Origin of the sequence: Thalassococcus sp. BH17M4-6 (assembly GCF_049323015.1) — a bacterium.
Taxonomy (GTDB): domain Bacteria; phylum Pseudomonadota; class Alphaproteobacteria; order Rhodobacterales; family Rhodobacteraceae; genus Puniceibacterium.
In genome coordinates this window covers 341,808-537,359 of the sequence record NZ_JBMPGU010000001.1, presented here as the reverse complement: position 1 = coordinate 537,359, position 195,552 = coordinate 341,808, and the positions used below count along the sequence as shown (strand labels likewise).

At 65.4% G+C, this 195,552-nt stretch carries 173 protein-coding genes, 4 tRNA genes and 2 pseudogenes; 97 read left to right on the top strand and 82 right to left on the bottom strand.

The features are described from left to right. Window positions 1–167: 167 nt before the first annotated feature. Together ACOXXX_RS02425 and ACOXXX_RS02420 are read left to right on the top strand one after the other, a co-directional pair. Window positions 168–881 carry a calcium-binding protein gene (locus ACOXXX_RS02425; RefSeq protein ID WP_422824939.1) on the top strand — a complete coding sequence of 238 codons (714 nt, stop codon included), beginning with the start codon at window positions 168–170 and terminating at the stop codon, window positions 879–881. A gap of 78 nt (window positions 882–959) precedes the next feature. Next, a pseudogene (locus tag ACOXXX_RS02420) lies at window positions 960–1,064 on the top strand (IS5/IS1182 family transposase); the annotation flags it as partial. Window positions 1,065–1,478: 414 nt separating this feature from the next. Here the strand turns inward: ACOXXX_RS02420 and ACOXXX_RS02415 are convergent. Further along, window positions 1,479–1,568, bottom strand: a tRNA-Ser gene (locus ACOXXX_RS02415). Between the two features lie 152 nt (window positions 1,569–1,720). Between ACOXXX_RS02415 and ACOXXX_RS02410 the strand changes: the two genes are divergently transcribed. The 7 genes from ACOXXX_RS02410 (at window position 1,721) to ACOXXX_RS02380 (ending at window position 7,946) form a co-directional block, all read left to right on the top strand. Further along, window positions 1,721–2,530 (top strand): hypothetical protein, encoded by an 810-nt coding sequence (locus tag ACOXXX_RS02410; RefSeq protein WP_422824938.1) that lies wholly within the window; start codon window positions 1,721–1,723, stop codon window positions 2,528–2,530. Between the two features lie 201 nt (window positions 2,531–2,731). Continuing rightward, window positions 2,732–3,442 carry a 50S ribosomal protein L21 gene (locus ACOXXX_RS02405; protein WP_422824937.1) on the top strand — a complete coding sequence of 237 codons (711 nt, stop codon included), beginning with the start codon at window positions 2,732–2,734 and terminating at the stop codon, window positions 3,440–3,442. 12 nt (window positions 3,443–3,454) lie between these two features. After that, on the top strand, window positions 3,455–3,724 hold the full coding sequence (gene rpmA / locus ACOXXX_RS02400) for a 50S ribosomal protein L27 (protein WP_422824936.1): 270 nt from the start codon (window positions 3,455–3,457) through the stop codon (window positions 3,722–3,724). Window positions 3,725–3,895: 171 nt separating this feature from the next. Then, window positions 3,896–4,435 carry a GNAT family N-acetyltransferase gene (locus ACOXXX_RS02395; protein WP_422824935.1) on the top strand — a complete coding sequence of 180 codons (540 nt, stop codon included), beginning with the start codon at window positions 3,896–3,898 and terminating at the stop codon, window positions 4,433–4,435. A gap of 72 nt (window positions 4,436–4,507) precedes the next feature. Continuing rightward, complete coding sequence (gene obgE, locus ACOXXX_RS02390; protein ID WP_422824934.1) at window positions 4,508–5,551, top strand: GTPase ObgE; 1,044 nt, start codon at window positions 4,508–4,510, stop codon at window positions 5,549–5,551. Next, a complete protein-coding gene (gene proB, locus ACOXXX_RS02385; RefSeq protein ID WP_422824933.1) occupies window positions 5,539–6,645 on the top strand; it encodes a glutamate 5-kinase in 1,107 nt (368 codons plus the stop codon). Before obgE ends, proB begins: the two co-directional genes overlap by 13 nt. Before the next feature lie 35 nt (window positions 6,646–6,680). After that, window positions 6,681–7,946: a glutamate-5-semialdehyde dehydrogenase gene (locus ACOXXX_RS02380; protein ID WP_422824932.1), complete on the top strand. Its 1,266-nt coding sequence runs from the start codon at window positions 6,681–6,683 to the stop codon at window positions 7,944–7,946. 3 nt (window positions 7,947–7,949) lie between these two features. Here ACOXXX_RS02380 and ACOXXX_RS02375 read toward each other — a convergent pair whose 3' ends face one another. Then, on the bottom strand, window positions 7,950–8,552 hold the full coding sequence (locus ACOXXX_RS02375) for a histidine phosphotransferase family protein (RefSeq protein ID WP_422824931.1): 603 nt from the start codon (window positions 8,550–8,552) through the stop codon (window positions 7,950–7,952). A gap of 27 nt (window positions 8,553–8,579) precedes the next feature. Here ACOXXX_RS02375 and ACOXXX_RS02370 point away from each other — a divergent pair, with 27 nt between their 5' ends. The 3 genes from ACOXXX_RS02370 (at window position 8,580) to ACOXXX_RS02360 (ending at window position 10,521) form a co-directional block, all read left to right on the top strand. After that, window positions 8,580–8,768 (top strand): DUF3553 domain-containing protein, encoded by a 189-nt coding sequence (locus ACOXXX_RS02370; RefSeq protein ID WP_422824930.1) that lies wholly within the window; start codon window positions 8,580–8,582, stop codon window positions 8,766–8,768. A 146-nt stretch (window positions 8,769–8,914) separates the two neighbouring features. Then, entirely contained in the window at window positions 8,915–9,688 is a 774-nt protein-coding gene (locus ACOXXX_RS02365) for a GNAT family N-acetyltransferase (RefSeq protein ID WP_422824929.1), read from the top strand. Further along, entirely contained in the window at window positions 9,685–10,521 is an 837-nt protein-coding gene (locus tag ACOXXX_RS02360) for a lysophospholipid acyltransferase family protein (RefSeq protein ID WP_422824928.1), read from the top strand. The genes ACOXXX_RS02365 and ACOXXX_RS02360 overlap by 4 nt, the downstream gene beginning before the upstream one ends. Window positions 10,522–10,818: 297 nt before the next feature. On the opposite strand, the gene ACOXXX_RS02355 is transcribed toward ACOXXX_RS02360, so the two are convergent. Continuing rightward, on the bottom strand, window positions 10,819–11,439 hold the full coding sequence (locus tag ACOXXX_RS02355) for a thiamine phosphate synthase (RefSeq protein ID WP_422824927.1): 621 nt from the start codon (window positions 11,437–11,439) through the stop codon (window positions 10,819–10,821). A gap of 158 nt (window positions 11,440–11,597) precedes the next feature. Between ACOXXX_RS02355 and ACOXXX_RS02350 the strand changes: the two genes are divergently transcribed. The 3 genes from ACOXXX_RS02350 to ACOXXX_RS02340 are packed head-to-tail and all read left to right on the top strand — an operon-like array spanning window position 11,598 to window position 15,013. After that, window positions 11,598–12,341 carry an RNA methyltransferase gene (locus tag ACOXXX_RS02350; protein WP_422824926.1) on the top strand — a complete coding sequence of 248 codons (744 nt, stop codon included), beginning with the start codon at window positions 11,598–11,600 and terminating at the stop codon, window positions 12,339–12,341. A gap of 51 nt (window positions 12,342–12,392) precedes the next feature. Beyond that, window positions 12,393–13,541 carry a heme A synthase gene (ctaA, locus tag ACOXXX_RS02345; protein WP_422824925.1) on the top strand — a complete coding sequence of 383 codons (1,149 nt, stop codon included), beginning with the start codon at window positions 12,393–12,395 and terminating at the stop codon, window positions 13,539–13,541. Next, the gene (locus ACOXXX_RS02340; protein WP_422824924.1) at window positions 13,538–15,013 is read left to right on the top strand and encodes a carboxypeptidase M32; all 1,476 of its coding nucleotides are present in this window, start codon (window positions 13,538–13,540) and stop codon (window positions 15,011–15,013) included. The genes ctaA and ACOXXX_RS02340 overlap by 4 nt, the downstream gene beginning before the upstream one ends. An 82-nt stretch (window positions 15,014–15,095) precedes the next feature. On the opposite strand, the gene ACOXXX_RS02335 is transcribed toward ACOXXX_RS02340, so the two are convergent. The 3 genes from ACOXXX_RS02335 to gyrA all read right to left on the bottom strand — a co-directional run bounded on the left by ACOXXX_RS02335 (window position 15,096) and on the right by gyrA (window position 19,463). Beyond that, window positions 15,096–15,449, bottom strand: a complete 354-nt coding sequence (locus ACOXXX_RS02335) for a hypothetical protein (RefSeq protein ID WP_422824923.1) — start codon at window positions 15,447–15,449, stop codon at window positions 15,096–15,098. 100 nt (window positions 15,450–15,549) lie between these two features. Then, complete coding sequence (locus tag ACOXXX_RS02330; RefSeq protein ID WP_422824922.1) at window positions 15,550–16,413, bottom strand: LysR family transcriptional regulator; 864 nt, start codon at window positions 16,411–16,413, stop codon at window positions 15,550–15,552. Window positions 16,414–16,718: 305 nt separating this feature from the next. Then, the gene (gene gyrA / locus ACOXXX_RS02325; protein WP_422824921.1) at window positions 16,719–19,463 is read right to left on the bottom strand and encodes a DNA gyrase subunit A; all 2,745 of its coding nucleotides are present in this window, start codon (window positions 19,461–19,463) and stop codon (window positions 16,719–16,721) included. A 194-nt stretch (window positions 19,464–19,657) separates the two neighbouring features. Between gyrA and ACOXXX_RS02320 the strand changes: the two genes are divergently transcribed. Beyond that, the gene (locus tag ACOXXX_RS02320; protein ID WP_422824920.1) at window positions 19,658–19,927 is read left to right on the top strand and encodes an usg protein; all 270 of its coding nucleotides are present in this window, start codon (window positions 19,658–19,660) and stop codon (window positions 19,925–19,927) included. A 170-nt stretch (window positions 19,928–20,097) separates the two neighbouring features. Here the strand turns inward: ACOXXX_RS02320 and ACOXXX_RS02315 are convergent, their stop codons facing one another. Together ACOXXX_RS02315 and hemB are read right to left on the bottom strand one after the other, a co-directional pair. Continuing rightward, window positions 20,098–20,655 (bottom strand): YSC84-related protein, encoded by a 558-nt coding sequence (locus tag ACOXXX_RS02315; protein WP_422824919.1) that lies wholly within the window; start codon window positions 20,653–20,655, stop codon window positions 20,098–20,100. A gap of 123 nt (window positions 20,656–20,778) precedes the next feature. Continuing rightward, the gene (hemB, locus tag ACOXXX_RS02310; RefSeq protein WP_422824918.1) at window positions 20,779–21,774 is read right to left on the bottom strand and encodes a porphobilinogen synthase; all 996 of its coding nucleotides are present in this window, start codon (window positions 21,772–21,774) and stop codon (window positions 20,779–20,781) included. A 131-nt stretch (window positions 21,775–21,905) separates the two neighbouring features. On the opposite strand from hemB, the gene ACOXXX_RS02305 reads away from it, so the two are divergent. Next, the gene (locus tag ACOXXX_RS02305) at window positions 21,906–22,433 is read left to right on the top strand and encodes a component of SufBCD complex (RefSeq protein WP_422824917.1); all 528 of its coding nucleotides are present in this window, start codon (window positions 21,906–21,908) and stop codon (window positions 22,431–22,433) included. Window positions 22,434–22,486: 53 nt separating this feature from the next. Continuing rightward, window positions 22,487–25,963, top strand: coding sequence for a transcription-repair coupling factor (gene mfd, locus ACOXXX_RS02300; protein WP_422824916.1), 3,477 nt, complete (start codon window positions 22,487–22,489; stop codon window positions 25,961–25,963). 83 nt (window positions 25,964–26,046) lie between these two features. Here the strand turns inward: mfd and ACOXXX_RS02295 are convergent, their stop codons facing one another. The 4 genes from ACOXXX_RS02295 to ACOXXX_RS02280 are packed head-to-tail and all read right to left on the bottom strand — an operon-like array spanning window position 26,047 to window position 29,063. Then, on the bottom strand, window positions 26,047–27,123 hold the full coding sequence (locus ACOXXX_RS02295; protein ID WP_422824915.1) for a methyltetrahydrofolate cobalamin methyltransferase: 1,077 nt from the start codon (window positions 27,121–27,123) through the stop codon (window positions 26,047–26,049). Further along, complete coding sequence (locus ACOXXX_RS02290) at window positions 27,120–27,791, bottom strand: HAD family hydrolase (RefSeq protein ID WP_422824914.1); 672 nt, start codon at window positions 27,789–27,791, stop codon at window positions 27,120–27,122. Before ACOXXX_RS02290 ends, ACOXXX_RS02295 begins: the two co-directional genes overlap by 4 nt. A 17-nt stretch (window positions 27,792–27,808) precedes the next feature. Beyond that, window positions 27,809–28,738, bottom strand: a complete 930-nt coding sequence (locus tag ACOXXX_RS02285; RefSeq protein ID WP_422824913.1) for a methylenetetrahydrofolate reductase — start codon at window positions 28,736–28,738, stop codon at window positions 27,809–27,811. 28 nt (window positions 28,739–28,766) lie between these two features. Continuing rightward, a complete protein-coding gene (locus tag ACOXXX_RS02280; protein WP_422824912.1) occupies window positions 28,767–29,063 on the bottom strand; it encodes a virulence factor in 297 nt (98 codons plus the stop codon). Window positions 29,064–29,318: 255 nt separating this feature from the next. Between ACOXXX_RS02280 and ACOXXX_RS02275 the strand changes: the two genes are divergently transcribed. Together ACOXXX_RS02275 and ACOXXX_RS02270 are read left to right on the top strand one after the other, a co-directional pair. Beyond that, entirely contained in the window at window positions 29,319–29,969 is a 651-nt protein-coding gene (locus ACOXXX_RS02275) for a sulfotransferase family 2 domain-containing protein (RefSeq protein WP_422824911.1), read from the top strand. Window positions 29,970–30,050: 81 nt separating this feature from the next. Beyond that, window positions 30,051–31,163 carry a Ppx/GppA phosphatase family protein gene (locus ACOXXX_RS02270; RefSeq protein ID WP_422824910.1) on the top strand — a complete coding sequence of 371 codons (1,113 nt, stop codon included), beginning with the start codon at window positions 30,051–30,053 and terminating at the stop codon, window positions 31,161–31,163. A 22-nt stretch (window positions 31,164–31,185) separates the two neighbouring features. On the opposite strand, the gene ACOXXX_RS02265 is transcribed toward ACOXXX_RS02270, so the two are convergent. Continuing rightward, window positions 31,186–31,533 carry a DUF1428 domain-containing protein gene (locus ACOXXX_RS02265; protein ID WP_422824909.1) on the bottom strand — a complete coding sequence of 116 codons (348 nt, stop codon included), beginning with the start codon at window positions 31,531–31,533 and terminating at the stop codon, window positions 31,186–31,188. Between the two features lie 94 nt (window positions 31,534–31,627). Between ACOXXX_RS02265 and ACOXXX_RS02260 the strand changes: the two genes are divergently transcribed. Together ACOXXX_RS02260 and ACOXXX_RS02255 are read left to right on the top strand one after the other, a co-directional pair. Beyond that, on the top strand, window positions 31,628–32,284 hold the full coding sequence (locus tag ACOXXX_RS02260; protein WP_422824908.1) for a winged helix-turn-helix transcriptional regulator: 657 nt from the start codon (window positions 31,628–31,630) through the stop codon (window positions 32,282–32,284). Window positions 32,285–32,348: 64 nt separating this feature from the next. Further along, window positions 32,349–33,065, top strand: coding sequence for an RlmE family RNA methyltransferase (locus ACOXXX_RS02255; RefSeq protein ID WP_422824907.1), 717 nt, complete (start codon window positions 32,349–32,351; stop codon window positions 33,063–33,065). A gap of 9 nt (window positions 33,066–33,074) precedes the next feature. On the opposite strand, the gene ACOXXX_RS02250 is transcribed toward ACOXXX_RS02255, so the two are convergent. From ACOXXX_RS02250 to ACOXXX_RS02220, 7 genes are all read right to left on the bottom strand, one after another. Next, complete coding sequence (locus ACOXXX_RS02250; protein ID WP_422824953.1) at window positions 33,075–34,364, bottom strand: branched-chain amino acid ABC transporter permease; 1,290 nt, start codon at window positions 34,362–34,364, stop codon at window positions 33,075–33,077. Window positions 34,365–34,372: 8 nt separating this feature from the next. Continuing rightward, on the bottom strand, window positions 34,373–35,383 hold the full coding sequence (locus ACOXXX_RS02245) for a branched-chain amino acid ABC transporter permease (protein ID WP_422824906.1): 1,011 nt from the start codon (window positions 35,381–35,383) through the stop codon (window positions 34,373–34,375). A gap of 1 nt (window position 35,384) precedes the next feature. After that, window positions 35,385–35,840 carry a hypothetical protein gene (locus ACOXXX_RS02240; protein ID WP_422824905.1) on the bottom strand — a complete coding sequence of 152 codons (456 nt, stop codon included), beginning with the start codon at window positions 35,838–35,840 and terminating at the stop codon, window positions 35,385–35,387. Further along, window positions 35,837–36,202, bottom strand: a complete 366-nt coding sequence (locus tag ACOXXX_RS02235; protein ID WP_422824904.1) for a hypothetical protein — start codon at window positions 36,200–36,202, stop codon at window positions 35,837–35,839. The genes ACOXXX_RS02240 and ACOXXX_RS02235 overlap by 4 nt, the downstream gene beginning before the upstream one ends. After that, window positions 36,199–36,912: an ABC transporter ATP-binding protein gene (locus ACOXXX_RS02230; protein ID WP_422824903.1), complete on the bottom strand. Its 714-nt coding sequence runs from the start codon at window positions 36,910–36,912 to the stop codon at window positions 36,199–36,201. The genes ACOXXX_RS02235 and ACOXXX_RS02230 overlap by 4 nt, the downstream gene beginning before the upstream one ends. Window positions 36,913–36,999: 87 nt before the next feature. Beyond that, the gene (locus ACOXXX_RS02225; RefSeq protein WP_422824902.1) at window positions 37,000–37,779 is read right to left on the bottom strand and encodes an ABC transporter ATP-binding protein; all 780 of its coding nucleotides are present in this window, start codon (window positions 37,777–37,779) and stop codon (window positions 37,000–37,002) included. Window positions 37,780–37,874: 95 nt separating this feature from the next. Then, window positions 37,875–39,071, bottom strand: a complete 1,197-nt coding sequence (locus ACOXXX_RS02220; protein ID WP_422824901.1) for an ABC transporter substrate-binding protein — start codon at window positions 39,069–39,071, stop codon at window positions 37,875–37,877. 158 nt (window positions 39,072–39,229) lie between these two features. On the opposite strand from ACOXXX_RS02220, the gene ACOXXX_RS02215 reads away from it, so the two are divergent. Further along, on the top strand, window positions 39,230–39,643 hold the full coding sequence (locus ACOXXX_RS02215; RefSeq protein ID WP_422824900.1) for a hypothetical protein: 414 nt from the start codon (window positions 39,230–39,232) through the stop codon (window positions 39,641–39,643). A gap of 9 nt (window positions 39,644–39,652) precedes the next feature. Here ACOXXX_RS02215 and ACOXXX_RS02210 read toward each other — a convergent pair whose 3' ends face one another. Beyond that, window positions 39,653–40,654: a GlxA family transcriptional regulator gene (locus ACOXXX_RS02210; protein WP_422824899.1), complete on the bottom strand. Its 1,002-nt coding sequence runs from the start codon at window positions 40,652–40,654 to the stop codon at window positions 39,653–39,655. 185 nt (window positions 40,655–40,839) lie between these two features. On the opposite strand from ACOXXX_RS02210, the gene ACOXXX_RS02205 reads away from it, so the two are divergent. Beyond that, on the top strand, window positions 40,840–42,210 hold the full coding sequence (locus ACOXXX_RS02205; RefSeq protein WP_422824898.1) for a class II 3-deoxy-7-phosphoheptulonate synthase: 1,371 nt from the start codon (window positions 40,840–40,842) through the stop codon (window positions 42,208–42,210). A gap of 105 nt (window positions 42,211–42,315) precedes the next feature. On the opposite strand, the gene ggpS is transcribed toward ACOXXX_RS02205, so the two are convergent. From ggpS to ACOXXX_RS02190, 3 genes are read right to left on the bottom strand one after another with little or no spacing between them, the layout of a single operon-like run. Continuing rightward, window positions 42,316–43,821, bottom strand: coding sequence for a glucosylglycerol-phosphate synthase (gene ggpS / locus ACOXXX_RS02200; RefSeq protein WP_422824897.1), 1,506 nt, complete (start codon window positions 43,819–43,821; stop codon window positions 42,316–42,318). Window positions 43,822–43,832: 11 nt separating this feature from the next. Beyond that, entirely contained in the window at window positions 43,833–44,609 is a 777-nt protein-coding gene (locus ACOXXX_RS02195; RefSeq protein WP_422824896.1) for an HAD-IIB family hydrolase, read from the bottom strand. Continuing rightward, window positions 44,609–45,748 (bottom strand): NAD(P)H-dependent glycerol-3-phosphate dehydrogenase, encoded by a 1,140-nt coding sequence (locus ACOXXX_RS02190; protein WP_422824895.1) that lies wholly within the window; start codon window positions 45,746–45,748, stop codon window positions 44,609–44,611. The genes ACOXXX_RS02195 and ACOXXX_RS02190 overlap by 1 nt, the downstream gene beginning before the upstream one ends. Before the next feature lie 453 nt (window positions 45,749–46,201). Here ACOXXX_RS02190 and ACOXXX_RS02185 point away from each other — a divergent pair, with 453 nt between their 5' ends. After that, window positions 46,202–47,110: a UTP--glucose-1-phosphate uridylyltransferase gene (locus tag ACOXXX_RS02185; RefSeq protein ID WP_422824894.1), complete on the top strand. Its 909-nt coding sequence runs from the start codon at window positions 46,202–46,204 to the stop codon at window positions 47,108–47,110. A 57-nt stretch (window positions 47,111–47,167) separates the two neighbouring features. Here ACOXXX_RS02185 and ACOXXX_RS02180 read toward each other — a convergent pair whose 3' ends face one another. After that, complete coding sequence (locus ACOXXX_RS02180; protein ID WP_422824893.1) at window positions 47,168–47,881, bottom strand: PAS domain-containing protein; 714 nt, start codon at window positions 47,879–47,881, stop codon at window positions 47,168–47,170. A 205-nt stretch (window positions 47,882–48,086) separates the two neighbouring features. On the opposite strand from ACOXXX_RS02180, the gene ACOXXX_RS02175 reads away from it, so the two are divergent. From ACOXXX_RS02175 to ACOXXX_RS02155, 5 genes are all read left to right on the top strand, one after another. Next, window positions 48,087–48,977 (top strand): YicC/YloC family endoribonuclease, encoded by an 891-nt coding sequence (locus ACOXXX_RS02175; protein ID WP_422824892.1) that lies wholly within the window; start codon window positions 48,087–48,089, stop codon window positions 48,975–48,977. Window positions 48,978–48,980: 3 nt separating this feature from the next. After that, window positions 48,981–49,634, top strand: a complete 654-nt coding sequence (gmk, locus tag ACOXXX_RS02170) for a guanylate kinase (RefSeq protein ID WP_422824891.1) — start codon at window positions 48,981–48,983, stop codon at window positions 49,632–49,634. After that, entirely contained in the window at window positions 49,621–50,142 is a 522-nt protein-coding gene (locus tag ACOXXX_RS02165; protein ID WP_422824890.1) for a gamma carbonic anhydrase family protein, read from the top strand. The genes gmk and ACOXXX_RS02165 overlap by 14 nt, the downstream gene beginning before the upstream one ends. A gap of 99 nt (window positions 50,143–50,241) precedes the next feature. Further along, on the top strand, window positions 50,242–51,420 hold the full coding sequence (locus tag ACOXXX_RS02160) for a trans-sulfuration enzyme family protein (protein WP_422824889.1): 1,179 nt from the start codon (window positions 50,242–50,244) through the stop codon (window positions 51,418–51,420). Then, the gene (locus tag ACOXXX_RS02155) at window positions 51,417–52,433 is read left to right on the top strand and encodes a sensor histidine kinase (protein ID WP_422824888.1); all 1,017 of its coding nucleotides are present in this window, start codon (window positions 51,417–51,419) and stop codon (window positions 52,431–52,433) included. The genes ACOXXX_RS02160 and ACOXXX_RS02155 overlap by 4 nt, the downstream gene beginning before the upstream one ends. Before the next feature lie 82 nt (window positions 52,434–52,515). Here the strand turns inward: ACOXXX_RS02155 and ACOXXX_RS02150 are convergent, their stop codons facing one another. Beyond that, window positions 52,516–53,184, bottom strand: a complete 669-nt coding sequence (locus ACOXXX_RS02150; RefSeq protein WP_422824887.1) for an invasion associated locus B family protein — start codon at window positions 53,182–53,184, stop codon at window positions 52,516–52,518. A 438-nt stretch (window positions 53,185–53,622) separates the two neighbouring features. On the opposite strand from ACOXXX_RS02150, the gene ACOXXX_RS02145 reads away from it, so the two are divergent. Then, on the top strand, window positions 53,623–55,188 hold the full coding sequence (locus ACOXXX_RS02145; protein WP_422824886.1) for a helicase HerA-like domain-containing protein: 1,566 nt from the start codon (window positions 53,623–53,625) through the stop codon (window positions 55,186–55,188). 81 nt (window positions 55,189–55,269) lie between these two features. Here ACOXXX_RS02145 and ACOXXX_RS02140 read toward each other — a convergent pair whose 3' ends face one another. Together ACOXXX_RS02140 and ACOXXX_RS02135 are read right to left on the bottom strand one after the other, a co-directional pair. After that, entirely contained in the window at window positions 55,270–56,061 is a 792-nt protein-coding gene (locus ACOXXX_RS02140) for an ABC transporter permease (RefSeq protein WP_422824885.1), read from the bottom strand. Further along, complete coding sequence (locus ACOXXX_RS02135; RefSeq protein ID WP_422824884.1) at window positions 56,058–56,798, bottom strand: ABC transporter ATP-binding protein; 741 nt, start codon at window positions 56,796–56,798, stop codon at window positions 56,058–56,060. Before ACOXXX_RS02135 ends, ACOXXX_RS02140 begins: the two co-directional genes overlap by 4 nt. A gap of 217 nt (window positions 56,799–57,015) precedes the next feature. Between ACOXXX_RS02135 and ACOXXX_RS02130 the strand changes: the two genes are divergently transcribed. The 4 genes from ACOXXX_RS02130 (at window position 57,016) to ACOXXX_RS02115 (ending at window position 61,444) form a co-directional block, all read left to right on the top strand. Further along, window positions 57,016–57,546, top strand: coding sequence for a CoxG family protein (locus ACOXXX_RS02130; RefSeq protein WP_422824883.1), 531 nt, complete (start codon window positions 57,016–57,018; stop codon window positions 57,544–57,546). Between the two features lie 69 nt (window positions 57,547–57,615). Further along, window positions 57,616–58,101 carry a (2Fe-2S)-binding protein gene (locus ACOXXX_RS02125; RefSeq protein ID WP_422824882.1) on the top strand — a complete coding sequence of 162 codons (486 nt, stop codon included), beginning with the start codon at window positions 57,616–57,618 and terminating at the stop codon, window positions 58,099–58,101. A gap of 89 nt (window positions 58,102–58,190) precedes the next feature. Continuing rightward, complete coding sequence (locus ACOXXX_RS02120; RefSeq protein ID WP_422824881.1) at window positions 58,191–60,554, top strand: xanthine dehydrogenase family protein molybdopterin-binding subunit; 2,364 nt, start codon at window positions 58,191–58,193, stop codon at window positions 60,552–60,554. Between the two features lie 101 nt (window positions 60,555–60,655). Next, window positions 60,656–61,444, top strand: a complete 789-nt coding sequence (locus tag ACOXXX_RS02115; protein WP_422824880.1) for an FAD binding domain-containing protein — start codon at window positions 60,656–60,658, stop codon at window positions 61,442–61,444. Window positions 61,445–61,526: 82 nt separating this feature from the next. Here ACOXXX_RS02115 and ACOXXX_RS02110 read toward each other — a convergent pair. Then, window positions 61,527–61,603, bottom strand: a tRNA-Ile gene (locus ACOXXX_RS02110). A 146-nt stretch (window positions 61,604–61,749) separates the two neighbouring features. Between ACOXXX_RS02110 and purM the strand changes: the two genes are divergently transcribed. Both purM and purN read left to right on the top strand, forming a co-directional pair. Next, window positions 61,750–62,796: a phosphoribosylformylglycinamidine cyclo-ligase gene (gene purM, locus ACOXXX_RS02105; RefSeq protein WP_422824879.1), complete on the top strand. Its 1,047-nt coding sequence runs from the start codon at window positions 61,750–61,752 to the stop codon at window positions 62,794–62,796. Continuing rightward, entirely contained in the window at window positions 62,793–63,386 is a 594-nt protein-coding gene (gene purN, locus ACOXXX_RS02100; protein ID WP_422824878.1) for a phosphoribosylglycinamide formyltransferase, read from the top strand. Before purM ends, purN begins: the two co-directional genes overlap by 4 nt. Window positions 63,387–63,409: 23 nt before the next feature. On the opposite strand, the gene ACOXXX_RS02095 is transcribed toward purN, so the two are convergent. Further along, a complete protein-coding gene (locus tag ACOXXX_RS02095) occupies window positions 63,410–63,586 on the bottom strand; it encodes a hypothetical protein (protein ID WP_422824877.1) in 177 nt (58 codons plus the stop codon). Between the two features lie 199 nt (window positions 63,587–63,785). On the opposite strand from ACOXXX_RS02095, the gene rnd reads away from it, so the two are divergent. After that, on the top strand, window positions 63,786–64,943 hold the full coding sequence (gene rnd / locus ACOXXX_RS02090) for a ribonuclease D (RefSeq protein WP_422824876.1): 1,158 nt from the start codon (window positions 63,786–63,788) through the stop codon (window positions 64,941–64,943). A gap of 99 nt (window positions 64,944–65,042) precedes the next feature. Here the strand turns inward: rnd and ACOXXX_RS02085 are convergent, their stop codons facing one another. Next, window positions 65,043–65,573: a hypothetical protein gene (locus ACOXXX_RS02085; protein ID WP_422824875.1), complete on the bottom strand. Its 531-nt coding sequence runs from the start codon at window positions 65,571–65,573 to the stop codon at window positions 65,043–65,045. 132 nt (window positions 65,574–65,705) lie between these two features. Between ACOXXX_RS02085 and ACOXXX_RS02080 the strand changes: the two genes are divergently transcribed. Then, window positions 65,706–66,113, top strand: a complete 408-nt coding sequence (locus ACOXXX_RS02080) for a SufE family protein (protein ID WP_422824874.1) — start codon at window positions 65,706–65,708, stop codon at window positions 66,111–66,113. A gap of 338 nt (window positions 66,114–66,451) precedes the next feature. Here ACOXXX_RS02080 and trpE read toward each other — a convergent pair whose 3' ends face one another. From trpE to ACOXXX_RS02055, 5 genes and pseudogenes are all read right to left on the bottom strand, one after another. After that, entirely contained in the window at window positions 66,452–67,963 is a 1,512-nt protein-coding gene (gene trpE / locus ACOXXX_RS02075; RefSeq protein ID WP_422824873.1) for an anthranilate synthase component I, read from the bottom strand. A 5-nt stretch (window positions 67,964–67,968) separates the two neighbouring features. Further along, on the bottom strand, window positions 67,969–69,030 hold the full coding sequence (locus ACOXXX_RS02070) for a peptidyl-prolyl cis-trans isomerase (protein ID WP_422824952.1): 1,062 nt from the start codon (window positions 69,028–69,030) through the stop codon (window positions 67,969–67,971). Between the two features lie 327 nt (window positions 69,031–69,357). After that, window positions 69,358–69,816, bottom strand: a pseudogene (locus ACOXXX_RS02065) (SurA N-terminal domain-containing protein); the annotation flags it as partial. A gap of 43 nt (window positions 69,817–69,859) precedes the next feature. Beyond that, complete coding sequence (locus ACOXXX_RS02060) at window positions 69,860–71,056, bottom strand: aminotransferase (protein WP_422824872.1); 1,197 nt, start codon at window positions 71,054–71,056, stop codon at window positions 69,860–69,862. Window positions 71,057–71,179: 123 nt separating this feature from the next. Further along, window positions 71,180–71,623 (bottom strand): winged helix-turn-helix transcriptional regulator, encoded by a 444-nt coding sequence (locus tag ACOXXX_RS02055; RefSeq protein WP_422824871.1) that lies wholly within the window; start codon window positions 71,621–71,623, stop codon window positions 71,180–71,182. A gap of 103 nt (window positions 71,624–71,726) precedes the next feature. On the opposite strand from ACOXXX_RS02055, the gene ACOXXX_RS02050 reads away from it, so the two are divergent. Beyond that, window positions 71,727–72,596 (top strand): NAD(P)H-binding protein, encoded by an 870-nt coding sequence (locus ACOXXX_RS02050; protein ID WP_422824870.1) that lies wholly within the window; start codon window positions 71,727–71,729, stop codon window positions 72,594–72,596. A gap of 128 nt (window positions 72,597–72,724) precedes the next feature. Here ACOXXX_RS02050 and gpt read toward each other — a convergent pair whose 3' ends face one another. Then, entirely contained in the window at window positions 72,725–73,228 is a 504-nt protein-coding gene (gpt, locus tag ACOXXX_RS02045) for a xanthine phosphoribosyltransferase (protein WP_422824869.1), read from the bottom strand. A 44-nt stretch (window positions 73,229–73,272) separates the two neighbouring features. Then, window positions 73,273–74,079 carry an enoyl-ACP reductase FabI gene (gene fabI / locus ACOXXX_RS02040; protein ID WP_422824868.1) on the bottom strand — a complete coding sequence of 269 codons (807 nt, stop codon included), beginning with the start codon at window positions 74,077–74,079 and terminating at the stop codon, window positions 73,273–73,275. Between the two features lie 121 nt (window positions 74,080–74,200). On the opposite strand from fabI, the gene pdxH reads away from it, so the two are divergent. From pdxH to ACOXXX_RS02015, 5 genes are all read left to right on the top strand, one after another. After that, entirely contained in the window at window positions 74,201–74,806 is a 606-nt protein-coding gene (gene pdxH, locus ACOXXX_RS02035) for a pyridoxamine 5'-phosphate oxidase (protein ID WP_422824867.1), read from the top strand. A gap of 113 nt (window positions 74,807–74,919) precedes the next feature. Further along, on the top strand, window positions 74,920–75,453 hold the full coding sequence (locus tag ACOXXX_RS02030) for a cold-shock protein (protein ID WP_422824866.1): 534 nt from the start codon (window positions 74,920–74,922) through the stop codon (window positions 75,451–75,453). Continuing rightward, window positions 75,423–75,923 carry a DUF192 domain-containing protein gene (locus ACOXXX_RS02025; RefSeq protein ID WP_422824865.1) on the top strand — a complete coding sequence of 167 codons (501 nt, stop codon included), beginning with the start codon at window positions 75,423–75,425 and terminating at the stop codon, window positions 75,921–75,923. The genes ACOXXX_RS02030 and ACOXXX_RS02025 overlap by 31 nt, the downstream gene beginning before the upstream one ends. A gap of 48 nt (window positions 75,924–75,971) precedes the next feature. Further along, a tRNA-Pro gene (locus ACOXXX_RS02020) sits at window positions 75,972–76,048 on the top strand. Window positions 76,049–76,664: 616 nt separating this feature from the next. Further along, complete coding sequence (locus tag ACOXXX_RS02015) at window positions 76,665–80,357, top strand: vitamin B12-dependent ribonucleotide reductase (protein ID WP_422824864.1); 3,693 nt, start codon at window positions 76,665–76,667, stop codon at window positions 80,355–80,357. A gap of 428 nt (window positions 80,358–80,785) precedes the next feature. On the opposite strand, the gene ACOXXX_RS02010 is transcribed toward ACOXXX_RS02015, so the two are convergent. Further along, entirely contained in the window at window positions 80,786–81,253 is a 468-nt protein-coding gene (locus ACOXXX_RS02010) for a sigma-70 family RNA polymerase sigma factor (protein WP_422824863.1), read from the bottom strand. 218 nt (window positions 81,254–81,471) lie between these two features. Between ACOXXX_RS02010 and ACOXXX_RS02005 the strand changes: the two genes are divergently transcribed. Beyond that, a complete protein-coding gene (locus ACOXXX_RS02005; RefSeq protein WP_422824862.1) occupies window positions 81,472–81,723 on the top strand; it encodes a hypothetical protein in 252 nt (83 codons plus the stop codon). A gap of 51 nt (window positions 81,724–81,774) precedes the next feature. Here the strand turns inward: ACOXXX_RS02005 and ACOXXX_RS02000 are convergent, their stop codons facing one another. Then, window positions 81,775–82,395, bottom strand: a complete 621-nt coding sequence (locus ACOXXX_RS02000) for a YitT family protein (protein WP_422824861.1) — start codon at window positions 82,393–82,395, stop codon at window positions 81,775–81,777. Between the two features lie 181 nt (window positions 82,396–82,576). Between ACOXXX_RS02000 and ACOXXX_RS01995 the strand changes: the two genes are divergently transcribed. Beyond that, window positions 82,577–83,494, top strand: a complete 918-nt coding sequence (locus ACOXXX_RS01995) for a ketopantoate reductase family protein (RefSeq protein WP_422824860.1) — start codon at window positions 82,577–82,579, stop codon at window positions 83,492–83,494. Window positions 83,495–83,526: 32 nt separating this feature from the next. On the opposite strand, the gene ACOXXX_RS01990 is transcribed toward ACOXXX_RS01995, so the two are convergent. The 3 genes from ACOXXX_RS01990 to ACOXXX_RS01980 all read right to left on the bottom strand — a co-directional run bounded on the left by ACOXXX_RS01990 (window position 83,527) and on the right by ACOXXX_RS01980 (window position 87,074). Beyond that, on the bottom strand, window positions 83,527–84,732 hold the full coding sequence (locus ACOXXX_RS01990) for a multidrug effflux MFS transporter (protein ID WP_422824859.1): 1,206 nt from the start codon (window positions 84,730–84,732) through the stop codon (window positions 83,527–83,529). Between the two features lie 72 nt (window positions 84,733–84,804). Continuing rightward, window positions 84,805–85,443 carry a DsbA family oxidoreductase gene (locus tag ACOXXX_RS01985; RefSeq protein ID WP_422824858.1) on the bottom strand — a complete coding sequence of 213 codons (639 nt, stop codon included), beginning with the start codon at window positions 85,441–85,443 and terminating at the stop codon, window positions 84,805–84,807. Window positions 85,444–85,547: 104 nt separating this feature from the next. Next, entirely contained in the window at window positions 85,548–87,074 is a 1,527-nt protein-coding gene (locus ACOXXX_RS01980; RefSeq protein WP_422824857.1) for a class I adenylate-forming enzyme family protein, read from the bottom strand. A 64-nt stretch (window positions 87,075–87,138) separates the two neighbouring features. Here ACOXXX_RS01980 and ACOXXX_RS01975 point away from each other — a divergent pair, with 64 nt between their 5' ends. Then, window positions 87,139–87,762 (top strand): helix-turn-helix domain-containing protein, encoded by a 624-nt coding sequence (locus ACOXXX_RS01975; RefSeq protein WP_422824856.1) that lies wholly within the window; start codon window positions 87,139–87,141, stop codon window positions 87,760–87,762. A gap of 415 nt (window positions 87,763–88,177) precedes the next feature. Here ACOXXX_RS01975 and ACOXXX_RS01970 read toward each other — a convergent pair whose 3' ends face one another. Beyond that, window positions 88,178–88,291, bottom strand: coding sequence for an entericidin EcnA/B family protein (locus ACOXXX_RS01970; protein WP_422824855.1), 114 nt, complete (start codon window positions 88,289–88,291; stop codon window positions 88,178–88,180). Window positions 88,292–88,296: 5 nt separating this feature from the next. Further along, complete coding sequence (locus ACOXXX_RS01965; RefSeq protein WP_422824854.1) at window positions 88,297–90,114, bottom strand: extracellular solute-binding protein; 1,818 nt, start codon at window positions 90,112–90,114, stop codon at window positions 88,297–88,299. A 500-nt stretch (window positions 90,115–90,614) separates the two neighbouring features. On the opposite strand from ACOXXX_RS01965, the gene ACOXXX_RS01960 reads away from it, so the two are divergent. The 3 genes from ACOXXX_RS01960 (at window position 90,615) to ACOXXX_RS01950 (ending at window position 92,882) form a co-directional block, all read left to right on the top strand. Further along, a complete protein-coding gene (locus ACOXXX_RS01960) occupies window positions 90,615–91,388 on the top strand; it encodes a 3-hydroxybutyrate dehydrogenase (protein ID WP_422824853.1) in 774 nt (257 codons plus the stop codon). Continuing rightward, window positions 91,385–91,720: a pentapeptide repeat-containing protein gene (locus ACOXXX_RS01955; RefSeq protein ID WP_422824852.1), complete on the top strand. Its 336-nt coding sequence runs from the start codon at window positions 91,385–91,387 to the stop codon at window positions 91,718–91,720. The genes ACOXXX_RS01960 and ACOXXX_RS01955 overlap by 4 nt, the downstream gene beginning before the upstream one ends. 130 nt (window positions 91,721–91,850) lie before the next feature. Next, complete coding sequence (locus tag ACOXXX_RS01950; RefSeq protein WP_422824851.1) at window positions 91,851–92,882, top strand: patatin-like phospholipase family protein; 1,032 nt, start codon at window positions 91,851–91,853, stop codon at window positions 92,880–92,882. Here the strand turns inward: ACOXXX_RS01950 and ACOXXX_RS01945 are convergent. The 4 genes from ACOXXX_RS01945 to ACOXXX_RS01930 form a co-directional block, all read right to left on the bottom strand. Beyond that, window positions 92,863–93,792 carry a calcium/sodium antiporter gene (locus tag ACOXXX_RS01945; protein WP_422824850.1) on the bottom strand — a complete coding sequence of 310 codons (930 nt, stop codon included), beginning with the start codon at window positions 93,790–93,792 and terminating at the stop codon, window positions 92,863–92,865. The two genes, ACOXXX_RS01950 and ACOXXX_RS01945, sit on opposite strands and share 20 nt — an antisense overlap. A gap of 90 nt (window positions 93,793–93,882) precedes the next feature. Beyond that, window positions 93,883–94,578, bottom strand: a complete 696-nt coding sequence (locus tag ACOXXX_RS01940) for a DUF502 domain-containing protein (protein ID WP_422824849.1) — start codon at window positions 94,576–94,578, stop codon at window positions 93,883–93,885. A 55-nt stretch (window positions 94,579–94,633) separates the two neighbouring features. After that, on the bottom strand, window positions 94,634–95,578 hold the full coding sequence (locus ACOXXX_RS01935) for a pseudouridine-5'-phosphate glycosidase (protein ID WP_422824848.1): 945 nt from the start codon (window positions 95,576–95,578) through the stop codon (window positions 94,634–94,636). 82 nt (window positions 95,579–95,660) lie between these two features. Further along, window positions 95,661–96,554 (bottom strand): PfkB family carbohydrate kinase, encoded by an 894-nt coding sequence (locus ACOXXX_RS01930; RefSeq protein WP_422824847.1) that lies wholly within the window; start codon window positions 96,552–96,554, stop codon window positions 95,661–95,663. A gap of 166 nt (window positions 96,555–96,720) precedes the next feature. Between ACOXXX_RS01930 and ACOXXX_RS01925 the strand changes: the two genes are divergently transcribed. Further along, complete coding sequence (locus ACOXXX_RS01925) at window positions 96,721–98,022, top strand: HupE/UreJ family protein (protein WP_422824846.1); 1,302 nt, start codon at window positions 96,721–96,723, stop codon at window positions 98,020–98,022. Window positions 98,023–98,085: 63 nt separating this feature from the next. On the opposite strand, the gene ACOXXX_RS01920 is transcribed toward ACOXXX_RS01925, so the two are convergent. After that, entirely contained in the window at window positions 98,086–99,459 is a 1,374-nt protein-coding gene (locus ACOXXX_RS01920; protein WP_422824845.1) for an NAD-dependent succinate-semialdehyde dehydrogenase, read from the bottom strand. A 265-nt stretch (window positions 99,460–99,724) separates the two neighbouring features. Here ACOXXX_RS01920 and rpsB point away from each other — a divergent pair, with 265 nt between their 5' ends. After that, on the top strand, window positions 99,725–100,510 hold the full coding sequence (rpsB, locus tag ACOXXX_RS01915) for a 30S ribosomal protein S2 (protein ID WP_422824844.1): 786 nt from the start codon (window positions 99,725–99,727) through the stop codon (window positions 100,508–100,510). A 90-nt stretch (window positions 100,511–100,600) separates the two neighbouring features. Continuing rightward, window positions 100,601–101,476: a translation elongation factor Ts gene (tsf, locus tag ACOXXX_RS01910; RefSeq protein ID WP_422824843.1), complete on the top strand. Its 876-nt coding sequence runs from the start codon at window positions 100,601–100,603 to the stop codon at window positions 101,474–101,476. Window positions 101,477–101,954: 478 nt separating this feature from the next. Here the strand turns inward: tsf and ACOXXX_RS01905 are convergent, their stop codons facing one another. Next, window positions 101,955–102,716: a helix-turn-helix transcriptional regulator gene (locus ACOXXX_RS01905; RefSeq protein ID WP_422824842.1), complete on the bottom strand. Its 762-nt coding sequence runs from the start codon at window positions 102,714–102,716 to the stop codon at window positions 101,955–101,957. Then, complete coding sequence (aroQ, locus tag ACOXXX_RS01900; protein WP_422824841.1) at window positions 102,713–103,156, bottom strand: type II 3-dehydroquinate dehydratase; 444 nt, start codon at window positions 103,154–103,156, stop codon at window positions 102,713–102,715. Before aroQ ends, ACOXXX_RS01905 begins: the two co-directional genes overlap by 4 nt. Window positions 103,157–103,559: 403 nt before the next feature. On the opposite strand from aroQ, the gene ACOXXX_RS01895 reads away from it, so the two are divergent. The 23 genes from ACOXXX_RS01895 (at window position 103,560) to ACOXXX_RS01785 (ending at window position 137,940) form a co-directional block, all read left to right on the top strand. Beyond that, the gene (locus tag ACOXXX_RS01895) at window positions 103,560–104,162 is read left to right on the top strand and encodes a DUF4255 domain-containing protein (protein WP_422824840.1); all 603 of its coding nucleotides are present in this window, start codon (window positions 103,560–103,562) and stop codon (window positions 104,160–104,162) included. Further along, complete coding sequence (locus ACOXXX_RS01890; protein WP_422824839.1) at window positions 104,159–104,806, top strand: carboxypeptidase-like regulatory domain-containing protein; 648 nt, start codon at window positions 104,159–104,161, stop codon at window positions 104,804–104,806. Before ACOXXX_RS01895 ends, ACOXXX_RS01890 begins: the two co-directional genes overlap by 4 nt. A gap of 11 nt (window positions 104,807–104,817) precedes the next feature. Continuing rightward, window positions 104,818–107,325 carry a phage tail sheath family protein gene (locus ACOXXX_RS01885; RefSeq protein WP_422824838.1) on the top strand — a complete coding sequence of 836 codons (2,508 nt, stop codon included), beginning with the start codon at window positions 104,818–104,820 and terminating at the stop codon, window positions 107,323–107,325. 88 nt (window positions 107,326–107,413) lie between these two features. Continuing rightward, entirely contained in the window at window positions 107,414–107,851 is a 438-nt protein-coding gene (locus ACOXXX_RS01880) for a phage tail protein (protein WP_422824837.1), read from the top strand. 54 nt (window positions 107,852–107,905) lie between these two features. After that, a complete protein-coding gene (locus ACOXXX_RS01875) occupies window positions 107,906–110,026 on the top strand; it encodes a phage tail sheath C-terminal domain-containing protein (protein WP_422824836.1) in 2,121 nt (706 codons plus the stop codon). 10 nt (window positions 110,027–110,036) lie between these two features. Then, window positions 110,037–110,552 carry a phage tail protein gene (locus tag ACOXXX_RS01870; RefSeq protein ID WP_422824835.1) on the top strand — a complete coding sequence of 172 codons (516 nt, stop codon included), beginning with the start codon at window positions 110,037–110,039 and terminating at the stop codon, window positions 110,550–110,552. 11 nt (window positions 110,553–110,563) lie between these two features. Continuing rightward, window positions 110,564–110,749 carry a hypothetical protein gene (locus ACOXXX_RS01865; RefSeq protein WP_422824834.1) on the top strand — a complete coding sequence of 62 codons (186 nt, stop codon included), beginning with the start codon at window positions 110,564–110,566 and terminating at the stop codon, window positions 110,747–110,749. Window positions 110,750–110,752: 3 nt separating this feature from the next. Next, window positions 110,753–111,490: a CIS tube protein gene (locus ACOXXX_RS01860; RefSeq protein ID WP_422824833.1), complete on the top strand. Its 738-nt coding sequence runs from the start codon at window positions 110,753–110,755 to the stop codon at window positions 111,488–111,490. Beyond that, a complete protein-coding gene (locus ACOXXX_RS01855) occupies window positions 111,487–112,692 on the top strand; it encodes a phage late control D family protein (RefSeq protein ID WP_422824832.1) in 1,206 nt (401 codons plus the stop codon). Before ACOXXX_RS01860 ends, ACOXXX_RS01855 begins: the two co-directional genes overlap by 4 nt. A gap of 25 nt (window positions 112,693–112,717) precedes the next feature. After that, window positions 112,718–113,251 (top strand): phage baseplate assembly protein V, encoded by a 534-nt coding sequence (locus ACOXXX_RS01850; protein WP_422824831.1) that lies wholly within the window; start codon window positions 112,718–112,720, stop codon window positions 113,249–113,251. Window positions 113,252–113,265: 14 nt separating this feature from the next. Continuing rightward, on the top strand, window positions 113,266–114,492 hold the full coding sequence (locus ACOXXX_RS01845) for a DUF2169 domain-containing protein (RefSeq protein ID WP_422824830.1): 1,227 nt from the start codon (window positions 113,266–113,268) through the stop codon (window positions 114,490–114,492). Continuing rightward, complete coding sequence (locus ACOXXX_RS01840) at window positions 114,492–114,896, top strand: PAAR-like domain-containing protein (RefSeq protein ID WP_422824829.1); 405 nt, start codon at window positions 114,492–114,494, stop codon at window positions 114,894–114,896. Before ACOXXX_RS01845 ends, ACOXXX_RS01840 begins: the two co-directional genes overlap by 1 nt. A gap of 4 nt (window positions 114,897–114,900) precedes the next feature. Beyond that, window positions 114,901–115,296 (top strand): GPW/gp25 family protein, encoded by a 396-nt coding sequence (locus ACOXXX_RS01835; RefSeq protein ID WP_422824828.1) that lies wholly within the window; start codon window positions 114,901–114,903, stop codon window positions 115,294–115,296. Between the two features lie 3 nt (window positions 115,297–115,299). After that, window positions 115,300–117,681 carry a putative baseplate assembly protein gene (locus tag ACOXXX_RS01830; protein WP_422824827.1) on the top strand — a complete coding sequence of 794 codons (2,382 nt, stop codon included), beginning with the start codon at window positions 115,300–115,302 and terminating at the stop codon, window positions 117,679–117,681. Next, entirely contained in the window at window positions 117,665–119,722 is a 2,058-nt protein-coding gene (locus ACOXXX_RS01825; protein ID WP_422824826.1) for a phage tail protein, read from the top strand. Before ACOXXX_RS01830 ends, ACOXXX_RS01825 begins: the two co-directional genes overlap by 17 nt. Before the next feature lie 23 nt (window positions 119,723–119,745). Next, complete coding sequence (locus tag ACOXXX_RS01820) at window positions 119,746–122,346, top strand: YncE family protein (RefSeq protein WP_422824825.1); 2,601 nt, start codon at window positions 119,746–119,748, stop codon at window positions 122,344–122,346. 37 nt (window positions 122,347–122,383) lie between these two features. Then, a complete protein-coding gene (locus tag ACOXXX_RS01815) occupies window positions 122,384–124,363 on the top strand; it encodes a hypothetical protein (RefSeq protein WP_422824824.1) in 1,980 nt (659 codons plus the stop codon). After that, entirely contained in the window at window positions 124,363–125,259 is an 897-nt protein-coding gene (locus ACOXXX_RS01810; protein WP_422824823.1) for a glycosyltransferase, read from the top strand. Before ACOXXX_RS01815 ends, ACOXXX_RS01810 begins: the two co-directional genes overlap by 1 nt. Window positions 125,260–125,262: 3 nt before the next feature. After that, a complete protein-coding gene (locus ACOXXX_RS01805; protein ID WP_422824822.1) occupies window positions 125,263–126,753 on the top strand; it encodes a contractile injection system tape measure protein in 1,491 nt (496 codons plus the stop codon). Continuing rightward, window positions 126,746–128,731, top strand: a complete 1,986-nt coding sequence (locus ACOXXX_RS01800) for an ATP-binding protein (RefSeq protein WP_422824821.1) — start codon at window positions 126,746–126,748, stop codon at window positions 128,729–128,731. The genes ACOXXX_RS01805 and ACOXXX_RS01800 overlap by 8 nt, the downstream gene beginning before the upstream one ends. Before the next feature lies 1 nt (window position 128,732). Further along, window positions 128,733–135,869 (top strand): hypothetical protein, encoded by a 7,137-nt coding sequence (locus ACOXXX_RS01795; RefSeq protein WP_422824820.1) that lies wholly within the window; start codon window positions 128,733–128,735, stop codon window positions 135,867–135,869. Between the two features lie 40 nt (window positions 135,870–135,909). Then, the gene (locus ACOXXX_RS01790; RefSeq protein ID WP_422824819.1) at window positions 135,910–136,653 is read left to right on the top strand and encodes a hypothetical protein; all 744 of its coding nucleotides are present in this window, start codon (window positions 135,910–135,912) and stop codon (window positions 136,651–136,653) included. A 3-nt stretch (window positions 136,654–136,656) separates the two neighbouring features. Then, a complete protein-coding gene (locus ACOXXX_RS01785; protein WP_422824818.1) occupies window positions 136,657–137,940 on the top strand; it encodes a hypothetical protein in 1,284 nt (427 codons plus the stop codon). A gap of 136 nt (window positions 137,941–138,076) precedes the next feature. On the opposite strand, the gene ACOXXX_RS01780 is transcribed toward ACOXXX_RS01785, so the two are convergent. The 7 genes from ACOXXX_RS01780 to ACOXXX_RS01750 all read right to left on the bottom strand — a co-directional run bounded on the left by ACOXXX_RS01780 (window position 138,077) and on the right by ACOXXX_RS01750 (window position 145,655). Continuing rightward, window positions 138,077–139,300 (bottom strand): acyl-CoA dehydrogenase, encoded by a 1,224-nt coding sequence (locus ACOXXX_RS01780; protein ID WP_422824951.1) that lies wholly within the window; start codon window positions 139,298–139,300, stop codon window positions 138,077–138,079. A gap of 85 nt (window positions 139,301–139,385) precedes the next feature. Further along, the gene (phoB, locus tag ACOXXX_RS01775; protein WP_422824817.1) at window positions 139,386–140,075 is read right to left on the bottom strand and encodes a phosphate regulon transcriptional regulator PhoB; all 690 of its coding nucleotides are present in this window, start codon (window positions 140,073–140,075) and stop codon (window positions 139,386–139,388) included. 3 nt (window positions 140,076–140,078) lie between these two features. Then, entirely contained in the window at window positions 140,079–140,819 is a 741-nt protein-coding gene (phoU, locus tag ACOXXX_RS01770; protein ID WP_422824816.1) for a phosphate signaling complex protein PhoU, read from the bottom strand. A 3-nt stretch (window positions 140,820–140,822) separates the two neighbouring features. Continuing rightward, window positions 140,823–141,620 (bottom strand): phosphate ABC transporter ATP-binding protein PstB, encoded by a 798-nt coding sequence (gene pstB / locus ACOXXX_RS01765; RefSeq protein WP_422824815.1) that lies wholly within the window; start codon window positions 141,618–141,620, stop codon window positions 140,823–140,825. Between the two features lie 45 nt (window positions 141,621–141,665). Continuing rightward, window positions 141,666–143,027 (bottom strand): phosphate ABC transporter permease PstA, encoded by a 1,362-nt coding sequence (pstA, locus tag ACOXXX_RS01760; protein ID WP_422824814.1) that lies wholly within the window; start codon window positions 143,025–143,027, stop codon window positions 141,666–141,668. Beyond that, window positions 143,024–144,505, bottom strand: a complete 1,482-nt coding sequence (pstC, locus tag ACOXXX_RS01755) for a phosphate ABC transporter permease subunit PstC (RefSeq protein ID WP_422824813.1) — start codon at window positions 144,503–144,505, stop codon at window positions 143,024–143,026. Before pstC ends, pstA begins: the two co-directional genes overlap by 4 nt. Before the next feature lie 109 nt (window positions 144,506–144,614). Next, window positions 144,615–145,655, bottom strand: a complete 1,041-nt coding sequence (locus ACOXXX_RS01750) for a PstS family phosphate ABC transporter substrate-binding protein (protein ID WP_422824812.1) — start codon at window positions 145,653–145,655, stop codon at window positions 144,615–144,617. 425 nt (window positions 145,656–146,080) lie between these two features. Between ACOXXX_RS01750 and trhA the strand changes: the two genes are divergently transcribed. Beyond that, a complete protein-coding gene (gene trhA, locus ACOXXX_RS01745; protein WP_422824811.1) occupies window positions 146,081–146,731 on the top strand; it encodes a PAQR family membrane homeostasis protein TrhA in 651 nt (216 codons plus the stop codon). Window positions 146,732–146,789: 58 nt separating this feature from the next. Here the strand turns inward: trhA and lpxB are convergent, their stop codons facing one another. The 13 genes from lpxB to pyrH all read right to left on the bottom strand — a co-directional run bounded on the left by lpxB (window position 146,790) and on the right by pyrH (window position 158,406). Further along, window positions 146,790–147,962 carry a lipid-A-disaccharide synthase gene (lpxB, locus tag ACOXXX_RS01740; protein WP_422824810.1) on the bottom strand — a complete coding sequence of 391 codons (1,173 nt, stop codon included), beginning with the start codon at window positions 147,960–147,962 and terminating at the stop codon, window positions 146,790–146,792. After that, on the bottom strand, window positions 147,962–148,846 hold the full coding sequence (locus tag ACOXXX_RS01735; RefSeq protein ID WP_422824809.1) for an LpxI family protein: 885 nt from the start codon (window positions 148,844–148,846) through the stop codon (window positions 147,962–147,964). Before ACOXXX_RS01735 ends, lpxB begins: the two co-directional genes overlap by 1 nt. A 7-nt stretch (window positions 148,847–148,853) precedes the next feature. Beyond that, window positions 148,854–149,639 (bottom strand): acyl-ACP--UDP-N-acetylglucosamine O-acyltransferase, encoded by a 786-nt coding sequence (gene lpxA / locus ACOXXX_RS01730; RefSeq protein WP_422824808.1) that lies wholly within the window; start codon window positions 149,637–149,639, stop codon window positions 148,854–148,856. Continuing rightward, window positions 149,636–150,097: a 3-hydroxyacyl-ACP dehydratase FabZ gene (gene fabZ, locus ACOXXX_RS01725; protein ID WP_422824807.1), complete on the bottom strand. Its 462-nt coding sequence runs from the start codon at window positions 150,095–150,097 to the stop codon at window positions 149,636–149,638. Before fabZ ends, lpxA begins: the two co-directional genes overlap by 4 nt. Before the next feature lie 63 nt (window positions 150,098–150,160). Further along, on the bottom strand, window positions 150,161–150,751 hold the full coding sequence (locus tag ACOXXX_RS01720; RefSeq protein ID WP_422824806.1) for an OmpH family outer membrane protein: 591 nt from the start codon (window positions 150,749–150,751) through the stop codon (window positions 150,161–150,163). Further along, window positions 150,751–153,087, bottom strand: coding sequence for an outer membrane protein assembly factor BamA (gene bamA, locus ACOXXX_RS01715; protein ID WP_422824805.1), 2,337 nt, complete (start codon window positions 153,085–153,087; stop codon window positions 150,751–150,753). Before bamA ends, ACOXXX_RS01720 begins: the two co-directional genes overlap by 1 nt. 115 nt (window positions 153,088–153,202) lie before the next feature. After that, window positions 153,203–153,328 (bottom strand): hypothetical protein, encoded by a 126-nt coding sequence (locus tag ACOXXX_RS01710; RefSeq protein ID WP_422824804.1) that lies wholly within the window; start codon window positions 153,326–153,328, stop codon window positions 153,203–153,205. Window positions 153,329–153,435: 107 nt separating this feature from the next. Continuing rightward, the gene (rseP, locus tag ACOXXX_RS01705; RefSeq protein WP_422824803.1) at window positions 153,436–154,779 is read right to left on the bottom strand and encodes an RIP metalloprotease RseP; all 1,344 of its coding nucleotides are present in this window, start codon (window positions 154,777–154,779) and stop codon (window positions 153,436–153,438) included. 161 nt (window positions 154,780–154,940) lie between these two features. Beyond that, complete coding sequence (locus ACOXXX_RS01700; protein ID WP_422824802.1) at window positions 154,941–155,732, bottom strand: phosphatidate cytidylyltransferase; 792 nt, start codon at window positions 155,730–155,732, stop codon at window positions 154,941–154,943. Beyond that, on the bottom strand, window positions 155,729–156,475 hold the full coding sequence (locus ACOXXX_RS01695; RefSeq protein WP_422824801.1) for an isoprenyl transferase: 747 nt from the start codon (window positions 156,473–156,475) through the stop codon (window positions 155,729–155,731). The genes ACOXXX_RS01700 and ACOXXX_RS01695 overlap by 4 nt, the downstream gene beginning before the upstream one ends. 8 nt (window positions 156,476–156,483) lie before the next feature. Continuing rightward, window positions 156,484–157,047, bottom strand: a complete 564-nt coding sequence (gene frr, locus ACOXXX_RS01690; protein WP_422824800.1) for a ribosome recycling factor — start codon at window positions 157,045–157,047, stop codon at window positions 156,484–156,486. Between the two features lie 149 nt (window positions 157,048–157,196). After that, complete coding sequence (locus ACOXXX_RS01685) at window positions 157,197–157,613, bottom strand: VOC family protein (RefSeq protein WP_422824799.1); 417 nt, start codon at window positions 157,611–157,613, stop codon at window positions 157,197–157,199. Window positions 157,614–157,656: 43 nt separating this feature from the next. Next, entirely contained in the window at window positions 157,657–158,406 is a 750-nt protein-coding gene (gene pyrH, locus ACOXXX_RS01680; protein WP_422824798.1) for a UMP kinase, read from the bottom strand. A gap of 148 nt (window positions 158,407–158,554) precedes the next feature. Between pyrH and miaA the strand changes: the two genes are divergently transcribed. From miaA to ACOXXX_RS01630, 10 genes are all read left to right on the top strand, one after another. Further along, window positions 158,555–159,442 carry a tRNA (adenosine(37)-N6)-dimethylallyltransferase MiaA gene (miaA, locus tag ACOXXX_RS01675; protein WP_422824797.1) on the top strand — a complete coding sequence of 296 codons (888 nt, stop codon included), beginning with the start codon at window positions 158,555–158,557 and terminating at the stop codon, window positions 159,440–159,442. Continuing rightward, window positions 159,439–160,296: a helix-turn-helix transcriptional regulator gene (locus ACOXXX_RS01670; RefSeq protein WP_422824796.1), complete on the top strand. Its 858-nt coding sequence runs from the start codon at window positions 159,439–159,441 to the stop codon at window positions 160,294–160,296. Before miaA ends, ACOXXX_RS01670 begins: the two co-directional genes overlap by 4 nt. 257 nt (window positions 160,297–160,553) lie before the next feature. Beyond that, the gene (locus tag ACOXXX_RS01665; RefSeq protein WP_422824795.1) at window positions 160,554–162,224 is read left to right on the top strand and encodes an ABC transporter substrate-binding protein; all 1,671 of its coding nucleotides are present in this window, start codon (window positions 160,554–160,556) and stop codon (window positions 162,222–162,224) included. A gap of 108 nt (window positions 162,225–162,332) precedes the next feature. Beyond that, a complete protein-coding gene (locus ACOXXX_RS01660) occupies window positions 162,333–163,379 on the top strand; it encodes an ABC transporter permease (RefSeq protein WP_422824794.1) in 1,047 nt (348 codons plus the stop codon). Between the two features lie 11 nt (window positions 163,380–163,390). After that, a complete protein-coding gene (locus ACOXXX_RS01655) occupies window positions 163,391–164,584 on the top strand; it encodes an ABC transporter permease (RefSeq protein ID WP_422824793.1) in 1,194 nt (397 codons plus the stop codon). A 148-nt stretch (window positions 164,585–164,732) separates the two neighbouring features. Next, on the top strand, window positions 164,733–166,817 hold the full coding sequence (locus tag ACOXXX_RS01650) for a dipeptide ABC transporter ATP-binding protein (RefSeq protein ID WP_422824792.1): 2,085 nt from the start codon (window positions 164,733–164,735) through the stop codon (window positions 166,815–166,817). 140 nt (window positions 166,818–166,957) lie between these two features. Next, window positions 166,958–167,746 (top strand): peptidoglycan-binding protein, encoded by a 789-nt coding sequence (locus tag ACOXXX_RS01645; protein ID WP_422824791.1) that lies wholly within the window; start codon window positions 166,958–166,960, stop codon window positions 167,744–167,746. 232 nt (window positions 167,747–167,978) lie between these two features. Continuing rightward, on the top strand, window positions 167,979–168,674 hold the full coding sequence (locus ACOXXX_RS01640; protein ID WP_422824790.1) for a response regulator: 696 nt from the start codon (window positions 167,979–167,981) through the stop codon (window positions 168,672–168,674). Between the two features lie 54 nt (window positions 168,675–168,728). Continuing rightward, a complete protein-coding gene (locus ACOXXX_RS01635; protein ID WP_422824789.1) occupies window positions 168,729–169,910 on the top strand; it encodes an FIST N-terminal domain-containing protein in 1,182 nt (393 codons plus the stop codon). A gap of 4 nt (window positions 169,911–169,914) precedes the next feature. Then, complete coding sequence (locus ACOXXX_RS01630; RefSeq protein ID WP_422824788.1) at window positions 169,915–172,128, top strand: PAS-domain containing protein; 2,214 nt, start codon at window positions 169,915–169,917, stop codon at window positions 172,126–172,128. Here the strand turns inward: ACOXXX_RS01630 and ACOXXX_RS01625 are convergent. The 3 genes from ACOXXX_RS01625 to ACOXXX_RS01615 form a co-directional block, all read right to left on the bottom strand. Next, window positions 172,102–172,569, bottom strand: a complete 468-nt coding sequence (locus tag ACOXXX_RS01625; RefSeq protein ID WP_422824787.1) for an acyl-CoA thioesterase — start codon at window positions 172,567–172,569, stop codon at window positions 172,102–172,104. The genes ACOXXX_RS01630 and ACOXXX_RS01625 overlap by 27 nt on opposite strands. A 158-nt stretch (window positions 172,570–172,727) precedes the next feature. Continuing rightward, entirely contained in the window at window positions 172,728–173,015 is a 288-nt protein-coding gene (locus ACOXXX_RS01620) for a hypothetical protein (protein WP_422824786.1), read from the bottom strand. 444 nt (window positions 173,016–173,459) lie between these two features. Next, window positions 173,460–174,752 carry an ATP-binding protein gene (locus ACOXXX_RS01615; protein ID WP_422824785.1) on the bottom strand — a complete coding sequence of 431 codons (1,293 nt, stop codon included), beginning with the start codon at window positions 174,750–174,752 and terminating at the stop codon, window positions 173,460–173,462. Window positions 174,753–174,800: 48 nt separating this feature from the next. Between ACOXXX_RS01615 and ACOXXX_RS01610 the strand changes: the two genes are divergently transcribed. Together ACOXXX_RS01610 and ACOXXX_RS01605 are read left to right on the top strand one after the other, a co-directional pair. Next, entirely contained in the window at window positions 174,801–175,715 is a 915-nt protein-coding gene (locus ACOXXX_RS01610) for an MBL fold metallo-hydrolase (RefSeq protein WP_422824784.1), read from the top strand. Window positions 175,716–175,795: 80 nt separating this feature from the next. Then, a tRNA-Asn gene (locus ACOXXX_RS01605) sits at window positions 175,796–175,870 on the top strand. Between the two features lie 436 nt (window positions 175,871–176,306). Here ACOXXX_RS01605 and ACOXXX_RS01600 read toward each other — a convergent pair. Beyond that, on the bottom strand, window positions 176,307–176,597 hold the full coding sequence (locus ACOXXX_RS01600; protein WP_422824783.1) for a hypothetical protein: 291 nt from the start codon (window positions 176,595–176,597) through the stop codon (window positions 176,307–176,309). A 331-nt stretch (window positions 176,598–176,928) separates the two neighbouring features. Between ACOXXX_RS01600 and ACOXXX_RS01595 the strand changes: the two genes are divergently transcribed. The 6 genes from ACOXXX_RS01595 (at window position 176,929) to typA (ending at window position 186,424) form a co-directional block, all read left to right on the top strand. Continuing rightward, a complete protein-coding gene (locus tag ACOXXX_RS01595; RefSeq protein WP_422824950.1) occupies window positions 176,929–177,276 on the top strand; it encodes an AAA family ATPase in 348 nt (115 codons plus the stop codon). After that, window positions 177,273–178,517 (top strand): lytic murein transglycosylase, encoded by a 1,245-nt coding sequence (locus ACOXXX_RS01590; protein ID WP_422824782.1) that lies wholly within the window; start codon window positions 177,273–177,275, stop codon window positions 178,515–178,517. Before ACOXXX_RS01595 ends, ACOXXX_RS01590 begins: the two co-directional genes overlap by 4 nt. A gap of 136 nt (window positions 178,518–178,653) precedes the next feature. After that, a complete protein-coding gene (locus ACOXXX_RS01585; RefSeq protein WP_422824781.1) occupies window positions 178,654–182,259 on the top strand; it encodes an Ig-like domain-containing protein in 3,606 nt (1,201 codons plus the stop codon). Window positions 182,260–182,564: 305 nt separating this feature from the next. Continuing rightward, window positions 182,565–184,103: a trimethylamine methyltransferase family protein gene (locus ACOXXX_RS01580; protein ID WP_422824780.1), complete on the top strand. Its 1,539-nt coding sequence runs from the start codon at window positions 182,565–182,567 to the stop codon at window positions 184,101–184,103. Between the two features lie 109 nt (window positions 184,104–184,212). Beyond that, window positions 184,213–184,542: an SMR family transporter gene (locus ACOXXX_RS01575; protein WP_422824779.1), complete on the top strand. Its 330-nt coding sequence runs from the start codon at window positions 184,213–184,215 to the stop codon at window positions 184,540–184,542. Window positions 184,543–184,606: 64 nt separating this feature from the next. Continuing rightward, window positions 184,607–186,424: a translational GTPase TypA gene (gene typA, locus ACOXXX_RS01570; RefSeq protein ID WP_422824778.1), complete on the top strand. Its 1,818-nt coding sequence runs from the start codon at window positions 184,607–184,609 to the stop codon at window positions 186,422–186,424. A 40-nt stretch (window positions 186,425–186,464) separates the two neighbouring features. Here the strand turns inward: typA and ACOXXX_RS01565 are convergent, their stop codons facing one another. The 4 genes from ACOXXX_RS01565 to recA all read right to left on the bottom strand — a co-directional run bounded on the left by ACOXXX_RS01565 (window position 186,465) and on the right by recA (window position 191,152). Next, entirely contained in the window at window positions 186,465–186,944 is a 480-nt protein-coding gene (locus ACOXXX_RS01565; protein WP_422824777.1) for an MOSC domain-containing protein, read from the bottom strand. Continuing rightward, window positions 186,941–187,228, bottom strand: a complete 288-nt coding sequence (locus tag ACOXXX_RS01560) for a DUF1330 domain-containing protein (RefSeq protein WP_422824776.1) — start codon at window positions 187,226–187,228, stop codon at window positions 186,941–186,943. Before ACOXXX_RS01560 ends, ACOXXX_RS01565 begins: the two co-directional genes overlap by 4 nt. A gap of 3 nt (window positions 187,229–187,231) precedes the next feature. Continuing rightward, window positions 187,232–189,907: an alanine--tRNA ligase gene (alaS, locus tag ACOXXX_RS01555; RefSeq protein WP_422824775.1), complete on the bottom strand. Its 2,676-nt coding sequence runs from the start codon at window positions 189,905–189,907 to the stop codon at window positions 187,232–187,234. A gap of 171 nt (window positions 189,908–190,078) precedes the next feature. Beyond that, window positions 190,079–191,152 carry a recombinase RecA gene (recA, locus tag ACOXXX_RS01550; RefSeq protein WP_422824774.1) on the bottom strand — a complete coding sequence of 358 codons (1,074 nt, stop codon included), beginning with the start codon at window positions 191,150–191,152 and terminating at the stop codon, window positions 190,079–190,081. A 183-nt stretch (window positions 191,153–191,335) separates the two neighbouring features. Here recA and ACOXXX_RS01545 point away from each other — a divergent pair, with 183 nt between their 5' ends. Further along, window positions 191,336–191,938, top strand: coding sequence for a gamma-glutamyl kinase (locus ACOXXX_RS01545; RefSeq protein WP_422824773.1), 603 nt, complete (start codon window positions 191,336–191,338; stop codon window positions 191,936–191,938). A gap of 49 nt (window positions 191,939–191,987) precedes the next feature. On the opposite strand, the gene ACOXXX_RS01540 is transcribed toward ACOXXX_RS01545, so the two are convergent. Together ACOXXX_RS01540 and ACOXXX_RS01535 are read right to left on the bottom strand one after the other, a co-directional pair. Beyond that, window positions 191,988–194,291 (bottom strand): ATP-binding protein, encoded by a 2,304-nt coding sequence (locus ACOXXX_RS01540; RefSeq protein WP_422824772.1) that lies wholly within the window; start codon window positions 194,289–194,291, stop codon window positions 191,988–191,990. Between the two features lie 103 nt (window positions 194,292–194,394). Beyond that, window positions 194,395–195,549, bottom strand: a complete 1,155-nt coding sequence (locus ACOXXX_RS01535) for an RsmB/NOP family class I SAM-dependent RNA methyltransferase (RefSeq protein ID WP_422824771.1) — start codon at window positions 195,547–195,549, stop codon at window positions 194,395–194,397. Window positions 195,550–195,552 lie beyond the last annotated feature (3 nt).

The following is a 195,552-nucleotide window of genomic DNA, read 5'->3' as shown; positions in this document are numbered from 1 at the left end:
TGCCCCGTCAGAACCTCAACTTGCCGTAATTTCGTGACAATCTCCTCGGGCTTTGGTCGCTTGTTGGCCATGTGTTTCCTCCGTTTTCCTAAACATAGCGGAGGACCACTTCAGTGGGGGAGGACCACGGGATCGACACGGCGAGTTACGCGGGGTCTGCGGCGGGTGTGCTGGTGTCGCTCTACAGCGGGATCGCGCGCTACGGGGATGCCGCGGGCGACAGCCTGGTCGGGATCGAGAACCTGACCGGGTCGGACCACGATGACCGTCTGTACGGTGACATCGGTGCGAACGTGCTGGAAGGCGGTCTCGGCAACGACAGCCTTTACGGCAGCAACGGCGACGACAGTCTGAACGGCGGCTATGGCGGTGATCTGCTGGACGGCGGTTCCGGGATCGACACGGCGAGTTACGCGGGGTCTGCGGCGGGTGTGCTGGTGTCGCTCTACAGCGGGATCGCGCGCTACGGGGATGCCGCGGGCGACAGCCTGGTCGGGATCGAGAACCTGACCGGGTCGGACCACGATGACCGTCTGTACGGTGACATCGGTGCGAACGTGCTGGAAGGCGGTCTCGGCAACGACAGCCTTTACGGCAGCAACGGCGACGACAGTCTGAACGGCGGTGGCGGCTCGGATTTCCTCGATGGCGGTCCGGGTAGCGATACATTTGTCTTCGGACAGGGTAGCGATCAAAACGAGGTACCCAACTTCGAAGATGGAAGTGATCTCGTGGCTCTCTCTGGAGGAATAACCTATTCCGACCTTACAATTTCTAGCATCACAGGCGGCGTGCGTGTTTCGATTAGCCAGGACACGACACAATACATCGATTTGTATGGTGTTGCCCTTAGTGACTTGTCAGAAGCAGACTTCGTCTAAGACGCACTTGGAAAAGAGCCTATCAAGCCGGGAGAACTCACATACACTTTGGCCGTAGTGAGGAATTATTATTGGTAAATGGACCGCGATTTTGACCGCCAAGTCGCCGAAGTCCGAGTCCGTATCGCTGTATTAAATGGCAGCTCTGCGCTCGGGATACCTGTCACGGACACCATGGGATAGATCTGTCCGGAGAAAGGGGCAGTCCGACAATCAGCCAACTTGTCAAAAAAACGCCCTGTTGGGACATGGTCGTGTTTGCACCGACTGACGTATCAAACTCTTGGAGGGAGCATTGAAATCAATGCCTTGCGATCGAGAGAAGGTTCGACGGAGGTCCCGTTCTCTCCGCCATTCGCTTGAAGTTTCTTTCCAGCGCATCCGGATCGCATGGCGAGCTCACGGGCTATTGATGGCACGAGATCGCGACCATATCGACCGCTATCGGGGTGTCGCGTCCTTCAAAAAACCTCGCAATGATCCGATGACCACAAGAGATAGCCTGCAAGCGTCGCTAGCCGCAGAGCACTGACTGAAGAGCGGCAAATTCACATATCTGCTCGTGGACGTGCACCTAACCATCGAAGGCAGGGCAACTGGCGGAGAGACAGGGATTCGAACCCTGGGACCCCGTGAAGGGTCAACGGTTTTCGAGACCGCCCCGTTCGACCACTCCGGCACCTCTCCGCGGGGGTCTGGTGCGTGCGTTTAGCCACTTGGGCGGGCGGGTGCAACAGGGAAAATGACGATCCCAACGCGCAGGGCGCGGGCTGTCGCATCTGGCAATCGGGCAGGGGCGCGCTTAGGTTGCGGACAACCCCGAGAAAAGGATCTGCCCCATGTTCATTCGCGCCGTTTCCGTTCTGACCGCCGTGTCGTTAGCGCTGCCGGTCCGGGCCGCGCCCGCCGACGATCTGGCCGATGCGCTTGGCGTGCCCGAGATGGTTCAGATCATGCGCATCGAGGGGCTGGACTATGGCGCAGAGCTTGGCCGCGACCTGCTGCCGGGCGGCGGCGGGCCGGGGTGGCAGGACATCGTGGCAGAGATCTACGACACCGACGCCATGGAGGCGACGGTCAAGGCGGGCTTTGCCGAAGCGCTGTCCGGCACCGACATCACGCCGCTGCTGGCGTTCTTCGAGGACGGCGCCGGCGCTCGGATCGTCGAGCTTGAGATCGCCGCACGCGAGGCGATGGTCGAGGACGAGGTCGAGCAGGCGGCGCGCGACACCTACCTGGCGCTCGAGGGGCGGGATGACGCCCGGCTTGCGGCGCTCGAGACCTTTGTCGATCAGAACGACCTCATCGAGGCCAATGTCGTGGGCGCGCTCAACGCCAGCTTCATGTTCTACAAAGGGCTTGCCGAAGGCGGCGGGCTCGAGATGACCGAAGCCGAGATGCTTTCGGATGTCTGGACGCAGGAGGACGACACCCGCGCCGATACGCGCGAATGGCTGTTCGCCTACCTTCTTCTGGCTTACGGCCCCCTGGATGACGACGCGCTGGCCGAGTATTCCGAGCTGTCGGACACGCCCGCGGGCCAGGCCATGAACCGCGCGCTTTTCCAAGGCTTCAACGACATGTATGACGAGATCAGCTATGCGCTGGGGCTTGCCGCGGCGCAGCAGATGCAGGGTGAGGATTTGTAGGCCAAATCGCGGGCGGGGCGCTTGACAAACGGTGCGATCCGCAACATAAGCGCGGCTCTGAGGTCGGGGCGCTCTGCACCGGCCTTCTTGTTTCTTGTAATACCGCCCCGATACGGGGGCGCGCAGTTCGAGGCGGCGACAGCCACAACATCCGGGACCGATCCGGGGGCCACAGGACGCGGCAGATAAAGGACGATACGCATGTTTGCGGTGATGAAAACCGGCGGCAAGCAATACAAGGTCCAGTCGGGCGATACGCTCCGGGTGGAAAAGCTTGCGGCCGATGCTGGCGAAAAGGTCCAGTTCAACGAGATTCTGATGCTGGGTGGCGACGATGTGACCGTCGGCACGCCCACGGTCGACGGCGCCGCCGTGCAGGCCGAGGTCATCGACCAGATCAAGGGTGACAAGGTCATCCACTTCGTCAAGCGCCGCCGGAAGCACGGTTCGCAGCGCACCAAGGGCCACCGCCAGCAGCTGACGCTGCTGCGGGTGACTGACATCCTCGCCTCGGGCGCGGACAAGTCGGGCGTCAAGGCCGCCATCGGTGCCGGAACGCTGCCGCGCGGCCTCGGCACCGAGCGCTATGCCGACAACGCGTCCGAACAGGCCGAGATGAAGGCCCGCGTCAAGAACAACGAAGCCAAGACCAAGTCGGTCGAAGCGCCCAAGGCAGAGGCGCCCGCGAAAGCGGCTCCCGCCAAATCCGCCGGTGCGGACGACCTGAAAGAGCTGTCGGGCGTCGGTCCGGCACTTGAGAAGAAATTGCACGAGGCCGGTATCACCACCTTTGCGCAGATCGCCGCCTGGACCGAGGAAGACGTCGAGAAGTTCGGCGAAGTCCTGTCGTTCAAAGGCCGGATCGAGCGTGAAGGCTGGATCGAGCAGGCCAAAGCCCTGACCGAGAAATAAGGAGAGACACCCATGGCACATAAAAAAGCAGGCGGTTCCTCCCGCAACGGTCGCGACTCTGCCGGACGCCGTCTTGGCGTCAAACTGTTCGGTGGCCAGTCCGCGATCCCCGGCAACATCATCGTGCGTCAGCGCGGCACCAAGTTCTGGCCGGGCGAAGGCGTGGGCCTGGGCAAGGATCACACGATCTTTGCGACCGTCGAAGGCGCCGTGACCTTTCACAAGGGCCTCAAGGGCCGTACCTTCATTTCGGTCCTGCCAGTGGCGGAGGCCGCGGAATAAGCCGACCTTAAGGTTCTGAAAATCTGGGGGATCGGCACAGCCGGTCCCCTTTTTCAGTTTTGCCGTCAGCCCATCCCCGGCGGCCCCGTCCGACCCGATTTGGAACGCAGTCGCAGGTCAGACGGTTTTGGGTATGCCCCCAAGGAGCGGTGGAAGCGGAGGAGAAGGATCATGAGCCTCGACACGGCCGAAGCGCAGACGACAGTGACGACAGATCGGTTCGATCTGCGACCGCTGTGCAAATCCGATGCCGGCCTGATCGCGCATTACAGCAGCGATCCGCGCGTCGCCTCCATGACCCAGGCGATTCCGCACCCCCTTCCGCCGGGCACGACCGAGGCCTTCATCGCCCGCGCCACGGCGCCGCTGCGCAACGAGGATGTCTGGGCGATGGACGGCACCAAGGTCGACGGGCCCGAGGTCATGGGTGTCATCTCGCTCGTGCGGATGGACCGCAACCAGTCCGAAATCGGCTACTGGGTTGCGCCGCCATTCTGGAACACCGGGCTCGCCTCGGACGCCGTCCGCGCGCTGGTCGAGGCCAATCCGCTGGGCAACGAGACGATGTTCGCCTGCGTGTTCCAGGACAACCAGGCCTCCGCCAAGGTCCTGACCAACTGCGGGTTCGAATATATCGGCGACGCCGAAGCCTATTGTCTTGCCCGCAACGCCAACGTACCCACTTGGACGTATATCAAGAAAATGCGCTGACCTGCGCCGCTTGCGGCGCCCAGGCAGGTGGACAACACCGCGCAAGACGCGCCAACCGCAGGATGCAAGACTATGAAATTCCTCGATCTTTGCAAGGTCTACATCCGCTCCGGCGCAGGCGGCGGCGGGGCTGTCAGCTTTCGCCGTGAGAAATACATCGAATTCGGCGGGCCGGACGGCGGGGACGGCGGGAACGGCGGCGATGTCTGGGCCGAAGCGGTGGACGGGCTCAACACCCTGATCGACTTTCGCTATCAGCAGCATTTCTTTGCCGACAATGGCCAGCCCGGCATGGGCCGTCAGCGCACCGGTAAAACAGGTGAAGACATCGTGCTAAGAGTGCCCGTGGGCACGGAAATCCTGGATGAGGATGAAGAGACAGTGCTGGCCGACATGACCGAACTGGGCCAGCGCGTGCTGCTGGCGCGGGGGGGCAATGGCGGCTGGGGCAACCTGCATTTCAAATCGGCCACCAACCAGGCGCCGCGTCGCGCCAATCCCGGTCAGCCTGGCGTCGAACGCACGATCTGGCTGCGGCTCAAGCTGATTGCGGACGTGGGGTTGCTGGGCCTGCCCAATGCCGGGAAATCGACCTTCCTGGCCGCCACCTCCAACGCCCGGCCGAAGATCGCGGATTATCCGTTCACCACGCTGCACCCCAACCTTGGCGTGGTCGGCGTGGATGGCGTGGAATTCGTCGTGGCGGATATTCCGGGTCTGATCGAGGGCGCGCACGAAGGGCGGGGCCTGGGCGACATGTTTCTGGGGCACGTGGAGCGCTGCGCGGTGCTGCTGCATCTGGTCGATGGCACCTCGGGCACGCTGCTCGAGGATTACCAGACCATCATCGATGAGATCGAAGCCTACGGCGCAGGTCTGGCCGACAAGCCCCGGGTGACCGTGCTCAACAAGATCGACGCGCTCGATGACGAGGAACGCGCCTTCCTGCGCGAGGAACTGCAGACCGTCGCCCGTGAAAAGGTCTACCTCATGTCCGGCGTCAGCGGCGAGGGGCTGACCGAGGTGCTGCGCGTCGTGCGCGCCCGAATCGACGACAACCGTCTGCGCATCAAGGCGGAGGATGAGGCCCAGGAGGACGCGCCGTGGCAGCCCTGACCGACGCCCGGCGGCTGGTGGTCAAGATCGGCTCGGCCCTGTTGGTGGACCGGGCCACGGGCGCGCTGCGGTCGGACTGGCTGCACTCTACGGCGGCGGATGTGGCGCGGCTGCGTGCGCGCGGGACACAGGTGGTGCTGGTGTCGTCCGGCTCCATCGCGCTGGGGCGCGGGGTTCTGGGCCTGCCCGCGACCGTGCTGCCGCTGGAACAAAGCCAGGCGGCCGCTGCCGTGGGCCAGATCCGGCTTGCCCGCGCCTGGGAAGAGGTGCTGGCCCCGCATGACATCACCACCGCGCAAGTGCTCGTAACGCTTGAGGATTCCGCGGATCGCAGGCGCTATCTCAATTCCCGCGCGACGCTTGAGACGCTGATCGGATTCGATGTCGTGCCCATCGTCAACGAAAACGATACCGTCGCCACGGATGAAATCCGCTATGGCGACAACGACCGTCTGGCGGCGCAGGTGGCGGTGACGGTGGGTGCCGATCAGCTGATTCTGTTGTCGGATGTGGACGGGTTCTATTCCGGTAATCCCAACATTGACAGCGGCGCGCAGCGGTTTGATATCATTGACGATATCACGCCAGAGATCGAGGCGATGGCGGGCGACGCCGGATCAGGGCTGAGCAAGGGCGGAATGAAGACCAAGCTCTTGGCGGCCAAGACCGCCACCGCGTCGGGCTGTTCCATGGCGATCACCGAAGGATCGGTTCTCAACCCCCTGACGGCGCTGGAAAACGGCGGGGCCGCCACCTGGTTCACGCCGCAGCTTGACCCGCATGCGGCGCGCAAGCGCTGGATTGCGGCGATGAAGCCGCGCGGTGATCTGACGCTGGATGCCGGGGCGGTGGCAGCCCTTGGCCAGGGCCGGTCGCTGCTGCCCGCGGGTGTCAGTGCTGTCAGCGGCACCTTCGGGCGCGGCGATCCGGTGCGCATTCTGGATGGCAGGGGCGCGACGCTGGGCCAGGGCCTCGTGCGCTATACCGCGCAAGAGGCGCAGGCGATCCGGGGCCACAAATCCACTGATATCGAGGCGATACTGGGCTATCCTGGCCGCGCCGTTCTGATCCACCGCGACGACATGGCGCTGTGACGCCACCCCCACCACCGCAAGACGGGACCGAGACCATGAAAGACCTCACCGACATCCCCGCCCTCATGCAGGACATCGGCGCGCGCGCCAAGGCCGCCGCGGCCACGCTGGCCTTTGCCGCGCCAGAGGCGAAGCGCCGCGCGCTCGAGGTGGCGGCGGATGCGGTTTGGGACCGGCGCGCGGCGATCATCGAGGCGAACGCCCGGGATCTGGAGTTCGGGCGCGACAAGGGCCTGTCAGACGCGATGATGGACCGCCTGCTTCTGAACGAGGCGCGGATCGAGGCGATCGTCGAAGGGCTGCGCGCCATCGCCGCGCAGGACGATCCGGTGGGCGCGGTCATGGCCGAATGGGACCGGCCAAGCGGCCTGCATATCCAGCGCGTGCGCACGCCCCTGGGGGTGATCGGGGTGATCTACGAAAGCCGCCCGAACGTCACCGCCGATGCCGGGGCGCTGTGCCTCAAGTCCGGCAATGCGGTCATCCTGCGCGGCGGGTCCGAGAGCTTTCACAGCTCGGGCGCGATCCATGCCTGCCTGGTCGATGGGCTGCGGGCCGCCGATCTGCCCGAGGATGCGATCCAGCTTGTGCCGACGCGCGACCGGGCGGCGGTGTCGGAACTGCTGACCATGACCGACTATGTCGACGTGATCGTGCCGCGCGGCGGCAAGGGGCTGGTGGGGCTCGTGCAGCGCGAGGCGCGTGTGCCGGTCTTTGCCCATCTCGAAGGGATCGTGCACATCTATGTCGATGCCGCCGCCGATCCGGTGAAGGCGCTGGATGTGATCCTGAACGCCAAGACCCGGCGCACCGGCATCTGCGGGTCGGCGGAATGCCTGCTTATTCACCGCGACGCGGTCGACACCATCGGCCAGGGCGTGATCCGGGCGCTGCTGGATGCCGGGGTCGAGGTGCGGGTGGATGACACGCTAAGCGCGATCGAGGGCACGACCCAGGCGCAGCCCGACGACTGGGGCCGCGAATTCCTCGACATGATCATCGCGGCGCGGGTGGTCGACGATATCGACGCGGCCATCGCGCACATCCGCGACCACGGATCGCAGCACACCGATTGCATCCTGACCGAAGATGCCGCCGCCGCCGCGCGCTTCTTTGAGCGGGTGGATTCGGCCATCGTGATGCACAACGCCTCGACCCAGTTCGCGGACGGTGGAGAGTTCGGCATGGGGGCCGAGATCGGCATCGCCACCGGCAAGCTGCACGCGCGCGGTCCGGTGGGGGCAGAACAGCTGACCAGCTTCAAGTATCTCGTGGTCGGGGATGGCACCGTCCGGGGCTGAACGTCAGATCCGCAGCGTCAGGGTCCCGTCGCCCTGCGTCACCCGCACCGACTGACCCGCCGCGCGCGTCAGACGGTCGAGCAGGGCGAATTCGACCCGTGACGGCGTCACCTCGACCGGCGTGCCCGGATCGCTGAACAGCGTCCAAAGGCCATTTCCCATCGCCAGATGGGCCGTTTCTGCACGAATGTGCCAGCCATCGCTGTCGTGGTCAAAGGTCACGGTGCCGCCGCGGGGCATGGCGGTTTCCAGGCATAGATAGGTCAGGAACGCCAGCTGCACCGCGTCGCGGCTCAGGTCGCCGGGCGGCTGCCAGCGGCTGCTGACCCGGCTGCCGCGGGCGATATCGTCCATAATGCCGGTGATTTCGCGCCGCGCCATGCGCTGCGCGCCCGGCGAGCTGCCGAAGGCCACGCGAAAGAACCGAATCCGGGCGGTGGCGCTGGCGCAGCTGTCGTTGATCAGCTCGAATTCCGGGCCAAGGGCGGCGGCCCCGCCCAGCGACATCAGCTCCAGCCCGTTGCTGATCGCGCCGATCGGGCTGATGAGATCGTGGCAGATGCGCGACCCTATCATTACGGCCAGATCATCGGTATCGTTGGGCATCAGACCCTCCGGACAAGGCAGAAGACAATGGACGAACTCAACGCGCTGCTGGAACCCGGGATGCTGGTCCGGCACCCCGACCAGCCGGATTGGGGGCTGGGCCAGGTGCAATCCAACATCGGCGGCCGCATCACTGTCAATTTCCGCGAGGCTGGCAAGGTGGTCATGGACGGATCCCGTGTCGCGCTGGTGCCGGTCTTCGATACCGAAACCTAGGCGCGTAAGATTTATGAAAGATTAATCTCGAATCGGCGTGCTGTCACCGGATCGGCATGGCGGTCGGGACGGATGTCGCGCAAAACCGGTTTCCCCCGGCTGGCCGGGCACGTAAAAGCGCGACAGGCGACCAGAGGGGTGGGCAGATGGCGGATAAGGCGCCGCAGTTTTCGGTGCGCCTGGCGCGCGACCAGGCCGAGATACGCGCGGCGCAGCGCCTGCGGTACGAGGTTTTTATCGCGGAACTGGGCGGGGCCGGCGCAGGGGTGGATCACGATGCGCGCCTGGAAACCGACCCGTTCGACCGCTTCGTCGATCACCTGATCCTGTGGGACGGGCAGCGCCCGGGCGAGGCGGTCGGGGTCTACCGGCTCTTGCGTGAGGACGGCGCGCGCGCCGCGGGGCAGTTCTACTCCGAAGATGAATACGATCTGGCCGCGCTGCGCGGCTCGGGGCGGCGGTTGCTGGAACTGGGGCGGTCCTGCCTGCACAGCGACTACCGGGGCGGCACGGCGATGATGCACCTCTGGCAGGCGCTGGCGGACTACGTGGTCGCGCACGAGATCGAGATCCTGTTCGGCGTGGCCAGCTTTCACGGCACCGACATCGCGGCGCTGCACCAGCCGCTGTCGCTGCTGGCGCACCGGCATCTGGCGCCGGAGGATCTGCGGGTCCGGGCGCGGCAATACCAGCGCATGGACCTCGTGCCGCCCGAGGAGGTCGACCGCAAGCAGGCGCTGTTGCAGATTCCCGCGCTGATCAAGGCCTATCTGCGTCTGGGGGGGGTTGTGGGCGACGGGGCCTTTGTCGATCATGCCTTCAACACCACCGATGTGTGCCTGGTGATGGACACCGAACGGATGAACGCGCGGCAGAAGGGGCTTTATGCCCGCGCCGGTGCGGGCGGGGCCGGAACATGACCACCTGGACCGGCGCACCGGAGCCCGAGGAACGCCCGCCGGGCCTCGCGGGCTGGCTGCGCATCCTGCTGCGCGGCGCGGTGCTGGGCACGGTGGTCTTTGGCGGGCTGGCGGTGCTGTTGCTGGTGCGGCTGATCGAGCGGCCGCTCTGCGGCGTCGACCGGCCGGTCACGCCCTATATCACCCAAGGTGTCTGCCGTGCCGCCTTTGTCATCCTGCAATTGCCGATCCACGTGCACGGGCCCCGGCTGGGCGGGCCGGGGGCGGTGGTGGCGAACCACACTAGCTGGCTGGACATCTTCGCGCTCAATTCCCGCAAGAACGTCTATTTCGTGTCGAAATCCGAGGTCGCGGGCTGGCCCGGCATCGGCTGGCTGGCCCGCGCCACCGGCACGGTCTTTATCAAGCGCGACCCGAAAGAGGCGCGCAGCCAGACGCAGATCTTCGAGGAACGGCTGTTGCACGGGCACCGGCTGCTGTTCTTTCCCGAAGGTACCTCGACCGACGGGCAGCAGGTGCTGCCGTTCAAGACGACGCTGTTTGCGGCCTTTTTTGCGGATGCCTTGCGGCATGAGATGCAGGTGCAGGCGGTGTCGGTGATCTATCACGCGCCCGAGGGGGAGGATCCGCGGTTCTACGGCTGGTGGGGCGACATGAGCTTTGGCACGCATCTGCTGCGGACGCTGGCGGCCCGGCAGCAGGGGCGGGTTGAGCTGTTCTATCACCCGCCGGTGCGTGTCGATGCCTTTGCAAACCGCAAGAGCCTGGCCCGGCATCTGGAGGATCAGGTGCGGCGCGGGCACGCGGTCCAGGGCGAGATGCAGACGGATTGAACCGCGCGCGAGCAACCTTCAGCGGACGTATGAGTTGAGCACCCGGCGCGGAATCAAGGCGAAGCCGCCGCGCCATCGCAGTCGCGCTCCCACGCGGCTGCGATTTGGCTGAGCTTGGTGCATCGCGGGGTGGCGTGCGGATTTGGCCGGGATAAAGCGCCTGAGCGCAGAGGTCGGATCGCATCCGCGCGCGACTGCAATGGCGCGGCTCCTCATTCGGTTGCGCAAGGTCCGTTTCAGGCCAATCGCATCAGGCGCAAGCGCAGCTTCTCCGGTCCTGGCGGACCATCGTCGCGATCAGCGCATTGCGGCAGTGAGAGCAGAGAGGGCCTTTGCCGGGTCGTCGGTGGACCAGATCTCTTCTCCGAAGGTGAAGAAATCGGTGAAGGGCGCATAGGCCGCCACGGTGTCGGGGTCGAGCGCACCTTCGGCGACCACGGGCAGTTCGATGACCTCGCTCCACCACTGGAAAAGGTCGAGGTCGGCCCGGGTGCCGTCGCCAAGCGCCGAGGCGCCCACCGGACCGAAGCCGATATAGTCCGCGCCCGCTTCGCCCGCGGTCATGCCGTCGTGCTGCGACGCGCCGCAGAAGGCGCCGACGATCGCGTCGGCCCCCAGTTCCTTGCGGGCGTAGCGGACCGTGCGCGCCCCGTCGAGAAGGTGCACGCCGTCCAGGCCCAGCCGCTGCGCCAGCACCACATGGGTGTCGATGACCATCGCCACGTCGTGCCGATGCGCCACCTCGCGGCAGGCATCGGCCGCGCGCATGATCCGGTCTTCGTCGCGGGTGGCCAGCCCCAGCCGCAGACAGGCGACCGGATGCGCGGCCAGCACCGCGTCCAGCTGCGCGGGAAAGCTGCCGAGGTCGAAATCGGGCGGGGTGAGAAGCGTGATTTGCGGCTGCTCGTCTTCGGCCATCTGAGGATCCTTTGGGGCGGTGGGTCGCGGTGTCGGTGGCTATAGCGCGGGCGGGCGGCTTTGACCATCCGGGTTTCGGGGTCCAAAGATGCCGGGCGCGCATCTTGCGAAGGGCGCGCGGCCGGCGTAGTCACACCGGTGTGAGTTGCGAGGATGCGATGCCGACAGAAACGCCCCAGCCCGCCTTTGTGCTGATCCGGCCCCAGATGGGCGAAAACATCGGTGCGGCGGCGCGGGCGATGTGGAATTTCGGCCTGGACCGGATGCGTCTGACCAGCCCGCGCGACGGCTGGCCCAATCCGGCCGCCACGGCCATGGCCAGCGGCGCGGGTCGGCTTCTGGACGAGGCGCAGATTTATGACAGCACGGCGGCGGCCGTGGGCGATTGCACCTATGTCTATGCCACCACTGCGCGGACCCGTGACCTGACCAACCCTGTGCTGAGCCCTGAGGCCGCAATGACGGACGCGGCGGAGCGGATCGCCGCGGGCCAGAAGGTGGCCGTGCTTTTCGGACCGGAACGGGCAGGGCTGGAAAATAGCGATATCGCGGTGGCCAATGCGCTGATCACCGTGCCGGTGAACCCGGAATTCCCGTCGCTCAACCTCGGGCAATGCGTTCTGCTCACCGCATATGAATGGCGGCGTGCGCAGGGGGCCGTAACCGACCGGCGGGTCGAGATGGCGGGCACCGACTGGGCCAGCGTGACGGAAGTGGAAAAGCTTGCCGACCATTACGAAGAGCGGCTGGCGCAGGCCGGGTTCTTCTTTCCCGAGCACAAGGAACAGAGCATGAAGCTGAACCTGCGCAATCTCTGGAGCCGGATGCCCCTGACCCAGGTGGATGTGCGTATGTTGCATGGCATCCTGCGTCAGATGGTCCGCTGGAAGGAGCGGGGCTGACTTGAAGGCGCTGCGACAGGGGCCTAAGTTCCGCCCGGCAAGGAGAACCACATGAGCGGCAAGCGCAGCATTTTCGAAGAGGTGGGCACGGCCAAGGCCGAGGTCGCGAAACCGGCGGGCGGGGTGATCGACAAGGGCCGGGGCGGCGCGCGCGGCGCTGTGCGGGTCTGGCTGATGATCCTTTTCGCGCTGGTCATGGTGATGATCGCCGTAGGCGGTCTCACGCGGCTGACCGACTCGGGCCTTTCGATCACCGAATGGCGGCCCGTCACCGGCGCGCTGCCGCCCATGGATGCCGCGGCCTGGGACTCCGAGTTCGATAAATACAAGGCCATCCCCGAATACCAGCTACAGAACAGGGGCATGAGCCTGTCGGAATTCCAGTTCATCTACTGGTGGGAATGGGGCCACAGACAGCTAGGCCGGGTCATCGGGCTGGTCTGGGCGCTTGGTTTTTTCGGCTTTCTGCTGACCCGCAAGATGCCCACCGGCTGGGCGCCAAGGCTTCTGGGGCTGGGCGCGCTTGGCGGGCTGCAGGGGGCTGTGGGCTGGTGGATGGTGTCCTCGGGCCTCACCGGGACGATGCTGGATGTGGCAAGCTACCGGCTGGCCATCCACCTGGGTCTGGCCTTTGTCATTCTGGGCCTCATCGCCTGGTACGTGTTTCAGCTGGGCCAGCCCGAACGGGTGCTGATGCAGGCCCGCCGCGCGCGCGAGGCGCGGCTTTTCGGCATGTCCACCGGACTGATGCACTTTGCTTTCCTCCAGATCCTGCTGGGCGCGCTGGTGGCGGGTATCGACGCCGGGCGCAACTATACCGATTGGCCGCTGATGGGCGGCGGCTTCTGGCCGCCCACCCCGTTCGAGATCACACCGGTCTGGCGCAACTTCTTTGAAAACGACGCGCTGGTGCAGTTCCTGCACCGCATGGCGGGCTATCTGCTGTTGGTCTACGGCCTGATCGTCTGGCGGCGGTCGCGCAAATCGCCCAACACTGACACCCGGTTCCGGTTCAACGCGGTGCTGGCGATGATGCTGCTGCAGATGGTTCTGGGCATCGTCACGGTGATCTATGGCGCGCCGTGGCAGATTGCCATTGTGCATCAGGTGGGCGCTGTCATTCTGTGGGTGCTGATCCTGCGCGCGCGCTTCGCCGCGGGCTATCCCGCCAGCCAATCCATCCGGGGGAGCGTTGCATGAACGCCTTTGACGATTTGATGACGTTTCAGAAGGACACCGGCGCGCTTGGTCAGATCGCCGGGCGACTGGGCTGGGATCAGGAAACCATGATGCCGCGCGGCGCGTCGGACCAGCGGGCCGAGGAACTGGCGGCGATCGAGGGCGTGCTGCATGCCCGCCGCACCGATCCGCGTGTCGGTGACTGGCTGGACCAGATCGACGAGGCATCGCTGGATCGGGCGGGCCGCGCGCAGGTGCGCGAAATCCGCCGGTCCTTTACCCGGGCGGGCAAGGTGCCCGCGCGGCTTGCGTCCGAGATTGCCCGCGTCACCAGCAAGGCCCATGTGGTCTGGGCCGAGGCGCGCGCCGACGACGATTTCGCCCGGTTTGCGCCGCTGTTGAAAGAGGTGCTGGGCCTGCGCCGCGAGGAAGGCGCCGCGCTGTCCGATGGCGGTGACGTTTATGACGCGCTTTTGCAGGATTACGAACCCGGCGCGACCGCCGCCGATCTGGACAGGATGTTCGGTGCGCTGCGCCCGCGTCTGGTGGCTCTGCGCGAGGCGGTGTTGGCCCGGCCGCAACCGCAGGCCCTGACCGGATCGTTCGACGAGGCGGCGCAGATGAAGCTGGCGCGCCAGGTCGCCAAGGTCTTTGGCTATGACATGAGCCGGGGACGGGTCGACAAGGCGGTGCATCCGTTCAGCTCGGGCTCTGGCAACGATGTGCGGATCACCACGCGGACCAATGCGCTTGATCCCTTCAACTGCCTTTATTCCACGATCCACGAGGTCGGCCACGGTGCCTATGAACAGGCCGTCGATGCCGACTTCCGCTTTACGCCCATCGGGCAGGGCGCGTCGATGGGTGTGCACGAAAGCCAAAGCCGCATCTATGAAAACCAGCTGGGGCGCAGCCGCGCCTTCACCGGCTGGCTTTTCAGCCAGATGACCGAGGCGTTTGGCGATTTCGGCGTGTCCGATGAAGAGGCGTTCTTTGCCACCGTGAACCGGGTGCACAATGGCTTCATCCGGACCGAGGCGGACGAGGTGCAGTACAACCTGCACGTGCTGCTGCGCTACGATCTGGAACGCGCGCTGATTTCCCGCGCGCTCGAGGTCGAAGATCTTGAGGCGGCGTGGAACGACCGGTTCGAGGCGGATTTCGGCTTTGCCGTGGATCGTCCGTCGAATGGCGTGCTTCAGGACGTGCACTGGTCGGCGGGGCTGTTCGGCTATTTCCCGACCTATACTCTGGGCAATGTCTATGCAGGTTGCCTGCACGAGGCGTTGCGCCGCGACGTGCCGGGGCTGGACGATCAGCTGGTCGCAGGCGATCTGGACGCGGCGACAGGGTGGCTGCGCGAAAAGGTGCAGAAGCACGGCGGGCTATACGAGCCGCGCGACACCATCGCGCGAGCCGTGGGGGCAGAGCCGTCGGAAAAGCCGCTGCTCGATTACCTCGAGGCGAAATTCGGCGCGATCTACGGGCTGTGATGCATCGTCAAACGGCGGAGGCACAAAAAAGGGGGCAACCCGAAGGTGCGCCCAGTCACGGTGTGGAGAGATCAGAGCCGCGTCAGATGACGTTCTGCCAACCGCCGCGGTAGGTGCAATACCGCCCGCCGCCATAGGCGATCAGCGGCAGGGCCAGCGAAACGGCGACGACCAGTTCGATGAGGGCGTAGGTGGAGAGATTTTCGAAACCGGGGACGAGCCCGTCGAGGCCGATGTAAAGCGCAATGCCCAAGAGCGCCATCACACGCGTGCGCACCCCAAAGGCCAACCAGAGAGAGACCACGGTCAGCAGGCTGCAAAGGGCGGCAGCCCCGATGATGTGATCACCGGCGATGGTGGACAAGACGCTGGACACGAAGATGCCGACAAGGGCAAGGCGGGCGCCAAAGCGCAGGGCAGGGCCGGAAGGTGTCATTGTTCTGCTCGCAATTTTGTTGCTGTTACAGACATCAAGACATAACTCTTGTTGCCCCGCAATACGCCGAAAATACAACTGCGGGTTTGCAATTATGCAATCATCCGCATTTCAGGGATGTATCGGCCAGCGTTTCCACTTCCGCGAAGCACTTCATTATGAAGTCTGCGGTGGCCCGAACTTTGGGGTCGGTGCGGCGGCTTTCGTGGTAGAACATCCAGAAATCCGCAACGAAAGGGCGTTTGTTCGGGCTGACCGGACGCAGGCCGCCTTCACGGGTGGCGGTGATGTCGGGCAACGGGCCGGGCAGACGGGACACCTTCATCAGGTGCAAGAGCGCCATGATGCTGTTTAGCCGCATGCTGGGCGGGCGGCCGTAATTTTCGAACCCGAACTGGATCAGTTCCGTCTCGTCATGCTCTTCGTTCAGACCGGCCCAGTTGCCCGAGGTATCGGCGTTTTCCGTGAACTCGAAAAGCCGGAACGACAGATCGCCGACCCGACGGGTGATGACCCGGCCGGTTTCCGGCGCGCCGTACTGGATCACCACGTCGTGGTCCCCAAGCCCGCCGGTGGTCACCCGGTCGCTGAAGCTGAGCGAAATGCCGTCCAGCATGTCGGAATGCCGCCGCATGCCCGGCACCAGCACCTCGGCGGTGATGACCGGCGGGCAGGCGATGTCGATCTTGACCGGCTCTGCACTCGGGCTCCCCGTCTGGTTGTTCAGGGCCGACTGGATCTCTCCGTCAAAGGTCTGGGCAAGCTGGATCAGCTGCGCCACCGCGTCCGACGGGCGCCAGCCGTCGGCGGTCTTGATGAAGGCCTGCGTGCCAAGCGACTCTGACAGCCGTTCCATGCGCCGCGACACGGTGGCCGTATTCGTGCCAAGGCTTCGGGCCGCGCCCGACATGGTGCCCGCCTTGGACACCGCGACGAGAAATCTCAGGTCGTCCCAATTGTTCATGTGCCTGTTGCCCTGCCGGTGCCCATGCCCGGACGTTATTGATTTTCGGAGCCCGCTACCCGGGAAGGAACGCTGCGTCGTGCCGCCGTTGAGGCCATTTTGCCGGATGCGCGATTGCCTGTTTTTTTCTTGTACTATCGATAATCCGCGCAACCCTACCTTGCAAGGAAAGACACAACTCGCTGCCGTGGGGTAACAAAATGGTGTAGAAAAACCCCATTTATTCGAGGCGCTTGCCGCAGACGCTGTATGCGGCAGGTCCGCAGTTCTGCAGGCGCGGACCCGGTTGGGCCCGCGCGTGCCGATCAGGCGTCTTCGCTGGTGTCGTCGACGGGATCCTCGTCGCCCTGGTCCGCGATCCAGGCCACCGACACCACGGTTTCACCCGCACCGGTGTTGAAGACCCGAACCCCGCCCGCGCTGCGCGAGCGGAAGGAAATGCCGTCGACCGGCACCCGGATCGACTGACCCTTCGAGGTGGCCAGCATGATCTGATCATCCATCTCGACCGGGAAGGACGCGACAAGCGGCCCGCCGCGCATCGCCTTGTCCATCGCCATCACGCCCATGCCGCCGCGCCCGCGCAGCGGATAATCGTGGCTCGAGCTCAGCTTGCCCGATCCCTTGGCGGTGATCGTCAGGATCAGGTTTTCCGCCGCCGACATCTCGGCATAGCGTTCCTGGGTGATCGCGCCGGGGGCGACGTCATCCTCGTCCTCGTTTTCCGCATCATCGGCGAGGCCCGCCATGGCGCGGCGCATCTTGAGATAGGCGGCGCGTTCCTGCGGATCCGCCTCGAAGCTGCGGATCACCGACATCGACACGACCCTGTCATCGCCGTTCAGGCGGATGCCGCGCACGCCGGTGGATTTGCGGCCCTTGAAGACCCGTACATCCGTCGTGCGGAAGCGGATGGCGCGGCCCGAATCCGTGACCAGCATCACGTCATCCTGTTCCGACGCGATCCGCGCGTTCACAAGGCTCACGCCTTCGGGCAGGTCCATGGCGATCTTGCCGTTGCGCATCACGTTGGTGAAATCCGACAGCGCGTTGCGGCGCACGTCGCCCGCGCTGGTGGCAAAGACGATCTGCAGGTCGTCCCAGTCCTTTTCGTCCCGGTCCACCGGCATGATCGCGGCAATCGACACGCCCGTGGGAATGGGCAGGATGTTCACGATCGCCTTGCCCTTGGAGGTGCGGCTGCCTTGCGGCAGGCGCCAGGTTTTGAGCTTGTAGACCATGCCTTCGGTGGTGAAGAACAAGAGCTGCGTATGGGTGTTGGCGACGAAAAGCGTGGTGACCACGTCATCCTCTTTCATGCCGCCGCCCGACAGTCCCTTGCCGCCGCGCCGCTGGCTACGGAAATCCGCAAGCGGCGTGCGCTTGATCCAGCCCGATTGGGTCACGGTCACAACCATGTCCTCGCGCTCGATCAGGTCTTCGTCTTCCATGTCGCCGGACCAGTCGAGGATCTCGGTCCGGCGCGGCACGGCAAACAGCTCGCGCACCTCGCGCAGTTCATCGGCGATGATGCCCATGATGCGTTCGCGGCTGCTGAGAATTTCGAGGTATTCCTTGATCTTGCCCGCCAGCTCTTCGAGCTCGTCGGTGACTTCCTTGACCCCCAGCTGGGTCAGGCGCTGAAGGCGCAGGTCGAGGATGGCGCGGGCCTGGATCTCGCTCAGGTTATAGGTGCCGTCGTCGTTCGCCGTGTGGGTCGGATCGTCGATCAGCTTGATGTAGGGCAGGATCTCGCCCGCGGGCCAGCGCCGCTCCATCAGCTTTTGGCGCGCCTCGGCGGCATCGGCAGAGGCGCGGATCGTGCGCACGACCTCGTCGACATTGCTGACCGCGACCGCCAGACCGCACAGGATATGGCTGCGCTCGCGCGCCTTGCGCAGCAGGTAGGCCGTGCGCCGCGCCACCACGTCCTCGCGGAAGTCGATAAAGCAGGTCAAGAACCGCCGCAGCGTCAGTTGTTCGGGCCGACCGCCGTTCAGCGCCAGCATGTTGCAGCCGAACGAGGTCTGCATCGGTGTAAAGCGGAACAGCTGATTCAGCACCACCTCGGCGGTGGCGTCGCGCTTGAGTTCGACCACCACGCGGACGCCGTTGCGGTCGGATTCGTCCTGCACATGGGCGATGCCCTCGATCCGCTTTTCGCGCGCCGCCTCGGCGATGCGCTCGATCATCGTGGACTTGTTCACCTGATAGGGAATTTCGTCGATGACGATGGCCCAGCGGTCCTTGCGCAGCTCTTCGACCCGGGTCTTCGCGCGAATGATCACCGATCCGCGCCCTTCCAGATAGGCCTTGCGCGCGCCCGACCGGCCCAGCATCAGCCCGCCGGTGGGAAAGTCGGGGCCGGGCACGTACTGGATCAGCTGTTCGGAGCTGAGGTCCGGATCGTCGATGAGCGCGAGGCAGGCGTCGACCACTTCGCCCAGGTTATGCGGCGGAATGTTGGTCGCCATGCCGACGGCGATGCCGCCCGCGCCGTTGACCAGCATGTTGGGAAAGCGGGCGGGAAGCACTGTCGGCTCCTGCTGCTTGCCGTCGTAGTTGTCCTGGAAATCGACCGTGTCCTTGTCGATATCGTTGAGCAGATAGGCGGCGGGCTTGTCCATCCGCACCTCGGTATAGCGCATGGCGGCAGGGTTATCGCCGTCCATGGAGCCGAAGTTGCCCTGACCGTCCAGAAGCGGCAGCGACATCGAAAAGTCCTGCGCCATACGCACCAGCGCGTCGTAGATCGCGCTGTCGCCATGCGGGTGATACTGGCCCATGACATCGCCGACGGGCCGCGCCGATTTGCGGTAGGGTTTGTCATGCGCATTGTTGGTTTCGTACATCGCGTAAAGAATGCGCCGATGCACAGGTTTCAGGCCGTCGCGCAGATCGGGAATGGCACGGCTGACGATCACGCTCATCGCGTAATCGAGGTAGCTCGACTTCATTTCCTCGGTGATGGAAATCGACGGTCCGTGGAAGGTGGGCCGCTCGGGGCGATTTTCATCTGCGTTTTCAGGGGGTTCTGGCGTATCGCTCACGTGGCCTGTCCGTCCGTCTTTTTGCTATATCTTGTTGATTTGCTTATATCAGAGGCAGGATATGGGGCGCAATGCCGCAGCGCCGCCGGTTTTTGGCAGCCACCGGGTCCGCCTGCTAACACACTGTTTTTATTGAAAAGTAAATCACTGCTTGGCATGATTCTTTTACACAGGACCAAGACAGAGGTGTACCGATGCAGGAAAGCGAAACCGAGTTGCTGTTGCGGGGTTACGGGCTGACCACGGCAGAGATGTTTTACCGGATGCCCGACTACCAGAATGTGCTGAACACATTCGTCTGGCAGGACTATGATCTGGCGCCGGATCACCCGAAACTGTTCGAATTCATCGAATTCTGGCAGGACAGTATCGAGGGCCCGCTGCATTCCGTCCGCTATACCCATCGCAAGCTGCTGGCCAGCGGCGAATGGCGCAACATGGTGGGCGAATTCCACTATCACTGAAATCGAAAGATGGGGGCTCTGCCCCCGTCGCGGCGGGCCGCGACTCCCCCGAGGTTATTGAAAACCGGAGAATGGGGGTGCTGCGCTCTTGTCTTCTCCGGTTCTCAATAACCCTCGGGGAGCCCGAGGGGCTGGCCCCTCGGTCCTGACCCCGCCACCGGGCGCGTGCCTCAGGGAATGATGCGGGTGTATTTGACGCCTTCCAGCGTGGCGCCCGCGCGCAGGCCGGACTGGCCGAAGATCACCGCGATGACCGGGGCCAGCGAGGTGGTGGTTTCCGCCGCCAGCGTCTGGCCCTGATCGGGAAAGGCGTATTCGATATTGGCCTCGGCCGCCCAACCGGGCGAGCGGCGGAAGTTCATCAGCGCATCCTCGGTCATGAAGAACAGCACATGCGCATATTGCTGGGCGCCGATCTGCAGCCCGGCGCTGGCCTTGGTGGTGGAATAGTAATCCACCGTGGCACCGCCCACGCGCAGCGCGCCGCGGCCGTAGCCGCCGCCCAGGCCCAGGCCCGCCTCGGTCACCAGGGGCATCACCAGGATGCCCGTGGATTTCGCCTCGAGCGTGCGGGTGTTGGGATATTGCCGATAAAGCTGCGCCAGCGTCGCGTCGACCCGGGCGTCGATGGTAGCCGGGCCGCGGCTGCCGATGCCATTGCCGCAGGCGGCGAGAAGGAAGGTGCTGCCAAGCGCGAGCATCAGCCCGCGGCGTGTGAATTCTGTCATGGAACCGCTCTTTTGTGTTGTCAAAGCCTCAGGGTTCCGGCTGTCCCGCCGGTTGTGCTCGCACAATACCCCCAGATGCGGGGGCTGTCACGTCCTTAACCCACTATAGGCGGCAGATCGCTGTTATGTGAGCAGCCGTGCGGCGGCGGGGGCAAAGTAGGTGAGCACCCCGTCGCAGCCCGCGCGCTTGAACGCCATCAGCGATTCCAGCATCACCGCGTCGCCGTCGACCCAGCCGTTCTGCGCCGCGCCCGCCAGCATCGCATATTCGCCCGACACCTGGTAGGCAAAGGTCGGCGCACCAAAGGTGTCCTTGGCGCGGCGGCAGATATCGAGATAGGGCATGCCGGGCTTGACCATGACCATGTCCGCGCCTTCGGTCAGGTCACGCTCGATCAGGCGCATCGCCTCGTCGCTGTTGGCGGGGTCCATCTGGTAGGTCTTCTTGTCGCCCTTGAGCGCGCCCGACGCCCCCACCGCGTCGCGGAACGGACCATAGAAGGCCGAGGCGTATTTCGCCGCATAGCTCAGCAAACAGACATGGCTGTGGCCGGCGGATTCCAGAGCGCTGCGCAGCGCGCCGATACGTCCGTCCATCATGTCCGAGGGGCCGATGATGTCGGCCCCGGCATCGGCCTGGGACAGCGCCTGCTTGACCAGCGCCTCGACCGTGGCGTCGTTGACCACCTCGCCGTCGACCACGAACCCGTCGTGCCCGTTGATGTTGTAGGGGTCGAGCGCCACGTCGGTCATCACCGCGATGTCGGGGGCGGCGGCCTTGATCGCGCGGGTGGCGCGGTTGCTCAGGTTCTCGGGGTTCCAGGCCTCGGCGCAGTCCTCGGTCTTGAGCGCGGGATCGGTATAGGGAAAAAGGCAGATCGCCGGGATGCCCAGGGCCTGCGCCTCGACCGCGGCTTCGGCCACCTTGTCGACCGACCGGCGCAGCACACCGGGCATGGAGGCGATCGGCTCTTCGATCCCTTCGCCGTCGCGTACGAAGACCGGCCAGATGAAATCCGCGGGCGTCAACTGGGTCTCGCGGACCAGATCGCGCAGGGCCGGGGTGCGGCGCGCGCGCCGCAGTCGGGTGGCGGGAAAGGCGGCTATCGTCGGTTTCATCGGCTTGGTCCTTGTAAACGCCGTCTTTGGGTGGCATGGAATGCCGATATTCTCAAGGGCTGCTTTGCCGCGTGGCCCTCACCTCCGCAGACGGCGCCCGCGCGGCCCGCAGAGAACCCGAAGGGCGCGACTTGGACTGGCATCTCATCGTCTTTGAAGTGATCGACATGCGGTCGTTTTCGAACCTGTGGTTCTGGATCGCGCTGGCGGTCATGTGGTCGAGCGCCAGCCACTGGGTTCTGGGCGTGCCGTTCGACATGGTGGGCCGGGCGCGCAAGCACGGCGGCCAGTCCGAAATCGACCTCGAGGATATGGTGCGCATCAACGCCAACCGCATCCTTTTCATCGCCTCCGAAGCGGGGCTGTGGATCCTGGCCTTCGCCTGTTTCGTGCTGACCGCGCTGGCGGTCCTGGGCTTTGTCTACTGGGTCGAGATGGCGCAGGCGGTGTTCTTTCTGTCCTTCCCGATGGCCATCGTCGCCTTGCTGAGCGTCGCCACCGCGCACCGCATCCGCGAAGAGGGGGCGCAGGGCGCGCTGTTGCACAAGCGGCTGGGGCGGCAGCGCATCTATACCCAGATCGTCGGCATGATTTCGATCTTCGTCACCTCGCTCTGGGGGATGTACCAGAACCTGTCGGCGAGCTTCCTGGGGATGTGACCCACGCGCGCGGGCGCTTGACCCCGCGCGGTTTCAGCGCCATGTGACCGGCCATGCCCGAGATGAAGCAGATTGTCATGGGCGGCGCGCCCGAAGGGTTCGACGCCCGCCTGATCCTGAAGGAAGCCGCCCGCGCGGGCGGCCCCGTGGTGCATGTGGCACGCGACGACAAGCGGCTGGCGCAGACCCGCGACGCGCTGGCCTTTTTCGCGCCCGACATGCCGGTCTTCAGTTTTCCGGGCTGGGATTGCCTCCCTTATGACCGGGTGTCGCCCAATGCCGACATCTCGTCCGCGCGCATGGCGACGCTGGCGGGGCTGGTGCACGGGATGCCCGGGGAGTTCGTGCTGCTGACCACGCTCAACGCCGCGACCCAGCGGGTGCCCGCGCGCGAGGTGCTGCGCGAGGCGGCGTTCACCGCCACGGTGGGCGGGCAGATCGACGAAGAGGCGCTGCGCAACTTTCTGGTGCGCATGGGCTTTTCCCAGGCCCCCACGGTGCTGGAGCCGGGCGATTACGCCATTCGCGGCGGCATCATCGACATCTATCCGCCGGGCGAGGGCGGGCCGGTGCGGCTCGATCTGTTCGGCGACATCCTGGACGGCGCGCGGCGCTTTGATCCGGCCACGCAGCGCACCACGGAAAAGCTCGAGGTGGTGGAGCTTGCGCCGGTGAGCGAGGTCATTCTGGACGAGGCCGCGATCACCCGGTTCCGGCAGAACTACCGCATCGAATTTGGCGCCGCAGGCACCGACGACCCGCTTTACGAGGCGGTGAGCGCGGGGCGCAAGCATCAGGGCATCGAACACTGGCTGCCGTTCTTTCACGACCGGCTTGAAACGCTGTTCGACTATCTGCCCGGCGCGACCGTGATGCTGGACGATCAAAGCACCCCGGTGCGGCTGGCGCGGTGGGACACCATCGCCGATCAGTACGAGACGCGGAAGCTGGCGATGCAAAGCAAGGGCCGCATGGACACGGTCTATAAACCCGCGCCGCCGGGGTTGCTGTATCTCGATGACGCGGCCTGGCAGGCGGCCTTGGGGGATCGTCGGGTGGTGCAGTTCAACCCGCTCCCGCAGGCCTCTGGCCCCGGTGTGGTGGATGCGGGCGGGCGCATCGGACGCAATTTCGCGCCCGAGCGGCAGCAGGAAAGCGTCAGCCTTTTCGGGGCCTTGGCGGCGCATGTGAAGGCGAAGATGGCCGAGGGGCCGGTGCTGATCGCGTCCTATTCCGAAGGCGCGCGGGAACGTCTGACCGGCCTCATCGAGGATGAGGGCCTGGCCGAGGCGATCCCGGTGCCCAACGGCACGCGGATCGGCAAGCGCGGGTTGCATCTGGCGGTCTGGCCGCTGGAGCATGGGTTCGAAGGGCCGTGGAGCGAGGATGGCAAGAGCCGCCTCACCGTCATTTCCGAACAGGACGTGCTGGGCGACCGGCTGATCCGGTCCCCGAAGAAACGCCGCAAGGCCGAGAACTTCCTGACCGAAACGCAAAGCCTGTCGCCCGGTGATCTGGTGGTGCATGTGGATCACGGCATCGGGCGTTATCAGGGCATGGAGGTGATCACCGCTGCGGGCGCCGCGCATGAATGCCTTCTGCTGGAATATGCCGAAGGATCAAGGCTTTATCTGCCGGTTGAAAACATCGAACTGCTGTCGCGCTACGGCCATGAAGAGGGGCTGCTGGACCGTCTGGGCGGCGGTGCGTGGCAGGCCAAGAAGGCCAGACTCAAGGAACGTATCCGCGAGATTGCCGACAGGCTCATTCGCATCGCCGCCGAACGGGCGCTGCGCACCGCGCCGGTCATGGACCCGCCGCCGGGGTCATGGGATGCGTTTTCGGCGCGCTTTCCCTATCAGGAAACCGACGATCAGCTGCGCGCGATCGAGGATGTTATGGCCGACATGCATTCTGGCCAGCCGATGGACCGGCTGATCTGCGGCGATGTCGGCTTTGGCAAGACCGAGGTCGCGATGCGTGCAGCCTTTGTCGCGGCGATGTCGGGCGTGCAGGTCGCGGTGATCGCGCCGACCACGCTGCTGGCGCGCCAGCACTACAAGGGCTTTGCCGAGCGGTTTCGGGGATTTCCCATTCAGGTCAAACCCTTGTCGCGCTTCGTGTCGGCAAAGGATGCACAGGCCACCCGCGACGGGCTGGCACGCGGCACCGTCGATATCGTGGTGGGGACGCATGCGCTGCTCGCCAAGGGCATCCGCTTTCACAACCTTGGCCTGTTGATCATCGACGAGGAACAGCATTTCGGCGTTACCCACAAGGAGCGGCTGAAACAGCTGCGCACCGACATCCACGTGCTGACCCTGACAGCGACGCCGATCCCGCGCACGCTGCAACTGAGCCTGACCGGCGTGCGCGATCTGTCGATCATCGGCACGCCGCCCGTCGACCGGCTGGCGATCCGCACCTATGTCAGCGAATTCGACGCCGTGACCATCCGCGAAGCGCTGCTGCGCGAACATTACCGCGGCGGGCAGTCGTTCTTTGTGGTGCCGCGTATCAGCGACCTGCCCGAGATCGAGGAGTTCCTGCGCGATCAGGTTCCCGAGGTCAGCTATCTGGTGGCGCATGGCCAGATGGCAGCGGGCGAGCTGGACGACCGCATGAATGCTTTCTATGACGGCAAATTCGATGTGCTGCTGGCGACCACAATCGTGGAATCGGGGCTGGATATTCCCACCGCCAACACGATGATCATCCATCGCGCGGACATGTACGGGCTGGCGCAGCTTTACCAGATCCGGGGCCGGGTGGGGCGCTCAAAAACCCGCGCCTATGCCTATCTGACCACCCAGCCGCGCAAGAAACTGACGGCGACGGCGGAAAAGCGGCTGCGGGTGCTGGGATCGCTCGACACGCTGGGGGCGGGCTTCACGCTGGCCAGCCAGGATCTCGACATTCGCGGCGCGGGCAACCTTCTGGGCGAGGAACAGTCCGGCCAGATGCGCGATGTGGGCTATGAGCTTTACCAGTCGATGCTGGAGGAGGCGATTGCCAAGATCCGCGCGGGCGAGATGGAGGGGCTGGCCGAGGCCGACGATCAATGGGCACCGCAGATCAATCTGGGCGTGCCGGTGCTGATCCCCGAGGAGTATATTCCCGACCTCGACGTGCGGCTGGGCCTGTACCGGCGGCTGTCGTCGCTGACGACGAAGGTGGAGTTGGAAGGCTTTGCCGCCGAACTCATCGACCGGTTTGGCAAGCTCCCGCGCGAGGTCAACACGCTGCTCCTGGTCGTGCGGATCAAGGCGATGTGCAAGAAGGCCGGGATTGCCAAGCTCGACGGTGGGCCGAAAGGGGCGACGATCCAGTTTCACAACGACAAATTCGCCTCGCCCGAAGGGTTGGTGGAATTCATTAAGGCGCAGGACGGGCTGGCCAAGGTCAAGGACAACAAGATCGTTGTGCGGCGCGATTGGAAACGCGACAAGGACAAGATCCAGGGCGCTTTTGCCATCGCCCGCGATCTGGCCGAAAAGGCCGGGGCGATCAAGCTGCGCAAAGACGCCTGAAACCTGGCAAGGCGTCTTGCGCGGTGGGCGTTTTTCTCAAGAAAAACGGGCCGGAATTCTTGAGAATTCCGGCTCCGGTCGGGTCAGGCGCGGCGGCGGCGGCCCCCGGCGCGGCGCCCGCCCGCACCGCCCTCGGCGGCACCTGCGACGCGGTTGAACTTGATCCAGTCGGCGCCCGACGGGTCATTGTCGGTCAGGAAGTTCGCGGCGCGGATCGCCTCCATCTCCTTGCCCGCGGTGGGTTTGGTCGAGCCAAGGCCGAACATCTGGCAGAACGCCTCGTCATCCATGTCCGCCGGCAGAACGATCCCCGCCGCTTCGACCTGAGCGCGCTTTTCGGCGATCTTGGTGGGCCCGACCGGCAGGGCGATGGGGTTCATGATGGCGCTGGTCATGCCGCAGGCCATGGCCATGGGCAGGAAGGCATTGTTGATGCCATGCCGGTTGGGCAGGCCGAAGCTGATGTTCGACGCGCCGCATGTGGTGTTCACGCCCAGCTCGTCGCGAAGACGACGCACGAGCGTAAAGACCTGCAGCCCGGCGGTCGACATCGCGCCGATCGGCATGACCAGCGGATCGACCACGATGTCATGCGCGGGAATGCCGAAATCGGCTGCACGCTCGACGATCTTCTTGGCGACGGCGAACCGGACCTCGGGGTCTTCGGAAATACCGGTGTCGTCATTCGAGATGGCCACCACCGGCACATTGTATTTCTTGACCAGAGGCAGCACCAGTTCGAGCCGCTCTTCCTCACCGGTGACGGAGTTCAGCAGCGGCCGACCTTCGCAGGCTTCAAGCCCCGCTTCCAGAGCACCGGGGACCGAGCTGTCGATGCAGATCGGCACGTCCACGACCGCCTGCACACGCTTGATCAGTTCCGGCATCAGCATCGGTTCGACAAAGTTGTTGTCGGCATAGCGCGGATCTTCGGCCATCTTGTTGGAAAAGACCGCGCCCGAGTTCACATCAAGCACGGTCGCACCGGCGGCGACCTGCGCGATGGCATCGGCCTCGACCCGGGAAAAATCGTCCTGCTCAAGCTCGGCGGCGAGGATCTTGCGGCCCGTCGGGTTGATGCGTTCGCCGATGACGCAAAAGGGCTGATCGAAGCCGATGATGGCGGTTTTGGTTTTCGATTCAACGATCGTGCGGGTCATTCGGTGGGTGCTCCTTGGGTGATGTTCCGGGCCGCCAGAAGGGCGGGCAGGGCAGGGTCTGTGAAATCGGCGATGCTGGCGTCGGCGCCCGCGGCACGCAGGGCCGCATCGTCCAGCGACGAGCGCAGCCCGATGGTGCGCGCGCCCGCGGCTTTGGCGGCTTTTACCCCCGATGGGCTGTCTTCGAAAGCGATGCTTTGGTGGGCGGTCACCTTCAGCGCCTGCATCGCTGCCAGATAGGGGGCGGGGTCGGGTTTGCCGCGCGCGCATTCGTCACCGATGATCACGGTTGCGAACCGGTCGGCAAGGCCGATGGCGGCCAGCATGGCCCGGGCATTCCGGCGCGGCGCGTTGGTCACCACGGCGACAGGCCAGCCCATGTCATCGGCGCGGTCCAGCAATGGCAGAAGGCCGGGCGTCGGTCGCGCCTGGTCGCCCAAACGCGCGCGAAAAGCGGCCTCTTTCGCGTCGGACAGCGCATGTGGATCCTCGTCGGGGAAATGTTCGCTGAAGATGTCGACGTTCTGCCGCCCGTGGATTTCGCGCAGATAGAACGCCTCGTCGATGTCGCGCCCGCGCTCTGCAAAGAGGTCGACAAAGACCTCCGCATGCAGCGGATCGGAATGCAGCAGGGTGCCGTCAAGGTCGAAGAGAAGCGCCAGGTGCATACCGATCCTTTGTCGCCTCAGCCGCCGGTGCGCGCTGCGGGCACGCCCGCCGCACCGCCGTTGGCCATGGCCCATTCGGCGCAGGTCTTGATGCCGCCCAGCGGGAAGAAATGCACGGATTCGATGTTGAAATCCGGATGCGCCGCCTTGTGCGCCGCCAGCTTGGCCAGCACGTCGGTGGGCTCGTAGGGCAGCAGCAGCTTGGTCACGTCCATCGCGCGCTTTTGCAGGACCTTCAGCGACGGGCCGACACCGCAGGCGATGGCGAATTTGATCAGCGTCTGCAACTTGGCGGGGCCCGCGATGCCGATATGGACGGGCAGGGTGATGCCCTCGGCCCGCAGCCGGTCGGCCCAGCGGATGATGGGGTCCGCGTCAAAGGCGAACTGCGTGGCCAGCGCCATCTGCGCATCGGTCCGCGCGGAAAACGCCTGCTTCCAGCGCAGCGCGTCCATGACGTTCTTGTCGGTGCCGTCAAGATCGATGTCGCGGTTGCCCTCGGGGTGGCCGGCGACATGCAGCCGGGTGAATCCGGCCTGATCGAAAAGCCCGGTTTCGAGCAACTGCATCGACGAATGGAAATCGCCCGCGGGGGTCGCGACGCCACCGGCCAGCAGAAGCGCCTGTTTCACATCCGCCTCGCCCTGATAGCGCGCGATCCAGTCGGCCAGCGTGGCGCGGTCCTTGATGATGCGCGCCGGGAAATGCGGCATGACCTTGTAGCCGTCGGCGTTGAGCCGCTTGGCGGTCGCGACCATGTCTTCGATCGGGGTGCCGTCGATATGGGCGATGTAGACGCGGGTGCCTTCGGGCAGCAGGGCGCGGAAATCCTCGACCTTCTCTGCGGTGCGGGGCATCACCTCGATGGAATAATCCTGCAGGAAGTGTTCCACCTGACCGTTCGAGACTTGCGGCGTCTCACGCCGTTTGAAGTTCAGCAGTGTCATCACACTCTCCCACAGTCGCATCGGGCGGTTATGCCCATCCATCGTTGGCGATCAGGGCCTTGATCCGGTCCTGATCATACTCCGCATCCAGCCGCGCGGCCTCGGATTTGGCCACATCGTCCTGGTCACCGTCCACCGGGTAGGGCGGCGCCTTGCGCCACTCTGCCAGGTAGTCATCCGTACCCGCCGCACCGGTCTTCATCGCGGCGCGGTCGATGGCCTGCTCGAACCGTTCGGGCAGTTGCACCTTCGCCCCGCGACGCCCCTTGCCCACGATCACCTGGGCCGGGATATCGCGCCAGTAGACGATGGTGACGTCGGGCATGAATGATTCCTCTTCGGGTCCGGTTTCGCCCTGTCTAGTGCGAAGCCCCGGTGGGTCAGGGTTCGTTTTCGACAGGTGCAATGCGTGTTGCGACCTGTCCAGCATAGGGGCAGGGCGTCCAAGGTACCACAGCAACCCACCCTCATAGTTCTAACGCAGAACATGAAGACCATTCATGCCGGTGCCGGACGTTGTGCGCTGGGGCTATCAGGGTTATGCTTTGCGTAACAAAAAAGAGATAGGCCAGAGCAGGTCATGGTAATCGCCGTCGAGTCCCACAAGATCGCCTATATGGCGTTGCCCAAGGCCGGGTGCTCTTCGGTCAAGGCGGCGCTGGCGCGTGTGGACCCCGACGTGACCCTGCCGCCCGAGGACAAGATCGACGTCCACACCTGGCACGCGATCTATCCCACCCGGCGCTTTCGCCCGCACCGCTGGCAGGCCTATGCCGATTACTGGCGCTTTGCGGTGGTCCGTGATCCGGTCAAGCGGCTGATGTCGGTCTATACAAACCGCGTCGTTGAATTCCGCGATCTGCACAACTGCCGCTCGATCCTGCGCGGGCGCGTTGACCTGCCCAAGGATCCGGACCCGGATTTCTTCTTTTCCAACCTGCAGGCCTATTGCGAGGCTTCGTCGATCATCAAGCATCATTGCCTGGGCGCCAAGCTGTTCCTGGGCCCAAAGCCGCTGCGTTACGACCGGATCTACCGGACCGAGGATCTGGGCCAGCTGCCCGCCGACCTAGAGCGGATCACCGGGCAAGCGGTGACCCTGCCGCGCGAGAACAAGAGCGGTGAAAGGCTGCAGATCGACGATCTGAAATACGGCACCGTTCGGAAACTGCGCGCCTTTCTGGACGACGAATACAGCTATCTGTCGGGATATTACGACAATCCGCTCTAGCGGCATGCGATCGGAACTTGCGGCAAGGGCGGCGGCTGCGTATCCTGTGTGCAACAAAGATATCGGAAAAGGCGCAAAGACATGGCGCCAAAGCGTCCCAAAGGTGCGGGCGCGTTCCCGAAACCGGTTGAGAGCCCCGCGCCCGACAGCCCGGATCCGAACCAGCTTTATGCTGCGCTGGATCTGGGAACGAACAGTTGCCGCATGCTGATTGCCCAACCCAAGGGCAACCAGTTTCACGTGGTCGACAGCTTCTCCAAATCCGTGCAGCTGGGCGCAGGTCTTGAACGCACCGGACGGCTGAGCCGTGGATCGATGGGGCGCACCATCGCCGCACTCAAGGTCTGCCAGCAGAAGATCAAGCGGCACAACGTGCGCCGCATGCGCCTCGTCGCGACCGAAGCCTGCCGCCGCGCCGCCAATGCGCGCGAGTTCATCCGCCAGGTGCGCCGCGACACCGGCCTGCAGCTCGAGATCATCCAGCCCGAGGAAGAGGCGCGGCTGGCTGTCATCTCCTGTGCGCCGCTGGTCAGCACCAAGACCGACCAGCTGCTGGTGGTCGATATCGGCGGCGGATCGACGGAACTGGTGTGGATCGACATCTCGTCGGTGCCGCACCGCGACCGGCCCAAGGCGATCATGCGGCTGCATGCCGGCTTTCATCCGCCCGAAAGCCCGTTTCCCGCCGCCAAGGTCGTCGACTGGATTTCCGTGCCGCTGGGGGTGGCGACGCTGCGCGACCAGTTCTCGGATGTGGAGGATGACGCCGCGCGCTACGCGCTGATGTCGTGGTTCTTTGAGGAAAACCTCGCAGAATTCGCGCCGTACAAGGACGAACAGACCCGCGAGGGCTTCCAGATCGTCGGCACCAGCGGCACGGTCACGACGGTGGCGGCCTCGCATCTGGGGCTGCGCCGCTATGACCGGACCAAGGTCGACGGGCTGCGCATGACCAGCGACCAGATCGAGACGGTGATCGCGAAATACCTGGAACTGGGCCCCGCCGGGCGCCGCCGCGACCCGCGCATCGGGCAGGACCGGCAGGCGCTGATCATGTCGGGGGCGGCGATCCTGCAGGCGCTGTTGCGCTGCTGGCCCACCGACCGGCTGTCGGTGGCCGACCGCGGTCTGCGCGAAGGCTTGCTTTACGCGCAGATGTCGGCGGACGGGGTGCTCGAGGACGGGCCGTTCTGAGGCTACGGCATGTGCCGCAGGCTCAGGCGGTGCTGCTCAGGATCTCTGAAAATCCGCCGAACATCATGCGTTTGCCGTCGAATGGCATCTCGCCCATGTCGTCGGCTTCCATCATCTTGCCCCAGGCGGTGTCGCGAATCTCTTTCGACGGCCAGATCACCCAGCCTGCGGCCACGCTTTCACCCTCTTCAAGCTTGACGGCCAGGGGCAGCGACGTGAGCTTGCCATCGGGCACGTCGTCGCCCCACAGGTCCACCACCTGGGTCGCCCCCAGATCCAGCATCATCTTTTGCGTGGCCTCGACAAAGGCGTCGTAATCAGCGCGCTTTTCGTTGGCGATCGGGGCGAGAAAAATGTCGTAGTAGGCCATTGGACCCTCCGAATGGAATGTTGTATGTTCAAATTAAGATGCGATTGGTTCAAAAAAGCAACTACTAATTTCGGACACGGCACAAGCAGGCGGAATGGCACGCAAAAAACCTTATGACGATGGCTGTGCGACGGCCCATGCGCTGGATCTGATCGGCGAACGCTGGGCGCTCTTGGTGGTGCGCGAGCTGATGCCGGGGCCGCTGCGATTCTCGGATATCAAGGCCGCGCTGCCGGGCATCAGCTCAAACATTCTGACCACCCGGTTGGGCGAACTCGAGGCGGGCCATATCCTGCGGCGCGAGGTGCTGCCGCCACCGATTTCGGTGCCGGTCTATGCGCTGACCGACTGGGGGCGCGAGCTCAAGCCACTGATCATGCAGCTGGGGGCCTGGGCGGTGCGCTCGCCGACGCTGCGGCAGGGCAAGCCGATGAGCGTCGCATCGATCCTGATGTCGTTCGAGACGATGTTCGACCCGGCCGCCGCCGGCCAGTCAGACATGACGGTGCAACTGGTGCTGGAAGGCCGGCCGTTTGTGGCGCGGATCGCCAATGGCACATTCACGGTGCAGCCGGGCGCGGCAGCGCAGCCGGACCTGTGCCTGACCGGCGATCCCACCGCGCTGGCCTCGGTCATCTATAGCGGCGTCGCGCCAGAGCAGGCAGAGGGCGTGGCGGTGGAGGGCGGCACGGACAGTCTGGCGCGCTTTGCCGCGCTCTTTACCCTGCCCGAGCCGTGGGCCCTCGAATAACCGACCCACTGGCACAATCGGCCCGGGCGGCGTATGGCTGAGACAGGCAGAACGGAACGGACCCATGGCGAAAGATCCCAGCGGCAAGAACACCTCGGGGCGCGGGCAGCGCGACCTCAAGGTCAAGGTGAAATCCGCCCGCGGGCGCAAGCTCAGTTCAACCCGCTGGCTGCAGCGGCAGCTGAACGACCCTTATGTGAAGCGTGCCCAGGCCGAGGGATATCGCGGTCGTGCGGCCTACAAGATCCTGGAACTGGATGAAAAGTACCGCTTTCTCGTCCCCGGCGCGCGAGTCGTCGATCTGGGCTGTGCGCCCGGCGGCTGGTGTCAGGTGGCGGTCAAGCGGGTGAATGCGCTGGGGGAAAAACAGGGCAAGGCGGTGGGCCGGGTCCTGGGCATTGACCTGCAAGAGGTCGACCCGATCCCCGGCGCGGAGATCCACGTGCTCGATTTCCTGGACGACGGGGCCGACGATCAGGTCAAGGCGTGGCTCGACGGCCCTGCGGATGTTGTCATGTCCGACATGGCCGCGTCCTCATCCGGGCACAAGCAGACCGACCATCTGCGCATCATCAACCTTTGCGAAACCGCCGCCTATTTCGCCTTCGACGTGCTGGTCGAGGGCGGCACCTTCGCCGCCAAGGTGCTGGCTGGGGGGGCCGAGGGCGAGTTGCAGAAGCTGCTGAAACAGCGCTTTGAAAAGGTCGTGAACGTCAAGCCGCCGGCCTCCCGGTCGGACAGTTCCGAAAAGTTCGTGGTCGCGATGGGGTTCCGCGGCTAGCGCCGTCGCTCAGCGTTCCGGCAGCAGGCCGCGCGGGCTGAACCGCAGCACCAGCAGCAGGATCACCCCCATGGTCAAAAGCCGCATGTGCTGCACCGAATCCTGCAGATGCGCCTTGAGCCAGGACCCGTCCGCCATGCCTGCGGTCACCAGGTTCATAACGGTCTGCCCGATGGGTTCGACCTGCACCCAGAGGAACCAGATCAGGAACCCGCCCAGCACCGCGCCGAAGTTGTTGCCCGATCCGCCGACAATCACCATCACCCAGATCAGGAAGGTATAGCGCAGCGGTTGGTAGGTGCCCGGCGTCAACTGCCCGTCGAGCGTGGTCATCATCGCGCCCGCAATGCCGCAGACAGCCGAGCCCAGCACGAAAATCTGCAGATGGCGACGCGTCACGTCCTTGCCCATGGCGCGGGCGGCGGTTTCGTTGTCGCGAATGGCGCGCATCATCCGGCCCCAGGGCGATTTCAGTGCCAGCTGCGCCAGCACCAGCAGAATGACCAGCACCACGGCAAAAAACACGCCATACCCCAGTTTCACATAGAGCGTTGAGGCGGTCGTCGCATCCACGCCCAGATCGGCGGCGCGCTGCACGAAGTCGGGATCGTTCTGCAGGTCGATCTCGTAAGGCACGGGGCGGGGCAGGCCGATGACGTTCTTGACCCCGCGCGCCAGCCAATCCTCGTTCTTGATGACGGCGATGATGATCTCGGCAATCCCCAGCGTCGCGATGGCCAGATAGTCCGACCGCAGCCCAAGCGCGGCCTTGCCGATGAGCCAGGCCACGCCGGCGGCCAACACACCACCCACCGGCCAGGCCAGCAGCACCGGCAGACCCAGACCGCCCAGATATCCGGTGGCGGCGGAATCCACCGCCTCGACCGCTGCAACACCTGGATCAAAGACCGCGCGGAAGGCAAAGAACCCGACGATCAGGATCGCCGCAACCGCCCAGCCGTGCCAGCGCCCGGACAGCCGTTTCCACACGAGGATCGCCAGCACCATCGTCAGCGCGCCGACCGCAAGCCCCGCCAGCAGGCGCAGGCCCCCCGCACTCCAGGCGGCGGCGACCGGCGGCATCGACACCAGCACCGTCGCCAGCCCGCCAAGCGCCACGAAGCCCATGACCCCCACGTTGAAAAGCCCCGCAAAGCCCCATTGCAGGTTGACCCCCAGGGCCATCACCGCACTGACCAGCCCCATGTTGAGGATCAAGAGCGCCGAGTTCCAGCTTTGCACGATGCCCGTGCCCAGGATCAGCACCGCCACTAGCGCAAAAAGCGCAAACGTCCGCATACGCCCGGTCATACCGATTTCCCCTGAAACAGGCCCGTTGGTTTGAACAAAAGCACGATCAACAGGATCACGAAGCTGACCGCGAATTTGTAGTCAGTTGACAGCAACTGCACGAGGCCATCCGGCTCCAGCGCCTCGGGCAGGGCGTGGCCCAGGACCTTCTTCCAGGCATAGGTGATCCCGACCTCGGAAAAGGCGATGACAAAGCCGCCCGCGATGGCCCCCAGCGGGCTGCCAAGACCGCCGACGATGGCGGCGGCAAAGATCGGCAGCAAAAGCTGGAAGTAAGTGAAGGGCTTGAAGCTTTTGTCCAGCCCGTAAAGCACGCCCGCGATGGTCGCCAGCGCCGCCACGATCAGCCAGGTGACCATGACCACCTTTTCCGGATTGATGCCCGAGAGCAACGCCAGATCCTCGTTGTCGGAATAGGCGCGCATGGACTTGCCGGTGCGGGTGCGGTTCAGGAACCAAAAAAGCGCCGCCACCACGATCACCGCCGTGACCACGGTGATGCCTTGGGTCGTGCGGATCGCCAGCCCTTCGTCCAGGCCGGTCAGATTGCGGAATTCGCGCGCATTGATGATGAACCGCGCCCCGTCCGAGAAATTCTGATCGTCCGGCCCGATGACAAAGCGCGTGAGGCCGTTATAGACGAACATCACCCCCATCGAAACGATCACCAGAATGACCGGCTTGGCCTTCTGCGCGCGGTAAAAGCGATAGACCATCCGGTCCGTCAAAAGCACCAGCGCCGCCGCGCCGGCGATGCCGAACGGGATCGCCAAAAGCGCCGTCGGCAGCGGCCCAAGGCTCAGCCCCATGCTCTGAAACCCCCAGGTGACCAGGATCGCCACCATCGTACCGAAGGCCATCGTGTCGCCATGGGCAAAGTTGGAAAACCGCAGGATGCCGTAGATCAGCGTCACCCCCAGCGCCCCCAGGGCGAGTTGCGAGCCATAGGCGATGGCCGGGACCAGCACGAAATTCGCCAGCGCCACAAAGGCGTTCAGCAGGTCCATATCACTCTCCCTCGCAGGTGCCGAGGTAGGTCACCACCATCGGCCCGTCGATGTAATGCACGCTGTAGCGCGCCGCCCCTTCGGCATTGACCGTCAGCAGATGCCGCGCCTCGAATGTGCCGCCCGACAACGACATCGCGCCGCTGTCCTGCACGCCCAGCATCTCGACCGTGCCCGCATCGCTGATCAGGCGGGTGCGCAGGACCATGCTTTGCATGTCCATCCCGCCCGCATCGCCCTGCAGGGTGATGTCGAACCCGGTGTCGGTGCAGCTTTCGGCTTCGTAACATTCGGTGCTGAAGGTACAGGTACGGTCGATCAGAACTTGCGCCGGTGCCGTGTCGATGGTCAGCTGACCCTGGCCCTGCTGCTGGCCGCCGCGCTGCGGGGAAAAGCCCTGCCCAAAGGCCGGGGCGGCCGCCAGGGCCAGCGCCAGAAGCGTCAGTTGTCGCATCATTCCACATCCTCGCATGTGCCGGTCAGCGCCAGGCCCAGGGCCTGATCGGTCATCTTGGCCGCGCCATCGGCCTCGATCACCAACAGCGCCGAGCCGCCTTGCCGGTTTTCCGCCCAGAAGCCGCGCACGCCGCCCTGCATCAGAAACGGCTCCGCCACGTATCGCACCCCGTCCTGCGTGACATAGCTGCGCACCTGCCGCGGCGGCTCGTTGGGGCTGGTGGCCGGGGCGAACTGTCGGCGGTCGATCTCGAACCGCAGGCGGCTTTCTACCGCGGCGTCTTCGGCCTGCAGGGTGCAGTCCAGCACGTCGCCAAGGGCGGGCAGGGGGGCGATGGCCAGGATAAGCGCGACCAGTCTCATCCGCCCAGAAAGCTCCGCCGCACGTCCGGATCGGCCAGCAGCGCGCTGCCGGTGTCGGTGAAGGCATTGCGTCCCTGCACCAGCACATACCCCTTGTCGGCGATCTGCAGCGCCTGGCGTGCATTCTGTTCGACCATCAGGATCGAAATGCCGGTGCGCGCCACCTCGATGATCCGGTCGAAAAGTTCGTCCATCACGATCGGGCTGACCCCTGCGGTCGGTTCGTCCAGCATCAGCACCTGCGGCCGGGTCATCAGCGCGCGGCCCACCGCCACCTGCTGGCGCTGGCCGCCCGACAGCTCCCCCGCAGGCTGACGGCGCTTTTCCTTGAGGATCGGGAAAAGATCAAAGACCTGCGCCATGGTGCCGGAAAAATCGTCCTGGCGGATGAACGCGCCCATCTCGAGGTTCTCCTCGACCGTCATCGAGGTGAAGATATTGCTGGTCTGCGGCACGAACCCCATGCCCTTGCCGACCCGCGCCTGCGGGCTGAGCCCGGTGATATCCTCGCCCCCCAGCCGCACCGCCCCTTCGCGCAGGTCCAGCATGCCGAACACCGCCTTCATCGCGGTGGATTTGCCGGCACCGTTGGGCCCGACGATCACGGCAATCTCGCCCTTGTCGACGGACAGGGTGCAGCCATGCAGGATATCTGCGCCGCGCCCGTAGCCGCCGGTCATGTTCTCGCCAATGAGATACGGCTCAGCCATGCGCGGCGCTCCCCCCTTCTTCGGTTTCCAATAACCTCGGAGAGCACGAGAGGCTGGCCTCTCGTATCGCGCAAGCGATCACGCGGCTCATGACACAGGCTCCTTGTTCTTGAGCCCGGTGCCCAGATAGGCCTCGATCACCGCCTCATCAGCCTTGATCTCGTCGATGGTGCCTTGCGAAAGCACCTTGCCCTCGGCCATGACGATCACCGGATCACACAGCCGCCCGATGAAATCCATGTCATGCTCGATCATGCAAAAGGTATAGCCGCGTTCGGTGTTGAGCCGCAGGATCGCGTCACCGATGGTGTTGAGCAGTGTGCGGTTCACGCCCGCGCCGACCTCGTCCAGGAACACGATGCGCGCATCGACCATCATCGTGCGCCCCAGCTCCAGCAGCTTTTTCTGCCCGCCCGAGAGGTTCCCGGCTTTTTCATCCTTGAGGTGCGAAATCGTCAGGAAATCAAGCACTTCATCGGCGCGCTTGAGCAGCGCCGCCTCTTCTTCGGCGATCCGGCCGCGGTGAAACCAGGCATTCCAGAGCGTTTCGCCCGACTGGCTGCCCGGCACCATCATCAGGTTTTCGCGGCAGGACATCGACGAAAATTCATGCGCAATCTGAAAGGTGCGCAGCAACCCCTTGTGAAATAAGGCGTGCGGCGGCAGGCCGGTGATATCCTCGCCCGCCATGGTCACACGCCCCGAGGTTGGTTCAAGAACGCCCGCGATCACGTTGAAAAGCGTGGTCTTTCCGGCGCCATTGGGGCCAACGAGCCCGGTGATCGACCCTTCGGCGATCTCAAGGCTTGCGCCGTCAACAGCGCGAAAGCCGCCGAAATGGCGGTGCAGGTTTTCGACCCTGATCACGGCGATATCCCTTCAAGAGCGCCTTTTTCGGCGCCTTTTTTCTTGTGATGTCGCGCAGCCCGGAACCTGCCGGGCTGCGCTGTTGTCAGTGTCGCTTAGCGGAAGTCCACCGTTTCGAAGGCGGAATCCTTGATGGTGTAGTAGCGGTAGGTGCCCGCCGCTTCGCCCGGACCGATCAGTTCCGCGTTGGTCGCGCCGACATAGTCGATATCGCCGCCCTCGGCGAGGATCTCGAGCGCCTTGCCCAACTCGCCCGGCAGGATCTTTTCCCCCGGCGCATTGGCCACGTCCAGCATGTTGGCGGCCACCGCTTCGGACGTCGCTTCGCCGCCGGCCATCATCGCCAGCGCAATGAGCGCCGCCGCGTCATAGCTTTCGCGGGTGAAGGACGATTCGCCGTTGATGCCCGCGGCTTCGGTGATCGACGCAAAGGCGTCCGCGCCTTCGCCCTCGCTCCACGGCACCGCCCCGAAAGAGCCTTCCATGCCGTCGCCCAGTTCGGCCAGCAGCGCATCGCCATACATGCCGTCACCCATCATGAAGGTGTCGAATGCGCCGGAGTCGAGCGCCGCCTGGATCATGCCCTTGCCGCCCGAATCCGAATAGCCCAGGACCACCAGGATATCGCCGCCGGCCGAGGCCAGCGCGCCGATTTCCGCGGAATAGTCGGCCTTGTTGTCCTCGTGCGGGGCGCTCAGCGTGACGGTGCCGCCGTTTTCCTCGAACGCGGCGATAAAGCTGTCGGACAGACCTTTGCCGTAGTCGTTGTTGGTGTAGGTCACCGCGACCTCGGAGATGTCCTTGTCCGCCAGAATGCTGGCCAGCACCACGCCCTGGCGCGCGTCGGACGGGGCGGTGCGGAAGAACAGCCCGTTATCCTCTGCGGTGGAAAGAGCCGGCGACGTGGCCGAGGGCGACACCATCGGGATTCCGTTGGCGACCGCGACGTTCGACAGGACAGCCCCCGTCACGCCCGAGCAATCCGCGCCCATGATCGCGACCACGCCATCGGTGGTAACCAGCCGTTCGGCGGCGGCGGTGGCGGCGGCGGCATCGACACAGGTCGAATCCGCGCGCACCGGGACCAGCGTCACGCCGTCCAGGAACTTGCCGCTGTCGTTGATTTCCGTCATCGCCAGTTCGGCGCTGCTGGCCATCATCGGGGTCAGCGATTCAATCGGCCCGGTAAAGCCAAGGATCACCCCGATCTTGGCTTCGGACGCGTGACCGGCGGCAAAGGCCGCGGTCGTCGTAAGAGCGGTGGCCGCCGTGGCCATCAGCATCTTTTTCATGTCAGTCTCCCTTGTTGGAACGTATGTTCGCCGCGCAGATTAGACGCGCCCCTTAAAAATGAAAAGTGCCATGTATAAGGGGTTTGCGGCCAGAATGGGCTTTGCAGATCGCTTTACGCGTGGGAAGCTGCGGGCGATTTGCAAAATGGAGATTTGTCATGCGCCGATGCCTTGCCGCCGTTCTGGTCCTGTTTCTGGCGGGATCGGCCGCCGCGCAGTCGAACGGCGTGTTCGACAGTTACCAGGACCTGCGCGGCAAGCTGGACCAGATGATGCTGGAACGCCGCGTGGGGGATGCGCTTTTCGCCTTTGGCGGTGGCGACGAATACACGCCCGACCAGCTGCGCGAGCTGGATGAAAAGGTCGCGGGGATCTATCCGCAGAACTTCACCGACGTGGCGATGATCCGCACCGGTGCGCTGCAGAACGGCTGGCGGCAAGAGCTGATCGGCTACTGGAACGACACCAGCTATATCTACGCGTACCTGCTGCTGCACGAACAGCCCGACCGGATCGTCGCGGTGAAATTCCAGTTCAACAGCGATTTCGCACCGCTCAACGGCAACTTCTGACGCGCGGCGTCAGACCGACAGCCGTGTCGCGTGGCTGCCGCGCTCACGGTAGGGGGTGGTGTCGTAATGCGCCCGGTAGCATTTGGAAAAATGCGACGGGCTGGCAAAGCCGCAGGCCAGCGCCACGTTGATCACGCTCATGTCGGTCTGCATCAAGAGGTTGCGCGCCTTCTGCAGACGCAGTTCCATGTAGTAGCGCTTGGGTGAGCGGTTGAGGTAGCGACGGAAGAGGCGTTCCAGCTGCCGCGTCGACATGCCCACCTCGGAGGCCAGCACGGAAGGGCTGATCGGCTCTTCGACATGCGCCTCCATCATGTGGATGACCTGGCTCAACTTCGGGTGCCGCACGCCGATGCGGGTGGGCACCGACAGCCGCTGGGTGTCCTGGTCGGTTCGGATCGACGAATAGATCAGCTGATCGGCCACTGCATTGGCCAGATCCTCGCCGTGATCGTCGGCGATGATGGTAAGCATCAGGTCGATCGACGAGGTGCCGCCCGCCGTGCTCATCCGGTTGCCATCGACCACGAAGACCGATTTGGTCAGGATCACATCCTCGAATTCCTCGGCAAAGCTGTCCTGATTCTCCCAGTGAATGGTCGCTTTCTTGCCATCGAGCAGCCCGGCGCGGGCCAGCGTGTAGCTTGCCGTGCACAGCCCGCCCATGCGCAGGCCGCGCCGCGCCTCGCGCCGCAGCCAGTTCAGCATGCGCTTGGTCGTGCCGTCCTGCACGTCGATGCCGCCGCAGACCATCAGCGTATCGTCACGGCTGAGTTCGGGCAGATCGCTGTCCAGCTTGAACTGCGTGCCCGCCGAACACGACACCGTATCGCCGCCTTCGCCGGTGACGGTCCAGCTGTAGATTTCCTTGCCCGCCATGCGGTTGGCGATGCGCAGCGCGTCCACCGCGGCGGCGAAGCACAAAAGCGTGAATTGCGGCAGCAGGACAAAGACGAACCGACGCTTCTTGGCGGAGGTGTCGATCTTGGTCGGGGGCGTCTTCTTGTCCATTTAACTGAGTCCTTCTGCCGTCGCCCGCCGTCCAAGACTCGGGTGGCAGGGTTGCGGGACAGATGGTCAGAAGGGGCTTTGTGCGTCAAGTCATGTCGGATATTTCGCGTATGGTCATGCGGGCGGGTGTTTTGTATAGCTGGCCCTCGCTACCGCTAACGACCTTTCTGACCGGAGACAGCAAAATGACGACCGAGTGGCAAAAGACAACCTGGCGCAGCAAGCCTCGGGTGCAGATGCCCGACTATCTGGATACCGCAGAGCTGAACGCCGTCGAGGCGAAGCTTGCGAAATATCCGCCGCTGGTCTTCGCCGGTGAGGCGCGCACGCTGAAACGCGCCCTGGGGGCCGCGTCGCGCGGCGAGGCGTTTTTGCTGCAGGGCGGCGATTGCGCCGAGAGTTTTGAGCAGTTCAGCGCCAACGGCATCCGCGACACCTTCAAGGTGATGCTGCAGATGGCGATGGTCCTGACTTTCGGCGCCAAGGTGCCTGTGGTCAAGGTGGGCCGCATGGCCGGGCAATTCGCCAAGCCCCGTTCCGCCCCGACCGAGGTGGTCGATGGGCAAGAGCTGCCCAGCTACCGCGGCGACATCATCAACGAACTGGCCTTCACCCCCGAAGCGCGCATTCCCGACCCGCAGAAGATGTTGCAGGCCTACACCCAGGCGGCGGCAACGCTGAACCTGCTGCGCGCCTTTTCGACGGGCGGCTACGCGGATGTGCACCAGGTCCATGCCTGGACGCTGGGCTTTACCGAAGGTGAAAACGCCGCGAAGTACCGCGACATGGCCAACCGTATTTCCGACACGCTGGATTTCATGAAGGCGGCCGGGCTGGAAAGCGGCACCAATCACAACCTGCAGACGGTGGATTTCTACACCAGCCATGAATCGCTGTTGTTGGAGTATGAGGAGGCGCTCTGCCGTCTTGATTCCACCTCGGGCAAATGGCTGGCGGGATCGGGTCACATGATCTGGATCGGCGACCGCACGCGGCAGCCCGATGGCGCGCATGTGGAATTTGCCCGCGGCGTTATGAACCCCGTGGGGCTCAAGACCGGGCCGACCACCACCGCCGAGGACCTCAAGGTGCTGATGTCAAAGCTCAATCCCGAAAACGAGGCGGGCAAGCTGACGCTGATCGCGCGGTTCGGCGCTGGCAAGGTGGGTGAAAACCTGCCGCGGCTGATCAAGGCGGTGCGTGAAGAGGGGGCCAACGTCACCTGGGTCTGTGACCCGATGCACGGCAACACGATCAAGTCGTCCACGGGCTACAAGACCCGGCCGTTCGATGCGGTGCTGCGCGAGGTGCGCGACTTCTTCGCCGTGCACAAGGCCGAAGGCACGATCCCCGGCGGCGTGCATTTCGAGATGACCGGCGACGACGTGACCGAATGCACCGGCGGCGTGCGCGCTGTGACGGACGAGGATCTGAGCGACCGCTACCACACCGCCTGCGATCCGCGGCTCAACGCTTCGCAATCGCTGGAGCTGGCGTTCCTCGTGGCCGAGGAACTGACCGCGCTGCGCAGCGACCGGGCCGTCGCGGCGGGCTGAGATCCAAGAGACGCGAAACGCCCCGGGGGGATGACCCCGGGGCGTTTTTGTTTTCGGTTGGTGGGTTGGAAACCCACCCTACGCCCTGTGTCGGAACACCTCGGGTCAGGCCGCCTCGGTCTCTCCGTCCTTGGCGAAATCCTCGGGTGACAGCAGCGCGAGCTGGTCGCGCGCCCAGGCTTGGGTGTTGTACTTGAACACGACGCGCCGCAGGTCCTTCATCCGCATCCGTCGGTTTTCCTCGGTCATGGTCAGCGCGTTTTCAATCGCGTGATCCATGTTCTTGTGGGAATAGGGATTGGTCAGGATGGCCGAACTTAGCTCGATCGCGGCGCCGGCGAATTCCGACAACACCACAACCCCGTCACCATCGGACCGCGCGGCGATGAATTCCTTGCAGACAAGGTTCATGCCGTCCGCCAGCGGCGTGATCCAGGCAATATCGGCCGCCCGGTAATAGCTGACGAGATCGGTAAACGGAATCGCGTTGGAAATCAGCGACACCGGGGTGCGTTCGAACGTGGCGAAGCGCCCGTTGATCCGGCCCGCAATCTCCTCGATCTCGCGCTGGATATCCTCGTAAGCCTGCATGCTGCGGTTGGCCGAGACCGACACATGCAGCAGCTTCACTGTCTCGCGGTATTCGGGGTGTTTTTCCAACAGCCGCTCAAACGTCAAAAGCTGTTCGGCCCCGCCCTTGGTGTAGTCCGTGCGCCCGACCGACAGGATCAGGCGGCGACCGCCCATGGCCTTGAGGAAGCTTTCGGTGCGTTCCTTGGTCTCGGGCCGTTCCGCCACGCTTTCGATGTAATCGGTGTCGACGCCCACGGGCGACACGCCCAAGCGCACGGTCCGATCCTCGACCTCGATCTGCTTGGGTACGGTCCGGTCCGACAGGGCCGACCCTTCGGAGATGAAATCGGGATCGACGGCAATGCGGGGGATGCTGCCCACGTCGCGAAGCGACCGCACGACCGAAACGAAGTTCGACGCATAGCGCGGGATGTGAAAGCCCACTACGTCGCAAGCCAGCAGGCTGTCGATGATCTCGCCCCGCCAGGGCAAGACGTTGAACATGTCCGCCGCGGGAAAGGGCGTGTGGTGGAAAAAGGAAATCCGGAGGTCCGGCCGCAGCTTGCGCAGGATGCCCGGCACCAGCCACAGGTTGTAGTCATGTACCCAGACGGCGGCGCCCTCAGCCGCTTCGGCAGCGGCGGCTTGGGCAAACTCCTGGTTCACGCGGCGAAAGGTGTCCCAATCCACCGGGTCATAGTTATACTTTTCCTTGAACCCGTGCAGGATAGGCCAGAATGCCTCTTTCGAGGTGATGTGATAGAAACTGCTGACCTGTTCCGCCGTCAGCGGCAGGCGCGACACGGTATACTTGCCGAAACTGTCCTCGATCTCGACCACCCGGTCGAACCCGGGGTTCGACGGATCCTCTGCCTGTTTCCAGGCGACCCAAGCGGCGTTCTCAACGCGTCCGAAAAAGCTTTTCAGCGTCGGGACGATGCCGTTGGGGCTCTTGTTCTCCTTGAAGACTGTTTTGCCGTTTTCCTCAACCTCTTCATAGGGTTGGCGGTGATAGACGATCACGAGATCGCTGGGCATGTCAGTCTCCTTCAAGGGGTCTTATGCAAATTCTTTCGTGCCACAGCTTCAAGAATGCCAGCCGCGCCGACGGCGGTGGCGGTATGGACCTGAGGCAAGGGCGAAACGCGCGAAAGCAGATCCGGTTCCGATCCGCCGACTGCCACGGCCGGCAATCCGCACTCCAGCATCGACAGGTCGTTCATCGTGTCGCCCGCCGCCAGAACGCGGTCTTCGGGAATGTCGAGATGCGCCACCAGCTTGCGCAGGGAGGGGCCCTTGCTGATGCCCCTGGGCAGAACATCGAAGTACTTGTTGTCCGAGATCAGCGTGTCATGGCCAAGACCTGCGATGATGTCATGCGCTGCCGGATCGAAGTCATCCGGCGTCAGGTCATAGCTGACCCGATAGCGGAATTCCGTCGGCTGCAAGGTCAGGCCGGGATGGCCGTCAAGCGCCGCCCGCACCGCATCGCCGCCGTCGCCCCAGATCTGCGCGATGTCCTCTTCCAGCGCTTCGATGGGGCGGATGCCGCCGTTCCCGACCTGCGCGATGGTCGTGCCGACGTCGCCGATCACGTATTCGGGCCAGGGCACGCCACCGTCGCACAGCTCTCGTATGAACTTCGGATCGCGACCGGTGACAAAGATCAGGCCGATGGTGTCACGGTTGTCTTCGATCCAGTCGTACAGCGTCTTTCTGTCCGCATCGCTGCCGCCGAGGAAGGTGCCGTCCAGATCGGTCGCCAGCACAAAACGGCGGTCCTTTATCGGCACTTGGGTCGGGGCGTCGGTCATGGTCAGGGTCATCAGGTGTCTCGCGAATTGGCAGGATGGGTCAGCGCGATGTCAAGCGTGCGCGGTTCGGATTCGATGGGCCGCGCCCAGAGGTCGGAAAATGTCTGCTCCAGGTCCGCGCCTTCGTAAAGCACGGCATGCACGGCCTCGCAGATCGGCATGGACACCCGGGCGCGGCGCGCCAGATCGACCACCGATACGGCGTTGACCTCGCCTTCGACCACAACGGGTTTGCCGTCGAAACAGGACTGGCGCGGAATGCCTTTGCCCAATTGCACCCCCAGCGACATGTTCCGCGATGTTGTGCTCGAGCAGGTCAGTGTCAGGTCGCCCGCGCCGGACAGGCCGGTCACGGTTTCACGCCGCCCGCCCAGCTTTTCGGCCAGAAACTTCATCTCGTCAATGCCGCGGGTGATCAGCGCGGCGCGGGTATTTTCGGCAAAGCCCGCGCCGGTCATCATCCCGCAGGCAATGGCGATCACGTTCTTGACCGCGCCGCCGATTTCCACCCCCACCGGATCGTCCGACATGTAGGGCCGGAACGCGGCCGAAGACATGGTGACCGCCAGCCGCGCGGCGGGCGATTCAGACGGTCGCAGGTGATCGTTGTAGGAAAAACGGAAGGCGACGGTGGCGGCAGTCGGATGCCCCAGCGCGGTTTCGCGCGCGAAGGTGGGGCCCGACAGAGCACCGACCGGGTGGCCGGGCAATTCTTCCTCGACCACATGCGACAGCAGGTAGCCCGATCCGCGCTCGATCCCCTTACAGCAAAGCGCCAGTGGCACGCCGTCGGGCAGGTGCGGGCGGATGTTGGCGCAAAGGTCGCGCAGGGTGCGTGACGGGGTGACGATCAGCACTGCCTCGGTGCCCGCCAACGCGTCTGCCAGATCACTGTAGGCCGCGATGTTGTCGTGCAGCGGCACGTCCGGCAGGTAATCGGCGTTGACCCGCGTTTCGGTGATTGCCTCGGCCAGTTCGGCGCGGCGGCCCCAAAGCCGAACCTCGCGCCCGGCGCTTGCGGCGACCATGGCGAGGGCGGTGCCCCAACTGCCCATGCCCAGCACGGTCACACGGTCATAGGGGGCGGCGTCGATGACGCTGGTCAGGTCGGTGCGTTCGATCGGTGACGTGGTCAGTCTCTGTCCGTCCATGTTTGATGTGATGCGGGGCGGTGCGGTATGCGGCCCGGCAGGCTCCTGTCAGTTTGTTTTCGCTCAGGACCAAAGCTAGGTCCTGAGCGCCCACTGTCCAGTTTCCGGGCGGTGCGCGGGCGATGCAAGTTGCTGCAGACGCGAAATGCCCAAATTATAGGCTTAAATCAACATATAGCGCCTTCGGATTGGGCGGTTAAGTGCGCATTTCTCGGCAAAAAAGCGATTTTACCGGGAGTCGGCGCGTTTTTCACTCAAGGACAAAGCTTTGTCGCGAAATTGGTAAGGTATTGATATATTTGAGTTTGATGAAGACCCTCAGCCCGCCTCGTTTGTAGTCAAAGGTATGCCGAGCGCGAAATTTTGACAAAAGGTCTGTCCTTCATACCTTATCCATACACAGCCGCCCCGCGGCACACCCCATCAGCGCACCGAGCGAGGAGACATTTCGAGATGACCGCCCAGAGTTCGAGCCACCGCAAACCCGTCCGCACAGCGATCTTTCCAGTCGCAGGTCTGGGCACGCGTTTTCTGCCCGCGACAAAGGCGACCCCGAAAGAACTGCTGCCGGTCCTCGACCGGCCGCTGATCCAGTTCGCCATCGACGAAGCGCGCGCCGCAGGCATCGAACGCATGGTCTTTGTCAGCCATCCCTCGAAATCCGCCATCGAACATTATGTGCTGGAAGATCCCGAACTGGAAAAGACCCTGCGCGAAAAAGGCAAGGACAAGATGGCCGACCGGCTTTGCGACAATGCGCTGGATCCCGAAAAGGTCGAGGTGCGGTTTGTCATGCAGGACGAACCGCTGGGGCTGGGCCACGCCGTGCTCTGCGCCGCGGATGAGGTACTGGACGGTGCCGTCGCCGTCATCCTGCCCGACGATCTGATCCTTGGCGAGCCTGGCTGCCTGTCCGAGATGATCGAGGCGTATCAAGGCGCCGATGACGGTCACATGGTGGCGACCATGCAGGTCGATGATCAGGCGGTACAAAGCTATGGCATCCTGTCGGTCACCGGACGTGACGGCCAGGTGCTCAAGGCCGACGGCATGGTCGAAAAGCCCGCCCCCGAGGAGGCGCCGTCGCGTCAGGCGGTGGTCGGGCGGTATGTGCTCGACGGTTCGATTTTCGAAGTGCTCAAGACGCAGGAGCCCGGTGCGGGCGGCGAGATCCAGTTGACCGACGCGATCGCGCGCGGCTCGAAAGAGTTGGGGCTGTGCGGTTTCCGGTTCACCGGCACGCGCTTTGACTGCGGATCGAAAGAGGGTATGCTGAGCGCGATCCTCGCCTATGCGGGGGACCGCCCCGAGTTTCAGGGCGTCCTGGACAGCGCCACACCCACGGTGCTTGCCGCAGAATAACTCATCTGAGATGCAGACAGGCCGCCGTCCGGACGATCCCGGGCTGCGGTTTTCGTGTCAGTCGTCGTTCGACGCCACCAGCCGCAGATGCGGCGCTTTGCCTTTTGCAGGCGCGCGGCCCGTTGCGGCAGGGGCAAAGGGAGCGCGGTCTTCCGACAGGTGGCGGATGGGGGCCTTTTGCAATCGCTCTGACATGTCCGGACCCAGGGGGCGCTGGTGATCGTCGGAAAAGGCGCAGCGCAGATCGATGGCCGCGATGTCGAACCGCCGCGGGGTGCGTCCGATCCGGCCCTGGGTGACAAGGCACCCCAGTGCGCGGCTGACCTCGCCGAAATCAGAAAGCAGCGGCATCAGCAGCATCGTACCGTCCAGCCCGCTCCGACCAAAGCCGCCTGCGGCCTGTAATTGCAGGTGCAGCACGGCGGGGCGGGCGAACAGCGCCTCGACCGCCTCGGCCAGCCGGTCCCGGTCCTTGGGCGTGAAAAGCGCGCTGACCGGCATGCCAGCAACCTGCATTCCCATCAGGTCGGACAGGTGCGATCCGGCGACCCGCAGCTTGGCCAGCCGGGGCGAGATGCGTTCTGCGAGGAAGGCATATTCCAGCGCGCCTTCGATCCCGCGCGGGTCGATCTGGCTGCGCAGAGGCAGCGTGTCGGTACCGCAAAGGGCGGTCCAGTATGCCTCGACCTCGCGCAGGGGCGCGCTGCGCTGATCCGTTTCCCGCCCCATCATCGACACCACGTTCCGTCCGTTGCCGCCATAACCCGCCATCTCACACTCCGTTTAACCCGAAGGATGCCCGGACCATGCGCCCGTCCATCCTGCCTTAAGCATCGTTACCAAGGGATTAATAACCCGACCGCCGCCCCATTTTCGCCCCATTTCGAACCAAATGGTTAACGTTGCCGTCCATGGCCGGTGCTTGCGCCGCCCGGCATCATTGCTTAGGCATCGCGGGGCAATCAGGGGGGACGCCATGCGGCATTCGATGACAGGCTATGCCTCGGGGCAGGGCAGCTTTGGCGCGGTGCGCTGGACGTGGGATCTGCGCGGCGTGAACGGCAAGGGGCGGGATCTGCGGCTGCGCGTGCCGGACTGGATCGACGGGCTGGAACCGGCGCTGCGCGGTGTCGTGTCAAGGGCCGTGACGCGCGGCAACGTGACGGTCGCGCTGCGGGTGCAGGGCAGCGAGGAAGAGGGCGCGCTGAGCCTGTCCGAGCCGCAGCTGGCGCGGGTGCTGTCCGCGATGACCCGGATCGAGGCCGAGGCGATGGAGCAGGGCCTGTCGCTCGCGCCCGCCACCGCCGCGCAGATCGTGGCGCTGCGCGGCGTGATGGACACCGCCGAGCCGCAGACCGACCCGGTTGCCTTGCGCAAGGCGCTGCTGGCGGATTTCGACGCGGTGCTCGCCGCCTTCGTGCAGATGCGCGCCGCCGAAGGGCAGGCGCTGGCGGCGATCCTGACCGATCAGCTGGCAGAGATCGCAACGCTCACCGAAACCGCCGCAGAGCAGGCCGAGGCGCGGCGCGACGAACAGACCGACCGTATGCGCGGCGCGTTGGCCCGCGTGATGGACAATACCGACGGCATGGATGCGCAGCGCATCGCGCAGGAACTGGCGCTGATCGCGGTCAAGGCCGATGTCACCGAAGAGCTGGACCGCCTGCGTGCCCATGTCGCCGCCGCCCGCGATCTGCTGCAGGCCGAGGGCGCCGTGGGCCGCAAGCTCGATTTCCTGATGCAGGAATTCAACCGCGAGGCCAACACCTTGTGCTCCAAGGCGCAATCGGTGCCCTTGACGCAGACCGGGCTGGCGCTCAAGACGGTCATCGACCAGATGCGCGAACAAGTTCAGAACCTGGAGTAAGCCATGACCGACCGACGCGGCCTGCTGATCATCCTGTCGTCGCCTTCGGGGGCCGGCAAATCCACCTTGGCCAACCGTCTGCGCGACTGGGATCCGTCGATCTGCTTTTCGGTTTCGGCCACCACCCGCGCGCCGCGCCCGGGCGAGGTGGATGGAGAGCACTACCATTTCCAGACCTATGCCCAGTTTAAGAAACAGGTCGCGGACGAGGGGATGCTGGAACACGCGCATGTCTTCGGCAATTTCTACGGCTCGCCCCGCGCGCCAGTCGAAGCGGCGATCGAGGCGGGCCGCGACGTGCTTTTCGACATCGACTGGCAGGGCGCGCAGCAGATCCAGAATTCGCCGCTGTCGGCGCATACGCTGTCGATCTTCCTGCTGCCGCCGTCGATCACCGAACTGCGCCGCAGGCTGGAATCCCGGGGCCAGGACACGGCGGAAACCATCGCCAAGCGGATGCAGAAAAGCTGGGACGAGATCAGCCACTGGGGTGGATATGATTTCGTGCTGATCAACGAAGATCTCGACGACACCGAAGCGCGGCTGAAATCCATCGTGACGGCAGCCCGCCTGCGTCGGTCGCAGCAGCCCGATCTGACCGCGCATGTGCGCAAACTGCAAAGCGAATTCGAGGAGGGACAGTATGACCCTGTATAAGCTCGACGGCAAAGCGCCCGACATCGCCGACGACACCTGGATCGCGCCCGATGCCAATGTGATCGGCGATGTGGTGATGGAAGAGGGTGCATCCGTCTGGTTCTGCTGCACCCTGCGCGGCGACAACGAACGCATACACGTGGGCGCGGGCAGCAACCTGCAGGAAAACGTGGTCTGCCACACCGACATGGGGTTTCCGCTGACCATCGGGGCGGGATGCACCATCGGCCACAAGGTCATGCTGCACGGCTGCACCATCGGCGACAATTCCCTGATCGGCATGGGGGCCACGGTGCTCAACGGCGCAAGGATCGGCAAGAACTGCCTGATCGGGGCAGGCGCGCTGATCACCGAGGGCAAGGAGATCCCCGACGGCAGTCTGGTGATGGGGGTGCCCGGCAAGGTCGTGCGGGCGCTGGACGCCGCTGCAATCGAGGGGTTGCGCAAATCCGCGCTTGGCTATCAGGCCAACATGCGCCGCTTTCGCGCGGGGCTCTCGGCGCTCTGATCCGGGCGTCCTTCGGCACCGCGCTCGGGTTTAGACAGACCCCGCTTGTCAGCGTTCCCGTGGCATGGCACCTCTGGCCGCAACAGAAGGATCGCCGTCATGAAACCCACGCTCATCCGCCCTCAGGGCCTGCCCGCCAGCATCTCGCGTCCGGTGGTCACGCCGATCATGCCGTCGGTCGTCTATGCCTCGGACACGCCGGATGCGCTGGACGCGCAGTATGAGGGGCGCACGCAGGGCTATACCTATGCCCGCGAAGGCCATCCCAACGCGGATGTGCTGGCGCAGCGGATCGACGCGCTTGAAGGCTGCGAAGGCGGGATCGTCACCGGATCGGGCATGGCGGCTGTGACCGCGGCGGTGATGGGACTGTGTCAGGCGGGTGATCATGTGTTGGGTGGCGATCAGCTTTATGGCCGGTCGCTGCGCCTGATGAAAGAGGATCTGCCCCGCCTGGGCATCACCACCACGCTGGCCGATCCAACCGATGTCGCGGCGATGGAGGCGGCGCTGCGCGACACCACCCGCATGGTCCTGATCGAGGTGGTGTCGAACCCGACGCTGCGGATCGCCGACATTGACGGCATCGCCGCACTTTGCAAGGCGCGGGGCATCCTGCTGGTCGTGGACAATACCTTTACCACGCCGCACGCGGTGCAGCCCTTTGCGCGCGGCGCGGATGTGGTGCTGCATTCTGTGACCAAGCTGCTGGCCGGGCATTCCGACGTGACGCTGGGCTGGGTCGCCGCGCGCGACGACGGCTTGCGCAAGCGGCTTTATGATTTCATCGTGACCACCGGCCTTACCCCCAGCCCGTTCGACTGCTGGCTGGCCGAACGGGGCCTCGTGTCCTTCGATCTGCGCTTTGACCGGGCGCAGCAGACGGCGCAGATGCTGGCAACGCATCTGTCGGGCCAGCCGGGGGTGACCCGTGTGCTTTATCCCACCCGCGACGACCATCCGGACCGCGCCCGCGCACAGGCGGTGCTGCAGGGGGTGGGCGGCAATATGCTGAGCTTCGAGATCGACGGCGGTCGCGCGGCGGCCAACGCGTTTGCCGCCGCGGCCACCGGCATCGCCTTCGCGCCGACGCTGGGCGATGTCGGCACAACGCTGTCACACCCGGCCTCAAGCTCGCACCGGGCGCTGACGCCCGAGGCACGCGCCGCCATCGGCGTCAGCGAAGGATTCTTCCGCGTGTCGGTCGGGCTCGAAGACCCTGGCGCGCTGATCGACACGTTCGACGCGGGCCTCGCGGCGGTGCGTGCGCTGAAATGATCGACCCCGGCCTTCTGGTCGCGGCGGTGCCGCTGCCCGCGGTGCTGATCCGGCAGGACGAACGGATCGAGGCCGCGAATGACGACGCCCGCGCGCTGCTGGGGCAGGGGATCGTGGGGCGGCATTTCATCACCGCGTTGCGCCAGCCCATCCTGCTGGATGCGATCGAGGCCACGCTGCGCGACCACGCACCACGGCGCACGCGGTTCCTGACGAATGACGGCCAGCAGGACACCACGTTTGACGTCACCTGCCGTGCCGCTGGGCGCAGCGTGCTGGTGGTGTTTCAGGATGTCACCCACCTGCAGCAGGCGGGCCAGATGCGCCGCGATTTCGTCGCCAACGTGAGCCATGAACTGCGCACCCCGCTGACGGCGCTGATGGGGTTCATCGAAACGCTGAAGGGACCGGCGCGCGACGATGCCGCCGCGCGCGACCGGTTCCTGGGCATCATGGAGGGCGAGGCCGGGCGGATGAACCGCCTCGTCGGTGATCTGCTGAGCCTGAGCCGGGTGGAAGCCGATGAACGTGTGCGCCCGACGGCACTGGTCGATCTGACCGGCATCGTGCGGGCCACGGTCCGGGGGCTGGAGCCGCTGGCCGAGGCGGCGCAGATCACCGTCGGGATGGATCTGCCCGATCCGTTCGAGATGCGCGGCGATGCCGATCAGCTGCGCCAGGTGCTGACCAACCTTCTGGAAAACGCGATCAAGTATTCCGGTCGCGACAGTAGCGTCACCGTGCGGGTGACGGCGCCGGCCTACAGCGCGCAGGTGCGCGCGGAAGCGGCCGAGCTTGAGGTGGAGGACAGCGGCCCGGGCATCGACCCGATCCATCTACCCCGGCTCACCGAACGGTTCTACCGGGTCGATGCGCACCGGTCGCGTGAACAGGGCGGCACGGGGCTGGGCCTTGCCATCGTCAAGCACATCGTCAACCGCCATCGCGGGCGGCTGCGGATCCATAGCACACTTGGGGTGGGCACGCGGTTCCGGGTGATCCTGCCGGTCTGATCCTCTGCCGAACGCATATCCCGCATGCAAAACGCCCGGGCGCGGCGCCCGGGCGTTTCTGTTTCAGGACCAATGCGGCAGATTACTGCTGCAGGACCGTGATTTCATTGTAGGCGGCGGTAAAGCCGGTCAGCGACATGTCGACCGTCACGCGCTGGTCGGGGGCCTGGAACGGCACGATGCTGATGCGCGCGACCTGACCGGCGCGGAACGACGCGACCTCGGCCGCGGTAAAGCCGATGCGGGCATAACAGCCGATCTGCGTGCAGAACGACAGGTCATAACGCTTGGCCTGACCGCTGTCGACCTGGATGGTCAGCTTTTCGGTCAGCAGCGTGCCCAGCGGCACGATGAAGGTGGCACCGGCGGCGATGTTGCCCTGACCCTGCACCTTGAAAAGGCTGACCTCGGACACCGAATTGTCGTTGCTGTCGCGCAGCAGCTGGTACATCTGGCACGGCTCTTCGCCCTGTTCGACGCGCAGGCACTGCACGTCCCAGTCGCCGTGGGTCGCCTTTACATAGGTGTTGTCCTCGGCCTGGGCGGCGCCCTGCGCGGATCCCTGTGCGCCCACCGGCTCTCCGGTGTCGAGCTGCGGCGCGCCCGCGGCCGGTGCGTCGGCCTGCGGTTCCGCCGGGGCCTCGGCCTGCGGTTCTGCGGCGGCATCGGCCTCGGGCGTTTCCTGGGCCTGGGCCAGCGTCGCAAGGCTCATCGCGGCGAGGGCGGTCAAAAGAAGTGGAAATCTGGTCATCGCAAAAGCTCCCTGAGCTCGGTTCTTAATGGTATGGGGCGGGTTAGCACGGGCTTGCCAAAGTGTCAGGGCCAAAAAAGCCGGTGTCGGTGGGGATTTGCCAAAAATCGCGTGGCGTAAAAGCGTTGCTGGGGGCCAAAAGCAGAAAAGGAGCCGTGAGGCTCCTCTTCCTTGTCTCTCCCTGTCGGACCGGCCGACTTTATTATGATGCGGACGCTACGAAACTTCCCGCTGTCGGTCAACAGGCATTTTTGGTCGCCTATGGCCGGATTTAAAACAAAAAAATGCCGCGCCCGAAGGCGCGGCCAGTCTGACAGGGAGGAAGTCAGCCCGGCCACCGCAAGGACTGGCGGCACCGGACAAGAATACTCTGGCAGCAGATGGTTAAGTTAGTATGTTCGGGTCGCACGAATGTGATCGGCAATAGGGGCGAGGCGGATGGATGACGGGATTTTCGTAGGTGGCGGCGGCGCGGACTACGGCGAAAAGCAGTGGCTGAACCTAGGCTATGCCAACCGTCACGGGCTTATTGCCGGGGCCACCGGCACGGGCAAGACGGTGACCCTGCAGATCCTGGCCGAAGGGTTTTCGTCCCGAGGCGTCCCGGTCTTTCTGTCCGATGTCAAAGGCGACCTTTCGGGGCTGGCGGCCAGCGGCACCGAAACCCACAAGCTGCACGAGGCGTTCATGGACCGTGCCGGCAAGATCGGCTTTGACGACTACGGCTATGTCGCCTTTCCGGTCACCTTCTGGGATCTTTTCGGCCAGCAGGGCCACCCGGTGCGCACCACCGTGGCCGAGATGGGGCCGCTACTGATCGCGCGTCTGCTGGAACTGTCCGAGGCACAGGAGGGCATTCTGAACATCGCCTTCCGGTTGGCGGATGAGGAAGGCCTGCCGCTTCTCGACCTCAAGGACCTGCAGGCACTGTTGGTCTGGGTGGGCGAGAACCGCGAGGCACTGAGCCTGCGCTACGGCAACATCGCGGTGCAGTCGGTGGGCGCGATCCAGCGACGGCTGCTGGTACTGGAAAACCAGGGTGCTGCGGATTTCTTCGGCGAACCGGCGCTGGCGCTTGAGGATCTGATGCGGACGGGCGCGGACGGGCGCGGGCAGATCAACATCCTGGCCGCCGACACACTGATGGCCTCGCCTAGACTTTACGCGACCTTCCTGCTGTGGCTGCTGTCGGAACTTTTCGAGGAACTGCCCGAGGTGGGCGATCCCGAAAAACCCAAGCTGGTGTTCTTTTTCGACGAGGCGCATCTGCTCTTCGACGATGCGCCCAAGGCGCTGGTCGACAAGGTCGAGCAGGTGGCGCGGCTCATCCGGTCCAAGGGGGTGGGGGTCTATTTCATCACCCAGAACCCGGATGACATCCCCGAGGATATCCTGGGCCAGCTGGGCAACCGCGTACAGCACGCGTTGCGCGCCTTTACCGCCCGCGACCGCAAGGCGCTGCGGATGGCGGCAGAGACCTATCGCGAAAATCCCGATTTCGACACAGAACAGGCGATCCGCGAGGTTGGTGTCGGCGAGGCGGTGACGTCGATGCTGCAGAAAAAGGGCGTGCCGGGCATCGTGCAGCGCACGCTGATCCGTCCGCCGTCGTCGCAGCTTGGCCCGATTTCGGCGCAGGAACGGACGGCGGTGATCGCCGGATCGGACCTGCGCGGGAAATACGAGGCGGGTTTGGACCGGGTGTCCGCCTATGAGATGCTGAAGGATCGGGCCGACAAGGCCGCCGCCGAGGCCGCGGCGCAGGAGGCACGCGAGGAGGAGATGCAGGCCGCAGAGCGCGAATATTCCGCCGGGCGGCGCTATTCCGGCACGCGGGTGGGCCGGTCGACCACCAAACCTGCGCGCAAGACCTGGAGCACACGGCACCGCGACACCGACAGCTTTGGCGAGGCGATGGCCAAGGTCGTTGTGAAAGAGCTCAAGGGCACCACCGGGCGGCGGATCGTGCGGGGCATCCTGGGCGGGCTCTTCAAGGGCCGGTAAGGCGCGTGCCGCGCCTCCGGGGGCGCTGCCCCCGGACCCCCGAGGTATTTTTGAACCGAAGAAGATGGGCCGTCGACGGGTCTATCCCTTGCGCCTGACCATGCCGCGCGCCGGGTCGTAGCCCCAGAGCGCTATGATCAGGAACACCAGTGTGGCAAGCCCGGTCCAGAGCAGCGCCATGCCGTTGAACTGCAGGTAGAGCGCGAAACGCACCAGTTCGACTGCGTGGGTGAAGGGGTTCCAGGCACAGATGTCGCGCAGAAGCGGGCTCGACTCGGCCATCTTCCACAGCGGGTAAAGCGCGGAGCTGAGAAAGAACATCGGGAAGATCACGAAGTTCATCACGCCCGCGAAATTCTCGAGCTGCTTGATGAAGCTCGACAGGGCCAGCCCGAGCGCGCCCAGCATCAGGCCCGAGATCACCAGCGCCGGCAGGGCGGCGATATACCCCAGCGGGTCCATGTCAATGCCGAATAGCGCGGCGATGGCGAGGAAGGTATAGACCTGCAGGATCGAGATCGCGGTCGATCCCAGCAGCTTGCAGAACAGCAGCCAGCCGCGCGGCAAGGGGGCCGTGAGCAGAAGCCGCATGGACCCGGTTTCGCGGTCGTAAACGAGGCTCAGCGAGCTTTGCATGCCGTTGAAAAGCAGGATCATGCCGCAAAGCCCGGGCACGATATATGTCTCGTAGGTGATGTAGGTCTGGTAAGGCGGGATGATCGACAGGCCCAGGGCCGCGCGAAACCCGGCGGCAAAGACCAGCAGCCAGACCAGCGGGCGCACCAGCGCCGCGATGAAGCGTTCGCGCTGGTGGATGAAGCGCAGGCCTTCGCGCAGCATGATCGCGCGCAGCGCGGTGAGATAGGCGCTCATGGCGCGGCCCCGGTCATGTCCGCCGCCTCGGTCAGCCCGAGGAAGTATTCCCGCAGCGACCGGTCGCCGCGCAGGTCGGCACATGTCCCGGTGGCGCGGATCCGCCCTTCGTGCAGAACCACAAGCTGGTCGGCGTCATAGACCTCGTCGGTGAGATGGGTGGCCCAGAGCACCGTCAGGTCATCCTCGGCGCAAAGCTGGTGCACGTGTTCGGTGATCGCATGGCGCGACCCGGTGTCGAGGCCCACGGTCGGCTCGTCCAGCAGCAGGACCGAAGGATCGTGCAGCAGGGCGCGGGCAATCTCGGTCCGGCGGCGATGCCCGCCGTTGAGCCCGCGCGCCTTTTCCCCGGCCCGGTCGCGGATCTGAAGCCGGTCGAGCGCGGCGTCGATGCGGGTGCGTGCGGCGCGGCCCGAGAGCCCGTGCAGCGCCGCGAAATAAAGCAGGTTCTGCCGAATCGTGAGATCGAGGTCGAGCGTCTGCGACTGGAACACCACCCCCATCCGAGCCAGCGCCCGGCGGGGCGAGCGGCCCATGTCCTGCCCCGCGATTAGAATCTGCCCGTCGGCGGTGGTGAAAAGCCGCGTCAGCAGTGAAAAGAGCGTCGATTTGCCCGCGCCGTTGGGGCCCAGAAGCGCCGCGAACCGGCCCGGCGCCACGTCAAAGCTGACATCGTCCAGTGCCACCTTGGGGCCGTAGCGGTAGCTGACGTTCTGGACGGAAAGGCCTTGGTTCATGTGGGGCTTGGGTGCTTTCGTTGCAGGGGGGTAGGGGCGCCGTCCGCCGGACCTTAGCGATGGTGCCATCCGGCCTCAAGGCGGCAATGGGTCGGTGCCGGGTGCGCCCCGACGCGCGGCCGCGAAACTTTCGCAAAGCCGACCCTAGGCCATTGGTCTAATATGACCTTTGTGACAGACTGCCTAGGGTGGCGCCAATCACGGAGGGACAGATCCAATGAAAATGAGTGATTCCCGAGAAATCAAGGCCGCACCCGAGGTGGTCTGGGCCGCGATCCTCAATCCCGAGGTGCTCAAGGCCTGCGTGCCGGGCTGCACCGAAATGACCGGCAATGCCCAGGACGGGTTCGAGGCGACGGTGGTCCAGAAGGTCGGCCCGGTGAAGGCGACCTTCAAGGGCCAGGTCACGATCTCGGACATGGAAGAGCCTCACAAGCTCAAGTTGACGGGGGAAGGCAAGGGCGGGGCCGCGGGCTTTGCCAAAGGCGGTGCGGACGTGCGTATGGAACCGTCCGAGGCGGGCACCACGCTGCATTACGACGTGGAGGCCAGCGTCGGCGGCAAGCTGGCGCAGCTGGGCAGCCGGATCATCGACGGCTTTGCCAAGAAGATGGCCGACCAGTTCTTCCAGAATTTCCAGGAGGCCGTCGAAGGCCCCGCGGATCCGGAAGAGGCGCCCGAGGTCGAGGGCGACGCGGCGGCGGACGGCAAGAAGAAGGGTTGGTTCAAGCGCATGGTGTCGGGCTGACACGCCGCTTGGCCCGAGGGCCGGGACCGAGCAACATCAAGAACACCAAGGATACGACGGGAGGAATGAATGGCTAAAGTATCGATGACGGTGAACGGAAAATCCGTAAGCCACGAGGCCGAAGGGCGCACGCTTCTAGTGCAGTTCCTGCGGGAAAACCTGAACCTGACGGGCACCCATGTGGGCTGCGACACCAGCCAGTGCGGCGCCTGCGTGGTGCATGTCAACGGCGAGGCGGTCAAGGCCTGCACGATGTTCGCCGCCGAGGCCGAGGGCGCCGAGGTCACGACCATCGAGGCGGTCGAGAATGACGACGGATCGCTGTCGGTCGTGCAGCAGGCGTTTCAGGATTACCATGGTCTGCAGTGCGGGTTCTGCACCCCGGGCATGGTGATGAGCGCGACAGCACTGCTCAAGGACAACCCCAAGCCGTCCGAGCAGGAAATCCGCGATTACCTGCAGGGCAATATCTGCCGCTGCACCGGATATCACAACATCATCAAGGCGATCATGGCGGCATCCGGTCAGGATGTGTCGTCGATCGCGGCGGAATGATCTGACGCCGGGGGCGGGCTTCGGGCCCGGTCGGCACAACCAAACGTAGGGTGGGTTTCCAACCCACCATCCCAGGGAGGATACCAAACATGCCCAAGGATCATGGCATCGGGGCCAGCACCAAGCGGCGCGAAGACGTCCGCTTTCTCACCGGCAACGGCAATTACACCGACGACATCAACGTGCAGGGCCAGGCCCATGTGCATTTCCTGCGCTCCGACGTGGCGCATGGCACCATCAGCAGCATCGACACCGCCGAGGCGGCCAAGATGCCCGGCGTGGTGCGCATCTTTACCGGCGCGGATTTCGAAGGCGTGGGCGGCATTCCCTGCGGCTGGCAGGTCACTGACCGCTTCGGCGAGCCGATGAAGGAACCGGCGCACCCGGTTCTGGCGCAGGGCAAGGTGCGGCACGTGGGCGAACCCATCGCCGCCGTCGTCGCCGACACGCTGGCCCAGGCCCGCGACGCGGCCGAGGCGATCGTCGTCGACATCGAAGAACTGCCCGCCGTGGTCAACATGAAGGATGCGCTCAAGGACGGCGCGCCCAAGCTGCACGACGATCTGGCCGACAACCTGTGCTATGACTGGGGTTTCGTCGAGGATAACCGCGACGCCGTGGACGAGGCGATCAAGAACGCCGCCCACGTGACCACGCTCGAACTGGTCAACAACCGGCTGGTCGCCAACCCGATGGAGCCGCGCGTCGCCATCGGCGAATACAACCGGTCCGACGACATGTCGACGCTCTACACCACCAGCCAGAACCCGCATGTGATCCGGCTGCTGATGGGCGCTTTCGTTCTGGGCATCCCGGAACACAAGCTGCGGGTCGTGGCGCCCGATGTGGGCGGCGGCTTCGGCACCAAGATCTTCCATTACGCCGAAGAGGCGTTCTGCACCTTCGCCGCGCGGCAGGTCAAACGCCCGGTCAAGTGGACCTCGACCCGGTCCGAGGCGTTCATGTCCGACGCCCATGGCCGCGACCACGTGACCAAGATCGAACTGGCGCTGGATGCGGACAACAACTTTACCGCCATCCGCACCGACACGCTGGCCAACATGGGGGCGTATCTGTCGACCTTCGCGCCGTCGGTGCCGACCTGGCTGCACGGCACGCTGATGGCGGGCAACTACAAGACGCCGCTGATCTACGTGAACGTCAAGGCGGTCTTCACCAACACCGTGCCGGTGGATGCCTATCGTGGTGCCGGTCGGCCCGAGGCGACCTACCAGCTTGAGCGTGTCATCGACAAGGCGGCGCGCGAACTGGGCGTCGATCCGATCGCCCTGCGCAAGCAGAACTTCATCACCGAATTCCCCTATGCCACCCCGGTGGCGGTGGAATACGACACCGGTGATTACATGGCAACCATGGCCAAGCTGGAAGAGATTGCCGACGTCAAGGGCTTTGCCGCCCGGCGCGCGGAATCCGAAAAGAATGGCAAGCTGCGCGGCTTTGGCGTGAACTGCTATATCGAGGCCTGCGGCATCGCACCGTCGAACCTCGTGGGCCAGCTGGGCGCGCGCGCCGGTCTTTATGACGCGGCAACCGTGCGGGTGAACGCCACCGGCTCGATCTCGGTCATGGTGGGGGCGCACAGCCACGGGCAGGGGCATGAAACCGCCTTTCCGCAGGTGGTGGCCGAAATGCTCGGCATTCCCGAGGATCAGATCGACATCGTGCATGGCGACACCTCCAAGATCCCCTTTGGCATGGGCACCTACGGGTCCCGGTCGCTGGCGGTCTGCGGGTCGGCCATGGTGCGTGCGACCGAAAAGATCATCAACAAGGCCAAGAAGATCGCGGCCCACCTGATGGAAGCCTCCGAGGCGGATATCGAGCTCAAGGACGGGCAGTTCAGCGTCGCGGGCACCGACAAGTCGGTGGCCTGGGGCGATGTCACCCTTGCCGCCTATGTGCCGCACAACTACCCGCTCGAGGATATCGAACCGGGGCTGGAAGAGACGGCGTTCTACGACCCGGCGAACTTCACCTATCCGTCCGGCGCCTATGCCTGCGAGGTCGAGGTCGACCCCGAGACCGGCAAGGTCACCATCGAACGCTTTGCCGCGGCGGATGATTTCGGCAACATCATCAACCCGATGATCGTCAGCGGTCAGGTCCATGGCGGCATCGCCCAGGGCATCGGCCAGGCGCTTCTGGAAAACTGCGCCTATGACGAGAACGGCCAGCTGCTTAGCGCGTCCTACATGGATTACGCCATGCCGCGCGCCGACGATGTGCCGTTCTACCAGGTGGATCATTCCTGCCAGACGCCCTGCACCCACAACCCGCTGGGGGTGAAGGGCTGCGGCGAGGCCGGGGCCATCGGTTCGCCCCCGTCGGTGATCAACGCGGTGATCGACGCGCTGCAATCGGGCGGTCACAAGGTGGCGCATATCGACATGCCCGCGACCCCGTCCCGGGTCTGGGCCGCGATGCAGGGCTAAGGCGATGTTGTCCGGGGGCGCTGCCCCCGGACCCCCGAAGTATTTTTGGACAGATGAAACCCGGGCATAGCCGGTGATCGGTCCAGCAGGAGGACAAGACAATGTATGCATTCGACGTAGAACGCCCCACCACGATCAAGGAAGCGGTCGACGCCCTTGCCGCAGAAGAGGCGCAAGCGCTGGGGGGCGGGCAGACCCTGATCCCGACGCTGAAGCAGCGGCTGGCGATGCCCAGCAAGTTGGTGAGCCTGACCGGCATCGCCGAGATGAAGGGCATTTCCAAGGACGGCAACACGCTGAAGATCGGCGGCGGTACTCGCCACGTGGACGTCGCCAAGGAGGCCGAGGCGCACTATCCGGCCCTGGCGGCCCTGGCCAGCCGCATCGGCGACCCGGCGGTGCGCAACCGGGGCACCATCGGCGGCAGCATCGCCAACAACGACCCCTCGGCTTGCTATCCGGCGGCGGCGCTGGCGTCGGGTGCGACGATCCACACCAACAGCCGCGAGGTTGCGGCGGACGATTTCTTTCAGGGCATGTTCACCACCGCGCTGGAAGAGGGCGAGATCATCACCGCCGTCAGCTTTCCAGTGCCGGAAAAGGCGAAATACATGAAGTTCGAACAGCCCGCTTCGCGTTTCCCGCTGGTGGGGGTGTTTGTCGCGAAATTCGCCGATGGCGTGCGGGTCGCGGTAACGGGCGCGTCGAACGACGGCGTGTTCCGCTGGACCGAAGCCGAAGAGGCGCTGTCGTCGAACTTCTCGGCCGATGCGCTGGACGGGCTGTCGGTGTCGGGCGACGGCATGATCTCGGACCTGCACGGATCGGGCGATTACCGCGCGCATCTGGTGGTCGTCATGACCAAACGCGCCGTCGCCGGGGCGCACTGACGCCACGGCCCCATAAAAAGACAGACCCCGGTCCAGAGATGGGCCGGGGTTTCACGTGTCTGGGCGATGTGACAGGCGGGATTGGTAGGCCCGGCAGGACTTGAACCCGCAACCAAAGCGTTATGAGCGCTCTGCTCTAACCAATTGAGCTACAGGCCCGCCAATCCCTGTGCTAGGCGCGTGGGCACTGCCCGTCAAGATGCAGAACGCACGCTTGCGCGCCGCGCCTGCGCCATGGCCCGTTGCAAGGCATCGCGGGATGCACTAACCCGGCCTCGACACGCCACAAGAGGAACCAAAGCGCCATGACCGACCCCAAGAGCGGCATCACCTATGCGGATGCGGGTGTGGATATCGACGCGGGCAACGCGCTGGTGGAACGGATCAAACCGGCGGCCAAACGCACCGCGCGTCCGGGTGTGATGTCGGGGCTGGGCGGCTTTGGCGCGCTTTTCGATCTCAAGGCGGCTGGCTACGACGATCCGGTGCTGGTGGCCGCGACCGACGGTGTGGGCACCAAGCTGCGCATCGCCATCGACACCGGTCACGTGTCGGGCGTGGGCGTCGATCTGGTGGCGATGTGCGTCAACGACCTTGTGTGTCAGGGGGCGGAGCCGCTGTTTTTCCTCGATTACTTCGCCACCGGAAAGCTCGATACCGACACCGCCGCCCAGGTCATCGAAGGCATTGCCGATGGCTGCGCGCAGTCGGGCTGTGCACTCATTGGCGGGGAAACGGCGGAAATGCCGGGCATGTACGAGGCGGGCGATTTCGACCTCGCAGGCTTTGCCGTCGGCGCGATGGAGCGGGGCGCGGCCTTGCCCGATGGCGTCGTGGCGGGCGACGTGCTGCTTGGGCTGGCCTCGAACGGTGTGCATTCCAACGGCTACAGCCTCGTGCGCAAGCTGGTCGAGGTGTCGGGCCTGGGATGGGACGCCGACTGCCCCTGGGACGACGGCACACTCGGTGCCGCCCTGCTGACGCCGACGCGGCTTTACGTCAAACAGGCGCTGGAGGCGGTCCGCGCGGGCGGCGTGCATGCGTTGGCGCATATCACCGGCGGCGGGCTGACCGAGAACCTGCCCCGCGTCCTGCCCGACGGGCTTGGGGCAGAGATCTTCCTCGACAGTTGGACCCTGCCGCCGGCATTCGAATGGCTCATGGACACCGGCGAAATGGCCGAGGCGGAGATGCTCAAGACCTTCAACTGCGGCATCGGCATGATCCTGAGCGTGTCGGCCGACCGGGCGGGCCACCTGGTCGAGCTGCTGGCCGAGGCGGGCGAAGAGGTGTTTGCCCTGGGCCACGTGGTCGAGGGCACAGGCGTGCGCTACGCGGGCGCGCTTCGGTGAGCAGACGGGTTGCGATCCTGCTGTCGGGGGGCGGGTCCAACATGGTCGCGCTGGCGCGCAGCATGACGGGCGATCACCCCGCGCGGCCGGTGCTGGTGATGGCCAATTCCGAAACCGCCGGTGGTCTGGAAAAGGCGCGGGACATGGGCATCGACACCGCCTGGGTCGATCACCGGCCTTTCAAGGGCGACCGGCCCGCGTTCGAGGACGCGCTGCACGCGCGGCTGGTGCAGGCAGACCCCGACATCGTGTGTCTGGCCGGGTTCATGCGGGTGCTGACGGAAGGGTTCGTGCGCCGCTGGCAGGGTCGAATGCTCAACATCCACCCGTCACTTTTGCCGAAATACCGGGGTCTTCACACCCATGCCCGCGCGATCGAGGCAGGAGAGAGCGAACACGGCTGCACCGTGCACGAGGTCACCGCCGAACTGGACGAAGGCCCGATCCTGGGCCAGGCGCGCGTGCCGGTTCAGCCCGCCGACACGCCCGACAGGCTCGCCGCGCGTGTCCTTGAGATGGAGCATCGGCTTTACCCGGCGGTTTTGCGCCGGTTTGCCGCCGGTGACCGCCGCCCGGTGATGCTGCCCTAGGCAGGCCCGGACGGCGGTTTGGATTAGCGTGCGGTCGTTGCGGCATTGCCGTGCCAGTCCAGCGCGACGTCGGGCTGCGCGGGGGCCATCAGGGCGGTGCCGCCCATCAGCACCAGCAGCAGAACTGCGGTCAGCAGCGCGGGAAGCAGCGACAGGTCGCGGGCAGAGTGCGCGGCGGGAAAATGGTCGAGGGTGGTCATCTGGATATCTCCGATAGAGGGTGTGTGTTGACCCATGATCTATGACGCCCGTCCACATAATGGAAATGAATGTTTGATCGGTGATTCATCACGCTCTCTGATGTCACTTGTGGCGGCACCGACCCCGCGGGGCTTTGCTTTGCGCCAGGAATGGGGTTAGGTGGCAGTCACAGTTGGATTATTCGGGACCAGACACCGCATGCGCACGATCACCACCACGCAAGAGCTTGCCGATTATTGCCAGGAGGCAGCGGGGCAGCCTTACGTGACCGTCGACACGGAATTCCTGCGCGAACGGACCTATTATTCCAAGCTGTGTCTTGTGCAGCTGGCGATGCCGGGCACCACCGACGACAACGCGGTGCTGGTCGATCCGCTGGCCGACGGGCTGTCGCTCGATCCGTTGATGACGCTTTTTCGGGATGAAAGCGTGGTCAAGGTGTTTCACGCCGCGCGGCAGGATCTCGAGATCTTCTATATCGATCACGGCGTGATCCCGCAGCCGATGTTCGACACCCAGGTGGCAGCGATGGTCTGCGGCTTTGGCGAACAGGTCGGGTACGAGACGCTGGTCAAGCGCATCGCGCGCGCCGGTCTTGATAAATCCTCGCGCTTCACCGACTGGTCGCGGCGCCCGCTGTCCGAGGCGCAAAAGACCTATGCGCTGGCGGATGTCACGCATCTGCGCCAGATCTACGAATTCCTGGCGGCCAAGCTTGACGAGACCGGCCGCCACCGCTGGGTCGAAGAGGAAATCGCCCTGCTGACCGCGCCGGAAACCTACGTGACCCGGCCCGAAGATGCCTGGAAGCGGATCAAGACCCGATCCTCCAGCCCGCGCTTTCTGGCCATCGTGCGCGAACTGGCACGCTTTCGCGAAACCTATGCGCAGGAGCGCAACATCCCGCGCAACCGTGTGATGAAGGACGACGCGCTGGTCGAACTGGCCTCGACCAAGCCGCAAACGACCGAGGACCTGGGCCGGTCCCGCCTGCTGCTGCGCGAGGCGCGGCGCGGGGACATCGCAGACGGAATTCTGGCGGCGGTGAAGGCCGGGCTGGATTGTCCGAAGGACGACCTGCCGCAACCGGACCTCAGCCGTGACAAGCTGCAGGTGAACCCGGCACTGGCCGATCTGTTGCGGGTGCTGCTCAAGGCCAAGACCGAAAGTGCCGGCGTCGCGTCAAAGCTGATTGCGCCGGCCGCCGATCTTGATGCCATCGCCGCCGGTCTGCGCGACGTGGCGGCACTGCGCGGCTGGCGCAAAGAGGTGTTCGGCGACGATGCGTTGAAGCTGTGCGACGGGCGCATTGCTCTGGCGGCCAAAGGCAAATCTGTGCGGGTGATCGAGCTTTAGCGCGTTTCGCTTTTAACCGTAGTCATGATTCATCACTTAACGCGTTGAAATCTTTGATTTCAGGCAGTGTTAAGTGACACAGAGACAGGGCAAAATGCTCTAGCGGCGCGACACCAGGGCGTTGGTCCGGCCCGCGACGCGGATTTCGCGGATGCCCGCAAGATCCTGATCCGACAGCCACACCGCCACGGTGACCATGCGCGCCAGTTCACCGGTGCTGCGGGGCCCGGGCTGCTGCTTGGCCCGCAGCGTATAGCTAAGCGTGCCGCCGGTGCTCGCCGCCTCGTCCGGGATCAGCCGCACGTCGAAGGGGCCCACCCGGTCCGCCACGCCCGTGGCGCGGATGATGGCGCCGCCGATGCGCCGTTCGATCAGCAGTTCCGACACTTCGGCGATCGGCGGCGCGGCATAGACTTCGTCTTCCTGCCCGATGCCGATCAGGCCGCGCAGGCCACGGCCGCCACTGGCCGGGATCAGCGGGTTGCGGGCTGCCGCGCTGGTGGTGGTTTGCACGGGTTCCGAAGTCGAGCGTCCGAACCAGTTGAACGGGTTGAGGCGCGACTCGCGCACGGTGCCGCAGCTGGTCAGCACCAGCGCCGAGATCACCAGGACCGAGAGAGGTTTGAACATGGGTTACGCTGCCCTTTGCCTGCCTTATCCGGGGTTAGCGCATTGCGGCGCGGTTGAAAAGCGTGAAGGCGGGACTGGACCTTTTTCAGACCCGCGCATAGGTCAGGGGCAGGTGACGAGAAAGGGATCGACATGGCGCAGGCAGCCTTTGAAGAGGTGGTCGAGGATTTCGAGTTCCTGGACGACTGGGAAGATCGGTACCGGCTGGTGATCGAAATGGGCAAGGCGATGGAGCCGCTGCCCGAGGCGCTGCGCGTGCCTGCGACCAAGGTCGACGGCTGCGCCAGCCAGGTCTGGCTGCACCCGTCGATTTCCGAAGGCACCTACCACTTTCAGGGCGACAGCGACGCGATGATCGTGCGCGGGCTCATCGCGCTGCTGCACCGGCTTTACGACGGCCTGCCGGTGGCCGAGGTGGGGGCCGTCGATGCGGGTGCCGAGCTGGGGCGGTTGGGCCTACACGACCACCTGTCGGCGCAACGGTCAAATGGGTTGCGAGCGATGATCGAGCGCATCCGCGCGCAGGCCGCGGCGGCGTGATGTCGGCCAGAGTGCTTTTGACCGAACCGGCGGGTCCGGCGGAAAGCCTGGCGTTCTTTTGATTGGGGGGCTCTGCCCCCGCCGCAGCCGGTGGCTGCGACTCCCCCGAGGGTTATTCAAAACCGGAGAATGCGGGAGGGCGCGCCCGGCCGGTCCACCTCCACCTCCTGCCACCGGGGACAGGAGGCTTCTCCGGTTGCGGTCATCGACGCCTCCGCCTGTACCGCAGGCTCAGACTGGCGCGGAATGGTTAAGAAACCCTTGCTTCTCTGGTTCAATATAACCCTTCGGGGGGAGGCACGGATGTGCCGGGGGGCAGACAGCCCCCCTCCGGCCTTTCAGCTGTTGCCGTTTCCGGTGAAGCGCGCGGCATCCGCCGCTGCCCGACGGATCGCGTTGGATTTGTGCACGGTTTCTTGGAACTCGGCCTCGGGGTCGCTGTCGTAGACCACGCCGCCGCCCGCCTGGATATAGAGCTTGCGGTCCTTCACGATGGCGGTGCGCAGGGCGATGCACATGTCCATGTCGCCGCCCGCGCTGAAATAGCCGACGCCGCCGCCGTAGATGCCGCGCTTTTCCGGTTCGAGTTCGTCGATGATCTCCATCGCGCGGACCTTGGGCGCGCCCGAGACGGTGCCCGCGGGCAGGCCCGCCAGCAGCGCCGACAGCGCGTCCTGATCCTCGGCCAGTTCGCCCACCACGTTCGAGACGATGTGCATCACGTGGCTGTAGCGTTCGATGATGAACTGCTCGGTCGGGTGCACGGTGCCGATCTTCGACACCTTGCCGGTGTCGTTGCGCCCCAGGTCGAGCAGCATGAGGTGTTCGGCCAGTTCCTTCTTGTCCGCCAGCAGGTCGGCCTCGTTCGCGTCATCCTCGGCTGGGGTGGCGCCGCGCGGGCGGGTGCCGGCGACCGGGCGGATGGTCACTTCGCGGCCGAAGACCCGTACGAGGATTTCCGGGCTGGCGCCGACCACCTGGAAGCCGCCGAAGTTGAAATAGAACATGAAGGGCGACGGGTTGGTGCGCCGCAGCGACCGGTAGAGCGCGAAGGGCGGATGCGGAAAGTCCTGCGTCCAGCGCTGCGACGGCACGACCTGGAAGATGTCGCCCTTGGCGATATAGTCGCGCGCCTTGTCCACCGCCGCCTTGAACCCGGCGTGGGTGAAGTTCGAGGTGGGCGCGGCTGGTTCCTGCGCCTCGCCCATTTCGCGGCTGGCCTGAGGCAGGGGGCGTTCGAGATCGCGCACCGCGTCCATCACCCGTTCGGCGGCCTGGGCATAGGCCGCCCGGGCCGACAGGCCCGCGGAATGCCAGGCGGGCGACACCACCGTGACCTCGCCTTTGACCCCGTCCAGCACCGCCACCACCGAGGGGCGCAGCATCATCGCGTCAGGCAGGCCCAGCGGGTCGGGGTTCACATCCGGCAGGTGTTCGACCAGCCGGATCATGTCGTAGCCAAGGTAGCCGAAAAGACCCGCCGCCGCCTGCGGCAGGTCGGCGGGCAGGGTGACGCGCGATTCGGCGATCAGGCTGCGCAGCGCGGTCAGCGGATCGCCGACCATGTCTTCAAAGCTGTCGGGATCGAACCGCGCCTGGCGGTTGAGGCGGCTGGTGGTGCCGTGGCACTGCCAGACCAGATCGGGCTTCATGCCGATGATCGAGTAGCGGCCCCGCACTTCGCCCCCGGTGACCGATTCCAGCACGAAGGCATCCTTGGCCGTTCCCGTCAGCTTGAGCATCAGCGACACCGGCGTGTCGAGATCGGCGGCGAGCCGGGAATAGACGACCTGGTTTTCGCCCGCCTCGTAGGCGCGTGCGAAATCCTCGAAGGAAGGGGTTAGCGCCATCGGCCTTACTGCAGCTGCGTGTGCACGGCGTTGCGTGCGGATTGGTCGATGTTGACGCCGACGCGGCTCTGAATATCCGTCGCCAGGGCCTGGAACAGGTCCTGCGCCACGTCGTTCGCCGCCTGGTCGCGCAGCAGGTCACGCAGCTGCGCATTGCCTTCGGCGTCGGGGTCGGCGGTCAGGATCGCATCCAGTTGGACAAGCACAACGGAACCGATCAGCGGCACCACCTTCGCGTCGCCCTCGTCCATGTCGAAGACCGCAGGCAGCAGGCCCGGGGGCAGGTCCTGGACGTTGGCGGTGCGCGTCAGGTCGGTGTCGGTGCGCGGATCAAGCTCGAGCGCGGCAAATGTCTGGCCTTCGCGCAACCGGTTGGCCAGCTCCTCAGCCTGGGCGGCCAAAGCGTCGGTGGTCTGCTGGCGTTCCCAGCCGGTGCGCACACGGTCGCGCACCTCGTCCAGCGGGTAGGGGGCGGGGGGCAGAATCTCGTCGATGCGCAGGGCAAAGACGCCGCCGTCGCCCAGCTCCTCGATCTGCGGGAAATCCTCGGTCGTGGCGCTGCGGACCTCGTCGCGGAAGGCGTCGTAGCCCGCGATGCCGTCCTGTGTCCCGGCGGTCCAGTCGATTTGCCCCAGCTCCAGGTCGGTTTCCTGCGCCAGATCCTCGAGCGTGGCGCCGCCCGCCATCAGGTTTTCGTAGCTTTCGGCCTGGGTTTCGATCACGCGGCGGGCGCGGTCCAGCGCCAGTTCGTCGCGCAGTGCCGACTCGGCCTCTTCGAACGGGGTGGATTGCGCGGGCAGCACGCCGTTCACGCGGAAAAGCGCAGGCCCCAGCGGGCTTTCCAGCGGGCCCACGACCTCTCCGGTTTCGGCGGCAAAAACCGCGTCGCCCGCCGCCCCCAAGGCAGGTTGCGTCATGTCGCCCATGTCGACATCGGCGAGGCTGAGACCGCGCAGCGCGACCAGCGTCTCAAACGTCGCCTCCTCGGCGGCGATCTGCTCCTGCGCGGCCTGCGCCGCGGCATCATCGGCAAAGACCAGACGTTCGACCAGCCGCCGTTCGGGCAGGTTGAATTCGCCCGACCGGTCCTCATACGCCTGTTGCAGGGCCTCGGGGTCCACCTCGACCGAGTCGAGGATCATCTCGGGCGTGATCCAGGCATAGGTGACCTTGCGGGTTTCAGGGCGGGTGTAGCTGTCAATGTTGGCGTCGTAATAGGCCTGAAGATCGGCGTCGGAGGGGCTGGGTATGCCGGTGTCGAGGCCCGTGTTCTCGATCAGCGCCCAGGTGAAGGTCCGGCGTTCCCCGGCGTAGTCGAGCAGCGTGTTCACATAGGTGTCGGGCATGCCGTTGCCGGCCAGCACGGCGCCCTGCAGCAGGGTGCGGGCGGATTCGGAGCGCAGGTCATCCTCGAACTCGGCCTCGGACAGCCCGGCGTTCTGCAGGGCAAAGCGGTAGGCCTCGCGATCGAAATTGCCGTCCGGCCCCTGAAAGGCCGAAATCTGGCCAAGCTCGCGCGCCACTGTCTGGTCTCCGACGGAGAGGCCCAGGTTCTCGGCCTCCACATCCAGGGCGTGGGCGGTGACAAGCTGCGCCAGGGCGCGCTGGTCCAGACCCGACTGCAGGGCCTGGGCAACGGTCACCGGTTCCCCGGTCTGGGCCTGCTGGGCGCGGATTTCGTTCTGCAGGGTGCGGGCATATTGTTCGATCGGGATGGGCTTGCCGCCGACATCGCCGATGGTGCGCACCGTGCCCGACAGGTTCGTGGCGCCAAAGCCCGCGAGCCCGATGATCAGCAGGCCGACGATGATCATGCCGAAGGTTTTGGAAAGACTGCCCGATCTGCGTGCCATGCCCGAATGGTTCCCTGCCGTGATGCCTGTTCAGGTGTCGTGTCTACGCGCCCGCCGCAGGCGTCGCAAGGGGCCAGTCAAGTGCGGCCAGACGGTCAAAGAGCGTGGCGATCCCGGCGCGGTCGATATTGGCAAAGGCAATGCGGAACTGGCGCTGGCCCGCGGGGTCGGTCGCGGGCATAAACATGGTGCCGGGCAGGGCGAGAATGCCCGCCTCCCGCACCAGTTTCGGGGCCAGCGTGGCAGAACTTTCCGCAAACGGATGCTGCAGGTAGGCGAAATAGGCGCCGTTGCCCATGAGCCGCCAGCCCCTGGTTGCCAGGGTCGGCATGTGATCCTCGATCGCGGCGCGGCGGTCGAGGATTTCGTCCCGTTCGCCTGCGAGCCACTGGCCCATGTTCCGCAGCCCCCAAAGTGCTGCGCGCTGGCCCAGCTGCGGCGGGCAGATCGCGACGGTGTCGAGGAATTTTTCGACCTCGGCCAGTAGGGGGGCATCGGCGATCACCGCGCCGACACGGTGGCCGGTCAGCCGGTAGGCCTTGGAAAAGCTGTAAAGCGGCACCAGCGTTTGCGCCCAGTCGGGTGTTTGCAGCAGGTCATGGGTGGGCGCGGGGCGGCTGTCGAAGTCGCGGTAGGTTTCATCGAGGATCAGCCGGATCCCGGTCTCTTGCGCCAGAGCGAGGAAGGCGCGCAGGGTGGCGGCGGGATATTCGACGCCGCCGGGGTTGTTGGGGCTGACCAGAGCGATGGCGCGGGTGCGCGGAGTGATCAGGGTGCGGGCGGCGTCGGCATCGGGGATCAGGTCCGCGCCCGTGGGCAGCGCCACGGCGCTGACACCCCCCATGTCGAGCCACATTTTGTGATTGAAGTACCAAGGGGTTGGAAGGATGACGTCATCCCCTTCGGTACAGAGCGCGGTGATCACCGCGGCAAAGGCCTGATTGCAGCCCGAGGTGATGGCGACCTGATCGGCGCTCACCGGCGCGCCGTAATGCGCCGACCATGCGCTGGCCAGCGCGTCGCGCAGGGCGGGCAGGCCCAGGACGGGGCCGTAAAGATGCGTGGCGGGATCGTTCAGCGCGTCGGCCATCGCTGCGCGGAGCGGCGCTGGGGGCGGTTCCACCGGCGCGGCCTGGCTGACGTTGATCAGCGGCCGGTCGGGCGGAAAGGTGACGCCGTCAAGCCAGCGGCGGGCCTCCATCACCGGGGGCGGGAAGGTGCTGGCGGTGCGTGTTGTCATGAGTCTGGTCTTTCGTTCGGGGCGGATCGAGGGGCCGGCCCCTCGAGCACCCCGGAGTATTTTGCCAAGAAGAAGCAGGCGGTGTGGCGCAGGCTATCAGCGCCTGCGCGCGGGGGAAAGCTGTCAGGCTTGCAGCGCGTCGAATTCGGCGCGCGCGGCGCGGATGCTGGCGTGGTGGTGATCCGCCCAATGCATCAGCGCTCCGACGGGGGCCAGCGCCGATTGGCCCAGCGCAGTCAGGGTGTATTCGACCGACGGCGGTTTCGTCGGGAAAACCGTGCGTGTCACCAGCCCGTCGCGTTCAAGCTGACGCAGGGTCTGGGTCAGCATGCGTTTGGAGATGTCGCCGACAGAGCGTTGCAGCGCCGAAAATCGGCGCGGGCCGGGCACGAGGGCGACGAGGATCAGCAGGGTCCATTTCTGCCCGATCCGGTCGAGCACATCGCGGATCGGACAGTCGGCGCTGTCTTCTGGTGTACCGGTATAGGCGGCGATGCGGTGGACGACGTCGGCCACGTCGGCAGGCATCGCATCTGCGCCGTGGTTACCCGGATGTGCCCAAGACATGAATTGGTGCCTCCTTACGCCGGTGAGATGGTCGGTCTAGATAAGAGACCATACTCCGATTCAAGACGGAGTTGAACGGAAACCGACTGAACAGGAGACGATGATGAGCGATGCAGTGAAATACATGGTGACCGGGGCCTCGGGGCAGCTGGGGGCGCTGGTGATCGACGGCCTGCTGGCCCGGGTGCCCGCAGGCGAGATCGGCGCGCTTGTGCGCCGGGCGGAGGCGGCGGCGGCACTGGAAGCGAAGGGCGTGATGGTGCGGGTGGCCGATTACGGTGACAGGGCGGCGCTGGAGGCCGCGTTCGCGGGCGTGGCGCGGCTGTTGCTGGTGTCCTCCAACGAGATCGGCCAGCGCGCGGTGCAGCATGCCAACGCGATCGCGGCGGCCGAGGCGGCGGGCGTGGGTTTTGTCGCCTATACCTCGATCCTGAAGGCCGACACCTCGCCGCTGACGGTGCTGCCGGGCGAACATCTGGACACCGAAACGGCGCTGGCGGCGTCGGGGCTGGACTATGCGGTGCTGCGCAACGGCTGGTACACGGAGAATTACGCGGCCTCGATTCCAGCGGCGCTGGCGCAGGGGGCGCTGATCGGCGCGGCGGGCGCAGGGCGGATTTCAAGCGCGGCGCGCCGGGATTATGCGGATGCGGCGGTGGCGGTTCTGACCGGCGATCTGCCCGCGCGCGGGACGGTGTATGAGCTGGCCGGGGACACGAGCTATACCCTGTCGGAGTTTGCCGAGGCGTTGGCAGAGGTGTCGGGGCAGCCGGTGGCCTACCGCGACCTGGGCGAGGCCGGGTTCGAGCAGGCGTTGATCGGGGCGGGACTGCCCGGGCCGGTGGCGCGGATGCTGGCGGACAGCGATGCCGGGGCGGCGCAGGGCGGATTGTTCAGCGAGGACCGGACGCTGTCGCGGCTGATCGGGCGGGCGAGCACGCCCCCGCAAGACGTGATCCGCGCGGCGCTGTGATCCGGCGGGCGGGCCGCTGCGGATGCGGTGGTGGCCCGCCCAGCGACGGTGGCGCGACGAAAACCGGCGTACCAGAGCGGCGGGGGAGGTCACGGTCAGGTCGATGACGCAGAGCGCCGGACCGCAAGTTATTCGTCGCCGCGATACGGCTTGACGTATTGCAGCGCCATGTCCCACGGAAAGAAAATCCAGGTGTCCTGGCTTACCTCGGTGATGAAGGTATCGACCATCGGCCGGCCCTTGGGCTTGGCATAGACCGTCGCCACATGTGCGTTCGGCATGTGCTTGCGCACCACTTCCAGCGTACGGCCGGTATCCACCAGGTCGTCGACGATCAGCACGCCGGTGCCGTCGCCCACCACATCCATATCCGGCGATTTGATCACCTTGGGTTCAGACTGTGTCTGGTGGTTGTAGGATTTGACCGAAATCGTATCCACCGTGCGGATATCCAGCTCGCGCGCCACGATCATCGCCGGGGCCATGCCGCCGCGGGTGATCGCCACGACCGCCTTCCACGCGCCGCCGTCGGGCCCGTGGCCCTGCAGCCGCCAGGCCAGCGCGCGCGCATCGCGGTGCAGCTGGTCCCAGCTGACGTGGAAGCCTTTTTCGTGGGGCAGAAGATCGGACATGAGGCAGGCTCCTTGCTTTGGCGGGGCGTCGGCGGCGGGCGCGGTCAGCTCTTGGTGATGTCGGGGGCGTCCACCGCCTTCATGCCGACGACGTGGTAGCCCGCGTCGACGTGGTGGGTTTCGCCGGTCACGCCGCTGCCCAGATCCGACAGCAGGTAAAGCGCCGATTTGCCGACGTCGTCGATGGTCACGTTGCGGCGCAGCGGCGAGTTGTATTCGTTCCACTTCATGATGTAGCGGAAATCGCCGATGCCGGAGGCGGCGAGCGTCTTGATCGGGCCGGCGGAGATGGCGTTGACGCGGATGTTGTCCTTGCCCAGATCCTCGGCCAAGTAGCGCACCGACGCCTCGAGCGCGGCCTTGGCCACGCCCATCACGTTGTAATGCGGCATGATCCTTTCGGCGCCGTAGTAGGTCAACGTCAGGGACGATCCGCCGTTCGTCATCATCTTTTCGGCGCGCTGCATGATCGCGGTGAAGCTGTAGACCGAGATGTCCATGGTCATGGTGAAATTGGTGCGGCTGGTGTCGACGTAACGGCCGCGCAGCTCGCTCTTGTCGGAAAAGCCGATGGCGTGCACGACGAAATCCAGGCTGTCCCAGCGTTCACGCAGCCCGTCGAACAGCGCGTCCATCGACGCCTCGTCACCTACGTCGCAGGGCAGCACGATGTCCGATCCCAAGGAGGCGGCCAGCGGCGCGACCCGCTTTTTCAGCGCCTCGCCCTGATAGGAAAACGCAAGCTCGGCCCCGGCATCGCCCAGCGCCTTGGCAATGCCCCAGGCGATGGACTTGTCGTTGGCAAGGCCCATGATCAGACCGCGCTTGCCCGCCATCAGTGAATTTGACATCTTCGAACTCCAGCCGACATAGATTGCTTGTCCTTTAGGCGATCGGTCTGGCCCCATCAAGGGCAGAGCGGCCCGCAAGCCGGGGCAGGGGCGCAAAACCGGGTAGGGAAAGGAACGGCGGATGAGCGACCGCACAGGCATCTTTGCAGGCGACGATCCCTTCGACATCGCACGGCGCTGGCTAAGCGAGGCGGAAGCGTCCGAGCCCAACGACCCCAACGCCATCGCCATCGCGTCGGTCGATGCAGACGGCCTGCCCAACGTGCGCATGGTGCTGCTGAAGGAGATCGAACCGGCGGCCTTTGTCTTTTACACCAATTACGACAGCGCCAAGGGGCAGGAATTGCAGGCCTCGGGCAAGGCGGCCTTTGTGATGCACTGGAAAAGCCTGCGGCGGCAGGTACGGGTGCGCGGGCTTGTCAGCCGCGAGGACGGGCCACAGGCGGATGCCTATTACCGGTCGCGGTCGCTCAAGAGCCGACTGGGCGCATGGGCGTCGGACCAGTCGCGCCCGCTAGACAGCCGCGCGACGCTGATGGCCAAGGTGGCGCGGGTCACGGTGCAGCAGGGCCCCGATCCGGAGCGTCCGCCATTCTGGGGCGGCTTTCGGATCACCCCGCTGGAGATCGAATTCTGGGCCGACGGTCAGTTCCGGCTGCACGACCGGTTCGTCTGGCGGCGGCAAAAGACCGCCGATGATTGGTCCGTGACACGCCTGAATCCCTGACATTCACGTGACGTGAACTGCGGTGATACCAAAAATAACAGGGCAATTATGCTTGCATTGCCCCGCCGGGATGTCGCAAGACAAGTGTGGGGATAAAATTAGTGGAAACACTGTTGGCACATGATGACACAGAGGCGCAGCGCGTTCTGGGCAAGGTGAAGTGGTTCGATCCGGTCAAGGGCTTCGGTTTCGTGATCGCTGACGAAGGCGGACCGGATATCCTGCTGCATGCAAACGTTTTGCGAAACTTCGGGCAAAGCTCCGTTGCCGATCAGGCGCGGATCGAAGTGGTCGTTCAGCGCACCGAACGCGGCGTGCAGGCGACCGAGGTGGTGAGAATCGAGCCGCCAGAGGGCACCAGCCAATTGCCGCTGGCAGATTTCGAGGAGATCGATCCCGAGATCATCCAGAATGCGGCCCTTGAACCTGCGCGGGTCAAGTGGTTCGATAAGGCAAAGGGGTTCGGTTTTGCCAACGTGTTCGGCAGCAATGACGATGTGTTCGTGCACGTCGAGGTGCTGCGCCGGTCGGGGCTGTCGGATCTGCAACCGGGCGAGGCGCTGGCCATTCGGGTGATCGAGGGCAAGCGCGGGCGCATGGCCACCGAGGTGAATGCATGGGAAACCGCCGTCCATTTGGACAACTGACCGCGCTCCTGACCGTATGGATGCTGTTTCTGGGCACCGCTGTCGCGGCCCAGCAGGCCTGCCGCGTGGATACGATCTACCTGCGTGGCGATTTCGGCACCGCCCGGTTCTCCGTGGACGTGGCCGATGACGCCGCTGAGCGCGGACAGGGCCTGATGTTCGTGGAAAAGATGGCGCGGGCGCAGGGCATGCTTTTCGTCTACGAGAGTCCGCAGTCGGTGGCTTTCTGGATGAAGAACACGCTGATCCCGCTCGACATGATCTTTGCCGATGCGCGCGGCGTGGTGCAGCGGGTGCATGCCAATGCGGTGCCCGGCGATCTGACGGCGATCCCCGGCGGTGACGGCATTCAGTACGTGCTCGAGATCAATGGCGGGCTGGCAAGCCAGCTTGGCATTGAGGCGGGGGCGGAAATGCGGCATCCGTCGATCCCCGCCGACAATTCCGCATGGCCCTGCGATCCTGCGTGAGTTTTGTCTTTTCAAAGCGCGGGCAGGCGGCTACATGCAGCCACAGTTCGGGGCGTAGCGCAGCCTGGTAGCGCGACGGTTTTGGGTACCGTAGGTCGTAGGTTCGAATCCTGCCGCCCCGACCACTGACAGACCCTTTCCCCGACAACTCCTATTCGAAAAAGCCGCGCGGTTTCTGAGCCGGGCAGAGCCGGTCAGAGAATCGCTGCGCCCCGGTGCGAGTCGCGATCACCGTCCCTGCAGCCACGAGATGTGGTGTTCCGCTGGGTCAGCGCACCATTCATGTTGTGTTTTTTCGACACCACCAAGACGACAGCCCCGGCGCGGAGATGGATCCGGGCAGCTTCGCGCAGTTCATCAACACCTGTGCATAAGTCGTCCCGATGTTTTGGTTTCTAGGGGTTTTTCAGGCCTGTCCCGCGCAGCGGCCATGTGGATGAATCGCATGCGCCGCTCAGGGCTCTGCCGCCTGGATCAAGGTCAATCGAAAAGATTGCGATTTTATCTTAAAAATTCGTTGACCGACGCCCCGAAAATACGTCAGGTTGTGCGGGCTGGTCAGCTACGCACAAGATGTAGTGTCGACGGGCATGGGACGGACACCACAACCTGCAATAGGGAAAACATGTCGGCGGTCGCTTCGGCGGGCCCCCGGGTGGGTGTGTGCGTCTGAAAATATGGGCGCGGAGGCCGGACAACGGCCCGCTGGGTAACACTGCTGTAGAGAATGGGGCGGCGACAATGAAAATTGAAAGAAACTTCACCAAGGCGGGGCGCGATGCCTACGCGGATATTGATTTCGTGACCACCGTGTCGGAAATCCGCAATCCCGATGGCACCATTGTCTTCAAGCTCGACAATGTCGAAGTGCCCGCCCAGTGGAGCCAGGTCGCCAGCGACGTCATCGCACAGAAATACTTCCGCAAGGCCGGCGTGCCCGTGGAAACCAAGCGCGTCGCGGAGGAAGGCGTGCCCGAATTCCTGTGGCGGTCGGTTCCGGCCTCCAAGGACACCGAAATGACCGGCGAGACCTCGTCAAAGCAGGTCTTTGACCGTCTGGCCGGTGCCTGGGCCTACTGGGGCTGGAAGGGTGGCTATTTCACCACCGAAGAGGACGCCCGCGCCTATTACGATGAAATGCGCCACATGCTCGCCACCCAGCGCGCCGCCCCCAACAGCCCGCAGTGGTTCAACACCGGCCTGCACTGGGCCTACGGCATCGACGGCCCGAGCCAGGGCCACTACTACGTCGACTACAAGACCGGCAAGCTGACCAAGTCCAAATCCGCCTACGAACACCCCCAGCCGCATGCCTGCTTTATCCAGTCGGTCGCTGACGACCTGGTGGGCGATGGCGGCATCATGGATCTCTGGGTGCGCGAGGCGCGGCTGTTCAAATACGGCTCCGGCACCGGCACAAACTTCTCGTCCCTGCGTGCCGCGAACGAGCCGCTGTCGGGCGGCGGCAAGTCGTCGGGCCTGATGGGCTTTCTCAAGATCGGTGACCGCGCTGCGGGTGCGATCAAGTCCGGCGGCACCACCCGCCGCGCCGCCAAGATGGTGATCTGCGACGCCGACCACCCCGATATCGAGGAATTCATCAACTGGAAGGTTAAGGAAGAGCAGAAGGTCGCCAGCATTGTCGCGGGCTCCAAGATGCACGAGCAGAAGCTCAATCTGATCTTCGCCGCGATCCGGTCGTGGGACGGCGCCGTAGAGGATGCCTATGACCCCAAGGCCAACGAGAGCCTCAAGCAGGCGATCCGCGAAGCCAAAAAGGTCCAGATTCCCGAAACATACGTCAAGCGCGTGCTGGATTACGCCAAGCAGGGCTATGGCTCGATCGAATTCCCGACCTATGACACCGACTGGGATTCCGAGGCCTACGCATCCGTTTCCGGCCAGAACTCCAACAACTCCATCCGGGTCACCGACGCCTTCCTCAAGGCCGTCAAGGACGATGCCGACTGGGAACTGATCCGCCGCACCGACGGCAAGGTTGCCAAGGTCATCAAGGCGCGCAGCCTGTGGGAAGACGTGGGCCACGCGGCCTGGGCCTGTGCCGATCCGGGCATCCAGTTCCACGACACCGTGAACGACTGGCACACCTGCCCCGAAGACGGCGCGATCCGCGGCTCGAACCCGTGTTCGGAGTACATGTTCCTTGACGATACCGCCTGTAACCTCGCGTCGATGAACCTGCTGACCTTCCTCAAGGACGGCAAGTTCCAGTCCGAGGATTACATGCACGCCACGCGCCTCTGGACGCTGACGCTGGAAATCTCGGTCACCATGGCGCAGTTCCCGTCCAAGGAAATCGCGCAGCTGAGCTATGACTTCCGCACGCTGGGTCTGGGCTATGCCAACATCGGCGGCCTGCTGATGAACATGGGCTTTTCCTACGACAGCGACGAAGGCCGCGCGCTCTGTGGTGCGCTGACCGCGATCATGACCGGCGTGGCCTATGCCACCAGCGCCGAGATTTCCGGCGAACTGGGCGCTTTCGACGGCTATGCCCGGAACAAGGCGCACATGCTGCGTGTCATCCGCAACCACCGCAACGCCGCTTACGGGGCGACCACGGGCTATGACAAGCTGGCCACCAAGCCGGTGCCGCTGGACCACGCCCATTGCCCCGACGCGACGCTGGTGGAACTGGCGATGTCGTCCTGGGACGAGGCGCTGCGCCTGGGCGAACTGCACGGATACCGCAACGCGCAGACGTCCGTGATCGCGCCCACCGGCACCATCGGTTTGGTGATGGATTGTGACACCACCGGGATCGAGCCCGACTTTGCCCTGGTGAAGTTCAAGAAGCTCGCCGGCGGCGGGTATTTCAAGATCATCAACCGCTCGGTGCCGGCGGCGCTGGAAAAGCTCGGCTACTCCTCAAGCCAGATCGAAGAGATCGTCAGCTACGCGGTCGGTCACGGCTCCATCGGCAACGCGCCGGGGATCAACCACACCTCGCTCATCGGGCACGGCTTTGGTCCGGCGCAGATCGAAAAGATCGAAGGCGCGCTGGCCTCGGCCTTCGATATCCGGTTCGTCTTCAACCAGTGGACCCTGGGCGAAGAGTTCTGCCGCGAGGTTCTGGGCATTCCCGCCGACAAGCTCAACGATCCGAGCTTTGATCTGCTGCGCCACCTGGGCTTTACCCGCGCCGATATCGACGCGGCCAACGACCACGTCTGCGGGACCATGACCCTTGAAGGCGCGCCGCATCTTAAGGTGCAGCACTACCCGATCTTCGATTGCGCCAACCCCTGCGGCAAGAAGGGCAAGCGCTACCTGGGCGTGAACAGCCACATCTACATGATGGCGGCGGCACAGTCCTTCATCTCGGGCGCGATCTCCAAGACGATCAACATGCCCAACGATGCCACGATCGAGGATTGCCAGAAGGCCTATGAACTCAGCTGGTCGCTGGGGGTGAAGGCGAACGCGCTCTATCGCGACGGCTCCAAGCTCAGCCAACCGCTGGCATCGGCACTGGTCGAGGATGACGACGAGGCGGCAGAAATCCTTGAAAGCGGATCGCTTCAGGAAAAGGCGGCTGTGCTGGCCGAAAAGGTGGTCGAAAAGATCGTCATCAAGGAGGTCGAAAAGGCCACCGCGCGGGCCAAGATGCCCGAGCGCCGCAAGGGCTATACCCAGAAGGCCATCGTCGGCGGGCACAAGGTGTATCTGCGCACCGGCGAATACCAGGACGGCTCCCTGGGCGAGATCTTCATCGACATGCACAAGGAAGGCGCGGGCTTCCGGGCGATGATGAACAACTTTGCCATCGCCGTCAGCGTCGGCCTGCAGTACGGCGTGCCGCTCGAGGAGTTCGTGGATGCCTTCACCTTCACCAAGTTCGAACCGGCGGGCATGGTGCAGGGCAACGACAGCATCAAGAACGCCACGTCGATCCTGGATTACATCTTCCGCGAACTGGCGGTGTCCTACCTCGACCGGACCGATCTGGCCCATGTGAAGCCCGAAGGCGCAAGCTTTGACGATCTGGGCCGCGGCGAAGAGGAAGGCGTGTCCAACGTCAAGGAGCTGAGTGAAACTGCTGCCTCCAAGTCTCTGGAAGTGCTGAAACAAATCAGCTCCAGCGGATACCTGCGCAAGCGGTTCCCGCAGGAACTGGTGGTGTTGCAGGGTGGCCAGTCGGGCGACATCAGCCTGTCGGGTCTCGATGCGAGCGGCGTGCTGAGCACGCTGGTCCCCCAGGCGGCCACGGGAGGGTCCACCGCCGCGGTGCAGATGACCACGACGACGACCACCCGCACCAGCGCCAGCGGTGCCGCGATCACGGCGGCCACCAAGGCCAAGATGCAGGGCTATGAGGGCGAGGCCTGCGGCGAATGCGGCAACTACACGCTGGTCCGCAACGGCACCTGCATGAAGTGCAACACCTGCGGCGGCACGAGCGGCTGCAGCTAAGCGACACGCGCCCCGGCGAGGGGGCGCGAGGGGACCGGGCTTCGGCTTGGGTCAAGGCTTGGTCCCCGACGAGATCGGATTGCGCGACAGGTTCGGGCAGTTGACGACCAAAGGGGCGCGACGCCGCAGAAAACCGTGTTTTCCGCATTGTCGCGCGCCACTGCACACGGGGCCGGTGCGCTGGCCTCTGACGCGGATAGGGCCGCAGGCAGAAAACAACGGGCGGTGTAAAAAGTGAGCCCTATCAGCGAACCTGAACAGGGCCCCCTCGGGGGCCCTTTTTTCACGTAATGGGTTAGGTTGCGAGTTTAAGGCCTTGATGTAAAAATAAAATGTATGAACACCTCTTTCCTCTGGCTTGGAATCAAGCCGCCCATGGCGCAGCGCCAAGCCAGAGCGGCAGACCCCGGCCCGACGCCCTGAGCTGGCTACTCCCGCACCTCACCTACGACCTCGCGCAGCCGCGCTCGCGCCCGCGACAGGCGCGACATCACCGTGCCCTTGGGCAGCTTCAGGTGTCGGGCCAGCGCGGCGGGGCTGGTTTCCCCGGCGGCGACCATGCGCAGCAGCAGCCCGTCCACCGGCGGCAGGGTGTCGATGGCGCGCAGCACCTCGGCACAAAGGCACGCCTCGGACGCATCGCCGATCTGCGGTTCGGGCGCATCGTCAAGCGGGGCCTCGCGGCGCGCCTGGCGCGCGTTGGCGGTGCGGGCGTGACGCAGCGAGGTCATGACATAGCGCAGCGGCTTGTCGATGGTCCGGCCCCGGCTGTCCTGCTCCAGCAGGCCCAGGAGCGCGGTTTGCAGCAGATCCTCGGCCTCGGCCCGCGACGCGGCAAGGCGCCGGGCGCGGGCGCGCAAAAGGGGCAGGGCGTCTAGCAGGCTGCGGGTGTCCATGCGGCAAAGGTGACCTGCGCGTGACCCCCTGAAAAGATGGGGAAAATCCGCCTATGCCCGTCCCGCCCCCTTTTTCGGCGGAGCTTTGCCCGAAGCAGGCGGGCGCTTCGGCGGAACCGCGCAGGTTGCACGCGGCGCCGGGATGCGACCGGGCGTTGCCGCCTCTTACTGGGGGAAGGCCGCGATACCGCGCCTTTGCAACCGATAAGGAGAACCACATGACCACTTCCAAGCTTTCCCTGCTCAGCCTGACGCTGGCGACCGCACCGGCGCTGGCCTTCGCGGCCAGCCACGCCGAGATGGACACCAGCGGCGACGGGATGCTCTCGGTCGAAGAGGTGCAGGCCGCACTGCCCGAGGTCAGCACCGACATGTTCATGGAAATGGATACGGATGGCGACGGGCTTCTCAGTGAAGAGGAGGTCGCAGCCGCGACCGACGCGGGCATGCTGCCGATGAGCGACGGCTGACCGCAACCGGTCGACGGCGCACCCCTGTCCCCGGGGTGCGCCACCCGAATGTCAGGATTTGGCGATATACCGGTCGCGGCGGTGGTTGACGGTGATGATCACGTTCAGGATCACCGCGCCCAGCAGCGACCAGCCCACCACATCGGCCGGAAAAAGCAGCAGCGCCAGCGCAAAGACCACCGCGTCGAACATCAGCTGCGTGTTGCCGGCCTTGAGCACGCCGCGGTCCTGCAGCCACAGCGCCACGATCCCCACACCGCCCAGTGTCGCGCCGTGCCGGAACAGCGACAAGAGCCCCATCCCGGCCAGGATGCCGAAGAGCGCCGCACCCATCCCCGGATGCAGATCCCCGATGGTCAGCGCCAGCGGCATCAGTTCCGCCATCACCGACATCAGCGTCACCGCGATGAAGTTCTTGATCGTGAACCGCCAGCCCAGCTGGTGAATCGCCAGGAAATAGAACGGCAGGTTCATCACGAAGAAGACCACGCCAAAGGGCCAGCCGGTGGGATAGGTGGTGATCAGCGCCAGCCCGGCGATCTGCCCGGTAAACAGCTCGGACGCCCGCAGGAACTGGATCGACAGCGCCACAAGCGTCGTGCCGATCAGGATGCCCTGGATGTCTTCGGCCAGGGTGTGACGGTCGGGCGGAGGGGTGTCGAGCAACAGCATGGGTCAGCAATTATGACATACCGCGCGACTGTCAAGCCAAAGCGGCCCCGGCGGTCGCCTTCATCGCGGCCCACGGGGCGGATCCGCCCGGAAATCGGGCAGGCCGGGCGCGCCGGGGATTGATTTTGCCCCGTGTCCCGCGCTTTCTAGGGATGCGGCACCAAGGCAGGGGGGACGAGACATGAAGATCGCAACCATGGCGACCGGCGGCATCGGCGGCTATCTGGCGGTGAAACTGACCGAGGCCGGACACGAGGTCGCAACCATTGCCCGCGGCGCGCATCTGGACGCGATCCGGCAGGCCGGCCTGACGCTCGATGCGCCCGACGGCAGCGCCACGGTGCACCCCTGGAAGGCAACGGACGATCCGGCCGAGGTCGGGCCGGTCGATGCGATCATCTTTGGCGTAAAGGGCGACACGCTCGAGTCGGCAGCCGAAGCCTGCCGCCCGATGCTGGGCCCCGAGACTGTGGTGGTGCCCTTCCTCAACGGGGTGGAGGCCGCGACGCGGCTGTGCGCGGTGCTGCCCGAAGACCACGTGGCCAACGGTGTGGCGCAGATTTCCACCACCATCGCCGGGCCGGGCGTGATCCGGCAGACCGGCGGTTTTGCCCGTTTCGTCTTTGCCGAACGCGACAGCCGCCGGTCGGCCCGGATCGACGCGCTGCGCAGCGCGATCTCGGGCGCGGGCGCCTCGGCCCCGGAAACGGCGGATATCGACGTGGCCCTGTGGCAGAAATTCGTGCTTTTTTCCGCCATGTCGGGGGTCACGGCAGCGGGCCGCTGCACCATCGGCGACATCGTCGCGCATGCGCCGCTGGGGGGGCTGTTCCGCGCGGTCGTGGCGGAAACCGCGGCCATCGGACGCGCGCGGGGCGTGGCGCTGCCCGACGACTGGGAGGATCAGGTTTGGACCACGGTCGAGGGGTTTCCGCCGGGCATGCGCGCCTCGACCGCGATCGACGTGGAGCATGGCCGCCCGCTCGAGATCGAATGGGTGTCTGGCGCGGCGGTGCGGCTAGGCCGGGAAAGCGGCGTGCTGACACCGATGAATTCGGCCCTGTACGCGCTTCTTCTGCCTTTCAAGAACGGCGGTTAAGCGGCTGTTTTCAGGTCTATAAACGCAATCCGTCAAACCAGAAGCACCGCGATCCGCCGCATCTTGCGCATCAAGAGCAGCGCCGCGCCGGACATCACGAACATTCCCAGCGCCAGCGGCAGCGGCGTGCCGTCAAAGGCCAGCCCCACCGGCGCGCCGATCACCACCCCGATCACCGTGGCCACCGCGCCGATGATGCTGGCGGCCATGCCCGCGATATGGCCCATCGGCTCCATCGCGATGGCGTTGAGGTTGCCGATGGTCATGCCCGCCTGGAAGAACACCGACGCCTGCCAGACCACGAAGGCGGCGAAATAGACCGGCGGCACGGGCCAGAAAAGCGTGATCAGCACCATCCCCGCCGACAGGCCGACCTGTGCTGTCAACATCGCGCTCACCAGCACCTGCATGCCCAGCCGTTCGACGAGCGCGGCGTTGAGAAAGCTGGCCGAGCTTGACACCAGCGCGATGCCGCCGAACCACAGCGGGAAGGTGGCGGCGCGGTCGAACGTCGCCTCGAAGATCTGCTGGGTCGTCGACAGCACGCCAAAGAGCATGGCAAAGCACAGCGATTGCACCATCATCGACAGCCGCACCACCGGATGCCGGAACATGTCCTGTACCGCGGACCAGAGCGCCCGGGCGCGGAACGGGCGGCGGTCGGGCAGGGGCAGCGTTTCGGGCAGGCGCAGGGCGAACCACAGGCTTGCGATCAGCGCGAAAAGGACGAAGGCCAGGAACACCGCGCGCCAGCCCGCAAGCGCGATGATCACCGCCCCCAGCGACGGCGCCAGCGCGGGCACGAGGGTGAAGACGATCATCACGAAGGACATGATCTTGGCCATACCGCGGCCCGCGTAAAGGTCGCGGATGATCGCCAGCGCGACGACCCGCGGGCCTGCCGCGCCCAGTCCCATCACCACCCGGCTGGCCAGCAGCACCTCGAGGCTTTGCGCACGGCCCCCGACGATGGCGCCGACGACATAAAGCGCAGCCCCCGCCAGCAGCACCGGCTTGCGGCCAAAGCTGTCCGACAAAGGGCCGGTAAAGAAGGTGCCCAGCCCCATGCCCAGCACAAAGCTTGTGATGATCAGCTGCGCGCTGTTGGGTTCGTCTGGCGACAGCGCCTGCGCGATCTGCGGCAGGGCGGGCAGCATGGCGTCGATGGAAAAGGCGATGGTCGCGAACAGCATCGCCATGAGGGCCACAAATTCCGTGCGGCGCGGCAGGGCAGGCATCGGCACTCTTTCAAATGGCAAGGATGCCGAAATAGCACGAAATGCGCGCTGCCGCTAGAAAGCTGTAGGGGCCTAGCCCTCTGCTGCGGTCGTCAGTTCGCGGATCACCTTGAGCCAAAGCTCGGGCGGCTGTGCGCCGGGCACCGCGTGCTGGCCGTCGACGATGAAGGTCGGAACCGAATTGATGCCCATCTCGCGCGCGGCGCTGTCGCGGTCGCGAATGTTCTGCACGTCGGCGTCAGAGGCGAGCAACCGCAGAATGACCGACGCATCAAGCCCGCTGCCGTCGGCGATGTCGCCCAGAACCTCGTGGTCCGAGATATCGCGCCCGTCGTGAAAATAGGCCCGGAAAAGCGCCATGACCGTGGCCGTCTGCACGCCCTCGATCCCGGCCCAGTGGATCAGGCGGTGCGCGTCCAGCGTGTTGGGGGTGCGGCTGATGCCTTCGAGGTTCAGCTCCAGCCCCGCCGCCTTGGCATGTTCGCTGACCGGCATGTAGGCTTTGACCGCCGCCTCCTTGCCGCCGAACTTGCCTTCGAGATAGGCGCGCCGGTCCATGCCCGCCACGGGCATGTCGGGGTTGAGTTGGAAGGGATGCCACTCGATGGTGAAGGGATGGTCCGGCACCTCGGCCAGCGCACGATCAAGATTGGTCTTGCCGATATAGCACCACGGGCAGATCGGGTCGGACATGATGTCGAGTTTCACCATCGAAAATACCTTTCTTGCAACGCCATTTCCCTTCCTAGCAGGCCGGTCCGGGGAATGCACCTGCCGGTTTTTCCAGCGATGCGCCGGTGGGCTTGGCTAACGCGCTACTCGAGGTCAGCCCCTTTCGAGAAAAGCGGTTGCAGCCCACGCCGCAGCAGCTTGCCGTTGGGGTTCTTGGGCAGCGTGTCGAGGTGGCGGAAGAACCGCGGCTGCTTGTAGCGGGCGAGGCGTTCGGCGCACCAGCGCTGCAGTTCATCTTCGGACAGCGCGGCCGGGCCGGTATAGAAGGCGGCGATGAGGCGGACATCCTGCTTAACCTCCACATCCGTCACGCCGGCCTCGAAGATGCCGGGATGGGCGAGCAGCGCCGCCTCGACCTCGATCGGAGAGACGCGGTAGCCGCCCGCGTTCATCATGTCGTCGGCGCGACCCAGAAAGGTGATCGCTCCGTCCGCATCCATCCGGCCCTGATCGCCCGTCACGAACCAGTCGCCGCGGAACCGCTCGGCGGTGTCGCCCTCGGCGCCGATGTAGCCGCGCATCAGGCCGGGGTCGTCGCGGTGCACGGCGATGGTGCCGGGTTCATCACAAGGCACCGGCGTGCCGTCGGCATCGACAATGGCCACGCGACGGCCCTCCTGCGGGCGGCCCAGGGTGCCGGGTGGCGCGGGGCGGTCGGGCGCGGCAGAGATGAAGGTGGAACATTCCGACATGCCATACGCCTCGAAGATCGGCGTGCCGGTGGCGTCTTCCCACGCCGCGCGGATCGGATCAGACAGCTTTTCACCCGCCGACAGCCCATGGCGGAGGCGGGGCAGCGGCGGCAGCGCGGCCTTGAGCAGGTTGCGGTAAACGCCTGGGGCGGCGGCGAACAGGCTGGCCTCGTGCCGCTTCAATAGAAGCGGCAGTTGCCCATGAGACACCTCTGCCGCGGGAATGAGCGCGGTCGCACCCACCGTCCAGGGATCCATCAGCCCGGTGCCCAGCGTGTAGGTCCAGTTGAAGGCCCCGGCATGCAGCAGCCGGTCGTCGGGGCCCAGCCCGTACCAGCCGTCGATCATCATCTGCCGCGCCCAGATCGCCCGGTGCGCATGACCCACGGCGCGCGGTCCGCCCGAGGTGCCGGAGGTGTAGATGACATAGGCCAGCCGGTCGGGATCGCCCATGGCGTAATCGGCGGGCGGCAGGTCGCGCCAGGCCTTCATCGTCGTCAGATCGTGGACCGGCAGCGCGGTGTCGGGGCAGGGCACCGCCGGGTCGCGCAGGAGGGCGGCGGGGCGCAGGCTCTTCAGCATCGCCGCGACCTCGGGCGCGGTCAGTTGCGACGAGGTCGGCACCGGGACCAGACCCGCGGCGATGGCGCCCAGATAGGCGACGGGGAAATCGACCGTATTGCCCAGCCGCATCAGCACGATGTCGCCGGGGGTCAGCCCGCTTTGCAGCAGCCCCGTCGCGGTGCCCCGCACCGCCGCCTCGAGCCGGGCAAAGCTCCAGCGTTCGGCGCGTGTGGGGTGCAGCACCGCAAGCGCGATCTTGTCGGGGGTGTCGGCGGCACGGCGCAGCACATGCGCGGCCATGTTGAAAGGCTGCGGGCAGGGGGCAAAGGGCCCGTGATCGAAGATCGAAAGCATGCATGCGGGGTAAGCCTGCGGCGGCGTTGTTGCAAGCCCCCCAAGGTGGGCCTATCAAGACGCCATGACCGCCAAGGACCCCACATCGCTGATCCGCATCGCCCGCGAAGGCGGCGCCGAGGTTGCCGCCGAACCGCTCGACCTGGGCAGCCGTGTGCGCGAGTTGCGCAAGGCGCGCGACTGGACGCTGGAGCAGGCCGCGCGGCAGGCGGGGCTGGCGCGGTCGACCCTGTCGAAGATCGAGAACGGGCAGATGTCGCCCACATACGATGCGCTGAAAAAGCTCGCCGTGGGGCTGGAGATTTCGGTACCGCAGCTTTTCACCCCGCCGCAGCGCGATCAGGTCAACGGACGGCTTGCCGTCACCAAGGCAGGGACCGGCGCGCAATATGCCACCGTGACCTACGAGCACGAGCTTCTGGCAGAGACGCTGACGAAAAAGCAGATGCTGCCCTACCGCGCCCGGGTCCGCGCGCGCGACATCGGCGAATTCGACGGCTGGGTGCGCCACGACGGCGAAGAGTTCCTCTACGTGCTGACCGGGGTGATCCGGCTTTACACAGAATTCTACGAACCCATCGAGATGCGCCGGGGCGACAGCGCCTATTACGACGCGACCATGGGCCACAACGTCGTCTCGGTCAGCGAAGACGACGCGACGATCCTTTGGGTGACCTCGCTGGGGTGAGGGGCGGAGGCGCGGTCGTAGCCCGTTCAGGCAATCCTGGGCAGCCCGCGACCGATGGCCGGTTGGAGGCCCTGCTGGACAGTTGGTCAGCCGTGCCAGCGCCGGACCGGGGGGCGGCGCATCCGGGTTTCGAGCTAAGGTGCTTTATGCTTGCCAGATACGTCTTCGCTCACGGCTTCTGACCAAGCCCCGCCAAAGCGCCGGCCCATGGGGCCGGTCCGGCGCTGGCACGGCGGCCGCCAAGGGCGGCCTTGATTCCGTGCCGGGTGCCAAAGACCCAAAGTCCGCCCAATCCGTCCAGCTGGCAATATCGGCCGCAGCAGGCTTGGGGCGTGATTGGCATTTGCTTGTTCTCTGCACGGGCCCCTTGAGTTGGGCATCGCTCAATGCGTGGCGCGGGGATCACTCAGGCCCCTTAGAACCACCCCTGCACGGTGCGGGCCGCGCCCGAGACGTCCTGCCCGACGCCGTCGATTGTCGCGCAGCCGGTCAGAAGGGCTGCGGTTGCCAGTATGATCAGCGTCTTCATGCGCTCTACTCCTCTTGCCACCACCAGACGTCTGGCTGAAAGCCGACCCAATCGCCGTAGACCGGGATGCGGTCGGGATATGTCAGTTCCTTCGCATGGGCGATGCGGCTGACGTTGTACTGATATATCGGAATCACGTAGCGCCCGGTGGTCAGCACGCGGTCGAGCGCGCGGGCCGCGGCGACGAAATCGTCGCGGCTTTCGGAATTCAGCAGCCGGTCGATCATCGCCTCTGCCGCCGGGCTCGACATGCCCATGAGGTTGCGCGACCCGGGGGTGTCGACGCCGTCCGACCCCCAGTAAAGCCGCTGTTCGTTGCCGGGGCTCAGCGACAGGCCGTAGCGATAAAAAATCATGTCGAACTGATATTCGTCCAGCCGTTCGTTGTACTGCGCGCTGTCGACCGTGCTGATCTGCGGCGTGATGCCCAGCCGCACGAGGCCCTGGGTAAAGATGTCGGCAATCGTGCCTTCCTCGACCTGGGCCTGGGTCAGCAGGATTTCAAAGGTCAGCGGTTCGCCGGCGGAGTTCTTCATTTCACCCTCCTGCACGGTCCACCCCGCCTCTTCCAGAAGCGCTGTGGCGGCGCGGATGTTGCGGCGGTTGCGCAGCGATCCGTCGCCTTCGGGCAGGCTGTAGCCTTCCAGCGCGCCGGGCAGCAGGCTGTCGGCGAAGGGCAGCAGGAATTCTTCGACCCGGCCGGTGGCGGGGCCATCCTCCATCCCCAGCACGGAGTTCGAGAAATACGAGGTGATGCGCGGCGATTTGGAGCCGGTCATGGTTTCGTTGATGAATTCGAAGTTGAAGGCCAGCAGCATCGCCTCGCGCACGCGCCAATCCTTGAACACCTCGCGTCGGGTGTTCATCAGAAATCCGGTCATGCCCGATGGGCGTTCGTGCGGGATCTCGGATTTGACGATGTCGCCCGACTGCACGGCGGGGAAATCGTACTGCGTCTCCCATTTCTCGACGTTGTTTTCGCGGATCGAATTCAGCGCGCCGGCCTTGAACGCCTCGAACTGGACGGTGCCGTCGCCATAGAATTCCATGCGGATCTCGTCCAGGTTGGCCTGACCGCGCATGAAGGGCACGTCCTTGCCCCAGTAGTCCGGGTTGCGCTTGAGCGAGACAAAGCGCCCGGCCTCGAAATCCTCAATGACGTAGGGCGACGTCGAAATCGGGATGAGGTCGATGCCCGATGCAGCGAAATCGCGCCCTTCCCACTGCGCCTTCTTGAGGATCGGGCGCATGCCGATCAGCAGCGCCAGTTCGCGGTCATCGGTGTTGAAGGTAAACCGCAGCGACCGCGGGCCGGTCTGTTCCATGCTGGCGATCTTGCCCCAGATGCCGCGATAGCGCGGGTGCCCTTCGGTGCCCAGGATCTCGTAAGACCACATCACGTCCTCGATGGTGACGGGGGTACCGTCGGAAAACGCCGCCTCTTCGCGCAGAACGAATTCCGCCCATTCGCGGTCCGGTCCGACCTCGATTGATTCGGCCAGCAGACCGTACAGCGTGAAGGGTTCGTCCCAACTGCGCCCCATCAGCGACTCGTATCCCAGAAGCCGGAGCTGCCAGGGCGTGGTGCCTTTGAGGATCAGCGGATTGAGGCTGTCGAAGCTGCCGGTTTCCCCTGTGACTATCCGCCCGCCCTTGGGCGCGTCGGGGTTGGCATAGGGCAGGGACACAAAATCCGGTGGCAGTGCGGGGTCGCCGTACATAGCTATGCCATGCTGCGGCTCTGCACCGGCCAATGAAGCGGTCGCGACGACGGCCAGAACGACCCCCGCCACACGAATGCGTGAGAAAAACTCTATGGCCATTTTGGCAACAATCCTGCTCTGCCCTTGTTTTATTGCCTCCCAAGGTAGCGGGGGATTCATGGCTTATCAAACTTTTAGCTTGGCCCCGGGCGGGGAAAGGCTTATAACACTCTTACTGCTCGATAGGTTTCTTGCCTGTATGAAACCTGCCTCAATAACTTAACGCCCGCTTCGTGCGGGCGTTTTTTTTGGTCCGGTTCTCAGTCGGTTGTGGCCCGGACCTGAGATGGGCCAGAGGCCGCAGAGCCCGCTGTGACAGGGGTTTGGCGCGGCTTTTGCCGGGGGCTTGAGGTTTGCGCAAGGTCGCGAACTTCCGCGCATGCCGTCCTGCCTGAAATGCCCATTTCCCGGTGCGCCGACGCGACGCGCCGCGATTCGCTTGCCGATGCGGCAGGGCGCGCGTTGCGGCAGGGAACCGTGCAGCTTCCCTTTGTATTGTGCACCTGCAGCATGTAGCCTGCGCCCAACGAATGTATCCCGTTTCAGAAGAGGAAGTTTTCATGTCGCTCAAGGGAAAAACCGCCATCATCACCGGATCGACTTCCGGCATCGGGCTGGGCATCGCGCGGGAAATGGCAAAGGCGGGGGCGGATGTCGTGCTCAATTCCTTTTCCGACCGTGACGAGGATCACGCCCTGGCCAGGGAGATCGGGGAAGAGCATGGCGTCACCGCGCGCTATATCCAGGCCGACATGTCCAAGGCTGACGCCTGCCGTCGCCTGATCGAAGAGGCCGGGGCCTGCGATATCCTGGTCAACAACGCCGGAATCCAGCACGTCGCCCCGATCGACGAATTCCCGACCGAAAAGTGGGATGCGATCATCGCGATCAACATGACCTCGGCCTTTCACACCACCGCCGCGGCGCTGCCGATGATGCGCAAGGCGGGGTGGGGCCGGGTGATCAACATCGCCTCGGCGCACGGGCTTCGCGCGTCGCCATTCAAATCGGCCTATGTCACCGCCAAGCACGGCGTTGTCGGCATGACCAAGGTCGTGGGGCTCGAGACCGCGAAAGAGCCGATCACCTGCAACGCCATCTGCCCGGGCTACGTGCTGACCCCGCTGGTCGAGGGACAGATCCCCGACACCGCAAAGGAATACGGCATTTCCGAAGACGAGGCGGTGGAAAAGGTGATCCTTGCGAAACAGCCGTCGAAGGAATTCGTGACCGTGGGGCAGCTTGCGGGCATCGCGATCTTCCTGTGTTCGGACGCGGCCTCGCAGATCACCGGCACCAGCATCGCCGCCGACGGCGGCTGGACCTCGCAATGAGCGGGGCCGAGGCGGGGCGCGACAAGCTCGAGATCGACAACATGTACCTCAACGGGTCGCGGATGACCCGGGTCAGCCTGAAAGACGCGTTTTTTGGCGATGCGCATCTTATCGGGGCGGAGTTCAACGACGTCGATGCCACCGGGCTGACCTTCGAGAACGTCAACCTGGCAGAGGCGCGGTTTCACGACGTGAACCTGTCGGGCGCGACCATCCGGTCCGCGAACCTGCAGGGCATGGCGATCAGTGAGGCGAACCTTACAGACATGACCATCAACGGCGTGAAGGTCAGCGACCTTTTCGCCGCTTACGAGGCCGCGCAGACCGGCTGAGCCGCGCGGCGGCTGCCGTCGGAGTGAGGGGCCGACCCCTCACACTCCCCGAGGTATTTTGAAACCGGAGAATGAGGGGCGCGGCGCATCTGGGCCCGTGTCGGGCAGGGGGCCGGGAAAGGAGATTTGGATGAAGCGGATCAATCTGGCCTTGCAGGGTGGCGGCGCGCATGGCGCGTTCACCTGGGGTGTGCTCGACCGGTTGCTGGAAGAGGACGATATCGAGATCGCGGCCATCGCCGGCACCTCGGCCGGGGCGCTGAATGGCGCGGCGCTGAAGTCGGGCATGCTCGAGGGCGGGCGCGACGGCGCGCGCGCGAAGCTGGACTGGCTGTGGGAACAGGTGGGCGCGGTCCGGTCCCCGGGGCTGCCGGAATGGATGGATGCCTGGCTGCCCGCACCGGGGCTGATCAGCCAGGCGCTCGAGGTGTCGTGGCCTTATGCGGTGGGGGACGGGGTGAGCCGCATGGTGTCGCCCTATGCCTGGGGCGCGCTTTACCGCAATCCGCTGGAATCGATCGTGGCGCAGTTCAATTTCGGCAAGGTCTGCGCCACCGACGGGCCCGAGTTGCACATCTGCGCCACCCAGGTGCGCGAGGGCAAGGTGCGGATCTTTACCGGCGACCGGATCAGCACGCAGGCGATCATGGCCTCGGCCTGTCTGCCGACGCTGTTTCAGGCGGTCGAGGTCGAGGACCCCGAAACCGGCGTGACCGAGGCGTTCTGGGACGGCGGCTATACCGGCAATCCGGCGCTGTTTCCGCTCTATCGTGCCGATCTGCCCGATGACATCGTGATCATCAACATCAACCCGCTGGTGCGTGACCAGGTGCCGGTGACGCCACCCGAGATCCAGAACCGGATCAACGAGATCAGCTTCAATTCGTCGCTGTTGCGCGAATTGCGGGCCATCGATTTCGTCCAGCGGCTGCTGTCCGAAGGGCGGGTTCCCGAGGGCGCGATGAAGAACGTCAACGTGCACATGATCGCCGATGATGCGCTGATGAACGACCTTTCGGTGGCGACCAAGCTGGTGCCGGTGCCGTCGATCATCGCGCAGCTCAAGGTCGCAGGACGGCGCGCGGCGGGGGCCTTCCTGCACGATCACAAGGACGATCTGAATGTCCGCCAGACCGCCGATCTCAGGGCAAAGTTCGGCTGAGCCAGGCGAGGTAGGCGCCGTAGCTTATCAGCAGCGCCAGTCCAGGCAACCGGCCGATCCGGGCGCGGGCGGCGCCAAGGACCAGCAGCGCCAGGCTGGCGGCCAGCATCACCCAGACATCGACGCGGGCAATGCTGTCGGCCACCGGCAGCGGCACCGCAAGCGCCGTGGCCCCCAGGATGCCCAGCACGTTGAAGAGGTTGGAGCCCAGGATATTGCCAAGCGCGACGTCGCCATGCCCGCGCCGGGCCGCGAGGACCGAGGTCACAAGCTCGGGCAGGGAGGTGCCGACCGCCACCAGCGTCAGGCCGATCACCGCCTCGGACACGCCGAAGTCGCGCGCGAGCCCGGTGGCCCCGTCGACCAGCAGCACCGCTCCCAGAAGCGTGAGGCCCAAGCCCGCCGTGAATGCGAGGGCAGCCTGCCAGAGGGGACGGGGCGGACCAGCGACGTCGGCGGGCGCATCGGGCGTGGCGCGCCGCAGGGTGAGCCAGAGGAACGCCGCGAGCCCCGCCAGCAGGCCCAGCCCCGCGCCGCGTCCGATCACCGGCAGCAGCACCAGAAGCGCGCAGGCCAGCCCCGCCGCAAGCATCCAGCCGCCGTCGCGGCGGAACCCGGCCCGGTCTGCCACGGCCATGGGGCGGATCAGCGCCGCCAGCCCTAGGATCAGCAGGATATTGGCGATATTGCTGCCCACCACGTTGCCAAGCGCGATGTCAGGCGCGCCTTGCGAGGCGGCGCGCAGCGAGGTCAGCAGTTCCGGCGTCGAGGTGCCAAAGCCCACCAGCGTCAGCCCGATGACCATCGGCGACAGGCCCAGCCGCAGCGCCAGCGCCACCGCGCCCGACACCAGAAGCTCGCCCCCGCCCAAGAGCGCGGGCAAGCCCAGTGCGATCAGAAGAATGTCCATGAGATCCTTTTCCGCCCCCGGAAAGATCGCCGGGAACGTGGGATAGATCATCACCCGGCGGCGCGGATCAAGGGCGGCGGAAAAATATCGTCAGGAGGCGCGGCGCAGCTCTTCCTCGACCGCTGTCTTGGCCTCTTTGGCGTTCGGGTAGACAAGTCCGGCGGAGATCACCAGCTTGGCTGCCTCTTCGATGGTCATGTCGAGTTCGACCACATCTTCGGCCGGAACGAAAAGCAGAAAGCCCGAGGTCGGGTTCGGCGTCGTCGGCAGAAACACCGACATGAGGTCACCCGAGGTTTCGGTCCGGGCCGCCACCTCGCCGCGCGCCTTGGTGGAGATAAAGCCGATCGCCCAGATGCCGCGGCGCGGATACTGGATCAGGCAGGCCTTTTCAAAGCTGGCCTCGGTCTGGGCAAAAACCGTTTCGGCGATCTGTTTCACACCAGAATAGATCGACCGCACCACCGGCATCCGTTCCACCAGGCTTTCGGCAAAGCGGATCAGCGACCGGCCGATCAGCCCCTTGGCGACCCAGCCAACCACGATAGTGAAAAGCAGAAAGAAGATCACCCCGACGCCGCGCAGGTTGATGCCGATGTATTGCTCGGGGTTGAAGCGCGACGGCACCAGCGGCAGCACGAAACCGTCGATCCAGCCTATGACCGACCAGATCAGCCAGATCGTCAGGCCCACGGGGGCGATCACCACGATGCCTGTCAGGAAACTCGCGCGCAGGCGGGCCAGCAGCCCGGGGCGGCGCGGCGGCGGATCGAAGGGGGTGGTCATGCGGGCGAAGTCTTTCCGGTCACGTTCACGGTAAACTAGGCAGAGCAGGCGGCTTCTACAATGGCTTGTGCTCGGATGTGGGGCCGGGGGCCTCCATTCTGGTCATTTCGCGAGCAATCGCGGCCCCCAGCCGGGCATTGTTGAGGACCAGCGCGATGTTGGCGTCGAGCGACCGGCCTTCGGTCAGCTCGAAGATGCGTTGCAGAAGGTAGGGTGTCAGCGTCTTGCCGGTGATGCCGTGATCGGCGGCATCCTGGGTGGCCTTGCCGATCACCGGGGCCATTTCGGCGCGCGGGATCTCGGCCTCTTGGGGGATCGGGTTGGCGACCAGTTGCCCGCCCGGCAGGCCAAGGGCCGCCCGCATCAGGTGGGCGCGGGCGATGGCCGCGGGGTCGTCCATGCGCAGCGGCGCGCGAAGCCCGGCCGAGCGAGACCAGAAGGCGGGCAGCTGGTCTTGACCGTAGGCGATGACCGGCACACCCAGCGTTTCCAGCACTTCGAGCGTCTTGGGCAGATCGAGGATCGCCTTGGCCCCGGCAGCGATGACCGTGACCGCCGTCTGCGCCAGTTCCTGCAAGTCGGCTGAGACGTCAAAGGATGCCTCTGCCCCCTTGTGTACGCCGCCGATGCCCCCGGTGGCAAAGACGGCGATGCCCGCCATCCGCGCGGCGATCATCGTGGCCGCGACCGTGGTGGCGCCGGTGCGCCCTTCGGCCATGCAGACAGCCATGTCGGCACGGCTGAGCTTGGCCACCCCGCGCGCCTGGGCCAGCGCCTCGAGCTGCGTATCCTCGAGCCCGATGCAAAGCCGACCGTCGACGACGGCGATGGTGGCGGGTTCGGCCCCTTCGGCGCGCACCGTCGCTTCGATCCGGCGGGCGACCTCCAGGTTCTGCGGCCAGGGCATGCCGTGGGTGATGATCGTCGATTCCAGCGCCACGACGGGCCGGTTTTCGGACAGCGCCAGGGCGACGTCGGGGGAAAGATGATAGAGCGGCATGCGGTGGTCCAGTCAGGTTTCGGCCAATGGGGTACAGTGTTTCGCAGTCCCGTCCCGGGCGCAATGGGCCTTGGGCGCGCGGTCAGCTTGGCGTGTCGCCCGACACATAGGCGGCGGCGGCCCGCAGCGCGCGGCTCAGCGCTGCGGCACGGTCGCCGCCTGCGATTTCCGCGGCGATGTGCGCGGCCATGAAGGTGTCGCCCGCGCCGGTCACGCGGGTCACCAGCACCTCGGGCGGAGATTGGGTCAGTATGCCGTCGATGTGGCCATCCGCAGTGACGCGCCCGCCGTCCGTCACCAGCGCCCGCGCCGCACCGCGCTGCAACAGCGCCTCTGCCGCGTCGGGGGCGCTGTCGAACCGGGTCTGGCAGAGGATGCCGGCCTCTTCGAGGTTGACGTAAAGCGTGCCGCGCCGGGCGCGCAGGAAGGGCAGCAGGCGTTCGGCCTTGCCGGGGCTGGCGGGCGCGATGCGCAGGTCCGCGGCGCGAAAGGCCGCATGATGCGCGATCTCTTCCAGCAGCGCCTCGGTCAGGTTGCCATCGAGCGCCACCGGACCGGAGTAGGGCGCCTGTGCGCTGCCCAGGGCGCCGCCGGTCAGCGGGCTGAGGATCTTGGCTCCCGCCGCCTCGAGCGAATGCGCATCGGCGATGGCGGCGATGAGGCCGTTTGCCCCTTCGACCGCCATGTAGCGATCGGTCGGCAGATCATCCGAGCGGTACAGATGCGACACGTCCAACCCCATGCGCGCGCATTCGGCGGCCAGTTCATCCCCTTCGGCATCGCGCCCCAGCGCCGACAGCAGCGCGGGCCGCAGGCCGAAGCGCACCAGCGTCATCGCGATGTTGAGCGCGACGCCCCCCGGCAGCCGGATGATCCGGCCCGGCACGTCCGCGCCCTTGGCCATGTGGCTGGCCGACCGCCCGATCACATCCCAAAGGACCGATCCGATGCACAGGATATCCGGTTGCGCTGTCATGCCGCCTTTGTGACGGGACCGGCGGTGCGGCGCAAGCGCGGGCTTGTCTGCGGCGCGACCGACAGGTGGGAAGGCGCCGCGAAACTCCATCGCGATTTCATCCGTGGGTCTTGAGGTGGCGCCAATTCGCGCCACTATAGCCCTGACCCGACAGCAAGGATTCGACATGATGCGCCGCCTGACCCTTTTGTGCCTTGCCGTGCTGACCTGGGCCGCCGCCGCCACCGCGCACGAGGTGCGGCCCGCCATCGGCGATCTGACCGTGTCGGGCGGGCAGGTGACGCTGCAGATCACGATGAACGCCGAACCGATCGTGGCGGGGGTGAACCTGGACGGGGTCGAGGATACCAACGACACCGACAATTCCGACGCGGTGGATGCCCTGCGCGCCCTGCCGCCCGAGGAGATGGCCGCGCAATTGGCCGAGCGTGTGCCGCAGATGAGCGACAGCATCGCGATGACCGTGGGCGGCACGCCGGTGACGCTGACGGCAACGGACATCACCGTGGGCCCTGTCGGAAATGTGGAATTGCCGCGCGACACCGTCCTGACCCTGACCGGCGCGGCGACGGGCGACACGCTCGAAATGAGCTGGCCTGCGGAATACGGCACGCTGATCCTGCGCCAGCAGGGGGTTGAGGCGCCCTATACCGGCTATCTGTCCGGAGGCCAGTCGACCGGGCCGATCAGCCTGGGCGGGGGCGATGCGCAAACCGGCTGGGATGCGTTCCTGAGCTATATCCCGGTGGGCTTCGAACACATCGTGCCCATGGGGCTCGATCATATCCTCTTCGTGCTGGGGCTCTTCTTCCTCTCGACCCGGCTGGGGCCGCTGCTGTGGCAGATTTCGGCCTTTACGCTGGCGCATACGGTGACGCTCGCGCTCGGCGCGCTTGGCTATGTCAGCATTCCCGCCAGCATCGTGGAGCCGATCATCGCCGCCTCGATCGTCTTTGTCGCGGTCGAGAACATCACCAGCAGGGGGCTGAGCAAATGGCGCCCCGTTGTGGTTTTCGTCTTCGGACTGCTGCACGGGCTTGGTTTTGCGTCGGTGCTGGGTGAATTCGGTCTGCCTCAGGGACAGTTCATTCCGGCCCTCGTGGGCTTTAACGTGGGGGTCGAAGTCGGCCAGCTGACGGTGATCGCCGCCGCGTTCATGCTGGTCTGGGTGGCGCTGCGGGTCGACACGCTCGACATGACCGACCGCACGGGCGAGGTGTTTTACGGCGTGCTGGCGGCGGCCTTCGTGGTGCTGGCCTTCCTTGCCGACAGCCCCGGCTTTACCGAGGCGATGGGCGTCGCGGCGCCGGTGATCTTCATCCCGCTGGCGGGCCTGTCGCTGCTGTGTCTGCTGTCGGCGGTGCATGTGGACAAGCTTGACAGCTACCGCACCTACGTCGCTGTCCCGGCCTCGGCCGCCATTGCGCTTGTGGGCGCCTGGTGGTTCGTGGAACGCGTGTTTCTCTGAACCGCAGACGCGAAACGGCGGACCCCGTGGAGCCCGCCGTTTCTTGTCGGGATCCCGTCCTCGTCACATCATGTAGATGCTTTTGACGTTGACGAACTCCTTCATGCCGAAACCGCCGTGTTCGCGGCCATAGCCTGAATCCTTCACGCCGCCGAAGGGCATGTTGGGGATCGCGATGGTGTACCCGTTGATCGAAATCATGCCGGTGTCGAAGTATTTCGACGCCAGTTCGCGCGCCCGATCTACATCCTTGGAAAAGATGCCGCCACCCAGACCGTAACGGCTGTCGTTGGCGATGCGCATCGCATCCTCGTCGTCCTTGGCCTTGATCACAGAGGCGACCGGCCCGAACAGTTCGTCGTCATAAGCGGGCTGACCGGGTTTGACATCGACCAAGACGGTTGCCGGGTAGTAGGCCCCTTTTCGGTCGGGAATCGCACCGCCGCACAGGGCACGGGCGCCCTTTTCAACGCTCTCATCCACCTGCTTGGCCAGTTCGTCACGCAGGTCGGCGCGGGCCATCGGGCCCAGCTTGGTGCTGTCCGCTGTGGGATCGCCGAGTTCGATGGCCCCCATCTTTTCGGCAAAGCGTTCGACAAAAACGTCATAATTCTTTTCGGTGACGATGAAACGCTTGGCATTCACGCAGGTCTGGCCGTTGTTGTAGATACGCCCCATCACGCAGGCATCGACCGCCACGTCGAGATCGGCATCGTCCAGCACCATGTAGGCGTCGTTGGATCCAAGCTCGAGCACGGATTTCTTGAGATTTTCCGCCGCCTTCTTGGCGATGATACGACCGGCCTTGTCACTGCCCGTCATGGTCACGCCGCGCACCAGATTGTTTTCGATCACCTTGTCGGACTGGTCATGGTCGATCACCAGCACGGAGAACAGGTGCTTGGGAAGACCCGCACGTTCCATCACATCACGCAGGAACAGGCCGCTGCCGGTGCAGTTCTCGGCGTGCTTCAGCAGAACGCCATTGCCCGCCATCAGGTTGGCGACGGTGTAGCGCACGACCTGGTAGCAGGGAAAGTTCCACGGCTGAATGCCGTAGACGACGCCCAGCGGTGCATAGCTGACAACGCCAGTGCCGTCGGGGATGCTGCGCTCTTCATCGGCCAGTTCGGACGGGCCGTTTTCGGCGGTGAATTCGCAGATCTGCGCGCAAAGCTCGACTTCCTGACGGCTGTCGCCGATCAGCTTGCCGACTTCTTCGGTCATCACCTGGGCGAAATCCTCTTGACTGTTACGCAGTTCCTTTGCGACGGCGCGCAAAACCTCCGCGCGATCTTCGGTGGATTTGAGCCGCCATTCCATGAACGCGTCATGACAGGCCTGGACAGCCTCGCGTGCTTCGGCGTCGGTCATGTAGTCGTATGTCTTGATCTCTTCTTCCGTCGCCGGATTGATCGTGGTGATCTGGCTGGTCATGGTCTACCTCTGTCATCTGAAAGTCTGTTGTCTCCCCAACGCCCGAACGCGGCATGCTTTCCATCACACTGTGTTGACCCGGCACGGGGTTGATCCCGGCAGCATCGGCTTAGGGCTTGCGCGGCTCGGCAAAGCCCGCTAAAGGCGCAGCACTGTAATCCGCAGGCATGGGCGGGTTTGTGGGGGAGACATCCCCACAGGTCCACCGGTTGAGGCATCCGCCTCTCTCCCCGTGTCGAGGCGCAAACCGGAAAAGGATAAGACCATGGCTCTTCCCGAGTTCTCCATGCGTCAGCTGCTTGAAGCTGGCGTTCACTTCGGCCACCAGACGCAGCGTTGGAACCCCCGAATGGGCGAGTTCATCTATGGCGCGCGCAACGGCATCCACATCATGGACCTGACGCAGACCGTTCCGATGCTGGACGCGGCGCTGAACGCCATCCGCGAAACCGTCGCGAAAAACGGCCGCGTGCTGTTTGTCGGCACCAAGCGTCAGGCCGCGCAGCCGATCGCCGAGGCGGCGGAAAAGTGCGCGCAGTACTACATGAACCACCGCTGGCTGGGCGGCACGCTCACCAACTGGCAGACCGTGTCCAAGTCGATCAGCCGTCTGAAGGAAATCGACGAGCTGATGGAGCAGGGCGCCGAAGGTCTGACCAAGAAAGAGCGTCTGGGCATGGAGCGTGACCAGGCCAAGCTGCAGGCGTCGCTGGGCGGCATCCGCGAAATGGGCGGCGTGCCGGACCTGCTGTTCGTCATCGACGTGAAGAAAGAGCAGCTGGCCGTGGCAGAAGCCAACAAGCTGGGCATCCCGGTCGTGGCCGTTGTCGATACCAACTGCTCGCCCGATGGCGTCGATTTCATCATCCCCGGCAACGACGACGCGGCCCGCGCCATCGCGCTTTACTGCGATCTGGCCAGCCGTGCCGCCCTTGACGGCATGACCGCGCAGATGGGTGCCGCAGGCGTCGACCTCGGTGCGCTCGAAGAGGCACCGGCCGAAGAAGCCGTCGCGGAAGAGCCCGCAGCCGCCCCCGCCGAAGGCGCCTGAGTTTCGCCGCGTCGCGCAAGCGACATCTAAAGCTGACATGGGTGGCCCAGGGGGCCGCCCCCACCCGCATTTGACACGAGGAGAGCCGAGATGGCGATCACAGCATCCCAGGTGAAAGAACTGCGCGAAATGACCGGCGCAGGCATGATGGACGCCAAGAAGGCGCTGACTGAAACCGACGGCGACATGGACGCCGCGGTTGACTGGCTGCGCACCAAGGGCCTGGCCAAGGCCGCGAAGAAATCCGGCCGCACCGCGGCAGAGGGCCTTGTGGCCGTCAAGGTCGACGGCGGAACCGGCGTCGCGGTCGAGGTGAACTCGGAAACCGATTTTGTCGGCAAGAACGCCGATTTCCAGAAGATGGTCGCGGGCATCGCCGATGCCGCCACCGGTGTCGACTCGGTCGAGGCACTGATGGCCGCCGACATGGGCGGCAAGACCGTCCAGGACGAGATCACTTCGAAGATCGCCACCATCGGCGAAAACATGTCGGTGCGCCGCATGGCCAAGGTCAACGGTCAGACGGTCGTGTCCTACGTGCACAATGCCGCCGCCGAAGGCATGGGCAAGATCGGCGTTCTGGTCGCGCTGAACGGCGGTGACGAGGCGTTCGGCAAGCAGGTCGCGATGCACATCGCCGCCGCGAACCCCGCAGCCCTGTCCGAAGCCGATCTGGACCCCGCCGTGGTCGAGAAGGAGCGTCAGGTCCAGATGGACATCGCCCGCGAATCCGGCAAGCCCGAGCAGGTGATCGAAAAGATGATCGTCGGCCGCATGAAGAAATTCATGGGCGAAGTGACCCTGCTGGGCCAGGCTTTCGTGATCAACCCCGATCTCACCGTGGCGGAAGCCGCGAAAGAGGCGGGTGCCGAGATCACCGGCTATGTCCGCATGGAAGTCGGCGAAGGCATCGAAAAGAAGGTCGAGGATTTCGCCGCCGAGGTGGCGAAGGCCGCTCAGGGCTGATCCCTTTCGCCTGACCGATATACCGGCGCGTCGCATCCCTGCGGCGCGCCGATTCGTTTTGGGGCAAAGCAGGGGCAGGGGTGCGCAATAAGCCAACCAACGGACAGGCGGATTTCCGCTACTGACGACCGCAACGTAAAAGCGGGATCGCCCTGTAATGGACGATCCCGCGAACTCTTACCAAGGGGGCCCCGGGACATTGGGGATGAGATAGGGCCCCTTGTAAGTGCGCCGGCCTGCAGGCGAGTATGCACCCGCAGAACCGACCCCGGTTTTCACCGGCAGATCCAAAGAGCCCTGTAATTCCAAGGTTTTGAACCCGACGTCCCCAGGCTAAAGCCACCACTCACGGAACATGGTCAGATTGCCAGTTAACGCCGCGTCAAGGAAGTAGGGATTTCCTTACCAAACGGTAAAAGGCCAGATTCAACCACTTTTTCACGGTGGGTTCACGCTGTTGGCAGGAAAACGCCGGAGACTAGGCTTCAAGCACGAACATCTGATTCTGAAACGCCGCTTTCAGCACCGCCTGGGCGGTGGTTTCGACGTTCAGCGCGTCGCGTGCGAGGCGCAGATGTTTTTCGATCGTGGCCTGGGTCAGCCCCATGATCTGCGCGATGTCCTGCATGGTCTTGCCGTCGCCCACCCATTCCAAGGCCTCGCGCTGGCGTTTGGTCAGCGCCTGGTTGGGCGGGGTATAGGGCAGGCTGAGGATCTTCAGGTGCACGATGTTGTTCATCAGCACGATGTCGTCACCGTGCTCGGACCAGACCGCCTCGACCTCGGACTGCGGCGTGCCGCGGCGTGCGGTCAGCGCAATCGCGCCCTTGGCGCGTTTCGACACCGACCGGAAGCTGACCGTGTAACCCGCGGTGACGCCGCTCGCGATGTTGAACTCCACCACCTTCTGCTCGGCCGGGGTGAGCGTGCCCGAGGACATCATGTCCGCAAGGATCGCCCAACTGCAGGCCCCGTCGTTCTCCAGCGCCCATTTGACCAACGGCGCGTGGTGATAATGGCCTTCGCTGATGAAGGCATCCGTATAGGCGGGGTCGTGATTGCTGAGAATGACGAAATCGTTCGGATCGCCCAGCGAACTCGCTGTGCGGAACCGGGTGAAGCCGTAGATCAGCCGATCGAACCCGTAGGTCGCCATGCGTTCACAATGCAGCGCCCAGAGCAGCTCGATGCTCTCCGCCTGCGTCAGCTCGATCAGGTAGCGGCGCAGCACCGGTGTCATTTTGCAGCCTCCAAATGGCTCAGCAGCGCGTCCATCGCCAGCGTATAGCCGCGTGCGCCAAAGCCGCAGATTTGCCCCAGCGCCACGGGGGCCACGAAGGATTTGTGCCGGAATTCTTCGCGCGCGTGGATGTTGGACAGGTGCAACTCCACAACCGGCAGTTCGATCGAATTGATCGCGTCCATGATCGCGATCGAGGTATGGGTGAGCGCGCCTGCGTTCAGGATCACACCATCGTGCTGCCCGCGCGCGGCGTGCAGGGTGTCGACCAGAACGCCCTCGTGATTGCTTTGGCCGAACTCCAGCCCAACGCCCAGCGTCTTGGCGTGGGCGCGGCACATCTCCTCGATATCCGCGAGCGTGGTCCGGCCGTAAACCTCGGGCTGGCGGGTGCCCAGCAGATTGAGGTTGGGACCGTTCAGAACGAGCATAGAATGCATGTCGATTTCCCCCAGTATCCAAGCGTCTTAGCGGGGCGGGTGGGGGCCTGTCCAGATATGCGGTGCGATGGGCGGCGGTGGCGGCCTTCCTGGGGCGCGGAAGGCGCCGAGTCGCGGGGCCGATCAGCGACCGGGCCCCACACTCAGGTCGGGTATTCCCCCATTGTGCGAAGAATCGCCGATCTTAATCGTAAGATGAAGAGATCTGCATAAGGGTCTGAAACGGTTTCATTTATTTGCACTCTTCATGACGCTTCGCGCCGCTTCGGGTTCGCCTCTGGGATGTATGGCGCCGTTGCCGTCCGGACTGAGGGAATTGACAAAAACCAGATTCGGTCTGATCCTTGGGTCAGACGATTTTCGAATTTATTTTGCCCACTCTGTAGAAACAATCGATAGCCTGATGAGCCATTTTTCAATCCTGCGAGAGGCGACTCTCGCACTTAGGAACACTTTGTTCGCCGCTCTTTCGGACACGCAGGACGTGGATTTCACGTTCGACAACATGGCGACCGATATCATCCTGTCTCCTCCCAGGCGGAACATCCCGAATACGGCGCAGCTGTCGATCTACCTCTACCACATCGAAGCCGACCCGCAGATGCGCAACCAGCCAAAGCTGTCGCAGGGCCGCGATGCGCTGCTGCGGGCACCTCAGGCGGTGCGGGCGTTCTACCTGATCACGCCGCTTCTGACCGACGAGGATCAGAACCATCTGATGATGGGGCGGATCCTGCAGACCATGCATGACCGGCCGTTCCTGACCGACACGACCGCCGGGCCGCTGGACGATTCCTTTGGCGGCGGCAGCCCGGCGCTGCGGCTTTCGCTGGAACCGATGCGGCTCGAGGATATCAGCCGGATCTGGTATGCGCTGGGGGCCGATTACCGGCTGTCGGTGGCCTACATGATGCGTTCGGTGATCATCGACAGCGCCACCGCGCCGACCGATCCCAGCCGGGTCGAAACCAGCCATATCGTGCTGCGGCAAGGGGTCGGGGGATGAGCGTCGATATCCTAACCCGGCAGGCGCTGATCACGGGCGTCGTGCGCGACGCGATCAGCGGCGCAAAACCGCGGCGGCTGGTGCAGATGACGGTGCTGCGCCATGCTGACGACCGCCCGCTGGCCCAGATCACCCAGCGAATTGGGGCCGACGGCATGTTTGTCGTGGCCGGCGATCCGGCCATCGTCCTGCCGCCGCAGAACATCACGCTGCGGCTGGAATTCCGCGCCCAGGGCTATCAGCCGCTGGACCGTCAGGTGGTGCTGACCGCCGCCGACCTGGCCCGGGTGGATGACAATTTCGACGACGGCGGCACCGTGCGCACCGCATCGGTGATCGCCGGGCTGCCCCGGGCGCTGGATCTGCAGCTCTTGCCGGAGCCCGTCACGCTCAAGGGCCGTGTGGCGCGTGCCGACAACGCCGCACAACCCATTGAAAACGCGCAGGTGCAGATCACCGCACCTGCCGCTGTCGGCCCCGTGGCCACCAATGCCCAGGGATATTTCACCCTGGGGCCTGCCCCCGTTGCCGACACGGTGACGCTGTCCATTACCGCCGCCGGATTCGATGCGCGTGTCACCGATGTCCGGCTTGATTTTCGCCAACCCGTGAACACGGGGGCCTTCGCCCTCGAACAGAGTTAGGGAGATGATTGATGCCTGAATATTTAGCACCCGGTGTGTTCGTCGAGGAGGTCCCGAGCGGGGCGAAATCCATATCCGGCGTCAGCACCTCGACCATCGGCATGGTCGGCATGACCGAACGCGGTCCGGTCGACACGCCGACACTGGTGACCAATTTCGGCGCCTTCACCCGGACCTTCGGCGGCATGCTGGATCACCGGGTGTTCACCGGCAACCGCAACGCGCTGCCCTATGCGGTGCAGGGCGCCTTCGACAACGGCGCGGGGCGCATCTTCGTCAGCCGTATCGTCGGCGAAAACGCCACCTTCGGCACGGTTGACCTGCTGGGCAACACGGTGGTCGGGGCCGCCGCCACGGCGCTGAGCGCACGGGCCATCGCGGCGGCAACCGAAATTCAGGTCGACGACGGCACCAACCTCGCGCAGGGCGACCAGCTGCTGCTCTCGGATGGGCCGCGGTCGGAATACGTGACAGCCGACAGCGACCCGGTCGAAACCGGCGTGGCGCTGGCCGGACGGCTGCACGCGCCACAGGCCGACGGCGTTGCCGTCGATCAGCAGGACCCGCCCGCCGAGGGCAACAACCTGACGGCCGAGATCACCGGCGACATGGATGCCGGCGCGGGCCTTGCGCTTTCGGCGGCGGGCGTGGCGGGCCTGAACGCCGGGGACATCCTGCGCATCCGGCAGACCGATGACCCGAGTGTGACCGAATTCGTGACCATCACCGCCGCCGGTGCGGCCGATTTCAACGAAGGCACGCTGCTTTTCGATCATCCGCAGGCCACCGCCGAGGTGCATGTTGTCACCTTCGCCAACAGCGGCACGTCGACCACGCTCAACGGTGCTGCGGGCGGGGCGGCGACGATGGTCGCGCTCAATGCCACCGCAGGTCTGGCCGAAGGCGACGTGATCGCCATCGGGGCGGCGGGCACGCGCGAATTCCACGTGGTCCGCGCCATCGTGGCGCAGCTGTCCATCGCCACCACCCCCACAACGGCGATCCATGCCGCCGGGGTGCCGGTGCTGCGCCAGACGCCGCTTTTCCGGGTCCATGCCAAGGACCAGGGCGGCTGGGCCAACCGGGTGCAGGTGCGTATCGGTGCCTCTCCGCTGTGCGAATCCACCGTGGGCGTCGCGGCGGCGCAGAACGACAGCCCCGTCACCCTGACCACCAGCGTCGGCCTGCATCCCGGCAGCGTCGTGTCGATCCTGCGCGACAACGCGGGCACGCTTGAGGAAATCGCCCGACAGCGCGTCAACGCCGTCGATCAGAACCTGAGCGAGGTCGAACTGGAAGGCGGCGCCGCCGTGGCGCTGCAGGCGGGCGACGTGGTCGTGAGCCAGGAATTCACCCTGATCGTCGAGCTTCTGGGCGCCGACGGCAAAGTCGCGCAGGACGAAGCGTTCGCAAGCCTGGCCACCGATCCCGCGCATCCCTCATATGCGCCCAACATCGTCGGGGCGTTCGATCGCGCCGCGGGCGAGGGCGAGCGTGCGGGCCTCAGCGATCTGGTGCGACTGTCCGACCTCACGATGGACGACAACGGCGTCGATCTCGCCGGGGCCGCCGATGCGCGGCTGGCCACGCCCTTCGACCGGGTGACACGCACGCTGACGGGCGGCAACGACGATCTGGCGAGCGTCGATGCGCGCACATACCGCGGTCAGGATGCGGCGGATGCGGCGGATCGCACCGGCCTGCACGCGCTGACCGCCATCGACGACATTTCGATCGTCGCGGTTCCCGGCCAGTCCGACCAGATCGTTCAGAACGCGATGATCACCCATTGCGAAACCATGCGCTACCGCATCGCGGTGCTGGACAGCGCCGTGAACGCAAAGCTGGCGGATATCCAGGCGCAGCGGGCGCTTTATGACAGCACCCGCGCCGCGCTCTACTATCCGTGGTTGCAGATCTCGGACCCGTTCGGGCGCGTGACCGACCGTCTGGTGATCCCGCCGTCGGGCCATGTCTGCGGGGCCTTCGCGCTGACCGACAACACCCGGGGCGTGCACAAGGCACCGGCCAACGTGGTGGTTCGCAATATCCTGGACCTCAACGCGATCATCACGACGCGGGAACAGGAAATCCTGAACCCGCGCGGCATCAACGTGATCCGCGATTTTTCCAGCCTTGGGCGGGCCAAGCGGATCTGGGGGGCGCGTACGATCTCGTCCGACAGCGAATGGCGCTATGTGCCCGTGCGCAGGCTTTTCATCTTTGTCGAAAAGTCCATCGAGAAAGGCATGCAGTTCGCGGTGTTCGAACCCAACGACCAGACGCTTTGGGCGACGATCCAGCGCACGCTGACCAATTTCCTGACATCCGTCTGGAAGGACGGCGCGCTTTTCGGCACCACCCCGGAAGAGGCGTTCTTTGTCGAGGTCGGCCCCAGCACGATGACCCAGCAGGACATCGACGAGGGGCGGTTGATCGTCAAGGTCGGCATCGCACCGGTGAAACCGGCGGAATTCGTCATCTTCCGGATCAGCCAGAAGACCGCCGGCGCGTCCTGATCCCTTTGTTACATCGCCGCCGCGCCCCGGCGCGTCGGCCCCCCCGATTTTGCAAACTTGACTTTACCCAGAAAGAGGAGCCCGAGACATGCCTCCCGGAGATCGCGTAGACCCCTTACTTCAGATCAATTTTCTTTTGGAAATCGACGGTATCACCCGCGGTGCCTTTACCGAGGTCAGCGGCCTGACCGCCGAACAGGAGACCGTGGATTACCGCGAGGGCAGCGAGGACACGGTGGTGCGCAAGCTGCCCGGCCTCAAGACCTTTACCAACATCATGCTCAAACGCGGCTGGACCCAAGACGCCGAGCTTTGGGAATGGCGCAAGACCACCATCGACGGTGTGACCGAGCGCAAGGCGGGCGCCATCATCGTGCTGGACGAGGCGCGCCAAGAGGCGCTGCGCTTTTCCTTCCGCGAGGGCTGGATCTGCAAGTGGGAGGGGCCGCAGCTCAATTCCACCACCAACGAGGTCGCGATCGAAAGCATCGAGATCTGCCACGAAGGGCTCGAGATGGTGACCTGATCCGTCCACCTGCCGCTTGCCTCACCCACCGCCTGAACCCCGAAAGGTCCGCCCATGTCCGCCCCCGGCGTCAAATTCCAGTTCGTCGACCTGAACCGGCCCCCGATTGCCCGGCTCAGGACCGATATCTGCGGTTTTGCGCTTTTCGCGGAACGCGGGCCCATCGACAGGGCGGTCAAGGTGACAAGCTGGCGGCAGTTCCTCGATACCTTCGGCCCGCCGCTGGATTTTGCCCACGGCGGGCAGGCGGTTCGGCTGTTCTTCGAGAATGGCGCGGCGGCGGCGCAGGTCATCCGCGTGACGGATGCGCAGACCGCCGCCGTGGCCAGCGTGGCGCTGGATCCCGACGGCGCACCGGGCAGCGACATCACCCTGCGCGCCGCCTTTTCCGGGATCGACAAGACCGAGGCCCGCGCGCCAGGACCGCTGGCACAGCCCGGCGTCGCGGTGTCCGACAACCCCGGCGCCTGGGGCAACCGGCTGGCGGTCACGGTGCAGCCCGGCGGGCTGGGCGTCACGACCTCGCAGCCCAACCAGCCCGCGGACGGTGCCAGCATCCGGGTCGAGGCGATTGCCGGCTTTCATCCCGGCAGCCACGTCCGGCTGTTGCAGGACGGCCAGCCGCATGACCGGCTGGCACGGGTTGCCGCCATCGACCCGATCCTGCGCGAAATCACATGGGATGCGCCCGTGACCGGCCCCGTGCTCGACTACAGCCAGCCGGTGCGGCTGGAAACGGTGGAATTCACGCTTGTCCTGACGCTCGACGGGGGCGAGATCGGGCGCTACGAAAACCTGTCGCTTGAGCCGGAACACCCCCGCTACATGCCGCGCGCGCTGGAGGCCGAAGCCTATGTGCTGGCCGGAACCGTGACGCTGGGCGCCGCCGACCTGACCGACCCGCAGCGCTGGCCGCAGCCCGGAGCGCCGCGCGCCTTTGCCGGGGGGGCCAACGGGCTGGCCAGCAGCGGCAAGGCGCAGTTTCTGGCCGCGCTCGAGGTGCTGGAGCGGATCGACGAGGTGTCGGTGCTCTGCGCCCCCGATCTGGTGCTTCAGGCCGATGCCGAAGGCGATGCGCCGGAACCGCCGCTTTCGGGCGATCTTTGCCATATCCCGGCAGCGTTGCCGCGTGGGCAGGTGCGCGGGCAGGTCGTTGCGGCCGGATCGGGCCTGCCGGTGGCGGGCGTGCAGATCACCAGCCCCGAGGCCGCCACCCGCAGCGCGGTCAGCCAGGTAGATGGCAGTTTTCTTCTGGACGGTCTGCCGGTCGGGCAGGCGACGCTGAGCTTCGGCAAGACCGGCTTTGTCGCGCGCGAGGTGACGGCGCAGACCTTCGAATTCGCGCCCCCTGAACCGCAGGTGTTCGAGCTTGCCGCGCGTACCCTGCCGGTGCCATTGACCGAGGATGCGATCTTTGAGGTGCAGCAGGCGATGATCCTGCAATGCATGCGCACCCGCGACCGGGTGGCGCTGCTGGATCCACCCGCGAACCGCCTGCGGATCGAGGACATCCAAAGCTGGCGCAACCGTTTCGACAGCAGCTATGCGGCGCTTTACTGGCCCTGGCTGCGCGTGGTGCCGCAGGGCGAAACGCTGGCGCGGGAAATGCCGCCCTCGGGCGCCGTGGCCGGGCTGCTGGCCCGCATGGACCTGGCCGAGGGGCCACAGCGCGCGCCCGCCAACCGCACCCTGCGCGGGGTGCAGGCGCGGACCGATGCGGTGGATGATGCGGTGCACGCGATGCTGAACGAGCAGGGCATCAACGTATTGCGCGCGCGGCCCGGACGCGGCGTCGCGCCGATGGGCGCGCGGACCCTGAGTTCCGAGGCCGAATGGCGCTATCTGGGCGTGCGGCGGCTGATGCTGATGATCGCCGAGGCGATCGAGGAAGGCCACCAATGGGCCGTGTTCGAACCCAACACCCAGATCCTGCGCGACGCCATCCGGCATTCGCTGAGCGCCTTTCTGGGCGGGCTCTGGCGGCGCGGCGCGCTGGCCGGGGCGGGGCCCGAGGCCGCCTTTGCCCTGAAATGCGATGCCGAGAACAACCCCGAACAGGTGGTCAACGAAGGCCAGCTGATCTGCGACATCGCCGTGGCCCCGGTGCGGCCTTACGAATTCATCCGACTGCGGCTGGGCCGGACCGACCGGCTGACCGTTCAGGTGCAGGAATAGGAGCTGTCAGGTGATCGACTTTCCCCGCTTTGACCCGCTGCCCAACTACAACTTCCTGATCACGCTTTTCGACAGCGGCGGGTTGCTGGGCGGGGCCGTCAGCGCCGCCGCCGGGCTGCTGCTGGGCGGCTTTACCGAAGCCAAGGGCCTCGAAATGGGGCTCGAGGTCGAAAGCTACCTCGAAGGCGGGGTGAACGACCGCGTGCACCGCTTTCCGACCCGCATGACCTATCCCAACATCGTGCTGACCCGCGGCGTCGGCCTGAGCGAGAACCTCTGGCTTTGGCACGAGGAGTTCCAAAAGGGCCTGGGCACCCGCCGCGACGGGCTGATCATCCTGCAGGATAATCTCAAGCTGCCGATCAAGACCTGGTCCTTCACCAATGGCCTGCCGGTCAAGTGGTCCGGCCCCGCCTTCAACGCACAGGAAAGTGCGACCGCTATCGAATCCCTTGAAATCGCGCATGAAAAGCTGGAACTCGTGGCCTCGCCCGGGAAGCTTCTTGATGCGGTTTCACCCTTCTGAGGAGCCGCGCGATGCCCGTCACCATCAACGAGATCGAAACCGAGGTGAACGCCTTCGACCCGTCGGCGCTGCTGACCGAAGAGGTGCTGCGCATCATGGCGGCGCGGGTCGCGCAGGAAATCGAGAACACCAAACGCGAGGACCGGCTGCGCGACCGCGACACCGCCATCACCAGCCAGCGCAGGCAGGTGGAATAGACCATGGGCAAGCTCAGTTTCCAGAAGCTGGACCTTGAAAAGAACCCACTGGGCGATCCCATCGAGGTGCAGTTCAACCCGACCGAATACAGCTTTGAAAAGACCGCCAAGCTGGGCGAGGTCAGCCTGCCGGGGCTTGACAGCCCGATCCTGCAGTTCGTGCGCGGCGACAGCGAAAAGCTGTCGCTGGAGCTTTTCTTTGACGGCACCACGCCGGAAACCGGCGGCGGCCTGCTGGGGGCCATCGGTGCAGGTCTGGGGGCAGCGGCCGGAGAACCGCAGACGGTTGTGACCCGCGTCGATGCCTTTTACCGCATGGTCAAGATCAGCGGAGATCTGCATACGCCGCCGCTGGTGCGCGTGACCTGGGGCGATGCGTTCCCGGGCGCCGTGACCTCGGAAAGCGAGGCGCCGACACCCACCTTCGACGCGGTCGTCGAAACCATCAAGCGCCGCTATACGCTCTTCGATCCCGAGGGCAAGCCGCTGCGCTGCATCGTGACGCTGACCTTGCGCGAATACCGCACGCTGCACGAACAGCTGACCGAGCTGAACCTGCAGACATCGGACCACACCCGCAGCCATACCGTGCGCGAGGGCGAAACGCTGCTGCAGATCGCCTATGGTGCCTACAAGGACGCCGCGCGCTGGCGCGTCATCGCCGATGCCAACGACATCGCGGACCCCGCCAACCTGGAACCGGGGCGCGTGCTTGACCTGCCGCCGCTGGTGAAGGCATGAGCCCGGCATCGGCCATATCCGCGGGCCGCAGCTTTTACGCGCCGCGGTTCGAGATCGTCATCGACGGCCAGGCGTTCGAGCCCTACGCCACCCGCGACGTGCTCGAGGTCACCTATGCCGACAGCCTGACCGAGCTGGAGTATTTCGAATTCACGCTCAACGACTGGGATCCGGTGCGCAACGCGCCCAAGTATTCCAGCCCCTATGATGAAACCGGCAGCCCGGTGCAGGACGGGGCAGGGGGCACGATCACCCCGATCGAGCCGGGCATGACGGCGGAATTGTCGCTGGGCTACTACGGGCCCGAGGATATCGTGCCCAAGCTTTCGGGCACCGTGGTGTCGATCACCCCCAGCTTTCCTGATACCGGCATGCCGCAGATGAAGGTCCGCGTGCTGTCCGAGCTTTTCACCCTGCAGAAGGAACAGCTGACGCGCGAATTCATCGACATGACCGACACCGCCATCGCGCAGTCGCTTGCGGGCGATCTGGGCCTTGAGGTGGCCACGACCCCGGGGCAGGAGGCGGGCGAGACGCCGGTCGAATTCCTGCAGATGAACAACGAATACCCGATCAACTTCCTGATGCGGCGGGCGCGGCTGCTGGGCTACGACGTGGCCATCCTGTCCGAGGTCGATCCGAGCCTTGGCCTGACCGTCACCGGCGCGTCGGACGATGGCAAGGTGTTGTTCTTCGGCCCCTCTGACCCAGATCAGCCGGTCTATGACCTCGCATGGGGAAAGACTTTGGCCAGTTTCAACATCGCGGTGCGCGTCAAGGAACAGGTCAGCCGCGTCACGGTGAAATCCACCAACCCCGCGCTGCCCGCGGGCCAGCAGGAAATCGAGGCAGAGGCGACGCTGGATGATCTGGACCTCGATTTCCCAGATCCGCGCCTTCTGGACACCATGACCGAGGCGCTGACCAGCGCCGCCGAGGTGGTCGTGGACGAACCGGTGCAGAACCAGGCCGAGGCGGATGCCAAGGCGCTGGGGATCCTGCGCGAACGGGTCAAGGACATGGTCACGGCCGAGGGCAGCACCGTGGGCTTTCCCGATCTGCGCGCCGGGCGCGTGATCGAGGTTACCGGGGTTGGCGCGCGCTATTCGGGCCGCTGGGTGCTGACCAAGACCACCCACAAACTCGACAGCACCGGCTACACGACCAAGTTCAACTGCCGCCTGGAAGGGAGCCTGCCATGACAGACTGGAACAGGAGGCAGCTCACATGACCAGTCGGGTGCAGGGTTTCGTGCTGGGCACGGTCAAGGATCTGGAGGATCCCGAGGCCATCGGCCGGATCAAGGTCGCCTACCAGGGCCGCCCCGGAGAGCCGCTGTCGAACTGGGCCTTCATGGTGCGACCCATGGCCAGCACCGAGGTCGGCATGTGGTTCATGCCCGAGCTTGAGGATCAGGTCGTCGTCGGCTTTCTCAACGGCAATATCGAACAGCCTTACGTGATGGGCAGCATCTTCACCAAGGAAAAGGCCCCGCCGGTCACGGAGCCGGGCCAGAGGGTCATCCGGTCGGTGCAGGGGCACGAGATCATCCTCGACGACACCGACGCCGCCGAAAACGTCATCATCCGCGATGCCTCGGACAACGAGATCAAGATGACCCAGGACGGGATCGAGATCACCAGCGCGGGCAAGATCACCATCCAGGGCACCGAAATCGCCATCAACGGCGACAGCTCCGTCGACATCGAAACATCGGGCCAGTTGACCGGCAAAGGCTCGCCCATCCACCTCAACCCGTAAAAGGACCGCCCCCCGTGAACAGCGTCTTTCCCGAAACTCCCGGCTTCAGCGGCGCCTTCCTGCAGGGATGGCGGCGGCGGCCCGGGTCGGGCGTGGCGCCGGACAACGCCGAAGAGGTCTATGCCGTGATCGTCAAGCAGGCCTGGATAGTCAGCCCGGATGCGGACCCGGCCGTCGGCACGGTCGCGCCCGATCCAGACGGGCCCGAGGTCTTTGAAGAGGACCAGATGACCAACCTGCTGCGCAACGCCGATTTCGCCGATGCCGGTCTGCACTGGTCCGAGCCCGCGAACGCGGACGTGGCCTTTGGCGAGGGCGAGGTGACGCTGACCTCGACCGCCGGGGCCGAGGACCTTTCACAGGTCATTTCCTTCGGTACAGAGCTGCGTGACCGGCGCCTCGGGGCCAGCGCCAAGGCCGCCGCCGCCAACACCCCCGCCGCCCCGGTCCTGCGGCTTGAGCTCGGGGCCGACACGCTGGAAAGCGAGGCGGGGCTGACGATCGACCCCGACATCGTGCTGGGCACCTCGGCGCTGATCGCGGCGAATTCGAACGAGGTGCAGATGACCGCCGCTTTCCCGTCGCTGGCGGTCGATGGCGAGGCGCTGACCTATTCCGAACTCGTGGTGCAGCATCTGCAGTACGAATCCGACCTGGTGCCCTACAAACCCGAGGCCGACATCATCGTCGCCGCGCGATCCGGTCCCGTCCCGCTTGAGGTCAGGGTCAACGGCGCCACGCGCTTTGAACAGCCTGCTGCCGGCGCGGTCCTCAGCGGGCTGGGATGGGAGCACAAGGTGGACAGCCCGCGCGAGGCCGAGGCGGGGGATATGGGCGGCCTGGGCGTGCCGCCGCCGCATCTGCCGCAGGATTTCGAAAACAGCTATTTCAACGGCTATCGGCGCGGCGCGGCGCTGCCTGTGGCGCAGGCCTATCTGCAGCCCGGCGACCGTATCGTAGTGACCCGCGACGGGGTGGACGACTACGGCTTTGCCCTGCCGGATGCCTTCCCTGAACTCACGCACAAATGGTTCACCGGCACCGGCAAGGACGATCCGTGCCTCTGGCGCAGCCGCGCGGTGGCGCTGAACCTCGATACGCTGGTGATCGAACCCGACCGCGACCGCGCCTACGCGGTCTGGCGCGCCTGCTGGGCGATTGACGATCCGCTGGGCGGATTCGGCCCGATCCCCGCCGACCAGAACCGCGAAGCGCTTGTGACACTGGAAGGAGCCGCCTGATGGGACAGCCCATTTGCCCGACCCAAGGCATTGCCTTTGCCTTTCCCGACGTCTGCCTGACGCCCGCGCCGCCCTCGGCGCCGATCCCGATCCCGTATCCCAACATCGCCCAGCTGGCGGATGCGCAGGACGTGGCGGACGATCTGTTGCTGGGGTCAAGCAGCCTCAACGCCGTGCTGGCGGACAGCACCGTCGCGACCTCTTCGGGGGACGAGGCCGGATCGAATGGCGGCGTCAACAACGGCAACAAGATCAAGGGCGAATGCAAGGTCACGAGCGCCTCGACCACCGTGCTTTACGGCGGCAAGGGCATCGCGCGCTTCGGCGATCCGACCAGCCAGAACGACGGCAACGCCGTCGGCAGCCTGCTGGGGGCCTTTCCGACCGTGCTGGTGGGGGGCTGATCCGATGACCGCATTCCTGGGCACAGGCTGGAAATTTCCGATCCGTGTGAACGGGCGCGGATCGCTGGACTACGTCACCGGCGACGCGCTGATCGAACAGGCGATCCTGCTGATTCTCAGCACTCCGCCCGGCAGCCGTGTCATGCAGGCGGAATTCGGCTGCGGCATCCACGACTACGTCTTTGCCTCCAACACCGCGAACATGCGCGCGCTGGTGGCATCAGCCGTGGAACGCAGCCTCACCCGGTGGGAGCCGCGCATCGACGTGTTGCGCGTCGATGCCCGCACCTCGGCCGATGCCGAACATGTGCTGCTGATCCACGTCGATTACCGCATCCGCGCCAACAACGCCTTTCACAACCTCGTCTATCCGTTCTTCATCAACGAAGGAGAGGGCTAAGCCATGACCCTTCCGGTTCCCAACCTAGACGCCCGCCGCTTTCAGGACCTGATGGACGAGGCGCGCGCGCGCATCCCGACCTACACGCCCGAATGGACCGACTTCAATCCGTCCGACCCCGGCACCACGCTGGTCGAACTGCATGCCTGGCTGACGGAAACGCTGCTGTATCAGGTCAACCGGCTGCCGGATAAGGCCTATATCAACTTTCTCAACCTGCTGGGAACCAAGCCGAAACCGGCCCGCGCGGCGCATGCGGAACTGACGTTCAAATTCGCCAAGCTCGACAAACCCGGCGATCCGCTGACCCTGCTGGTGCCGCGCCGCGCGCAAGTGGGGGTGGATGATCCGAACCTCGCCGAACCGCTGACGTTCGAGACGGATGAGACGCTGCGCGGGATCAACGCGGCGGTTGCGTCGATCTTTCTGAAATCCGCCGCCGGAACGCAATTGGTGGGCACCTACAACAGTGACGAGGCGGCGCTGGAACTGCCCGGCGCCTTCCGCCCCTTCGGTGATGCCGATGCCGCGGCAGGCTATGAGATGCGGATCGGCCTGCTGTTGCGCCCGCACCGGGACGACAAGCAGAACTACATGCTCGACCGGTTTCCCGAGGGCGAGCTGAATCTCATGGCGCTGACCCCGCAGGTGTTCGAGCGCGCCGCCAGCGGCGAGGTCATCGAAGGCCCGTTCGGGACCGCCTGTCCCTTCCCGTGGGAGGTCGAAGACGGCGGAGAGACGCTGGTGTGGGAGGCCTATGTCGGCACCGATCCCGGCAGCGATTTCGACACGCCCGCGCAATGGGTGCGCGTCAACCTGCGCGGCGACCAGACGGGCGGTCTGGCGCGGTCGGGGCATGTCTACCTCGACATTCCGCCGGGCCTGCCGGCAGTGGACTTCAACAGCCTGTCGCGCACCGTCTGGGACGAGATGGGCCTGGTCAAACCGCCCCAGGACAAGGCCGAGCTGATCGACGATCTGGAAAACGGTCAGCTGATCGCCGCGGATCTGGACGTCGACATCTGGAAAGACACGATGGGGGTCGTCGATCCGCCCCTGCAGGACCCCGAGGATCTGATCGACGCGATCAACGCCACTCCGGCGCTGAACCTGGCCGGTGTGCCCGCCGATGTCTGGACCGAACTGGGCTATTCCGAAGCGCCGGTGCGCTACGGCGTGGTCTGGCTGCGCGCGCGGCTGGTGCAGGCGCTGGACGTGCCGCCCGAGGTGTCGGGGCTTTACCTCAACACCGTGGCGGCGACCGCCGCGCAGACCCGCAGCACCGAGGTGCTGGGCACCAGCGCCGGGCGGCCCAACCAGACCTTCAAGCTCAAGCGCGCGCCGGTGCTGATCAACGCCGCAACCGGCGCGCCAGATGTGACGATCGAGCTTGAGGATACCGCGCGCCAGCGCACCGTCTGGGAACGTGGCGAGGATTTCATCGGCGCCACGCGCGACACCAAGCGGTACCTGTTCGATCCGATCACCGGGACGGTGACCTTTGGCGACGGGGTCAATGGCATGATTCCGGTGGCGGGCACGCGCATCATCGCCACCGGCTACCGCGTCGGCGGCGGGCGCATCGGCAACGTGGCTGCAGGCACCATCACCAAGCTCAAGACTGCGCTGCCCAAAGTGGACTCCGTGCGCAACCTGCGCGCCGCGTCGGGCGGGTCCGACGCCGAAACTCTGGACGAGGCGCGGTTGCGCGCGCCCAAGACGCTGCGCACCCGCGACCGCGCCGTCGCCGCCGAGGATTTTGCCGATCTGGCCCGGGAAACCCCCGGCGTCGATCTGAAATCCGCCTTCGCGCTGCCGCTCACGCGGCTGGAGTCCGGCGACGATCCCGCCGTGCCGCCCACGCAGGTGCCCGACAGCCCCGGCGCGGTGACGGTCGTGGTGCTGCCCGTGAACCCCGGGCCGACACCGCAACCGACCGAAGCGCAGCTGCGCACCATCTGCGCCTGGCTCAACGCGCGGCGGCTGATCACCACCGAGCTTTACGTGACCGGGCCGAACTATGTGCGGATCGACCAACTGAGCGCGCAGATCACCGCCCGCGCCGATGCCGACCTCAAGGCCGTGCAGGATGCCGCGAATGCGGCGCTACAACGGTTCTTTCACCCGCTTATCGGCGGCCGCATCACCGACCCCGTGCAGACCGAAGGGCCGGGATGGCCGATCGGCGGCGATGTCTACCTTGGCGATGTGTTCGACCTGCTTCTGGGCCTCGACGGGGTGGACCGGGTGCCGGACCTCAAGATCGCGCTGGAAACCGCGCCCAACGACAATTGCGCCGATGTGCTCGAAGTGCAGCCCGGCACGCTGGTGCATCTGCCGCCCGAGGTCATTGCGCTGGATGTGAGGTATGGCCGTGCAACCTGAGATCCGCCTCCCGGCCTTTCTGCGCCTCGATCCGGCCATCGGCTGGCGCCGCTCCGACATCTCGGCGGGGGTCGAGGTCGATCCGGTCACGCAAAGCCTGTCGCTGGGGTACCTCGGCACGCGGCTGTCGCCACTGACCGACGGCAGCGGCGCGTTCGGCGGCAAGACCCTGCCCACCGGCGTGGCCGTTGGGCCGGATGGCGTAATCGTGGTGGCCGATCCCGCGAGTGGCGCACTGCTGGCGAGCCCGCATCAGGGCCTGTTCGGACCCGAAGGCGACACTGCCCCGACCTTCGTGCCGCTTTGGCCGACGCCCGAGGACCGGCAGGCGGGGGACTGCGATCTGCCCGACGGCCCGCGCCGCCGGGGGCCCTACGATTTGGCGCAACCGCGCGGCGTGGCGTTTTCGCGTGACGGCGACCTCTTGGTCACGGATGCGGGCGACGAGGGGCAGCCGGGGCGGCTTTTGGTCTATACTTGGCCGGGTCTGCGGGTCCGGGCGGAAATTCGGCTGGGCGGTCAGCCCTGGGACATCGCGGTGGATGCCGACGGCGCCATCTGGATCGCCGATGCCGCCCGCCACGCTGTGCGCAAGCTGGACCGGGCCTGGCGCGTCACCGGCTTTGTCACGCGGCCCGGCGCGCTCAACCGCCCCCGGCACCTGACGATCGCCGAGGATGGCACGCTCTACATCGTCGATACCGATCCCGACACCGGCATCGGACGGCTGAGCTGGACCGACAGGCACGGGCGCGTCACGCATCTGGATCAGGCAGGCCAGACCGCGTTCTGGCCCATTCCGCTGCCGCCGCCGGTGCAGATGCGCGACGGGGAGTATTTCGTCCCCGGCGCGCAGTGCCTCGATCACGGGCCGCGGCTGCGCAACCTGACGCTGGACCGGCGGGGCCGCCTGCCGCAAGGGCCGGTGCTGCGCTACACGCTGCCGCCCGGGCGGCGCGAACGCAAGGGCACCTACGTGAGCGAGGCGCTGGACAGCGAAACGTTTGCCTTTGCCTGGCACCGCATGATCTTTGACATGACGCTGGGCGACAGCGGCGCGGTGCAGGTGCTGACCTACACCTCGGCCAGCGACCTCGAACCCAGCCGCATCGACCGACTGCCCGACACCAGCTGGTCGCGGCCCATCACCATCGTGCCCGGCATGCCGTTCGAGGCGCTGGTCCAGTCGCCGCCGGGCCGCTACCTGTGGCTGCGCATCGTGCTGATCGGCGATGGCGTCACCTCGCCCGAGATCCGCGCCATCGAACTCAGCCGTCCGCGCAATTCGTCGCTGCGCTTCCTGCCCGCGCCGTTCCACGAAGACCCGGAGTCGCGCGATTTCCTCGACCGGTTCCTGAGCTATTTCGACACGATCTTTGCCGAGGTCGGCCAGGAGGTGAAGGCGTTCTCGGACCGCATCGCCCCGCATGCCGCCCCCGAAGGCGCGTTCCTGGCCTGGGTCGGCAGCTGGTTCGATATCCGGTTCCTCGCGCAATGGGACGACGCCACGCGCCGCGCCTTCGTCGCCAACGCGATGGACCTGCACCGCAGCCGCGGCACCATCGCCGGGCTCACGCTGCTGCTGCGGCTGCATCTGGGGGTCAGCGACCCGATGCCGGTGCTGATCGAGGGGTTCCGCCTGCGCCACTTTGCCGAACGCCGCAAGACCGCCACGCCGGACTTGCCCGACGGCAGCCTGCGCATCGGCGGGCGGGCACTGACCCAGCCGCTGGTCGCGGGGGACGAGGCGCACCGCTTCTATGTCGTCGCTCCCGCGGCCGTCATCGGCGACGACACCGCGCGGCAGACCCTGGTCGAGCTGGTCGACGCCTTCAAGCCCGCCCACACCGCCTGGGCGCTGATCGCGGTTGAGGCGGCGCTGCGCGTCGGCTGCCAGTCCACCGTTGGGGTGGACACGATCCTGGGCGGCTATGACCGCGAACCACTGGGCGAAATGACGCTGGCGCAAAGCGCAGGCCTGACCGGCCCGCCCAACCGGCTGCCACAACTGGGGCGCGACACGATTATTGCAAGACACTGATTATTATAGAAAAGGTGAGACCAATGTCAGACTTTGAAAGCAGTTGCATTCCCTGCGGTCTTCATACATTTCGCAGAAATACCTACTTCAACGGCAAGCTTCTGACCGAACGCGATTTCGGGGATGAACAGGCCTATCTCGTCGGCAAGGACCGTTTGCACAACGCGCTTCTGCACGGGGTGGGCACGGTCTGCGGGCTTAAAGTCATTGCCCATCCCAACCCCGAATGCCGCCACCGCTACGTGGTGCTGGAACCGGGCCTGGCGCTGGACTGCTGCGGGCGCGAGATCGTGGTGCCTGAGCGCACCGTGATCGACATCGGCACGATGATCACCGAGCAGGCGCTGGAATTCGACGGCGAAACCGCGCAGGACCTGATGATCTCGATCTGCTACGCGGAAACTGGCGACGAAAAGGTGCCGATGATCCTGCCGGATTGCGATTGCGCAGATGGCAAAGACGCCTGGAACCGCATCCGCGAAGGGTTTTCCATCAGCCTGTCCGCGCCGCGCAGCGGCACCCGTCCGCCGGTCATGCAGCCGTCGGTTGCGCGGATGGAATGGCTTCAGACGCTGGTGCTGCAGGAACAGCGCATCACCGCCGTCGCCATCGACGAAGAGCGCGGCCAGGCCTATGTCGCCACCACCAACGGAGAGGACGGCGCGCGGGTCATGGTCTACGACACCGTGACCCACGACCTGATCAGCGCCTTCGAGGCGGGCCGCCTCGTGCGTGATCTGGCGGTGTCGCCGCGCGGCGATCTGATCTATCTGGCGGGCAGCTTTGGCGACGAGGCTGAGGGCATTTCGGTCTACCGCGAATCCGAGATCCGCAGCGACGACCCGCAGGGCCGGATCATCGATACCGGCGATGCCATGCGCCTGCATGTGGGCCGCGAGGGCGTGGTCTTCGCCCTGGGTCTGCGCGCCGGGCTGCTGCACGCCTGGCAGGAATCGCGGGTGCTGGAATGGCTGGACGCGGCGGGCGGGCCAGACGGGCCGGTCAATCGCCGCGGCTTCGAGCTCGGGCATGAGCTGCCGCTCGACGGTCCGGCGGGGCGCGGCGCGAATGTCATGACCCACAGCGAGGACGGCCGCCTGCTGTTCCTGCTCGACCCCGAAAACGATCCCTCGCGGCAGGTGCGCATCATCGACATTGCCGAGCTGTTTTCCGGCGCGCCCGATGGCGAGGCGACCGACGAGGTCGAGGTCGATATCGACCTCGCGGGCAGTGCGGTGGCGCTGTCGGTGTCTTTCGATGGCGAATACCTTTTCGTGCTCTCGCAGGACGGGGACGAGGCGCATCTGGCCAAGCTGCGGCTGACCGATGCGGGTGGTCTGCTGACGGTGACAGAGGACGGGCGCGGCGGAAGGTGGGCCGCGACGGTCCGCGATCTGCTGCTGGCACCGGGGGAAAAGTGGGGCTATGCGCTCGAGATCGGCGAGGACGGCCAAAGCTCGGTCGTGAGCCTGTCGATCGACGCGATCAGCGAAGAGGGCGCGGAAGAGCCCGCCAATCCCACCGGTACGCGCGAACTGGTGTCAGGCGACGCCCGGTTTCAGCGGCTGGCGGCGGCAGGCGGGCGGATCTACGTCGCCTCGAACGACAGCTCCGAAACCCAGCCCGACCGGGGCCTTGTGGCGATCATCGACGTGACCGAAGGCGACTGCGGCGCGCTTTTCGATCAGGTGACCGACCCGTGCCCGGGCTGCACCGGCGACTGGCCGCATTGCGTGACGCTGGCGCATGTGGCGGGCTACCAGCCCGGCCAGCACATCGAAAACGCGGGCGAGGGCGACGAGGACGACGCCGAGATCGACAACCTGACCTTCCGGCCCATCGTGCCCTCGACCAACAAAATCGTCGAGGTGGTGCGCTGCATGCTCGAGGAAGGATTTGGCGAAGGCCGGCCGGGCCCGCGCGGCCCGGCCGGGCTGCAAGGTGCCGACGGTGTCGACGGCGCGGATGGGGCCGATGGGGCCGACGGTGCGGATGGTGCAGATGGCGCAGATGGTCAGCCGGGCCTCCCGGGTCCTCCGGGGCCGGAAGGGCCCCAAGGGCCGCCGGGACCCGGCTTGAACGAAAATCTGGTTCACATTACCAACCTCAGCTGGACCCATGACGAGGTGTCCTTCGGCGGCTTCGATGCCTTCGACGGACAGCTTCGCGAGGTCGGCATCGTCATCATGTTCGATGCGGAGGTGCGTTTTGAAACGGTGACCACACGGATGCCTTTCAGCCTCGGGTCTGAGGTTTTCTGCCTGTACGCGCGGGTTCCGCAGTTCGGGGGCATCGCCGAAATCCTGGTGCCGCAGCTGCGCGTCGAACCGGTCGAGGTGACGTCGATCGACGGCGCGGGACGGATAGATGGGGTCAACCCGCTGCCGCTGGACACCGAACTGACGAGCGCCATCCGGCTGACCGTCGCCGATAGAGTGCCCGACATCATTGGTGAGATGACCCCGACCAGCTACCGCGTGCTCTTGCGGGCGGACATGATCGCCGATGCCGAAGGGCGGCTGGCGATCGACGGCAATCACCTGCTGGGGGCGGTCCCGAACCAGCGCAGCGGCAATGGCGTTCAGGGCGGCAGCTTTGAAAGCTGGTTCGCCATCGGACAGTAATCCGCCCCCGGGGCGCCACGAGAAAGGCACGCGAGAGATGATACATCACGACAATGCCAACGGCAGCCTGATCCGGCCCGTGTTCTTTGACCGCCAAAGCCTGACGGCAGAGGATCTGAATTGCCTTGTGGATTACATCCGGGCCGAACGACGGCGGCACAATCGACACGTGATCGGCTGGGGCGTGACCGACGGCCTGCCGGTGGGCCGGGTGGACGACGATCCCTGGACCGTCGAGGTGGGCGCGGGCTTTGCCATCGCCCCCTCTGGCACCGAGATGTCGGTGGCAGAGGGCGGCGCGACCTTTGACATCTGTGCGGCCGCGACAGACTGCCTGGACCTGCCGCAGGACTGCGACGACCCCCTCGACCTGAGCGGCGGGGGCGAGGCCGGATCCGATGGGCCGGGCGGAGAGATCGACGACGATTTTACCGGCCTCAACTCGGGGCAGGTCTTTGAAAACCCGCTGGTCCGGCCCTACGGCACGATCACCGAACGGTTTCAGGGCGGACAGTTGATCGGCGGCATCGCGGTGATGTCTCTGAACGGGCATACCGGCCTGATGGCGCTGATGGATACGCGGGTCACGCTCAACGAGTCCGCGCAGGAACTGCGGCTGACCCTGATGCGCGGCACCCGGCCGGCGGTGGTGCAGATTCTGGATGCCGAAAACGTGGTGATCGAGGAACAGATGCTCACCGCGCAGCCCTTCACCCAGCAGATTCTGACCTTCGCGGCCGAGGACATCCGCGAATTCCGCATCCTGAGCGATGGCCGCGACAGTATCATCAAGCGGATTCAGCTGCGTCAGGTGAACCATGTGGTCGGCACCGTCTATCTGGCGATCTGCCCGAAGGAAGAGCCGCTGTGCTACAAGCCCGGCATGCCGCAGCACTGCATGCCGCCGGGCGACAACATACATCCCGCGCGGATTCGCGAGGGATATGAGTTGCGGGTGCTGTGCTCTTTGCCAGACCGGCCCGACCCGCCCGATTGCGAGACGCTGCGCGATTGGATATGCGAGGACAATCATCTTCCCGTGCCAGCGCAGCCCGGGTCCGACAGTGTGGTGCTTGCCAGCATTCAGGTCGGCCGACTGGGCATCGTGTCAATCGATGAATTCACCCACCGCAGGCGTTTGCCGCCGGCCTGGGTGGTGGCGGCGCAAGGGGCCTGCTGCTGTTGCGAGGACACGCCCGCGCCGACGCCCACACCGACGCCGACGCCGACGCCGACGCCGGTCCCGTCTCCAACGCCCAGCATCCCGCCAACGATCTTTGATCCGTCCCTGACGATCACCAATACGCCGTCGATCTTCGATCCATCGATCACGGTGACGCTGCCGCCCTCGATTTTTGATCCGTCCTTCATCGTCACCGGGCAGCCGTCGCTCTTTCCCACTATCGGGGTCACGCTGGGGCCGTCGGATATCGTGGCGACGGGCAGACCGTCATTCATTGTCGATCCCGGCGGGCCGTCGATCATCGTCGATCCCGGAGGGCCGTCGATCATCGTTCAGCCGGGCGGGGACGGGCCTCCGGTCGTGGTCAATCCTGGTGGGGGAATCGTCACCGACGGTCTGTCCTTCGATCCGGTCCGCGGTGTCGAACTGGGCCTGGATGCTGTGCCGGGCATAGGCCGCGCCCGCCGCGAAACGCTCGAGACGCTGGACGTGACCAACGTGGCGGAATTCATCGGGGCAAGCTCGCCCGAGCTGGCCGAACGGCTGGGACTGAGCGAGGTGAAGATCGCCGAATTGCAGGAAACCGCGCGCAAGCTGACGGTCGAGACCGGCCCGACCTTCGACCGCACCCGGGGCGAAGAAATCGCCATGACCGAACTGTCCGAGGTCAGCGCGCCCCAGGCAGCCCGGCTCAAGGAAACCGGCGTGGAAACCGCGAGCGACTTCCTGATGGCCGACCGGCGCACCCTGAGCAGCGCGCTGGACATGCCGCTGGAAAACGTGCTGCGGATGCAGAACCGTCTGCGCCGCCGCCTTGAGCCGGGGGGCCGCTGATGGACGGCGCGCGGCTTTCGGACCTGCCGGTCAGCGTCGTCATCCCGGCGCTGAGCGAAGGCCAGAACCTTGTCGACACGGTAGCGGGCGTACGCGCCAATTCCGGCGATCTGGACCCGGAGGTGATCGTGGTCGACGACGGCTCGAGCGACGGCGCACCGCAGCGGGTCGCGGCGCGGTTCGCCCGCGATCCGCACGTCAGGGTGATCCACGGGCCGCAGGAAGGCATCGCCCGGGCGCGCAACGCCGGGGCGGATGCGGCGCGGGGCAGGGTGATCGTGTTTCTGGACGGACATTGCCACGTGCCACAGGGCTGGCTTGCTCCGCTGGTCGAGGCGCTTGACGATCCGGCGGTGGGGCTGGTCGGCCCGGCCTTCAGCTCGATCCGCGAACCGCGGATCAAGGCCTGCGGCATCACCTGGTCGGGGCCGGACATGGCCAACGTCTGGCTGCCCGCCACGCACGACGGCGCGGTGCCCTTTCACATCGGCGCCTGCCAGGCGGTGCGCGCCGGCACCTTTCACGACATCGGCGGCTTTGACGCGGGCATGACCCGCTGGGGCAGCGAGGATATCGAGATCTGCCTGCGCATGTGGGTGCTGGGGCACGAGGTGCGCGCGGTGCCGCAAAGCCTTGTCTATCACCTCTTCCGTGACAAGCATCCCTACGCGGTGCAGCACGAAAAGATCCTCTACAACCACTTGCGGATGGCGCTGCTGCATTTCGATGAGCCGCGTCTGGCGCGGATGCTGGACCATTTCCAGCGCAACCCGGGCAGCCCGGCGGCGCTTGCGCATGCCTATGCCAACGGCGTGGTGGCCGAACGCGAAAGGCTATTCGCCGAACGGGTGCGCGACGTCGACTGGCTTTTTGACAAGTTCGGCATCGGGTTCTGAGCGATGATTGCGATCCAGCGCCTGCACAACCGCTACCAGATCGCCGGGAACGGGGCCGCGCGGGTCACCCTCGCGCGCAGGCTCGATCATATCTGTGGGCAGCTTCTGGCGCAGGCGCTTGAAGACCCGGCGCGGGATTTCGCCGATCCCGACGGGCCGGTCTATAAGATCCGAAAGCTGAAGCTGCGGCTCTGGCTCAACATGGCGGTGCAGTCGGACGGGCAGATCGCGACCGACTGGGCGCGGCTTCTGGCGCGGGCGCTGCACCGGCAACTGGCCGAGGCCGGGCCCGATACCGTGATGCGCTATCCCGGGCAGGCGGCCTTTCTGGCGGCCTGGGTGGCGGCGGTGCTTGATGGTGTGGCGCAGGACCGCTGGATGTTCGCCGAATTCGCGGTGTTCGACGGCCTTCCCGCAGGCCGCAGCATCAGCGCCGGGCTGGCCCGCCACCCGGGTCACATCGCCGCCACGTTTCGCGCGCTGGCGGGGCAGGGACAGCGCGACCGCGTGATCGCGGCCTTCACCGTACGCGATACCGAGGTGCTGTGGACCGCATGGACCGGCGCGCGCCCGAAACGCGCCGAGGCCTTGCCAAGGGCCTTGCTCGAGCGGGTGGCAGGCCTGGCCTTGACGACGCCGGTCTTCGAACCCGGCGGCGCCGCGGCGCGGGCGCGCTGCGCGTTTCGGTGGTTGCTGGTCCTGACGGCGGCCCCCGTCGGCCTGAGCCCGCAAAGCGCGGCCCCCTTGGCGATGCAGCTTGCGCAGCTAGCGGCGCTTTTTCACGCGGTGCCGCAAGTGCGGCAGGTCTGGGCGCGCACCCGTCCCGACGCCGCAGAGCTGCGGCAGGCCGTGGCGCAGGTGCCTGGCGATCTGGCGCAAATCGCGCAATGGGCCGCGACGCTGATCGCCCGCGAAGACCTCGCATCGGCGCGCAAGTCGGTCCTGCGGGTGCTTCCCGACACGACGCCTGCGTCGGCCCAGCCTCGGATGACAACAGGCAAGGGGCCGACAAAGGGGCCAGAGGTGCGTCTGCACACGCCCTTTGCCGGGGCGGTGCTGCTCTTGCCCGCGATGCGCCGGGCCGATCCCGACCTGCGCTGGACGGACCAATACCGCCACCACCTGCTCGCCGGGTTGTTTACCGGGACCGACCGGCTGCTGGCCAACGGGGATTTCGGGCTGCGCCACCTCAGCGGCCTGCCACCCGAGGCGGTGCTGGACCCGCCGCCCGACACGCTGGACGAAGACCGCGCCCAACTTCTGGATCTGTTCCGCCGCGATCTGCGCGGCATGGGCAAGGCTTCGCCCGACTACCTGCGCGCGCAGTTCTTCCTGCGCCCCGGGACCCTGCGTATCGGCCCGGAATGCCTGCACATGCGCATCCAGACCATCCCGCTCAAGGTGCTGCTGCAACTGGCCGGCCGACTGGGCGAGCAGGGCACGGTGCCGTGGCTGGGTGACCTGCCGCTGCGGATCGAGGTCGGCGATGGATAACCTACAGGCCCCCTATGCCACGTCCGACGACTGGCTCCGCGACGCCGCCACCGTTTTTGCCGGGCGGATCGGCGACCATCTCGCGCCCGCCACGACGTCCGAGGATGTCCGTCTGGTCGGGCTGGTGGAAACCCGTGAAGCGCGCGCCCTGGCCGAGGCCATCGCCAACGGCGCACCGAGGCCGCCGCAGGACCCGCCCGCGCGGCAGGCGCTGGCGCAGCGGCTGGGTGGACCCGCAGCCCTGGCCGACCTGCCAGTGGCGCAGATGATGATCGGCCTGGGGCTGGGGCCAAACTGGGCGGTGCCGCTGGCGCTGATGGCGGTCGTGGCGGCGGATGCGCGCTTTGCCCGGCTTCTGGCCTGGCTCAACGACGACGTGCAGCGGCGGCATCTGACCGCGGCGCTGGTTCAGACGTTGTGCGGCCCCGACGCGCCCGATCCGCGTGACTGGGCGGCCAGCCCGCTGACCCGGCTCAACTGCCTTGAACCGCAGACCCAGAGCGCGCAGTTGCCCGGCGACCGCGCGGTGATCCTGAGCGCACCTGTCCTGCGTTTTCTGCAAGGCCTGCCGCCCGACGACCCGGCGCTCGCCGGCCTGCTTTTGCCCGCGCGGACCCTGCCGCTGGATCAGCTTTTGAACAGCGCGCCGAAGGCCCCGCATGGACCTTTCGCCGTTCTCGGCGCTGCGGGGGCGGGGCGGCGGGCGGTGGCGGCGGCCCTGCTTCTGGCGCGCGGGATGCCCGCGCAGGTGCTAAAGGTCGGTCCCGGGCTGGGGCAGGAGGTGCTGGCTTGCGCCCTGCGTGACTGCGCGTTGACGGGCGAGGCGCTGATCCTGTCTGACGCCCATGCCATGCCTGTCGAGACGCTGCGCTGGTGCCTGCAGGCCGCCCCCGGACCGCTGGCACTGACGGCAGAGGACCGGCTGCCGCTTGACCTGCCGCAGATCCGGGTGCCGGATCTTGACGCGCAGCGCACCGCGCGCCTCTGGACGGCACGGCTGGGCCCCGACCGGGCCGAAGATGCGGGCCAGCTGGCGCATCAGTTCCGCCTGCCGGTGGACGACATCCTGTCGGTGCCCGCGGGCCCCGAACGGCCCCTTGCTACGATCCGGCAGGCCTGTCTGGACCGGTCGGCGGGCACGCTCAGCCGTCTGGCCACGCACGTGCCCTGCCGCCACGACTGGGACGATCTGGTGCTGCCGCCACGCCAGACCACCGCGCTGCGCGCCATCGTCAGCCGTGCCCGCCATGCGCGCGCGGTCTTCGAGGACTGGGGCTTTGGCCGCAAGCTGGTGCCCAATCGCGGGTTGTCAGCGTTGTTCTCAGGCCCCTCGGGCGCGGGCAAGACGCTGTCGGCCAGCGTCGTGGCCCGCGCCATCGGCCTGCCACTTTACCGGGTGGACCTGTCGGCCACGGTGAGCAAATACATCGGCGAGACGGAAAAGAACCTCGAACAGATCTTCACCGCCGCCGAATCCGCCAATGCCTGCCTGCTGTTCGATGAATGCGACGCGCTCTTTGGCAAACGATCCGAAGTGTCGGATGCCCATGACCGCTATGCCAATATCGAAACCTCGTACCTTTTGCAGCGGATGGAGGCGCATCGCGGCATCGTCATGATGTCGTCCAACCATCCGCAGAACATAGACGAGGCGTTCATGCGCCGGATCGACATCGCCATCGAATACGCGCTGCCCGACGCGGCATTGCGCATGGCGCTTTGGCAGCGGCTGATGCCGCCCGAAGCCGCGGCAGAGATCGACGCGGTGCGCCTGGGCGAACGGTTCGAGCTGACCGGCGGGTCGATCCGCAACTGCCTGGTAACGGCGGCGTTTTTGGCGTCAGAGGCGGGCGAGCGGATCACCACCGACCATTGCGTGCGCGCCGTGGCGCTGGAATACGAAAAGACCCGCCGCCCGCTGACCCGCGCCGAATTCGGTGACGCCTACCCGGCGCTGCGCGCCCGCAAGGGGGCCTGACATGGCCCCGCCGCGCGATCCCCGGCGGCAGCGCACCCGCGCAAGGCTTAGCCCCGATGCGCAGGTCGCGGATGCCGACATGGTCGTGGCTGCGACACCGGAGGTGACTGCGCAGCGCACGCCGCCGGTCAGCAACCGCGGGCGCGAGGCGCTCTTGGCGCGTTTGCGGGCGCGGGCCGCTGAACGCAGCGGCGCTCAGGCCCCCGCCAACGACGATGTCGCCCCAGCGGCAAGGGATGGCGACGACCCCGCTTCGGCGCAGGACACAGCGGATGCCGACGATGTGACGGCGGCGGACGCTGATGTTGATGCGGGGCAGGATGCGGTCGCGGATGCCCCTGCGGCCGCAGAGCCCAAGACGCCGGACGGTGCCACCAACCTCACGCCCGCCAACGCAGCAACGGCCCCCGGCACGTCGTCCCCGCCCGCCACTCCGGCGGCAGATGGCGACGCGGCAATCGCGGAGGAGGTCACCACCCCCGCCGCCGAGATCGATGCCGCTGCCGCCGCGGACGCGCCAGATCAGAAGGATCTCGACCCCTCCGACGCCAAGGCCGCGGCACCCGACGGCGATGCGACCGTCACCGCCGTGCAGATGGACGCGCCCGGGGATGGTCCCGCCGGATCACTGGAGCCGGATGCGGGCGACGGCGGCGATGCGCCCGAGCCTGCGCCGGTCAAACCCGGTCCCGCGCTCAAGGCCTGGCACAGCCGCACCGTGGGCGCGGCCAAGGCCATTCCCCAGCCCGCCCAGCCCAAGGCCGCCGCCGCGCCGGGCAAGATCAAGAGCACCGGCCAGAAGCTGCGCAAAGGCCGCAGCGGACGGCGCGCGGCGATCCAGAAGGAAGCCGCTGCCGCCATATCGAAACCGCCCAAGAAGAAGGGCGAGATCAAGCCGCCGGTGACCCCACCACCCGATCCGGTGCCCGGCGCCTATGATCTGGTGAAGGCCACCGCCGACAAGAAGCTGCCCGACGTCAAGCTGCCCGACCTCAAACCGTCGCCGCGCGGATCGCAACCGCTGATCCCCGACCCAAACGCCAAGAAACCGCCGCCCGTACCGGCCCCGACCGATGCCGCGGGCAAGACCGCACCCGCGACCAGCGCTGCTCCTGGCAAACCCGCGCCGGGGGACCAGAAGGCCGCCGACGCGGTCGCCGACGCTGCCGCGAAACCGGCGCCCAAGGTGCCGCCGGGCACGGCTACCGGCCCCACGCTCAAGGACACACCGCCGCCGCCACGCAAGAAGCTGCCCCCGCACGTCAATAACGTGATGAAGCAGGTGCTGGCGCGGCTGATGATTAACCCCCAGGAACAGGCCAAGCCGATCATCACCAACGCGCGGAAAGAGGCCTATCCCAACAACGTGCTGGCGTTCGCCTACAAGGATATCGGCAACGACAAGCTGCCCGCACTCGCCGGTGATCTGAAAGAGGCGCTGAACCTCATCGCCGCCGATGCGGGCATCGCGGGAGAGGAACTGAAGGCCGAAGTCGAAAAGCGCAAGGCCGCCGCGACCGAGACGGCGAAGAAATCCGCCGATGCGCAGGGCAAGGCGCAAAGCGACGAAAAGGACGCGCTGAGCAAGGAAAGCGGCAAGGAGCTGGGCGAGGTCAACGCCGCCGAGGATGCCCAGCATGCCCGCACCACCGCCACCGTCGAGGCAGCCACCGGCGAAGGCAGCCCGCAGGTGATTGACGCCCGCCGCGACGGTCAGATCCGCAAGATCAACCGCATGGTGGGCGACATCCGCTTTGGCTACGACCGGGCCAAGGATCGGCGGCACGCCGCACTCGACCGCGCCCGGGCGGTGCAGATCAAGGCCTATGACAAGGTCAAGGATGCTGACATCAAGGCGCTCAACGCCGCCTACAAGAAGGCCAAGGCCGACAAGACGCAGGACAGCCTGGGCACCTTCCTCGAGATCGGCAAAGTCAACCAGTGGGCCGAGGACAGCAAGCGCGCGCTCAACACCAAGATCACTGAATTCAAGACCGCCGCGACCAACCAGACCAAGGGGTTTCGCAAGGATACCTATGAGGCCGGGCGCGCGGCGACGGAAAAGGTGCGCACCTGGGCATCCGAGCTCAAGGGCGAGACGACCAGCTGGTGGGACAAGCTTTGGGCGCTGTTCAGCGACTGGTCGCAGCAGGCCGAGGTCGAGGCGGAAAACTGGTCCGGCGTGCGCGCGTCCGAGGCGCGGGACGCCACCGTGCAGAACATGGGCGTGTTGTCGCAATTCATGCAGACCCAGGGCGAGGCCGTGAACCTGGAAACTAACGCCGCGTTCAAGACGCTCAGCGCCGAACAGCAGACGGTGATCAAGGCCTATTACGCCGCCCCCGCGGGCAAGCGCGACGCCATCGGCGCAGTCGCGGCAGGGCTGAAATTCCGGCTCGCCGCGCAGCAAAAGCCGCTGATGATCGAGAAGATGAAAAAGGAGGTGATGGCCAAGCCCGACAGCGAATGGAAGCAGTTCGAGCAGATCGGCGCGGCGCAGACCCCCGGCTTTTCCGCCGCCAGCATTTCCAGCAAGCTTTATGACGCGATGTTCGGCGGCGTCACCGGTTGGGGCACGGACGAGGACAAGATCTACAACAGCCTCACGGGCCTGACCAAGCTTCAGGGCAGGGCGGTCCGGGCCAATTACCGCATCGATTATGGTCGCAACCTCGATTCCGATCTGGCCAGCGAACTCGACGCCGACAACGCGCTGGTGCGCGCCAAGGCAGCACTTGACGGCGATCCGGTGATCGAGGCGGTCGGCGCGCTCAACGAGGCGATGGCGGGCCTTGGGACCGACGAGGACACCATCATGAAGGTGCTGCGCGGCAAGACCGCCGAACAGCGCGCCCGCATCGTCGAGGAATACCGCCGCCGCTACGGCGTCGATCTGAACGCCGCGCTGAAATCCGAAATGAGCAGCCATGACCTTGACCGGTCGCAGGCGCTGCTTGCGGGCAACACCGCCAAGGCCGATGCCATCGCCCTTGATCAGGCGATGCACGGCGGATTCCTCGGCTGGGGCACTGACGAGAAGAAGATCGAGGATACCTATGCCGCGATCCGCGCCGATGCCGCCAAGAAGCAGGTGCCCGACGGCAAGGGCGGCATGCGGCCCCTGACCGCACAGGAGCTTGAGGAAGAGGTCCGCCGCCGCAACGCGCATGTAGAGGTCGCCTACAACGACAAGTACGGCACGCCCGGCGACCAGAAATCGGCCCTGCGCGCGGCCTACAAGAGCGAGCTAAGCGGCCCCGACCTCGACCTGGCCACCGCGCTGGCCGACAACGATCTGGTCGCCGCCGACGCCGCCCGGCTGGAGCGTGAGCGCCAGGGCTTCTACACCGATGACGACGTCGTCAACAACGTGCTGGAAACCCAGTACACGCGGTCGCTGGATGCGCTCAAGCGCGACCCGAAATGGCGTGCCGAACGCGAGGCGCTGCAGAAGAAGGCCGCCAAGGAACACTGGGATCCCTACAAGATCGCTGCCGCCGAACGCGCGCTTGACCGCAGGATGGAAGAGGCCGCGAAGGCCGGTGCCCAGCAGAACATGGCGGCGCTCGAGAACACGTACGACACCAAGTACAGCCGCTGGGGCAAGGGCGGGCTGAAGGTTATGATCGCCTACAACATGTCGGGCACCGACAAGGAAAAGGCGCAGACCCTTCTCAAGCAGGGCGGGCACCTGACCCGAGCGCAGCGGTTCGATTACGCCACCCGCGGCCTTGGCACCGACGAGGACGACGCCAAGAAGGCCCTGGCCGGTGCCACCGCTGCCGAGATCGCGGAAATCGACAAGCAGCGCGCCAAGCAGGGCCTGCCGTCCGTCAAGAAGACCATCGATTCCGAAATGAGCGGGCGCGACAATTTCGACACCAAGATGCTGGCCAAAGGCGTGCCCGAAAACGCCGATCAGGAAATCGCCCAGGCCCGCGAAAAGGCGCGGTACGAGCTGCGCAACTCGCCCGTCGGCGGCCTCCAGCGCGAGGTACTGAAAAAGCGCATGGCCCGGATGGAAAAGCAGTACAAGCTGATCAACGATCCCAAGGCCGACCCGTTCGAACGCCGCCGCGCGCTGGACCAGTTCCGGCAGCGCGGGCAGGGGGTGCAGGCCGGGGTCGACAGCTACCGCGCGCAGGTCGATGCGATGACCGATGCGGTGGCCACCGGTGTCGCCATCGCGGCCGCCGTCACCGTCACCGCCCTGACCGCAGGTGCGGCGGGGCTGGTCATCGCCGGGGCGCTGGGGGCGCTGGCCGCGGCCTCTGCCACGATGACCGTGAAGGCGGTGATGAAGGGCGAAGCCTACGGCACCGACGAAATGGCCATCGATGCGGTGGTGGGCATCGTCGACGCCGCCGCCGCCATGGCCACCGCCGGGATGGGCAACGCGCTTTTGCGCGTGGCCACGTCGCAGGCCGGGCGGTTCCAGAAACTGGGCGGGTCGAAACTGGCCACGTCGCTGGCGCGTATGGCGGCGTCGGGCTCGCGCACGCAGCGGATGATCGCCCACGGGGTTTCCGAAACCGTGGAAGGCGCTGCCTCGACCCTGCCGTCGGCGCTGGCGGGCAACATGCTCAACGACAAGAACTGGGAAAAGGGCAACCCGCTGACCAACATCCTGGGCAGCACTCTGGTGCAGACCGGCATGGGCGGGGTGGTGTCGGGGGGACTGGGCAGCCTGGGCGGCATCAAGATGCCCAAGACCGATCCGCCAACCCCGCGCACCGGCGATATCCTCAACCACCGCGGCACCCCGCAGGACCGGCTTGCCGCCTGGAAGGAACACAAAGCCGCCAATCCCCACGCCAGCATGAGCGGCTTCCTGCGCCAGTACGACGCGCAGATCAAGGACAGGCTGGCGGCCGAGGCGCGGGATGCGGGCGTGCAGCGCGCGCTGCGCACCGAACTTTACGCGGGCATCCCGCCGCAGCAGCGCCGCGCCTTCAAGGACGTCCAGATCGAGGTGATGCCCGAAAAGGAATTCCGCGCCTTCACCCGCTCGGACAGCGGCAATGCCGTGACCATCATCGACGGCGGCAAGCCCAAAATCATCCTGCGCGACGGCGCGCCACCGGGCGTGCTGCGCGAAGAGGGCATTCACCTGCAGCAACTCATGGACCCCGAGCTTGGCCCGCTGGTGCGGCGGCTGGACGAGGCGAAGCTGCAGGATTGGGACAGCCTGCCGCTGGCCGAGAAGATGGAGCTTTATGCCATCAAGGTCGAGCTTGAGATCGACGCGCAGATCCGGCTGATCGATGGGCTGGATGCCGACATCCGCGCCACCCGCCCGGGGCCCGACCTCGACAAGCTGACCCAGCAGAAGGCGCTGGCCGAAACCAGCCTGAACAACCTGCGCCGCCGCGCCGACGAGGTGTCACAGCTGGGCCCGCTGGAACGGATCGCCATGGCGCGTGGCCTGCGCGACCCGCCGCCCTACCTCGACCAGCCCGCGCGGCTCTTTTCCAAAGGCAAGAAAAAGCCGCCAGCGCCAAAGCGGCTGGAACCGGCGCCGCCCTCGAGCACCGGCACGACCACGCCGGTGGACCTGCCGCCCGTGGCCGACCGCAGCGCGGTGGTGGACGGGATCGAGGGGACGATCTCGACCCGGGGCTCCAGCAAGATCCTGGCTGACACCAAGTCCAACACCGTCGGGTTCGAGATCGAGGTCGGCGGCGCCTTCTACCGCATCGATCAGGACAGCAAGGGTCAGCTCATGCAGATCGAGGTCGACGCCCTTGGCGTGCCGGTCCCCGGCGCGACCCGCACCAAGCTCGAGCCCAACACGCTGGTCGACGGCGACCTGCGCATTCACACGCGCGACGGCGCGGGCAACATCGTGAGCACCCGCACCGAACCGGTGGTCTTTGCGGTGCGCGGCAAGCGCGAGCTTGAGGTCCGGCGCGAATATTTCATGCCCGACGCGCGCCAGTCCGACGGCAGCATCGTCCCGCCCGTCGAACGCGCCCAGACCATGAGCGGCACCGACCTGCGTCAGCTGGGCTGGGGCGCCAGCGGCAGCGCCGTGAACCGCAAGGGGGCGGTGGCCGAACTTGCCTCGCAAACCCGCAGCCAGGCCGATCTCAAGGCGACGGGCAATACCACGCAGGCGGCGATCGACCTGCACCAGAAGGGCGGGCAGGGCTTTGACGGGATCGAACTGCACCTCATCGATGGCGTGCCGGTCGTGCGGATCATCGAGGTCAAGAATTACAACGACTACGTCGATTATGTCGAATTCACCGCCGTCAATCGCAACATCAAGGGCGCTGGAGTCGACAATCTGCAAAAGAACCTCGACGACCTTGACGCCAGGCTCAAACCGACACCGACCGACCTGGCCGAGGCCCGCCGTCAGACGCTGATCGTGGACGACCCGCCCGACCCCGTGGGCTATGGCCCCGGGGGGATGTGGGGGCAGGATTATCAGGACAGCATGGACCGGCTGGGCCAGATCTACGACGATCTGGCGGATGGCACCACCACGGCGGAACGCGCGCTCGCCGATCAGGCCGATCTCGCGCGGCGCCAGGCCGATATCGCCGATCAGCGCGTGGCCGACCGATTGGGCGTCACCCGCGATCAGGTGCGTCAGATGCGGCAGGCGATGGCGAACCGCGATATCGAGCTTGAAATCAGGCTCACGGAAAAGGCCAAGGTCGGCGTCGCGGATACCGGCGGCAACATGTCGACCATGAACCGGCTCAAGCTCGACTGGGACGGCTTCCGCCCGATCCTCGAACCTCGGACAATCTCGGACGCGGATCTGGCCCGCGCAACGCGCGTCTTTGACGGCACCCGCGCGCTTGGCCTGTCCGAGCGGATGTTTTCCACCGGACGCGCGGATATTCCCTATGTCGATGCCGAAGGCCGCCTGCTGGCCATGCACGAGGTCACGGGGCACGTGAACGCGCAGGATCCTGCCGACATTGCCAAGGGCATCATCGGGCAGATGCGCGGGTTCCACCAGATCTCGCAGGATCTGTCGGGTTTTCCGCATATGGTCGTGGACCTCGGGCAGCTGAACGGCGACCGCGCCGCCCTGCGCCGCGCCATCGAGGACGAACTCGACAAGCAGAAGCCACCCATCACCGATGCCGAGCGGCTGCGATTGATCTTCTGGACCGACTAGGCCTACGCTTCGCAGGGCCGCGCATCGAAAGGGACCGCACATGACCGCCTCCGATACCCCCAGGGATTGGCCCGAGCTGATGGGTCGGCTGCGCGCGGATCCGGGCATGACGGCGGACGGCTTTGGCTATTACATGCGCGAACTCAAGGACAAGACACCGGCCAGCATCGGCTTTGGCGGCGATCTGATGCGCGCCGCCGAGGTGCTGAACCGGGGGCTGATCATGGGGCAGGGGGCCGCGATGGGCCGGATCGTCACCCTGCTGCAAGACCGGTCGCAGGACGTGGCCGACGCCGATGATGCCGACATGCGCGCGCGCCCGGCCAGCAGCCAGGCGATTCTGGCCTGCGCGCTGGTCGCCGATCTGGGCGGTTTCGGGGACTGGGCCGAATTGCGACGTGTGGCCTTCGACAGGCTCTGGTCCCGTGCGCCGGATGGCGACCGGTCCGACGTCACGACCGCCTGGGCCAGCCTGGCCTGGGGACATGCGGATGAGGTGACGGCGCATCTTGGCCTGGGCGAGCGTGCGCCATCCGGCGGCCCGCCGAAAATCCCCGATGCGGCGCAGCGCCGCATCGCGCAGGTCATGCAGAGCGGCGGCCCGCTGGAGGACGCGCAGCCCGCCTGGCAGGTCTGGCGTGATAATTTCCCGAAGGCGGTCCATGACGACCGCGCGACCTGGAACGATTTCCTCTGGGCGGCACGGGCGGTCTATGTGGTGATCGGCAATGTCGCGCCGACAGACCTGCCCGGGCAGCTTGTCCGCGAACTCGCCGCGCTCTGACCGATGCGCTGTGTCCTGCCGCCCGAGCTGAGCTTTGAGGCCCTGGCGGACCTTCTGACGCGCGATGGCTGGCACCGCGACCCGATCCCGGGGCTGCTGCCGCCCTTGCGCGCGAACGAACCGGAACAGGCGCGGTTTTCACGGCAAAACAAGGCATTACTTTACAGCTTTAATCCAGTGATTGATCTGCGGATACTGGACGGGGACATTCATTCTGACCTGCCGCGGATTAACACATCAGATGTCACCGCGTGGCTGGCTGATGACGATCCGCTGGCCCAGGCGCGCGGTTGTCTGGCCGCGGCAGAGCTGCAGCTGACCCATCTGCGGGACGCCGTGGCCGAGGCCGCCGCTGACCTCCCGGAGCCGCTTCATCCGATGGGACAAGCCGCGTTGCGACGCCTGACGCCGCTGCCCAAGGGCCGCGCCACAGGGCCGTTCGAGGTGCTGACCGCGTCGATCAAGCGCCAGGTGCTGCGCCACGCAATGGCGGATCATCCGGCCAGCGTCGCCGACCTGTTGCCGTATTGTTGGGCGGATGGGCCGGAACTTGCGGCAACCGCGATGATTGCCGCCGCGAGATTAAACGCAAAGGATCAAGGGCTTGCGGTGAAACGTTCAGACCTGACACCCTTGGCGCGCGGCCGGACGGAACAGGAGGTGTTCACCGCCTTGCAACGGGCCTGCCTTGCCACACTGTCCGGTGAACGGCCCGCAGGCACCGACACACCCAAAAATCGGTTCTGGCGCGCCGTTCTGCGCGACACAACGCCAGAGGATGACGTGACGCTGATCCTGCACGCGCTGACGACACCGTTGCCGGAGGTCGATCTGCCGGAACCGCCGGAAGGATTCTGCACGCTGCCAAAGATACCGCACTGGCTGGGCCACGCCGCAGGCAAGGGGCTGCACAATCCGCTGCGCCGCTGGACGCCGGACGCGCCCGTGACCGCGATGCTGAGCGCTGGCACGTCGGTGCGCTCTGACGGGATCGACACGGCATTGGCGCAGGTGATGCCGGGCCGGCATCTGCGTCTGCTGACCACGGACGAATGGGAGGCGCTGATGCGCGGCCCGGACGGACGCCCGTATCCCTGGGGTGTCGATCCGGCGCTGCCGTCCGTGCCGATATCACCTTGGGGCGCGCTCTGGTCGGGACGGCCGGAGTGGGCGACGCGTGACGGCACACTTGTTCTCTGCGGCAGCGATCACGGGGGCCGGGTATCCTTCCTGCGCGAGGCAGCACATGACAGCACTGCGGCGATCCGGGGGGTCATACCGGCTTAGGTCAGGAAATCAAGGGTTTGCGCGCCCATTTTATTTACATAATACTGATTATACGATTACCATGTCGAAATTCAAGTATGGCCAGACGTGTCTCCCCCAGCCAAATGGCTGAGGGTCCTTTGCTTCGACCTAGCGCCTAGAAGAACGCCTGCAGCCCAGTTTGCGCGCGGCCCAGGATCAGCGCGTGTACGTCATGTGTGCCCTCGTAGGTGTTCACCGTTTCGAGGTTCATCATGTGGCGGATCACCTGGAATTCGGCCGAGATCCCGTTGCCGCCATGCATGTCGCGAGATTGTCTTGCGATATCAAGGGCTTTGCCGCAGTTGTTGCGCTTGATCATGCTGATCATCTCGGGCGCGGCCTGCGCTTCGTCCATCAGCCGCCCGACCCGCAAGGATGCCTGCAGCCCCAGCGTGATCTCGGTCTGCATGTCCGCGAGCTTTTTCTGGAACAGCTGGGTCTGCGCCAAGGGACGCCCGAACTGCTTGCGGTCCAGCCCATATTGCAGCGCGCCGTGCCAGCAGAATTCCGCAGCGCCCATGACGCCCCAGGAAATGCCGTAACGGGCCCGGTTGAGACATCCAAATGGTCCTTTAAGCCCTTGAACATGTGGTAACAAAGCCTCTTCGCCAACCTCGACGCCGTCCATCACGACCTCGCCGGTGACGCTGGCGCGCAGGCTCAGCTTGTTGGCGACCTTGGGGGCGCTCAGCCCCTTCATGCCCTTTTCCAGCACAAAGCCGCGGATCTTGCCGTCGTGAGCATCGGATTTTGCCCAGATCACAAAGACATCCGCGATGGGGCTGTTGGAGATCCACATCTTCGATCCGCTGATCCGGTAGCCGCCATCGGTCTTGACCGCGCGGGTCTTCATGCCCGCGGGGTCCGACCCGGCATCGGGTTCGGTCAGACCGAAGCAGCCGATGTATTCGCCCGTGGCCAGCTTGGGCAGGTATTTCTGCCGCTGCTCTTCGGACCCGTAGGCGTAAATCGGGTACATCACCAGGCTCGACTGCACCGACATCATGCTGCGGTAGCCGGAATCCACACGCTCGATCTCGCGCGCGACAAGGCCATAGGCCACGTAGGACGACCCCAGGCCGCCGTAGGCCTCGGGAACGGTGATGCCCAGAAGACCCATCTCGCCCATCTCGGCAAAGATTTCGGGGGCCACGGTTTCTTCGTTGAAGGCCTGGATGATACGCGGCTGCAGCTTTTCCTGCGCGTAGGACCGCGCGCTTTCGGCCATCATGCGCTCGTCTTCGGTCAGCTGGTCGTTCAGGCGGAACGGGTCCTGCCAGTCAAAGCGGCCCAGATCGGGCGCGTCGGTGGGTTTGAGCGCGGGAGTGGTTTGGCTCATTTCGTTCATCGGTCATCCTCCATCGTTGCGCCCAGCATAGCGCGCTTCGGACGGAAGCTAAATCGACAATCGCGACTTGCGGCCCCTACCCCAGCGCATAGCCCGCACCGCGCACGGTGCGCAGCGGATCGTCGCCGCCATGCTGGCACAGCGCCTTGCGCAGACGCCCGATATGAACGTCGACGGTGCGGGTATCGACATAGATGTCGCGGCCCCACACGCGGTCGAGCAGCTGTTCGCGGCTCCAGACCCGACCGGGTTTTTCCATGAAGGTCGAGAGCAGCCGGAATTCGGTCGGTCCGAGCTTGAGCGGATCGGCCCCGCGCGTGACCCTGTGGGTTTCGGCGTCGAGCACGATGTCGCTGAACTCGAGCCGCATGCCCGCCGCCGCGGGCCGCGACCGGCGCAGCTGCGCCTTCACGCGGGCCATGAGCTCGATCACCGAATAGGGCTTGGTCACGTAATCGTCGGCGCCGGTCTCGAGGCCGCGCACCTTGTCGATCTCTTCGGACCGGGCCGACAGCATGATCACCGGCGTGTTGCGGGTTTCGGGCTTGATCTTGAGCTGACGGCACACCTCGATGCCCGACACGTTGGGCAGCATCCAGTCCAGCACGATGATGTCGGGCGCTTCCTCGGCCACGAGCATCAACGCCTCTTCGCCGTTTTCGGCGCGGGTGACGCGAAAGCCCTCGGCCTCGAGGTTGTAGCTCAGCACTTCGCGCTGTGCGGCCTCGTCCTCGACCACGAGTACGGTGGGTTGATCAGCGGACACGTTCTAGACCTCCGGATCGCCGGCCTGCACGCTGTAGCGCGGGTCGGACGAGGTGCGGTCGCCCTTCTGGCGCGGCTCGCCGGGCTTTTCGCCGGTCACCAGGAACACCACCTGTTCGGCAATCGAGGTCACGTGATCGCCCATGCGTTCGATGTTCTTGGCGATGAAATGCAGGTGCATGCAGGCGGTGATATTGCGCGGATCCTCGAGCATGAAGGTCAGGAACTCGCGGAACAGCGTGTTGTACATCTGGTCCACATCCGCGTCGCGGTTGATCACGTCCAGTGCCAGTTCCGCGTCGCGCTGAATGTAGGAATCAAGCGCGTCCTTGAGCATCAGTTCCACGTCGCGTGCCATCCGCCGCAAGGTGGTCGACGATCCTTCGATCGGCTGTAGTTGCACCAGCACGCCCGTCCGCTTGGCCAGGTTCTTGCTCAGATCGCCGATCCGTTCGAGATTGGCCGACATCCGCATGACTGACAGGATCACCCGAAGGTCAATGGCCGTGGGCGCGCGCAGCGCGATAACCCGCGCGGCTTCGTCGCTTAGGCGTTCTTCGAGCGCGTCGATGGCCGCGTCGCCCGCGCGGACCTGTTCGGCCAGTTCCTCGTCCCGGGTTTCCAGCGATTTGGCGGCGTCGCGAATCGCGGTTTCGACGAGCCCACCCATCTTCATGATCTGCGCCTGAATGCCTTCTAGGTCGCGGTCAAAGGCCGAGGCGATGTGTTGGTTCATCTCGTGCATGGCTTATCCGATCCGTCCGGTAATGTAGGATTCAGTGCGCTTGTCGGTGGGGTTGGTGAAGATCTTGTTGGTCTCGCCGTATTCCACGAGATTGCCAAGGTGGAAGAAGGCGGTCTTCTGGCTGACCCGCGCCGCCTGCTGCATCGAATGGGTCACGATCACCACCGAATAGTCCCGACGCAGCTCGTCGATCAGTTCCTCGACCTGGGCAGTGGCGATGGGGTCGAGCGCCGAACAGGGTTCGTCCATCAGCAACACCTCGGGTTCGGTGGCCACGGCGCGCGCGATGCACAGACGCTGCTGCTGGCCGCCGGAAAGGCCCGTGCCGGGCGCATTCAGCCTGTCCTTGACCTCGTCCCAGATGGCGCCGCGGCGCAGGGCGCGTTCGACGATCTCGTCCAGCTCGCCCTTGTTGCGGGCCATGCCGTGAATCTTGGGGCCGTAGGCGACGTTGTCGTAGATCGACTTGGGGAACGGGTTGGGTTTCTGGAACACCATGCCGACCTTGGCGCGCAGCTGCACCGGATCGACGCGCTTGTCATAGATATCCTCGCCGTCGATGTGAATGTCGCCTTCGACCCGGCAGATGTCGATGGTGTCGTTCATCCGGTTGAGGCAACGCAGAAAGGTCGACTTGCCGCAGCCCGAGGGGCCGATGAAGGCGGTCACGGTCTTGTCCTCGATTTCCACGTCCACATCCTTGATGGCATGGGTATCGCCGTAATAGACCTGTACGCCTTTCGCGGCGATCTTGATGTCGGTGGCGGTCACGGCTCTCTCCGAATGTTGGTCGTCATACATATCTATATCTCTCTTGCCAGGGACGCTCAAACCGGGCCCCGCGGATTACCAGCGCCGTTCGAACCGGCGGCGCAGCAGGATGGCGATCAGGTTCATGGTCAGCAGGAACAGCAGCAGGATGATGATCCCGCCCCAGGCGCGTTCGTAATAGGCCGGGTCGGCGCGCTTGGCCCATTCGAAGATCTGCGCGGGCATGGCCGAGTTGGGATCGAGAAAGCCGCTGGCAATCCCGTCGGGATAGTTGGTGGCGATGTACCCCACCATGCCGATGAGCAGCAGGGGCGCGGTTTCGCCCAGGGCTTGGGCCAAGCCGATGATCGTGCCAGTCAGGATTCCGGGCATCGCCAGCGGCAGCACGTGGTGGAACACCGACTGCATCTTCGAGGCCCCTACCCCCAGTGCCGCGTCGCGGATGCTGGGCGGCACCGCCTTGAGCGATGCGCGCGTCGAGATCACGATGGTCGGCAGGGTCATCAGCGTCAGCGTCAGGCCCCCCACCAGCGGCGCCGACTGCGGCAGGTGCGCGAACTGTATGAAAACCGCCAGGCCCAGGATACCGAAGACGATCGACGGCACCGCCGCGAGGTTCGAGATGTTCACCTCGATGAAATCGGTGAACTTGTTCTGCGGCGCGAATTCCTCAAGATAGATCGACGCCGCCACACCGATGGGCAGCGACAGGAACAGCACCACCAGCATCATGAAGAACGACCCCAGGATCGCCACCCCCATGCCCGCCTGTTCGGGCCGGCTTTCAGAGGCGTCCGAGCCGGTGATGAACGGCCAGTTGAAGCTCCGCTTGATGGCGCCGACTTCGACAAGACCGTCGACCACGTCCAGATGTTCGGGGCTGAGGTTCGGGTCGCGCGCCAGGCTTTCGCGGTCCACACGGCCTTTCATGTAGCCATCGACGCGGCTTGACGCGAGCAGACGGAACTCCTGTGTGGTGCCGATCACATCCGGGTTCGCCAGAACCGTGTCGCGCAGTTGCGCGCCCGCCGCACTCGACAGCATGTCGCGCAGGTCGCTGCCGTCGGTGATCTCGGTCTCGATGCCGACCTCGGACACCGTGCGCTCCAGCGCGGCGGCAATCAGCGGGTTGTAACCGAAGGTCGACACCTTCTTGAGATCCTCGGGATCGCGGTTGCCGTTCTTGTCGAGCACATCCGCAGGCAGCTCGATCTGCAGCGTGATGTAGGTCTGCGTGAAGGCCGGGATGCCGTTGCGCACGATGGCGAACAGCAGCGCCGCCAGGAACATCATGCCGATGCTGATCGCGATCACGCCATAGTAGCGAAAGCGTCGTTCGGCGGCGTTGCGGCGCTTGGTCCGGTCGGTTTCCTCGAGGATCGACCCGATGCGCGGCGGCTGTGCCGCCGGGGTAGAGGCTGAGGTTGCGTCGGTCATTCGTATTGCTCCCGGTAGCGGCGGACGATCCAGAGGGCGACGATGTTCAACGCGAGGGTGATGACGAAAAGCGTCATCCCCAGCGCGAAGGCGACGAGCGTCTCGGGACTGTTGAATTCACCGTCGCCGGTCAGCTGGCTGACGATCTTGGCGGTAACGGTGGTCATGGCTTCGAAGGGGTTCAGCGACAGGGTCGCGGCAGCGCCGGCCCCCAGCACGACGATCATCGTTTCGCCGATGGCGCGGCTGGCGGCCAGCAGGATGGCGCCGACGATGCCCGGCAGCGCGGCGGGCAGGATCACCTGGCGGATCGTTTCGGACTGGGTGGCCCCCAGTCCGTACGACCCGTCGCGCATCGCCTGCGGCACCGAGTTGATGATGTCATCGGACAGCGAGCTGACAAAGGGAATGAGCATGATGCCCATGACCAGCCCCGCGGTCATCGCTGCGGTGCCGCCGGACATCCAGCCCAGTTGCAGCACGCCGTTGTTGCCGAAGGCGCTCAGCAGCAGCGGGCCGACCGTCAGCAGCGCAAAGAGGCCGTAGACGATGGTTGGAATGCCCGCCAGCACCTCGAGCAGCGGCTTGACCACCGAGCGGACCGGCTTGGACGCATATTCCGACAGGTAGATCGCGGAGAAGAGCCCCAGCGGCACCGCCACGGCCAGTGCGATGAGCGAGATATAGAGCGTGCCCCAGATCAGCGGCAGGAAGCCCAGTTCGGACCCGCCACCGCGGCCGGAAAAGCTTGGCTGCCAGGTCGTGCCCAGGAAGAACTCCGCGGCCGGGTAGCGCGAGAAGAAATCGAGCGTGTTGAAGATCAACGAAAAGACGATGCCGACCGTGGTCAGAATGGCCACGCAGGCCGCCGCGATCAGCAGGATCAGGATCGCGCGTTCCACCGTGTTGCGGGCGCGAAAATCCTTTGCGGTCATCATGTAGGCGGCCGCGAAACCGGCCAGAGCGATCAGGACGACGAGGACCGACCGTATGATGTCGCCGGTACTGGTCAGGTCGCGATACTGCTGCGCCAGCTCCAGCGTCGTCGGATCCACGTCGGACCCGAGCGCAATGCCCACCTCGCCCAGCCATTCGCGGATGTCGGAACCGGAGGTGGTGAGATTGGCCGCTTCTTCTGCCGTCATAGCACCTTGGGCGACCGCGGCGTCCAGCCCGTCCGCCACGCGGCGCACGTCGGCCATGGCCAGCGACCGTTCACCGGCGTCAGACTGGACCGCCTCGGGAAGACCGGAGGAGACGTACATGTCGGTGATCAGCGGCTGCGCGATCAGCCAGATCGCAAGCAGCCCCAGCGCCGGGACGGCTGCGGCCATGGCGGCGTTGGTACCATAATAACTCGGCAGCGAATGCAGCTTGCGCTGATCCCCTCCTGCCGATGCCATCGCCCGGTTGCGGGCCAGCACGTAGCCAACCGCCGCAAGAGCGAGGACGATCATGAGAATCCAGCTGGCGGGCATCTGAACGGGCCTCTGAAAATGCTGTGAAGGGCTCTGCACCAGGGAAACAGACGCCCCTGGTGCAGAAGATCTTGTCAGGCGGCAGCCGCAGGGGCCGCCGCACCGGGGCTTACATGCCCTCGCCGAGGGTTTCCTCGTTCGCAACCGCTTCCTGGGTCTTCGCCAGTTCGGGGTCGGACACGAGGCCGTAGTTCGACAGCGGGCCGTTCGGACCTGCGATCTCGTCAGAGACGAAGAACTCGGCATATTCCTTCAGGCCGGGGATCACGCCGATGTGGGCCTTCTTGATGAAGAAGAACAGCGGGCGCGACACCGGGTATTCACCCGACGCGATGGTTTCGGTCTTGGGCTCGACACCGCCGATGGTCGCCACTTTGAGCGAGTCGGTGTTGTTCTCGTAGAACGCCAGGCCGAAGACGCCGATGCCGTTCGGGTTCGCGTCGACGCGTGCCAGCGTCTCGGTGTAGTCGCCGTCGATGTCGACGGTCACGCCGTTGCCGCGCACGTCGAGGCAGGCATCCTCGGCGTCGTCCTCGGACATGCCGCCGTCGATCATCGCCTGCATCGCGCCGGTGTCTTCACAGCCCTGCAGCAGAACCTTTTCCTCGAACACTTCACGGGTGCCGTGCTTGGTGCCCGGGATGAAGGCCAGGATGTCGGCTGCCGGCAGGTCGCCATTGAAGTCCGCCCACTGGGTGTGCGGGTTGTCGACGATCTCGCCATCGACCAGCACCTTGGCGCCCAGGGCGTTGAAGATGTCGGAGGCTTCGAACGCGGTGAATTCCGGGCCGTTCAGCTGGCTGGCAAAGACGATGCCGTCATAGCCGATGCGCACTTCGATGATGTCGTTCACACCGTTTTCGGTGCAAAGCGCGATGTCGCTTTCACGAATCGGACGCGAGGAGTTGGCGATATCGATGGTGTTTTCGCCCACGCCTTCGCAGAACCGCTTGAGACCGGCAGAGGATCCGCCCGATTCCACGACCGGTGTCGGGAAGTCGAAGTTCTCGCCAAAGGCTTCGGCGACGATCGAGGCATAGGGCAGCACGGTCGACGACCCGGCAACCTGCACGTTGTCACGTGCAGCGGCGGAAGTGGCGGAAACGGCAGCGATCGCCAGAGCAGAGGCGGTCAGTTTCACAGATGTCATGGATAGCTCCTGTCAGACATGTTCGACGGTCATCCCCACGATGACCTTGCTGGGCACCTAGGCGCGCGCGACTACGCTTTTGTGACACTAGTGTAACAGTTTTATGACGTTCGCGGCTTTTGGCGGGTGCCGCTGCGGAAGGCGATATACGCCGTCACGGGGAAGCACGCTATTAAAGGGTTTTACGGCCTCTTATTCGATACCCGCCTCTGTCCGCGACATGGGTCATTCTCGCCATCTTCGTTCGCCGTGCTTGCCCTTAGAGCGCGACCAGCGGGCCTGAAATGCCCCCAAGGGCTGTGCCAAGCGGGGCCGAGTCGCCGGCCTGCGCCGCGGTCTGCCGCCGCGTCAGACGGTGTCTGCCATAATTTCCACACTAAGTGATGGTAAGACCAGTTCACCCTACCGAAAGGCCAAGACGCGGCATGCCCTACCCCGACTACGCCCGCTCAGAACGGATCGCCGATGGCACGATGCACGTGCTGGGGGTGTCTGGCGCGCTTGTCGGGGCGGCGTTTCTGATGATCGCCGCAGACGTCAGCGACGGCCCGGGCCAAAGGCTGGCGCTGTCGGTCTACGGTGCCGCGCTGGTGCTGACCTTCGTCGCCTCGGCCTGCTATCACATGATCCCCTCGGATGCGCTGCGCCCGATCCTGCGCCGCATCGACCACGCCGCCATCTACGTCAAGATCGCGGGCACCTACACGCCACTGGTGGTGCTGATCGGCAGCGGGCTGGCCTATGCGGTGCTGGGGGTAGTCTGGGCGCTCGCCGCGTTCGGCGTCGTGCGCAAGCTTTTCTTCTGGCGGCTTCCGGGCCGATTCGACCCGCTCTTGTACCTCGGGATGGGCTGGCTGAGCGTGCTGCTGCTGTGGTCGCTGGTGCCGCTGGTGCCCTGGGCCACGACCGCGCTGATCGTGGCAGGCGGGCTGCTATATACCGCCGGGGTGCTGTTCTATCAGTGGGAAAGCCTGAAATACGCCAATGCCATCTGGCACGGCTTCGTGCTGGTCGCATCGGCCTGCTATTTCCTGGCCATCGCCGTGGGGCTTCAAAGCGGGGCGCCCGGCGTCTGAGAAGGTCATCGACGTATACAACGGGCTGCGGTGCGACGTGACGGCGTCAGCGGCCCGATCAGAGCCGCCTGCCCTGCCCCGCCGCGATCCCGTCCAGCACCGCCTGCGCCGCGCGCAACCCGGGCGGAGGGCCGCCAAGGCCCAGCTTGTCCATCGTCAGGGCCATGGCCCGGGCCTGGCCCTGCGGCGATTCGAGCACCTGCTGAACGGACTGCGCGATGGGGGCGGGCCGACAGTTCTTGCCGATGAATTCCGGCACCACGCGGCTTTCCGACACCAGGTTCACCAGCGTCACGGTGTCGACCCGCAACATGCGCCCGATGATCTGGCGGCTGAGCCAGTTCATGTCATAGGCCACCACCATCGGCGTGCCCGCCGCCGCCAGTTCCAGCGACACGGTGCCGGATGCCGCCAGCGCCACGTCGGCCGCTGCAAAAGCGCTGCGCTTGGTCACTGCGGCCTCCGCCCCCAGATCGCGCGGATCGAGCACGGTCGGCCGGCCCGGCCAGTCGGAGACCAGCTCTTGCACCAGCCCCGCGACCGGGGCCGCGGCGGGCAGGACAAAGCGCAGGTCGGGCCGGGCCTTGTGCAGCCGCCCGATCACCTCGCCAAAGACCGGGGCCAGTCGCGACACTTCGGACCGGCGCGACCCGGGCAGGATCAGCAGCATCGGCGCTTCTCCCAGCCCATAGGTCAGCCGGAACCGCGCCACATCGGCGGCGCTGGCCTGCGGGTCGGTCACCACCGGGTGGCCGACGAAATCGCAGCGCATGCCCGCAGCCTCCATATACGGCGGCTCGAACGGGAAAAGCGCAAGCACCTGGTCCACATGCCGGGCCATCTTGGCGGCGCGCCCCGGCCGCCAGGCCCAGACCGTCGGGGCGACATAGTGAACGATGCGGATATCGCTGCGGTCCTTGACCAGCTTGGCCACGCGCAGGGAAAATTCCGGCAGGTCGATTGTCACCAGCACGTCCGGTTGCGCCGCGATCACAGCCTCGGCGGTTTCGCGGATCCGCGCCTTGAGCGAAAAGTACTGCGACAGGATTTCCGAAATCCCCATGAGCGAGATTTCGTCCATGGGAAAGAGACTGTGCAGCCCTTCGTCGATCATCCGCGGCCCGCCGATGCCGTTGAACGTGACCTCTGGCACCAGTTCTTGCAGCCCCTGCATCAGCGCCGCGCCCAGCTTGTCGCCCGATGCCTCGCCCGCGATCACGAAAATCCGCATCAGGCCCGCGCCTCTCGTACCCAGAGGAAAAGCCCCGCGCGGTCCATCGCGGCCAGCACCTGCGATTGGTCCAGCACGATGACGCCGCCCGCCTCGATCACGATGCCGGCCAGCTGCGACCGCGCCACCGCCGCCACGGTGCCGGGGCCGATGGTCGGCAGGTCGGCGCGGCGGTCCTGCCCGGGTTTCGGCGCCTTGAACAGCACGCCGCGCCGCCGACCGTCCGTTCCCGACAGCCAGTCGGCGGCGTCGCCCAGCAGGTCCCCGGCCTGGTCCATCACCCAGTTGAAGGGATCGCTCGCGCTGCTTTGCGGCCGCGTGCGCAACCCCGCCACCATCGCGTCGGTGCCGCTGTCATCCTCTTGCGCGATGACCTTGCCGCCCAGGATCACGCAGGCCTGGCCCAGGTCCGCCCGGCCCATCTGTGCGAGCATCGCATCCCCCGCCACGACGTCGGCAGCCGTTTCCTCGGCAGGTTCCGCCGCCGTCGGCACGCCCGCAGGCGGCAGAAGCGACGGTGCGGCTTCTTGCGCGGCGACGACCTCGAATCCGGATTCCTGAAACAGCGCGATGACCACGCGCAGCGCGCCGTCGTCGCCTGCCTGCAGCGCGTCGCGCAGGCGCGGGACCAGCGGCAGGGTCAGATCATCAAGCGCCGCAACGTCGATCCGGGGCCTGCGAATCCTGCCGCAAAGGCAGATGCGCGTGACACCCCGGGCCCGAAGGTCCGCGATCAGGCTGCCCAGCGTCTCGATACGGAAGGTGATGTCGGGGGTCAGCCCGTCGGGCAGATACCCCTGCAGCGCGCAGACCAGCGGCGCTGTCGGCTGGGCCTCCGCGACGGCGCGGGGCAAGGCCCCCTGCCCGACGATCAGCGCCAGCATCGCAGGATCATCCCGGTGTCAGGAAATGGCGGTCGGAGTCCCCCAGAATGAACTCGACGATTTCGCGCACGTAGTCGCTTTGGGTTTCCTCGCCCAGCCGCTTGGCTCGTTCGGCGAACGCCCCTTCGCCCTGCGCCAGCATCTGGAACGCGGCGCGCAGCGCGGTGATGTCGGCGCGGCTGACGCCCTTGCGCTTGAGCCCCACGAGGTTCAACCCGTCGAGCACACCGCGCGGCGCCTGCACCAGGCCGTAGGGGATCACGTCGTTGGTCACCATGGTCACGGCCCCGATGATCGCCCCGCGACCGATACGGACAAACTGGTGCACCCCCGAGAGGCCGCCGACGATCACGTCATCCTCGATGATGCAATGCCCGGCCAGGGCGGAATTGTTCACGAGGATCACCCGGTCGCCCACCTGCGCATCATGCGCGACATGGCAGCCCGCCATGAACAGCCCGTCGTCGCCGACGCGGGTGACGCCGCCGCCGCCGTCGGTGCCGGCGTTCATCGTCACATGTTCGCGGATCCGGTTGCGCTTGCCGATCTCGAGCCGGGTCTCTTCGCCCTTGAACTTGAGGTCCTGCGGCACCTCGCCGATCACCGCGAAGGAGAAGATCGTGGTGTCGTCACCCACCGTGGTCTGACCGGTGATCACCACGTGGGATCTGAGCGTGACGCCGCGGCCCAGCACCACCTTGGGGCCGATGTGGCAGAACGGGCCTATCACGCACTCCTCGCCGATCTGCGCGCCGTCTTCGACGACCGCGCTGGGATGGATCTGCGCGCTCACTTCGGCAGGTCCATCATGGCGGTGAATTCCGCCTCTGCCGCCATGTCGCCCTCGACCGTGGCCACGCCCTTGAATTTCCAGACCTTGGCCCCGGCCTTGCCGCGCAGGGTCGTCAGCTGCATCCTGAGCTGATCGCCGGGAATGACCTTGCGGCGGAACTTGCAGCCGTCGATGGACATGAAATAGATCAGCATCTCTTTGTCCGCGAGGTCTAGCGCCACGCCCACCATCACCGCGGCGGTCTGGGCCATCGCCTCCACGATGGTGACGCCAGGCATGATCGGGGTGCCGGGGAAATGGCCCTGGAAATGCGGCTCGTTCATCGTCACGTTCTTGAGGCCCAGGGCCGAGGACGTGCCGTCGATATCGACCACCCGGTCAACCAGCAGGAAGGGATAGCGGTGCGGCAGGATACGCTGGATCAGCTGGATATCCGCGCTTTGAAGGGGTTCGGCCATGACGTATCCTTTTGCAGTGCTTGCTGACGTGCCTAGCAACCCACGCCGCGCGGGGCAAGCGCGTCAGGGCTCGCCGGTGGTGCCCGCGCCGATGGCCGCGTCGATGCGGGCGATGGCGGCATCGGTGATGTCGATGACATCGGCGCTGATGAAGACCGCGCGCCGTTCGATGATCAGCGCCGCGCCGGTTTCGCGCATGATCGCCTCGATCACCGGCTGGGCATTGGCCAGAAAGCTGCGCCGTGCCTCGTCCGTGCGGGTACTGATGGCGCGGGCTTTTTCATCCTGTTCGCGCCGCAGCCGCTGGACCTTTTCGTCGAAGGCGTTGGCGAGGTCCTGAAAATCGTCCGCGGGCAGGCTGGCGCGCCGGTCGGTCAGCGATTGCTCTTCGGCGGTCAGCTCCTCGGCGATGCGGTCGTTTTCGGCGGTGATCGCTTCACGCTCCGCCTCGATTTCGCGTGCGACGCGGCGGCCAAAGGCGCTGTCCGCGAAAAGCCGTTCGGATTCGATGGTCAGGATCGGGCTTTGCACGCGGCCGGTGGAAAACTCCGGCACGCGCGGCATCTGCCCTTCCTGTGCCCGCAGGGGTCCCGCGGGCACCGCAAGGATCAGCGCCGCCGCAAGGGCCGCGGCCAGACGCCCGGCCCCCGGCATCAGAACTGTGTGGAAACAGTCAGTTCGAAGGACTGCGTCTTGTCGAACTTCTCTTTCACCAGCGCTTCGCTGAAGTTGAAACGCAGCGGGCCGATGGCAGTATCCCAGAACAGCGACACACCGACGACGTGCCGCAGGCTGGGATCTTCGTAAAGGACGTTGGCATTGGTGGTGTCGAGCCCCCAAAGCGTGCCGACATCGTAGAAGAGACCGCCGGAAATCCCGTATTCATCCGGCAGGCCCAGCGGGAATTCCGCCTCGAACCGCGCGACGGCGAAGAAATTGCCGCCAAGCGCGTCGTTGACGTTGTTGACCTGATCGACCTCCCGCGGCCCGATGCCGCCGAATTCGAACCCGCGCATGATCGCCGGCCCCATGAAGAACCGGTCGGTGACGCGGCTGCCGCCGTTGGTATAGTTGAGCGCACCGCCTTCGAACGTGGCGCGCAACGTCACCTCTTCGTTCAGGACAAGCCGCTGCGCGATCGCCTTGACCCGTGTCTTGATATAGGAAGTGTCGCCCCCCAGACCGGCGAAATCCTGCCCGAATTCAAGCAACACCCCGGCATTGGGATCCAGCCCGCTGCGGCGGGTGTCATAGCTGTAGGTGTAGCCGATGGAGCTGTCCCACAGCGCGCCCTGCGCGGCCTCTGCGGCGATGATCGGCCCAACCGTGCTGCCGACATCGGTAATGTCGGTATAGTTGGCGGTATAGCGCAGCGACAACCGACCGTTTTCCGACACCGGGAAGGTCAGCGACGGGCTGAACGTGCCGGTGACCTGATCGAATTGGGAATCGTCGCGGGCGCTTTCGAAGTAGGACAGGTTGAAACCAAGCGCCAGGTCGCGGCCCAGAAGCGCCGGTTCGGTGAAGGCGAAGGTGTAGCGCGAATTGTCGACACCGGTGTTGAAGCCCAATGTCAGCTGCTGTCCGCGGCCAAGGAAGTTGTTTTCGCGGAATTCGATGGCCAGACCAAAGCCGTCGGTGGTCGAGTACGAGCCGCCGAAGCTGAGCGAGCCGGTTGGCTGTTCCTCGACGTTCACGTCGACGATGACCTGCTGCGGCGTCGACCCTTCGCGCGCCTCGACCTCGGCATTGGCAAAGAACCCCAGCGCGCGGATGCGCTCGGCGCTTTCGCGGATTTCGCGCGGGTTGAAGGGGTCGCCCTCGACCACGCGGAACTGTCGGCGCACAACCCGGTCAAGCGTCGTGGTGTTGCCCTCGATATCGATCCGCTCGACAAAGATGCGCGGACCCCGGGTGAGCAGGAACTCCACATTGAGCGTCAGATCGCGGTCGTTGCGGTCGATCCGCGGTTCGACGCGCACAAAGCTGAGGCCTTCGCGGATCGCCAGCCGTTCCAGACGGGCGATCTCGTTCTCCACCAGTGCCGGGGAATAGACCACGCCTTCGCGCAGTTTCAGCGCGTCCTGGAAAAGCGCGCTGTCGACATCCGCAAGGTCGGTCGACACCTGAACGTTGCCGACGCGGAATTGCTGGCCTTCCTCAACGTTGAAGGTGATGAAATAGCCGTCCCGCTCTTCGGCGAGTTCGGCGTTCACGCCGGTGATGCGGAAATCGACATAACCGCGCGAGGCATAGAAATCCTGAAGGACCTGGCGGTCGAACTGGATGCGGTCCTCGATGAAGGTGTCGCTGCTGATGATGGCGCGGAAGATGCCGGCCTGCTTGGTCTGAAGCACCCGGCGCAGGCGACGGTCCGAATAGTTCTGGTTACCGACAAAGCCGATGCGCTCGACCTCGGTCACGGCGCCTTCGAAAATCTCGTAAACGACATCGACGCGGTTGTCGGACCGGCGGATGATCTTGGGCTCGACCCGCGCGGCCAGACGGCCCGATTGCAGATAGGCATCGGCAATGGCGGCGGCGTCGGCTTCGGCCTGGCTGGGATTGAAGACCCGGCGCGGCTGGATCTGCACGACCGTCTGCAGGTCTTCGTCCTTGATCCGGCGGTTGCCTTCAAAGCTGATGGCGTTGATCGTCGGGTATTCCACGACGCGGATCACCAGGGTGCTGCCCTGTGGCACGATTTCAACGGATTCGAACAGGCCCGAGGCCAGGATGCGCTGGTAGGCGTCGTTGAGTTCCGCGGCCGACACGGTCTGACCGCGCCCGATTCCGGCAAAGGTCAGAATGGCCCCCGGCTCGATCCGCTGGTTGCCTTCGATGGACACGTTGGAAAACTGGTAGGACTGCGCCGCTGCGATGTACGGCAGCGACGTGAAGCCCATTGTAAACGCGACCGAAATCGCCGTGGCCAGAAGTTTTGCGCGGCGGTTCGATCCGCCGTTACGCTTGCCTGTCTTGTCGGTCATGCCGCCCACCCATTCCTGCAACCCCTCGTGCCATGTCAGTACCCGGGATACAGGATGATGTCAAAAGCCTCTGGCCCTTGCGGGACAGGCTTTTGGCGGGCGTGTCGATGCGTCCTCAGAGCGTACCGAGAAAGGCCCCGAAAAAGAGCGCAAAGATGATCGTGCAGATATAAAGAAGCCGGTCCCAGTTCAGGTTCACCAGAAGGCTGAGGCTACGGTATCCGCTGTGAATCGTCTGCATTGGACTGCTCTTGGGTCAGGTGGATTGGCCTTTATTCCTACGTGGCCATTCGGGCAGGAATAGGGCGAATTGTGGCAAATTCGTGGCCATTGCCCCTGCGCCCTGGCTCAGGGGCAGAAAATGTCGTTCGACAGCGCGAACACCATCAGCCCCAGAACCAGCGTCAGCCCGATCGACATCAGCACCTTGAGCGCGCGGTCGCTGGGCGGGCGGCCCGACACCGCCTCGTAGGCGAAAAAGCACAGATGCCCGCCATCCAGAACCGGCACGGGGAAAAGGTTCAGAAGACCCACCGCCGTGCTGAGCACCGCGATGAACCAGATGAAGTTGCTCGCCCCCTGGCTTGCCATCGAGCCCGAGGTTTCAGCAATGCCGATGGGCCCGGACATGTTGCAGGTGCTGATCGCGCCGGTCACCATGTGCCAGAGCCCCGACAACGACCCTTCGATGATGCGCCCGGTCTGGGCAAAGGCTCCTGTGGTGGCATCCCAAAGCCCGGTCGTCGTGGTCGCGGGTTCGAAGAAAAGCCCCCCTGCGATGCCGATGCGGTAGACGGTCCTGAAGGAATTGTCGGCCTGCGGCTCGTCGGTGCGGCGCGGCTCCAGCGTCAGATCGACGGTCTCTCCGTCGCGCCAGACCGACAGCGCCAGCGGCGCGCCTTCGGATTCTTCGACCTTTTCCTTGAGCTGGTCGAAGGCGAAAATCGGCTCTCCATTGATGCTCTGGATCACGTCGCCGCCGCGCATTCCTGCGTCGTCGGCGGCCGAGCGTGGCACGATCTGCGTCGCGATCGGCGGAAAGACATACGGGCCCTCGACCACCCGTTCCTGCCCGTCGCGCAGCACGGTGTAGTCCAACTGCGCCTGCACCGGCAGGTTGCGCAGGTAGCTGTCAAAGGCCACGCCGTCGTCGAATGCGGGCGGTGCCGCGCCTTCGATCTGCAGCAAGACGTCCCCCGGGGCAAGTTCCTGCACCGCGGGCAGCGGGCGCAGTTCGCCGACGGTCAGCGGCTCCGACACCTCGCCGCGGAACATGAAGATGCCCGCGAAAATCAGGATCGACATGATGAAATTGAAGACCGGCCCGGCCGCCACGGTGGCGGTCCGCGCCCAAAGCGGCGCACCGTTCATGGTGCGGCGGCGTTCTGCCTCGCTCAGCGCAGACATCGCGGCCTCGTCCTTGCCGCCGGACGCGTTGTCGTCGCCCTTGAACTTGACGTAGCCGCCAAACGGCAGAAGCGCGAACTGCCATTTGGTGCCGCGCTTGTCGAAGCGTGAAAAAAGCACCGGGCCAAAGCCTAGGGAAAAGACATCGGCGTCGATCCCGGACCAGCGCCCCACGATATAGTGGCCGTATTCATGCACCGCGACGATCACCGACAGGGCCACGACAAAGGCCAGAAGCGTCCAGAGAAGCCCGCCAAATTGCGGAATCAGCGTTACAATGTCCAAATCTCTGCCCCTCTAAGCGTTAGATCGTCACCACAGCCGTCTAGTTCCGAATTGGTCTGCGGCCAAGCGGTTATCAAGAAGAACTTCGTCATCAATATGACCCTGACGCGCCGAAACGCGGACTTCCGGGGCCAGAGCACCCCGTCGTGCGCGCCTGCCCGTCAGGGGATGGCCCCTGTCGGCAGGCCGACCAGCTGACCGACGATCACGATGAAAAGCGACGCGCCCAGCATGCCGTCAAAGCGGTCGAGCAGCCCGCCGTGGCCGGGAATGAGCGAAGAGCTGTCCTTGACCCCGGTGCGCCGCTTGATGGCGCTTTCGGCGATGTCGCCGATCTGGCTGGCCATCGCCACGGCGATGCTGATCCCCATGAGCCCGGCGCCCGCCGTGGTCGTGGCGGCAAAGGCCAGCCCCACGCCGGCGGCGCCGATCCAGCCCGCAATCGTGCCTGCCCAGGTTTTTTTCGGGCTGACGCGCGGCCAGAATTTCGGCCCGCCGATAATCCGCCCGGCGAAATAGCCCGCGATGTCCGTCACCACCACCACAAGGATCAGCCAGGACATCCAGGTCAGGCCGAAATCGTCGCGCAGCGCCATCATCCCGTAGCCCGCGATCAGGATCGCGGCGGTGAAGACCGCGTAGGACACGCCGCCCTTCTGCATCCGGCCCAGGCCAACCATCGACGGCAAAAGCAAGAGCGGCAGGCCAAAGGAAATCGGCACCTCGCTGGCCAGCGTCAGCGCCGCGGCCGCGACGACCGCCAGCACCAGCGGCGCCTTGTTGCGCTGGTCGTCGAGCATGCAGACCAGTTCCCAGACCATGACGGCGCTGACCGCGATCACCAGCGCGTGAAACCAAAGCCCGCCCAGCCAGACGGTCAGCAGGCCGATGCCCACCATCACGATGGCCGACAAGAGACGCGGCAAAAGGTCGTCGAAGCGCGCGCGGCTCATGCCCGCACCGCGCCATAGCGCCGGTCCCGCGCGCCATAGGCACTGGTGAGGCGGGCAAATTCCTCGGCCTTGAAATCCGGCCAGAGCGTGTCGATGAATTCATATTCCGCATAGGCCGACTGCCAAAGCAGGAAGTTCGAAATCCGCGCCTCGCCGCTGGTGCGGATCACAAGGTCTGGATCTGGTAAAACGTAGGTATCAAGGTACTTTGGCAGCGTTTCTTCATCCACGTCTTCGGGCTTGAGCTTGCCTGCGGCCACGTCTTCGGCCAGCCGCCGCGTGGCGCGCGCCACCTCGTCCCGGCCGCCGTAGTTCAGCGCGATGGTCAGGTTGGTGCCGGTGCAATGGCTGGTCATCGCCTCGGCCTCGTCCATCAGGCCGATCAGCTTGGCGTCGAGCCGCACCCGGTCGCCGATGAAGCGGACCCGGACGTTTTCCTTCACGAAGGCCTGCATCTCCTTGAAGATGTAGCGCCGGAACAGGCTCATCAATCCCGCGACCTCGACCTGCGTCCGTTTCCAGTTCTCGGTCGAGAAGGCAAAGATCGTCAGGTATTCGACGCCGACCTTCGGACAGGCCTCGACGATCTCGCGCACCCGGCGGGCGCCGGCGTGGTGACCGAACAGCCGCGGCCGACCGCGCTGCGTGGCCCAGCGGCCGTTGCCATCCATGATGATGGCCACGTGGCGCGGCCCGGTGCCGCCGCCGCTGACCTTGGCCGTATGGGCGCTGTTGCTAGGCACGATCCCGTTCAGACCTGCATGATTTCTTCTTGCTTGGTCTCAAGCTGGGCATCGACCTTTGCAATATAGGTGTTGGTCAGCTCCTGCACCTCGGCCTCCCAGAACTTCTGGTCGTCCTCGGACAGGCCGTCGGCCTTGGCCTTCTTGATCTGGTCCATGCCGTCGCGGCGCAGGTTGCGGATGCTGACGCGGGCATTCTCGGCGTAGGACCCGGCCACCTTGGTCAGCTCGCGGCGGCGTTCCTCGTTCAGCTCGGGGATCGGCAGCATGATGATGGTGCCGTTGAGCTGCGGATTGATGCCCAGACCGCTTTCTCGGATGGCCTTTTCGACCTTGCCCACCAGGCTCTTGTCCCAGACGTTGATGGTGACCATGCGCGACTCGGGCACGTTCACGGTGCCGACCTGGTTGATCGGCGTCATCGTCCCGTAGGCATCGACCATCACGGGCTCCAGCATCGACGCAGAGGCGCGCCCGGTGCGCAGCGACGCGAATTCGGTGCGCAGGTTGGCGATCGCACCATCCATGCGCCGCGTCAGGTCGTCGGTATCCAGTTCGAAATCATCGGCCATCTGCTCTGTCACTCCGGCAGTTTCGGTTTTGCACGGGTTTAGTCCACCCAAAAGCGCAAGTACAGGGGCGGCTGCAATTCAGCGTCGGCAGGTTGGCGCCCGGGCCGGGTGCGATGCAGGCGCGAGGCCGTAGCGGTGCGGATTGCCGCCTATCCGTCGCGTCCCGGGGCGGTGGGATCGCTACAGAAAAGCGCGATCTTGTTGCCCTGCGGGTCGCGCAGATAGCCGACGTAGAAATGCGGACCATACGCCTCGCGAAACCCGGGCTGTCCTTCGTCGGTGCCGCCCGCAGCCACCGCCGCGGCGTGCAAGGCGCGCACCTGTTCCTGGCTGGGCACTTCAAAGGCGACCATGGCGCCGTTGCCCGCGCTGGCCGGGCAGCCGTCAAACGGCGGTTTGACGTAGAAATCCGGCAGGATCGGTGTCTGCCCCGGCGGGACGGGCAGCGCAAAGCTCAGCCCCTCGGGCCCCTCGGTCAGGCCATAGTTCAGCGCGGGCAGGAAGGCGGTATAGAACCGCCTGGCCCGCGCGATGTCGTCGGCACCGATGGTGACATAGGCAATCACTGCCCCAGGCCCCTGCCCCCCGCCATCGGCCCGGCGCGCCGCATCAGCCGCCGACCCGGGTATACGTCCCCCGGCCCGCCAGAATGCCCTTGAAGCCACCCGGCTCATCCAGCGAAAACACGATGATCGGCAGGTTGTTGTCGCGCGCCAGCGCGATGGCGCTGGCGTCCATCACCTTGAGGTTCTTTTGCAAAACGTCGTCATAGCTGATCTTGTCATAGCGCTTGGCGTCGTCGTGCTGCATCGGGTCCTTGTCATAGACACCGTCGACCTTGGTGCCCTTGAAGATCGCCTCGCAAGCCATTTCGTTGGCGCGCAGGGTCGCCGCTGTATCGGTGGTGAAATAGGGGTTGCCGGTGCCCGCGGCGAAGATACACACGCGCTTTTTCTCGAGGTGGCGGACGGCGCGGCGGCGGATGTAGGGCTCGCACACCTGGTCCATCGGGATGGCGCTGATGGTGCGGGTGTGGATGCCCAGCCCCTCGAGAGCGGCCTGCATCGCCAGCGCGTTCATCACCGTGGCGAGCATGCCCATGTAATCCGCCGTCGTCCGCTCCATCCCTTGCGCCGATCCTTGCAGACCGCGAAAGATATTGCCGCCGCCGATGACCATGCAGATCTCGACACCCATGTCGTGCACGGTCTTCACCTCGCGGGCGATGCGCTCGACCGTGGGCGGATGAAGGCCGTACCCTTGGTCGCCCATCAGCGCCTCGCCCGAGATTTTCAGCAGCACGCGCTTGAACGTGGTCTCCGGGCTGTCGGCCCCGTCGTCTGGGATGCTCACAGTCATATTGCGCTCCGTCTCGGCTCGGGTCTAGGATTGGCTGTATCCATGTCGGAAAATCGATGCAGATACAATGCGGCGCGAGCCGGAATCGGCGGCCAGGGGCCGGTGGGCCGCCGCTTCGCAACCAAAGGCTGAAAGGGGCAGCATTCCGATGATCGCGCTTTCGGACATCGATCCCGCGCGCCCGGTGCTGATCGCGGGGCCGACCGCCTCGGGCAAATCGGCGCTGGCGCTGCGGATTGCCGAACGTCAGGGCGGCGTGATCGTCAATGCCGATGCGATCCAGGTTTTCGACACCTGGCGGGTTCTGACCGCCCGCCCGTCGCCGCAGGACGAGGCGCAGGCGCCGCACGCGCTTTACGGGCATGTACCGGGCACCACGGCCTATTCCGTCGGCCACTGGCTGCGCGATCTGGAGCCGCTGCTGACCGGGGACGAACGGCCGATCATCGTCGGCGGCACCGGGCTTTACTTCACCGCCCTGACCGAGGGGCTCGCCGATATTCCCCCCATCCCCGCGGCCGTGCGGGCCGAGGCCGAGGCGATCCTTCAAGCGGATGGCCTGCCCGGCCTGCTGGCGACGATCGACGCCGTGACGCGGGGCCGGATCGACACCCGCAACCCGATGCGCGTGCAGCGCGCGTATGAGGTGCAGCGCGCCACCGGGCGCGGGCTGGCGGACTGGCAGGACAGCACTCCGCCGCCGCGCCTGCCGCTGGCGGAGTGTCACGCCTTTGTTGTCGATGCCCCAAAGGACTGGCTGACACCGCGCATCGAGCGCCGGTTCGACCGCATGCTTGCCGATGGCGCGCTGGACGAGGCCCGCGCCCACCTGCCCGACTGGTCGCCCGATCTTCCGTCGTCCAAGGCCATCGGCGCGCCCGAAATGATCGCGCATCTTCAGGGGCACCTGAGCCTTGACGAGGCAAGGATCCGCGCAACCATCGCCACCCGGCAATTTGCCAAGCGTCAGCGCACGTGGTTTCGTGCCCGGATGACGCAGTGGCAGACCCTGACCCCGGACGGAGCGGCGGCATGAACGGCAAGCCCGCCTTTCTGCAGCGGCCCGGGCCGATCAACGCGGACCTGCGCGACATCGGCTGCCAGACCCTGCCGCAGTTCGCGCGCGGCGCGCCCTGGCGCCTGACCCTGCTGCACGACCGACCGCGCGACCTGCTGATCTGGGTCACCCGCGGCCAGGGCCGGGTCATCGTCGATGGCGTGCGGCGCGGCATCGGCACGCATAACGCATTGTATCTGCCAGCGGGCACGCTGTTTGCGCTGGACCTGGGGCCGCAGGGCCTGGCGCAGGTGGTCCACAGCCCGCCTGCCGTGCGCAAGGGCCTGCCCGACGCGCCGCAGCACCTGCGCATCCGCGACGGGCTGGCGCAGGCCGAACTCACCGGCCATATCGAGGCGATGCAGCGCGAGATTTCCAGCGCCCGCCCGCTGATGCAGGAGGCGCTGCAGGGCTATCTGGGTCTGGTCGCCGTGTGGCTGCAACGCCAGCAGCAGGCCGGCACCGGTGACGTGCTCAAGGAAACCGCGGCGCACCGGCTGGTACACCGCTTTGCGCATATGGTCGTGCGGGATTTCCGCAGCGACCGTCCGATGGCCGATTATGCCGAAGCCCTTGATGTGACGCCCACGCATCTCAGCCGCGCCTGCCGCGCCGCCTGCGGGCGCACCGCCGGGGACATCCTGACCGAACGCCGCCTTTACGAGGCGCGCAGCCTGCTGTCTCGGCCCCGGCCCGCGATCCAGGACATCGCCAAATCGCTTGGATTTCAAAGTGCTGCCTATTTCACCCGGTTCATCCAGACACGCACCGGCCAGACCCCGTCGGCCCTGCGCCGCGCCGCGCTCGAGCGGGCGCCGCAAGGCGGATCGTGACGACGGCCCGCCCATGGCTGCACACGTTCACGTGTGACAGGCCAAGTTGACCCTTGCGGCGGCGAAGATGTCGTATTTGAATGATCCACATGTCGTTTTCTTGTGCCAAAACGACGAAACCAGCCGTTGACGCAGCTTGGAAACTGGTGCCGAATGCACCGCGACAAGGGCACACATGCTGACAGAGACCGGACCACCGGCCCGAAATGCGACGTGAAAAGACCCAAGAACAAAAATCGTGTCACAGGGAGAAGAAGATGACGCAACCAACCACCACCGGGCGGGTCCACCCCGCCGCAGAGATGTATGCGCGCGAACTGCGCGACGGTCAGATCGACCGGCGTGAATTTCTGACGCGCGTCACCGCTCTGGGTGTGACGGCCGCCACCGCCTATGCGCTGGGCGGGCTTGGCTCCCCGGCGGACGCCGCGGCACATGCCCAGACGGGCGGCACGCTGCGCATCCAGCAGGAAGTGCGCGCGGTCAAGGACCCGCGCACCATGGACTGGACGCAGATCTCGAACTTTACCCGCGGCTGGCTGGAATACATGGTGGAATACAACCGGGACGGCAGCCTGCGCGGCATGCTGATCGAATCCTGGGACACCAATGACGACGCAACGGAAATCACCCTGAACGTCCGTCCCGGCGTCACCTGGAACAACGGTGACCCGTTCAACGCAGATGACGTGGTGCGGATGTTCGGCTACTGGTGCGACAAGGACGTGGAAGGCAACTCCATGGCCGGGCGCATGGCGACGCTGATCGACGCCGACACCAACAAGCTGATCGACGGCGCGGTGACCAAGGTCGACGACATGACCGTGAAGATCGCGCTGCCCGCGCCGGACATTTCCATCGTCGTGGGCATGGCCGATTATCCGGCCGCCGTGGTGCACAGCTCGCACAATCCCGATGCGATGCTGGAAAACCCCGTCGGAACCGGCCCCTACCTGCCTGAGTCGCTCGAAGTGGGGGTCAAGGGCGTTCTGGTCAAGAACACCGACCACACCTGGTGGGGGGCCGAAGCCGAAGGCATCGGCGGCGCCTATCTCGACCGCATCGAATTCATCGACTACGGCACCGATCCCTCGGCCTGGATCGCCGCTGTCGAATCCGAAGAAGTCGACATGCTCTACCAGAACGTCAACGAATTCATCGAGATCGGCGATGCCATCGGCTGGGAAAAGTCCGAGGTCGTGACCGGCGCCACCGTGGTGCTGCGCTTCAACCAGCAGACCGCCGTGGGGGACAAACCGCCCTATGCCGACGTCAAGGTCCGCAAGGCGCTGCAGATGGCCGTCGACAATGCGGTCTGCCTGGAGCTGGGCTATGCCGGGCTGGGCGTTGTCGCCGACAACCACCACGTCGCACCGGTGCATCCCGAATACGCCGACATCGGCGGCACCGAGGTCAACCCCGATGGGTCGATGCCGCTGCTGGAAGAGGCCGGGATGGCCGATTTCGAGCACGAGCTCATCACGCTGGACGACGGCTTTACCAAGAATACCGGTGACGCCGCCGCGGCAATGATGCGCGACGCGGGCATCAACGTGCGCCGCACCGTCCTGCCGGGGTCGACCTTCTGGAACGACTGGGCGAAATACCCGCTGTCGATCACCGAATGGAACCACCGCCCGCTGGGTGTGCAGGTTCTGGCGCTGGCCTACCGGTCGGGCGAGGCGTGGAACGAGGCGGGCTATGCCAACCCCGAGTTCGATGCCAAGCTGAACGCCGCGATGTCCATCGCCGATGCGGATGCCCGGCGCGAGGTCATGGCCGAGATCGAGAAGATCATGCAGGACGACGCGGTGATCATCCAACCCTACTGGCGCTCGCTCTACCGCCATTCGGCACCGGGCGTGATCGGGGCGGAAATGCACCCCAGCTTTGAAATCCACGTCTACAAGCTGGGCTTTGCCGCCTGATCCACGACGCTGAGCAAGGGGCCGCCTGTGGTGGCCCCTTTTGCGCCTTGGCAACGCGCATGACGACGGGGGCAAACCCCGCGGCCACAGATCGACCGGGGGAAGACGATGGGACTGTTCATTCTAAGACGGCTGTGGGTGATGATCCTCACCGCGCTGGCGCTGACATTCATCGTCTTTTTCCTGACGAACCTCTATCCCAACCTTGAAAAACTGGCGAAATCCGAAGGCAACTTCCGGATGTCCGACGAACAGGTGGCGACATGGCTGGGCAATCGCGGCTACTTGCAGCCCATGCCGCTGAAATACGCGCAATGGCTCGGGGTGGCGCCGGGCTGGGTGATCACCGGGTCCGATGGCGAAACCCGAGCGCGCTGTGCCGAACCGGGCGCGCCTGCCGACACGGCGAGCACGTTTTGCGGCATCCTGCAGGGCCACTGGGGCTATTCCACGGTCTTCAAGGACACGGTGGGCAGCATCGTCGCCACGCGGCTGGCGCTGACCGGGAAGCTGATGTTCTGGGTGATGGTGCTGATGGTGCCATCGGCGCTCATTTTGGGCGTTCTGGCGGGGATGCGCGAAGGGTCGCGCACCGACAGGGCGCTGTCGACGGTGGCGATCACCACAACCGCGACGCCCGAGTACGTGTCGGGGGTCATCCTGATCGCGGTCTTTTCGTCCAGCGCCGTGGGGCTCAAGTGGTTCAAGGGCACCGCGGCCAGCGCCATGGACGGGGCCAACTTTGAAAACTTCTTTCTGCCGGTGCTGACCATCGCGCTTTACGGCATGGGCTACATCGCCCGGATGACCCGCGCCTCCATGGCCGAAGTGATGACGGCGCAGTACATCCGCACCGCGCGGCTCAAGGGCGTGAGCTTTCCCAACATCGTGATGAAACACGCGCTGCGCAACGCGCTAATCGCACCTTTCACGGTGATCATGCTGCAGTTTCCCTGGCTGCTGAACGGCGTCGTCATCGTCGAGACGCTGTTCAACTACAAGGGCTTTGGCTGGACGCTTGTACAGGCCGCGGGCAACAACGACATCGAGCTTTTGCTGGGCGTGTCGGTGGTGTCGGTGATCGTAGTGCTGGTCACGCAGCTTCTGTCTGACGTGGGCTATGTCTATCTCAACCCCCGCATCTCTGTGTCCTGAGGAGTCTGACCATGGAACCGCTCAGCTGGGCCGAGATCTTGGGCCGCATGTTCTTACAATTCACCCCCGTCTGGGTCGCGCTGGTCCTGACCTTTGCGGTGTCGCTGATCTTCAAGCGTCGCCTGGGCCTTTACGGCAAGCTTTTCGACAGCACCATCGGCATGATCGGTTTTGCGCTGGTGATGTTCTGGGTGTTCACCGGCGTCTTCGGCGCGATGAACATGATCGTCACCCATGACGCGCTGGCGCAGATCCCAGCGATGAAGAACAAGCCGCCGGGCTTTCCGGTGTCGGGCGCCGAAGAGGGCACCTACCCCTATTACCTGCTGGGCGGCGACAACCTGGCGCGCGACGTCTTCAGCCGGATGATCAAGGGCTCTTGGGTGGTGGTGCAGATCGCGCCCCTGGCAACGCTCTTTGCCTTCATGGTCGGGATCACGCTGGGCCTGCCCGCCGGCTACTACGGCGGCAAGCTCGACACGCTGCTGTCGTTCCTGGCGAACCTGATCCTAGCCTTCCCGGTGATCCTGTTGTTCTACCTGCTGGTCACGCCCGAAATCATCGCCACCGGCATTCCCAACTACATGGCGACGTTCCTCTTCGTCTTCCCGCTGATCTTTGTCACCATCCTGCTGAATTCGCGCTTTCACACCCAGCCCAGCCTGCGCACCCCTCTGATGATCGGCGTGCTGGGGCTTCTGGGCTGGCTCTACCTGTCGCTGATTTCCGAGGTTGGGTCCAAGGTGCATGTGATCCCGGGGTTCGCCGATCTTTTCGACGTGCCGTCAGGGATCTTGGTGGTGTTCGTGTCGGTGGTCTTCGTCAACTCGCCCACGGTGTTCCGGATCGTCCGGGGCCTCGCGCTCGACATCAAGACCCGCGATTACGTGGCCGCCGCCCAGACCCGGGGCGAAGGACCGTGGTACATCATGCTGTGGGAGATCCTGCCCAACGCGCGCGGCCCGCTCATCGTCGATTTCTGTCTGCGCATCGGCTACACGACGATCCTGCTGGGCACGCTCGGCTTTTTCGGGCTGGGCTTGCCGCCGGAAAGCCCCGACTGGGGCAGCACGATCAACGACGGGCGCAAGCTTTTGTCGATCTACCTGCATCCTGCCATCGTGCCCGCCCTGTCGCTGCTGAGCCTGGTGCTGGGGCTGAACCTGCTGGCGGACGGGCTGCGCGAGGAATCCTTGCGGGATTGACAAGCGGGGGCCAATGAAATGGGGGCTTTGCCACGTCGCCCCTCAGGGGCGCAAATAAACCGCCAGAAGCTTTAGGGGCGCCCCCCCAAGGTATTCGGCACCAGAGAGGCAAGGGCGCGGCGCACCGTTCCCGAAGGAGAAACGAGTGATGAAAGACAGCTACGACGGACCGATCCTTGAAATCGATCTCTTGTCGATCTCGTTCTTCACGCGGCTGCGGGAAATTCCGGCGGTGATGGATTTTTCCGTCAAGGTGATGCCGGGCGAGGCGGTAGGTCTGGTGGGCGAGTCGGGCTGCGGCAAATCCACAGTGGCGCTGGGCGTGATGCAGGACCTGGGCAAGAACGGCCGCATCGTCAACGGCACGATCAAGTTCAAGGGCCGCGATCTGGGCGCGATGAGCCAGGAGGAACTGCGCCAGATCCGCGGCTCGGAAATCGCGATGATCTATCAGGAGCCGATGGCCTCGCTCAATCCGGCGATGAAGATCGGCAAGCAACTGATGGAAGTGCCGATGATCCACCAGGGCGCGTCGGAGAAAGAGGCCTATGACCGCGCCCTGCAGGTCGTCACGGACGTGAAACTTCCCGACCCCAAGCGCATTCTGGACGCCTATCCGCATCAGCTGTCGGGCGGCCAGCAGCAGCGCATCGTCATCGCCATGGCGCTGATGTCGGAACCGGCGCTGCTGATCCTCGATGAGCCGACGACGGCGCTTGACGTGACGGTGGAGGCGTCGATCGTCGAACTGGTGAAGGATCTGGGCCGCAAATACGGCACCTCGATGCTTTTCATCAGCCACAACCTCGGCCTGGTGCTGGAAACCTGTGACCGGCTGTGTGTGATGTATTCCGGCGAGGCGGTGGAGCGCGGGTCCATCGCGGATGTGTTTGACGAGATGCAGCACCCCTATACCCAAGCGCTGTTCCGGTCGATCCCGCTGCCCGGGGCGGACAAGAACGCCCGCCCGCTGGTGGCGATCCCCGGCAACTTCCCCCTGCCCCACGAACGCCCGCCGGGCTGCAACTTCGGCCCGCGCTGCGATTATTTCGAGGCCGGGCGCTGCGACAAGGGCACCATCCGCATGAAGCCGGTGAAAGGCAACGACCGGCACGAAACCCGCTGTCTGCGGTTCGAGGAGATCGACTGGAACGCGCCGCCCGCCGATGCCATCACCAAGGAAAAGGGCCAGATCGGCAACGTGGTTCTGCGCATGCAGGACCTCAAGAAATACTACGAGGTCAGCGCAAATGCGCTGTTCGGCAAGTCGGGCGAAACCAAGGTCGTCAAGGCCAACGAAACGCTGAGCTTCGAGGCCCGCGAGAGCGAGACGCTGGCCATCGTGGGCGAGTCGGGCTGCGGCAAGTCGACCTTTGCCAAGGTGCTCATGGGGCTCGAGACCGCGACAGACGGGCAAATCCTGCTCGACAACCGCAACATTGAATCGACGCCGATCGAAAAGCGCGACACCAAGACCATTTCCGAAGTGCAGATGGTGTTTCAGAACCCGTTCGACACGCTCAACCCGTCGATGACCGTGGGCCGTCAGATCATCCGCGCGCTGGAAATCTTTGGCATCGGCAACAATGAGGCCGAACGGCGCGAACGCATGCTGAACTTGCTGGACCTGGTCAAGCTGCCGCGCGAATTCGCCGACCGGATGCCGCGCCAGCTGTCGGGCGGGCAAAAGCAGCGCGTCGGTATCGCACGGGCCTTTGCGGGCGATGCACGCATCGTGGTGGCGGATGAACCGGTGTCGGCACTCGACGTGTCCGTGCAGGCCGCGGTGACCGATCTGCTGATGGAGATCCAGCGCGAACACAAGACGACGCTGCTGTTCATCAGCCACGACCTTTCCATCGTGCGCTACCTCAGCGACCGGGTGATGGTCATGTACCTGGGCCACGTGGTCGAACTGGGCACCACCGACCAGGTCTTTGCCCCGCCCTATCATCCCTATACCGAGGCGCTGCTGTCGGCGGTCCCCATCGCCGATACCTCGGTCCAGAAAAAGCACATCGTGCTCGAGGGCGACATACCGTCCGCCATGAACCCGCCGCCCGGCTGCCCGTTCCAGACCCGCTGCCGCTGGAAAAGCCAGGTACCAGGCAACCTGTGCGAAACAGAGGTCCCGCCGGTGCGGGTGCTGGCGGATGGCCATCAGGTCAAATGTCACCTGTCGGACGCCAAATTCGCCGAAATGGAACCGGTGATAACCATCGCCGCCGAATAGGCCGCGGCAGACCTGCGGTTGTGTACCGGGCGGCCCGCGCACCCGTGATCCTTGTTTGAAACCCGGTTTTGAGGTACTGTTTCTCCTGTATTTGAGCCGCCGCGGGCCCCCGGCCCCGGCACCCATTTTGGAGAAAAGACATGATTCCGATCGACGGAGCCTTCGTGCTCGAAATCGCGCCGCGGTTTTCCGGTGCAAAGGCACAGCGCCAGGCCGAAATCGTGGCCGCCATCGGCGACCATCTGACCAGCGTTCTGGACAGCTATGACATTAACACCCGGCTGCGCATCGCGCATTTCATGGGCCAGGTCACACATGAATGCGCAGGGTTCCGGACCACAGAGGAATTCGCCAGCGGCGCCGCCTACGAGGGACGCGAGGATCTGGGCAATATCCATCGCGGTGACGGCAAGCGCTACAAGGGGCGCGGGTTGATCCAGTTGACCGGCCGCGCCAACTATCGCCGGATCGGCGGCAAGCTGAACCTGCCGCTCGAGGACGATCCCGAGGTCGCGGGAGAGCCGCTGACCTCGTTGCGGATCGCCTGCGAATACTGGAAAGATCGCAAGATCAACGACCCCTGTGATGACGACGACCTGATCGAGGTGACGCGCCGGGTCAACGGCGGGCGCAACGGGCTGGAGGATCGGCGCAATTTTTATCGCAAGGCCAAGACCGCGCTGTCGCGGCGGATGGGCATCATCCTTGCCAGCCAACAGACCAGCAGCCTGCCGGTGATCCGCCGAGGGTCGTTCGGCGACGTGGTCGAACGGCTGCAGCGGGGGCTGGTGGCCAAGGGCTTTCCGATCTCCATCGATTCGGACTTTGGCCCCGCCACCGAATTCGCGGTGCGCCAATTCCAGGCGCGCAACGGGCTGACGGTCGACGGCATCGTCGGCGCGCAGACCTGGGGCGCGCTTGAGGGGTGAAGAGGTTCTTGGATAACAAGATGGCGGCCCGCGCCGACCTGGTGGGACATCCGGGGTCTGTTGGTCCGTTGACCGATCAGGAGTTGCAGGCGGCGATCAGGCGTCTGGCAGGCTGAAGATGTCGGCGCTACGCTTATCATTTAAATGGTCTGCCGATTGACTAAGACCTTTCGGCAAGAGACCGCGCGGCGCAAGCGCGCTAGGCTACGCATGCTGATCAAGGACCCGCCCGATGAACGACCCTGCCAAACGCCCCCAGGACAGCGCCCTCGCCTCGGCGCTGGTGGTGGATGACCATCCGCTGTTTTGCGACGCCCTGACCCTGACACTGCAATCGATCTCGGATTTCGCAGAGATCCGCACCGCGGGGACACTGGAAAAGGCGCTCGAGGTGATGGAGGACGATCCGCGCATCGGGCTTATCGTGCTTGACCTCAACCTGCCGGATGTCAACGGCCTTGACGGGCTGGTGCGGTTGCGCACCGCCGCGCCGCATGCGGCGATCCTCATCGCATCCAGCATGGCCGACAACCGGATGATCAGCCATGCTCTCAAGGCCGGGGCCGACGGGTTCGTGCCCAAGCATTCGCAACGCTCGGTCTTTCGGCGCGCGCTCGAGGCGGTCGGCGGCGGGCAGGCCTTCGTGCCCGACGGCTATATCGACCCGCGCGGCGACGAGGCCGAGAATGGCCCCGGCGATGCGCTAGGGCGGCTGGCAAGCCTGACCAACCAGCAGGCGCGCATCCTGGCGCTGATCTGCGAAGGCAAGCTCAACAAGCAGATCGCCTTTGACCTGTCCATCGCCGAAACCACCGTCAAGGCGCATGTGACCGCGATCATGCGCAAGCTGGGCGTGCACAGCCGCACCCAGGCGGTGCTGATCGCGCAGGAAGCGCGCTTTGCCAAGGTCTTGCCAACCGCCGAATGACGGGCGTATCGTCGGGGGCCATCCGACGACGGCATAACAACGGGGATGACACAGGTGGACGGAGCGATTCAAAGCTCCGCTCGGGAGGAGGAGACGACCGGCCCGCGCGCCTTGCGCACGGCGCAGGTGGCGCATGATCATCCGGCCCCGCTGGAGGCGATCTGCGCGGCACTGGGTGACGGACCGTTCGAAACGGTCTGTCTTTTCGTGACACCCGAAGCGGATTTCCACGCCCTGACCCGCGCGGCGATGGGGCGTTTTGGCGCGGCCGACGTGCTGGCCTGCACCACGGCGGGCGAATTGGGCCGCGACGGGTACGAGGACGGCCAGATCATCGCGGTGGCCTATCCGTCCGAGCTGTTTGCGGTGCGCACCTACGCCATCGAGGCGCTCGATGCGCTGGACGAAAAGACGGTGATCGACGATCTGATCCAGCACCGGCTGGACCTGTCGCGCCGGGCGGGCGACATGACATCGGAATTCGCCTTCCTGATGGTCGATGGCCTGTCCATGCGCGAAGAGCATCTGACCGCGATGCTGGCCGCGGGGCTGGGGCCGATGCCGCTTTTCGGGGGGTCGGCCGGGGACGGCACGGCGTTCCGGCAGACGTGGCTGTCGCGGAACGGAGAGGTGCTGCAGAACGCGGCGCTCTTGGCGCTGGTGCGCAGCCGCTGCCGGGTCCGGGTGTTCAGCCTCGATCATCTGGTGCCGACCGACCGGCGCATGGTGGTGACCCGCGCGGATATCGAAAACCGTCTGGTGCAGGAAATCAACGCCGCCCCGGCGGGGGTGGAATACGCCCGGCTGCTGGGCAAGGACCCCAACCAGCTCGATCCCTTCACCTTTGCCGCGCATCCGGTCGTCGTGCGCCTTGGCGACAGCCACCATGTCCGCGCCATCCGGCAGGTCACCGAAGCGGGCGATCTGGTGTTCTTTTCGGCGATCAACGAAGGCATGGTTCTGACGCTGGCGGAGCATCAGGACATCGCCAGTCATCTGGAACGCGCGCTCAGCGATCTGGGCAAGGGTGGCGCGCCGCAGCAGATCCTGGGCTGCGACTGCATCCTGAGGCGGATCGAGGTCGGCCAGCGCCAGCAGACGCGCGAGGTGTCGCGGCTATTGCGCGACCACAACGTCATCGGCTTTTCCACCTACGGCGAACAGATCGGCGCGCTGCATGTCAATCAGACCCTGACCGGCGTGGCGATCTATGCCGCCGACGAGGACGAGGCTTAGCCACATGTCGCTGATCAACCCTGCCGACAGCGTCGAAGAGCAGAACGCCAAGCTGCAGACCATCGCCGAGGCGCTGATGAAGCGGGTGGAATACGACACCGCCCAGTCCGGTGCCGCCTATGCCCAGTTTGAACGCGCCGCACTTCTGGAAAAGCGGGTTCGGGAACGCACGCTGGAACTGGAACGCACGCTCGACCTACTGCACGAATCCAACGCGCAGCTGGCCCGCGCCAACGAGGAAACCGAGGCCGCGCGGCGCAACCTTGCCGATGCCATCGAAACCGTGTCCGAAGGCTTTGCGCTTTTCGATGGCGGTGACGTGCTGGTGATGTGCAATTCGCGCTTCTGCCGCGATTTCCGCGACACCGTGCACGATCTGCGCCCCGGCCTCGCCTTCGAAGATTACGTGACCCGGATCAGCCGCAGCCGGTTTCTGGCCCTACCCGACGGGGAAACGCCCGAAAGCTGGACCCGGCGGCGCATTCAGCGTCACCGCGACCGGCGGGTGATGTTCAACGTGCAACTGGTTCAGGACCGCTGGATCCAGGTCAGCGAACACCGCACCGCCAACGGCGGCACGGTGGTGCTGCAGACCGACGTGACCGACATCATCCGGCTGGAACGACAGGAACGCGCCAAGCTCAAGGACAAGCAGGCGCGGATGATCCGCGCGACGCTGGACCACCTTAACCAGGGGGTCTGCATCTTTGACGAAAACGCCCGGCTGGTGGGCTGGAACCAGAAGCTGGGCGCGCTTTTGTCGATCCCCGCGCGGCGGCTGCATCTGGGTGCATCCTTCGACGTTCTGTGGGCGCAGCTTGACGACGATTTCGAATTCACCCGCGGCCTTGACCGGTCGGGCTTTCGCGACTGGGCCCGCGCGCAGGGGCCGCGCCAGCCGGTGTCGTTCGAGGTGCGCCGCGCCGACAGCCGCACCTTGCAGATTTTCGGGCGCGGGATGCCCGATCAGGGCTTTGTGATCTCCTGCACCGATGTGACCGATGAACGCGAAGCGGCGCAAAAGCTGTCGGACCTGAACGAGATCCTCGAACAGCGGGTGATGGAGCGCACGCTGGAGCTTGAGGATGCGCTGAGTGCGGCGGAACGGGCCAACGCCTCGCGCTCGCGCTTCGTGGCGGCGGCGTCGCACGACCTGTTGCAGCCGCTGTCGGCGGCCAAGCTCTTTATCTCGTCGCTGATCGACACCTCGCAGGACGCCCGCGACACGCAGGTGCTGGGCAAGGCCGAAAGCGCCCTGACCAGCGCCGAACAGCTGATCGACGCGCTGCTGGACATCTCGAAACTGGAATCCGACGGGCTGAGTTTCGACATCCGGGCCGTGGCCTTACGCGAAATTTTCGGACCGCTGCGCGACGAGATGGAGGTGCTGGCCGCCCGCAAAGGGCTGGAACTGCGGCTGCTGGACAGTTCGCTGACGGTGGACTCCGATCCAGCCTATCTGCGCCGGGTGGTGCAGAACCTGATGGCCAACGCGATCCGTTATACCGACAGCGGTCGGGTCGTCGTGGGCGCGCGCCGCAAGGGCGAGTCGGCCCGGATCGAGGTCTGGGACACTGGCCCCGGCATCGCCGAGGCGGATCAGGGCCTGATCTTCGAAGAGTTCAAGCGCCTCGACAGCAAGGCCAGCAGCAACGACGGCCTGGGCCTTGGCCTGGCCATCGTCGAACGCGCCTGTGCGCGGCTGGGCCATCCGCTGGGTCTGTGGTCCGAACCCGGACGGGGGTCGTGTTTCATGGTCAACGTGCCGATCGCCGATGGCGCAGAACCGCAGCGCGCCAAGCGCAATCGCAGCGCCCGACCGGTCGGGCTGGCGCATCTGGGGCTGATCGTGCTGCTGGTCGAGAACGACCCGCAACTGCGCCGGGCCATCACCGTGCTGGTGGAAAGCTGGGGCGTCAACGTGATCGAGGCGGAAGACGCAGACTCGGCGCTGGAGCTGCTGCGCGATCTGGAAATCAGCCCCGACGCGCTATTGCTGGACTACCAGCTGGGCGCGGGGCTTTCGGGCACACAGCTTTACGAACGCATTGTGGCCGACATGGGCCCCCTGCCCTGTGCGATCATCACCGCCGATCGGTCGCCGGACCTGCGCGATATATGCAAGGCTCTGGGGCTGGAGCTGCTGGCCAAACCGCTGGACCGGCACAAACTGGGCCGGTTCCTTGACGGGTCAGCCCGTCTTGCCCTGCGCGGCTGAGGCCGGTTCTGGCGCCGAATGGCCCGAGGCCGCCGACAGGAACTCCTCGGCCCCCGCACGGATCGCATCGGGCCAGCGCCGCGTGCGCATCACTCCGACCTCGGACAGGACCAGCGTTGCAGTGCAATCGACCCGCAGATCGCCGTCACATTGCGCGGTGATCCTGAGCGACATGGACGATTTGCCGATCCCGGTCACCACCAGCCGCCAGGTCAGCCGGTCGCCCAGACGACTCGCCGATGGAAAGGATGTTGCGACATCGACCAAGGGCACCGCCAGGCGATCACTGCCCAGCATCTGCCCCATCGGCCAGTCCAGCGCCTCTTCGAACCAGTTTTCGATGACGGCGTGGATCATTTCGTAATAGCGCGGCAGAAACACGATCCCGGCCGCGTCGCAGTGGGCCAGGCCCACCTCGTTGATATACTTGTAGGCAGCCATGCGTGCCCGGTCCCCGTTCCTCCGCTGCCGCCTTTTTTAGCGGCGTTCGGCTGGAAAAAGTATCTCGGTGACCGCGCAAGAAAAGATCGCCGTTTACAATTTATCTACGACTTTGGTCGTATGCCGGATGCGGGGTGCCCCGCATTCGGCGTCGTGGGTCACAGGGTGCCGCGACAGCCCCGGTGCGCCGTCGGGCGGCCGATGTGATGCGGGTTTTGCACAAGGTACCACTGCGCCGGATAGCCCGGCGCCTGCGTGCGCCTGTAGGTGCAGTTGTCGGGGGTCGTGTAATATTCCCCCTGAAAGCCCGCCGCGGGGGCCGCGGCATTCCAAAGCTGCGTATCGCCGCCATCGCGGGACAGGCCGGTGGCAAAGCCCTGGATATCCGCCTGCGCCGCGGTCGCCGCAACGGTGGCAAGAATGAGAGGAAGTGCTGATCTGAGCATGGTGTGTCTCCTGAACTACGGTAAGCAACGCAAGCCCAAAGCGCGCGCTGCCAAGCCCGTGCAACAAAGCCTGTGCGGCTGGCAGGGACAGGGATGAATTGCGGCGGATCTGCGGAGCTTTGCATGAATTTTAGCGAAATTGCGCGGGTCTCGCCGCGACGGAACTAGCGCGCGATGCCGACAGATTGAACAGTGCAAGACCTTGCTGAAACGGACCTTGCGCAACCGCGCGAGGAGCCGCGCCATTGCAGTCGCGCGCGGCTGCGATCTGGTCCTTCCGCTCCGCGCTTTATGCCGGTCGCCTCCGTACACCACCCCCGCTGGGCACCAAGCTCAGCCAAATCGCAGCCGCGTGGGGGCGCGGCGGCCTTCGGCCTTGATTCCGCGCCGGGTGCTTGGCTCATACGGCCGATCAAGGTCGGTTCAAGACAATCGCATCACGCATTAGCGCGCAATCACGATGTCCGCGCGCAAGCCGCCAAGGTCGGCCTTGCCCAGGCGCAGGACCCCGCCGTGGCCCCGCGCGATATCGGCGGCTATGGCCAGGCCCAGCCCCACGCCCGACCCCTTGTCCTGGTTGCGTGCGGGATCCAGTCGCACGAAGGGGCGCAGCGCCTCCTCGCGCTGCGCCTCGGGAATGCCGGGGCCGTCATCCTCGACCCGAATGCGCAGGGACTTGTCGGTGATCTGCACCGACACCTCGGCCTGCGTCCCGTAGCGCACGGCGTTGCCGATCAGGTTCTCGACCGCGCGGCGCAGCGCCATCGGGCGCAGCATCATCTGCGCGGTCGCGGGCGGCGGATCGAATCGCACCTGCGCCCCGCCTCGCTGCGCGTCGCTGACGATCTCGGCCACCAACGCCACCGGATCCGTGCTCTCCGGCTCTCCCGCCTCGGCATTGCCGCGCGCGAAATCTAGGAAGGCATCCAGAAGCCGCTGGAGGTCATCGACGTCCCGCTCAAGCCCGGCGCTGTCGGCATCGTCCAGCATCGACAGGCCCAGCCGCAGACGGGTCAGCGGCGTGCGCATGTCATGGCTGACCCCCGACAGCATCAGCGTGCGCTGTTCGATCTGCCGTTCGATCCGCGCGCGCATGTCCAGAAAGGCGTGGCCCGCCGCGCGCACCTCGACCGCGCCCGCAGGGCTGTAGGGTTCGTGCCGCCCCCGCCCGAACGCCTCGGCCGCGTCCGCCAGCCGGGTGATCGGGCGCAGCTGGTTGCGCAGATAGATGAAGGCGACCGCCGTCATCAGCCCGCCGAAGACCACCATGTTGACCAAGAGCTGATGCGGATTCGACGCCGACACCCGCCGCCGGGCGAACCGCACCTGCCAGAGGCCGTCGCGTTCGACAAAAAGGATCACGTCGGTATCGTCCGGCAGCAGCACGCGGCGCAGCCCCGGCAGGTCGCGCTGCAGGGTGCGGGTGACGACGATCCCGGAAAAATCGTACCAGCGGCGCTGATCCTGAGCCGGAACGGCGCCCGGCTCCGCCGCCGTCACATCGACTGCAAGCTGCTGGCGGATGGCCTCCGACTGCGGCGTGGCCAGCGTGTTCAGCACCAGGTTCACATCGCGCGCGACCTCGCGGCTCATCTGGCGGCTCACGCCTTCGAAATGGCGCTGGATGAACACCACCGACACCACGAGTTGCAGCGTCACCACCGGCAGGATCAGGATCAGCGCGGCGCGCCCGTAAAGGCCGCGCGGCATATAGCGTTTGAGCCATTGGAACAACATGCGCTAAGGCTAGCCAATGCCCGCCCCCGGCACCATGGAGAAACGCACGTGACCGATCCGGACCCGCATTTTCGCCCCGTGCCCGGCCTGGCCGAAACGCTGGCGCCCGGTCTGCGCCGGGTGCTGGCGCCCAACCCGTCGCCGATGACCTTTCGCGGCACCAACACCTACCTGCTCGGGACGCAGGGGCTCGCGGTGATCGACCCCGGCCCCGACAACTCCTCGCATCTGCAGGCGATCCTGGAGGCTGTCGGGCCCAGGCAGCGCATCAGCCACATCCTCGTGACCCACGCACATCTCGACCATTCTCCGCTGTCCCGTCCGCTGGCCGCGGCAACCGGCGCGCCGGTGCTGGCCTTCGGCAGCGCAGAGGCCGGCCGCAGCGCGGTGATGCAGCGGCTCGCAGCCTCGGGCACGGTCGGCGGCGGCGAAGGCATCGACGCAGCCTTTGCGCCCGATGCGGCGGTAACCGACGGTGACATGGTGCAGGGCGACGGCTGGACGCTCGAGGTGCTGCACACGCCGGGGCATATCGGCAACCACATCAGCCTGGCCTGGGGGGATGCGCTTTTCTGCGGCGATCACGTGATGGGCTGGGCGAGTTCTCTGGTGTCACCGCCCGATGGCGACCTGACCGATTTCATGGCCTCCTGCTGCCGTCTGCAAAGCCGCCGCTGGTCGGTGCTCTACCCCGGTCACGGCGCCCCCGTCGCCGATCCAGCCGCGCGGCTCGACTGGCTCATGACCCATCGCGAGGCGCGCGAAACCGCGATCCTCGCGGCGCTGCAGGACGGCCCCGCCCGCGCGCCCGAGCTCGCGGCCCGCGTCTACACCGATATCGATGCGCGCATGCTGCCTGCCGCCGGCCGCAACGTCCTAGCGCACCTCATTGATCTCATGACGAAAAACCGCGTGAGCTGCGTCGACCCCCTGACCGCCGAGGCGCGCTTTTCCCTGCGTTGAGAACTGGCAGCTTTATCTACGCTTTTATGACAAAACCCTCTGGACGCCCCCAGACACCCTTGCTATATCGCCCCACGTGTTCCGGCGTAGCTCAGCGGTAGAGCAGTTGACTGTTAATCAATTGGTCGTAGGTTCGATCCCTACCGCCGGAGCCAAAGAATTCAAGGGCTTAGCGCATGATGCCGCTAGGCCCTTTTTCTTTGGGGTAACACTCAGCGACTGTCCGCAAAGAAAATTTACCCAAGTTCGTTGAAATGCACAGCTTCAATACGTCAGGTAGTGGTTACCAACTGTATGGAAGGAAACACATTGGCGGACTATGATCGTGATTTTACAGTGCAGTATTTTGACGACGCTGCTCTATCCAATCTCGTGGCTGACATGCACTACTGTATCAGAGCCGGAGAAGACGCCACCATTGGTCAAATTTTGGACCAAGAGATCAGACAGAACCCCTCGCGGGAGAAGCTATATATCGTGATCACGCCCTCATAAAATAACGCCCGCCCGGAAAACTGTTTACAAAACCGGGCGGGGTTACTGGGGCCGCTGGAGCCATTAAGGACTGAGGCCATTAGCTAAAGGTAATGCCTAGTCGATCTGAGGCGCAAAATTGATTAGCCGCGCAGCTACGTCAGGATCAACGCCAGCCTCTTTCGCAAGCGCCAACGCTTCGACGATCTGACCCATTTCCCTAGCCCGCCCACCAGCGTCAAAGGCTTGCAACGGTCGCATGACGTCCAGCGTGACAGTCTCGCCTAACTTCTCTGTCGCCTCTTGTGCGATCAGCGCCGCCACAGGCTGCAAAGCCCATTGCGCCAGATGCCGCTGAGCCTCGCTCACAAGCGGCCCTGTGGTGGTATCTTCCAGCAGCGACGGCAACACGCCATAGACGCCCAGAATGGACGCCCTAGCCGCGCTGAGTGAAGCGCCCGGCGCAATGCCTTAATGTCCGGCATGACGTTGTGGAGCTGCTACGCGCGACGCGTTCGGTCACCGGCGAGATCGCGGAGGACGCGCTGCGGGCCCGACTCCCGAGTGGCGACAAGCTGGCAAGCCTGCCGCCCCCCTCCGCGAACATGCGTTCGACGTCGAAAACACCCTCGAGGTTGCCGAGCGGCTTTCCCGATCGGTCGAGCGCCGCAAGCCCGCCTCGGGCCCGGTCCTCGACACCTTCGCGTTGCCCGCTTCGTTGCGCGAGGACCTGGACGGCGTGCTCGCCGGCCTCGGGGCATGGCGGTCGGGGTGCCTGAACCGGTCAGAGGTCTCGAGTTCGCTCTGTCTTTCCGGCCCGCCCGACACCGGCAAGACCCTGCTCGCGAGCGCACTTGCGGGCAGTGCCGACATTCCGCTCGCGCCGACGTCATATGCCGAATGTCAATGCCATGGGCATCAAGGTGACGCCCTCCGCGCGCTCCACGACGCCAGTTCCGGGCGAAACGCCAGTGCCTCTCGACCGACTGCTGACAGGCGCCCGATCCAAGGCGTTTCGACCTTGCGCCCACGGGACGGAAGCCTCAGTCTGTCGGAAAACAGACTGACAGAGGGAGCAGACCCATGAATGTCACACGTCGCTGGATCACATTTACCGCCACCGCCGCCTTGCTTGCGGGCTGCGGTGCGGGCCCGTCGCTGGCACCGTCGCGCAGCAGCGCGCGCGACCCCGAGCTGCAGCCGCAGCCCAATGCCGCCTATGACGCCTGGGTGGCGGGCTTTCGGGCCCGGGCGCAGGCGCGCGGCATCAGCGGCGCGACGCTGGATGCCGGGTTCCGGGGCGCGGGCTTTCTGCCCGGCGTGGTCAGGCGGGACCGCAACCAGACCGAATTCAAACGCTCGTTGCAGGATTACCTGGCCATCGTCGCATCGCCCGACAAGGTTGCCACCGGACGGTCCGAATTCGCCCGCAACCGCGCGCTGCTGTCACAGATCGAGGCGCGCTATGGCGTGCCCTCCCACGTCGTGGCCGCCGTCTGGGGTATGGAAAGCAACTACGGCGCGCGGCGCGGCGACATTTCGGTGATCTCGGCCACCTCGACCCTGGCCTTCGACGGGCGGCGCGGCGATTTCTTTGAAAAGCAGTTGGTCGCGGCTCTGCGGATCCTGCAGAACGGCGATGTCTCGGCCCCGGGGCTGGTGGGCAGCTGGGCCGGGGCGATGGGGCATACGCAGTTCATCCCGACCACCTATCAGGCCCATGCGGTGGATTTTCGCGGCGATGGACGGCGCGACATCTGGTCCGAGGATCCAACCGACGGGCTGGCCTCGGCCGCCGCGTACCTCTCGGCCTCGGGCTGGCGGCGCGGCGCGCCCTGGGGGCTTGAGGTGCGGTTGCCCGGCGGGTTCGACACCGGCGTCGCGGGGCGCGGACGGCGGCGCAGCGTCGGCGCGTGGTCGTCTCTGGGCGTGCAGCGCGCGGGCGGCGGTGCCCTGCCCGACCACGGGCCCGCGGCGCTGCTTCTGCCAGCAGGAGCAAGCGGCCCGGCCTTCCTGGCGTTCCGCAACTTCGACGTGATCCTGCGCTACAACAACTCGGAAAACTACGGCATCGGCGTGGGCTACCTGTCGGACCGCATCGCGGGCGGCGCGCCGCTGCGCAGCGATTTCCCGCCCGACCGGTTCGGCCTGACGATCGACGACCGGCGCAAGCTGCAGGAACGGCTGACCGCGCGCGGGTTCGATACCGGCGGCACCGACGGCGTGATCGGTCCCAAATCCGAAGAGGCGATCCGCGCCTACCAGTCCAGCATCGGCCTGCCCCCGACCGGAGAGCCGTCGCGCGATCTGCTGCTGCGGCTGGGGTGAGCGAAGCACACGCTTGACGCGCATCTTTTTCGCGAACACTCGCCATCGGTGAACGTGACCGTGGGTCGGCAAAAATCATCACGGCAACGACAAATTGTGTTAACCTTTCCTCAGATTTTTTCCGGGGGATATTTCCATGCCATTCTTTCCAAGCCTCTTCGCGCGCGCACTTTCCGACAACACTGACGACACCACCCCGCCGCCTGCCAGCGGCGGAACAGGCTTTCGCGCCGTGCCCTTCCGCGAAGCCAAAGGCGCTGGCGCCGACATCACCGGCGATGGCAGTGACGAATCCCTGACGGGTACCGAATTCGACGACAAGATCGACGGCGCAGCCGGCAATGACACGATCGTCGGCCTGGAAGGCGAGGACGACCTCGTCGGTGGGCTGGGCAACGACGAGATCCTTGGCGGCGACGGCGATGACAACCTCAAGGGCGACGAAGGCAACGACCTGATTGATGGCGGCGCGGGCAACGACAAAATCGAGGCCGATGCTCACAACGACACGATCATCGGCGGCGCCGGCGACGACACCATCGACGGCAAGCATGGAACGGATACGGCCACTTTCGCGGGCTCGATCCTGGATTTCAGCTTTGACCCAACCCTGCAGACCAATGACAAACACTTCGTCACCGACCTTAACCTTGCCGATGGCGATGAAGGCACGGACGAGCTGAAGCATGTCGAATTTTTCCAGTTCGACGATTTCACTTACGAGATCGGCGCCAACAACGGCGCGCTTGGCGTGGCAGGCGATGCGACCACCGACGAAGACACGGCCACCACCTTCACTGTGTCGGCCTATGATTTCGAAGGCGACGCGCTGACGCTGGGCGCGGTCACCTATTCCGGGCCGGGCACGGTGACGCTGGTGTCGACCGGGGCGCTGTCGCCCGCGATCGGCAGCGGAGCGGTCTATACCTTTGCCTTCGATCCCGATGGCCAGTTCGAATCCCTGGCCGTGGGCGATACCGCGGTCGAGACCGTGACGGTCGAGGTTTTGGATTCCGCGGGCAACGTGACCAGCGTCGACGTGGACGTGACCATCGACGGCGTCAACGACGCGCCGGTCGCGGTCGACGATGCCTTTGACGTCGATGAGGACACGCCTACAACTCTGGACGTGCTGGCCAACGACACCGATATCGACGATGGCGATGTCCTTAGCGTCACCGCCGCCACTGCCGCCATCGGCAGCGTGGTGATCGAGGCCGACGGCACTCTGACCTACACACCCACCGCCGACTATGTGGGCACCGATACGATCAGCTATGACATTTCCGATGGCAACGGCGGCACCGACAGCGCCACGGTGACCGTCACCGTGAACGCGGTGAACGACCCGCCCGTCGCCGACGACGATGCGGCGACGACGGACGAGGACAATGCCGTCGTGATCGGAGTTCTGGCCAACGACACCGATTTCGACAGCGCAACGCTCAGCGTATCGGGCACCACCGCCCCGGCCAACGGGTCGGTCACGATCAACCCCGACAACACCATCACCTACACGCCGGATCTGAACTTTTTCGGCACCGACAGCTTTACCTACACGGCGTTCGACGGCGTTGACGCCAGCGATCCCGCGACCGTTACGGTGACGGTCAATCCGGTGAACGATCCGCCACTGGCCAACCCGGACAGCGCCACGACCGACGAGGACGTGGCCGTCAACATCGACGTGCTGGCCAACGACATTGACGCCGAAAACGATCCGCTGACCGTTTTCGCCACCTCTGCCACGAACGGCAGCGTGGTGATCGAAGCCGACGGTTCGCTGACCTATACGCCGAACGCCAATTTCAACGGCTCGGACACGATCACCTACCAGATGACCGACGGCATCGCCGGCAGTTCATCAAGCACCGTCGACGTCACCGTGACTCCTGTCAACGATGCGCCACAGTCGCTGAACCAGCCGGTCATCATCGACGAGGTCGACGGCACCTACGTCATCGACCTCAGCACCCAGGTCGTGGATATCGACGGCGACAACATCAGCTTTTCCGACATCTCGCTGGCGCGCGGGGAAACGCTGCTTGCCTTTTCGATCATCGGGGACGGGCTGATCGAGATCCGCCCGCAGGATATCGCCGGGCTGGAAGACGGCAGCAGTCTCAACGTCGCTTTCACCTATGTCGCGACCGACGACAGCGGCGCCCCCAACAACACCGGCAGCGGCATCGTGCCGGTGACGATCAACGGCTTCACGCCGCCGCCGCCGCCCAACACCCCACCGACCGCCGACCCGCTGACGGTGGGCGCGGACGAGGAAGAAGGTGATGTCGTCATTTCCCTCGCGGATATCGTCTTTGACCCGGACGCGGGCGACGTGCTGACGATCACCAGCCTGACCACGGATTTCTTCGGCGGCACCACACCCATCCCCTTCGTTGGCGGGGTCAGTTCCGGCGAGGGTGGAGAACTGTCGTTCGATCCCACGATCTTCGGGCTTGCGGAAGGCGAAAACGCGACCATTTCGCTGAGCTATGTGGTGTCGGATTCGGCGGGCGAAACCGCGACCAACACGATCACGCTTGACCTGACCGGCGATACGCCGGGGACCGGCAACACCCCGCCAACGGCACTGGATATCCCGGGGGCGCCCGGCTATCCGGTCGCGAGCGATCCCTTCGGTGGTCAGCCGATCCCGGGCGACGTCATTGTCGATGATCCGGCGGTCACGACATTCGTTGTCGATTTCGACGATCTGGTCTCGGATCCCGATGGTCCCAATCCGCTGGTCGTCACCCCCGGCGATCTGGTCATCGGACAGGACGAACTCACCGGCACGCCGATCACCGTGCCCTACAGCTTTGACCCGGCCACCAACGAACTGACCGTCACGTTGGCGGATGTCGGGCTGGCCGACGGAGAAAGCGTGCTGGCGACGCTGAACTATTCGGTCTCGGACGGCATCGACAGCACCGCGGGACAGATCGCCGTCAACTTCGTCGACGAGGCTGCGCCGCCGCCGCCGGAGCAGCAGGTCTTCGATTTTGAAGGCTTCGCCGCCGCTGACCCGGAATTCCAGATCCCGGTGGTTCAGGTTGACGGCTTTACCCTGACCGGAAGTGCCACGGTCATCGAAACGGACGAATCGGAAGATGGCGGCGGGCGTGAACCCAGCGGCATCGCCAACGGCCAGACCACCATCGGCGGCGACAATGTACTCGTGGGCACATTCAGCACCGTCACGCAGCCCCTAGTGGACGAATTCGGCGAACCGGTTCTTGGACCGCGCGGCGAGCCGATCTTCGAAACCGTGGTGGATCAAACCTTTGCCATTCTGGCGCCGGGTCAATCCTTTGGGCCGGGTGGCGACGGCCTGTTTGTCACAACAACGAGCGCTGGCCAGACTTTCCCGCTGCCCGATCCGCTGCCTGAGGGCATCGGCACGTCGTTCAGTCTGGACGGGTTGTCGCTGAATATCGCCACCTCTGCCACGACCACGGTGACCATCACCTCTTACACCATCGGCATCGTCGAGGTCGGTCCGAACCCCAACTTCCCCACTTTCAGCGATTACTTCTATCAGCTGGTTGAGGTCGATTCCTTCGATTTCGTCATCGACGGATCGACCCCTGCCACGGTCCTGGATCTCAATGGCGATTTCCTCGGCGGCGGCACAACAACCGCAGCCGATCAGGCGGCCTTTGACGACATCTATGCTGTCGAGATCACGACGGCCAACGACGATGCGGTTGTGCTGGACGACATCCTGATCACCGTCTGACGAGGCACCCCGGCGCCCTGGACCGACAGACCGCCCGCCCCGATCCGGCGGCGGTCTTTCTTCGGCAGGGGTATATCGCGGCCCCGAGGGCTGAAAACGACACCGCGTCGCTTTTGGCTCAGAAAGGGCCGGTTTTCCGCCGCAGGCTGAGGTCATGGTTTTGGGGAGGCAAAGCCGTGCGACAGGAATTCCGGATCGTTCTGATCATCCGCACCATCGGGGCGAGGCGGGGCCGTGCGGCGCGCGGGCGGCCCAGCTAGGCAAGCCCGGCCCGCGTTTTTCCCTTCCCAGATCAGGACATCCTCATGAACATCTCGCTTTCCCGACGCTCCGGCGGCCGCTCTGCCCGGCGCGCCGCACGCAGTGCCCCGCTCGCCGATCATCTGCGCCCTGTACGCGCGGGCCTTTCCGGCGGGCAGTTTGCCCCGCTCGACCAACACGGCATGGACCGCATCCACCAGGCCGCCCTTGATGCCCTGGCCGAGATCGGGCTGTCCAACGCGCCCGCTTCGGGCATCAAGGCGATGACGGCGGCAGGTGCCGAACTGGGCGAAGACGGGCGGCTGCGCTTTCCCCGCGCGCTGGTCGAGGACACGATCGCCCGCGCCAATCGCGCGATCACGCTGTGCGGGCGCGATCCGAAACATGATCTGATCCTCTCGGGCACCCGCGTGCACTATGGCACCGCCGGGGCCGCCGTGCATGTGGTCGATACCGAAACCGGCACCTACCGCGACAGCACCCTGCAAGACCTGCACGACGCCGCGCGGATCGCCGACACGCTCGACAACATTCACTTTGTCCAGCGCCCGATGGTCGCCCGCGACATCATCGACAACCGCGAGATGGACCTGAACACCGTCTACGCCTGCTGTGCCGGCACCACCAAACACATCGGCACCTCCTTTACCGAAGCCGCCTTTGCCCGCGATGCGCTGCGCCTGCTGCATCATATCGCGGGGTCCGAAAAGGCCTGGCGCGACCGGCCGTTCGTCAGCAATTCAAACTGCTTCGTCGTGCCGCCGATGAAATTCGCCACCGAAAGCTGCGAGGTGATGGAGGTCTGTATCGAAGGCGGCATGCCGGTGCTGCTGCTGTCGGCCGGACAGGCCGGGGCCACCGCGCCTGCGTCCATCGCCGGGGCCATCGTGCAGGCGGTGGCGGAATGCCTGGCCGGGCTGGTCTATGTAAACGCGGTCAAGCCCGGGCATCCGGCGATCTTCGGCACCTGGCCCTTCGTGTCGGATCTGCGCACCGGCGCGATGTCGGGCGGATCGGGCGAACAGGCGCTGCTGACCGCGGGCTGCGCGCAAATGCACCGATACTACGACTTGCCGGGGGGGGCGGCGGCCGGCATCGCCGACGCGAAGCTGCCGGACATGCAGGCCGGGTGGGAACAGATGTGCTCCAACCTGCTGGCCGGGGCGTCGGGGCTCAACATGGTGTACGAGGCGGCGGGCATGCATGCGTCGCTGCTGGGCTTCTGCCTGGAATCGCTGATCCTGGGCGACGACCTGATCGGCCAGGCCCTGCGCTGCGTGCGCGGGATCGAGGTGACCGAGGATTCGGTCAGCCTCGACGTCATCCGCGCCACCTGCATCGGCGGGCCGGGGCATTACCTGGGCACCGATCAGACGCTGTCGCTGATGCAGACCGATTACATCTATCCCGCGCTCGGCGACCGGTCGTCGCCCAAGGAATGGGTGGAACGCGGTCAGCCAGACCTGATCGCCGCCGCCACCGCGCGCAAACGTGCCATCCTTGGCACACCCTCGGCGGCGCGGTTCGACCCGGTCACCGACCGGGCCATCCGCGACGCCTTCACAATCCATCTTCCGGCCTGAAGGGCTCCGGGACCCTCTGCAGACCCTGGCCCGGCGGCGGATCAGGGGGCTGGCCCCCGCCCTGCCCCCGGTCTAGACCGGAGCCGAACCGCCCGAAAGGTCCCCTTCGATGCCCTATGCCATTCTTGCCCTCGCCATTCTGGCCGAAACCATCGGCACCACGGCGCTGCAGGCCAGCCAGCAATTCACCCGGCTGGTACCCTCTCTGATCGTGGTGATCAGCTACGGCGTGGCGATCTACCTGCTGTCGGTGTCGCTCAGGACCTTCCCGGTGGGCATCGCCTATGCCATCTGGTCGGGCCTTGGCATCGTCTTCATCGCGGTGATCGCGTTCGTCTTTTTCGGGCAGAAACTCGACCTTCCCGCGATCCTCGGCATGGCGCTGATCATCGGCGGCATCGTGATCATCAACGTCTTTTCAAAGACTGCGACGCATTAGGGTCTGGCCTTTCGCCGGAAGCCCGTTTAGGGCGCAGGCAACACACCCAAAAGGCAGACCCGACATGGACCTTCGCAACGTTGCGATCATTGCTCACGTGGACCACGGCAAAACGACGCTGGTGGACGAACTGCTCAAGCAGTCCGGCACCTATCGTGAAAACCAGGCCACCACCGAACGCGCCATGGATTCCAACGATCTCGAGCGCGAGCGCGGCATCACGATCCTGGCCAAGGCCACGAGCGTCGAATGGAAGAACCACCGCATCAACATCGTCGACACCCCCGGCCACGCCGATTTCGGCGGCGAGGTCGAGCGCATCCTGAGCATGGTGGACGGCGTGGTTCTGCTGGTCGATGCCGCCGAAGGGCCGATGCCGCAGACGAAATTCGTGACCTCGAAGGCGCTGGCGCTGGGGCTGCGGCCCATCGTGGTGCTCAACAAGGTCGACAAGCCGGATGCCGAACCGGACCGCGCGCTTGACGAATGTTTCGACCTCTTCGCCAATCTGGGCGCCGACGAGGACCAGCTTGATTTCCCGCATCTCTACGCCTCGGGCCGCTCCGGCTGGGCCGATGCCGAACTCGACGGGCCGCGCAAGAACCTCGACGCGCTCTTTCAGCTGATCCTGAACCACGTGCCCGCGCCACGACAGCTGAAGCGGCAGGACGAGGATTTCCGCATGCTCGCCACCACGCTGGGCAACGACCCCTTCGTGGGCCGGATCCTGACCGGGCGTGTGGAATCGGGCAAGATCAAGGTCGGCGCCACGGTGCAGGCCCTGAGCCGCATCGGTCAGAAGATCGAACAATTCCGGGTGACCAAGATCACGGCGTTTCGCGGCCTCGCGCAGCAGGACATTCCCGAAGCCGTGGCAGGCGACATCGTCAGCCTCGCGGGCATGACCAAGGCCACCGTGGCCGACACGATCTGCGCGCTCGCGGTCGAGGAACCGCTCGAGGCGCAGCCCATCGACCCGCCCACCATCACCGTGACCTTCGGGATCAACGACAGCCCGCTCGCGGGTCGCGACGGCAAGAAGGTGCAATCGCGCGTCATCCGCGAACGGCTGATGAAAGAGGCGGAGTCCAACGTCGCGATCAAGATCAAGGACACCCCCGGCGGCGAGGCCTTCGAAGTGTCGGGCCGCGGCGAACTGCAGATGGGCGTGTTGATCGAGAACATGCGCCGTGAAGGGTTCGAGCTCAGCATCTCGCGCCCGCAGGTGATCCTGCGCGACGGCGAAAACGGCCTTGAGGAACCGGTTGAAGAGGTCACGATCGACGTCGACGATGATTATTCCGGTGCGGTGATCGAAAAGATCACCGGCGCGCGCAAGGGCGAACTGGTCGAGATGAAGCCCGCAGGCGCGGGCAAGACCCGCATCATCGCCCACGCCCCGGCCCGCGGACTCATCGGCTATCACGGCGAATTCCTGACCGATACGCGCGGTACCGGCGTCATGAACCGCGTCTTTCACGGCTGGACACCGCACAAGGGCCCGATCCCCGGGCGCCGTGCGGGCGTGCTGATCTCGATGGAGAACGGCACCTCGGTGGCCTATGCGCTGTGGAACCTCGAAGAGCGCGGCAAGATGTTCATCGGCGCGCAGGAAGCGGTCTATACCGGCATGATCATCGGCGAACACAGCCGCGAGAACGATCTCGAGGTCAATCCGCTCAAGGGCAAGAAGCTGACCAACGTGCGGGCCTCGGGCACGGACGAGGCGGTGCGCCTGACCACGCCGATCACCCTGTCGCTGGAAGAAGCCATCGCCTACATCAACGACGATGAGTTGGTGGAGGTGACGCCGAATTCGATCCGGCTGCGCAAGCGCTATCTCGATCCGCACGAACGCAAGCGGATGTCGCGGGCGGGTTAAGCTCTTCCGCCCTGGCGGGCGTCCTCGCGAGGAAAGGCCGTCAGGGCTTGAGGAGCGGCACCACCGGATCGCCCAGGGCGATCCGGCCCGGCTGCAGGACCTCGGCACACCAGCCGCCGTGCCCGCGCAGGGCATTGTAGGCCCCCGATCCCAACGCCTCTTCCATCCGAGAACAGGGCGCGCAGGGCCGGGTGATGCGCAGCACCGCCTCACCGATCCGCAGGTCCCGGTCGCGCAGCGCATTGAGATTGATGCGGGAGATCAAGAGGTTGCGCCGCAAAACCTCTGGCGCGACAGCATCCTGCCCGCACAGCGCCGCGACCACCGGTAGATGTTCGGTCTGCAGCAGCGTGACCGCGCGCTGACCGGCGCGCCCGTGATCGCCGTCCAGGCCCGCCGGGGTCACGACCGACGCACCAACCGCCGCCACGGGCTCGCGCCGCGCCGCCCGCAGCCCGATCCAGTCGAGCCGGCCATCGGCATGGTGCCGCTCCAGCAGCGCGGCCAGATGGCCCTTCACTCGGTGATTTCAACCACGATCAGGTCGCGTTCCGACGCGCCGCGCGCGTGATCCAGCGCGGCCTGGTAGGCATCGGAATGATAACAGGCTTCTGCCGCCTCAACGCTGGGGAACCGCGCCACCACGTGGCGCGCGCGCTCCGCGCCTTCCAGTGTCACATAGCGCCCGCCACGGGCGATGAACGTCCCGCCATGCTCGGCAATCGCCGGTCCGGCGAGCTTTGCATATTTGCCGTACGCCTCGGCGTCGGTCACGTGCACATGGGCAATCCAAAGTGCGGGCATCGCTTATTCCTCCAGAACCTTTTCCGCCGCGGCGATCGCGGCCTGCGCATTCTCGGCGCTGGCTCCACCGCCTTGCGCCATGTCGGGCCGACCGCCGCCGCCCTTGCCGCCCAGCTCCGGCACCGCGGCCTTGACCAGATCGACCGCCGACACCCGGCCGGTCAGATCCTCGGTCACGCCCGCGGCCACGGCCGCCTTGCCGCCGGTATCGGCAATGAGCAGCACCGCGCCCGACCCCAGCTGCGCCTTGTGCGCGTCAATGAGCGGCGGCAGGTCCTTGCCGGACACGCCGCTCAGCACCTGAGCGAGGAACTTCACGCCGCCGACGTCGCGCGCGGGCGTTCCGCCGCCCTGCCCCGCGCCGCCGGCCATGGCCAGATCGCGACGCAGTTGCGCCACCTCGTTCGACAGCTCGCGCAGCTTGGCCATCTCGCCTTTGATCCGCGCCAAAAGCTGGTCCGGCGTCGTCTTGAGCTCGCCCTGCAGCGCGCTCAGCACCGACGCCGCCTGCGCGGCATGGGCCTGCGCCTGCGGGCCGGTCAGCGCCTCGATGCGCCGCACGCCCGAGCTCGAGGCGCTGTCACCCAAAAGCACGAAGCTGCCGATATCGCCAGTGCGGCGCACATGGGTGCCGCCACAGAGTTCAATCGAATAGGTCTGACCATCGGCGCCCTTGCCGGACCCGTCCAGCGTTCCCATCGACACCACCCGCACCTCGTCGCCGTATTTTTCGCCGAAAAGCGCCTGCGCCCCCAGCCCCCGCGCGTCATCAGGCGCCATGATGCGGGTCACGACCGGGGTGTTCTGGCGGATAAAATCGTTCACCTCGACCTCGACCTGCGCCAGTTCCTCCGTAGTCAGCGCCTTGGAATGGCTGAAGTCGAAACGCAGCCGATCCGCCGCATTGAGCGACCCGCGCTGTGCCACATGATCGCCAAGCGCGCGGCGCAGCGCCTCGTGCAGCAGGTGGGTGGCCGAATGGTTGGCGCGGATGTTGGTGCGGCGGGCATGATCCACCTCGGCGGCCACCGGTTCGCCCTTGGCAAACCGGCCCTGCCCGATGGTCACCTGATGCGCGATGATCTTGCCGCCCGCCATGCGCTGGGTATCGGTGACCTGTGCCTGATCATCCTCGTTCTCGAGCCGCCGGAGAATGCCGGTGTCGCCCACCTGGCCGCCGGATTCGCCGTAGAACGGCGTCTGGTTCAGAACGATCCAGCCGGCCTCGCCCGGCTCGAGCGCGGCCACAGCCGCGCCGTCGCGCACAAGCGCCACGATCTGGCCCTCGGCGGTTTCGGTGTCATAGCCCAGAAAATCGGTGGCGCCCTGCGCCTCGGCGATGTCGAACCAGACAGCCAGGTCCGCCGCCTCGCCACTGCCGGACCAGGCGGCGCGGGCCTTAGCCTTCTGCTCGGCCATCGCCGCGTCGAAGCCATCGGTGTCCACCGACCGGCCCTTTTCCCGCAGCGCATCCTGCGTCAGGTCCAGCGGAAAGCCGTAGGTGTCATACAGTTTGAACGCCGCCGCCCCCGGCAGCGCCGCCGCCTCGGGCAGGCCCGCCAGTTCATCGTCCAGCAGCTTGAGCCCGCGGTCCAGCGTCTGCTTGAACTTCGTCTCTTCGCCCAGCAGCAGATCCTCGATCAGCGGCTGCGCCCGCCCCAGCTCCGGGTAGGCCGCGCCCATCTGGCGCACCAGCGCGGGCACCAGCCGGTACATCACCGGATCCTGCGCGCCCAGCATGTGCGCATGCCGCATCGCGCGGCGCATGATCCGGCGCAGCACGTAGCCGCGCCCGTCGTTGCTAGGCATCACCCCGTCCGCGATCAGGAACGAGGTCGAGCGCAGGTGATCGGCGATTACCCGATGGTGCGTCTTGCCCGGCCCGTCGGGGTCGCTGCTGGTCGCATCGGCGCTGGCCTCGATCAGGGCGCGCATGAGGTCGGTGTCGTAATTGTCGTGCTTGCCCTGCAGCAGCGCGCCGATCCGCTCCAGCCCCATGCCGGTGTCGATCGACTGCATGTCGAGCGCCCGCATGGACCCGTCCTCGAACTGTTCGTTCTGCATGAAGACGATGTTCCAGATCTCGATGAACCGGTCGCCGTCTTCCTCGGCGCTGCCCGGCGGGCCGCCCCAGATGTGATCGCCGTGGTCATAGAAAATCTCGGTGCAGGGGCCGCAGGGCCCTGTCGGCCCCATCTGCCAGAAATTGTCCGAGGTCGCGATGCGGATGATCCGGCTTTCGGGAATGCCGACCTTCTTCCAGATCTCGAACGCCTCGTCATCGGTGTGATAGACGGTGGCGTAAAGCCGGTTCTTGTCGATGCCGAAATCGCGGGTGATCAGCTCGTGCGCAAAGGGGATCGCTTCGGTCTTGAAGTAATCGCCAAAGCTGAAATTCCCCAGCATTTCAAAGAAGGTATGATGCCGGGCGGTATAGCCCACATTGTCCAGATCGTTGTGCTTGCCGCCCGCCCGCACGCATTTCTGCGAGGTCGTGGCGCGGGTGTAGTCGCGCCGTTCCAGACCGGTGAAGAGGTTCTTGAACTGCACCATGCCGGAATTCGCGAACATCAGCGTCGGGTCGTTGCGCGGCACCAGCGGGCTCGACGGGACGACCTCGTGGCCCTGTTTTTCGAAATAGCTCAGAAAGGTGGAGCGGATGTCGTTCAGCGTCTGCATGACTTGGGGCCTTCGGGGCTTGGTTCGGCGTTTGCGCAGGTGTAGCGCCGCGCCCTGCCGCTGTCCATAAGCGCCGGATCATTCGGGCGCGCGGGCGGGACCGAACCGAAAAAGGGCGCCCCCTGGGACGCCCTTTTGTGGTTTTCCGCGTGACGCGCCGCCAGCCCTTGCTCAGGCTTCCATCACGTCGCTGTCGGCGTCATCGGAGCTCATGTCGAATTCAAGCCCGTGCGCAGCGCGGATCTTGTCCTCGATCTCAAGCGCGACACGGGTGTTTTCGCGCAGGAAGCCCTTGGCGTTCTCACGCCCCTGGCCGATGCGTTCGTCGCCATAGCTGTACCAGGCACCCGATTTTTCGACCACGCCCGCCTTTACGCCCAGGTCAAGCAATTCGCCGGTCTTGGAAATGCCTTCGCCGTACATGATGTCGAATTCCACCTGCTTGAACGGCGGGGCGACCTTGTTCTTCACGACCTTGACCCGGGTGGCGTTGCCCACAACCTCGTCACGGTCCTTGATCGCACCGATGCGGCGGATATCCAGGCGGACCGAGCTGTAGAACTTCAGCGCGTTGCCGCCCGTCGTGGTTTCCGGGCTGCCGAACATCACGCCGATCTTCATGCGAATCTGGTTGATGAAGATCACCATGCAGTTGGACCGCGCGATCGAACCGGTCAGCTTGCGCATCGCCTGGCTCATCAGACGGGCATGCACGCCGACGCTGCTGTCGCCCATGTCGCCCTCAAGCTCTGACTTGGGCGTGAGGGCCGCCACCGAATCGACCACCACGACGCTGACCGCCCCCGACCGCACCAGCGTGTCGGTGATTTCCAGCGCCTGTTCGCCGTTGTCGGGCTGCGAGATCAGCAATTCATCCAGATTGACGCCCAGCTTGCGGGCATATTGCGGATCAAGCGCGTGTTCCGCGTCGACAAAGGCGCAAACGCCGCCCTTTTTCTGTTCCTCGGCAACGCAATGCAGGGTCAACGTCGTCTTGCCCGAGGATTCGGGGCCGTAGATCTCGATGATCCGCCCCTTGGGCAGGCCCCCGATCCCCAGCGCAATGTCGAGCCCGAGCGAGCCGGTCGAGGTTGATTCGATGTCCTTGATGGCGTTTTCGCCACCCAGTTTCATGATCGAACCCTTGCCGAACTGCCGTTCGATCTGCGCAAGCGCGCTGTCGAGCGCCTTTTGCTTGTCGCCGCTTTTCTTGCTGTCCATCGTCAAAAGATCCGCCGCTGCCATGATATCCTTGTCCTTATTCCACACCCGTTACCGGGCAGCAATTGCTGCTTTCGTTCGCCTCTTGTTCTCATCGGTATGCGGACAAAAAGTGAACATTTCAAGTCAAATTTTCATATCAGCACTTTTGACCCGATGGGTTAAGGAGTAGTTTACCGACAAGTTGAAAGTGCGGGATCGAGGCCAATGCTGGTATTCTGGAAGCAACGGCTGGTGATGCTTGCGGTGCCCAAGACCGGCACCTCGGCCTATGAGGCAGCACTTGCGCCCCATGCGTCGATGACGGTGCTGGACCCGCCCGAACTGAAACATGCGCCGGTCTACCGCTATAACCGCTTCTTCCGACCCATGTTCGAGAAGATGGGCTGCGAGCACATGGATGTGCTGGCGGTGATCCGCGAACCGGTCAGCTGGCTGGGCAGCTGGTACCGCTACCGGCAGCGGGCGTTTCTGAACGGCAAGCCGACATCGACCGCGGGCATGGATTTCGACACGTTCGTACAGGCCTATTGCCAGGTTGACAGGCCGCCCTTCGCCAATGTCGGCAGCCAGTCGAAGTTCGTCGAACCAAGGCCCAACGGCACCGCCGTCAGCCATTTCTTTCGCTACGAGGATCAGGCGGCGCTGATCGGCTTTCTGGAAGAGCGCCTGGGTGTCACGCTCGATCTGCCGAAGAGCAATGTGTCGCCCCGCGCGAATCTGGACCTGCACCCCGGCACCGAAGACAATCTGCGGCGCAAGTACGCCGCGGATTTCGAGCTTTGGCATCGGGCCGGGCCGCCAAGGTAACGGTACGCAGCGCCGGACGTTGCCGTCACATCGGCCATGCGAACATCCGCTAGGCGATCTGTTGATAAACGACTTCCGTCAAGTCATTGAGAGAGAAGGGTTTCGGGAGAAAGATCGAGTTGGCGATGCGTTGCTGATCGTCGTCGAAAAGATCCTCGGCATAGCCCGACACAAAGACCACCCGGACCTCGGGGCGGTCCTTCAGCGCCTGGCGCACCCAGGTTGGACCATCAAGGCCAGGCATCACCACGTCGGTCACGAACACGTCCACCGACAGACCCTCATCCTCCAAGAGCGCCAACGCCTCTTCCGCGGAGCCTGCCTCGATCACCGTGAAGCCGCGCAGGCGCAGCGCGCGGGAGGCAAAGGCGCGCACCGGTGCCTCGTCCTCGACCAGCAGGACCACGCCCTCGCCCTGGATGGGCATCTTGCGCGGCAGCTGCGGCTGCGGTGCCTTCGGCGGGGCCAGCGTCGCGTCGTGGCTGGGCAGCAGCAGGGTGAAACAGCTGCCCTGCCCCGGTACCGAATCGACAAAGATGAACCCGCCGGTCTGCTTGACGATGCCGTAGACGGTCGACAGCCCCAGGCCCGTACCCTCGCCAGTGGGTTTGGTGGTAAAGAACGGCTCGAAGATCTTCTGGAGCTTGTCGGTCGGGATGCCGGTGCCTTCGTCGGTGACCTTGACCGAGACATAGGACCCCGGCGCAACGGTGGCCCGGTCGCGTTTCAGCGGTTCGCGCAGCACCAACTGCCCGGTCTCGATCTCGATACTGCCGCCATCGGGCATGGCATCGCGGGCATTGACCACGAGGTTCATCATCACCTGTTCCAGCTGCCGCTTGTCGCCGCGAATGGCCGGCAGTACGGGATCGTGGCGCAGGGTGAGCGCGACCTTTTCGCCCACAAGCCGGTTCAGCAGGTGTGTGAGGTCGGACAACGTGTCGCGCAGATCCATGACCTCGGGGCGCAGGGTCTGCTTGCGCGAAAAGGCCAGAAGCTGCCCGACGAGCGCTGCGGCGCGGTTGGCGTTCTGGTGGATTTGTACGAGGTCGCCATAGTCCGGGTCCCCCTGATCGTGCCGCAAGAGCATCAGGTCGCAATGACCTGAAATCGCTGTCAAAAGGTTGTTGAAGTCATGCGCAACACCGCCGGCAAGCTGGCCGATGGCCTGCATTTTCTGGCTTTGCACAAACTGCGCCTCGAGCGTCTTGAGCTCGGTCGCGTCGTTCAGCACCGCAACCAGCACCGGGGCGCCATCCTCGACCACGCGATTCAGGGTGACCTGCACGAACATCTCGCGCTCCCCGCGGGTCAGGCGCAGGAATTCCGATCGCCCCAGCCCCCTGCCCGCTGCAGCATCCGCCAGCCAGTCCTGAATCGACCGGCCCAGCCCTTCCATGAAATCGCCCAGCCGATAGCCTGCTGTATCGTCCACATCCAGAAGCATCCGCGTCTCGCGGTTGGCGCGCTGCACCGTCCCGTCCGGCGCGACCTTCAAAAGCGGCACCGGCAGGGTTTCGAAATCCGTATCCGCGCGCGGCACGGTGTCTTCGTCCGGCACCGGCAGAAGCACCAGTTCCTCGCGCCCCGGGCCGCTGCCGATGATGCTGGCCAGGAACGGCATCGGCCCGGCGTCGGTCAGCACGGTGTTGACCTCGCCGGGTCGGAGCGGCAGATCGGTCAGCACCTCGTCGAGCCGCTTGGCGCGGCGGCCAGTCAGGTCGCGCATCGCGTCGTTCATCGACAGGATCGTGCCATTGCGGCCCAGCGTCAGATGCGGGACCTGGCCCGGTCCGCCCGTGGTTCGGATCGTGTTTTCGTCATAATATTCAACGCGCCAGATCATGTTGTTCAGGTGGATCACCCGGCCAGTCAGGCGCATGCTGCCACCGCGCAGCGGCACATCCTCGGTCGCGACGCCATCGTTGCGGGCCTTGGTTTCCAGCCGGAATAGAAGCCCCGCGGGGTCGGCCAGCATGGGCCGCAGAAGCGCCGCAAGGGTCCGTCCCCCCGAAGCTGCAAAGCGGTCGCGCGCGGTGGCGTTGAGATACGTCACCTCACCCTCGGGATCGGTGATCACGCAGGCGGCGGCGTCGCGTTCCACAAAGTCTGAGAGGATGCGCAGCGCCCTGGCGCGGGACCAGCCGGCCCAGACCTGCACCGCACCGGCCAGCAGCGCCGCCATCAGAAACGCTCCGCCCGCCGCGGCAAGGCCCAGACGCAGGGCCGGCTGCGGCGCCAGAGACGCGGCGCCCAGACAGCACACCGCCAACGTCAGGATCACTCCGGCGCGCTGCGCAAGCGCCCGCGACGTCCGCGCGGTTCTAGCTGGTTCCAGTATTGCGTCGGTCACATTGCCCCCGGCATTGCCGCTCGATTCGCACGGGCTCCATCAAATGCCGCAAACCCTTAAGCGCGGCTTAAGGATAACAACACTGCCATAGGTTGTGTAAAGCCTAACCAGTCGCCTTGAGGCAAGCGAGGTAGAAACCGTCACCGCCGTCGGACGGCAGGAACTGCCGTTCGCCCGCCAGCTGCCAGCCCGGGGTCCGGTCCAGAAATGCTGCGATCTGGGCATGATTTTCGTCGCGCAGGACCGAACAGGTGGCATAGGCCAGAACGCCGCCAGGGGCGACAAATCCTTGCGCTGTATCGAGAATTTCGGCCTGCGTTGCGCAAAGGTCCTGCAGCCTGTCGGGGGTCAGGGCCCATTTACCCTCGGGCGCGCGACGCCATGCGCCGCTGCCGGAACAGGGTGCATCGCAAAGCACCAGATCGTAACGCCCGGTGGGCGACGGCACCGGCACGACCTGAGCATCCGCGCGCGTTGCGCGGGCGGGCAGATCGCGCATGCGCCCCGGATCGGCGTCATGGGCAAAGACCTGGCCGCCGGTGCGCGCGGCCATGGCCAGCGCCTTGCCGCCACCGCCCGCGCAATAGTCCAGCACCCGGGCGTCGCGGCGCAGCGGCAGCAGATCGACCACGGCCTGGCTCGCCGCGTCCTGAAGTTCGACCAGGCCGTCCCGGAAGGCGGCAGAACCTGCGATCCGGCGGGGATTTTCCAGCACTTCGAGGGCCGTGGGCGACAAATCATGCGGCTGTGTGGCAATCCCGTCGTCGGATAGCGCAGCCTGCGCCTTGTCCAGATCGGCCTTGAGCGTATTGACCCGCAGAAAGACCGGTGCGCGGTGGCGCAGCGCATCGGCCACCGGTCGGGCATCCGCGCCCAGCGACGCCTCGAACAGCGGGATCAGCCAGTCCGGAAGGTCCATCAGGTCCACCGCATCGGGGTCTGCGCCTGCCACAAGTTCATCTGCGCCCAAGGGCGCGGGCGCATGCCCCTCACCGGTGAAAATGGTCTCAGGATCAACGCCTTGCAAGAGCATCCTGCCCCGCATCAGCGCCCGTCCACCAGCGCCGCCGCCCCGCGCGGCAGACGACCGGCGGGTGCGCAGCACATCGAAGACGTGATCGCGAACCGCCGCGCGGTCGCCCGATCCGGCATAGCGCGCGCCGCGCGCCCAGTTGGTCAGGGCCTGCTCTGCCGGAGTGCCGTCGCCGATGCGGTCCAGCACTTCGATCGCCGCCTGAACGCGTGCCGCGGGGGTCATGCC

What these genes read in the sequence shown, in the direction of transcription:
- ACOXXX_RS02280 (WP_422824912.1), bottom strand. Translation starts at nt 29,063, where the DNA reads ATGCCCGACGTCACCATCGTCTACTGGCGCGATATCCCGGCCCAGGTG.
- ACOXXX_RS01620 (WP_422824786.1), bottom strand. Translation starts at nt 173,015, where the DNA reads ATGCTCAGATCAGCACTTCCTCTCATTCTTGCCACCGTTGCGGCGACC.
- ACOXXX_RS01810 (WP_422824823.1), top strand. Translation starts at nt 124,363, where the DNA reads ATGGACGGCGCGCGGCTTTCGGACCTGCCGGTCAGCGTCGTCATCCCG.
- ACOXXX_RS01940 (WP_422824849.1), bottom strand. Translation starts at nt 94,578, where the DNA reads ATGACCACCCCCTTCGATCCGCCGCCGCGCCGCCCCGGGCTGCTGGCC.
- ACOXXX_RS02095 (WP_422824877.1), bottom strand. Translation starts at nt 63,586, where the DNA reads ATGACCACCCTCGACCATTTTCCCGCCGCGCACTCTGCCCGCGACCTG.
- ACOXXX_RS02275 (WP_422824911.1), top strand. Translation starts at nt 29,319, where the DNA reads ATGGTAATCGCCGTCGAGTCCCACAAGATCGCCTATATGGCGTTGCCC.
- ACOXXX_RS02115 (WP_422824880.1), top strand. Translation starts at nt 60,656, where the DNA reads ATGTATGCATTCGACGTAGAACGCCCCACCACGATCAAGGAAGCGGTC.
- ACOXXX_RS02005 (WP_422824862.1), top strand. Translation starts at nt 81,472, where the DNA reads ATGACCACTTCCAAGCTTTCCCTGCTCAGCCTGACGCTGGCGACCGCA.
- ACOXXX_RS02250 (WP_422824953.1), bottom strand. Translation starts at nt 34,364, where the DNA reads ATGCGGACGTTTGCGCTTTTTGCGCTAGTGGCGGTGCTGATCCTGGGC.
- ACOXXX_RS02340 (WP_422824924.1), top strand. Translation starts at nt 13,538, where the DNA reads ATGAACGCCTTTGACGATTTGATGACGTTTCAGAAGGACACCGGCGCG.
- ACOXXX_RS01665 (WP_422824795.1), top strand. Translation starts at nt 160,554, where the DNA reads ATGACGCAACCAACCACCACCGGGCGGGTCCACCCCGCCGCAGAGATG.
- ACOXXX_RS02235 (WP_422824904.1), bottom strand. Translation starts at nt 36,202, where the DNA reads ATGAGACTGGTCGCGCTTATCCTGGCCATCGCCCCCCTGCCCGCCCTT.
- ACOXXX_RS01965 (WP_422824854.1), bottom strand. Translation starts at nt 90,114, where the DNA reads ATGGCCATAGAGTTTTTCTCACGCATTCGTGTGGCGGGGGTCGTTCTG.
- ACOXXX_RS01805 (WP_422824822.1), top strand. Translation starts at nt 125,263, where the DNA reads ATGATTGCGATCCAGCGCCTGCACAACCGCTACCAGATCGCCGGGAAC.
- ACOXXX_RS01615 (WP_422824785.1), bottom strand. Translation starts at nt 174,752, where the DNA reads ATGTTGTTCCAATGGCTCAAACGCTATATGCCGCGCGGCCTTTACGGG.
- ACOXXX_RS01560 (WP_422824776.1), bottom strand. Translation starts at nt 187,228, where the DNA reads ATGCCCGCACTTTGGATTGCCCATGTGCACGTGACCGACGCCGAGGCG.
- ACOXXX_RS01865 (WP_422824834.1), top strand. Translation starts at nt 110,564, where the DNA reads ATGCCCGTCACCATCAACGAGATCGAAACCGAGGTGAACGCCTTCGAC.
- ACOXXX_RS02155 (WP_422824888.1), top strand. Translation starts at nt 51,417, where the DNA reads ATGATCGACCCCGGCCTTCTGGTCGCGGCGGTGCCGCTGCCCGCGGTG.
- ACOXXX_RS01975 (WP_422824856.1), top strand. Translation starts at nt 87,139, where the DNA reads ATGACCGCCAAGGACCCCACATCGCTGATCCGCATCGCCCGCGAAGGC.
- ACOXXX_RS01875 (WP_422824836.1), top strand. Translation starts at nt 107,906, where the DNA reads ATGTCCGCCCCCGGCGTCAAATTCCAGTTCGTCGACCTGAACCGGCCC.
- ACOXXX_RS02220 (WP_422824901.1), bottom strand. Translation starts at nt 39,071, where the DNA reads ATGAAAAAGATGCTGATGGCCACGGCGGCCACCGCTCTTACGACGACC.
- ACOXXX_RS02270 (WP_422824910.1), top strand. Translation starts at nt 30,051, where the DNA reads ATGGCGCCAAAGCGTCCCAAAGGTGCGGGCGCGTTCCCGAAACCGGTT.
- ACOXXX_RS02085 (WP_422824875.1), bottom strand. Translation starts at nt 65,573, where the DNA reads ATGTTCAAACCTCTCTCGGTCCTGGTGATCTCGGCGCTGGTGCTGACC.
- ACOXXX_RS01935 (WP_422824848.1), bottom strand. Translation starts at nt 95,578, where the DNA reads ATGCCGCTCTATCATCTTTCCCCCGACGTCGCCCTGGCGCTGTCCGAA.
- ACOXXX_RS01670 (WP_422824796.1), top strand. Translation starts at nt 159,439, where the DNA reads ATGAACGGCAAGCCCGCCTTTCTGCAGCGGCCCGGGCCGATCAACGCG.
- ACOXXX_RS01800 (WP_422824821.1), top strand. Translation starts at nt 126,746, where the DNA reads ATGGATAACCTACAGGCCCCCTATGCCACGTCCGACGACTGGCTCCGC.
- pstB (WP_422824815.1), bottom strand. Translation starts at nt 141,620, where the DNA reads ATGTATGACGACCAACATTCGGAGAGAGCCGTGACCGCCACCGACATC.
- ACOXXX_RS02125 (WP_422824882.1), top strand. Translation starts at nt 57,616, where the DNA reads ATGGCTAAAGTATCGATGACGGTGAACGGAAAATCCGTAAGCCACGAG.
- typA (WP_422824778.1), top strand. Translation starts at nt 184,607, where the DNA reads ATGGACCTTCGCAACGTTGCGATCATTGCTCACGTGGACCACGGCAAA.
- ACOXXX_RS02370 (WP_422824930.1), top strand. Translation starts at nt 8,580, where the DNA reads ATGGACGAACTCAACGCGCTGCTGGAACCCGGGATGCTGGTCCGGCAC.
- fabI (WP_422824868.1), bottom strand. Translation starts at nt 74,079, where the DNA reads ATGTCAAATTCACTGATGGCGGGCAAGCGCGGTCTGATCATGGGCCTT.
- gpt (WP_422824869.1), bottom strand. Translation starts at nt 73,228, where the DNA reads ATGTCCGATCTTCTGCCCCACGAAAAAGGCTTCCACGTCAGCTGGGAC.
- pstA (WP_422824814.1), bottom strand. Translation starts at nt 143,027, where the DNA reads ATGACCGACGCAACCTCAGCCTCTACCCCGGCGGCACAGCCGCCGCGC.
- ACOXXX_RS02000 (WP_422824861.1), bottom strand. Translation starts at nt 82,395, where the DNA reads ATGCTGTTGCTCGACACCCCTCCGCCCGACCGTCACACCCTGGCCGAA.
- ACOXXX_RS01815 (WP_422824824.1), top strand. Translation starts at nt 122,384, where the DNA reads ATGATACATCACGACAATGCCAACGGCAGCCTGATCCGGCCCGTGTTC.
- ACOXXX_RS01850 (WP_422824831.1), top strand. Translation starts at nt 112,718, where the DNA reads ATGACCAGTCGGGTGCAGGGTTTCGTGCTGGGCACGGTCAAGGATCTG.
- ACOXXX_RS01720 (WP_422824806.1), bottom strand. Translation starts at nt 150,751, where the DNA reads ATGCCGGGGGCCGGGCGTCTGGCCGCGGCCCTTGCGGCGGCGCTGATC.
- ACOXXX_RS01630 (WP_422824788.1), top strand. Translation starts at nt 169,915, where the DNA reads ATGTCGCTGATCAACCCTGCCGACAGCGTCGAAGAGCAGAACGCCAAG.
- obgE (WP_422824934.1), top strand. Translation starts at nt 4,508, where the DNA reads ATGAAATTCCTCGATCTTTGCAAGGTCTACATCCGCTCCGGCGCAGGC.
- ACOXXX_RS02335 (WP_422824923.1), bottom strand. Translation starts at nt 15,449, where the DNA reads ATGACACCTTCCGGCCCTGCCCTGCGCTTTGGCGCCCGCCTTGCCCTT.
- bamA (WP_422824805.1), bottom strand. Translation starts at nt 153,087, where the DNA reads ATGACCGACAAGACAGGCAAGCGTAACGGCGGATCGAACCGCCGCGCA.
- ACOXXX_RS01625 (WP_422824787.1), bottom strand. Translation starts at nt 172,569, where the DNA reads ATGGCTGCCTACAAGTATATCAACGAGGTGGGCCTGGCCCACTGCGAC.
- ACOXXX_RS01590 (WP_422824782.1), top strand. Translation starts at nt 177,273, where the DNA reads ATGAATGTCACACGTCGCTGGATCACATTTACCGCCACCGCCGCCTTG.
- ACOXXX_RS01945 (WP_422824850.1), bottom strand. Translation starts at nt 93,792, where the DNA reads ATGGACATTCTTCTGATCGCACTGGGCTTGCCCGCGCTCTTGGGCGGG.
- ACOXXX_RS01835 (WP_422824828.1), top strand. Translation starts at nt 114,901, where the DNA reads ATGACCGCATTCCTGGGCACAGGCTGGAAATTTCCGATCCGTGTGAAC.
- ACOXXX_RS02175 (WP_422824892.1), top strand. Translation starts at nt 48,087, where the DNA reads ATGCGGCATTCGATGACAGGCTATGCCTCGGGGCAGGGCAGCTTTGGC.
- ACOXXX_RS01710 (WP_422824804.1), bottom strand. Translation starts at nt 153,328, where the DNA reads ATGCAGACGATTCACAGCGGATACCGTAGCCTCAGCCTTCTGGTGAAC.
- ACOXXX_RS01880 (WP_422824837.1), top strand. Translation starts at nt 107,414, where the DNA reads ATGCCTCCCGGAGATCGCGTAGACCCCTTACTTCAGATCAATTTTCTT.
- lpxB (WP_422824810.1), bottom strand. Translation starts at nt 147,962, where the DNA reads ATGCGGATTTTCGTGATCGCGGGCGAGGCATCGGGCGACAAGCTGGGC.
- ACOXXX_RS02140 (WP_422824885.1), bottom strand. Translation starts at nt 56,061, where the DNA reads ATGAGCGCCTATCTCACCGCGCTGCGCGCGATCATGCTGCGCGAAGGC.
- ACOXXX_RS01995 (WP_422824860.1), top strand. Translation starts at nt 82,577, where the DNA reads ATGAAGATCGCAACCATGGCGACCGGCGGCATCGGCGGCTATCTGGCG.
- ACOXXX_RS02375 (WP_422824931.1), bottom strand. Translation starts at nt 8,552, where the DNA reads ATGCCCAACGATACCGATGATCTGGCCGTAATGATAGGGTCGCGCATC.
- ACOXXX_RS02285 (WP_422824913.1), bottom strand. Translation starts at nt 28,738, where the DNA reads ATGACACTGCTGAACTTCAAACGGCGTGAGACGCCGCAAGTCTCGAAC.
- ACOXXX_RS02130 (WP_422824883.1), top strand. Translation starts at nt 57,016, where the DNA reads ATGAAAATGAGTGATTCCCGAGAAATCAAGGCCGCACCCGAGGTGGTC.
- tsf (WP_422824843.1), top strand. Translation starts at nt 100,601, where the DNA reads ATGGCGATCACAGCATCCCAGGTGAAAGAACTGCGCGAAATGACCGGC.
- ACOXXX_RS01890 (WP_422824839.1), top strand. Translation starts at nt 104,159, where the DNA reads ATGAGCGTCGATATCCTAACCCGGCAGGCGCTGATCACGGGCGTCGTG.
- ctaA (WP_422824925.1), top strand. Translation starts at nt 12,393, where the DNA reads ATGAGCGGCAAGCGCAGCATTTTCGAAGAGGTGGGCACGGCCAAGGCC.
- ACOXXX_RS01585 (WP_422824781.1), top strand. Translation starts at nt 178,654, where the DNA reads ATGCCATTCTTTCCAAGCCTCTTCGCGCGCGCACTTTCCGACAACACT.
- ACOXXX_RS02365 (WP_422824929.1), top strand. Translation starts at nt 8,915, where the DNA reads ATGGCGGATAAGGCGCCGCAGTTTTCGGTGCGCCTGGCGCGCGACCAG.
- rpsB (WP_422824844.1), top strand. Translation starts at nt 99,725, where the DNA reads ATGGCTCTTCCCGAGTTCTCCATGCGTCAGCTGCTTGAAGCTGGCGTT.
- ACOXXX_RS02190 (WP_422824895.1), bottom strand. Translation starts at nt 45,748, where the DNA reads ATGGACGGACAGAGACTGACCACGTCACCGATCGAACGCACCGACCTG.
- aroQ (WP_422824841.1), bottom strand. Translation starts at nt 103,156, where the DNA reads ATGCATTCTATGCTCGTTCTGAACGGTCCCAACCTCAATCTGCTGGGC.
- ACOXXX_RS01700 (WP_422824802.1), bottom strand. Translation starts at nt 155,732, where the DNA reads ATGAGCCGCGCGCGCTTCGACGACCTTTTGCCGCGTCTCTTGTCGGCC.
- ACOXXX_RS02015 (WP_422824864.1), top strand. Translation starts at nt 76,665, where the DNA reads ATGAAAATTGAAAGAAACTTCACCAAGGCGGGGCGCGATGCCTACGCG.
- ACOXXX_RS02185 (WP_422824894.1), top strand. Translation starts at nt 46,202, where the DNA reads ATGACCGCCCAGAGTTCGAGCCACCGCAAACCCGTCCGCACAGCGATC.
- ACOXXX_RS02195 (WP_422824896.1), bottom strand. Translation starts at nt 44,609, where the DNA reads ATGACCCTGACCATGACCGACGCCCCGACCCAAGTGCCGATAAAGGAC.
- ACOXXX_RS01535 (WP_422824771.1), bottom strand. Translation starts at nt 195,549, where the DNA reads ATGACCCCCGCGGCACGCGTTCAGGCGGCGATCGAAGTGCTGGACCGC.
- ACOXXX_RS02180 (WP_422824893.1), bottom strand. Translation starts at nt 47,881, where the DNA reads ATGGCGGGTTATGGCGGCAACGGACGGAACGTGGTGTCGATGATGGGG.
- ACOXXX_RS01895 (WP_422824840.1), top strand. Translation starts at nt 103,560, where the DNA reads ATGAGCCATTTTTCAATCCTGCGAGAGGCGACTCTCGCACTTAGGAAC.
- ACOXXX_RS02165 (WP_422824890.1), top strand. Translation starts at nt 49,621, where the DNA reads ATGACCCTGTATAAGCTCGACGGCAAAGCGCCCGACATCGCCGACGAC.
- ACOXXX_RS02205 (WP_422824898.1), top strand. Translation starts at nt 40,840, where the DNA reads ATGACGACCGAGTGGCAAAAGACAACCTGGCGCAGCAAGCCTCGGGTG.
- rpmA (WP_422824936.1), top strand. Translation starts at nt 3,455, where the DNA reads ATGGCACATAAAAAAGCAGGCGGTTCCTCCCGCAACGGTCGCGACTCT.
- ACOXXX_RS01640 (WP_422824790.1), top strand. Translation starts at nt 167,979, where the DNA reads ATGAACGACCCTGCCAAACGCCCCCAGGACAGCGCCCTCGCCTCGGCG.
- pyrH (WP_422824798.1), bottom strand. Translation starts at nt 158,406, where the DNA reads ATGACTGTGAGCATCCCAGACGACGGGGCCGACAGCCCGGAGACCACG.
- pdxH (WP_422824867.1), top strand. Translation starts at nt 74,201, where the DNA reads ATGAGCGACCGCACAGGCATCTTTGCAGGCGACGATCCCTTCGACATC.
- ACOXXX_RS02355 (WP_422824927.1), bottom strand. Translation starts at nt 11,439, where the DNA reads ATGGCCGAAGACGAGCAGCCGCAAATCACGCTTCTCACCCCGCCCGAT.
- ACOXXX_RS01820 (WP_422824825.1), top strand. Translation starts at nt 119,746, where the DNA reads ATGTCAGACTTTGAAAGCAGTTGCATTCCCTGCGGTCTTCATACATTT.
- ACOXXX_RS02265 (WP_422824909.1), bottom strand. Translation starts at nt 31,533, where the DNA reads ATGGCCTACTACGACATTTTTCTCGCCCCGATCGCCAACGAAAAGCGC.
- miaA (WP_422824797.1), top strand. Translation starts at nt 158,555, where the DNA reads ATGATCGCGCTTTCGGACATCGATCCCGCGCGCCCGGTGCTGATCGCG.
- ACOXXX_RS02295 (WP_422824915.1), bottom strand. Translation starts at nt 27,123, where the DNA reads ATGACCCGCACGATCGTTGAATCGAAAACCAAAACCGCCATCATCGGC.
- ACOXXX_RS01830 (WP_422824827.1), top strand. Translation starts at nt 115,300, where the DNA reads ATGACCCTTCCGGTTCCCAACCTAGACGCCCGCCGCTTTCAGGACCTG.
- ACOXXX_RS02380 (WP_422824932.1), top strand. Translation starts at nt 6,681, where the DNA reads ATGAAAGACCTCACCGACATCCCCGCCCTCATGCAGGACATCGGCGCG.
- ACOXXX_RS02315 (WP_422824919.1), bottom strand. Translation starts at nt 20,655, where the DNA reads ATGACAGAATTCACACGCCGCGGGCTGATGCTCGCGCTTGGCAGCACC.
- ACOXXX_RS01980 (WP_422824857.1), bottom strand. Translation starts at nt 87,074, where the DNA reads ATGCTTTCGATCTTCGATCACGGGCCCTTTGCCCCCTGCCCGCAGCCT.
- ACOXXX_RS02230 (WP_422824903.1), bottom strand. Translation starts at nt 36,912, where the DNA reads ATGGCTGAGCCGTATCTCATTGGCGAGAACATGACCGGCGGCTACGGG.
- ACOXXX_RS02135 (WP_422824884.1), bottom strand. Translation starts at nt 56,798, where the DNA reads ATGAACCAAGGCCTTTCCGTCCAGAACGTCAGCTACCGCTACGGCCCC.
- ACOXXX_RS01545 (WP_422824773.1), top strand. Translation starts at nt 191,336, where the DNA reads ATGCTGGTATTCTGGAAGCAACGGCTGGTGATGCTTGCGGTGCCCAAG.
- ACOXXX_RS02055 (WP_422824871.1), bottom strand. Translation starts at nt 71,623, where the DNA reads ATGTCTTGGGCACATCCGGGTAACCACGGCGCAGATGCGATGCCTGCC.
- ggpS (WP_422824897.1), bottom strand. Translation starts at nt 43,821, where the DNA reads ATGCCCAGCGATCTCGTGATCGTCTATCACCGCCAACCCTATGAAGAG.
- ACOXXX_RS02290 (WP_422824914.1), bottom strand. Translation starts at nt 27,791, where the DNA reads ATGCACCTGGCGCTTCTCTTCGACCTTGACGGCACCCTGCTGCATTCC.
- ACOXXX_RS01795 (WP_422824820.1), top strand. Translation starts at nt 128,733, where the DNA reads ATGGCCCCGCCGCGCGATCCCCGGCGGCAGCGCACCCGCGCAAGGCTT.
- ACOXXX_RS01885 (WP_422824838.1), top strand. Translation starts at nt 104,818, where the DNA reads ATGCCTGAATATTTAGCACCCGGTGTGTTCGTCGAGGAGGTCCCGAGC.
- ACOXXX_RS01960 (WP_422824853.1), top strand. Translation starts at nt 90,615, where the DNA reads ATGTCGCTCAAGGGAAAAACCGCCATCATCACCGGATCGACTTCCGGC.
- ACOXXX_RS02240 (WP_422824905.1), bottom strand. Translation starts at nt 35,840, where the DNA reads ATGATGCGACAACTGACGCTTCTGGCGCTGGCCCTGGCGGCCGCCCCG.
- ACOXXX_RS01645 (WP_422824791.1), top strand. Translation starts at nt 166,958, where the DNA reads ATGATTCCGATCGACGGAGCCTTCGTGCTCGAAATCGCGCCGCGGTTT.
- ACOXXX_RS01785 (WP_422824818.1), top strand. Translation starts at nt 136,657, where the DNA reads ATGCGCTGTGTCCTGCCGCCCGAGCTGAGCTTTGAGGCCCTGGCGGAC.
- ACOXXX_RS01920 (WP_422824845.1), bottom strand. Translation starts at nt 99,459, where the DNA reads ATGACCAGCCAGATCACCACGATCAATCCGGCGACGGAAGAAGAGATC.
- ACOXXX_RS01650 (WP_422824792.1), top strand. Translation starts at nt 164,733, where the DNA reads ATGAAAGACAGCTACGACGGACCGATCCTTGAAATCGATCTCTTGTCG.
- ACOXXX_RS02080 (WP_422824874.1), top strand. Translation starts at nt 65,706, where the DNA reads ATGGCGCAGGCAGCCTTTGAAGAGGTGGTCGAGGATTTCGAGTTCCTG.
- ACOXXX_RS02050 (WP_422824870.1), top strand. Translation starts at nt 71,727, where the DNA reads ATGAGCGATGCAGTGAAATACATGGTGACCGGGGCCTCGGGGCAGCTG.
- ACOXXX_RS02025 (WP_422824865.1), top strand. Translation starts at nt 75,423, where the DNA reads ATGGGAAACCGCCGTCCATTTGGACAACTGACCGCGCTCCTGACCGTA.
- ACOXXX_RS02410 (WP_422824938.1), top strand. Translation starts at nt 1,721, where the DNA reads ATGTTCATTCGCGCCGTTTCCGTTCTGACCGCCGTGTCGTTAGCGCTG.
- ACOXXX_RS01790 (WP_422824819.1), top strand. Translation starts at nt 135,910, where the DNA reads ATGACCGCCTCCGATACCCCCAGGGATTGGCCCGAGCTGATGGGTCGG.
- ACOXXX_RS01860 (WP_422824833.1), top strand. Translation starts at nt 110,753, where the DNA reads ATGGGCAAGCTCAGTTTCCAGAAGCTGGACCTTGAAAAGAACCCACTG.
- ACOXXX_RS01735 (WP_422824809.1), bottom strand. Translation starts at nt 148,846, where the DNA reads ATGCTGGCGCTGATCGTCGGGCAGGGGGCCTTGCCCCGCGCCGTCGCG.
- ACOXXX_RS02360 (WP_422824928.1), top strand. Translation starts at nt 9,685, where the DNA reads ATGACCACCTGGACCGGCGCACCGGAGCCCGAGGAACGCCCGCCGGGC.
- rnd (WP_422824876.1), top strand. Translation starts at nt 63,786, where the DNA reads ATGCGCACGATCACCACCACGCAAGAGCTTGCCGATTATTGCCAGGAG.
- ACOXXX_RS01955 (WP_422824852.1), top strand. Translation starts at nt 91,385, where the DNA reads ATGAGCGGGGCCGAGGCGGGGCGCGACAAGCTCGAGATCGACAACATG.
- ACOXXX_RS02350 (WP_422824926.1), top strand. Translation starts at nt 11,598, where the DNA reads ATGCCGACAGAAACGCCCCAGCCCGCCTTTGTGCTGATCCGGCCCCAG.
- ACOXXX_RS02060 (WP_422824872.1), bottom strand. Translation starts at nt 71,056, where the DNA reads ATGACAACACGCACCGCCAGCACCTTCCCGCCCCCGGTGATGGAGGCC.
- ACOXXX_RS02150 (WP_422824887.1), bottom strand. Translation starts at nt 53,184, where the DNA reads ATGACCAGATTTCCACTTCTTTTGACCGCCCTCGCCGCGATGAGCCTT.
- ACOXXX_RS01905 (WP_422824842.1), bottom strand. Translation starts at nt 102,716, where the DNA reads ATGACACCGGTGCTGCGCCGCTACCTGATCGAGCTGACGCAGGCGGAG.
- ACOXXX_RS02160 (WP_422824889.1), top strand. Translation starts at nt 50,242, where the DNA reads ATGAAACCCACGCTCATCCGCCCTCAGGGCCTGCCCGCCAGCATCTCG.
- ACOXXX_RS01985 (WP_422824858.1), bottom strand. Translation starts at nt 85,443, where the DNA reads ATGGTGAAACTCGACATCATGTCCGACCCGATCTGCCCGTGGTGCTAT.
- purM (WP_422824879.1), top strand. Translation starts at nt 61,750, where the DNA reads ATGACCGACCCCAAGAGCGGCATCACCTATGCGGATGCGGGTGTGGAT.
- ACOXXX_RS01990 (WP_422824859.1), bottom strand. Translation starts at nt 84,732, where the DNA reads ATGCCTGCCCTGCCGCGCCGCACGGAATTTGTGGCCCTCATGGCGATG.
- ACOXXX_RS02395 (WP_422824935.1), top strand. Translation starts at nt 3,896, where the DNA reads ATGAGCCTCGACACGGCCGAAGCGCAGACGACAGTGACGACAGATCGG.
- ACOXXX_RS02145 (WP_422824886.1), top strand. Translation starts at nt 53,623, where the DNA reads ATGGATGACGGGATTTTCGTAGGTGGCGGCGGCGCGGACTACGGCGAA.
- ACOXXX_RS01840 (WP_422824829.1), top strand. Translation starts at nt 114,492, where the DNA reads ATGGGACAGCCCATTTGCCCGACCCAAGGCATTGCCTTTGCCTTTCCC.
- ACOXXX_RS01855 (WP_422824832.1), top strand. Translation starts at nt 111,487, where the DNA reads ATGAGCCCGGCATCGGCCATATCCGCGGGCCGCAGCTTTTACGCGCCG.
- pstC (WP_422824813.1), bottom strand. Translation starts at nt 144,505, where the DNA reads ATGCCCGCCAGCTGGATTCTCATGATCGTCCTCGCTCTTGCGGCGGTT.
- alaS (WP_422824775.1), bottom strand. Translation starts at nt 189,907, where the DNA reads ATGCAGACGCTGAACGACATCCGCTCCACCTTTCTGAGCTATTTCGAA.
- hemB (WP_422824918.1), bottom strand. Translation starts at nt 21,774, where the DNA reads ATGAAACCGACGATAGCCGCCTTTCCCGCCACCCGACTGCGGCGCGCG.
- ACOXXX_RS01780 (WP_422824951.1), bottom strand. Translation starts at nt 139,300, where the DNA reads ATGAGCCAAACCACTCCCGCGCTCAAACCCACCGACGCGCCCGATCTG.
- ACOXXX_RS01825 (WP_422824826.1), top strand. Translation starts at nt 117,665, where the DNA reads ATGGCCGTGCAACCTGAGATCCGCCTCCCGGCCTTTCTGCGCCTCGAT.
- phoU (WP_422824816.1), bottom strand. Translation starts at nt 140,819, where the DNA reads ATGCACGAGATGAACCAACACATCGCCTCGGCCTTTGACCGCGACCTA.
- ACOXXX_RS02210 (WP_422824899.1), bottom strand. Translation starts at nt 40,654, where the DNA reads ATGGACAAGAAGACGCCCCCGACCAAGATCGACACCTCCGCCAAGAAG.
- ACOXXX_RS02245 (WP_422824906.1), bottom strand. Translation starts at nt 35,383, where the DNA reads ATGGACCTGCTGAACGCCTTTGTGGCGCTGGCGAATTTCGTGCTGGTC.
- ACOXXX_RS01660 (WP_422824794.1), top strand. Translation starts at nt 162,333, where the DNA reads ATGGGACTGTTCATTCTAAGACGGCTGTGGGTGATGATCCTCACCGCG.
- ACOXXX_RS02260 (WP_422824908.1), top strand. Translation starts at nt 31,628, where the DNA reads ATGGCACGCAAAAAACCTTATGACGATGGCTGTGCGACGGCCCATGCG.
- ACOXXX_RS02320 (WP_422824920.1), top strand. Translation starts at nt 19,658, where the DNA reads ATGCAGGAAAGCGAAACCGAGTTGCTGTTGCGGGGTTACGGGCTGACC.
- ACOXXX_RS01970 (WP_422824855.1), bottom strand. Translation starts at nt 88,291, where the DNA reads ATGAAGACGCTGATCATACTGGCAACCGCAGCCCTTCTGACCGGCTGC.
- ACOXXX_RS01655 (WP_422824793.1), top strand. Translation starts at nt 163,391, where the DNA reads ATGGAACCGCTCAGCTGGGCCGAGATCTTGGGCCGCATGTTCTTACAA.
- ACOXXX_RS01930 (WP_422824847.1), bottom strand. Translation starts at nt 96,554, where the DNA reads ATGACAGCGCAACCGGATATCCTGTGCATCGGATCGGTCCTTTGGGAT.
- ACOXXX_RS01750 (WP_422824812.1), bottom strand. Translation starts at nt 145,655, where the DNA reads ATGACATCTGTGAAACTGACCGCCTCTGCTCTGGCGATCGCTGCCGTT.
- ACOXXX_RS01950 (WP_422824851.1), top strand. Translation starts at nt 91,851, where the DNA reads ATGAAGCGGATCAATCTGGCCTTGCAGGGTGGCGGCGCGCATGGCGCG.
- ACOXXX_RS02330 (WP_422824922.1), bottom strand. Translation starts at nt 16,413, where the DNA reads ATGAACAATTGGGACGACCTGAGATTTCTCGTCGCGGTGTCCAAGGCG.
- recA (WP_422824774.1), bottom strand. Translation starts at nt 191,152, where the DNA reads ATGGCAGCGGCGGATCTTTTGACGATGGACAGCAAGAAAAGCGGCGAC.
- trhA (WP_422824811.1), top strand. Translation starts at nt 146,081, where the DNA reads ATGCCCTACCCCGACTACGCCCGCTCAGAACGGATCGCCGATGGCACG.
- ACOXXX_RS01925 (WP_422824846.1), top strand. Translation starts at nt 96,721, where the DNA reads ATGATGCGCCGCCTGACCCTTTTGTGCCTTGCCGTGCTGACCTGGGCC.
- gmk (WP_422824891.1), top strand. Translation starts at nt 48,981, where the DNA reads ATGACCGACCGACGCGGCCTGCTGATCATCCTGTCGTCGCCTTCGGGG.
- ACOXXX_RS02215 (WP_422824900.1), top strand. Translation starts at nt 39,230, where the DNA reads ATGCGCCGATGCCTTGCCGCCGTTCTGGTCCTGTTTCTGGCGGGATCG.
- frr (WP_422824800.1), bottom strand. Translation starts at nt 157,047, where the DNA reads ATGGCCGATGATTTCGAACTGGATACCGACGACCTGACGCGGCGCATG.
- ACOXXX_RS02255 (WP_422824907.1), top strand. Translation starts at nt 32,349, where the DNA reads ATGGCGAAAGATCCCAGCGGCAAGAACACCTCGGGGCGCGGGCAGCGC.
- ACOXXX_RS02120 (WP_422824881.1), top strand. Translation starts at nt 58,191, where the DNA reads ATGCCCAAGGATCATGGCATCGGGGCCAGCACCAAGCGGCGCGAAGAC.
- trpE (WP_422824873.1), bottom strand. Translation starts at nt 67,963, where the DNA reads ATGGCGCTAACCCCTTCCTTCGAGGATTTCGCACGCGCCTACGAGGCG.
- ACOXXX_RS02405 (WP_422824937.1), top strand. Translation starts at nt 2,732, where the DNA reads ATGTTTGCGGTGATGAAAACCGGCGGCAAGCAATACAAGGTCCAGTCG.
- mfd (WP_422824916.1), top strand. Translation starts at nt 22,487, where the DNA reads ATGCCCGAGATGAAGCAGATTGTCATGGGCGGCGCGCCCGAAGGGTTC.
- ACOXXX_RS02010 (WP_422824863.1), bottom strand. Translation starts at nt 81,253, where the DNA reads ATGGACACCCGCAGCCTGCTAGACGCCCTGCCCCTTTTGCGCGCCCGC.
- fabZ (WP_422824807.1), bottom strand. Translation starts at nt 150,097, where the DNA reads ATGGCCGAACCCCTTCAAAGCGCGGATATCCAGCTGATCCAGCGTATC.
- ACOXXX_RS01580 (WP_422824780.1), top strand. Translation starts at nt 182,565, where the DNA reads ATGAACATCTCGCTTTCCCGACGCTCCGGCGGCCGCTCTGCCCGGCGC.
- ACOXXX_RS01575 (WP_422824779.1), top strand. Translation starts at nt 184,213, where the DNA reads ATGCCCTATGCCATTCTTGCCCTCGCCATTCTGGCCGAAACCATCGGC.